The organism is Burkholderia oklahomensis C6786, from assembly GCF_000959365.1.
Classification (GTDB): domain Bacteria; phylum Pseudomonadota; class Gammaproteobacteria; order Burkholderiales; family Burkholderiaceae; genus Burkholderia; species Burkholderia oklahomensis.
Genome location: NZ_CP009555.1, coordinates 1,193,814 through 1,419,545, shown reverse-complemented (window position 1 = coordinate 1,419,545; position 225,732 = coordinate 1,193,814). Strand labels below are relative to the sequence as shown.

Annotated in this window: 208 protein-coding genes, 1 tRNA gene and 4 pseudogenes (2 of these 213 running past the window's edge); 104 read left to right on the top strand and 109 right to left on the bottom strand. The window is 67.8% G+C overall.

Annotated elements, in window-relative coordinates:
- Positions 1-53, bottom strand: partial view of an Lrp/AsnC family transcriptional regulator gene (locus tag BG90_RS06295; protein WP_010101182.1) — the 5' portion only. It extends 433 nt beyond the left edge of the window; the window shows 53 of its 486 coding nt (coding positions 1-53); it begins with the start codon at positions 51-53; the stop codon falls past the left edge of the window.
- Between the two features lie 111 nt (positions 54-164).
- On the opposite strand from BG90_RS06295, the gene BG90_RS06290 reads away from it, so the two are divergent.
- Positions 165-1,067 (top strand): DMT family transporter, encoded by a 903-nt coding sequence (locus tag BG90_RS06290; RefSeq protein WP_025989607.1) that lies wholly within the window; start codon positions 165-167, stop codon positions 1,065-1,067.
- A gap of 636 nt (positions 1,068-1,703) precedes the next feature.
- Here the strand turns inward: BG90_RS06290 and BG90_RS37235 are convergent.
- The 5 genes from BG90_RS37235 to BG90_RS06265 form a co-directional block, all read right to left on the bottom strand.
- The gene (locus BG90_RS37235) at positions 1,704-2,033 is read right to left on the bottom strand and encodes a DUF1289 domain-containing protein (RefSeq protein ID WP_010113563.1); all 330 of its coding nucleotides are present in this window, start codon (positions 2,031-2,033) and stop codon (positions 1,704-1,706) included.
- Complete coding sequence (locus BG90_RS06280) at positions 2,030-2,536, bottom strand: YbaK/EbsC family protein (RefSeq protein ID WP_010113565.1); 507 nt, start codon at positions 2,534-2,536, stop codon at positions 2,030-2,032. The genes BG90_RS37235 and BG90_RS06280 overlap by 4 nt, the downstream gene beginning before the upstream one ends.
- Positions 2,537-2,585: 49 nt before the next feature.
- On the bottom strand, positions 2,586-3,518 hold the full coding sequence (locus tag BG90_RS06275; protein ID WP_010101189.1) for a hydroxymethylglutaryl-CoA lyase: 933 nt from the start codon (positions 3,516-3,518) through the stop codon (positions 2,586-2,588).
- A gap of 78 nt (positions 3,519-3,596) precedes the next feature.
- On the bottom strand, positions 3,597-4,538 hold the full coding sequence (locus BG90_RS06270; protein ID WP_010113567.1) for a 2-hydroxyacid dehydrogenase: 942 nt from the start codon (positions 4,536-4,538) through the stop codon (positions 3,597-3,599).
- A gap of 4 nt (positions 4,539-4,542) precedes the next feature.
- Complete coding sequence (locus BG90_RS06265) at positions 4,543-4,980, bottom strand: VOC family protein (protein WP_010113568.1); 438 nt, start codon at positions 4,978-4,980, stop codon at positions 4,543-4,545.
- A 150-nt stretch (positions 4,981-5,130) separates the two neighbouring features.
- Between BG90_RS06265 and BG90_RS06260 the strand changes: the two genes are divergently transcribed.
- On the top strand, positions 5,131-5,766 hold the full coding sequence (locus BG90_RS06260) for an RBBP9/YdeN family alpha/beta hydrolase (protein ID WP_010113570.1): 636 nt from the start codon (positions 5,131-5,133) through the stop codon (positions 5,764-5,766).
- Between the two features lie 31 nt (positions 5,767-5,797).
- Here the strand turns inward: BG90_RS06260 and BG90_RS06255 are convergent, their stop codons facing one another.
- The 4 genes from BG90_RS06255 to BG90_RS06240 form a co-directional block, all read right to left on the bottom strand.
- Positions 5,798-6,208, bottom strand: a complete 411-nt coding sequence (locus BG90_RS06255; RefSeq protein ID WP_010101197.1) for an NUDIX hydrolase — start codon at positions 6,206-6,208, stop codon at positions 5,798-5,800.
- Positions 6,209-7,041: 833 nt separating this feature from the next.
- Positions 7,042-9,159, bottom strand: coding sequence for a phosphocholine-specific phospholipase C (locus BG90_RS06250; RefSeq protein ID WP_010113571.1), 2,118 nt, complete (start codon positions 9,157-9,159; stop codon positions 7,042-7,044).
- Between the two features lie 46 nt (positions 9,160-9,205).
- Complete coding sequence (locus BG90_RS06245; protein WP_010113573.1) at positions 9,206-9,496, bottom strand: hypothetical protein; 291 nt, start codon at positions 9,494-9,496, stop codon at positions 9,206-9,208.
- A gap of 275 nt (positions 9,497-9,771) precedes the next feature.
- A complete protein-coding gene (locus BG90_RS06240; protein WP_010101216.1) occupies positions 9,772-10,230 on the bottom strand; it encodes an Lrp/AsnC family transcriptional regulator in 459 nt (152 codons plus the stop codon).
- Positions 10,231-10,356: 126 nt separating this feature from the next.
- Between BG90_RS06240 and BG90_RS06235 the strand changes: the two genes are divergently transcribed.
- The 3 genes and pseudogenes from BG90_RS06235 to BG90_RS06225 form a co-directional block, all read left to right on the top strand.
- Positions 10,357-11,085 carry an AzlC family ABC transporter permease gene (locus tag BG90_RS06235; RefSeq protein WP_025989608.1) on the top strand — a complete coding sequence of 243 codons (729 nt, stop codon included), beginning with the start codon at positions 10,357-10,359 and terminating at the stop codon, positions 11,083-11,085.
- On the top strand, positions 11,082-11,384 hold the full coding sequence (locus BG90_RS06230) for an AzlD family protein (protein WP_010101218.1): 303 nt from the start codon (positions 11,082-11,084) through the stop codon (positions 11,382-11,384). Before BG90_RS06235 ends, BG90_RS06230 begins: the two co-directional genes overlap by 4 nt.
- A 6-nt stretch (positions 11,385-11,390) precedes the next feature.
- Positions 11,391-11,957 (top strand): annotated as a pseudogene (locus BG90_RS06225) (alpha/beta fold hydrolase); the annotation flags it as partial.
- A 54-nt stretch (positions 11,958-12,011) separates the two neighbouring features.
- On the opposite strand, the gene dapA reads toward BG90_RS06225, so the two are convergent.
- On the bottom strand, positions 12,012-12,899 hold the full coding sequence (gene dapA / locus BG90_RS06220; RefSeq protein WP_010113580.1) for a 4-hydroxy-tetrahydrodipicolinate synthase: 888 nt from the start codon (positions 12,897-12,899) through the stop codon (positions 12,012-12,014).
- A 280-nt stretch (positions 12,900-13,179) separates the two neighbouring features.
- Between dapA and BG90_RS06215 the strand changes: the two genes are divergently transcribed.
- From BG90_RS06215 to BG90_RS32025, 4 genes are all read left to right on the top strand, one after another.
- Complete coding sequence (locus BG90_RS06215; protein WP_025989609.1) at positions 13,180-14,463, top strand: tyrosine-type recombinase/integrase; 1,284 nt, start codon at positions 13,180-13,182, stop codon at positions 14,461-14,463.
- Entirely contained in the window at positions 14,460-15,014 is a 555-nt protein-coding gene (locus BG90_RS34755) for a hypothetical protein (RefSeq protein WP_124072311.1), read from the top strand. Before BG90_RS06215 ends, BG90_RS34755 begins: the two co-directional genes overlap by 4 nt.
- 201 nt (positions 15,015-15,215) lie before the next feature.
- A complete protein-coding gene (locus BG90_RS06205) occupies positions 15,216-15,410 on the top strand; it encodes a hypothetical protein (RefSeq protein WP_004545945.1) in 195 nt (64 codons plus the stop codon).
- Positions 15,411-15,431: 21 nt separating this feature from the next.
- Positions 15,432-17,210: a replication endonuclease gene (locus BG90_RS32025; RefSeq protein WP_082094590.1), complete on the top strand. Its 1,779-nt coding sequence runs from the start codon at positions 15,432-15,434 to the stop codon at positions 17,208-17,210.
- Here the strand turns inward: BG90_RS32025 and BG90_RS32020 are convergent.
- A protein-coding gene (locus BG90_RS32020; RefSeq protein WP_181911577.1) for an IS5 family transposase occupies positions 17,199-18,010 on the bottom strand; the annotation gives its coding sequence in 2 pieces (ribosomal slippage) (positions 17,199-17,662 and positions 17,662-18,010; 813 coding nt in all). The two genes, BG90_RS32025 and BG90_RS32020, sit on opposite strands and share 12 nt — an antisense overlap.
- Before the next feature lie 127 nt (positions 18,011-18,137).
- On the opposite strand from BG90_RS32020, the gene BG90_RS34750 reads away from it, so the two are divergent.
- On the top strand, positions 18,138-18,392 hold the full coding sequence (locus tag BG90_RS34750; protein WP_124072310.1) for a hypothetical protein: 255 nt from the start codon (positions 18,138-18,140) through the stop codon (positions 18,390-18,392).
- A 73-nt stretch (positions 18,393-18,465) separates the two neighbouring features.
- Positions 18,466-19,311, top strand: coding sequence for a hypothetical protein (locus BG90_RS34745; protein WP_010122315.1), 846 nt, complete (start codon positions 18,466-18,468; stop codon positions 19,309-19,311).
- Between the two features lie 51 nt (positions 19,312-19,362).
- Here the strand turns inward: BG90_RS34745 and BG90_RS32015 are convergent.
- The 9 genes from BG90_RS32015 to BG90_RS37230 form a co-directional block, all read right to left on the bottom strand.
- Positions 19,363-20,174, bottom strand: a protein-coding gene (locus tag BG90_RS32015; RefSeq protein WP_181911577.1) for an IS5 family transposase whose coding sequence is annotated in 2 segments (ribosomal slippage) — positions 19,363-19,826 and positions 19,826-20,174 — 813 coding nt in all. Because the reading frame shifts where the segments join, the coding sequence is not laid out codon by codon here.
- Between the two features lie 358 nt (positions 20,175-20,532).
- Positions 20,533-22,611: an AAA family ATPase gene (locus BG90_RS06180; protein ID WP_038801907.1), complete on the bottom strand. Its 2,079-nt coding sequence runs from the start codon at positions 22,609-22,611 to the stop codon at positions 20,533-20,535.
- Positions 22,612-23,673: 1,062 nt separating this feature from the next.
- Positions 23,674-24,783, bottom strand: a complete 1,110-nt coding sequence (locus tag BG90_RS06175) for a type VI immunity family protein (RefSeq protein WP_025989611.1) — start codon at positions 24,781-24,783, stop codon at positions 23,674-23,676.
- A 5-nt stretch (positions 24,784-24,788) separates the two neighbouring features.
- Positions 24,789-25,550, bottom strand: coding sequence for a VRR-NUC domain-containing protein (locus BG90_RS06170; protein ID WP_025404550.1), 762 nt, complete (start codon positions 25,548-25,550; stop codon positions 24,789-24,791).
- On the bottom strand, positions 25,547-26,095 hold the full coding sequence (locus BG90_RS06165) for a PAAR domain-containing protein (protein ID WP_010113596.1): 549 nt from the start codon (positions 26,093-26,095) through the stop codon (positions 25,547-25,549). The genes BG90_RS06170 and BG90_RS06165 overlap by 4 nt, the downstream gene beginning before the upstream one ends.
- A 302-nt stretch (positions 26,096-26,397) precedes the next feature.
- Entirely contained in the window at positions 26,398-26,556 is a 159-nt protein-coding gene (locus BG90_RS36635) for a hypothetical protein (RefSeq protein WP_004543938.1), read from the bottom strand.
- A gap of 196 nt (positions 26,557-26,752) precedes the next feature.
- Positions 26,753-27,085 carry a hypothetical protein gene (locus tag BG90_RS06155; RefSeq protein ID WP_232288854.1) on the bottom strand — a complete coding sequence of 111 codons (333 nt, stop codon included), beginning with the start codon at positions 27,083-27,085 and terminating at the stop codon, positions 26,753-26,755.
- Between the two features lie 10 nt (positions 27,086-27,095).
- Complete coding sequence (locus tag BG90_RS06150; protein WP_025404549.1) at positions 27,096-27,437, bottom strand: hypothetical protein; 342 nt, start codon at positions 27,435-27,437, stop codon at positions 27,096-27,098.
- 769 nt (positions 27,438-28,206) lie between these two features.
- Positions 28,207-28,731, bottom strand: coding sequence for a hypothetical protein (locus BG90_RS37230; protein ID WP_232288855.1), 525 nt, complete (start codon positions 28,729-28,731; stop codon positions 28,207-28,209).
- Between BG90_RS37230 and BG90_RS06140 the strand changes: the two genes are divergently transcribed.
- From BG90_RS06140 to BG90_RS06120, 5 genes are all read left to right on the top strand, one after another.
- Positions 28,721-29,734 carry a sulfate ABC transporter substrate-binding protein gene (locus BG90_RS06140; protein WP_010101225.1) on the top strand — a complete coding sequence of 338 codons (1,014 nt, stop codon included), beginning with the start codon at positions 28,721-28,723 and terminating at the stop codon, positions 29,732-29,734. The two genes, BG90_RS37230 and BG90_RS06140, sit on opposite strands and share 11 nt — an antisense overlap.
- A 552-nt stretch (positions 29,735-30,286) precedes the next feature.
- Positions 30,287-31,987 (top strand): S10 family serine carboxypeptidase-like protein, encoded by a 1,701-nt coding sequence (locus BG90_RS06135; protein ID WP_025989613.1) that lies wholly within the window; start codon positions 30,287-30,289, stop codon positions 31,985-31,987.
- A 66-nt stretch (positions 31,988-32,053) separates the two neighbouring features.
- Complete coding sequence (locus tag BG90_RS06130) at positions 32,054-32,458, top strand: hypothetical protein (protein WP_010113610.1); 405 nt, start codon at positions 32,054-32,056, stop codon at positions 32,456-32,458.
- Positions 32,459-32,591: 133 nt separating this feature from the next.
- On the top strand, positions 32,592-33,638 hold the full coding sequence (locus BG90_RS06125; RefSeq protein WP_045568090.1) for an ion channel: 1,047 nt from the start codon (positions 32,592-32,594) through the stop codon (positions 33,636-33,638).
- A gap of 216 nt (positions 33,639-33,854) precedes the next feature.
- A complete protein-coding gene (locus BG90_RS06120; protein WP_010113612.1) occupies positions 33,855-37,430 on the top strand; it encodes an indolepyruvate ferredoxin oxidoreductase family protein in 3,576 nt (1,191 codons plus the stop codon).
- A 203-nt stretch (positions 37,431-37,633) separates the two neighbouring features.
- Here the strand turns inward: BG90_RS06120 and BG90_RS06115 are convergent, their stop codons facing one another.
- Positions 37,634-39,301 (bottom strand): Na+/H+ antiporter, encoded by a 1,668-nt coding sequence (locus BG90_RS06115; RefSeq protein WP_038802835.1) that lies wholly within the window; start codon positions 39,299-39,301, stop codon positions 37,634-37,636.
- Between the two features lie 293 nt (positions 39,302-39,594).
- Here BG90_RS06115 and BG90_RS06110 point away from each other — a divergent pair, with 293 nt between their 5' ends.
- The 7 genes from BG90_RS06110 (at position 39,595) to BG90_RS06080 (ending at position 46,752) form a co-directional block, all read left to right on the top strand.
- Positions 39,595-40,887, top strand: a complete 1,293-nt coding sequence (locus BG90_RS06110; RefSeq protein WP_010101238.1) for a sensor domain-containing phosphodiesterase — start codon at positions 39,595-39,597, stop codon at positions 40,885-40,887.
- A gap of 273 nt (positions 40,888-41,160) precedes the next feature.
- Positions 41,161-41,541, top strand: coding sequence for a hypothetical protein (locus BG90_RS06105; protein ID WP_010101239.1), 381 nt, complete (start codon positions 41,161-41,163; stop codon positions 41,539-41,541).
- Entirely contained in the window at positions 41,538-41,948 is a 411-nt protein-coding gene (locus BG90_RS06100; RefSeq protein ID WP_010101240.1) for a hypothetical protein, read from the top strand. The genes BG90_RS06105 and BG90_RS06100 overlap by 4 nt, the downstream gene beginning before the upstream one ends.
- Positions 41,949-42,205: 257 nt before the next feature.
- On the top strand, positions 42,206-43,645 hold the full coding sequence (locus tag BG90_RS06095; RefSeq protein WP_010113619.1) for an alkaline phosphatase: 1,440 nt from the start codon (positions 42,206-42,208) through the stop codon (positions 43,643-43,645).
- A gap of 31 nt (positions 43,646-43,676) precedes the next feature.
- Complete coding sequence (locus BG90_RS06090) at positions 43,677-45,080, top strand: alkaline phosphatase (protein ID WP_025989615.1); 1,404 nt, start codon at positions 43,677-43,679, stop codon at positions 45,078-45,080.
- 14 nt (positions 45,081-45,094) lie between these two features.
- Positions 45,095-45,904: a hypothetical protein gene (locus tag BG90_RS06085; protein WP_025989616.1), complete on the top strand. Its 810-nt coding sequence runs from the start codon at positions 45,095-45,097 to the stop codon at positions 45,902-45,904.
- Positions 45,905-46,038: 134 nt separating this feature from the next.
- The gene (locus tag BG90_RS06080; RefSeq protein ID WP_010113622.1) at positions 46,039-46,752 is read left to right on the top strand and encodes a copper homeostasis protein CutC; all 714 of its coding nucleotides are present in this window, start codon (positions 46,039-46,041) and stop codon (positions 46,750-46,752) included.
- A 413-nt stretch (positions 46,753-47,165) separates the two neighbouring features.
- On the opposite strand, the gene bioB is transcribed toward BG90_RS06080, so the two are convergent.
- From bioB to aceK, 10 genes are all read right to left on the bottom strand, one after another.
- Positions 47,166-48,176, bottom strand: coding sequence for a biotin synthase BioB (bioB, locus tag BG90_RS06075; RefSeq protein ID WP_025989617.1), 1,011 nt, complete (start codon positions 48,174-48,176; stop codon positions 47,166-47,168).
- 68 nt (positions 48,177-48,244) lie between these two features.
- Positions 48,245-48,967 carry a dethiobiotin synthase gene (gene bioD, locus BG90_RS06070; RefSeq protein WP_010113623.1) on the bottom strand — a complete coding sequence of 241 codons (723 nt, stop codon included), beginning with the start codon at positions 48,965-48,967 and terminating at the stop codon, positions 48,245-48,247.
- Positions 48,964-50,148 carry an 8-amino-7-oxononanoate synthase gene (gene bioF / locus BG90_RS06065; protein WP_010113624.1) on the bottom strand — a complete coding sequence of 395 codons (1,185 nt, stop codon included), beginning with the start codon at positions 50,146-50,148 and terminating at the stop codon, positions 48,964-48,966. The genes bioD and bioF overlap by 4 nt, the downstream gene beginning before the upstream one ends.
- Entirely contained in the window at positions 50,145-51,491 is a 1,347-nt protein-coding gene (bioA, locus tag BG90_RS06060; protein WP_010113625.1) for an adenosylmethionine--8-amino-7-oxononanoate transaminase, read from the bottom strand. Before bioA ends, bioF begins: the two co-directional genes overlap by 4 nt.
- A gap of 512 nt (positions 51,492-52,003) precedes the next feature.
- Positions 52,004-53,266: a dienelactone hydrolase family protein gene (locus BG90_RS06055; RefSeq protein ID WP_162486571.1), complete on the bottom strand. Its 1,263-nt coding sequence runs from the start codon at positions 53,264-53,266 to the stop codon at positions 52,004-52,006.
- A gap of 130 nt (positions 53,267-53,396) precedes the next feature.
- Positions 53,397-53,849 carry a YchJ family protein gene (locus BG90_RS06050; protein ID WP_010101253.1) on the bottom strand — a complete coding sequence of 151 codons (453 nt, stop codon included), beginning with the start codon at positions 53,847-53,849 and terminating at the stop codon, positions 53,397-53,399.
- 27 nt (positions 53,850-53,876) lie between these two features.
- Positions 53,877-54,554, bottom strand: a complete 678-nt coding sequence (locus BG90_RS06045) for an SDR family oxidoreductase (RefSeq protein WP_010101255.1) — start codon at positions 54,552-54,554, stop codon at positions 53,877-53,879.
- A 34-nt stretch (positions 54,555-54,588) separates the two neighbouring features.
- On the bottom strand, positions 54,589-55,782 hold the full coding sequence (locus BG90_RS06040; protein WP_010101256.1) for an acetyl-CoA C-acetyltransferase: 1,194 nt from the start codon (positions 55,780-55,782) through the stop codon (positions 54,589-54,591).
- Positions 55,769-56,539 carry a carbonate dehydratase gene (can, locus tag BG90_RS06035; RefSeq protein WP_010101257.1) on the bottom strand — a complete coding sequence of 257 codons (771 nt, stop codon included), beginning with the start codon at positions 56,537-56,539 and terminating at the stop codon, positions 55,769-55,771. The genes BG90_RS06040 and can overlap by 14 nt, the downstream gene beginning before the upstream one ends.
- Positions 56,540-56,596: 57 nt before the next feature.
- Complete coding sequence (gene aceK / locus BG90_RS06030) at positions 56,597-58,408, bottom strand: bifunctional isocitrate dehydrogenase kinase/phosphatase (protein WP_010101258.1); 1,812 nt, start codon at positions 58,406-58,408, stop codon at positions 56,597-56,599.
- 288 nt (positions 58,409-58,696) lie between these two features.
- Between aceK and BG90_RS06025 the strand changes: the two genes are divergently transcribed.
- On the top strand, positions 58,697-59,776 hold the full coding sequence (locus BG90_RS06025) for an MBL fold metallo-hydrolase (protein ID WP_010101259.1): 1,080 nt from the start codon (positions 58,697-58,699) through the stop codon (positions 59,774-59,776).
- A gap of 27 nt (positions 59,777-59,803) precedes the next feature.
- On the opposite strand, the gene BG90_RS06020 is transcribed toward BG90_RS06025, so the two are convergent.
- The 7 genes from BG90_RS06020 to argS form a co-directional block, all read right to left on the bottom strand.
- Positions 59,804-61,390, bottom strand: coding sequence for an ABC transporter substrate-binding protein (locus BG90_RS06020; protein WP_010101260.1), 1,587 nt, complete (start codon positions 61,388-61,390; stop codon positions 59,804-59,806).
- Positions 61,391-61,569: 179 nt separating this feature from the next.
- Complete coding sequence (locus BG90_RS06015; RefSeq protein ID WP_232288856.1) at positions 61,570-61,896, bottom strand: thiolase family protein; 327 nt, start codon at positions 61,894-61,896, stop codon at positions 61,570-61,572.
- A 111-nt stretch (positions 61,897-62,007) separates the two neighbouring features.
- Positions 62,008-62,424, bottom strand: coding sequence for a MarR family winged helix-turn-helix transcriptional regulator (locus BG90_RS06010; protein ID WP_010101263.1), 417 nt, complete (start codon positions 62,422-62,424; stop codon positions 62,008-62,010).
- A 560-nt stretch (positions 62,425-62,984) separates the two neighbouring features.
- On the bottom strand, positions 62,985-63,764 hold the full coding sequence (locus BG90_RS06005; RefSeq protein WP_010113629.1) for an SDR family oxidoreductase: 780 nt from the start codon (positions 63,762-63,764) through the stop codon (positions 62,985-62,987).
- 24 nt (positions 63,765-63,788) lie between these two features.
- A complete protein-coding gene (gene dsbA / locus BG90_RS06000) occupies positions 63,789-64,427 on the bottom strand; it encodes a thiol:disulfide interchange protein DsbA (protein WP_010101267.1) in 639 nt (212 codons plus the stop codon).
- A 52-nt stretch (positions 64,428-64,479) separates the two neighbouring features.
- On the bottom strand, positions 64,480-65,322 hold the full coding sequence (locus tag BG90_RS05995; protein WP_025989618.1) for an SPOR domain-containing protein: 843 nt from the start codon (positions 65,320-65,322) through the stop codon (positions 64,480-64,482).
- A gap of 78 nt (positions 65,323-65,400) precedes the next feature.
- Positions 65,401-67,185, bottom strand: coding sequence for an arginine--tRNA ligase (gene argS, locus BG90_RS05990; RefSeq protein ID WP_010101269.1), 1,785 nt, complete (start codon positions 67,183-67,185; stop codon positions 65,401-65,403).
- 203 nt (positions 67,186-67,388) lie between these two features.
- Here argS and BG90_RS05985 point away from each other — a divergent pair, with 203 nt between their 5' ends.
- Positions 67,389-67,712, top strand: coding sequence for a DUF1840 domain-containing protein (locus BG90_RS05985; RefSeq protein ID WP_010101270.1), 324 nt, complete (start codon positions 67,389-67,391; stop codon positions 67,710-67,712).
- A gap of 209 nt (positions 67,713-67,921) precedes the next feature.
- Here BG90_RS05985 and metH read toward each other — a convergent pair whose 3' ends face one another.
- The 5 genes from metH to BG90_RS05960 form a co-directional block, all read right to left on the bottom strand.
- The gene (gene metH / locus BG90_RS05980) at positions 67,922-70,639 is read right to left on the bottom strand and encodes a methionine synthase (RefSeq protein ID WP_010101271.1); all 2,718 of its coding nucleotides are present in this window, start codon (positions 70,637-70,639) and stop codon (positions 67,922-67,924) included.
- Positions 70,640-70,688: 49 nt separating this feature from the next.
- Positions 70,689-71,768, bottom strand: a complete 1,080-nt coding sequence (locus tag BG90_RS05975) for a homocysteine S-methyltransferase family protein (RefSeq protein WP_010113631.1) — start codon at positions 71,766-71,768, stop codon at positions 70,689-70,691.
- Positions 71,769-71,961: 193 nt separating this feature from the next.
- The gene (locus BG90_RS05970) at positions 71,962-72,219 is read right to left on the bottom strand and encodes a BTH_I0359 family protein (RefSeq protein WP_009893251.1); all 258 of its coding nucleotides are present in this window, start codon (positions 72,217-72,219) and stop codon (positions 71,962-71,964) included.
- Positions 72,220-72,403: 184 nt separating this feature from the next.
- The gene (locus BG90_RS05965) at positions 72,404-73,714 is read right to left on the bottom strand and encodes a DUF3108 domain-containing protein (protein WP_045568288.1); all 1,311 of its coding nucleotides are present in this window, start codon (positions 73,712-73,714) and stop codon (positions 72,404-72,406) included.
- A gap of 75 nt (positions 73,715-73,789) precedes the next feature.
- Entirely contained in the window at positions 73,790-74,644 is an 855-nt protein-coding gene (locus BG90_RS05960; RefSeq protein WP_010101281.1) for an IclR family transcriptional regulator, read from the bottom strand.
- A 117-nt stretch (positions 74,645-74,761) separates the two neighbouring features.
- Here BG90_RS05960 and BG90_RS05955 point away from each other — a divergent pair, with 117 nt between their 5' ends.
- The 7 genes and pseudogenes from BG90_RS05955 (at position 74,762) to rfaE2 (ending at position 81,035) form a co-directional block, all read left to right on the top strand.
- Positions 74,762-75,754 (top strand): fumarylacetoacetate hydrolase family protein, encoded by a 993-nt coding sequence (locus BG90_RS05955; protein ID WP_010113635.1) that lies wholly within the window; start codon positions 74,762-74,764, stop codon positions 75,752-75,754.
- Between the two features lie 183 nt (positions 75,755-75,937).
- Entirely contained in the window at positions 75,938-76,765 is an 828-nt protein-coding gene (locus BG90_RS05950; RefSeq protein ID WP_010101285.1) for an enoyl-CoA hydratase/isomerase family protein, read from the top strand.
- Positions 76,766-76,850: 85 nt separating this feature from the next.
- Entirely contained in the window at positions 76,851-77,663 is an 813-nt protein-coding gene (locus tag BG90_RS05945) for a PhaM family polyhydroxyalkanoate granule multifunctional regulatory protein (protein ID WP_045568089.1), read from the top strand.
- A 36-nt stretch (positions 77,664-77,699) separates the two neighbouring features.
- On the top strand, positions 77,700-79,016 hold the full coding sequence (locus tag BG90_RS05940) for a patatin-like phospholipase family protein (protein ID WP_010101288.1): 1,317 nt from the start codon (positions 77,700-77,702) through the stop codon (positions 79,014-79,016).
- Between the two features lie 47 nt (positions 79,017-79,063).
- Positions 79,064-79,419: pseudogene (locus BG90_RS37225) on the top strand (hypothetical protein); the annotation flags it as partial.
- 111 nt (positions 79,420-79,530) lie between these two features.
- Positions 79,531-80,397: a ferritin family protein gene (locus BG90_RS05935; RefSeq protein WP_010113645.1), complete on the top strand. Its 867-nt coding sequence runs from the start codon at positions 79,531-79,533 to the stop codon at positions 80,395-80,397.
- A 152-nt stretch (positions 80,398-80,549) separates the two neighbouring features.
- On the top strand, positions 80,550-81,035 hold the full coding sequence (rfaE2, locus tag BG90_RS05930) for a D-glycero-beta-D-manno-heptose 1-phosphate adenylyltransferase (protein ID WP_010101291.1): 486 nt from the start codon (positions 80,550-80,552) through the stop codon (positions 81,033-81,035).
- Between the two features lie 58 nt (positions 81,036-81,093).
- On the opposite strand, the gene BG90_RS05925 is transcribed toward rfaE2, so the two are convergent.
- From BG90_RS05925 to BG90_RS05890, 8 genes are all read right to left on the bottom strand, one after another.
- Positions 81,094-81,462 (bottom strand): hypothetical protein, encoded by a 369-nt coding sequence (locus tag BG90_RS05925; RefSeq protein ID WP_025989619.1) that lies wholly within the window; start codon positions 81,460-81,462, stop codon positions 81,094-81,096.
- A 110-nt stretch (positions 81,463-81,572) separates the two neighbouring features.
- Positions 81,573-82,352, bottom strand: a complete 780-nt coding sequence (locus BG90_RS05920) for a type III pantothenate kinase (protein ID WP_010113650.1) — start codon at positions 82,350-82,352, stop codon at positions 81,573-81,575.
- Positions 82,349-83,311 carry a biotin--[acetyl-CoA-carboxylase] ligase gene (locus tag BG90_RS05915; RefSeq protein ID WP_010113652.1) on the bottom strand — a complete coding sequence of 321 codons (963 nt, stop codon included), beginning with the start codon at positions 83,309-83,311 and terminating at the stop codon, positions 82,349-82,351. Before BG90_RS05915 ends, BG90_RS05920 begins: the two co-directional genes overlap by 4 nt.
- An 88-nt stretch (positions 83,312-83,399) precedes the next feature.
- Positions 83,400-84,224 carry a hypothetical protein gene (locus BG90_RS34725; protein ID WP_124072309.1) on the bottom strand — a complete coding sequence of 275 codons (825 nt, stop codon included), beginning with the start codon at positions 84,222-84,224 and terminating at the stop codon, positions 83,400-83,402.
- Between the two features lie 96 nt (positions 84,225-84,320).
- Complete coding sequence (locus BG90_RS05905) at positions 84,321-85,388, bottom strand: toxin (protein WP_232355050.1); 1,068 nt, start codon at positions 85,386-85,388, stop codon at positions 84,321-84,323.
- Positions 85,375-85,872, bottom strand: a complete 498-nt coding sequence (locus BG90_RS05900; RefSeq protein ID WP_010122899.1) for a type III secretion system chaperone — start codon at positions 85,870-85,872, stop codon at positions 85,375-85,377. Before BG90_RS05900 ends, BG90_RS05905 begins: the two co-directional genes overlap by 14 nt.
- Positions 85,873-86,192: 320 nt before the next feature.
- Positions 86,193-87,080, bottom strand: a complete 888-nt coding sequence (locus BG90_RS05895; RefSeq protein ID WP_010101302.1) for a tetratricopeptide repeat protein — start codon at positions 87,078-87,080, stop codon at positions 86,193-86,195.
- 246 nt (positions 87,081-87,326) lie between these two features.
- The gene (locus tag BG90_RS05890) at positions 87,327-89,390 is read right to left on the bottom strand and encodes a bifunctional 2',3'-cyclic-nucleotide 2'-phosphodiesterase/3'-nucleotidase (RefSeq protein WP_025989622.1); all 2,064 of its coding nucleotides are present in this window, start codon (positions 89,388-89,390) and stop codon (positions 87,327-87,329) included.
- 309 nt (positions 89,391-89,699) lie between these two features.
- On the opposite strand from BG90_RS05890, the gene BG90_RS05885 reads away from it, so the two are divergent.
- From BG90_RS05885 to BG90_RS05855, 7 genes are all read left to right on the top strand, one after another.
- Positions 89,700-90,824, top strand: a complete 1,125-nt coding sequence (locus tag BG90_RS05885; protein ID WP_010101304.1) for an MlaE family ABC transporter permease — start codon at positions 89,700-89,702, stop codon at positions 90,822-90,824.
- Complete coding sequence (locus BG90_RS05880; protein WP_010101305.1) at positions 90,821-91,663, top strand: ABC transporter ATP-binding protein; 843 nt, start codon at positions 90,821-90,823, stop codon at positions 91,661-91,663. The genes BG90_RS05885 and BG90_RS05880 overlap by 4 nt, the downstream gene beginning before the upstream one ends.
- Before the next feature lie 17 nt (positions 91,664-91,680).
- Entirely contained in the window at positions 91,681-92,610 is a 930-nt protein-coding gene (locus BG90_RS05875) for an MlaD family protein (RefSeq protein ID WP_010101306.1), read from the top strand.
- Between the two features lie 18 nt (positions 92,611-92,628).
- On the top strand, positions 92,629-93,267 hold the full coding sequence (locus BG90_RS05870) for an ABC-type transport auxiliary lipoprotein family protein (protein WP_010101309.1): 639 nt from the start codon (positions 92,629-92,631) through the stop codon (positions 93,265-93,267).
- 49 nt (positions 93,268-93,316) lie between these two features.
- Complete coding sequence (locus BG90_RS05865) at positions 93,317-94,510, top strand: VanZ family protein (protein WP_081469694.1); 1,194 nt, start codon at positions 93,317-93,319, stop codon at positions 94,508-94,510.
- 74 nt (positions 94,511-94,584) lie between these two features.
- The gene (locus BG90_RS05860; protein ID WP_025989623.1) at positions 94,585-94,902 is read left to right on the top strand and encodes a (2Fe-2S) ferredoxin domain-containing protein; all 318 of its coding nucleotides are present in this window, start codon (positions 94,585-94,587) and stop codon (positions 94,900-94,902) included.
- Between the two features lie 33 nt (positions 94,903-94,935).
- Positions 94,936-95,580, top strand: coding sequence for an alpha/beta hydrolase (locus BG90_RS05855; protein ID WP_010101317.1), 645 nt, complete (start codon positions 94,936-94,938; stop codon positions 95,578-95,580).
- Positions 95,581-95,923: 343 nt separating this feature from the next.
- Here BG90_RS05855 and BG90_RS05850 read toward each other — a convergent pair whose 3' ends face one another.
- Positions 95,924-96,157, bottom strand: coding sequence for a hypothetical protein (locus BG90_RS05850; RefSeq protein WP_010113681.1), 234 nt, complete (start codon positions 96,155-96,157; stop codon positions 95,924-95,926).
- Between the two features lie 48 nt (positions 96,158-96,205).
- On the opposite strand from BG90_RS05850, the gene BG90_RS05845 reads away from it, so the two are divergent.
- Genes BG90_RS05845 through BG90_RS05835 form a run of 3 tightly spaced genes read left to right on the top strand, consistent with a single transcriptional unit; the run spans position 96,206 to position 98,829 of the window.
- The gene (locus BG90_RS05845) at positions 96,206-97,516 is read left to right on the top strand and encodes a D-alanyl-D-alanine carboxypeptidase family protein (protein WP_045568088.1); all 1,311 of its coding nucleotides are present in this window, start codon (positions 96,206-96,208) and stop codon (positions 97,514-97,516) included.
- A gap of 60 nt (positions 97,517-97,576) precedes the next feature.
- Positions 97,577-98,488: a D-amino acid aminotransferase gene (locus tag BG90_RS05840; protein WP_010101329.1), complete on the top strand. Its 912-nt coding sequence runs from the start codon at positions 97,577-97,579 to the stop codon at positions 98,486-98,488.
- A gap of 32 nt (positions 98,489-98,520) precedes the next feature.
- Positions 98,521-98,829 carry an HP0495 family protein gene (locus BG90_RS05835; protein ID WP_010101331.1) on the top strand — a complete coding sequence of 103 codons (309 nt, stop codon included), beginning with the start codon at positions 98,521-98,523 and terminating at the stop codon, positions 98,827-98,829.
- 24 nt (positions 98,830-98,853) lie between these two features.
- On the opposite strand, the gene BG90_RS05830 is transcribed toward BG90_RS05835, so the two are convergent.
- Positions 98,854-99,813, bottom strand: coding sequence for a transcriptional regulator GcvA (locus BG90_RS05830; RefSeq protein WP_025989624.1), 960 nt, complete (start codon positions 99,811-99,813; stop codon positions 98,854-98,856).
- A gap of 101 nt (positions 99,814-99,914) precedes the next feature.
- On the opposite strand from BG90_RS05830, the gene BG90_RS05825 reads away from it, so the two are divergent.
- From BG90_RS05825 to lipA, 3 genes are all read left to right on the top strand, one after another.
- Positions 99,915-100,241 carry a DUF2917 domain-containing protein gene (locus tag BG90_RS05825; protein ID WP_010101335.1) on the top strand — a complete coding sequence of 109 codons (327 nt, stop codon included), beginning with the start codon at positions 99,915-99,917 and terminating at the stop codon, positions 100,239-100,241.
- Positions 100,242-100,333: 92 nt separating this feature from the next.
- Complete coding sequence (gene lipB / locus BG90_RS05820) at positions 100,334-101,107, top strand: lipoyl(octanoyl) transferase LipB (RefSeq protein WP_045568087.1); 774 nt, start codon at positions 100,334-100,336, stop codon at positions 101,105-101,107.
- Positions 101,100-102,089 carry a lipoyl synthase gene (lipA, locus tag BG90_RS05815; RefSeq protein WP_010101338.1) on the top strand — a complete coding sequence of 330 codons (990 nt, stop codon included), beginning with the start codon at positions 101,100-101,102 and terminating at the stop codon, positions 102,087-102,089. Before lipB ends, lipA begins: the two co-directional genes overlap by 8 nt.
- Before the next feature lie 408 nt (positions 102,090-102,497).
- On the opposite strand, the gene ggt is transcribed toward lipA, so the two are convergent.
- The gene (gene ggt, locus BG90_RS05810) at positions 102,498-104,390 is read right to left on the bottom strand and encodes a gamma-glutamyltransferase (protein ID WP_010113694.1); all 1,893 of its coding nucleotides are present in this window, start codon (positions 104,388-104,390) and stop codon (positions 102,498-102,500) included.
- Between the two features lie 322 nt (positions 104,391-104,712).
- On the opposite strand from ggt, the gene BG90_RS36630 reads away from it, so the two are divergent.
- The gene (locus tag BG90_RS36630; RefSeq protein WP_010113696.1) at positions 104,713-104,877 is read left to right on the top strand and encodes a hypothetical protein; all 165 of its coding nucleotides are present in this window, start codon (positions 104,713-104,715) and stop codon (positions 104,875-104,877) included.
- 135 nt (positions 104,878-105,012) lie between these two features.
- The gene (locus BG90_RS05805; protein ID WP_010101341.1) at positions 105,013-105,390 is read left to right on the top strand and encodes a hypothetical protein; all 378 of its coding nucleotides are present in this window, start codon (positions 105,013-105,015) and stop codon (positions 105,388-105,390) included.
- Positions 105,391-105,493: 103 nt separating this feature from the next.
- On the opposite strand, the gene BG90_RS05800 is transcribed toward BG90_RS05805, so the two are convergent.
- On the bottom strand, positions 105,494-106,396 hold the full coding sequence (locus tag BG90_RS05800; RefSeq protein WP_010101342.1) for a LysR family transcriptional regulator: 903 nt from the start codon (positions 106,394-106,396) through the stop codon (positions 105,494-105,496).
- A 158-nt stretch (positions 106,397-106,554) separates the two neighbouring features.
- On the opposite strand from BG90_RS05800, the gene BG90_RS05795 reads away from it, so the two are divergent.
- The 9 genes from BG90_RS05795 (at position 106,555) to BG90_RS05755 (ending at position 119,535) form a co-directional block, all read left to right on the top strand.
- Positions 106,555-108,681, top strand: coding sequence for a 3-hydroxyacyl-CoA dehydrogenase NAD-binding domain-containing protein (locus BG90_RS05795; protein ID WP_010113698.1), 2,127 nt, complete (start codon positions 106,555-106,557; stop codon positions 108,679-108,681).
- Positions 108,682-108,735: 54 nt separating this feature from the next.
- Positions 108,736-109,947, top strand: a complete 1,212-nt coding sequence (locus tag BG90_RS05790) for an acyl-CoA dehydrogenase family protein (protein ID WP_010113700.1) — start codon at positions 108,736-108,738, stop codon at positions 109,945-109,947.
- A 9-nt stretch (positions 109,948-109,956) separates the two neighbouring features.
- On the top strand, positions 109,957-111,087 hold the full coding sequence (locus tag BG90_RS05785; RefSeq protein ID WP_010101348.1) for an acyl-CoA dehydrogenase family protein: 1,131 nt from the start codon (positions 109,957-109,959) through the stop codon (positions 111,085-111,087).
- Positions 111,088-111,113: 26 nt separating this feature from the next.
- Positions 111,114-112,319 carry a CaiB/BaiF CoA transferase family protein gene (locus BG90_RS05780; RefSeq protein ID WP_010113702.1) on the top strand — a complete coding sequence of 402 codons (1,206 nt, stop codon included), beginning with the start codon at positions 111,114-111,116 and terminating at the stop codon, positions 112,317-112,319.
- A gap of 132 nt (positions 112,320-112,451) precedes the next feature.
- On the top strand, positions 112,452-112,757 hold the full coding sequence (locus tag BG90_RS05775) for a DUF485 domain-containing protein (RefSeq protein ID WP_010101353.1): 306 nt from the start codon (positions 112,452-112,454) through the stop codon (positions 112,755-112,757).
- Positions 112,758-112,768: 11 nt separating this feature from the next.
- A complete protein-coding gene (locus BG90_RS05770; protein WP_025989625.1) occupies positions 112,769-114,457 on the top strand; it encodes a cation acetate symporter in 1,689 nt (562 codons plus the stop codon).
- 350 nt (positions 114,458-114,807) lie between these two features.
- Positions 114,808-116,097: a dicarboxylate/amino acid:cation symporter gene (locus BG90_RS05765; RefSeq protein ID WP_038801910.1), complete on the top strand. Its 1,290-nt coding sequence runs from the start codon at positions 114,808-114,810 to the stop codon at positions 116,095-116,097.
- Positions 116,098-116,099: 2 nt separating this feature from the next.
- Complete coding sequence (locus tag BG90_RS05760) at positions 116,100-118,133, top strand: sensor histidine kinase (protein WP_010113706.1); 2,034 nt, start codon at positions 116,100-116,102, stop codon at positions 118,131-118,133.
- Between the two features lie 46 nt (positions 118,134-118,179).
- Positions 118,180-119,535, top strand: coding sequence for a sigma-54-dependent transcriptional regulator (locus BG90_RS05755; RefSeq protein WP_010101360.1), 1,356 nt, complete (start codon positions 118,180-118,182; stop codon positions 119,533-119,535).
- Positions 119,536-119,610: 75 nt separating this feature from the next.
- Here the strand turns inward: BG90_RS05755 and BG90_RS05750 are convergent, their stop codons facing one another.
- Positions 119,611-120,147: a peroxiredoxin family protein gene (locus BG90_RS05750; RefSeq protein WP_025989627.1), complete on the bottom strand. Its 537-nt coding sequence runs from the start codon at positions 120,145-120,147 to the stop codon at positions 119,611-119,613.
- Between the two features lie 252 nt (positions 120,148-120,399).
- Here BG90_RS05750 and BG90_RS05745 point away from each other — a divergent pair, with 252 nt between their 5' ends.
- Positions 120,400-121,050, top strand: a complete 651-nt coding sequence (locus BG90_RS05745) for a hypothetical protein (RefSeq protein WP_232288858.1) — start codon at positions 120,400-120,402, stop codon at positions 121,048-121,050.
- 605 nt (positions 121,051-121,655) lie between these two features.
- Here the strand turns inward: BG90_RS05745 and BG90_RS05740 are convergent.
- Complete coding sequence (locus BG90_RS05740; protein WP_010113708.1) at positions 121,656-122,492, bottom strand: thioesterase II family protein; 837 nt, start codon at positions 122,490-122,492, stop codon at positions 121,656-121,658.
- 410 nt (positions 122,493-122,902) lie between these two features.
- On the opposite strand from BG90_RS05740, the gene BG90_RS05735 reads away from it, so the two are divergent.
- Entirely contained in the window at positions 122,903-123,346 is a 444-nt protein-coding gene (locus BG90_RS05735; RefSeq protein WP_010113709.1) for a GNAT family N-acetyltransferase, read from the top strand.
- 386 nt (positions 123,347-123,732) lie between these two features.
- Here the strand turns inward: BG90_RS05735 and BG90_RS05730 are convergent, their stop codons facing one another.
- The gene (locus tag BG90_RS05730) at positions 123,733-125,301 is read right to left on the bottom strand and encodes a YifB family Mg chelatase-like AAA ATPase (RefSeq protein WP_045568086.1); all 1,569 of its coding nucleotides are present in this window, start codon (positions 125,299-125,301) and stop codon (positions 123,733-123,735) included.
- Positions 125,302-125,442: 141 nt separating this feature from the next.
- Positions 125,443-125,694, bottom strand: coding sequence for an accessory factor UbiK family protein (locus BG90_RS05725; RefSeq protein ID WP_010101376.1), 252 nt, complete (start codon positions 125,692-125,694; stop codon positions 125,443-125,445).
- A 368-nt stretch (positions 125,695-126,062) separates the two neighbouring features.
- Between BG90_RS05725 and BG90_RS05720 the strand changes: the two genes are divergently transcribed.
- The 7 genes from BG90_RS05720 (at position 126,063) to ptsP (BG90_RS05690) (ending at position 133,492) form a co-directional block, all read left to right on the top strand.
- Positions 126,063-126,401, top strand: coding sequence for a P-II family nitrogen regulator (locus tag BG90_RS05720; protein WP_004198020.1), 339 nt, complete (start codon positions 126,063-126,065; stop codon positions 126,399-126,401).
- Positions 126,402-126,433: 32 nt separating this feature from the next.
- On the top strand, positions 126,434-127,930 hold the full coding sequence (locus BG90_RS05715; RefSeq protein ID WP_045568085.1) for an ammonium transporter: 1,497 nt from the start codon (positions 126,434-126,436) through the stop codon (positions 127,928-127,930).
- A gap of 330 nt (positions 127,931-128,260) precedes the next feature.
- Complete coding sequence (gene gshA / locus BG90_RS05710; RefSeq protein ID WP_010101412.1) at positions 128,261-129,550, top strand: glutamate--cysteine ligase; 1,290 nt, start codon at positions 128,261-128,263, stop codon at positions 129,548-129,550.
- A gap of 27 nt (positions 129,551-129,577) precedes the next feature.
- Positions 129,578-130,534 (top strand): glutathione synthase, encoded by a 957-nt coding sequence (gene gshB, locus BG90_RS05705; protein WP_010113719.1) that lies wholly within the window; start codon positions 129,578-129,580, stop codon positions 130,532-130,534.
- Between the two features lie 169 nt (positions 130,535-130,703).
- Complete coding sequence (locus BG90_RS05700; protein ID WP_010101414.1) at positions 130,704-131,177, top strand: PTS sugar transporter subunit IIA; 474 nt, start codon at positions 130,704-130,706, stop codon at positions 131,175-131,177.
- A gap of 76 nt (positions 131,178-131,253) precedes the next feature.
- Positions 131,254-131,523, top strand: coding sequence for an HPr family phosphocarrier protein (locus tag BG90_RS05695; RefSeq protein ID WP_010101417.1), 270 nt, complete (start codon positions 131,254-131,256; stop codon positions 131,521-131,523).
- A 178-nt stretch (positions 131,524-131,701) separates the two neighbouring features.
- A complete protein-coding gene (gene ptsP / locus BG90_RS05690; protein WP_010101418.1) occupies positions 131,702-133,492 on the top strand; it encodes a phosphoenolpyruvate--protein phosphotransferase in 1,791 nt (596 codons plus the stop codon).
- A 206-nt stretch (positions 133,493-133,698) separates the two neighbouring features.
- Here the strand turns inward: ptsP (BG90_RS05690) and BG90_RS05685 are convergent, their stop codons facing one another.
- From BG90_RS05685 to gpmA, 3 genes are all read right to left on the bottom strand, one after another.
- On the bottom strand, positions 133,699-134,457 hold the full coding sequence (locus BG90_RS05685; protein WP_010101420.1) for a HesA/MoeB/ThiF family protein: 759 nt from the start codon (positions 134,455-134,457) through the stop codon (positions 133,699-133,701).
- A 107-nt stretch (positions 134,458-134,564) separates the two neighbouring features.
- Positions 134,565-136,154 (bottom strand): S41 family peptidase, encoded by a 1,590-nt coding sequence (locus BG90_RS05680; protein ID WP_025989628.1) that lies wholly within the window; start codon positions 136,152-136,154, stop codon positions 134,565-134,567.
- 219 nt (positions 136,155-136,373) lie between these two features.
- Entirely contained in the window at positions 136,374-137,126 is a 753-nt protein-coding gene (gene gpmA / locus BG90_RS05675; RefSeq protein ID WP_010101424.1) for a 2,3-diphosphoglycerate-dependent phosphoglycerate mutase, read from the bottom strand.
- A gap of 134 nt (positions 137,127-137,260) precedes the next feature.
- On the opposite strand from gpmA, the gene BG90_RS05670 reads away from it, so the two are divergent.
- The 5 genes from BG90_RS05670 to BG90_RS05650 all read left to right on the top strand — a co-directional run bounded on the left by BG90_RS05670 (position 137,261) and on the right by BG90_RS05650 (position 140,220).
- Positions 137,261-137,668, top strand: a complete 408-nt coding sequence (locus BG90_RS05670; RefSeq protein WP_010101426.1) for a rhodanese-like domain-containing protein — start codon at positions 137,261-137,263, stop codon at positions 137,666-137,668.
- Positions 137,669-137,679: 11 nt separating this feature from the next.
- A complete protein-coding gene (grxC, locus tag BG90_RS05665; RefSeq protein WP_010101428.1) occupies positions 137,680-137,940 on the top strand; it encodes a glutaredoxin 3 in 261 nt (86 codons plus the stop codon).
- A 118-nt stretch (positions 137,941-138,058) separates the two neighbouring features.
- Positions 138,059-138,535 carry a protein-export chaperone SecB gene (secB, locus tag BG90_RS05660; RefSeq protein ID WP_010101430.1) on the top strand — a complete coding sequence of 159 codons (477 nt, stop codon included), beginning with the start codon at positions 138,059-138,061 and terminating at the stop codon, positions 138,533-138,535.
- A 25-nt stretch (positions 138,536-138,560) separates the two neighbouring features.
- The gene (locus tag BG90_RS05655) at positions 138,561-139,559 is read left to right on the top strand and encodes an NAD(P)H-dependent glycerol-3-phosphate dehydrogenase (RefSeq protein ID WP_025989630.1); all 999 of its coding nucleotides are present in this window, start codon (positions 138,561-138,563) and stop codon (positions 139,557-139,559) included.
- 139 nt (positions 139,560-139,698) lie between these two features.
- Positions 139,699-140,220, top strand: coding sequence for an O-acetyl-ADP-ribose deacetylase (locus BG90_RS05650; RefSeq protein WP_010113729.1), 522 nt, complete (start codon positions 139,699-139,701; stop codon positions 140,218-140,220).
- A gap of 208 nt (positions 140,221-140,428) precedes the next feature.
- Here BG90_RS05650 and trmL read toward each other — a convergent pair whose 3' ends face one another.
- Positions 140,429-140,899 (bottom strand): tRNA (uridine(34)/cytosine(34)/5-carboxymethylaminomethyluridine(34)-2'-O)-methyltransferase TrmL, encoded by a 471-nt coding sequence (gene trmL, locus BG90_RS05645; protein ID WP_010113730.1) that lies wholly within the window; start codon positions 140,897-140,899, stop codon positions 140,429-140,431.
- 61 nt (positions 140,900-140,960) lie between these two features.
- Positions 140,961-141,743: a ComF family protein gene (locus tag BG90_RS05640; RefSeq protein WP_045568084.1), complete on the bottom strand. Its 783-nt coding sequence runs from the start codon at positions 141,741-141,743 to the stop codon at positions 140,961-140,963.
- An 83-nt stretch (positions 141,744-141,826) separates the two neighbouring features.
- On the opposite strand from BG90_RS05640, the gene BG90_RS05635 reads away from it, so the two are divergent.
- The 8 genes from BG90_RS05635 (at position 141,827) to BG90_RS05600 (ending at position 148,823) form a co-directional block, all read left to right on the top strand.
- Positions 141,827-142,792 (top strand): methyltransferase domain-containing protein, encoded by a 966-nt coding sequence (locus BG90_RS05635; protein ID WP_025989631.1) that lies wholly within the window; start codon positions 141,827-141,829, stop codon positions 142,790-142,792.
- Positions 142,793-143,027: 235 nt separating this feature from the next.
- Entirely contained in the window at positions 143,028-143,504 is a 477-nt protein-coding gene (locus tag BG90_RS05630; RefSeq protein ID WP_010101442.1) for a DUF2244 domain-containing protein, read from the top strand.
- A 49-nt stretch (positions 143,505-143,553) separates the two neighbouring features.
- Entirely contained in the window at positions 143,554-145,125 is a 1,572-nt protein-coding gene (gene coxB / locus BG90_RS05625) for a cytochrome c oxidase subunit II (protein ID WP_038801911.1), read from the top strand.
- A 43-nt stretch (positions 145,126-145,168) separates the two neighbouring features.
- Positions 145,169-146,776: a cytochrome c oxidase subunit I gene (gene ctaD / locus BG90_RS05620; RefSeq protein ID WP_010101445.1), complete on the top strand. Its 1,608-nt coding sequence runs from the start codon at positions 145,169-145,171 to the stop codon at positions 146,774-146,776.
- A 69-nt stretch (positions 146,777-146,845) separates the two neighbouring features.
- Entirely contained in the window at positions 146,846-146,986 is a 141-nt protein-coding gene (locus BG90_RS36625; protein ID WP_004550920.1) for a cytochrome oxidase small assembly protein, read from the top strand.
- Positions 146,987-147,007: 21 nt separating this feature from the next.
- On the top strand, positions 147,008-147,613 hold the full coding sequence (locus tag BG90_RS05610; RefSeq protein WP_010113736.1) for a cytochrome c oxidase assembly protein: 606 nt from the start codon (positions 147,008-147,010) through the stop codon (positions 147,611-147,613).
- A gap of 17 nt (positions 147,614-147,630) precedes the next feature.
- Complete coding sequence (locus BG90_RS05605) at positions 147,631-147,834, top strand: DUF2970 domain-containing protein (RefSeq protein WP_010113737.1); 204 nt, start codon at positions 147,631-147,633, stop codon at positions 147,832-147,834.
- Between the two features lie 131 nt (positions 147,835-147,965).
- Positions 147,966-148,823, top strand: a complete 858-nt coding sequence (locus BG90_RS05600; RefSeq protein WP_010101449.1) for a cytochrome c oxidase subunit 3 — start codon at positions 147,966-147,968, stop codon at positions 148,821-148,823.
- Positions 148,824-148,982: 159 nt separating this feature from the next.
- On the opposite strand, the gene BG90_RS05595 is transcribed toward BG90_RS05600, so the two are convergent.
- Positions 148,983-149,192, bottom strand: a complete 210-nt coding sequence (locus BG90_RS05595) for a twin transmembrane helix small protein (protein WP_004200193.1) — start codon at positions 149,190-149,192, stop codon at positions 148,983-148,985.
- Between the two features lie 87 nt (positions 149,193-149,279).
- On the opposite strand from BG90_RS05595, the gene BG90_RS05590 reads away from it, so the two are divergent.
- The 5 genes from BG90_RS05590 to BG90_RS05570 all read left to right on the top strand — a co-directional run bounded on the left by BG90_RS05590 (position 149,280) and on the right by BG90_RS05570 (position 153,404).
- Complete coding sequence (locus BG90_RS05590; RefSeq protein WP_010113740.1) at positions 149,280-149,993, top strand: SURF1 family protein; 714 nt, start codon at positions 149,280-149,282, stop codon at positions 149,991-149,993.
- A 64-nt stretch (positions 149,994-150,057) separates the two neighbouring features.
- Positions 150,058-150,699 (top strand): SCO family protein, encoded by a 642-nt coding sequence (locus tag BG90_RS05585; RefSeq protein ID WP_010101460.1) that lies wholly within the window; start codon positions 150,058-150,060, stop codon positions 150,697-150,699.
- Positions 150,700-150,742: 43 nt separating this feature from the next.
- On the top strand, positions 150,743-151,852 hold the full coding sequence (locus tag BG90_RS05580; RefSeq protein ID WP_045568083.1) for a COX15/CtaA family protein: 1,110 nt from the start codon (positions 150,743-150,745) through the stop codon (positions 151,850-151,852).
- Between the two features lie 12 nt (positions 151,853-151,864).
- Positions 151,865-152,767 (top strand): heme o synthase, encoded by a 903-nt coding sequence (cyoE, locus tag BG90_RS05575; RefSeq protein ID WP_010101462.1) that lies wholly within the window; start codon positions 151,865-151,867, stop codon positions 152,765-152,767.
- Between the two features lie 19 nt (positions 152,768-152,786).
- The gene (locus BG90_RS05570) at positions 152,787-153,404 is read left to right on the top strand and encodes an SCO family protein (protein ID WP_010101463.1); all 618 of its coding nucleotides are present in this window, start codon (positions 152,787-152,789) and stop codon (positions 153,402-153,404) included.
- Between the two features lie 219 nt (positions 153,405-153,623).
- Here the strand turns inward: BG90_RS05570 and BG90_RS05565 are convergent, their stop codons facing one another.
- The gene (locus tag BG90_RS05565) at positions 153,624-153,914 is read right to left on the bottom strand and encodes a YciI family protein (protein WP_010113743.1); all 291 of its coding nucleotides are present in this window, start codon (positions 153,912-153,914) and stop codon (positions 153,624-153,626) included.
- A gap of 188 nt (positions 153,915-154,102) precedes the next feature.
- Between BG90_RS05565 and BG90_RS05560 the strand changes: the two genes are divergently transcribed.
- From BG90_RS05560 to BG90_RS05525, 9 genes are all read left to right on the top strand, one after another.
- Entirely contained in the window at positions 154,103-155,734 is a 1,632-nt protein-coding gene (locus BG90_RS05560; protein WP_045568082.1) for a methyl-accepting chemotaxis protein, read from the top strand.
- Entirely contained in the window at positions 155,731-155,883 is a 153-nt protein-coding gene (locus BG90_RS31980; RefSeq protein ID WP_010101473.1) for a hypothetical protein, read from the top strand. The genes BG90_RS05560 and BG90_RS31980 overlap by 4 nt, the downstream gene beginning before the upstream one ends.
- The gene (locus tag BG90_RS05555) at positions 155,884-156,702 is read left to right on the top strand and encodes a MetQ/NlpA family ABC transporter substrate-binding protein (protein WP_010101475.1); all 819 of its coding nucleotides are present in this window, start codon (positions 155,884-155,886) and stop codon (positions 156,700-156,702) included. It begins immediately after the preceding gene.
- A 252-nt stretch (positions 156,703-156,954) separates the two neighbouring features.
- A complete protein-coding gene (locus BG90_RS05550; protein WP_010101477.1) occupies positions 156,955-157,926 on the top strand; it encodes an ABC transporter substrate-binding protein in 972 nt (323 codons plus the stop codon).
- 165 nt (positions 157,927-158,091) lie between these two features.
- Complete coding sequence (locus tag BG90_RS05545) at positions 158,092-158,988, top strand: ABC transporter permease (protein WP_010113762.1); 897 nt, start codon at positions 158,092-158,094, stop codon at positions 158,986-158,988.
- Complete coding sequence (locus BG90_RS05540) at positions 158,989-159,783, top strand: ABC transporter ATP-binding protein (protein ID WP_010101479.1); 795 nt, start codon at positions 158,989-158,991, stop codon at positions 159,781-159,783.
- Positions 159,784-160,292: 509 nt separating this feature from the next.
- Complete coding sequence (gene imuA, locus BG90_RS05535) at positions 160,293-161,003, top strand: translesion DNA synthesis-associated protein ImuA (RefSeq protein ID WP_045568081.1); 711 nt, start codon at positions 160,293-160,295, stop codon at positions 161,001-161,003.
- Positions 160,936-162,411, top strand: a complete 1,476-nt coding sequence (locus tag BG90_RS05530; protein WP_045568080.1) for a Y-family DNA polymerase — start codon at positions 160,936-160,938, stop codon at positions 162,409-162,411. The genes imuA and BG90_RS05530 overlap by 68 nt, the downstream gene beginning before the upstream one ends.
- Positions 162,412-162,416: 5 nt before the next feature.
- Complete coding sequence (locus BG90_RS05525) at positions 162,417-165,614, top strand: error-prone DNA polymerase (protein ID WP_045568079.1); 3,198 nt, start codon at positions 162,417-162,419, stop codon at positions 165,612-165,614.
- Between the two features lie 135 nt (positions 165,615-165,749).
- Here BG90_RS05525 and BG90_RS05520 read toward each other — a convergent pair whose 3' ends face one another.
- The 21 genes and pseudogenes from BG90_RS05520 to BG90_RS05425 all read right to left on the bottom strand — a co-directional run bounded on the left by BG90_RS05520 (position 165,750) and on the right by BG90_RS05425 (position 187,094).
- Positions 165,750-166,571: a hypothetical protein gene (locus BG90_RS05520; protein ID WP_010101490.1), complete on the bottom strand. Its 822-nt coding sequence runs from the start codon at positions 166,569-166,571 to the stop codon at positions 165,750-165,752.
- A 43-nt stretch (positions 166,572-166,614) separates the two neighbouring features.
- Positions 166,615-167,811 carry an MFS transporter gene (locus BG90_RS05515; RefSeq protein ID WP_010101491.1) on the bottom strand — a complete coding sequence of 399 codons (1,197 nt, stop codon included), beginning with the start codon at positions 167,809-167,811 and terminating at the stop codon, positions 166,615-166,617.
- Between the two features lie 203 nt (positions 167,812-168,014).
- Entirely contained in the window at positions 168,015-169,016 is a 1,002-nt protein-coding gene (locus BG90_RS05510; RefSeq protein ID WP_010113801.1) for a fatty acid desaturase family protein, read from the bottom strand.
- 75 nt (positions 169,017-169,091) lie between these two features.
- Positions 169,092-170,444 carry a diaminobutyrate--2-oxoglutarate transaminase family protein gene (locus BG90_RS05505; protein WP_010113803.1) on the bottom strand — a complete coding sequence of 451 codons (1,353 nt, stop codon included), beginning with the start codon at positions 170,442-170,444 and terminating at the stop codon, positions 169,092-169,094.
- Between the two features lie 46 nt (positions 170,445-170,490).
- The gene (locus BG90_RS05500) at positions 170,491-171,024 is read right to left on the bottom strand and encodes a hypothetical protein (protein WP_010101494.1); all 534 of its coding nucleotides are present in this window, start codon (positions 171,022-171,024) and stop codon (positions 170,491-170,493) included.
- Positions 171,025-171,061: 37 nt separating this feature from the next.
- A complete protein-coding gene (locus BG90_RS05495) occupies positions 171,062-172,153 on the bottom strand; it encodes an ABC transporter permease (RefSeq protein WP_010113806.1) in 1,092 nt (363 codons plus the stop codon).
- Positions 172,146-173,180: an ATP-binding cassette domain-containing protein gene (locus BG90_RS05490; RefSeq protein WP_045568078.1), complete on the bottom strand. Its 1,035-nt coding sequence runs from the start codon at positions 173,178-173,180 to the stop codon at positions 172,146-172,148. Before BG90_RS05490 ends, BG90_RS05495 begins: the two co-directional genes overlap by 8 nt.
- Before the next feature lie 5 nt (positions 173,181-173,185).
- On the bottom strand, positions 173,186-174,253 hold the full coding sequence (locus BG90_RS05485; RefSeq protein WP_010113811.1) for a TauD/TfdA family dioxygenase: 1,068 nt from the start codon (positions 174,251-174,253) through the stop codon (positions 173,186-173,188).
- Positions 174,250-174,426, bottom strand: a pseudogene (locus tag BG90_RS37220) (citrate synthase); the annotation flags it as partial. The pseudogene BG90_RS37220 and the gene BG90_RS05485, both read right to left, overlap by 4 nt.
- Positions 174,408-174,681 (bottom strand): annotated as a pseudogene (locus BG90_RS37215) (citrate synthase); the annotation flags it as partial. The pseudogenes BG90_RS37215 and BG90_RS37220, both read right to left, overlap by 19 nt.
- 1 nt (position 174,682) lies before the next feature.
- On the bottom strand, positions 174,683-176,554 hold the full coding sequence (locus tag BG90_RS05475) for an acyl-CoA dehydrogenase (protein WP_045568077.1): 1,872 nt from the start codon (positions 176,552-176,554) through the stop codon (positions 174,683-174,685).
- Positions 176,551-177,600, bottom strand: a complete 1,050-nt coding sequence (locus BG90_RS05470; protein ID WP_045568076.1) for a 3-oxoacyl-ACP synthase — start codon at positions 177,598-177,600, stop codon at positions 176,551-176,553. The genes BG90_RS05475 and BG90_RS05470 overlap by 4 nt, the downstream gene beginning before the upstream one ends.
- A 17-nt stretch (positions 177,601-177,617) precedes the next feature.
- Entirely contained in the window at positions 177,618-179,186 is a 1,569-nt protein-coding gene (locus BG90_RS05465; protein ID WP_010113816.1) for an acyl-CoA ligase (AMP-forming), exosortase A system-associated, read from the bottom strand.
- Positions 179,187-179,193: 7 nt separating this feature from the next.
- Complete coding sequence (locus BG90_RS05460; RefSeq protein ID WP_010113817.1) at positions 179,194-180,390, bottom strand: PLP-dependent decarboxylase; 1,197 nt, start codon at positions 180,388-180,390, stop codon at positions 179,194-179,196.
- Positions 180,380-181,378 carry a beta-ketoacyl-[acyl-carrier-protein] synthase family protein gene (locus BG90_RS05455; protein ID WP_010101511.1) on the bottom strand — a complete coding sequence of 333 codons (999 nt, stop codon included), beginning with the start codon at positions 181,376-181,378 and terminating at the stop codon, positions 180,380-180,382. The genes BG90_RS05460 and BG90_RS05455 overlap by 11 nt, the downstream gene beginning before the upstream one ends.
- Positions 181,379-181,382: 4 nt before the next feature.
- Positions 181,383-182,366: a ferritin-like domain-containing protein gene (locus tag BG90_RS05450; protein ID WP_025989637.1), complete on the bottom strand. Its 984-nt coding sequence runs from the start codon at positions 182,364-182,366 to the stop codon at positions 181,383-181,385.
- Positions 182,367-182,384: 18 nt separating this feature from the next.
- Entirely contained in the window at positions 182,385-182,945 is a 561-nt protein-coding gene (locus tag BG90_RS05445; protein WP_010113819.1) for a hypothetical protein, read from the bottom strand.
- On the bottom strand, positions 182,942-183,829 hold the full coding sequence (locus BG90_RS05440) for a hypothetical protein (protein ID WP_010113820.1): 888 nt from the start codon (positions 183,827-183,829) through the stop codon (positions 182,942-182,944). The genes BG90_RS05445 and BG90_RS05440 overlap by 4 nt, the downstream gene beginning before the upstream one ends.
- Before the next feature lie 32 nt (positions 183,830-183,861).
- On the bottom strand, positions 183,862-184,110 hold the full coding sequence (locus tag BG90_RS05435) for a phosphopantetheine-binding protein (RefSeq protein ID WP_010113821.1): 249 nt from the start codon (positions 184,108-184,110) through the stop codon (positions 183,862-183,864).
- A gap of 52 nt (positions 184,111-184,162) precedes the next feature.
- Positions 184,163-185,248, bottom strand: a complete 1,086-nt coding sequence (locus BG90_RS05430) for a hypothetical protein (protein WP_010101521.1) — start codon at positions 185,246-185,248, stop codon at positions 184,163-184,165.
- A gap of 79 nt (positions 185,249-185,327) precedes the next feature.
- Positions 185,328-187,094: an AMP-binding protein gene (locus tag BG90_RS05425; RefSeq protein WP_010113822.1), complete on the bottom strand. Its 1,767-nt coding sequence runs from the start codon at positions 187,092-187,094 to the stop codon at positions 185,328-185,330.
- A gap of 444 nt (positions 187,095-187,538) precedes the next feature.
- On the opposite strand from BG90_RS05425, the gene BG90_RS05420 reads away from it, so the two are divergent.
- The 6 genes from BG90_RS05420 (at position 187,539) to nagE (ending at position 196,457) form a co-directional block, all read left to right on the top strand.
- The gene (locus tag BG90_RS05420; protein ID WP_010101523.1) at positions 187,539-188,462 is read left to right on the top strand and encodes a LysR substrate-binding domain-containing protein; all 924 of its coding nucleotides are present in this window, start codon (positions 187,539-187,541) and stop codon (positions 188,460-188,462) included.
- 520 nt (positions 188,463-188,982) lie between these two features.
- Positions 188,983-189,717 (top strand): GntR family transcriptional regulator, encoded by a 735-nt coding sequence (locus BG90_RS05415; RefSeq protein ID WP_010113823.1) that lies wholly within the window; start codon positions 188,983-188,985, stop codon positions 189,715-189,717.
- A 99-nt stretch (positions 189,718-189,816) separates the two neighbouring features.
- Positions 189,817-190,920 (top strand): N-acetylglucosamine-6-phosphate deacetylase, encoded by a 1,104-nt coding sequence (gene nagA / locus BG90_RS05410; RefSeq protein WP_010113824.1) that lies wholly within the window; start codon positions 189,817-189,819, stop codon positions 190,918-190,920.
- The gene (locus BG90_RS05405) at positions 190,913-191,920 is read left to right on the top strand and encodes an SIS domain-containing protein (RefSeq protein ID WP_010113825.1); all 1,008 of its coding nucleotides are present in this window, start codon (positions 190,913-190,915) and stop codon (positions 191,918-191,920) included. Before nagA ends, BG90_RS05405 begins: the two co-directional genes overlap by 8 nt.
- A gap of 25 nt (positions 191,921-191,945) precedes the next feature.
- Positions 191,946-194,552 carry a phosphoenolpyruvate--protein phosphotransferase gene (gene ptsP, locus BG90_RS05400; protein ID WP_038802851.1) on the top strand — a complete coding sequence of 869 codons (2,607 nt, stop codon included), beginning with the start codon at positions 191,946-191,948 and terminating at the stop codon, positions 194,550-194,552.
- 99 nt (positions 194,553-194,651) lie between these two features.
- A complete protein-coding gene (nagE, locus tag BG90_RS05395) occupies positions 194,652-196,457 on the top strand; it encodes an N-acetylglucosamine-specific PTS transporter subunit IIBC (RefSeq protein ID WP_045568075.1) in 1,806 nt (601 codons plus the stop codon).
- A gap of 763 nt (positions 196,458-197,220) precedes the next feature.
- Here the strand turns inward: nagE and BG90_RS05390 are convergent.
- The 7 genes from BG90_RS05390 to rpoH form a co-directional block, all read right to left on the bottom strand.
- Positions 197,221-199,719, bottom strand: coding sequence for a family 20 glycosylhydrolase (locus tag BG90_RS05390; protein ID WP_045568074.1), 2,499 nt, complete (start codon positions 199,717-199,719; stop codon positions 197,221-197,223).
- Between the two features lie 219 nt (positions 199,720-199,938).
- Positions 199,939-200,163, bottom strand: coding sequence for a hypothetical protein (locus BG90_RS34715; RefSeq protein WP_124072308.1), 225 nt, complete (start codon positions 200,161-200,163; stop codon positions 199,939-199,941).
- 646 nt (positions 200,164-200,809) lie between these two features.
- Positions 200,810-200,908 carry a cytochrome bd-I oxidase subunit CydX gene (cydX, locus tag BG90_RS05385; RefSeq protein ID WP_004550904.1) on the bottom strand — a complete coding sequence of 33 codons (99 nt, stop codon included), beginning with the start codon at positions 200,906-200,908 and terminating at the stop codon, positions 200,810-200,812.
- A 70-nt stretch (positions 200,909-200,978) separates the two neighbouring features.
- A complete protein-coding gene (cydB, locus tag BG90_RS05380) occupies positions 200,979-202,115 on the bottom strand; it encodes a cytochrome d ubiquinol oxidase subunit II (RefSeq protein ID WP_010113838.1) in 1,137 nt (378 codons plus the stop codon).
- A 37-nt stretch (positions 202,116-202,152) separates the two neighbouring features.
- Positions 202,153-203,748, bottom strand: coding sequence for a cytochrome ubiquinol oxidase subunit I (locus tag BG90_RS05375; protein WP_010113839.1), 1,596 nt, complete (start codon positions 203,746-203,748; stop codon positions 202,153-202,155).
- Positions 203,738-204,022 carry a cytochrome oxidase putative small subunit CydP gene (gene cydP / locus BG90_RS05370; RefSeq protein WP_010101551.1) on the bottom strand — a complete coding sequence of 95 codons (285 nt, stop codon included), beginning with the start codon at positions 204,020-204,022 and terminating at the stop codon, positions 203,738-203,740. The genes BG90_RS05375 and cydP overlap by 11 nt, the downstream gene beginning before the upstream one ends.
- A 335-nt stretch (positions 204,023-204,357) precedes the next feature.
- On the bottom strand, positions 204,358-205,293 hold the full coding sequence (rpoH, locus tag BG90_RS05365; protein WP_010101552.1) for an RNA polymerase sigma factor RpoH: 936 nt from the start codon (positions 205,291-205,293) through the stop codon (positions 204,358-204,360).
- Between the two features lie 362 nt (positions 205,294-205,655).
- On the opposite strand from rpoH, the gene BG90_RS05360 reads away from it, so the two are divergent.
- The gene (locus BG90_RS05360) at positions 205,656-206,225 is read left to right on the top strand and encodes an acyloxyacyl hydrolase (RefSeq protein WP_025989639.1); all 570 of its coding nucleotides are present in this window, start codon (positions 205,656-205,658) and stop codon (positions 206,223-206,225) included.
- Positions 206,226-206,266: 41 nt separating this feature from the next.
- Entirely contained in the window at positions 206,267-206,653 is a 387-nt protein-coding gene (locus tag BG90_RS05355; protein ID WP_025989640.1) for a nuclear transport factor 2 family protein, read from the top strand.
- Positions 206,654-206,875: 222 nt separating this feature from the next.
- On the opposite strand, the gene leuA is transcribed toward BG90_RS05355, so the two are convergent.
- The 5 genes from leuA to nirB all read right to left on the bottom strand — a co-directional run bounded on the left by leuA (position 206,876) and on the right by nirB (position 215,915).
- On the bottom strand, positions 206,876-208,516 hold the full coding sequence (gene leuA, locus BG90_RS05350) for a 2-isopropylmalate synthase (protein ID WP_010113841.1): 1,641 nt from the start codon (positions 208,514-208,516) through the stop codon (positions 206,876-206,878).
- A 667-nt stretch (positions 208,517-209,183) separates the two neighbouring features.
- Positions 209,184-210,164, bottom strand: a complete 981-nt coding sequence (ybiB, locus tag BG90_RS05345) for a DNA-binding protein YbiB (RefSeq protein ID WP_025989641.1) — start codon at positions 210,162-210,164, stop codon at positions 209,184-209,186.
- On the bottom strand, positions 210,161-213,013 hold the full coding sequence (locus tag BG90_RS05340) for a nitrate reductase (protein ID WP_010113843.1): 2,853 nt from the start codon (positions 213,011-213,013) through the stop codon (positions 210,161-210,163). The genes ybiB and BG90_RS05340 overlap by 4 nt, the downstream gene beginning before the upstream one ends.
- On the bottom strand, positions 213,010-213,405 hold the full coding sequence (gene nirD / locus BG90_RS05335; protein ID WP_025989642.1) for a nitrite reductase small subunit NirD: 396 nt from the start codon (positions 213,403-213,405) through the stop codon (positions 213,010-213,012). The genes BG90_RS05340 and nirD overlap by 4 nt, the downstream gene beginning before the upstream one ends.
- A gap of 65 nt (positions 213,406-213,470) precedes the next feature.
- On the bottom strand, positions 213,471-215,915 hold the full coding sequence (gene nirB / locus BG90_RS05330; protein ID WP_010113847.1) for a nitrite reductase large subunit NirB: 2,445 nt from the start codon (positions 215,913-215,915) through the stop codon (positions 213,471-213,473).
- A gap of 400 nt (positions 215,916-216,315) precedes the next feature.
- Here nirB and maiA point away from each other — a divergent pair, with 400 nt between their 5' ends.
- A complete protein-coding gene (maiA, locus tag BG90_RS05325; protein ID WP_010113849.1) occupies positions 216,316-216,960 on the top strand; it encodes a maleylacetoacetate isomerase in 645 nt (214 codons plus the stop codon).
- A 110-nt stretch (positions 216,961-217,070) separates the two neighbouring features.
- On the opposite strand, the gene ftsY is transcribed toward maiA, so the two are convergent.
- A complete protein-coding gene (ftsY, locus tag BG90_RS05320) occupies positions 217,071-218,375 on the bottom strand; it encodes a signal recognition particle-docking protein FtsY (RefSeq protein WP_045568073.1) in 1,305 nt (434 codons plus the stop codon).
- Positions 218,376-218,630: 255 nt separating this feature from the next.
- On the opposite strand from ftsY, the gene rsmD reads away from it, so the two are divergent.
- The 3 genes from rsmD to BG90_RS05305 all read left to right on the top strand — a co-directional run bounded on the left by rsmD (position 218,631) and on the right by BG90_RS05305 (position 220,181).
- Positions 218,631-219,245: a 16S rRNA (guanine(966)-N(2))-methyltransferase RsmD gene (gene rsmD, locus BG90_RS05315; RefSeq protein ID WP_010113859.1), complete on the top strand. Its 615-nt coding sequence runs from the start codon at positions 218,631-218,633 to the stop codon at positions 219,243-219,245.
- A gap of 110 nt (positions 219,246-219,355) precedes the next feature.
- A complete protein-coding gene (gene coaD / locus BG90_RS05310) occupies positions 219,356-219,856 on the top strand; it encodes a pantetheine-phosphate adenylyltransferase (RefSeq protein ID WP_010101574.1) in 501 nt (166 codons plus the stop codon).
- Between the two features lie 61 nt (positions 219,857-219,917).
- On the top strand, positions 219,918-220,181 hold the full coding sequence (locus tag BG90_RS05305) for a YfhL family 4Fe-4S dicluster ferredoxin (RefSeq protein WP_010101575.1): 264 nt from the start codon (positions 219,918-219,920) through the stop codon (positions 220,179-220,181).
- 123 nt (positions 220,182-220,304) lie between these two features.
- Here BG90_RS05305 and hisC read toward each other — a convergent pair whose 3' ends face one another.
- The 8 genes from hisC to BG90_RS05265 all read right to left on the bottom strand — a co-directional run.
- Positions 220,305-221,372, bottom strand: coding sequence for a histidinol-phosphate transaminase (hisC, locus tag BG90_RS05300; protein ID WP_025989643.1), 1,068 nt, complete (start codon positions 221,370-221,372; stop codon positions 220,305-220,307).
- A 100-nt stretch (positions 221,373-221,472) separates the two neighbouring features.
- A complete protein-coding gene (gene pth, locus BG90_RS05295) occupies positions 221,473-222,078 on the bottom strand; it encodes an aminoacyl-tRNA hydrolase (protein WP_010101577.1) in 606 nt (201 codons plus the stop codon).
- Between the two features lie 111 nt (positions 222,079-222,189).
- Positions 222,190-222,804, bottom strand: coding sequence for a 50S ribosomal protein L25/general stress protein Ctc (locus BG90_RS05290; RefSeq protein ID WP_025989644.1), 615 nt, complete (start codon positions 222,802-222,804; stop codon positions 222,190-222,192).
- A 165-nt stretch (positions 222,805-222,969) separates the two neighbouring features.
- Positions 222,970-223,926: a ribose-phosphate pyrophosphokinase gene (locus tag BG90_RS05285; protein ID WP_010101583.1), complete on the bottom strand. Its 957-nt coding sequence runs from the start codon at positions 223,924-223,926 to the stop codon at positions 222,970-222,972.
- 46 nt (positions 223,927-223,972) lie between these two features.
- Positions 223,973-224,049 (bottom strand) — tRNA-Gln (locus BG90_RS05280).
- 53 nt (positions 224,050-224,102) lie between these two features.
- The gene (gene ispE / locus BG90_RS05275) at positions 224,103-224,984 is read right to left on the bottom strand and encodes a 4-(cytidine 5'-diphospho)-2-C-methyl-D-erythritol kinase (RefSeq protein ID WP_010101584.1); all 882 of its coding nucleotides are present in this window, start codon (positions 224,982-224,984) and stop codon (positions 224,103-224,105) included.
- Positions 224,985-225,015: 31 nt separating this feature from the next.
- The gene (gene lolB, locus BG90_RS05270) at positions 225,016-225,648 is read right to left on the bottom strand and encodes a lipoprotein insertase outer membrane protein LolB (RefSeq protein ID WP_025989645.1); all 633 of its coding nucleotides are present in this window, start codon (positions 225,646-225,648) and stop codon (positions 225,016-225,018) included.
- A protein-coding gene (locus BG90_RS05265; protein ID WP_010113863.1) for a tetratricopeptide repeat protein crosses the window boundary here: on the bottom strand, positions 225,645-225,732 show its 3' end. 1,733 nt of this gene lie beyond the right edge of the window; 88 of the gene's 1,821 nt are visible here — the last part of the coding sequence; its start codon lies beyond the right edge, outside the window; it ends in the stop codon at positions 225,645-225,647. The genes lolB and BG90_RS05265 overlap by 4 nt, the downstream gene beginning before the upstream one ends.

Below are 225,732 nucleotides of genomic sequence, written 5' to 3'. Positions count from 1 at the left end.
TCGATCGAATCGGGCGTGCTCGCCGCAGGCGGCGGCGAAAGGCGTTTTTGCATGGCAGCCTTCTTTTCAAAGGTGGAAAGACGCATTTCACTCAGTTTAGCGATGGAGATAGGCAAATCAAGTGCCTAGAATCGAAGTCAGGCTTTCCTCTCGCGAGAACTCACATGGCTTCGAACGATATGCGCCGCGGGGCGCTCGAAATGGTGGTCGCAATGCTGATGTCCGGGACGATCGGCTGGCTCGTCGTGTCGTCGCAGCAGCATTTGATGAACGTCGTGTTTTTCCGCTGCCTGTTCGGCGGCGCGACGATGCTGATCATTTGCGCGGCGCTCGGCTTCCTGCGCCGCGATCTGCTGTCGAAGCGCGTCGTCGCGCTCGCCGCGCTCGGCAGCGTCGCGATCGTCGCGAACTGGGTGCTGTTGTTCGCCGCGTACTCGCGCGCGTCGATCTCGATGGCGACGGCCGTCTACAACACGCAGCCGTTCATGCTTGTCGCGCTCGGCGCGATCGTGTTCCGCGAGCGGCTCACCGCGTCGGCCGCGGCGTGGCTCGTGCTCGCGTTCGCGGGGCTCGCGCTCGTCGTGCGCGTCGAGCCCGCGGTGCTCGCGGTGCCCGGCCAGTATCTCGAAGGCGTCGCGCTCGCGCTCGGCGCGGCGTTCCTGTACGCGGTGTCGTCGATCGTCACGAAGCATCTGAAGGGCACGCCGCCGCATCTGCTCGCGCTGTTCCAGACGGGCGTCGGCGTGCTCGCGCTCGCGCCGTTCGTCCGCTACGACGCGCTGCCCGCGACGCCGAGCCAGTGGCTCGACCTCGTCGTGCTCGGCGTCGTCAACACGGGGATCATGTACGTGCTGCTGTACGGCGCGATCCAGAAATTGCCGACCGCGACGATCGGCGCGCTTTCGTTCGTCTATCCGGTCGTCGCGATCGTCGTCGATCGGATCGCGTTCGGGCAGACGCTCGCGTGGAGCCAGGTGTTCGGCGCGGTGTTGATCCTGCTCGCGGCGGCGGGCGTGAATCTCGGCTGGCGGATCGTGCCGGCGCGGCGGATCGAGGCGCGGGGCTGAGCGCGTTGCGCGGAGTGCGCGATGGTGCGGGGCGCGGTGGAAGCGTGTGCGCTTTGTGCTTCGCTTCGGCGCGCGTCGAATGGCGCGGGCGCAGCCCGATCGAGCGGCGAGCATTGGTTGGCGGAAATGCGACGCAAGCCGCGCGTCACGGCGGGCGGCGGCGCTCGCCGCGAACGAAGCGACGCCGGTTGAGCGGCCTGCGGCGGCTTGCCGGGAGGCGAGGCGCGCCTGCCGCGCAAGCGCGACGCGTCAGCGACGACGAGGGCGCGCGGGCACCGCCCGATCGATCGGCGCGCGTCGGTCGACCGGGATCGCGCGCGATGCATGCCCGGTGCGCCGGCGGCGCTCCGGGCAGACTGACGCGCCGCGCGATCGAGCGCCGCATGTCGGCTCGCGCAGACGACATCGCGCACCACGCGAAGCCAGACTGCGGCATTCCGACACGCGCAAGAAAGTTGTAGGGAAACTCCTGATGCGATGCAGCGAGGGCGCTCGTATGATGCGCAGTGACGTTGATCACGTCCACAGAATTCTCATTACGCTCGCCGTTCGCCAGTCTGGCTGAACGGCATTTTTTTGCGCCGCGCCTGCCGCTTGCGGCAACGTGCGCGGGCGCGGCCCGCTGCCGGCGCCGCATCACGCGCAGGCCGTCCGCCGCGCGGCCAGCCGCGCGAGCACCGCGCGCTTCGCGTCGTCGTCGAACTTGCGCCAGCCGGCGATCTCGTCGCGCGTGCGACGGCAGCCTTCGCACCAGCCGGTCTTCGCGTCGATCCTGCAGACGTTCGTGCATGGCGACGGCACGTTCGTGGCCGACGCCGCCGTCGCCTCGCCCGCGGCCACCGCGTTCACCGCCGTCTCGCTCGCCGCCGCACGCGTTGCCGCATCCGTTGCCGCGGTATCGGCCGCTGCCGCGCCAGGCGCCCCGTCGACCTTCGCCGCGCCGCCGGTCTCCGTGATGCCGCTCATGCGTCGCAGCGCTCCGCGACGTCGGCCACCGGCGCGCCCGTCAACGACACCAGCTCCTGCGGAGACAGATTGAACACCGCGTGCGGGTGGCCGGCCGCCGCCCACAGGTTGTCGAGTTCGAGCAGGTCGCGATCGATCAGCATGACGGGCTCGACGAGATGGCCGATCGGGCACACGCCGCCGATCGCGTAGCCGGTGTTGTCGCGCACGAACTTCGCGTCCGCGCGGCCGACTTCGCCGACGTGCGCGGCGACCTTCTTCTCGTCGACGCGATTCGCGCCGCTCGCGACGACGAGCACAGGCGCGCCGTCGGCGCGGCGGCGGAACAGGATCGACTTCGCGATCTGTGCGACCGAGCAGCCGAGACCCGCGGCGGCTTCGGCCGATGTCTTGCCGGTTTCCTCGAGCATCACGATGTCCTTCGCATGGCCGCGCTCGCGCAGCAGCAACGCGACGCGGCGGGCGGAATCGGGAAGCTTGTCGATGGGAGCGGAGGTAGCCATGGGTGCGCTTCGTATTCTCGTAGGGTGGGGCTGATGAGCGCCGCGCGGATCACGCGCAGGCGGGCGGTTCGGCGGCCGCGCGCTGCTTCGCGAGCAGCGCGCGGCCCGCGCGCGACACGTTTGCGCGGCCGATCGCGGTCGAGATGAAATCGCCGGCGGCGACGACCTGGCCGAGATCGACGCCCGTGTCGATGTTCAGGCCGCGCATCATGTACAGCACGTCCTCCGTCGCGACGTTGCCGGTCGCGCCCTTCGCGTACGGGCAGCCGCCGAGGCCCGCGACCGACGCGTGGAAGATCCCGATGCCTTCGAGCAGCGCCGCGTAGATGTTCGCGAGCGCCTGCCCGTAGGTGTCGTGGAAGTGGCCCGACAGCCGTTCGCGCGGAAACGCCTTCGCGACCGCGTCGAGCACCGCGCGCGTGCGGCCCGGCGTGCCGACGCCGATCGTGTCGGCGATGTCGATCTCGTCGCAGCCGAGCGCGGCGAGGCGCTTCACGACGTCGACGACGGCGTCGATCGGCACGTCGCCCTGATACGGGCAGCCGAGCGCGCACGACACGCTCGCGCGCAGCCGCGCGCCCGCGTCCTTCGCCGCGCGCGCGACGGGCTCGAAGCGCGCGATGCTCTCCGCGATGCTGCAGTTGATGTTGCGCTGCGAGAACGCTTCGCTCGCCGCGCCGAAGATCACGACTTCGTCGGCGCGCGCGGCGAGCGCGTTCTCGACGCCCTTCAGGTTCGGCGTGAGCGCCGAGTAGATCGTGCCCGCGCGGCGCTCGATGCCGGCCATCACGTCGGCGCCGTCGGCCATCTGCGGCACCCATTTCGGCGACACGAACGACGCCGCCTCGATGTTGCGGAAACCGGCGCGGGACAGCCGGTTCACGAGCTCGATCTTGACGTCGGTCGGCACGAACGCCTGCTCGTTCTGCAGCCCGTCGCGCGGGCCGACTTCGACGATCTTCACGGATTGGGGGAGCGTCATCCGGGTCTCCTGATTCCTGTCTTCTGATGAATGAGTCGCTGCATGGGGTTCTCCTGCGCGCGTGTCCGCGGGCCGCGGTCAGTAGCCGCGCGCGCGGTCGACGATGCCGCCGATCGGCTCGCCGCGCTCGAGCGCGCCGATCTTCGCGGCGATCTGCTCGACCGCTTCGGCGCGCAGCGTGTCCGCCGAGCAGTGCGGCGTGATCGCGATCCGCGGCTCGCGCCAGAACGGGTGATCTTCGGGCAGCGGCTCGGTCGCGAACACGTCGAGCGTCGCCGCGGCGATGCGGCCGCTCGAGAGCGCGTCGAGCAAATCCGCTTCGACGAGATGCGCGCCGCGCGCAATGTTCACGAGATACGCGCCGTGCGCGAGCTTCGAGAACGCGCGCGCGTTCAGGATGCCGTCGGTGTCGGCCGTGCTCGGCAGCAGGTTCACGAGCAGCTTCACGCCGTCGAGAAACGCGTCGAGCTGCGCGGCGCCCGCGAACGTCGCGATGCCGTCGAGCGTCTTCGCCGCGCGGCTGTAGCCGCGCACCGGCAGCCCGAGCGCCGCGAGCGCGCGCGCGACTTCGGCGCCCAGCGCGCCGAGCCCCAGCACGCCGACGACGAACGTCTCGCGCGGATGCGGCTCGAGCACCCGCCAGCGGCGCTCGCGCTGCAACAGCGCGTATTCGTCGAAGCGGCGCAGATAGCGCAGCGCCGCGTGCGTCGTGTATTCGACCATCTGCCGCGCCATCCCGGCGTCTTCGAGGCGCACGAGCGGCACGTCGCGCGGCAGCATGCCCGGATGCGCGCGTTCGAGCGCGAGCACCGCGTCGACGCCCGCGCCGAGATTGAACACCGCCTTCAGATCCGCGCGCGGCGCGAAGAACGTGCGCGGCGCGCGCCAGACGAGCGCGTAATCGGCGGGCGCGTCGTCGCCGGGCGTCCATGCGCGCAATTGCGCGCCGGGCAGCGCGCGCTCGACGTCGCGCTTCCAGTCTTGCGCGTCCTGATGCGGCGTATAAAGCAGAATTCGCATGCGTCTACTTCGCGAACATTTGGCCGATGTCGGCGAATGCCTTGAATTCCAGCGCGTTGCCGCACGGATCGAAGAAGAACATCGTCGCCTGCTCGCCGACCTCGCCCTTGAAGCGGACGTGCGGCTCGATCACGAATACCGTGCCTGCCGCCTTCAGCTTGTCGGCGAGCGCGTGCCATTCGTCCATCGACAGCACGACGCCGAAATGGCGCACCGGCACGTCGTCGCCGTCCACCGGGTTGACGGCCGAGCGGCCTGTCTCGTCGGGCGCGAGATGCGCGACGAGCTGATGTCCGAAGAAATCGAAATCGACCCAGCGATCGGAACTGCGGCCTTCCGGGCAGCCGAGCAGGCTGCCGTAGAAGCGGCGCGCGTGCTCGAGGCTCGTGACCGGAAAGGCGAGATGAAACGGGCGCAACGCGCCGCGCGGCGTGGCGGACATGCATTGTCTCCTCTAAATGAAGCCCTCATTCTACGGTTTTGCCGCGCGTTGCGTCGCCATGCGCGGAAATGCAAAGCACAAAAAAATGGTTCGCCGCGCGCGGCGCGCACGCGACAATCGACGCCAGGCTCCTAGCTTCGCGAGGGACACATGCGCTCATGCAGCAAATCGACGTGGCCGCCGCGGCTCGTCACGGTACCCGGCCTGCACGGCAGCGAAGGCGCGCACTGGCAGACCTGGCTCGAAAGACAGTTCGCGCGCGCGCTGCGCGTCGAACAGGACGACTGGGACGCGCCGCATCTCGCGCGCTGGGCGCAGAACGTGCGCGATCTGCTCGCGCGCGAGCGCGGGCCGTTCGTGCTCGCCGCGCACAGCTTCGGCTGCCTCGCGGCCGCGCATGCGCTCGCGCGGCACGCGTCGGCCGCGGATGCGCCGGCGGCGGACATCGCCGGCGTGCTGTTCGTCGCGCCGGCGAATCCGCGCAAGTTCGCGTTCGCGGGCGACTTCGATCCGCGGCGCCTGGCCGTGCCGTCGATCGTGATCGGCAGCGAAACCGATCCGTGGATGACGCTCGCCGACGCGCGCGAGTTCGCGCACCGGCTCGGCAGCGCGTTCGTCAATCTCGGCGACGCCGGGCACATCAACACCGCGGCGGGCTACGGGCCGTGGCCGCGCGCGAAACATCTCGTCGATACGCTCGTGCATTGCGCGGCGCCGCTGCGGTTTCGCGACGACGCGCCGGAAGCCGGCGCGATCGCGCGCGATGCGCTCGTGACGGCGGCTTGATGCATTCGCCGCAATCGCCGGGCGCGGCGCTTCAGGCCGCCCGGACGAGCTGCTCGACGGCGACGCGCGTCGCGTGCGTGAGCGGCTGCGGCAGTTCGTTCAGCGCGAACCAGCCGAATGCGTCGTGCTTGTCCGGCTCGACGATGCGCGGCTCGCCCGCGAACGCGCTCGCGCGATAAACGGGCGCGACCCAGTGCTCTCGATTGGCGGCGTCGATGTGATCGACGACGCACAGCAGCGTGACGCGTTCGAGCGCGATCGCCAGCTCCTCTTCGATTTCCCGACACACCGCGCGCTCGACGGGCTCGAGCCAGTCGACCTTGCCGCCCGGCAAGCCCCAGCAGCCCGCTTCGGGCGCGCGCTTGCGCTTGATCAGCAAAATCCGGCCGTCGCGGACAATGGCGGCGCCGCAGCCGACGCGGGGTTGTTCGGTGTGTTGCATGGGGTCCTCGTGAATTGGGTCGTGCGGTCTGGCGTGCGGACGTCGTGAGGCGCCGCGCGTCGCGGAGGCGGGTTGCTCGTCGGGCGGCGGCCTCGGTGTTCGCTGTGCCGCAGAAGCGGCGTCGCTGTCGCTGCGGGGGACGCGCGGTTGCCGGCATCGTACGCGCCGTGCCGCGAAGACTTGCGGTCTTTGTCGTGGCGGCGTTGCAAGCGATGCGATGCGTTCGAACCCGCGAACACCGGTTCGCGGCGTCGCGATGCGGCGCAAGCCGTATGCCGCGCGATATCGTATCGGATCGACGCGCATCGACCAAGTTGACCCCGCGCGGAATCGGCTGGCGCGATGCGCGAGCGATGCGCTGCTGCGCGCTGCCGTGGCGCGGTGCATGATGCGTCGACGTGTCGTGACGCACGACTCGCGGCAATGCCATGCGAGACATTGCCGCGATGCGCGGCCGGGAAAAGCCCTGGATGAACGAAGCACTATCCGCGCGTTGCGACGTGCATAACGCGTAGAGCGCGTGCGTTGCGCGGCGACGTTTCTTGCGCGCGTTCGCGGTCGGTTTGTCGCGACGCACGATGGATGAAATCGAGCCGCAGATCGTCGCGACATCCCGCCATGAAAAACACCCCAAGGACCGGAACCGCGCCCGATTCCTGAAGTGCGATGTGCGTCACGTCATGTCTTCGGAAACGATGTTCGGCGCACGCAGCGCGCATCCGAATTTCCCTTCGACGCTTGTGGTCGCGTGCTTTTCTTTCCGCATCGAACCGCATCGAACCGCGTCGATCGTGCGACGGCGCCCGCCACGCCCGCCGTCGCACGCGCACCCGTCAGGCGGTGACGGGCGCGACCGCCGCCGGATCGGAATAGCTCGTCTTGCCGTTCTCGACGTGGCCCGCGAAGCGGCGCACGAACTTGCCCGTCGCGCCGTCCGACACCGTCACGTCGTACCAGTGGTGGCTCGGCGCGAGCGCCCATTGCTCGATCCGCTCGTCGCCGCCGCGCAGTGCGAGCTGGCGCGACTGCGCGCCGTACGCGTTGTCGGTCAGCGTCAGCTGCACGCTCTGTCCGCCGTGATTCTGCAGCTTCAGATACAGGTTGCCGTTCGCGACGTCGTAGCCCGCCTTCACTTCCGGATGCGCGGCCGCGTGCCGGCCATGGCCCTCGGCGGCGGCGACGCCCTCGAACACGCGCACGAAGCCGTTCGGGCCGTACACCGAGAACGCGTACGCGCCGTTCGTCGCGCCCAGATCGAACTCGTCGTGCAGCGAACGATGCGCGCCGACCGTATAGCGCCACGGGCCGTCGCTGCGGTTCGACGCGTACACGTAGAAGTGCGCGCCTTGCTCGCCGCGATTCGCGAACTCGAGCCGCAAGCGCGCGCCGCCGTGCACCGACGCGTTCACGTGCAGCTCGTACGGCAGCGCGCGCGCCGGGCGCACGCCGGGCTCCTGCGGATCGACGGGGCTCGGCGCGGCGGGCACGGTCGGCGCGGGCTTCGTCGAGCAAAGCTGATCGGCGATCGACCGATAGTTGCTCGTGTCGGGCAGCGGCGGCAGCGTCGCGTCCGGCGTGCGGAAGTCGAACGCGGACGTGAGATCGCCGCACACGGCGCGGCGCCACGGCGTGATGTTCGGCTCGTCGATTCCGAAGCGCGCGGCGATGAAGCGGATCACCGACGTGTGGTCGAACACCTGCGAGCAGACGAAGCCGCCCTTCGTCCACGGCGACACGACCGTCATCGGCACGCGCGGGCCGAGGCCGTACGGCAGGCCGTCGGCGGTGTAGCTGCCGCCGCGGCCCGGATTCACGACGTTGTGGATCTCGCCGTCGACGGTGACGGTGGACAGGCCCTGCGCGCGCGTCGTCGCCGGCTGCGGCGGCACGACGTGATCGAAGAAGCCGTCGTTCTCGTCGTACATGATGAAGAGCACGGTCTTGCGCCACACGTCGGGGTTCGACGTCAGCGCGTCGAGGATCTGCGACGTGTAGTTTGCGCCGTAAGCGGGCGTGTACTTCGGATGCTCGGAGAACGCGGCGGGCGGCAGCAGCCACGACACCTGCGGCAGCTTGTTCGCGAGCACGTCGGCCTTCAGGTCGTCGAGCGTGCGCGCCGTCTGCGCGCGCTGATACAGCGACGAGCCCGGCTTCGCGTTGATGAAGTTCGCGAAGTTCTGCAGGACGTTCGTCCCGTAGTTGCCGTTCAGCGGATCGCTGCCCGTCGTGCCTTGCTGATAGATCTGCCACGAGATGCCGTTCGCTTCGAGACGCTCGGGATACGTCGTCCACGTGAGCAGGTCGTACTTCGGCGGCACGTCGCCGTCGACGTAGTCGTTGTTGTCGAGGAGCGGACCGCCGTACCTGCCGGTCGGGTCGACGGTGCCCGTCATCAGATACGAGCGGTTCGGATGCGTCGGGCCGGGCAGCGAGCAGAAGTAGTTGTCGCAGACGGTGAACGCATCGGCGAGCGCGTAGTGGAACGGGATGTCCTCGCGCACGTGATAGCCCATCGTCATGTCGGTCTTGTTCGCGGGCCACCGGTCGTAGCGGCCGCCGTCGATCGCCGCGTGTGTCTTGTACCACGAGTGATCGAGGTCGCCGATGCATTGCGCGCTCGTCGTCAGCGTGTTCAGGCGAAACGGCAGCACGGGTCTCGACGGATCCGCCTTCGACGGCTGATACCAGACCGGCTTGCCGTTCGGCAGCGCGATCGGGAAGCGGTCGTTGTAGCCGCGCACGCCGCGCAGGTGTCCGAAGTAATGGTCGAACGAACGGTTTTCTTGCATGAACACGACGATGTGCTCGACATCGCGGATCGTGCCCGTGCGCGACGCGGCGGGGATCGCGAGCGCGCGGCGGATCGATTCGGGGAACACGGTGAGCGCGGCGGCGGCGCTCGCGGATTGCGCAACGGCATGCAGGAAACGGCGGCGGCTTTCTGACGTCATGTTTTCACCTTGGGCTCTGCGGAGAAGAGGGCTCGGCGGAACGCGATCAGCCAGGATTCGATGCGGGATGCGCGGATGCCGCCGTCGCGCCGGATGCGTCGTCGGCTTCGTCTTCGGGCGGGTAGTGGATCACGGGCGTCGCGAGCGGCGCGCTCGCGGACGCGGTGCGGCCGGCTGCGGCGCCGCCGTTGAACGCATTGGCGGCGGCGCCCGGCAGCGACGCCGTTTGCGCGTCGGCGTTCGTCTCCGCGCGGGCGTGGGACGCGTCGTCGCTGCACGCAGCGGCGAGCGGCACGACGCAAAGTGCGGCGACGAAGGCGGCGAGACGCTGGCGCATCAAGGTGTCTCCTGAAGGATCGCGAGTCGTGGTCGTCCGCTAGTATGAGGAAACGATGCGTCGGTTACGTGAACCGTTTGCGACCGCCATATTATGACGATCGGCTTTCGGGCGGCCGGCAGCCGGCGGCGTCGGCTGCGGACCGGCTGCGCGGCGTCTTGCGGCGCGTCTCGTCGCGCTGCCAGTCGAGCCGCGCGGCGCCCGTCAATTGGTCGATTCGTCCACCGCGGCTTTGCTGCGAAACGTCGACGATTGACAACGGCACCCTCGACCCCTCAAACCGGCACCTCCGAAGTCAACTTCACCTTCTGCAGCGGAATCTCGGTCTTCACGCTCTGCACGCCTTTGATCCGCGTCAGATGATGCATCTGGAATTGCCGGTAGTCGTCGATGTCGGCGGCGACGACTCGCAGCAGGAAATCGCAGTCGCCCGCCATCAGGTGGCACTCGACGACCTGCGGCAGTTGCCGGACCGCTTCGGCGAAGTGATCGACCGTGTCGGCGTCCTGCTCCTTCAGCCAGACGCGCGTGAACACGGTCAACCCCTTGCCGACCTTCGCGGGATTGAGCACCGCGACGTACCGTTCGATCACGCCGGCTTCCTCGAGCAGCCGGACTCGTCTGAGGCACGGCGAAGGCGACAGGCCGACCTCTTTCGCGAGCTCGACGTTCTGCAGCCGGCCGTCGCGTTGCAGGGCTTGCAGGATGCGTCGATCGATGGCGTCAAGTTTCATTGAAATCTGATTCCAGGAAGATTGGAAAAATAGGCCGTTCATACCAATTCGACACCGGAATATAGCAACAACGCAACCCGATTCCATCGAATTTGGCAGACAATATTGCCCCTCGAAGGAGGTGTAATGAACAGTTTGCCGACGTCAACCGTCATTTCCGAGGACTCCACTGCAAGATCCGAAGCCTGGCGCGGCTTGCGCGCATCGCTGCCCGTGATGCTCGGCTTCGTTCCGTTCGCGCTCGTGCTGGGCGCGCAGGCGACGCAAAAAGGCTTGAGCGTCGTCGAAGTGCCGCTGATGACCGGCCTGAATTTCGGCGGCGGCTCCGAATTCACCGCGATCCGGCTATGGACGTCGCCGCCGCACATCCTGCTCATCGTCGCGATGTCGTTTCTGGTGAACTGCCGGCACATCCTGATGGGCGCGGCGTTCGCGCCGTATCTCCGGCACCTGTCGCGCAAGCGGACCTTTCCGGCGCTCTTCTTCATGTGCGACGAGAGCTGGGCGATGGCGCTCGCCGACGCGCGGCAGCAATCGCGCAGCCGCATCAGCTTTCCGTACTACCTGGGCGTGTCGGCCGGGCTGTACCTCACGTGGGTCGCGTGCACCGCGCTCGGCGCGGCATTGGGGCCCACGATCGGCGACGTCGAGCAATACGGCTTCGACATGGCGTTCACCGCGGTCTTCCTCGTGCTGCTCCGGGGCATGTGGAAAGGCGCGCGCGCGTGCCGTCCGTGGCTCGTCAGCCTCGTCGTCGCGGCGGCGACTGACCTGCTCGTGCCGGGCGCGTGGTACGTCGCGGCGGGCGCGCTCGCCGGCCTCGTCGCCGCCGTCGCCTGGGGAGAGCCTTCATGATCGATGTATCGACGCTGCTGACGATCGTGCTGATGGCCTCGTCCACTTACCTGAGCCGGATTCTCGGCTACGTCGTGCTGCGCAATCGCACGCTGAGCCCGCGCATGCTGTCGGTGATGGAGAATGTGCCGGGATGCGTGCTGGTGTCGGTGATCGCGCCGGCGTTCGTCTCGGACAAGCCGGCCAATTTGCTCGCGCTGGCGATTACGCTGCTCGCGGCAACCCGCCTGTCGATTCTGCCGACCGTGATCATTGGCGTCGTGTCGACCGGCTTGTTGCGGCATCTGCTCGGTCAGTAACTGAACATGGACAACCGCCGAAACGCGATGCAAGACTGCTGGGTCGACACCGGACGGGGGCGCTTGTTCGTGCGGCGCTGGCCCGCGCCGCACCATGCGGACGCGCCCGACGGCCTGCCGCCCATCGTCCTGCTTCACGATTCGCTCGGCTGCGTGCACCTGTGGCGGACGTTTCCGAAAGCGCTGGCCGAATGCACGGGACGGCGGGTGATCGCCTACGATCGACTCGGCTTCGGGCAGTCCGATCCCCGCGCGGACGCACTCGACGCCGACTTCGTTCGCGACGAGGCCCGGCGATTCTTCCCGATGCTGCGCGAACAGCTCGGCTTCGATCGTTTCGTCGCGTTTGGCCATAGCGTCGGCGGCGGCATGGCGGCGCACTGCGCGGCGGCGTATCCGTCGGCGTGCGAAGCGTTGATCACCGAATCCGCTCAGGCGTTCGTCGAAGACAGGACGCGCGCCGGCATCGTCGACGCGCGCGAGCAGTTCAAGCAGCGCGAAACGTTCGAACGTCTGCAGGTGTATCGCGGCGAAACGGCGCGTCGCGCGATGAAGCGGCGCTCGAATCGATGGGCTCGAGCCGTCGCCGCTTGACGAATGCGCCGGCGATCGACGATGTTCGTGCGCTCAGGCTTCGGCCGTCTCGCTCCGTTGCAGCGCTTCCCAATGCGTGACGAGCCGCGCCGCGAGCGCGTCGCTCGCCGGCAGGAACGGCAGCCGCAGCGCGTTGTCGCACCAACCCTGCGCGGCGAGCAGCGCCTTCACGGGCGCAGGATTCGGTTCCGCGAACAGATCGGCGACGAGCGGTTGCAGCGCAACCGCGATCCGTCGCGCGTCGTCGAGCCTGCCTTCGCGCAACAGCGCATGCACGCGCACGTGCCGCGCGGGCAGCACGTGCGCGGCGCTCGCGATCACGCCGTGCGCGCCCGCGCACAGCGCCGCGAAATTCTGGTTGTCGTCGCCGGAGAAGATGCGTAGCGGCGTTTCGTGCACGAGACGCAGCATGCGCTCGAGTGTCCCGCCGCATTCCTTCACGCCGACGACTCGCGCATCGCGCGAGAGCGCCTGAAGCGTGTCGAGCTCGACGTTCACGCCGGTCCGATACGGAATGTTGTAGACGAGCACCGGCAGATCCGCCGCTTCGACGATCGCTTCGATGTGCCGCCGCACGCCGGCCTGCGTTGGCCTCACGTAGACGGGCGGCGTCGCGAGCAGCCCGTCCGGGCGCAGCGACGCGAGTTCGCGCGCGCGCTCGGCGGCCGCGTGCGTCGCGCTCGCCGTCACGCCGAGCACGATCGGAAGATTCGGCGTGGCGTCGCGCAGCGTCGCGAAAATCGCTTCCTGTTCGCTCGCGCGCAGGAGCGCGCCTTCGCCCGTCGTCGCGCCGGCGACGAAGCCCGCGATTCCTTCGGCCGCGTAGTGACGCGCGAGGCGCGCGAGCGCCGGATGGTCGATCTCGCCATCGTGGAACGGCGTGATGATCGGAAGCCAGATACCTTCGAAACGTGATTGCATGTGCATCCTCTAGGTGAAACGGGTGGATGGGAACCGTCCCGCCGGCCGGTGCCGGATCGAGGTATGCGAAAGGTGAGTTAACACGCGGGCATCCCGTCCGGCTGTCGCCTGACGGGACACGACGTCCCCGCATGTTGCAATTGATCTGCATTTCTCGATGTTGCGGATGACGGTGATAGTGCAAGGTTATCAATGAGTTAGTGGTATTGAGGAAATGGGGGGCAATGTCATACAATTGGCCCTCTTTTACTCAAACCGCTTACGCAGGAGTTACACGAACTTGGCTCGTATCAACTTCACCGCCGGGCGCGTGCGCGACTTTCGCTGTCCTCTCGACGCCAAGCAAATCTTTATGTGGGACTCGGGTGCGCCGGGCCTTGGGCTGCGCGCTACCGCTGGCAGCGTGTCTTATGTCTTTCAAGGTCGCATCGCGGGCAACACGGTTCGCACCACAATCGGCGACGCACGCACATGGGATATCGACGGCGCTCGCCAGAAAGCGCGCGAACTTCAGAAACTCATCGACGAGGGTAAAGACCCACGCGTCGAAAAGGCTGCCGCTATCGCGGTCACGCAGGCGCGGCGAGTAGAGTCGCGGCGGCGTCAGGCTACGCTGGATACTGCATGGAAGAGCTATATCGATGCGAATCGTTCCCGCTGGAGCGACCATCACGTTGCGGATCATGAGAAGGTGTCTCATCGTGGCGGCGAAATGAGAAAGCGCGGCCGCAAGCAACCTCGCGTTTGCGGCGCACTGTCGAGTCTACTTGATGTGCCGTTGCCGGACTTGACCGCAGACGTGATTGCCGAGTGGCTAAAGCGTGAGACGGAAAGCCGACCGACTCAAGCTTCGCTCGCATTTCGGTTGCTGCGCGCGTGCCTGAACTGGTGTGCCGAGCAGCATGAATGGTCTGGCCTTGTACCAGAACACGTTTGCCGTACACGTAAGGTGCGTCAGAACGTCCCAAAGGTTCGCGCGAAATCCGATTGCCTCCAGCGAGAACAACTCGCTCCCTGGTTCGACGGTGTGCGACAGATGGCAAACCCTGTCGTCTCTGCGTTCTTGCAGGCGTTGCTTCTTACAGGGGCGCGCCGCGAAGAAATGAACGAGCTCAAATGGACCGACTTGGATTTTCGCTGGAACACGATGATCCTGCGAGACAAGGTGGAAGGCGATCGCACCATTCCCCTGACGCCCTATGTGGGATTGTTGCTCGGCGCTTTGCCTCGCCGCAACGAATGGGTTTTCAGCAGCGTCAAATCGGAATCGGGCCGCTTGCAGGCTCCCGATGATCGGCATCGCATTGTCTTGCGGGCCGCGCATCTCGAAGGACTCACCCTGCATGGGCTGCGCCGCTCGTTCTCGACGCTTACCGAGTGGATCGAGTGTCCCGCGGGCGTCGTCGCGCAAATCATGGGCCACAAGCCAAGCGCCACGGCGGAAAAGCACTACAAGCAGCGCCCGATTGATTTGCTGCGCATGTGGCACACGAAGATCGAAGCATGGATATTGAGTGAAGCGGGTATCACGCTTCCAGCGACACAACAGATGGCGAACGTATGACGCACGATGACGACAACCTTCCAGACATGGAAAACGAACTGGCACGTTTGACGGCCGATGCCGAGGCGGCAATCGAGCAATTGAGATCCAAGGGGCTGCGCGACGCGATGTGTCCGCACGATCGGATTGTCGTTCGTGTAGGTGACGCGAAAACCTGGATCGCGTCGCTTGGAGCGAAGTTACCTGGCATATTGGCTGAGAACTGTTCGCGATCATTCTGCACGTCGGCAGATCCGGATATGTCACAGAACCCGCTGGCGGCGAATACGGCCGAAGTTCGCTCGGTTCGACGATCGACGGTTTCGGTCGCTTGGCAGTTGCGGCTCATCGAGCATTGGCCGGATATCGTGCGCGAGTATGGGCCGTCCGTGGAGGCTCGCGCGTTCATGCGATACATCAAGAAGCACGACGAGTCGGGCGTGATTGTGGCTCATCCTGTCGCCGACGAATTGATGTGGCGTACACAGCTCGGAGACACGAAGATCGTAGGTCTCAAGACGTTCAAAAACGCCGTGGGCTTGCTGCGCAAGCGTGGCTACCTGAAGACGTAGCGCTTTGCGAGGGGAGTGTTCGTGCTCCCCTCGGCATCTTAGGGGCGTCCCGAAGGTGTCCCGAGAGAGTCCCATCTATCGTCCCATTGTCCCGTCTATCGTCCCGAAGTCCCGCCTAGTTACACCGGTTTCCTGAATCTCAATAGAGTCCGTTCGATCGCGCCCGACCGTGCGGCGCCCAATCGGAATCAGGAGATCATCATGGAAATCGGACTTACTACCAATCGCCTTGCTCAACGTCTTGGCTTGCAGCCCGACACGCTTCGCGTCGCGCTTTGTCGTCATGGCTCGTATTTCGGAGTGAAGCCGCTCAAGTTGCCGAACGGTCGTCTCGCGTGGCCACACGATACGATCGAGCGCATCCTCGCTCTGAACAATTCGCCGACAGTCAACTAAAGCGCACCTAGCGATCTTGTTATGGCGCTTCTGACTTCCTTTGATGCGATCAATCCGCGCATGCCGCAAGTTGCATGGCGCGAAGCAATGCTTGGAAAGCTGCCGGCCAAATGGTCGCGCCGCGTTTCGCGCCGCCTCGAAATTCTCGATCGTCAACATCGCGACTGGTATCGCGGAAATGTTTACCTGCGAGAGCACGTTGCGGAGTATGCCGATGCGTTGTTCCCGCTGACCGCGACGCTTTCCGACATACGAGACTGCGCGCGCCGTCGCGCGGCAGACGCACAATCCATCGCTGAACGCCTAAGTAGCATCGACGCGATCATTGATGCACTACGCGCTCTATGCATACGCTGGCATATCGAACCGCCCGCCGTTGATCGTTCCTGCGGTTTTGTCGCCCGTGTAATTGATCCCGGCTGGTGGGCCAGACGGCTACGTCGCATGCACGGCTGCGCGGTCGAAGCGCTCGCAATCCGCCTCGGATTCGTCAATGCGTGTGCCGACAAATACATTAGCGACGAGAACTTGCGCCGCGCGCTGGCCCAAAGTGAGCGCAACGCTCAGATGCTCACGAACACATATGCCGTCAATGACGACGGAGAAATCTTTACGCTCGCGGAACTTGCCGACAAATCCGTTAGCAACCCGGCCATCCGTCGCGGCGAGCTCATGTTGCGCCTTCGCGGTATGGAAGAAGTTGCTGCCGAACACGGTTGCACTTGTGAATTCGCAGTCGTGACGCCACCGAGCCGATTTCATGCGGTACGCGCTAACGGTTCATCCAATCCAAACTATGACGGTGCGACACCGCGTGATACGCATAACTATCTTCAGAAGCAGTGGAGCCGTTGCCGCGCATGGCTGCATCGCCACCAAGTCAGCTTTTATGGGATGAGGACAGTCGAAGCGCATCAGGACGGTACGCCGCACTGGAATTTATTGGTGTTCATCCGCGACCCTGCACACATGAAGCTATGGCGCGCGGCCATTGAGCGCTATTTCCTGTTGAACGACTCGCCGGATGAACAAGGCGCGCGGGCTCACCGTATCCGTTTCGAGCGCATCAAGTCGGAGAAAGGCAGCGCCACTGCTTACATTGCCAAGTACATCTCCAAGCATATCGATGGCAAGGGGATTGAACATGACCTACATGGCGACCCTATCGCGCGAACCACGCAACGCGTGCAGGCATGGGCTAAGCAGTGGGGCATCCGTCAGTTTCAGGCGATAGGCGGCGCTCAAGTGTCCGTTTGGCGGGAACTCCGCCGGATCGCGAAAAGCGCCGTCGCGGACGCGCCCGATGTGCTCAGGCGCGCATGGCTCGCGGCGCAGCGCCAACGACATGTGTCGGGCGAAGAATATAAGCGCGCCGATTACGCAGAGTTCATTCGTGCGTGGGGTGGTCCGTGGATCAAACGGCAAGACGCAACGATCCGGCTACACAAGGAAGCGCAATTCGGTACTGGTCGATATGGCGACGCGCTTGGGCCTCGCATCGCAGGCATCGTCGTGCGAGACGAGTGTGCAGTCGATTCTGAGGGCATCGTCAGCACTATTGATGCCGTTGTCGAAAAGATCGTGCTGAGCGTGCGTCGTCTATGGACGATCGTTAAGCATCGGGCCGCCGAATTTTTGCCCTCTCGGACTCGTGTCAATAACTGTACGCCTGTTTCATTTGCGAAAGCAGATGAAAAATCGCTTACTGATTTAACGATTGATTTAGAGCCTGAACAAAGTAATTCGCTTTCATGCCAATCGCTGTTTATGGCGTCTGATTTAGAAGCGCTAACAGAATGATTTTTGGAGGTGTCGCCAGCAAATGATGCAGGCGGCGATTTTCATGAACGCCTCGTGTATGGCGGCGAGGCGCTCGAACCGAATGCGCAGACGTCTGAAGTTGTGCAGCCACGCGAAGGTGCGCTCGACGACCCACCGGGTCTTGCCGAGGCCGCTGCCGTGGGGCTCACCACGGCGTGCGATCTGCGTGGCGATACCGGCAGCGTGCAAGGGCTTACGATATTTGTCGTGGTCGTAACCGCGATCGGCCTGCACAACGACGGGCTTTGACAGAGGCCTCCCGCGCTTGCCACGAATGGGCGGAATGGCCTCGATCAGAGGCAGCAGTTGGGTGACGTCGTTGCGATTGGCACCCGTGAGGATCAGCGCGAGCGGGATGCCCTGCGCTTCGGTAACGAGATGGTGCTTTGAACCGGGTCGCGCCCGATCGGTGGGATTGGGTCCTGTTTTTGACCCGATCCCACTGCACGAATGGAGGACGAATCGATAACCACACGCGACCAGTCGATGCGATCGGCTGCACGAAGTTTGGCCAGCAATACTTCGTGCAGCCGGTCCCAGACACCCGCCTGTTGCCAGTCGCGCAGTCTGCGCCAGCAGCTCATGCCCGAGCCGCAGCCCATTTCCTGCGGAAGCATTTCCCAGGGAATACCGGATTGCAGCACGAACAGGATGCCGGTCAGCACGGCGCGATCGTCCAGCGGCTTGCGGCCCGGGTATCGCGTACGGCGTGGCTTCGGTGGAGGCAGCAGCGGTTGGATCAGTGACCACAGTTCGTCATCGAGTATCGGTTTGGCCATGGCCTCCTCGTCAGCGAAACAACGAAGAGGTTAACAAAACGCGCGGCGGGTTAACAGCCCCCAAACACTCATTTTGTTAGAGTTTTTTACTCGTGCAATAGCACTTTATTTAACTTGTAGATAATCGATGAAACAAACCACCTCATCCACTGAAAATATTCCGGTCCCACGTATCCTGGTTAATGCTTCGCTTCATACTAGCCTGCATCGTCTCGACGATGAACTTCGGGCGCGGACGCATATCGGCAGCAGCTTCCGAAATCCGGCCGCGACCGATGACTACCGTCGTGCAGCGGAATTGCTGCACGAACTGCAGTCGATGTTGGCGTCGATTGATGCAATGAGCCGCACAGCCGACGAAATAGATATGGAGGGTTATTGAGCCAACATATTTTCAGTACGATCGGCCGGATGCATGTCCGGCTTTCTACCTTAACCATTCGGAAATATAGGAAATGATTATGTGGACCTCACGCAAATTCTCTAATTGGACGATCGATCGCGCCAAAGACATCCTTCGGAAAAGCGAAGCACGGTGCAAGGCGGAACAAGTGAAGTTCGAGAGTATCGAGCAAGCGTCTCAGCGGCTGCGGCGGCATCACGACGAAGTCGCCAATCTTGAAATGTCACTGACCCGCGTGCGAGCCAAGGAGGGGGAGTTCTATACGGTAACCGAGCGACTGGGCGAATTGATGGACGTGAAGCGTGATGAATTGATCGCCTCAGCACGGGAAGGCCGCGAACCAAATTATCAGTCAATCGACGAGGAACTTGAACAGATTAGAAATGTGCTCGGCCAGTATGCCGATGAGCAAGTCAACGTACCCGCCGCTATTGCACGTATTGAAGCGATGGTCGCAACCGAGCGTGAAGAAGCCGAGACAATGCTCCGTGCCGCACAAAAACATGTCCATGTGCAGTATCTCAAGGAATATGAGGCGGCGCGGCGCGCATACACCGACTTCCTGAACAGTCCGGAACTAATTGGCAAGCTGGAGCGCATGGTGGCAATGGGACGTTTGTATTGCGCTTATTTGGATGACGACTATGTTCGTAAAACGGATGGACCGCGCACCGAGTTTCGTCAGCAGGCGAGTGATTATCTCGATGGTCTTCAGAACGCCGGAGGCGGCGGCAAGCTTAACGGTGACCGGATAGATGCGATTGTCCGTGAACACATCGACCGGTTGTCTGAACTAGGAATCGGACCAGTGGACGGAAACGACAGATGCCCGACTCCTGCCGAGGTCCATGTTGCCAGGGTTGTTGCCGCTGAACATGAAGAAGCGCGGATTGACTGAACGTCAATCTACAGAAATCGGTGTTGATCAATCAGCTGTGGATAAGAAGCGCTAACAGAATGATTTTTGGAGGTGTCGCCAGCAAATGATGCAGGCGGCGATTTTCATGAACGCCTCGTGTATGGCGGCGAGGCGCTCGAACCGAATGCGCAGACGTCTGAAGTTGTGCAGCCACGCGAAGGTGCGCTCGACGACCCACCGGGTCTTGCCGAGGCCGCTGCCGTGGGGCTCACCACGGCGTGCGATCTGCGTGGCGATACCGGCAGCGTGCAAGGGCTTACGATATTTGTCGTGGTCGTAACCGCGATCGGCCTGCACAACGACGGGCTTTGACAGAGGCCTCCCGCGCTTGCCACGAATGGGCGGAATGGCCTCGATCAGAGGCAGCAGTTGGGTGACGTCGTTGCGATTGGCACCCGTGAGGATCAGCGCGAGCGGGATGCCCTGCGCTTCGGTAACGAGATGGTGCTTTGAACCGGGTCGCGCCCGATCGGTGGGATTGGGTCCTGTTTTTGACCCGATCCCACTGCACGAATGGAGGACGAATCGATAACCACACGCGACCAGTCGATGCGATCGGCTGCACGAAGTTTGGCCAGCAATACTTCGTGCAGCCGGTCCCAGACACCCGCCTGTTGCCAGTCGCGCAGTCTGCGCCAGCAGCTCATGCCCGAGCCGCAGCCCATTTCCTGCGGAAGCATTTCCCAGGGAATACCGGATTGCAGCACGAACAGGATGCCGGTCAGCACGGCGCGATCGTCCAGCGGCTTGCGGCCCGGGTATCGCGTACGGCGTGGCTTCGGTGGAGGCAGCAGCGGTTGGATCAGTGACCACAGTTCGTCATCGAGTATCGGTTTGGCCATGGCCTCCTCGTCAGCGAAACAACGAAGAGGTTAACAAAATGCGCGGCGGGTTAACAGCCCCCAAACACTCATTTTGTTAGAGTTTTTAAGTCCCATCGCATTCTCTCCATGGGCTGACGCGGGGAGGGTTGAAGCATGTCCGCAGGTATCTTGCCTGCCGCGCGGTCCTCTCCTCGCCTGCGGGCTTCGCTTAGCTGGGCACTTTCAATGCGCCTTGCCGCTAGACCCTCTGGTCCTTGTGGCTTGGGTTTCCTGGGGGTTTTTTGAGTGCGGATGTTGTGCGTTTTGATGCACCTGCGTGCGGATCGATGCACCCGTTCCGACCGCGCGCTTCTAGAGGAAGCGGGCGATCAGCACCCTATTGGGGGCCCATTGCTTGATCACACTCGGCAATGATGTAGTCTGGTACTGAGTCGTATCTATGAGGGTTAAGCTGCATGATGTACTCGTTCTCAATATGGAATGACTCATTGATGTATTTCTTGATGATGTCGTTTTCATGATTGTCATTATTCGCGACACGAAACAGCTGAAGCTTCTCGTATCCGTTTTTCGCGGCAGCGTACGCCTTATTTATAGCTGACTTGTCAAGCACCAATGCCAGCAGCTTCTGGTATTCGAACGACGGCAGTTTGGTTTGAATCGCGGCTGTCGTACTAGCGAGTTCCAGTTCGGTCATGGGCCGTTCGTCTTCATTTTCCTTGACGGTCGGAGCCGGCTTCTTGTGTAGAAGGCTCGATATTAGTTGATACTCAAGTCCTCTATTGTTCAAAATTTCATAGTGCCTTCGAAGATAGATCGTTTTAATGATGTCATTATCGAGTGATTTAATATTTTCATCGCAAATTTGAGTAAAGGTGAGTAGGTCACTCTTCTTTACATCGAGTTCGGTCACGACTCCTCCCTTAGAGCTCAGAAAGCTTGCCACCGGTGTTGGCTGAAAAGTGCGGCTCAGACTCTTGACCATATCGATGACCGGTTCAATGTCATGCGTTAGCATCAGGACCGTCTTTTCGCGAAGGCTGTCTTTGCCGCGAAATAGCATCTCTAAAATCGCAAACTTCTTATTTTTGTCAAAGGACGATATCGGATCATCAAGGACGACAAGGTCAGGATTCTTCATGAGGCACTCGTACATAAAAAGGACGATTGAAAAGGCATTTCTCTCGCCGTAACTCAAGTGGCGAGTGCCGTTTGCGATGTGCTCTGAAAATTCAAGGTGTTTTAGCTTCATCTTGTAAGACTCGGCCTCTGGCTGAATGTCGACAAGGTATTTGTAGCCGGCGTAGCGAAGGAAGCTATTAATTTCAAACTTATGCTTATTTATTGCGGTTTCAATGCTCTTCTTTTGCTTGTTGATTTCTCCCTGTAGCTGACCCGCCTTGGTCAGGACCGAATCCAAGGATTGATTTGCTTGATCGACGATCGCTTTCGTGTCATCGGAATTCAAAGTCTTCAATAGAGATAAGTCAATTTTAAGAGACGTAATACGATTTTTAATCTCGTCGACGTCGCGCAATGAAAAAAAGGAAATAGATTTTAAATCTTGTAATTTCTCAATCAGTGTGTCAATTTCGCCTTTAAGGTTGGTCAGGCATAGTATTTCTTCTTTTTTTAGCTCTGTCTTGTTCTTGAGGATCCTGTCGATGTTTTCGAAGGTTTCTTTGCTGAAATATTTTCCTAGCCTGCCGACCACCGCCAGCAGAGCATTCAGGTGCTCTATCGACTTGGCCTCGTACTCTTTGCTCACGGCGAGTATGGTTTCCTTTTTTTCTCCTGTCGGCGACGCGCAATATGGGCATTCGGAAGCAAGATCAAGAAATTCATTACCTTTGATTTGCCAGCCAATCCATTTAACATTTGCTTCGCTTTTAATGAAACTTGTATATGGCACCAAGCTGGCTGGTATGTGTTCGAGCTTGTTGCCGCCGCCGATGGCCTTGGCAATTCGTCCGGCTTTGGAAAAGCCTGCTTGAGACTTTCCAAAATCATCGCTTAGTTCAGTAAGGTCGCGCAAGACTTGCTCAATGCCTTCATTTTTTTTGAATGTGTCTTTTATCTCGGATATAAGAATTTCAATATCGGCCATCTTCTTGTCATAGTCGGTATTTTTGATGAAGATATCGAAGCTGTTTTTTACAACCTCGTCCTGCATGAAGACAAATTGATCAACGTATTCCTCATTGAAAACGAATACCGTCTTAAATTGATCGGCGCCGGTCACCTTCGGAACCGATGTGGCGCCAGTTTTTGCCCCCCGATGCTTGAACGGCGTCAGTTGAGGTAGATCGGCGCCACCGAGGGTGGAGAGTTCGATAGCCTTTGCGATGGTGCTTTTGCCAGTTCCATTGGGGCCGTACTTTATGTTGAGTCTACCCAAGGCTAGCGAAATTTTGGCGCTATCAATGCTATTGCAATTTTCGATGGTAATTTCCATTTTTGGCTCGAGAGAAAGAGGCACAGGTTCTAGCGCAAGTTAGACGGCACATTTGATGCGTTCGCGGAAACCCTTCGAGGTGATAGCGCCTGAACGAGATGCTTGGCAACGGGTGATTCGGGGCTTTGAGTCGCTTTGCTTGGCTTAAGGGCTGAAGAGCAGACTCCTCCAGACACAAGATCCGGGTGAAAGGAATACGTTGCCGGACTGATGCGCTCTGACGTACGCTTGTCGTCTACGTACGCCGCCAGTGATCTAGTCGACGATGGCTATACGCACATCCCACGAACTGTGGCGTCCTGAGGGGATTGGGCGACGCCCTGGAAACGACTGTGCGAGGACGACAAGTTGCGAGATGTGGCCTAGGTCGAAGCGTCGCCAATCGGGGATTCCGCCGTTGTTGCTTTGTCCGCCAGTCTGGTAGGCGAGTAATTGCTTGACCCCGTTTAAGACGCCATAGACATGAGGTTCTGCAACTCGATGAAGGCCGTTATAATAAAACTCTATTAACTTCTTATCGGCGATTGCCCTCAGTATTGCGCTTTCCATATAGCCCCCGTTTCCAGCCCGACCATCCGCAGAGTGCGGCCTCTTTGTAGGCGATGTTTGTTATCGCCATATCTTGTATTTAATTTAGGCGGTAAACAGGGATGAATCCAGAACGTATCTTCGTGCTGGTACGCCACGTGAACACTTGATCTACGAATCGAGGGGCTGGGGAAGCATAGTGAAAAGGCAATTCGGGTGGGCTTGGATGGCCTTGATTGATCTTGTTTAGCCTTGGTTTTGCAGTTTGCGAGTCTCGCGAGGCATTGATTTATAAGGGGTCGTTGTGCGCTGGTAGAACTCCGAAGGCAGTGCTCGGCTCAACCCGCTTTGGCATCCACGTGGACATCGCTGCGCATTGTTTGGCCTCCGCCCTATCTGTCCGCTAAAAGGAACGATTTTTGTGCGCGTACGTGTTCCGGCTACTCAGGCCCAATCGGCGCGAGGTATGTCGCGTGCGAGGGGGCGAATTTGTTGCGCGCTTTGGTTATGTTGTCCGGCAGCATCGACTCGCGATCAGTGCGACGGCGGGAGCTTCGGCGTCTTGTGCAGCGCTTCCCAATACCCGTAAATGCTGTCCGGGGCGACATCGAAACGGCGCAACCACGCTTCGCTTGCTACGGTCGTGTTCAGAAGCGGCGCCGTGCTGTTGAGCGTGCCGCTCTGTAAGCAACTGACTGTCTCGGCCACAATCGGGCGCAATGTGTGGTTCAGGAGCACGTAGGCAACGGGCGGCTCTGGCGGTATCCCTTTCTCCTTCGGAACCCCGGCAGCAGGTTCCACGCCCGCCTGAATGATGAGGCCCCCCTCGCCGAACGAAGTTTTGTGGAACCAATCCGGCGGAAGCATCAGGCTGTTCGCGCCACCTACGCGGCGAACGAGGTCGGCACCAAGCGCCGTTAGCCAATCAACGGTCTTGATTTTATCGACCATGCGCATCGTGTCGTAACCCATCGGATCGCCAACATCGATCCCAGGGCCGTACTTTCGTGCCCAAAAATACTCGCTCGCTTCATTCGGCCGGCGTCCCATCGGCGGGACATTCACCGCATACCCGGCGTGCCCGTGAACGGTCGGCACGGCCGCCGCAAACTCCGCGAACAGCGCCTCGAACGTGCCGGGGCACGTTTGCAGGAACCGGCGCGGCACGCTGAACGTGACCACATCGAGGCCAGCTCCGGCTTGCCAGTCTTCGAAGCAGAACGTGGAGAACTCGAAAAATCCAGTCGCGAGTTTGTTGTCGGCGCTGGTCGTCGAGGACACAAGAAGCTGGCTACTCGACAATTCCTTTGCCAAGCGAGGGAATCCACGAGCCTTGTCGAAAGCGACCGGCTTCTTCCCTTCCTCATAGAACCAGTGCATTAGGCCATTCTTGGGCGGCTCCGCGTCGACCGCTTTCGCGAATGCCTTCGCGAAGTCGTCGATCGCCGCCATATACCGTTCGTAGCACCGCACGAGCGCTTCGCGCACGGGTTCGGTATGCCCACCTGTGAAATAGAGTACGCCGCGCACCACTAGGGCCGCGCCAACGATACCTTTTTGATAGGCAGGCTCGAACAGGCCAAACGGCAGGGTGTCTTGTCGGTGCGGGTCATTGGCCCACGCTACCAATTCGTCTTTCGTCATGATCTTCAGGGGAAAGCAATGCCCGGAACTCCCGGGGGCAACGGCGGCATCCCAAACGGTCCGGAGCGGGCCGTCCCGCCGGCGTTATCGCCGAACACGTCCTCGGCCTCGGAGTGCGTTTGCGCCGATTGCGCCGGCTTTGCCTGCGGCTCTTCATCGCCGCAGCCGCAATCGGCGCGCTCAACCGCGGCGTACTTGCTGTCGCTGCCCGCGATTCGCTTGTATGCCAGTTCTTGACCTTTGCCGAAGTCATCATCGAACTTCATCTCGACAACCGCCTTGATGTTCGATTGTACGGGCGGTTGAGATGGGTCATTCACGATCACCACATCCGGACGGCGGACTTGATCGAGCCCCGCCTTTTTGCCCTTGACGTAGCCGCCAATCCCGCCGGGCCACTTGTCCCGAATCCAGTCCAGCAGGGAGTTGTGTGGCGTCAACGGATCGTTGTCCGACATGATCGGCACCGGAGGGGCAGGGGGCTTGGGGCTCATGTCGTATGCCACTTCAGGCACATATTCCGTTGGCTTCCCGGTCAACACCCTCGATGTTTCGTTCGCGAAATTCAGGCGTTGCGCAACGCACTTCTGGCGCAAGATTCTGGTCCCGCCGCGCGTCGCGACACCGATTCGACCACATTTGCACATGAGGCTGCAGAGCACTTTTCTGTCTTCTGCCGACATGCCGCTTTTGGCGCCTACGACGGTAGTTTGTCCGTCGCCGGTTCTCATGCCTCCGGCTGCGGTTCCACCCGAATACCCGCTCATGCTTCGTTCCCGGACGGGAGCTCCGTGTCCGGATGGTTGAACGTGAGCGACGATGCCTGATGGCTGTTCAGCCAGTCTGTATAGCCGCTGGCGTCCGTTGTGCCTTGGATCGTTCCGCCGTCTGCGGACGTGACGGTGTACGCGTGATTCGGGATCGGCTGGCGCGTCTCGTCGTCGACGAGCTGGAACCGGCCGCGATACGGCCCGTTCTGCGGCACGATCGGCTGTGGGATAACGCTTTTGCCGCCGCCAACCGGACTACCCTGGCCAGCCGTAGGCGCGACTGTCGCGACACCTTGCGACGCGATCAGCGTCGCGCCGCATGCCGTTTTGTCGCCGTCGGTCGCAATCGGGCGATCGCCGAACGTCATGTTCAACTCGCGCTTCACGCTCACGATCGGGAAAATTCCGCCGCAGCGCGGGCACGTCACCATATCGCCGAGCAGAGCAATCGCTTTGCCGTGGACGGTGTTTGCCGTGTTGCAGCCGACGACTCGGCCGCCGTGAGTCGTTGTGTCGCCTTCGCAGATGAATGCAAATCCCATTTGAGCGCTCCCGCCGAAAACAGTTGGCGGCGAATGTAGCACGTGCTGTTGACGGGCAACTATCCTGTCAGGGCTGACAGGTTCAGGCGCAGGCTGGAGAAAATAATGGCGACACGTCCCAGCACGATTAGACGTTTGAGCGTGGACGTACCCAAATCACGTGATGCTGTTTGGATTGTTATAGGTCTTGCAATCGGGTACTTGCCGTCGTTGAACAAAGCAAAATGGACGGCTTTTAAGCTTGCGGGGATGGGCGGTTCGACGTGCGCGGGAGAAACCCGCCTTACGGCGGGTTTCGTCGGTTAGCTGGCGAAGTACTTGGCTACCGCGATCGCCACGGCAATAATGCTGCCAGACCAAACAAAGGGCATCCAACGTGCCTCGAGATTCAGCTTCTGCGTTTCCGCCATCAGCTTGGCAATCTCGGCTTCGGTTTTAAGAATGTCCAAGGTTTTATCCAATGCGTTCGTCCTCGAAGGGTGTCGGGTTGCGCGGCGACGCGCTGTCCGTAAACAAGAAATACGAACCCTTTTTCGGATCACTTCGTAACCCTCGCATCGTACACGAAGCGGGAAGATCTCTCTGGACAGCCACGCAGCAGGCGCACCACCAGACACATGCTCTGCCGCGTGGCCGAGCAGTGTCTGGCGCGGAGATTTACGACTCAGTGTATTGATGAGGCCGGTTGACTGCCGTGATCGCGTCTGTATAAAGCGCTGTCACGTCCGTCAGCGTGTGATACATGAGTTCGAAAATGAAGGTGGCGTCGTCGGCCTCGATCGTGGCGTCGGAGCTTGCGATAAATCGCGTCAAGCCCGTGAGCCACATCATTCGCCGGTTCGCTTCCTCGAAGATCGCGTCGGTGCTCGCAATCGTGCTCATCCACAAAACCCGCCGGCCTTCCGTCGACGGAAGCGGCAAGAGTTCCGATAGCTTCGGAATAATGGGAGTGCTGCCGGAGGCGTTGGCTTTCTTGTTCGTTTTTGCCATGTTGCCCCCGTCAGCGCCTTGATTGCCGATTGCGCGAACTGACGCCGAGTGCGGCGAGCAGGCGCTGCTGCACGCGGCCCAAGAGCCCGGCGACGAACGCTTCGCTGCTAGCCTGGATCCGGTGGCGCTCGAAATCACCTTCTTCCGCAATTGCCGTGAGTTCATTCGCGAGAGCGCCGACTTGAGTCGCCGCGTAATCACGAAGTCGCACTGCACCTTTGAGATCGATCCATTCGTCGGCGCCGGTCGCACCGAGGTCGACGAAGAGCTGAAGTTCGGCAGGTACGCCTGTATCGAGCGGCGGCGCGTTATCGAATCCTTCGATCACGGCGGTTCGAATGTAACTACTCATCGTGCGCGGCCTCCGTTCACGAGATTCGATCGAAGGTACGCCGGAGTGGCGAGCAACGCCGTGTCGGCCGTATCGAATGCCAATGAACTGAAGTAGCGGGCGAACACATCGCACAAGGCGGCGTGGACAGTGGATTGAGTGATGCGGCACGGCTGCCCAGTACGGGCGAGCGAAGGGAATGGACGCATTGCGCGGCCTCCTGTTGCGGGTTGAAGAACCCGGCTCCCCGCTTCCAAACGGGGTGGCCGGGCACATGGCAAGGTTGGAAGACCGGTGCAACAGGACCCGGCGAGCGCAAGCGCTCCCTCACCAAGGCCCGACCATAGAAGGCGCTTAGTGTGCGGACGCAAAAAACCGCGCTCAGGCGGTTGTCCGCCTGTTGCAATTTCCGGCTTCCAACCCGGGTCGCTTCTGTTTCAGCGACGTTTGCAAGAATACCGTGCGTCGGCATTCGGCGCAAATGGCTGTGGCCGCCAACGCGAAGCATCCCGCCTTCAACGTGTCGGTCCCGATCGATTCGCATCGACCGCGCCATGATTTCCAGTGCTTAACCGAGCATGTAGGTACGGAGCGTTGCTCGCTTGGCAATGGGATTGTCTGTGGTGGCCCCCGGGTTTCAGCGTGCCGGTTTGCCGGCAATCATTTGCTTACGCACGCGTTACATAGAAGGCGCGAATCAGCGGGCACGCGGAGACCAGATTCGTATCCAACTGATCCAAAAGGGATTTTTGGGTCGGTTTAAGCGGTCTGCGCGGACACGACGTCCCCGTCAGTCGGGGAGTCGTTTTTTGAGGTTCAGCCCGGCCATGCGCGCGCACGCCGCAAGCGCGACGGGCAACGACAGCGAACGCGAGTGAATGGCGACGAACATGGCTGAACAAAAAATGGGCTGAGCGGCGATCTTAGCATCATCGTGCGGGCGACGGCGAGAGGTTGCGGCATGGCGGCGCACGTCGCGCGGTTCGGTTCGTGCGTCGTGCGCGGTAGGTTCGTCGTTTCGCGAGAAGCGGCGGGGGATTGCGGCCCATCCCACTGCCGACGAGTTGATGCCGCGAACACAACTCGGCGGCACGAAGATCGCCTGCATAAACCAGAACACGCTGCAAGCCTGGACGACGGCCGAACCGCCGAATCTTCGCCGCCCGCCTCGCCAAATCAGCATTCGCGCATCGCTATCCACGACAGATTGGCTCGCATCGCGGCGTTCGCCGCTAAAATCGTCGCTTACCAAAACCTGACAAACCGCCACCGAACCACCCCAAACCACCAGCGGAGCACCAACGATGAAGCACAACCAAGGGATCGGCCGCCGGCTCTTCGCCGGCATCGCCGCGGCGATGCTCGTGACGGCCGCGCACGCCGACACGGCGCTGCTGAACGTCTCCTACGACGTCACGCGCGAGCTGTACAAGGACATCAACGCGAGCTTCATCGCCGCGTACAAGCAGAAGACGGGCGAGGCGGTGTCGATCCGTCAGTCGCACGGCGCGTCGAGCGCGCAGGCGCTGTCGGTGCTGCAGGGGCTGCAGGCGGATGTCGTGACGATGAACCAGCCGAACGACATCGATCTCCTCGCCGAGCGCGGCCAGCTGCTGCCGAAGGACTGGCGCGCGCGCTTCCCGAACAACAGCTCGCCGTACTCGACGACGATGGTGTTCCTCGTGCGCCACGGCAATCCGAAGCAGATCAAGGACTGGAGCGATCTCGCGAAGCCGGGCGTGCAGGTGATCATCGCGAATCCGAAGACGTCGGGCAACGGCCGCTACGCGTATCTCGCCGCGTGGGGCTATCAGAAGCTGAAGGGCGCGACCGATCAGCAGGCGCTCGACTTCGAGAAGGCGATCTTCCGCAACGTGCCGGTGCTCGACTCCGGCGGCCGCGGCGCGACGACGACGTTCACGCAGCGCGGGATCGGCGACGTGCTCGTCACGTTCGAGAACGAGGTCGCGCTGATCGACACGGGCGCGGCGGGCGCGAGCTTCGACGCCGTCTATCCGTCGGCGAGCATCCTCGCGGAGCCGCCCGTCGCGATCGTCGACAAGGTCGTCGACAAGAAGGGCACGCGCAAAGAGGCGCAGGCGTATCTCGAGTATCTTTACTCGCCCGCCGCGCAGGAGATCGTCGCGCGGCACCATCTGCGTCCGCGCGATCCGAACGTGCTGAAGAAGCACGCGAGCGAATTCAAGCCGCTCAAGACGTTCAGCGTCGAGCAGATCTTCGGCAATTGGGCGAACGCGCAGAAGACGCATTTCGCCGACGGCGGCACGTTCGACAAGATCATCGTCGATCGCAAGTAAGCGCGTCGGCCGGTCGGCCGTTCGGACGCGCCGTGCGGCATCCGCGCGGATCGGGAATCGCCGCGCGGCCGGTTCATGGTTTTCCGGCCGGTTGCCGCCTGCATTATCCTTTCGGAAATTCACGGGCGCATTCCATTCAATCGGAATGCGCCCGTTTTTGTTTTCATTCTCCGATTCGGATGCCGAATTCGTCCGCGCGCTTCGGCATTTTCCGATAAGCGTTCCGTTGGCGGGATCGCGCTTTGATCGCAACTCGCCGAGCTGCGGATCCTCGATGTTCGCCGATTCTCCGTGCGCGCGACGGATGCCCATATGTTGAGATGCGCGTCGTGTGCGCCGCATCTCGCTCGTCGCGCGGGATTGCCTTCCGGCAAGAGGCGAATCCGGCCGGATTTATCCTTTTTCAATCGATTAATCAATGGTCGAAATGAGGGTTGACGCGCCATTTTTTCATAATTACGATGCGAAAAAATTGAGTAAATCAATTGAGACAATATCGAGGAAGGCGTTGCATCGTAATGCCTTACGTCTTGAAATAAATAGAAAGCGAAAATGAAAAGATCGATGGATGGAGGGAGCGCCGGATCGGCGGAATGGCGCCGCAGGATGTCGGCGGCGGCGGTCGTCGCGACGATGCTGCTGGCACTGGGAGGGTGTGGCGACGATCTGCAGAGCACCACGACGCCCGCGCAGCTCGATCAACCGTACACGGACACGACCGCCTACTCGCCGAAGGCGGGCGACGGGCTTCCCGCGTCGCAGGTCTCCGAGCGCGCCGCGGTGATGAGCCATCAGTGGTCGTCGAACGGCGCGTCGGTCGATTACCTGACCACGACAGGGCATCTGACGGCCTACGATCCGAACGGCAACGCGGAAGCGACGATGTCGTACGTCGCGTATACCGTGCCGAGCCAGAACGGTTCGCCGCGGCCCGTCACCTTCTTCTACAACGGCGGGCCCGGTTCGTCGTCGGTGTGGCTGCGGCTCGGTTCGTTCGCGCCGACGCGCGTCGCGACGCCCGATCCGCTGATGACGAACTGGCCGAATTTCCCGCTCGTCGACAACCCGGAAAGCCTGATCGCGACCACCGACATGGTGTTCATCGATCCGCCCGGCACCGGCCTGTCGGAGGCCGTCCAGCCGAACACGAACCAGACGTTCTGGGGCGCGGACGCCGACGTCAAGGTGATGCGCGACTTCATTCGCCGCTATCTGTCCGTCAACGGCCGCAGCGGATCGCCGATCTACCTGTACGGCGAATCGTACGGCACGCCGCGCACGGACATGCTCGCGCTCGCGCTCGAATCGGCGGGCGTGCAGCTGACGGGCATCGTGCTGCAGTCGTCGATCCTGAACTACATGGCGGCGAGCGGGGATCAGGCGGTCGGCACCTTCCCGTCGTACGCGCAGGTGGCGGCGTACTTCAACCAGGTGTCGCCGTCGCCGACGAATCTGGGCGCGTATGCGCAGCGCATTCAGGATTTCGCGACCGCGCAGTACACGCCGATCGTGCATTACGCGACGGCCTCGTCGCCGGTGTCGCCGGACGGCGGCACGCTCGCGGCATGGTCGACGCAAACGAGCATGACAACCGCATCGCTCAATGCGTACTTCCAGTATTTCTACGACACCGAGGCTTCGCCCGGTCAGACGACGCTCGTGCCGGGCTACACGATCGGCCGCTACGACGGCCGCGTGTCGCTGCCGAACGGCGATCCGCGTCTGGCGAGCGACGACGATCCGTCCGACATCCTGATCTCGCAGCCGTTCACGACGGCGCTGGCGTCGCAGATGCCGAACTATCTTGGCTACACCGCGCCGAACGCGACGTATCAGACGCTGAATCCCGACATCATCGGCGCGTGGAACTTCAGCCATGCGGGCCAGCCGTATCCGGACACGATTCCGGATCTGCTCGCCGCGCTGCAGCTGAATCCGAAGCTGAAGGTGCTGTCGTCGAACGGCTATCATGATCTCGCGACGCCGTATTTCGAAACGGAAAAGGAGCTCGCGCGGCTGCAGACGGTGTCCGGCCTCGCTCCGAACCTGCAGGTCACGTTCTATCAGGGCGGCCACATGATCTACCTCGACGATGCCGCGAGGCCGCAGATGAAGTCGGATCTTGTCGCGTTCTACCAGAACCAGCCCGTGGGGAACGCGCTGACGCTCGCGGCGCTGCCGTCGCCGTGGCCCGACGAGAGCCCGGCCAATACGCCGACGGCGAAAATCGCGCGGGCCGCCGCGGCCCGCTGAGTTTGCGGCGAGCGGGCCGCGTCATCGGCGGCCCGCTCCTTGAACCCCGATATTGCGAGTCACGTCATGTTCCAGATTCTTCAGTTGCGGCGCGTCTTTCCGGCGATCGCACTCACTGTCGCCGCGACGTTCGCGTTGGGCGCATCCGCCGTAACCTTGCAGGCCGTCTCGTCCGTTCCGCCGCTGCACGGCGGCGTCGACGGTCCGTTTTTCCCGAAGGCCGCTTCCGGCGTGCCGGCGTCGGCTTCCGCGACGACGGGCGCGCAGTTGCAGCAGCAGGCGCAAAGCCGGCTCGCGGCGAGCCTCGGCGCGAGCGGCGCGCTCGGCAGCGGCGCGGCGGTCACGAAGGCGCAGGCGCAAGCGAGCGGCCTCGGCTACGTCGCGAAGCATTTCGACGAAATCGACGCCGCGCACACCGGCAAGGTCACGCTCAAGCAGGTTCAGCAGTTCATCGAGCAGCAGCGCCAGTGACGAGCGGCGGGCCTGTCCGCTGCGCGCGGGAAGGCCGGGCGCGCCGCGCGGATCGAACGAACCGGGCGGCGTGACGACCGCATCGTAAGCGCTGCATGCTACGCTCGCCGCACCCGGCCCCGGCGAGACTGCGATGAACGTCGATTCCTCTTCCCCGCACCCCCCCGAGCATCCCGCCGGCAGCGGCTCAGGCGCGCGCAAGCCGCCGCGCGGGGGCCGCAGGATCTGGTCCGGCACGCGCGACGTGATCGCGTACGGCATGCCGGCCTCCGTCTGGCGCGATCTCTACTACTGGGCGCTCAAGGTGAGCTGGCCCGTGTTCTTCGCGTCGCTGGCCGCGCTGTTCGTCGTGAACAACACGCTGTTCGCGCTGCTGTACCTGCTCGGCGACGCGCCGATCGCGAACCAGTCGCCGCCCGGCTTCGCGGGCGCGTTTTTCTTCAGCGTCGAGACGCTCGCGACGGTCGGCTACGGCGACATGCATCCGCAAACCGTCTACGCGCACGCCGTCGCGACGCTCGAGATCTTCGTCGGGATGTCGGGGATCGCGTTGTCGACGGGGCTCGTGTTCGCGCGCTTCGCGCGGCCGCGCGCGAAGATCATGTTCGCGCGCCATGCGATCGTGCGTCCGTTCAACGGCCGGATGACGCTGATGGTGCGCGCGGCGAACGCGCGGCAGAACGTGATCGCCGAGGCGCGCGCGAAGCTCCGGCTGATGCGGCGCGAGCTATCGTCCGAGGGCTATTCGCTGCTGAAGATCCACGATCTGAAGCTCGTGCGCAGCGAGCATCCGATCTTCCTGCTCGGCTGGAACCTGATGCACGTGATCGACGAATCGAGCCCGCTGTTCGGCGAGACGGCCGAATCGCTCGCCGAGCGCCGCGCGCTGCTGCTCGTGATGATCGAGGGCTCCGACGAAACCACCACGCAGATGATGCAGGCGCGCCACGCGTGGGAGCACGGCGACATCCGCTGGCATCACCGCTATGTCGATCTGATGAGCGAGGTCGACGGCATGACGCACATCGACTACACGCGCTTCAACGACGTCGAGCCGATCGAACCGCAGCCGGCCGCCGAAGCGCGCGAAGCACCCGAAGCAGCCGAAGCACCCGGTACGGCCTGTGCGCCGGGCATGCCGACCACGCCGCCCGCCGAAGGCGGCGCCTACCCGGTCTGACCCGCTGATCCGTCCCGGAGTGGAATCTCTCTCGAATTGCAAGCAAAGCTTCGGCCATCTTTCTCGAAAACGCTGATCGATATCAAGATAAGCAAAAAAATTCTTCTATTGGCGTAAAAAAATACAGTTCATTGGGTTGCGCATCGAAACAGAGGGCCGTGCCTTTCCGGCGCGGAGCGGTGCCGCAATCGCGAACAGCACATCGAGGAGACGACAATGAACGCCCGCCTGCCGATCGACGGCCCGCCCGCGTTGGCCGACTACCGCCTGACCGACAATCTTTCCGCGACGCGCGGCCGCATCTTCCTGACGGGCACGCAGGCGCTCGTGCGCCTGCTGCTGATGCAGCGCGCGCTCGACGCCGCGCAGGGCATGAACACCGCGGGCTTCGTCAGCGGCTATCGCGGCTCGCCGCTCGGGATGGTCGACCAGCAGCTATGGAGGGCGAAGAAGCAGCTCGACGCGAGCGGCGTGCGCTTCCTGCCCGCGATCAACGAGGAGCTCGGCGGCACGGCGGTGCTCGGCACGCAGCGCGTCGAGGCCGATCCGGAGCGCACCGTCGACGGCGTATTCGCGATGTGGTACGGCAAGGGCCCGGGCGTCGACCGCGCGGGCGACGCGCTCAAGCACGGCAACGCGTACGGCTCGTCGCCGCACGGCGGCGTGCTCGTGGTGGCGGGCGACGATCACGGCTGCGTGTCGTCGTCGATGCCGCATCAGAGCGACTTCGCGATGATCGCGTGGCACATGCCGATCGTGAATCCGTCGAACATCGCCGACATGCTCGAATTCGGCCTGTACGGCTGGGCGATGTCGCGCTACTCGGGCGCGTGGGTCGGCTTCAAGGCGATCTCGGAGACGGTCGAGTCCGGCTCGACCGTCGATCTCGACGCGCTGACGATGCGCTGGCCCGCGCCCGAAGGCTTCGCGCCGCCCGCGGACGGCCTGCACAACCGCTGGCCCGATCTGCCGAGCCTGTCGATCGAGGCGCGGCTCGCCGCGAAGCTCGACGCGGTGCGCCACTTCGCGCGCGCGAACAGCATCGACAAGTGGGTTGCGCAGAGCGCGCACGCGAACGTCGGCATCGTCACGTGCGGCAAGGCGCATCTGGACCTGATGGAGGCGCTGCGCCGGCTCGACCTGACGCTCGCCGATCTCGACGCGGCCGGCGTGCGGATCTACAAGGTCGGCCTGTCGTTCCCGCTCGAGATGTCGCGGATCGACACGTTCGTCGACGGCCTCGCCGAAGTGCTCGTGATCGAGGAGAAAGGCCCCGTGATCGAGCAGCAGATCAAGGACTATCTGTACAACCGCGCGTCGGGCGCGCGGCCCGTCGTGCTCGGCAAGCACGACGCGGCGGGCGCGCCGCTCTTGTCGGAGCTCGGCGAGCTGCGGCCGTCGCGGATCCTGCCGGTGTTCGCCGGCTGGCTCGCGCGCCACAAGCCCGCGCTCGATCGCCGCGCGCGCGTCGTCGATCTCGTCGCGCCGACGATCCTGTCGAACGAAGCCGACGCGGTGCGGCGCACGCCGTACTTCTGCTCGGGCTGCCCGCACAACACGTCGACGAAGGTGCCCGAGGGCTCGATCGCGCAGGCGGGGATCGGCTGCCACTTCATGGCGTCGTGGATGGAGCGCGACACGACGGGGCTCATCCAGATGGGCGGCGAGGGCGTCGACTGGGCCGCGCACGCGATGTTCACGAACACGCGCCACGTGTTCCAGAACCTCGGCGACGGCACGTATTTTCATTCAGGGATCCTGGCGATCCGGCAGGCGGTCGCCGCGCGCGCGAACATCACTTACAAGATCCTCTACAACGACGCGGTCGCGATGACGGGCGGCCAGCCCGTCGACGGCAGCATCTCGGTGCCGCAGATCGCGCGGCAGGTCGAGGCGGAGGGCGTGTCGCGCTTCGTCGTCGTGTCCGACGAGCCGCAGAAGTACGACGGCCATCACAACCTGTTCCCGCAAGGCACGACGTTCCATCATCGCCGCGAGCTCGACGCGGTGCAGCGCGAGCTGCGCGACACGCCGGGCGTCACCGTGCTGATCTATGACCAGACCTGCGCGGCCGAGAAGCGCCGCCGCCGCAAGAAGGGCGAATTCCCCGACCCGGACAGGCGGCTCTTCATCAACGAAGCAGTCTGCGAAGGCTGCGGCGATTGCGGCGTGCAGTCGAACTGCCTGTCGGTCGAGCCCGTCGAGACGGTGCTCGGCCGCAAGCGGCGCATCGACCAGTCGTCGTGCAACAAGGACTTCTCGTGCGTGAACGGCTTCTGCCCGAGCTTCGTGACGGTCGAGGGCGCGAAGCTGAAGAAGGCGGCGGGCGTCGCGTTCGACGAGGCCGCGCTCGCCGCGCGCGTCGACGCGCTGCCGCGCCCCGCGACGCATCTCGACGCCGCGCCGTACGACATGCTCGTGACGGGCGTCGGCGGCACGGGCGTCGTGACGGTCGGCGCGCTCGTCAGCATGGCCGCGCATCTCGAAGGCAAGAGCGCGTCGGTGCTCGACTTCATGGGCTTCGCGCAGAAGGGCGGCGCGGTGCTGTCGTTCGTGCGGATCGCGTCGTCGGACGCGTGGCTCCATCAGGTGCGGATCGACACGCAGCAAGCCGACGTGCTGCTCGCGTGCGACATGGTCGTCGGCGCGAGCGCCGACGCATTGCAGACCGTGCGCCGCGAGCGCACGCGGATCGTCGTGAACATGCATGCGATCCCGAATGCGGCGTTCGTCCGCGATCCGGACGCGAACCTGCACGCGGACGCGCTCGTCGCGAAGATGCGGCACGCGGCGGGCGACGGCTTCCTGTCGAGCTGCGACGCGCAGGCGCTCGCGACGAAGTTCCTGGGCGACACGGTCGGCGCGAACATCCTGATGCTCGGCTTCGCGTGGCAGCAGGGGCTCGTGCCGGTGTCGCTCGACGCGCTGATGCGCGCGATCGAGCTGAACAACGTCGCGGTGCCGATGAACAAGCTCGCGTTCTCGATCGGCCGGATGGCGGCGGGCGACGCGGCGGGCCTCGACGCGCAGTGGGACGCACGCCATCCGGTGCGCGAGCCGCTGCCGCCGCAGACGCTCGACGCGATCGTCGCCGATCGCGAGGCGCGCTTGGCCGGCTACGGCGGCGCGCGCTACGTCGAGCGCTATCGCGCGCTCGTCGGCGCGGCGCGCGCGGCGGGCGACGAGCGTGTAGCGCGCGCGGTCGCGACGACGTTCTATCGGCTGCTCGCGGTGAAGGACGAGTACGAGGTCGCGCGGCTCTATGCGGACGGCGCGTTCCGCACGGCGCTCGAAGCGCAGTTCGAAGGCGCCGCGGGCAAGGACTTTCGCGTCAAGTTCAATCTCGCGCCGCCCGCGACCGCGAAGGCGGGCCGGGACGGCGCCGCGCCGAGAAAGCAGGTGTTCGGCCAGTGGCTGTGGCCTGCGCTCGGCGTGCTCGCGCGCGTGCGCGGCCTGCGCGGCACGTGGCTCGATCCGTTCGGCGGCACGGTCGAGCGCAAGATGGAGCGCGCGCTCGCCGACGACTACGAGGCGACGATGCGCCGTGCGCTCGCGGCGCTCACGCCGTCGACGGCCGACACGGTCGCGCGGCTCGCCGAGCTGCACGCGAAGGCGCGCGGCTACGGGCACGTGAAGCTCGCGAACGTCGCGAGCGTGAAGCGCGCCGAGCGCGAGCTGGCCGCGCGTCTTTCGATCGACGCGGCGACGAGCGCGGCCGTGCGGCGCGCGCTCGACGAGATGAAGGGCGCGGGCGCGCTGCGCGGGATTCCGGTCGTCGTCGCGAAGTCCTGAGCGCGACGTGAGCGCTGTCCGTCGTCGCGAAGCTTCGAGCGCGGCGTGAGCGCGGTCCGACGGGCGGCGGGCGGCCGCGCGCGGCATTGCGCGGCGGCCCGCTGTTTTCGTGCTCCTACGTTTGCCCTTCGTCCATCCTTCGCTCCGCCGCTGCGCCGCCCGCTCATCGAGCGACGAAGAAGCGCGTCAGCGCACGCGCTTCGTCAGACGATCCCCTTCTTGCGCGTCGACAGCGCCGTTTCCGACAGATCGACCTCGCGCATCAGCTTGGCGAGCGTCTCGTCGTTGATCTTCTGCTCGCCGCGCAGCCGATAGAGCACCGTCCGTTCCGCGCGGATCGCCGCGATCTTCAGGTGCAATTCCATCTTCTCCGTCTGCCGCGCTTCTTCGCGCGGCGTCGCGCCGTCGTCGGCCAGGCCCGCGAGCCGGCGGCGGTACAGGTCCATCACGCGCGCCGTCACGTCCGCGCAGCGCGCGGCGGCCGTCTCGTCGAGATCGACGGCGAGCGCGTCGTGCGCCGCGTCGACCGCGCGGATCGCCGCCTGCGCGGCCGCCGCGCGCGCGGCGCGCTCTTCCTCTGCGTGCGGATTGCGCATCGGGCGCACGCCGCGCAGCAGGAACGGCAAACCGATCACCGCGACGACGAGCGAGCCGAGGATCACGCCCGACGCGACGAAGATCGCGGCGTCGCGGCCCGCGAGCGGCGTGCCGTCGGCGAGCGCGACCGGAATCGACAGCACGCCGGCGAGCGTGATCGCGCCGCGCACGCCGCCCACCGTCATCACCGCGATCGTGCGCACGCCCGCCATCGTGCCGGCGAGGCCCTGCTTCGCCGCGCGGCGGCTCGCGATCCAGCGCAGCAGCCACACCCACGCGAAGCGGATCGCGTAGAGCGCGGCGAGCATCGCGGCGACGTAGCCGATCAGCGCGCCGACGAGCGCATCGCTCGTATGGTGCGCGTCGACGAGCGCACGGCCGATGATGTGCGGAAGCTGCAGCCCGAGCATGATGAACACCATGCCGTTGAACACGAACTCGATCATCGCCCACGTGCTCTCGGCGCGCACGCGCGCGGCGACCGTGCTGCTCTTCGAGAAGCTCGTGTAGTTCATCATCATCCCGGACGCGACGGCCGACAGGATTCCTGACAATGCGAGGTGCTCGGCGATCAGGTACGACGCGAACGGCACGAGCAGCGTCATCACGATGCCGGGCGCCGGGTCGCCTTCCTGCGCGGCGTTCAGGAAGCGCGTCGACAGCGCGCTGAACAGCCACGCGAGGGCCGCGCCCGTCGCGAGGCCGCCCGACGCGACGATCACGAAGCTGATCGACGCATCTCGCAGCGAGAACATCCCGGTCAGCGCGGCCGCGATCGCGAACTTGAGCGCGACGAGGCCCGATGCGTCGTTCATCAGCGCTTCGCCTTCGAGGATGTGCATCAGCTGCGGCGGGATGCGACCCTTGCCCGCGATGCCGGACAGCGCGACCGCGTCGGTCGGCGACAGCACCGCGGCGAGCGCGAATGCGATCGGCAGCGGCAGACCGGGAATCAACCAATGCGCGAAATAGCCGACCGCGAGTACCGTCATGAACACGAGGCCGAACGCGAGCATCAGGATCGCGCGCCGCTGCAGATACAGCTCGCGCTTCGGAATTCGCCAGCCGTCCGCGAACAGCAGCGGCGGGATGAACAGCAGCATGAAGATTTCGGGATCGAACGTGACGTGCAGGTTGAACTTCGGCCATGCGAGCACGGCGCCGATCGCGATCTGCATCAGCGGCAACGGCAGACGCAGCGGCAGCACGCGCGTCGCGACGCCCGACAGCGCGACCGCGAGCAACAAAATCAAAACAGTGAAGACGATTGCCATCGAGGATTGAAACGGGGATGAAACGACGGTACGCAGTGTAGCGTGCGCACGAAATGCGCGGCGGGAAGCGAGGGTTGCGCACGATTGCACTGTCATGGTGCGCACAATCCCCGTCGGAACGCATGCGCAACGTATCGCGGACCGACGCACCGGCACCAGGGTACGGACGACTGAGCACGGAGCTTGCTTGGAGCAATGCGACAACTACGATTGAACAACCGAGGATCGCCGATGAAAACCCGCGAGCCGCATGTTTCGCCTGCAGACGTTTTCGTCATGAGGAGGGCCGCCGCATGACCACCACCGTTCAGCAGGAGCGTCCCGTCGCCGCGTCGCCGTATCGCTTCGAGCCGGAGATGACGTCCGGTCTCGAGCGCGTCGCCGCGCACCACCACGATCTCACGCTGACGAGCGTGTTCCAGCCGATCTTCAGCCTGTCGCACATGCGGGCGGTCGGCTACGAGGCGCTGCTGCGCGCGCACGATGCGCTCGACCGGCCGGTGTCGCCGCTCGACGTGTTCGGCGAAGCCGCGCGCCACGGCGAAGCGACGCAGGTCGACCGCCTCGCGCAGGCGCTGCATCTGGAGAACTTCGCGCGCTTCGGCGCCGAGCGCGAATGGCTGTTCCTCAACGTGCACCCCGGCGTGCTCACCGATCCGTTCCAGGCCGCCGCGCTGTTCGCGAACCTGAAACGGCTCGACATCCCGCCGCGGCGCGTCGTGCTCGAAGTGCTCGAGCAGCGCGCCGACGATCTCGAGCGGCTCGCCGACGCGGTGCGCGAGTTTCGCGAGCACGGTTTCCTGATCGCGCTCGACGATTTCGGCGCCGGTCATTCGAACATCGAACGAATCTGGCAGTTGAGCCCGGACATCGTGAAGCTCGACCGGATCATGCTGTCGCACGCGCAGCACCGCACGGGGCTCACCGCGATCCTGCACGGGCTCGTCACGCTGCTGCACGAGGCGGGCAAGCTGGTGCTGATCGAAGGAATCGAGACCGAGCACGAGGCGCAGATCGCGCTGTCGTGCGAGGCGGATTTCGTGCAGGGCTATTTCTTCGGGCGTCCGGGGCCGGGGCTGCCCGACGGCGCGGCGGTGTCCGCCTGCATCGGCGAGCTGACCGAACGCTATCGCAAGCAGAGCGAAGCGACCGAGCGGCGCGACGCGCAGCGGCTCGCGCCGTACCAGCGCGCGTTCGAGCGCGCGGCCGAGCGTCTCGCGGCGGGCGAGCCGCTCGATGAGGTCTGCTGGAACTTCCTCGCGCTCGATCACGCCGCGCGCTGCTTCCTGCTCGACGAGCGCGGGCGGCAGGCGGGCCGCAACGTCGTGCTGCGCGCGGATCGCGCCGCGCACGAGACGCGCTTTCTGCCGCTCGCCGACGCGCAGGGCGCGAACTGGCTGAGACGCCCGTATTTCCGGACGGCGATCACCGAGCCGGGGCGCGTGCACGTGACGCGGCCGTATCTGTCGATCAACGAGGCGCTGCCGTGCGTGACGCTGTCGATCGCGGTTCGCGTGAACGACACGCTGTGCGTGCTCTGCGGCGACATCGACTGGATCGACGACGAGGCGGCGGCCGGAGCGTAGCGTCACATTGCGTCGCGGAGCGGGCTGCGCGGGCTTGCGGTCGTGCCCGTTGGTGCCGGCGGCGATGTCGAGGGCGGCAGCGGCGCCTTGCGCGTCGTCACGCGTGCCGTGTCGCGCCGGCTCACCTCTTCCTTACCCGCCTTCGCCACGCTCGGCCGCCATACGGCGCGTCTGCGTTGCTTTTTCCGAACGCGAGGCCGAGAATGCGCTGAGGATTGCGGTGCCGGGCCGGCATCGCGCGATCCCGCCATCGGCACTACGCGAAGAAAAATCATGAAAAGACCGCTTTCGCTGACAGTCCTGGGGTGGTTCGTCATCGTCTCGAACGTGATCGGCTTGATCTCGCTGCCGTTTTCGCTTCGCGATCCCACCTCGCTCGCAGTCCTGCGCCACTCGCCGCTGCCGCTCGAGGCGACCGTCGCGCTCGCCGTCACGAGCGAGACGCTGCATCTCGTCGCCGGGGGCGCGATCCTGAAGGGACGGATCTGGGGACGCAATCTCTACGCGATCGTCGCGCTCGTCGGATTCGCGATCTCCGCGTTCACGACGCCGTTCAAGGGCATGCTGATCGTCGTCGCCGCGCTGATCGCGCTGTTCCTGATCATCCTGTATCGCCCGGCCGCGACCGCCTACTTCAGGCAGGCAGCGTCATGAACGTGCTGCGCAACGTGCTCGCCGTGCTGCTGCACGTGCTCGGCAGCTTCCTCGCGATCACCGCGACGATGCTCATCGTCTGGCTGCAACCCGCGATGCCGCGGCGGCTCGTCTGGATTGCGGCGCTGCTCGTCGGCGCGGGCGTGCTGTACGCGATCGGTGCGGCGATCGGCGCGTTCAGGCCGCGGCTGCGGCCCGTCGGCGTCGCGCTCGTCGTGTCGTCCGGGCTCGTGCTCTTCGACGTGCTCGCGATGGTCGGGCTGCGGCTGTCGCCGGATCTGCTCGCGATGGCGACCGCGCAGCATCCGGGGCTCGCGTTCTCGCTTCAGGATCTCGTGTGGGCGGCGCTCGCCGCGCTGGCGATCGGCGTCGCGGGCTGGCGGTTCGCGACGCGCGGCGGCGACTGACGCACGCTTGCCGGAGCTCCGGCGGCTCGTCTGTCGCACGACGGCGAAGCGCGGCCGAACGTCGGCGCGCGCGGTCGCGCCGTCCGCCGCGCGGCCGCGCCGTCCGCCATCGATCCTTCGCGGCCAGCCTCCCGCACCGCACAAGACCATTCAGTTTCCATTCTTTGTTCTTTCAATAACATTCATATCCGCGTCATATCCCCGTCGTATCGTCCTTTCGTTTTTGAAAGAAACCACACCAACGGGAAACCGAAAACATGAAGCGAGTGAGACTGGCGGCGCTCCTTTGCGCGAGCGTCTTCGGGGCGGCGGGCTGCGGCAGCGACGACCCGAAGAGCCCGGCCGCATCGGACGACGGCGCGCAAACGAACGCCGCGCGCAACGTGATCTTCTTTCTGGGCGACGGGATGGGGATGACGACGCTGACGGCCGCGCGGATCTATGCGGTCGGCGAGGACGGCGCGCTCACGCTCGACACGCTGCCCGAGACCGCGTTCGTGAAGACCTATTCGAACGACGCGCAGGTGACGGACAGCGCGCCGTCGATGTCCGCGTACATGACGGGCGTGAAGACGAACAACGAAGTGATCTCGATGACGCCCGACACGAAGGCGATCGAGCCGACCGCGAGCCTCACCGGAAATTGCGGCGCGAACAACGGCAAATCGGTGCCGACGCTCCTCGAGATCGCGAAGGCGAAGGGACTGGCAACGGGCGTCGTGACGACGACCCGCGTCACGCACGCGACGCCCGCCGCGACCTACGCGCACGTATGCCATCGCGATGCCGAAAACGACATCGCCGCGCAGCTCGTGCCGGGCGGCGCGGGCTACAACGCGGCGCTCGGCAGCGGCGTCGACGTCGTGCTGGGCGGCGGCACGCAGTTCTTCGTGCCGAAGGACGCGGGCGGCAAGCGCGCGGACGGCCGCAATCTCGTGAACGAGCTGAAGGCGAAGGGCTACGCGATCGCGCAGAACCGCGACGAGCTCCTCGCCGCCGACGCGACGAAGAGCGGCAAGCTCGCGGGCCTGTTTGCATCGAGCCACATGAGCTACGACCTCGACCGCGGCGCGACGAAGGAGCCGAGCCTTGCCGACATGGCGACGCGCGCGCTCGACGTGCTGCAGAAGAACCCGAACGGCTACTTCCTGATGATCGAAGGCGGACGGATCGACCACGCGCTGCACGACACGAACGCGAAACGCGCGCTGCAGGACACGGTCGCGTTCGACAACGCGATCAAGGCGACGCTCGACAGGGTTCGCCAGACCGATCCGGATCTGAAGAACACGCTGATCGTCGTGACGGCCGACCATGACCACACGCTCGTGCTGAACGGCTACGCGGCGCGCACCGGCAAGACGGAAGCGGGCAAGCCGGGCGTGCTCGGCGTGCTGCGCAGCTATCAGACGGGCGCGATCGCGAAGGACGCGGACGGCGCGCCGTACACGATCATCGGCTTCGGCAACGGCGAGAACCGCGTGCAGGGCAGCCGTGCGGGCACGAGCCTCACCGACGCGGTGACGGGCGCGGACGACTACCGGCAGGAAGCGGTCGTTCGGATGGCGAAGGGCGGCGAGACGCACGGCGGCACCGATGTGTTCCTCGGCGCGATCGGGCGCGGCGCCGACGGCTTTCACGGCGTGATCGAGAACAACAAGGTGTTCGAGCTCGTGCGCAGCGCGGCGCAGCTCTGAGCGCGGCTTTGACGGAACAGGGGAAAACAGGATGTCGACTATGAAGCGCATCGCGGCGGCGGCATTCGCCGCGGCGGCCCTCGCGGGCGGTTTCGGCCACGCGGCGCATGCCGCGGGCCAGGCGAAGAACGTAATCTTCTTCCTCGGCGACGGGATGGGGCCGACGACCGTGACGGCGAGCCGCATCTACAAGGTCGGCGAGGCCGGCCAACTGACGATGGAGAAGCTGCCGCGCACCGCGCGCATCAAGACCTTCTCGAACGACGCGCAGACGACCGACAGCGCGCCGTCGATGGCCGCGTACATGACCGGCGTGAAGATGAACAACGAAGTGCTGTCGATGTCGTCCGACACGCGCGCGGTCGCGCCGGGCAGCGACGCGAACGGCAACAAGACGGTGAACAACTGCGTCGCGGGCAACGGCAAGGCCGTGCCGACGCTGCTCGAGCTCGCGAAGTCGCGCGGCAAGGCGGTCGGCGCGATCACGACGACCGAGCTCACGCACGCGACGCCCGCCGCGACCTACTCGCACATCTGCCATCGCGATGCGCAGTACGACATCGCCGCGCAGGCGGTGCCGGGCGGCGCGGGCTACAACGCGGCGCTCGGCGACGGCGTCGACGTGCTGATGGGCGGCGGCCGCAATCACTGGACGCCGTTCGATCCGGTCGCGAACAAGCGCGGCCGCGCGGACGGGCGCAATCTGCTCGCCGAACTGCAGGCGAAGGGCTACGCGGTCGCCGCGACGAAGGACCAGCTCGCGCAGGCGGGCGGCGGCAAGCTGATCGGACTCTTCAGCGCGACGAGCCATCTCGAGTACGAGCTCGATCGCGTCGCGGGCAAGGGCGAAGGCCCGGCGCAGCCGAGCCTCGCGGAGATGACCGCGAAGGCGATCGACGTGCTGTCGAAGAATCCGAACGGCTATTTCCTGATGGTCGAAGGCGGCCGGATCGATCACGCGCTGCACGGCACGAACGCGAAGCGCGCGCTCGAAGACACGGTCGCGTTCGACGAGGCGATCCGCACCGCGCTCGCGAAGGTCGATCTGTCGAACACGCTGATCGTCGTGACGGCCGACCACGACCACACGATGACGATCAACGGCTACTCGAAGCGCGGCAATCCGATTCTCGACATCAGCCGCAGCTATCGCGACGGCCAGCCGAGCAAGGACGCGGACGGCAACACGTACACGACGCTCGTGTTCGGCAACGGCGCGAACCGGCCGAACCTGCGCGCGCCGGTGGATTCGGCGACCGCGACGGGCGAGGCGTACCTGCAGGAAGTCGGCGTGCGGATGGGCAGCCCCGGTTCCGAGACGCACGGCGGCGGCGACGTGATGCTGTTCGCGGACGGCGCCGACGCGAAGGCGTTCAAGGGCACGCTCGACAACACGAAGGTGTTCGGCCTCGTGAAGTCGGCGTTCGGGTTCTGAGGAGACCGGATGCGATGCGGATGTTCGCGATGAAACGAACCGTCGCGCGGCGCGCGTGCATTGCAATCGGTGCGGCGGTCATGTCCGCCGCCGCGCCGGCGGTCGCCGCGTCCGCCGCCCCCGATCTCGACGCGGTGCTGCTGCACGAGAGCACGTCGGTGAGCGCGGACGGCGTGACGCGCACCGTCGTCTATCGCGAGCGGATGGTGCGCCGCGACGGGCACGTGTGGATCGAGCGCGTGCTGCCCGCGGGCGCGAAGCTTGCCGAAGCGAATGACGCGCACGCGCACGGCGATCATGCGCACGACGATGCGCGTGCGCAAGCGCCGCGCGGCGGCGTGCGTCCCGCCGCGGCGACGACGGGCGCGCACGCGGGCCACAAGCACTTCAACTTCGACGCGGCCGCGCGGCACGTGACGAACGACGGCGGCAAGGTCCGCATCGAATACGTGGATGCGGCGCAGCGCGCGGTCGTCGCGGTGCCGCCCGCAGAATACGAGACGACGGGCTTCGACGGCTCGTGGGACAACGCGTACTACATCACGCCGCCGTCGCAGTTGAAGCGCCTCGCCGCGAAGTCGAAGCCGGGGCCGACGCCCGGCACGCGCTGGTACGAGCAGGCGGTCGGCGCGCCGCGCGCGCAGGGCGTGAACCGCATTCTGTGGAGCGACACGCTGCAGGCGCCGCTCGCGGTCGAGTATCGCAGCGCGGACGGCCACGCGGCGCGCAAGCTGACGCTCACGCCGGCGCCGAGCGCGAAGGCGCTGCCGTGGCAGCAGCTGCAGTCGTACGCGCGCAAGGAATACGCGGACTATCTCGACTGACGTGCGAAGCGCGATACGTTCGCGTGCGATGCTGAGCAAGGCACGGCGCGCGTCGATGCGTTTCGCCGCGCCGCGCACGCGCGCTCTTCGTCGGTTACGATGCTGGCTGGTTCAACTCGACCCGGACCGCTTCGATGCCAGCCTCCTCGATCCTTCTCGAAGTCATCGCGACGACGATCGGCGATGCGAAAGCCGCCGCCCGCGCGGGCGCCGATCGTCTCGAACTCGTCACCGCGATCAGCGAAGGCGGATTGACGCCGAGCATCGGCGTGATCGAGGCCGTCGCCGCCGCGGTGCCGATTCCCGTCAACGTGATCGTGCGGCCGCACAGCCGCTCGTTCCATTACGACGCGAGCGAGCTCACGGCGATCGCACGCGACGTGCGCGCGGCCGTCGCGGCGGGCGCGAACGGCGTCGTGTTCGGGATGCTCGATGCGCGCGGCGACGTCGATCTCGACGCGTTGCAGCGCATCGCCGACGCGGCCGACGGGCGCGACCTCACGTTTCATCGCGCCTTCGACGTCGCACGCGATCTGAACGCCGCGCTCGACACGCTGCTGCGCGTGCCGTCCGTCACGTCGGTGCTGACGTCGGGCGGGCATCCGTCGGTGCTCGACGCGCGCGATGTCGTCGCGCGGATGGTGCGCCGCGCCGAGGGCTCGACGTGCACGGTGCTCGCGGGCGCGGGGCTCACCGTCGATGCGGTCGGCGACTTCGTGCGCACGACGGGTGTGCGGGCCGTGCACTTCGGTTCGGGCGTGCGCGAGCGCGGCGAGGTGCTCGCGCCGATCGACGAGCGGCTCGTCGCGAAGGCGCGCGCGACGCTCGATGCGGCGGGGCGGGAGTAGGGCGTCGATCAAGCGCGGGCACTGCGCGGCTCGCGACGGCCTCGTCGACGCGCGACCAAAAGACCGGGATCTCATGAAAAAACACCCCAAAGGTTGGATCGGCGTCCAACTTTTGGGGTGCGGTTCATCATCCTGCTTTTTTGTATCGATCGCGCCGGTGTTCGGCGTTCGGCACTCAACGCTCAGCGTTCGGCCATCATCGTTCGATGCCCGATGCCCGATGCCCGATGCCCGACGCCCGGCATCTCGCCGCGAGCTTCAAGCTTCAAGCGGAGAGCGGAGAGCGGAGAGCGGAGAGCGGAGAGCGGAGAGCGGAGAGCGGAGAGCGGAGAACATTCGACCGTCGACGGCGACTCATCCGCGCGCACCGCCGGCCTCGGCGCTCGTGCTCGACCGCTCCGGCGTTCCGGCACTCAAGCACTCAACTGCGTCGCCTCGCTCGCCGACATCCCGAGCCGCGCGAGCAGCTTGCGGTCCGCTTCCGCGCGCGGATTGCCGGTCGTCAACAGCACGTCGCCGTAGAACATCGAGTTCGCGCCCGCGAGGAAGCACAGCGCCTGCATCGAATCGTCGAGCTGCTCGCGGCCCGCCGACAGCCGCACCATCGCCTTCGGCATCGTGATCCGCGCGACCGCGATCGTGCGCACGAACTCGAGCGGGTCGAGCGGCTCCGCGTTCTCGAGCGGCGTGCCTTCGATCGCGACGAGATTGTTGATCGGCACCGATTCCGGATACGGGTTCATGTTCGCGAGCTGCGTGATCAGGCCCGCGCGCTCGCGGCGCGATTCGCCCATCCCGATGATCCCGCCGCAACACACGTTGATGCCCGCATCGCGCACGCGCTCGAGCGTGTCGAGGCGATCCTGGTAGGTGCGCGTCGAGATGACCTGGCCGTAGAACTCCGGCGACGTGTCGAGGTTGTGGTTGTAATAGTCGAGGCCCGCTTCGGCGAGCGCCTTCGCCTGATGCTCTTCGAGCATGCCGAGCGTCACGCAGGTCTCGAGGCCCATCTCCTTCACGCCGCGGATCATTTCCTTGATCGGCTCGATGTGCCGATCCTTCGGATTGCGCCACGCCGCGCCCATGCAGAAGCGCGTCGCGCCGTTGTCCTTCGCGGTGCGCGCGGCGGCGAGCACCGCGTCCACTTCCATCAGCTTCTCCGCCTTCAGGCCGGTGTCGTGATGCGCGGACTGCGAGCAGTAGCCGCAGTCTTCTTCGCAGCCGCCCGTCTTGATCGACAGCAGCGTCGACAGCTGGATCGCGTTCGCGTCGAAGTGCTCGCGATGCACCTGCTGCGCACGGAACAGCAGATCGTTGAACGGCAGCTCGTAGAGCGCGATCACGTCGGCGACGCGCCAACGCGGCGCGACGGGCGCGGCCACCGGCGTTTCGGTCGTCGCGGAAGCGGTTTGAGCTTGGGTCATGTCGGTCATCCTTCGGAACAGGGATCGATTCGAGAAATTATGGGCGATCGGCGATAAGCCGGCAAAAATCAGCGCGGCGCGGCGGCGCGCAGCGCGTTCAGCAAGCGGTTCACGTCGAGCGCGTTCGACGCCGCCTCCGGCGACGGCGGGCTCATGTGCGCGACGTCGCCGACGAGCGGCGCACGGTGCTCGCGTTCGAGCCACGCGCGCAGCGTGTCGACGTTCTCGTCGGCGAAGCGCATCTCCGGATCGACGCGGTTCGCGACCCACCCGGCGATCGCGAGGCCGCGCGAGGCGATCGCGTCGGCGGTCAGCAGCGCGTGGCTGATGCAGCCGAGCCGCACGCCGACGACGAGCACGACGGGCAAGCCCAGCGCGACCGCGAGATCGGCGGTGTCGCGCGCGTCGGTAAGCGGCACGCGAAAGCCGCCGACGCCTTCGACGACGACGACGTCCGCCGCTTCGCATGCCTGACGATGCGCGGCGACGATCGTGTCGATGTCGAGCGTCACGCCTTCGCGCGCGGCGACGATGTGCGGCGCGGCGGGCGCCTTCAGCAGGAACGGCGTGCGGATCGCGGCGGGCAGCGCGACGTTCGCGGCGGCGTCGAGCTGGTCCGCGTCCTCGTTGCGCCACACGCCGTCGCGCTCGTACGCGCCCGCGGCGATCGGCTTCAGCGCGGCCGCGCGCAGCCCCGCGCGCGCGAAGCCGTGCAGCAGCGCGGCCGACACGAAGGTCTTGCCGATCTCGGTGTCGGTGCCCGTCACGAACAGCGAAAGCGGCGCGCTCATGCGGCGGCCTCGATCGGCGTGACGAGCGCCGCTTCGAGGCGCGCGAGATCGTCGAACGAATGCGCGGCCGACAGCGAGATCCGCAGCCGCGACGTGCCGGCCGGCACCGTCGGCGGCCGGATCGCGGGCACCCATAGGCCTTGCGCGTCGAGCGCGGCCATCGCGTCGAGCGTCGCTTCGTTGCTGCCGATCACGAGCGGCTGCACGGCGGTGTGCGAATCGACCGGCTGCCACGGCGTCGCGCGCAGGATCGCACGCGTGCGATCGATCAGCGCGGCGAGATGCGCGCGACGCGCGTCGCCTTCGTCGCTCGCGATCACCTCGAGGCTCGCGGATACCGCGCACGCGACGGACGGCGGCGCGGCCGTCGTGAAGATGTAGCTGCGCGCGCGCTGCACGAGCCATTCGATCACGGTCTCGTGCGCGACGACGAACGCGCCCGCGACGCCCGCCGCCTTGCCGAGCGTGCCGACGTAGACGAGGTTCGGCGAGCGCAGCCCGTATGCGGCGAGCGCGCCGCGCCCTTGCGGGCCGAGCACGCCGAAGCCGTGCGCGTCGTCGACGACGAGCCATGCGCCGTGCGCCTCGGCGAGCGCGGCGAGGCGCGCGAGCGGCGCGACGTCACCGTCCATGCTGAACACGGTGTCGGAGACGATCAGCTTCGTTTGCGCGTCGGACGCGGCGAGCCGCGCTTCGAGCGCGTCCGCGTCGCCGTGCGGGTAGACCTGCACGTCGGCGCGCGACAGCCGCGCGCCGTCGATCAGCGACGCGTGGTTCAGCGCGTCGGAGAAGATCGTCGCGCCGCGGCCCGCGAGCGCGGTCAGCGCGGCGAGGTTCGCCATGTAGCCGGTGCTGAAGTAGAGGGCGCGCGGCGCGTCGGAGAAGCCGCCCGAGAACGCGGCGAGCTCGTCTTCGAGCGCCGCGTGCGCGCGCGAGTGGCCGCCGAGCAGATGCGAGCCGCCGCTGCCCGAGCCATAGCGGCGCGCGCCTTCGGCGAAGGCTTCGATCAGCCGCGGATGGGCGGCAAGCCCGAGATAATCGTTGCTGGCGAAGCCGACGATCTCGCGGCCGTCGACCGTCATGCGCGCGCTGCACGCGGTGTCGGCGATGCGCCGGCGGCGGCGCAGCCCTTGCGCGTCGATGTCGGCGAGGCCGCGTTCGAGCGTGGCGAGCAGATTCATGCGCGTGCCTCCGCGAGCGTTGCGTCGAGCGTCGCGCGCGTGCGCGATGCGAGCCATTCGATTTCGCCGTCGTCGAGGATGTACGGCGGCATCAGATAAACCGTCGCGCCGATCGGGCGCAGCAGCGTCTCGCGCGCGAGCGCGTGCTCGAAGAAGCGGCGCGGGAAGGTCTTTGCCGCGTCGCCTTCGAGCGCGACGTCGAACGCGAAGATCGTGCCGCGCTCGCGCAGATGGCGCACGTGCGGATGCGACGCGAGCGGCGCGAGCGCTTCGCGCATCAGCGCGGACTTGCGCGCGTTCTCGGCGAGCACGTCGTCCGCGTCGAACAGGTCGAGCGTCGCGACCGCCGCGCGGCACGCGAGCGGATTGCCCGTGTACGAATGCGAATGCAGGAAGCCGCGCGCGACGTCGTCGTCGTAGAACGCATCGAAGATCGCATCGCGCGACAGCACGAGCGACAACGGCAGATAGCCGCCGCTGATGCCCTTCGACAGGCACAGGAAATCGGGCCACACGCCCGCCTGCTCGCACGCGAAGAACGTGCCGGTGCGCCCGCAGCCGACCGCGATCTCGTCGGCGATCAGATGCACGTCGTGCGCGTCGCACAGCGCGCGCAGGCCGCGCACGTAAGACGGATCGTGCATCGCAAAGCCGGCCGCGCACTGCACGAGCGGCTCGACGATCAGCGCGGCGATCCTGTCGCCGCGCTCGGCGAAGAGGCGCTTCACGTCTTCCAGCGCGCGCGCGGCGACGTCCGCGGCCGTCTCGCCCGGCTGCGCGCCGCGCGCATCCGGCGACGCGACGACGTGCGCGGCGCGGATCAGCGGATCGTACGCATCCTTGAACAGCGCGACGTCGGTCACGCCGAGCGCGCCGATCGTCTCGCCGTGATAACCGTTCGCGATGCAGACGAATTCGCGCTTGCCGCCGCGGCCGCGATTGCGCCACGCATGAAAGCTCATCTTCAGCGCGATCTCGACGGCCGACGCGCCGTCCGACGCGAAGAACGCATGGCCGAGCGTGTGCCGTGTGCGCGCGGCGAGCCGCTCGGCGAGCTCGATAGCGCTCTCGTGCGTGCAGCCCGCGAGCATCGCGTGCTCGAGCATGTCGAGCTGCTCCTTCAGCGCCGCGTTGATGCGCGGGTTCGCGTGGCCGAACAGGTTTACCCACCACGAGCTGATCGCGTCGAGATAGCGGTTGCCTGCGCGATCGAAGAGCCACGCGCGTTCGCCGCGCGCGACCGGGATGAGCGGCAGCCGCTCGTGGTGCTTCATCTGCGTGCAAGGATGCCAGACCGCGCGCAGGCTGCGCGCGACCCAGTCGTCGGTTGCGTGTGTGCTCAAGACTGCTCCGGGACCAAAACGCGTCGAGGGCGCGAGAGGCGCCGCTCGCTCATGCGGAATCGACGGCGGCGAAGGCGCTCGATCGGATGGCGAAAACGCGTGTGCAAAACGAAAACCGGGGCTGAGATTAGCGTGTTTTGCGCTTCGTTGCAGTACCCGTTACAAAACGCCGGAGCCTTTGTGGGCGCGGAGTTCGGCGCATTTCGCGACGGCTCGCGACGGTTCGGTCCAGATCGTTCGAATAGGGCGCAGAAGGCGACGGCAAAGAGTTGCTACCCGTCGGACGGAAACCGTCGGCGGGCAGCCGAAAAAGGCGGGCGGCGGAAAAAAGGGCGCTTTCGGATGCGGTCGAACGCGATGGCGAGCGTGTCGGCGACGTGCGATGACGGCGTGCGACGTCGCATCGATGTGACGAAAGCGGAAAAAATTGCGGGGGAGAAAGATGCGCTGATGTGTCGCCCGACAGGGGACGAGACAGCGGCGAACGAGCGACGGATCGACCGGCGGCGCGATCAGCGGCTCGCGAGCGCGCGCGCGGCGCTCGACGATTCGTCTGCCGTTTGCGTGCCCGCATCGCGCCAGACGACGCGATTGTCGACCGCATAGAGCTGGCACTGTCCGGCGCCTTGCTTGCGGCAGCCTTCGAGCGCGAGCGCCATCGGATCGTCGCCGCCTTCGGCCCACGACCACGCGCCTTCGCTCGACACCGCGAACGCGCGGCTCGGATGCTGCGCGAGGAAGCGGCGATACGCGGCGCGGCCGGCGTCGTCGACGAACGGCACGGCTTCGACCGCGTCGATCGCCGCGTAGCCGGTCGCCTTCGGCTCGTGCGGATTCGCGACCGCGTAGCGGACCGAGGTAGGCAGATTCAGCTGCGCGAGGAACGACGCGACGGGCGGCCACCAGATCGGCACGCCGTCGCGGTCGACGATGATCCGGTGCGCGTCGTCCTTGTAGCGGCCGAAGTCGACGAAGAGCGTGCTCGCGCCGTGCGACGTGTACGCGTCGCGCAACTGCGCGACGAGCGCGGGCGACCACACCGAGTCGTTGTCGCCGTACAGCCACAGCGACGGCACGTGCGTGCGCGAGCCGTACGTGTCGAATGCGTTGACGAGGTTCTTCTGCCAGCCTTCGCAGAGATCCTGGCGCAGCCCGCCCGAGAAGTTGATGATTCCGCGCACGCCGCGCGCGGCTTCGGTGCCGTACGCGAGCGACACGAGCCCGCCATGCGACGTGCCCGCGACGACGACGTGCCGCGCGTCGACGTAAGGCAGCTTCGACATGTAGCCGATCGTCGCGGCGACGTCGCGCGCCTGCGCGACGCCGTTGCGCTCGACGTCGCAGCCTTCCTGGATGTACGTGCCGCCCGAGCCCGCGAAGCCTTCGCGGTTCGGCGCGACGACCGCGTAGCCGCGCCGCACGAACTCGCGCGCGAACGACAGCGGCCGGCTGCGCGGCTGCGCGCGCAGATCGCCGGGATTCTTGCCGTGGTTGAAGACGACGAGCGGGAACGGGCCCGGGCCGTCCGGCTTGAACACCGTCGCCTCGAGCGTGACCGAGCCGGCCGCGTCGACCGGAATGCGGATGATCGTTTCGTTGAGATTCGCGGCGACGGGCGGCAGGCCCGAATCGCCGTAGTCGAAGCGCTCGGCGTTCGCGAACGCGCCGGGCGCGGCGGCAGGCGCGGACGGAATGCCGGACGGCAGCGGACCGGCCTGAGCGGCCGACAGCACGCATGCCGCGATCCATCCCGTCATCACCTTGCCAAATGCCATGCCCGAGCCCACCGACGCGAATTGCACCAAAGTGGGCCATCCTAGCCTGACAAATTTCGGTTGTGCAATGCCGGAATTACCCGGCATGGCGAAATGCGTCGCCAGGCCGCGGATATTGGCCGAGGTGGACTCAGCGGTCGCTTACATCGCCGTCGACGTAGCGCCACGCGCCTTGCGCGTCGCGCGTGAAGCGGCTCGTTTCGTGCATCCGGTGCGCGCGTCCGCCGACTTTGTAGCGTGCGACGAATTCGACTTCGGCGTGCGTATCGTCGAGCTGCGCATGACGCTTGATCGCGAGGCCGAGCCAGCGCGGCGCGTCCGCGCGGCCGGCGTCGGCGTCGAGATCGGGCGGGCAGGTGCGCGGGTCCCAGGTCGCGCGCAGGTAGTCGGCCGCGCCGAGCACGTAGGCGCTATAGCGCGAGCGCATCAGCTCGAGCGCCGTCGAGGCGGGGGCATGCGCGTCGATCAGGCGTCCGCAGCAATCCGCGTAGCGCGGCGCCCGCGCACTCGCGGACGCGCCGGGCGCGGCGCCGCCGCACGGACAGTCGAGCGGGCGCTCGGAGAGATTCGTCGTGGCTTGCATCGTGATTCGAGGGACGGGTCGGCCGGCTCACCAGCCGAGCTCGACGCCGTCGTATTGGAAGAAGCGGCCGTTCGCATGCTCGCGGTCGCCCGACGCCTGCGCGATCACGCGGCGCATGCCGGCGACGCTCGCCTGCGGCTCGAGCGCGGCCTGCGCGCCGCCCATGTCGGTGCGCACCCAGCCCGGATGCAGCGCGATGCAGGCCGCATGCCGCGCCTGCAGCGACGCGATCCGCAGCGCGTCGTTCACCGCCGCCTTGCTCGCGCGATACAGCCAGCCCGTCGTGCCGGTCGCCTCGCTGATGCTGCCCATCTTGCTCGACAGCACCGCGAGGACGCCGCGGCTCTCCTCGACGAGCGGCAGCAGGACCGGCAGCAGCAGCATCGGGCCGAGCACGTTCGTGTGCATCACCGCGTCGAAGTCCTCCGCGCTGACGGGCTCGACGCCCGCCGTGCGCGGACCGTACACGCCCGACACGACGACGGCCGCGTCGAGCGCGACGTCGCCCAGCTGCCCGTCGAACGCGGCGACCGCTTCGGGCTGCGCGACGTCGAGCGCGAGCGCGCGCGCGCCGATCGAATCGAGTGACGCGAGCGACGCTTCGTCGCGCGCGGTGGCGATCACGCGCCAGCCGTCGTGCAGATATTGGCGCGCGAACTCGCGGCCGATGCCGCGCGATGCGCCGACGATCAATACGGTCTTCATCGGAGGACTCCTGTTCGGGTGCGCGTCGGATCGGTCAGATCAGCTCGATGCCCATCGCGGTCGCCTCGCCGCCGCCGATGCACAGGCTCGCGACGCCGCGCTTGGCCGCGCGCGCGCGCAGCGCGCCGATCAGCGTGACGAGGATGCGGGCGCCCGATGCGCCGATCGGATGGCCGAGCGCGCACGCGCCGCCGTTCACGTTCACCTTGTCGTGCGGCAGGTCGTGCTCCTTCATCGCCGCCATCGTGACGACCGCGAACGCCTCGTTGATCTCGTACAGATCGACTTCGGCCGCGCGCCAGCCGTTCTTGTCGAGCAGGCGGCGGATCGCGCCGACGGGCGCCGTCGTGAACTTCGACGGCGCCTGCGCGAACGTCGAATGGCCGACGACGCGCGCGAGCGGCGCGACGCCCAGCCTGTCCGCCGTCGAGCGGCGCATCATCACGAGCGCGGCCGCGCCGTCGGAGATCGACGACGCATTCGCGGCGGTCACGGTGCCCGTCTTGCTGAACGCGGGCTTGAGCGTCGGAATCTTCTCGGGGCTCGCCTTGAACGGCTGCTCGTCGCGCGCGACGATCGTTTCGCCCTTCTTGCCGGCGACCGTCACGGGCGCGATTTCCCACGCGAACGAGCCGTCTTCGTTCGCCCGCTTCGCGCGCGCGAGCGATTCGATCGCGAACGCGTCCTGCGCCTCGCGCGTGAACGCGTACTCGCCCGCGCATTCCTCGGCGAACGTGCCCATCAGGCGGCCCTTCTCGTACGCGTCCTCGAGGCCGTCGAGGAACATGTGGTCGAGCACCTGGCCGTGGCCCATCCGCATCCCCGCGCGCGCCTTCGGCAGCAGGTACGGCGCGTTCGTCATGCTTTCCATGCCGCCCGCGACCGCCACGTCGACCGAGCCCGCGACGAGCATGTCGTGCGCGAACATCGCCGCGCGCATGCCCGAGCCGCACATCTTGTTGACCGTCGTGCAGCCGACGGAAAGCGGCAGCTTCGCGCCGAGCGCGGCTTGCCGCGCCGGGGCCTGGCCCTGACCCGCGGGCAGCACGCAGCCCATGATCACTTCGTCGATCTGCTCCGGTTTCAGGCCCGCGCGCTCGAGCGCCGCGGCGATCGCGGCCGCGCCCAGCTGCGGCGCGGCGAGCGATGCGAAGTCGCCCTGGAAGCCCGCGATCGGCGTGCGCGCCGCCGAAGCGATGACGATCGGATCCTGATCAACAGCCGTCATGTTTCGTCTCCTTGATGGTTTTGGCAATGAGATCGACCGCGCCGGCGAGCTGCGCCGCGTCGGCCGCCACGACGTCATTGTCCGCCGAATGCGCGCCTTTTGCCGAGAGCGCGCCGACCGCGCGGCGGTACGTCGCATCCAGTTCGCCGGGATGCGACACCGACATCCCGAGATTGCGCATCCGGCCGTCATGCACGCCGTACACGAGCGCGTGCACGGTGAGCGGCTGGCCGCGCGCCCACGCGTCGTTGACGATCGTCGTGCGGCACACGTTGACGACCTGCTCGATCGAATTGAGTTCGATGAGGCGCCGGTAGCGCGCTTCGCCGAGCGGCCATTCGTCGAGCAGCGACGCGTGCTTCTCGCGCACGTCCTGCACGTGATGCAGCCAGTTGTCCGCGAGCCCGACGCGGCGGTTGTGCAGCGCCGCGTTCACGCCCGAGCAGCCGTAGTGGCCGACGACCATGATGTGCTTGACCTTCAGCAGATCGACCGCGAACTGGATCACGGACAGGCAGTTGAGGTCGGTGTGCACGACGACGTTCGCGATGTTGCGGTGGACGAACACTTCGCCGGGCGGCAGGCCGATGATCTGGTTCGCGGGCACCCGCGAATCGGAGCAGCCGATCCACAGATATTCGGGTGCCTGCTGGTCGGCGAGGCGCGAAAAGTATTGCGGGTCGCCGGCGAGCTTGCGCTTGACCCAGGCGTCGTTGTTGTCGAACAGATGGGAGAGCGGATGGTCGTTCGTGTTCATCTCAAGTCGTTTTCGTGGGATGAAAAAGGGGCATGCGTGCGCGGCGGGCGGCCGCGCTCATGCGGCGGCGCGCTTGCCGGCGTCCGCCGCGTCGCCTTCGGAGAAACGCGCCGGATAGCGGATGCAGAAGCGCAGCGCCGGCTCGTAAGCGAAGAAATCGGGCAGCTCGCCGCGCAGCAGGCGGTCCTTGCTGTCCTGCCAGAGCTGCGGATCGAAGAAGTCGGCGTGATGCTTCATGAAGTATTCGCGCACGCGCGGCTCGCCGAGCAGGAACGGCGCGTAGGTTTCCGGGAAGATGTCGTGCGGGCCGACCGTATACCACGGCTCGTCGGACATCTCGTCTTCTTCGTTGCGCGGCGGCGGCACGCGGCGGACGTTGCAGTCGGTCAGGTACTCGATCTCGTCGTAGTCGTAGAACACGACGCGCCCGTGGCGCGTGACGCCGAAGTTCTTGTACAGCATGTCGCCGGGGAAGATGTTCGCCTGGATCAGCTCCTTCACCGCGTTGCCGTACTCGCGCACGCCGTGCTCGATCTTCGCGTCGTTGCCGCTTTGCAGATACAGGTTGAGCGGCACCATCCGGCGCTCGATGTACAGGTGCTTGATGACGAGGTTGTCGCCTTCGTATTCGAGCAGCGACGGCACTTCCTTTTCGAGCTCGCGCACGAGCGCGTCGTCGAGCCGCGCGAGCGGCAGCGCGACGCTCGAATATTCGAGCGTGTCCGCCATCCGGCCGAGACGGTCGTGGCGCTTGACGAGCAGGTACTTGTCCATGATCTGCTCGCGCGTCGTGTCCTTCGGCGGCGGGAAGTGGTCCTTGATCATCTTGAACACGTACGGGAACGACGGCAGCGTGAACACGAGCATCACGAGCCCCTTGATGCCGGGGGCGACGATGAAGCGGTCGCTCGAATGCGACAGGTGATGCAGCAGATCGCGGTAGAACAGGTTCTTGCCCTGCTTCTGCAGGCCCACCGACGTGTAGATCTCGGCCTTCGGCTTGCCCGGCATGATCGAGCGCAGGAACTGCACGTACGCGGACGGCACGTTCATGTCGACGAGGAAGTACGAGTGCGAGAAGCTGAAGATGATCTTCAGCAGGTCGCGGCGCAGCAGCACGGTGTCGAGCGCGAGAAGGCCGGGGCGCACGTGGCGGATCGGCACCGCGAACGGCAGCACGCGGTCGCCGTTGATGATGCGCCCGATGATGTACGCGGTCTTGTTCCGGTAGAACAGCGACGACAGCACGTGGATCTGGAAATTCACCGCTTCGTCGAACGCGCCGAACTCGTCGTGGATCGCCTGCATGATGCACGCGATGTCGCGCTCGAGATCCTCGAACGGCGGGTTCAGCTGGAAGTTCGTGACGATCCGCTCGAGCGTCGCCGCGAGCCCTTCGCTGCCCGGATAGTACGCGCGGTAGGTCGGCTTCCCGGCGGGTTCGTCGTTCTCGATGTACTCGGTCGAGATCGCCGGGCGCACGAAGATGAAGTCGTTGTTGAAGTACGAGCGGTGCAGGATCTTGCAGCACACCGAATTGAAGAACGTCTCCGCGCATTCGGGCTGGCGGTGCGACGTCAGGAGACCGATGTAATGGAGCTTGATCTGCGGCCAGACTTCGCTGTCGATGTTCTCCGCGTCGTACTCGTCCTGGAGCAGCTCGACGCATTCGCGCACGCGGTCGTCGTACGACGTGATGCGCTCGCGCGCGAGCCGCTGCAGCCCGTGCCAGTCCGCGCGCTCGAACAGATCCTTCGCCTCGACGGCCGCTTCGCGGAAGATCCGGTAGTGGCGATCGAAGTTCTCGAGGATCGTCTGCGCGACGTCGAAGCCGATCTGCGAGGACAGCAGTTTGGGAAAGTGATTCATCGTGCGCGGGCTCACGGGCGGAAAGCTCACGCCATTTTAGCGCCGGGACGGCGCGCTTTAGGCAAAGCGGGGAGATTCGGCGCAGGCGGCCCGCGCGGCCGGTTCGGCGACGATCGACGACGTTCAGCGGATCTTCCCGCAACGATCGGGATTTGCGCGGGATCGTGGCGCGATCTTTTTTCGGGGGGCGCGAAGGCGGTCCGACGCGCCGCCGCGCGTTGAGCGATAGAATCGGTTCCGGCTCGCGCCGCGCCGCGTGCCCGACGACAACGCAACGAGACACCCCCGATGAACGCACTGGAACACCAACTCGATTACCCGTTCGCCGACACGCTGCCCGAGCCGGGCGGCTTCGTCGAGGTCGCGCCGGGCGTGCGCTGGCTGCGCATGCCGCTGCCGTTCGCGCTCGACCACATCAACCTCTGGCTGCTGCGCGACGAGATCGACGGGCAGGCGGGCTGGACGATCGTCGACTGCGGGATCGCGTCGGCGGACATCAAGGCGCATTGGGAGCGGATCTTCGACGCGCACCTGGACGGCCTGCCCGTGCTGCGCGTGATCGTCACGCACTGCCATCCGGATCATTTCGGACTCGCGAACTGGCTGTGCGAAGGCGGCGACGGCGCGCGCTGGAACGTGCGGCTGTGGATGACGCTCGGCGAATACCTGTTCGGCTGCCTGATGTCGGCCGGCAACGGCTCGAACGCGGGCGGGCCGGGCGCGGCCGGGCACTTCGCGCGCCATGGCCTGACCGACGCCGCCGCGCTCGACAAGCTGCGCAACCGCCGCAGCTACTACGAGGATCTCGTGCCCGGCGTGCCGCCGCGCTACCGGCGGCTGCGCGAGGGCGACGCGGTCGAGATCGGCGGACGCGAATGGCGCGTCGTCACGGGCTACGGCCATTCTCCCGAACATTGCGCGCTCCACGGCGCGGCCGACGGCGTGCTGATCTCCGGCGACATGGTGCTGCCGCGGATCTCGACGAACGTGTCGGTGTTCGATCTCGAGCCGGAGGCGAATCCGCTCGCGCTCTATCTGGGCTCGCTCGGCCGCTACGAGGCGATGGCGGCCGACACGCTCGTGCTGCCGTCGCACGGCAAGCCGTTCCGCGGGCTGCGGACGCGGATCGCGCAGTTGCGCGCGCATCACGACGCGCGGCTCGCCGAGGTGCGCGACGCGTGCCGCGAGCGGCCGTCGAGCGCGGCCGACATCGTGCCGATCATGTTCCGGCGGCGCGAGCTCGACATTCATCAGATGACTTTCGCGTTCGGCGAGGCGATCGCGCACCTGAACCTGCTGTGGCTCGCGGGCGAGCTCGTGCGCGAGACGGGCGCGGACGGCGTGATCCGGTTCCGGCTCGCGGGCTGACGCGGCCGGCGGCGCGGCGGCTCGGCTTTACTGCACCGATACCGCGTCGAAGTGCTGCCGTCCGAACGGGCTCACGCGATAGCCGGCGACGTTCGGGCGCGTGATCGCCGCGGCCGTCGGATAGCCGAGCGGAATCCACAGCGCCTCGTCGTGGATGATCTTCTGCGCGGCTTCATACAGCTTCGCGCGCTTCGTCTGGTCGGCGGTTTCCTTGCCGTCGGTGATCAGCTTGTCGAGCTTCGGATCGCAATAGCGCGCGAAGTTGAGCCCCGACTTCACCGCGTTGCAGCTGAATTGCGGCGTGAGGATGTTGTCCGGATCGCCGTTGTCGCCGGCAAAGCCCATGAACAGCAGGTCGTGCTGGCCGAGCTTCGCCTGCTTGATCAGCTCGCCCCATTCGATCACCTTCACGTCCGCCTTCACGCCGATCTTCGCGAGGTCCGCCTGCAGCAGCTCCGCGCCCGCCTTCGGGTTCGGGTTCAGCACGCTGCCCGTCGGGCGCACCCAGATCGTCGTCGAGAAGCCGTTCGGGAAGCCCGCCGACGCGAGCAGCTGCTTCGCCTTCGCCGGATCGTGCGGATACGGCGCGATCGATTTCGCATAGCTCCACGTGTTCGGCGGGTACGGGTTCGTCGCGGGCGTCGCGGTGTTGTCGAACACGACCTTCAGGTAGGTCGCGCGATCGAACGCGAGATTGATCGCCTCGCGGACCTTGTCGTTGTCGAGCGGCTTCTTCTGCGTGTTGAGCGCGACGAACGCGGTCATGAACGCGGGCGTCTCGACGACCTTCAGCGCACGGTCGGCCTTCGCCGCCGCGACGTCCTGCGGCTTCGGCGACAGCGCGATCTGGCATTCGCCCGCCTTCACCTTCTGCGCGCGCACCGACGCGTCGGGCGTGATCGCGTAGATGAGGCGCTCGACCTTCGGCTTCGGCCCCCAGTACGTCGGGTTCGCTTCGTAGCGGATCACCGCGTCCTTCGTGTAGCTCTTCAGCACGAACGGACCAGTGCCGATCGGCTTCGCGTTCAGGTCGGTCTGCTTGCCCGCCTTGAGAAGCTGATCCGCGTACTCGGCCGAGTAGATCGACGCGAAGCCCATCGTCAGGATCGGCACGAACGTCGCGTTGGGCTCGTTCAGCTCGAACTTCACGGTGTCGTTGTCGACCTTCGTGACCGCCTTCACGAGCTTCACGAGCCCCATCGACTGCGCATGCGGAAAGCCGCTCGCGCCCGCGACCTTGTGCCAAGGATTCGCGTCGTCGAGCATCCGGCTGAACGTGAAGACGACGTCGTCGGCATCGAGCGTGCGCGTCGGCTTGAAGTAGTCGGTCGTCTGGAACGCGACGTTGGGGCGCAGATGGAACGTGTACGAGAGGCCGTCGGCGCTGACGTCCCATTTGTCCGCGAGCGCGGGCACCACCTTCTTCGCCGCTTCGTCGTACGACACGAGCGTGTTGAAGATGACGTCGGCGGACGCGTTCGTCGTGACGAGCGAGTTGTACTGCACGACGTCGAAGCCGTCCGGGCTCGACTCGGTGCAGACCGTCAGCGGTTTCGCGGCGACGACGGCGGGGGCGGCGGCGATGAGCGCGGCGGCGATGAGCGTGAAGCGCATGAGATCTCCCACGTGGCTTGATTCTGATGACGGCGGGCGGCAACGCCGCAGCGGCCGCGCGCCAGCGGGATAGCATACCGTCAATATGCGCTCGACGTTAATCGGCGTCGGAACGCGCCATGTCGCGACGCCGGAATCGCCGCCGCAGCGGCGCGGTGCTGCGGGGCAGCGGCGTTACGTCAGCTCGATCGCCAGCGCGGCCGCCTCGCCGCCGCCGATGCGCAGGCTCGCGACGCCGCGCCGCGCTCGCGCTGCACGCCGAGCAGCGTGACGACGATGCGCGCGCCCGACGCGCCGATCGGATGGCCGATCGCGCATGCGCCGCCGTGCGCGTTCACGCGTGCGCGCGGCAGGCCGGATTCGCGCATCGTCGCCATCGCCATCGCCATCGCCATCGCCATCGGCACGACCGCGAACGCTTCGTTGATCTCGTAATAGTCGACGTCCGACGGCTGCCAGCCGGTGCGCGCGAACCGCTTGCGCAGCGCGCCGATCGGCGCCGTCATGAACCATTCGGGCGCCTGCGCGTGTGACGCACGGCGCAAGGCCGCCGCGCCGCGCAGCATGAAGCGCCACGTGCCGCGCGCCGCGTGGGCGGGGCGGCGCCGAACGGCGAATCAGTTCGAGAGCGCCTCGGCGAGTGCGAAGATCTCGGCGTCGAGCGCCTGCATGTTCCGCTTGCCGACGCGCCGGTACACCTCGCTCTGCGCCGCTTCCCAATCGGCGCGGGACGCCTTGTACAACGCGGCGCCCTTCGGTGTGAGGCTCCATAAGCGCACTCGCTGATCGTCGCCGGATTCGGCGCGCACGAGCTGATTCGATTGCAGCGTCGCGAGCGTGCGGCTCAGCGTGGTCTGGTCGAGCAGCAGACGCGTCGCGAGCTCGCCCGTCGGCAGCGTGCCGCAGCCGTGCAGCGCCGCGAGGATCGTGAACTGCGTCACGCGGATGCCGTGCTTCGCGAGATGCGCGTCATAGAGCGACGTGATTGCGCGCGAGGCCTGGCGCAACGTGCCGCAGTGGCACAGGAGTCTCATCGGAGCGTCGCTCATCGCGGGTCCTTTGGAAGGGTTCGTCGGCAACGAACATTCTATGACGCACAAAATGCATATGCATGATTTCGTGTCGATCGGCGGCATATCTTGGCAGTGTCTCGCCGTCTTGGCAGGCGAATCGATGCATATGCATCGATTAGGCGGCGGGCTGTGCGTGCCGAACTCGACGCGTGCGGCTTCGTCCGGGGTGCGGCGGTGTCCGTTTGCGCATGCGCAAACGGCGCAGGCCGTGCGAATGCGTGACGGAGCGCGATCGGGACGCGAAGGCGCAGTGCGGGATGTGCGGCCGTTGGTCGGCGACGGCGGCGGCGAGCGGGCCGCGGGGCGCGAAGCTCGTTGCGATTGTCGGCCGAGGCTTGTTCTTGGCACGGCGTCGTTCGGCGGATGTTCGACCGACGAGCGAACGAGAGGTGAGAAGCGAGAGGCGAGGAGGGCGAAGCGAGAGGCGAGAGGCGCGGCACGAAGCGCAACGCTCAACGGCAACGAGAAAAACGACGAACGGCGAACCGGCGAACGACGGCAGACGCCGCCCGCGACCCCGTTCAGCCCGCCTTCGCCCGCGGCTTGCGCGGCGCTTTCTCGAAGAGGCGGTCGTACAGCCAGCGCGGCATCACGTGCAGCAGCTTCGCGACGACGCCCATCTGCCAGGGAATCACGCGAAACGCCGCCTTCTGCGCGATCGCGAGCGCCGCGCGCTTCGCGAAGCGGTCCGCGTCCATCAGGAACGGCATCGGATACGGGTTGTGCTCGGTCATCGGCGTGCGGATGTAGCCGGGCGCGATCGTCACGACTGCAACCTGCGCGGGCCGCAGCTCGACGCGGAGCGCCTCGAGATACTTGATCGCCGCCGACTTCGACGCGCTGTACGCGCCCGACCCCGGCAGCCCGCGCACGCCGGCGACGCTCGCGACGCCGACGAGCGTGCCGCGCCGCGCGGCCGTCATCGGCGCGATGAACGGCTCGAACGTCGCGACCATCCCGTAGTAGTTGACGTCCATGATCTCGCGGAACGCGGCGAGATCGCCTTCGCCCGTGATCGCGCCCTTGCTGATGCCGGCGTTCGCGATCACGACGTCCGGACAGCCGTGCGCGGAGACGAAGCGCGCCGCGGCGAGCGCGAGCGCGTCGGCGTCGCGCACGTCGGCCGGGTAGATCGAGATCGTGGCTTTGGGGAAGCGTTGCGCGAACTCGGCGAGCGCATCCGCGCGCCGCGCGACGAGGCCGAGCGTCGCGCCCTGCCGCGCATATTCGGCGGCGAGCGCGAGGCCGAGGCCGCTGGACGCGCCGGTGATGAAGACCTTGAGGGGAAGGGGGGCGTTCATGCCGGCGCGGCGCGGGGCGGGGCGTTACAGCTTCTTGTCCTGCACTTGCTTGACGAGGTAGTCGAGCACTTGCGCGGTGCCTTCCAGGCTGTTCGTGTACGCCGGGCCCGTCTTGTACTTGCCCTGGACGACGATCGTCGGCACGCCGTCGATGTTGTAGCTCTTCAGCAGCTCGGCCGATTGCTTCACCTGGCTCTGCACGCTGAACGAGTTGTACGCATCGAGGAACTTCTTCTTGTCGACGCCTTGCGTCGCGAGGAAGTCGGCCTGCGCCTGCGGCGTCAGCAGATAGTTCTTCTCCTTGTGGATCGCGTTGAACACGGCGGGCGTGACCTTTTCGGAGATGCCGAGCGCCGACAGCGCATAGAACAGCTTCGAGTGCGGGATGAAGTCGTCGCGGAACGCGACCGGCACGCGCTTGAACGCGATCTTGTCGCCTTGCTTCTTCACCCACGCTTCGACCGTCGGCTCGAACTCGTAGCAGTGCGGGCAGCCGTACCAGAAGAACTCGATCACCTCGACCTTGCCGGCCGGCGCGGACACCGGCTGCGGCGACTTCATCACTTCGAAGTCCTTGCCGGTCACGGGCGCGGCGGGCGACGCCTGCGCGAAACCCGCGACGAGGCTCAGGGACAGGAACAGCGTGCTAAGCAGTTTTTTCATGTTCGAACGTTCAATCGGTTGCGTGGGTAACGATGCCGGGCGACGGCGCAGCTTACTGCTTCGTAAAGCGGATCACGGCGGTATCGACTCCCGCATCGGACAACCGCTGACGCGCGGAGTTCATGTCCTCGAATTTCGAGAACGGCCCGATCCGCACGCGGAAGTAGGTGACGCCGCTCACGTCGCGCTTCGACACCTTCGACTCGAAGCCCTGGAAGCCCAGGCGCGCGCGCTGCTGCTCGGCGTCCGACTCGGTCTTGTACGCGCCCACCTGCAGGAAGTAGCCGGTGTTCGCGTCGGCGCCCGGCGCCGGCTTCGCGGCGGCCGTCGTCGCCGACGACGCGCCCTTCGGCGCCTGCGCGGTCTTCGGCGGCGTCGCGGCGCCCGCCGACGTGTTGTTGTTCGCGACGTGCGGCGCCGAGCTGCCGTTCGCGGCCGTCTGCGGCTTCTTCGCGGGCGGCGGCGTGATGTCGGCGGGCTTCGGCGCGACGGCGACGCCATTGTCCGCGGCATTGTTCGACGCGCTCGACGAGCCGTTGCCGTTATTCGACGACGGCACCTCGACGATCTGCGGCTCGGGCAGCAGCGGCGGCTGGCTCGGGTTCGCTGCCTGGCCGGGCGCCGTGTTCGGTGGCGCGGGCTGCGCGGCCTGCGGCGTGACCGGCTGGCCGGGCGTCTTGCCCTGCAGCGCGCGGTTCGGGTCGAACTGCTGCGGCTGGCTCGCGTTGTTGTCGGCGGGCGGCGCGACCTTCGACACGAACGGCGACGGCGCGCGGGTGATATAGAGCGCCACCACTACCGCGATGGCCAGGCCGACGATGAGGCCCAGCACGATACCAAGAAATGTTCCTCCGGCTTGTTTCGATTGCTTCGACGTGCGGCGTGGTTTTGCCATTGCTTGAGTCACCTGCGAAAAATTTCGTGAAACAGCCGCGGCGCGCTGCACCGCGGCGCTTGGCCGACGGCCTCGGCTTTACATCTTGCTGGGCGCGGACACGCCCAGCATCGCGAGACCGTTCTCGAGCACCTGGCGCGTCGCCGCGAGGAGCGCGACGCGCGCGGTGCGCAACGCTTCTTCGTCGACGAGAACGCGCTCCGCATTGTAGAACGAGTGAAACTCGCTCGCGAGGTCGCGCAGGTAGAACGCGACCGCGTGCGGCGCGAGCTCGCTCGCCGCGTGCGCGAGCACGTCCGGGTACTCGGCGAGCTTCTGCATCAGCGCCATCGCCTGCTTGCTGTCGAGCGGCGACAGGTCCGCGTTCGCGAAGAGCGCGTCGGTCGCGCCGTAGCGCGATTTCCATTCGTTGAGCACCGAGCAGATCCGCGCATGCGCGTACTGCACGTAATAGACCGGGTTTTCGTCGTTCTGTTTCAGCGCGAGATCGATGTCGAACACGAATTCGGTGTCCGCCTTGCGGGAAATCAGGAAGAAACGCACCGCGTCGCGGCCGCGCGTGATCGTCGCCTCGTCGAGCAGGTCGGGCGACGCCTCCGAACCCGGCGTCGCGCCGCCCGACCATTCGATCAGGTCGCGCACCGTCACGTAGCTGCCCGCGCGCTTCGAGATCTTGACTTCCTGGCCGTCGCGCATGACCGTCACCATCTTGTGCAGCACGTAGTCGGGATAGCCCTTCGGAATCCCGATGTGCAGCCCCTGCAGCCCCGCGCGCACGCGCGCGATCGTGCCGTGGTGATCGGAGCCCTGGATGTTGATGACCTTCGTGAAGCCGCGCTCCCACTTCGTCACGTGATACGCGACGTCCGGCACGAAGTACGTGTACGTGCCGTCCGTCTTGCGCATCACGCGATCCTTGTCGTCGCCCTCGTCGGTCGTGCGCAGCCACAGCGCGCCTTCCTGCTCGTAGGTCATGCCGGCCTCGATCAGCGCGTCGACCGTTTTCTCGACGCGGCCTTCCGTGTAGAGCGACGACTCCAGATAATACTGGTCGAACTTCACGCCGAACGCCTTCAGGTCCATGTCCTGTTCGCGGCGCAGGTACGTGACCGCGAACTTGCGGATCGCTTCGAGATCCTCGACGTCGCGCTTGCCCGTCACCGGCTGGCCGTCGCTCGCGGCGACGGTCTCGCCGTTCAGGTAGTCGCGCGCGATGTCGGCGATGTATTCGCCGTTGTACGCGGCCTCGGGCCAGCCCGCGTCGCCCGGCTTCAGGCCCCGGGCGCGCGCCTGCGTCGAGATCGCGAGATTGCCGATCTGCACGCCCGCGTCGTTGTAGTAGAACTCGCGGTGCACCGCGTAGCCCTGGCTCGCGAGCACGTTCGCGAGCGCGTCGCCGAGCGCCGCCTGGCGGCCGTGGCCGACGTGCAGCGGGCCCGTCGGGTTCGCGGACACGAATTCGAGCAGCACGCGCTTGCCGTGGTCGCGGCTCGACGCGCCGAACGCGCGGCCCTCGGCGAACACCGCGCCGATCACCGCCTGCTTCGACGCGGGCGTCAAGCGCAGGTTGATGAAGCCGGGGCCGGCGATCTCGGCCGCATCGACGAGGCCCGCCGCTTCGGGCTGCGCGGTCAGCGCGGCGACGATTCGCTCGGCGAGCTGGCGCGGGTTCGCGCCGAGCGGCTTCGCGAGCTGCAGCGCGACATTGCACGCGACGTCGCCGTGCGCGGCGACCTTCGGGCGCTCGAGGGCGATCGCGGGGAGGACGAATGCGGCGTCGGCGTCGCCTTTCGACGCCTGGACGACCTGCTTCACGCTGTTTTCGAGCAGGGTTTCAAGAGTATGTTTTTGAGCAGGCAGCATGCTGGTCGAAGATATCGTTGGCGGCGGTCCCGCCGGGCCGGGCCGCCGTCGCGCCGCACGGCGCGCGTTTCAGGGATCGCTGAATTTTAACAGGTGCTAATATGCCGCTAAGGTGCCAAGCGCCCCCGACGTTTGTTCAGCGCGCCGGCCGGGCGTCCGTCGCGGACGTACGGCGAGCACGACAGGATGAAAAGGGAGTTGTCATGATTACGTTCAAAAGCAAGGCGGCACAAGATCTGGATGTGCTGAAGGATTTCGCAGTCTACGTGCTCGGCGTCGTCGGCAAGCAGCTCGGCGAGCGCGGCGTGATCACGTCCGACGAGCTCGACGACGCGATCGCGAAGCTCGAAGGCGCCGTCAGCCAGGCCAAGCAGGCGCGGGCCGAGCACGCGGGCCACTTCCATGAAGACGAACCCGATCATCCGCACCACGAAGTCGCGCCGAGCCTCGCGCAACGCGTCGCGCCGTTCCTCGTGATGCTGCGTGAAGCGAAGGCGCAGAACGCCGACATCCACTGGGGCTTCTGAGCGCCGTTCGCCGGCCCTCGGCCGCCCGGAAAGCCCGCCTCGTGCGGGCTTTTTGCGTTTTGGGGGCCGCGACGGGCGGCGCGGCCGACCGCCCATCGGCGGCGCGACGACGCATGCGCGCGCCGCCGGCGGAAGCGGATTGCCGCGGCTGCGGTTCTCCCGCCGCCGCCCCCGCGACTCGCCACCGCGCACGGCGGCCGTAGCGGCCGTCAGAGCAGCGGCGCGAGCGCGCGCTCCGCGTCCGCCTTCGACAGCGCCATCCGGCGCGCGTAATCCTCGAGCTGGTCCTGGCCGATCTTGCCGACCGAGAAGTACGTGCTGTCCGGATGCGCGAGATAGAAGCCCGACACGCTCGCGGCAGGCAGCATCGCGAGCGAATCGGTGATGCTCATCCCGATTTCGTCTGTATGAAGCGCTTCGAACATTGCGCGCTTCACAAGGTGATCGGGGCACGCCGGATAGCCGGGCGCGGGGCGGACGCCCGCGTACTGCTCGGCGATCAGCGCGTCGTTGTCGAGCTGCTCGCCCGCTGCGTAGCCCCACAGCTCGCGGCGCACGCGCGCGTGCATCGCCTCGGCGAACGCTTCCGCGAAGCGGTCCGCGAGCGCCTTCAGCATGATCGCGCTGTAGTCATCGTGATCCGCCTCATATTGCTTTTCCTTCGCGTCGACGCCGATCCCGGCCGTCACCGCGAACATCCCGATGTAGTCGGCGACGCCCGAATCCTTCGGCGCGATGAAGTCGGCGAGCGAGCGGTTCGGCCGCATCACGCCGTCCACCACCGGGCGCACGCTCTGCTGGCGCAGGTTGCGCCACGTGAGCAGCACTTCCGAGCGCGTGTCGTCCTTGTAGATCTCGATGTCGTCGTCGCCCACCGTGTTGGCGGGCAAGAGCGCGATCACGCCGTTCGCGGTCAGCCAGCGGCCCTGGATCAGGCGCGCGAGCATCGATTTCGCGTCGGAGAACACGCGCCGCGCCGATTCGCCGACGATCTCGTCGTTCAGGATCGCCGGGTACGGGCCGGCGAGATCCCAGGTCTGGAAGAACGGGCCCCAGTCGATGTAGTTCGCGAGCTCGTTCAGGTCGTAGTTCTTGAACACGCGCCGGCCGATGAACTTCGGCTTGACGGGCGTGTAGCGCGCCCAGTCGATCTTCGTCTTGTTCGCACGCGCCGCCTCGAGCGTGACGAGCGGCAGCGCCTTCTTGTTCGCGTGCTGGTGGCGGATGCGTTCGTAATCGGATTTCAGCTCGTCGAGGTACTTCGTCGCGCCTTCGTCGGACAGGAGGCTCGACGCGACCGACACCGAGCGCGACGCGTCCGGCACATAGACGACGGGGCCTTCGTAGTTCGGCGCGATCTTCACGGCCGTGTGCACGCGCGACGTCGTCGCGCCGCCGATCAGCAGCGGAATCTTCTTCACGCGGAAGTAGTCGTCGCGCTGCATTTCGGACGCGACGTACGCCATTTCCTCGAGGCTCGGCGTGATGAGGCCCGACAGCCCGATGATGTCCGCGCCCTCGACCTTCGCCTTCGCGAGGATCTCGTTGCACGGGACCATCACGCCCATGTTGACCACTTCGAAGTTGTTGCACTGGAGCACGACCGACACGATGTTCTTGCCGATGTCGTGCACGTCGCCCTTCACGGTCGCGATGACGATCTTGCCCTTCGCGCGCACGTCGCCGCCCGCTTCGGCGAGCAGGCGCTTCTCTTCCTCGATGAACGGGATCAGGTGCGCGACGGCCTGCTTCATCACGCGCGCCGACTTCACGACCTGCGGCAGGAACATCTTGCCCTGGCCGAACAGATCGCCGACGACGTTCATGCCGTCCATCAGCGGGCCTTCGATCACGTTGATCGGGCGACCGCCGGCCGCGGCGATCTTCGCGCGCGCTTCCTCGGTGTCCTCGACGATGAAGTTCGTGATGCCGTGCACGAGCGCGTGCGCGAGGCGCTTCTCGACCGGCTGGTTGCGCCACTCGAGGTTCTCTTCCTTCTTCGCCGCGCCCGTCTTGAACTTGTCGGCGATCTCGAGCAGGCGGTCGGTCGAATCCGCGCGGCGGTTCAGGATCACGTCCTCGACGCGCTCGCGCAGCTCGGCGTCGAGGTCGGCGTACACGCCGAGCTGGCCCGCGTTGACGATGCCCATGTCCATGCCCGCCTGGATCGCGTGGTAGAGGAACACGGTGTGGATCGCCTCGCGCACCGGATCGTTGCCGCGGAACGAGAACGACACGTTCGACACGCCGCCGCTCACCTTCGCGTACGGCAGGTTCCGCTTGATCCAGCGGGTCGCCTCGATGAAGTCGACCGCGTAGTTGTTGTGCTCCTCGATGCCCGTCGCGACCGCGAAGATGTTCGGATCGAAGATGATGTCTTCCGGCGGGAAGCCGACTTCGTTCACGAGAAAGTCATACGAGCGCTTGCAGATCTCGGTCTTGCGCTCGTACGTATCGGCCTGGCCCTGCTCGTCGAACGCCATCACGACGGCCGCGGCGCCGTAGCGGCGGATGAGGCGCGCGTGATGGCGGAACTGCTCCTCGCCTTCCTTCAGCGAGATCGAATTGACGATCGCCTTGCCCTGCACGCACTTCAGGCCCGCCTCGATCACGTCCCACTTCGACGAGTCGATCATGATCGGCACGCGCGCGATGTCCGGCTCCGACGCGATCAGGTTCATGAAGCGCACCATCGCCGCCTTGGAATCGAGCATCGCCTCGTCCATGTTGACGTCGATCACCTGCGCGCCGTTCTCGACCTGCTGGCGCGCGACGGCGAGCGCCTCGTCGAACTGGCCGTTGAGGATCATCCGCGCGAACGCCTTCGAGCCGGTGACGTTGGTGCGTTCGCCGACGTTGATGAAGAGTGTCCCGGACGTGACGTTGAACGGCTCGAGGCCGGCTAGGCGCATCGTATGGTCGGTCATGGCGGTGCGTATTCGGGTTGGAGTGGGGAGGCGGCGGCTCGTGCGTGCGTCAGGCGGCTTCGCTGTACTGGTTCGGCCAGCGGCGCGGCCTGACTTCGGCGAGCGCTTTCGCGATCGCCGCGATGTGTTCGGGCGTCGTGCCGCAGCAGCCGCCCGCGATGTTCACGAGGCCCGCCTGCGCGAATTCCTTGAGGAGGCCGGACGTGACGTCGGGCGTCTCGTCGAAGCCGGTCTCGCTCATCGGGTTCGGCAGGCCCGCGTTCGGGTAGCACGACACGTAGGTGTCGCACAGCTTCGCGAGCTCGGCGATGTACGGGCGCATCAGCGCCGCGCCCAACGCGCAGTTCAGGCCGAACGTGAGCGGCTTCGCATGGCGCAGCGAATTCCAGAACGCTTCGACGGTCTGGCCGGACAGGATGCGGCCGGACGCGTCGGTGACGGTGCCCGAGACCATGATCGGCAGGCATTCGCCGGTGTCGTCGAACAGTTGATCGAGCGCGAACAGCGCGGCCTTCGCGTTCAGCGTGTCGAAGATCGTCTCGACGAGGAACAGGTCGACGCCGCCGTCGAGGAGCGCCTTCGCCTGCACGTAGTACGCGTCGCGCAGCTCGTCGAACGTGATGTTGCGCGCGCCCGGATCGTTGACGTCGGGCGAGATGCTGGCCGTCTTCGGCGTCGGCCCGATCGCGCCCGCGACGAAGCGCGGCTTGGCCGGCGTCGCGTATTTGGCGGCCGATTCGCGCGCGAGCTTCGCCGATTCGGCGTTCATCTCGACGACGAGGTCTTCCATCCCGTAGTCGGCCTGCGCGACGGACGTCGCGCCGAACGTGTTCGTTTCGACGATGTCCGCGCCCGCGGCGAAGTACTGATCGTGGATCTCGCGGATGATCTGCGGCTGCGTGATCGACAGCAGCTCGTTGTTGCCCTTCACGTCGCGCGGAAAATCCTTGAAGCGCTCGCCGCGATACGCGGCTTCGTCGAGCTTGTAGCGCTGGATCATCGTGCCCATCGCGCCGTCGAGGATCAGGATGCGCTTCTGGAGCAGCTGCGGCAGCTCGGCGCCGCGCGTATACGACGCGGCAAGGGCGGCGGATTGGGCGGAAGACGCGATCGGCGTGGGCTCGGACATGGCGGATTACCGGCAATCGGAAAGCCGTCATTGTAGCCGTTGCTTCCGTCGTACGTGAGGCGCCCGCTCGCGGGCAAAACAAAGCCCCCGCGCGGCAAGCCGGGCGGGGGCGGGTTGGAGTGCGCCGGATCGCGTCGGGCGGCGGCGCTTCGGCGGACTCGCGGGTCCGGCGAGCGGCCGCGGCCGCGCGACGTCAGTGGAGGACGACGGGCTGCGTCATCAGGCTATCGAACTGTCCGAGGAATTCGTCGACCTCGTCGAGCGACGGCTCGGCCTGGATCAACTGCTTCACGTGCTCGCGAAAGCGCGCGGCGAGTTCGCCGTCGATGAAGATTTCGCGCTGCGCGTTCTTGTCGACGATTTCGTAGCCACCGGAGTTCATCGCGTGATGGCCGTCCTGCGGCGGAAATTCGACGACGCAGTAGTTGGGGCTGTTGTAGATCATTTGCATGGCGGCACTCCTCTTTGCTATGGCTTTCGGCCTCGTTGCCCCGTAAGTGGGGCAGACCGAGCCGGTTTCAAGGGGTTGGCGCTGCACGCCGGTCGTTTTTACACTGGGCGTATCGGTTGGATGCCGATGACCTTAAAACGTTTCTGATTCTCCACCCGTGGACGAAACTTGGTGTCAAAGATTGTCAAGGTTGTTGCTGCTCGTGAACAGCCGGCGAAATGGCCGGCGTAGCCTCGGTCGAATTTACCGAATTGTCCGCGCCGAGCGGCGCGCCGGATGCCGATGCCGGTGCGGCGCCCGCGTTCGCGCTCGAGTCCGCATGTGCGTTCGCGCTTGTGTCCGCGCTTTCGCTCGCCGCGCCGCGCGCGTTCGTGCGGCGATGCAGGAGCAGTTCGATCTGCGAGCCGTTCGGTTCCGTCTGAACCATTCGCACGGGCAGCCAGTCGAGCGACGGCGCGAGCCAGATGTCGATGCGGCGCGTGTCGCCCGCGCGGCGCGGCAGGCGCATGAAATGTCTGGCATCGAGCGAGCCCGCGCTCGTCGAGATCGTCTCGTCGCCGATCGTCGTGATCGGCCAGGTCTCGCCGCTGTCGCGATCGACGACGAAGAATTCGCGCGTGACGCCGGGTCGATACGCATCGGGATCGCCGCCGACGAGGCCCGCGAGCTGCATCAGCATGCTGAAGCGATCCTGCGCGCCGTCGGGCAGCGCGACCGAATTCGGCGTGCTCGTGAACACGATTTGCTTCGTCTCGCGATTGAAGATCGCGAAGTCGGGCGGCCGCCTGCCGCGCGTCTCGACGTAGCGCTCGGGCGCGATGCCGAACGCATCGACGCGGCCGCGGCTCTCGTACGTGTACGGGCCGACGAACGGCATCGGCATCGACACGTACAGCGAATAGCTGCGGCCGTCGGTCTGCCAGCGGATCGTGCCCGGCATGTTTTGCATGCCGTTGTAGAACGTGTCGTATTGCAGCTCGCCCGACGGCGGCAGCGCGAACTTCACGCCGGGCGACGCTTCGCCCTTCGATGCTGCACCGGGCTGCGCGGTCGCGCCGGCGCCCGACGCGGCGCTCGCCGCGCTGCCCGATGCGCCGGTCGCCGCGCCGGCCGTCGCGGTGCTCGCGGGCTCGGCCGCGGATGCCGCGGCGGGCGATTCGACGGGAGACTCGACGGCGCTCAATACGGGCTCCGAACGATGCGGCGCGCGGGCGCGCGGCGCGGGAGCGGGCGTCGCGCGCTTTTGCGCGGCCCGCGGACGAGCGGCGGCGGGCTTGGCCGGCGCCGGCGCGCGCTCGATCTGCTGCGGCTTGAGCAATTCGACCTGAACCGGCACGTTCTCGGGCTCGACCGGCTTGAACGGCTCGCGAAAGCGCACGAGCCACAGCGCGGCGAGCCAGTGCAGCGCGAGCACGAGCGCGAAGGCGAACGCCGCGCGCCGCACGCGGTGCGGGGCGATGCGCGGATTCGGCGAAACGGCGGACGACGGCGGCATCAAGGGCGGGCGAACATCTCGAACGGCGACGAAACGGAGCGCGCGAGTCGCGCGGCCGGGATGCGGCGGCGCCCGTCAGGCGTCGCGCGCCCCTTCACTATACCCAAGCTCGTACGACAGCTTTCGTGCGCATGCGCGCAGCGCGACGTCGATCTCCCCGTCCCAGCGGAGGTCGAATGCGCCTTCGTGGCCGAGCGCGATGATCGCGAGCGCGAGATCGCCGACCGCATCGAACACCGGCATGCCGAACGCGTTGATCGTCGGCAGCAGCATCCCTTCGACGCGCGCCGCGCGATGCGCGCGCACGTCGGCGAGCGCGGCATCGACTTCGGCGAGCGTGCGCGGCCCGGTGTAATGCGTCGCGCGCCGCGTGTCGGCGAGTTCGCGCTCGATCATCGCGGCCGTCTTGCTGCGCGGCAGATACGCGGCGAACACGAGGCCCGTCGCCGAGCCGAGGAGCGGCATCACGTCGCCGAGCTTGAGCGACGCCTTCGCCGGATGGCTCGACTCCATCCAGTGGACGATCGTCGGCCCCTGGTTGCCCCAAACCGCGATGCCGACCGTCTGGTCGAGCTGATCGCGCAGCGCGGTGAGCGCGATCCGCGCGAGCTTCACGCCGTCGACGCGCGCAAGGCGCGCCAAGCCCATCTGCAGCGCGAAGCCGCCGAGCTCATAGCGGCCCGACACCGGATCCTGCGAGACGAGCCCGAGCCGCTGGAAGCTCACGAGATAGCGGTGCGCCTTCGCCGGGCTCATCTCCGCGCGCTGCGCGAGGTCGCGCAGCATCATCGCGCGCGGCTCGCTCGTCAGCACGTCGAGGAGGCGAAAGCCGACTTCGATCGACTGGATGCCCGAGCGGACCTTTTCCTCGGCGGTGTCGTGGTCGTCGGCGAGATCGTCGTCGGGAGCGTTTGAAGCGGATTTGTTCACGGCGTGGCGGGAAGAAAGAGAACGGAACGTGCGCGCGGCCTGCGGCGCGCGCCGCCGAGCGGATTCACCATCGTAAAATAGATTCCTTCCATCGTCACTACAACGGCTCACTTCCCTATGAAACTCGCTTCGCTCAAGGACGGCACGCGCGACGGCCAGCTGATCGTCGTATCCCGCGACCTGCACACGGCGGCGATCGCCGACGCGATCGCGCCGACGCTGCAGCGCGTGCTCGACGACTGGGCGTTCTACGCGCCGCAGCTGCGCGACCTGTACGACGCGCTGAACCAGAGCCGCGCGCGCAATGCGTTCCCGTTCGAGCCCGCCGACTGCATGGCGCCGCTGCCGCGCGCGTTCCAATGGGCGGACGGCTCCGCTTACGTGAACCACGTCGAGCTCGTGCGCCGCGCGCGCGGCGCCGAGATGCCGCCGGAGTTCTGGACCGATCCGCTGATCTACCAGGGCGGCAGCGATGACTTCCTCGGGCCGCGCGACGACATCGTCTGCGCGTCGGAGGAGTGGGGCATCGATTTCGAGGCGGAAGTCGCGGTGATCACGGCCGACGTGCCGATGGGCGCGGCGCCCGACGACGCGCTGAAGGCCGTGCGGCTCGTCACGCTCGTCAACGACGTGTCGCTGCGCAACCTGATTCCCGCCGAGCTCGCGAAGGGCTTCGGCTTCTTCCAGAGCAAGCCGGCGTCCGCGTTCGCGCCGGTCGCCGTGACGCCGGACGAGCTCGGCGAGCACTGGCGCGGCGGCCGCGTGCACCGCCCGATGATCGTCCACTGGAACGGCAGGAAGGTCGGCCAGCCGGACGCGGGCGTCGACATGGTGTTTCACTTCGGGCAGCTGATCGCGCACGCGGCGAAGACGCGCAACGTGCGCGCGGGCTCGATCGTCGGCTCGGGCACGGTGTCGAACAAGGATGCGAAGCGCGGCTACTGCTGCATCGCCGAGAAGCGCTGCATCGAGACGATCGAGCACGGCGCGCCGCAGACCGAGTTCATGCGCTACGGCGACAAGGTGAAGATCGAGATGTTCGACGAAGCGGGCAAGTCGATCTTCGGGGCGATCGAGCAGGCGGTGGCGCCGTTGGACGGCGCGGCTTGACGCCCGGAACGACGGCCGCGTCCGCGCCGCGCCCGAAGCGCCTCCCGGCCTTGCGGCGCATGCGCCGGCCTTCGCTGCACGCGCCGGGTTTCGCCCGATGCCCGCAGGAACGGGCTTCGCTACACTGAATCGAAAGCCGGAAAGCCTCCCGACCGCCAACCCCCAATCGAAGGAAGGTCCAGCATGCCCGATCTCGCCCTCTATGCCGGCTACGAAGCGCTGCGCATCCGACGCCAGCCGCACGGCATCCTCGACATCGTGATGAGCGGCGAAGGCGCGAACCGCAGCGGCCTCGCGGTCGCGAGCGAAGCGATGCATCGCGAGCTCGCCGACATCTGGCGCGACGTCGATCGCGATCCGCACACGCGCGTCGCCGTGATCCGCGGCGAAGGCAAGGGCTTCTCGGCGGGCGGCGATCTCGCGCTCGTCGAGCGGATGGCCGACGACCACGCGGTGCGCGAGCGCGTCTGGCGCGAGGCGCGCGATCTCGTCTACAACGTGATCAACTGCGGCAAGCCGATCGTGTCGGCGATGCACGGGCCCGCCGTCGGCGCGGGGCTCGTCGCGGGGCTGCTCGCCGACGTGTCGATCGCCGCGAAGAGCGCGCGGATCATCGACGGCCACACGCGCCTCGGCGTCGCCGCGGGCGATCACGCGGCGATCGTCTGGCCGCTCCTGTGCGGGATGGCGAAGGCGAAATACCACCTGCTGCTCTGCGAGCCCGTGAGCGGCGACGAAGCCGAGCGCATCGGGCTCGTGTCGCTCGCGGTCGACGATCACGATCTGCTGCCGAAGGCGTACGAAGTCGCCGAGCGGCTCGCGCACGGCTCGCAAAGCGCGATCCGCTGGACCAAGTACGCGCTCAACAACTGGCTGCGGCTCGCGGGGCCGACGTTCGACGCGTCGCTCGCGCTCGAATTCATGGGTTTTTCCGGGCCGGACGTGCGCGAAGGGATTCGCTCGCTGCGCGAGCGCCGCACGCCGGATTTCACGGGCGACGCGCCGTCGTGAGCGCGGCGCGCGCTATGATCGACCATGGACGCCGCCGCGCGGCGTTTCCCCGTGACCCGCTTGATTCGTTTCGAAGGAATCGACGATGACCGACACCAACGGCTCCAATCCGTTTTCCGGCTTCGGCGGCTTTCAGCCCGCCGGCTTCCTCGACAAGATGTGGGACATGATGCGTCTTACGCCGTTCGGCGGGATGGGCGTGATTCCCGGCACGTCGCAAGGGCTGCCGCCGTCGCTGTCGGCGATGTCGGACCTGATGGCGCCGCTCGCGAGCGTCGAGGAGCTCGACAAGCGGATCACCGATCTGCGCGCGGTCGAGCAGTGGCTGAAGCTCAACCTCGGCATGCTGCAGTCCGCGATCCAGGCGCTCGAGGTGCAGCGCGCGACGCTCGCGACGCTGCGCGCGTTCGGCGCGTTCGCGCAGACGTCGATGGCCGCGGCGGAAGCCGCGCTGTCGTCCGACGACTCGGCGCACAGTGAATCCTCTTCCGCCGCGTCGACCGCGTCGGCAGCATCACGCGAAGCCGATGCGCGCGCCGGCGGGTCCGCGAGCGCAGGGGCGGGCGCGGCAGCCGACGCCAGCGGCACCGAGCCGCCGCAAGCGGCGCCGGGTGCCGACGCATTCGATCCGGCGGGCTGGTGGAATCTGCTGCAATCGCAGTTCGACCAGCTCGCGCGCTTCGCGATGACGCAGCCGGGCATGACGCCGCCTGCCGGCGCGGACGCGCCGGGCGACGAGGCGGCGGCGAAGCCGTCCGCCGCGAAGAAGCCGGCCACGCGCCGTGCGGCTTCGCCGCGCGCGAGCGGTTCGGCGGCCGAGCGCGCATCGAGCGCGGCGGGCGCGGCCGACGCCGCGAAGCCCGCCGCCGCGAAGAGGACGGCGAAGCGCAGCCCGTGATGCGCGCGCCGCCGATGAGGACACGCTGAGGCAGACATGCGGCTCGCGCTCGTGATGATGGGAGGCGGCGCGCGCGCCGCGTATCAGGTCGGCGTACTGAAGGGGCTCGCCGAGATCGCGCACGACGTCGATCCGAAGCGGCGCACGTCGCCGTTCACGGTGATCTGCGGTTCGTCGGCGGGCGCGATCAACGCGACGTCGCTCGCGAGTCACGCCGACGACTTCGAGCACGGCGTGCGGCGTCTCCTCGATTTCTGGGAGCAACTGCGCGCCGACCACGTTTATCGGACCGACTGGCTCGGCATCGCCGCGGCGGGCGCGCGCTGGCTCGCCGCGATGAGCATCGGCTGGGCGGCGCGCCGCTCGCCGCGCGGGCTGCTCGACAACGCGCCGCTCGCGTACCTGCTGCGGCGCGAACTCGACTTCCGCCGGATCGAGCTGATGCTCGAGGCGCGCAAGCTGCATGCGCTGTCGGTGACGGCGCTCAGCTATTCGAGCGGCCGGCATCTGACGTTCTATCAGGCGAGCGAGCCGATCCAGGCGTGGCGGCGCGCGGAGCGCACCGCGCGGATGGTCGATCTGTCGGCGGGGCACCTGCTCGCGTCGTCGGCGATCCCGTTCGTGTTTCCCGCGGTGCCGCTCGTGCTCGACGGCCAGATCGAATATTTCGGCGACGGCTCGATCCGGCAGATCGCGCCGCTGTCGCCGGCGATCCACTTCGGCAGCGACCGGATCGTCGTCGTCGGCGCCGCGGACCCGCGGCCCGAGGTGCCCGCCGCGAACGGCAACGGGCGCGGCTATCCGTCGCTCGCGCAGATCGGCCAGCAGGTGCTCGCGAGCGTGTTCCTCGATTCGATCGGCGCCGACATCGAGCGGATCGACCACGTGAACCGGATGATCGAGCACCTGCCCGCCTACGTCGAGCCGACGAGCGGCTGGCGGCATGTCGACGTGCTCGCGATCGCACCGTCCGAGCGGATCGAGCTCATCGCGTCGAAACATCTGAAGCGGCTGCCGCTCACGGTGCGCGGTCTGCTCGGCGCGGTGGGCGGCAACAAGCCGGCGGGCGCGTCGTTCGCGAGCTATCTGCTGTTCGAGGCCGAATTCACGCGCGAGCTCGTCGAGCTCGGCTACCGCGACGCGAACGGGCAGCGCGAGCGGCTCGCGCAGTGGATCGCGTCCGCCGAGCGCAGCGGCGCGGAGGCCGAGCGCGGCCCGGGTGCCGGCCTCGAAGCGAGCGCGAGCGTCGCGGGCGCGGGCGGCGACGCGTCGGACGGGGGCATGTCGAGCGTGTCAGGCATGTCGAGCATGTCGGGCGTGCCGAGCGCGTCCGACCGGGCGGCGCGGCGCTGACGGCGGCGTGACGACGCGACCCGTTCGGACGGGCTCGGACGGCGGCACGCATTCGGCCGCCGCATCCGCAGCTTGGGTTGCGTTTTCGCCACGCTGACAGATTGCTTTCGCTGCGACGCTTTGCCGCATGGGCGCGGTCCCGGCGGCGGCGGCCGTCTCGGGACGGTCATAGTCGCGTGCTATCATGGCCGCCGCCGAATACATCATACCGGGCCGCTCGAGCGCAGCCGTTCTGCAAGGCGCGCGGCGGGGCCCGGCAACGAAGCCGGCGGTGCGCCGGCGCCTTTCGGGCATGCGCGACGCGGCTTTCGATCTCGTCGGGAGCGCTGAGTGCGGCCTGCCCCACGGTGGTAGCGCGGCCGCCCGGCGTCCGGCGCGAAACCTGCGTCCGGGCCCGGATTAGCGCGTAAAATTATCGACTTGGTTGCGAAAACGCCCGCACTGGGGCGGTTTGCCGCAACAGTCACGTTTAAGTTGTCGCATTGCGCAGAACAGGGGTGGGACCATGAACACCATGCTTTATCCGGAACTTTACAAGTCGCTCGAAGCCGTCCGCTGGGACATGGAGAAGGACATTCCGTGGGACAAGTTCGACGCGTCGCTCCTGACCGACGAGCAGGCGAAGACGATCAAGATGAACGCGATCACCGAGTGGTCGGCGCTGCCCGCGACGGAGATGTTCCTGCGCGACAATCATCACGACAGCGACTTCTCCGCGTTCATGAGCGTCTGGTTCTTCGAGGAGCAGAAGCACTCGCTCGTGCTGATGGAATACCTGCGCCGCTTCCGCCCGGAGCTGATGCCGACCGAAGAGGAACTGCATGCGGTGCGCTTCGAGTTCGATCCGGCGCCGCCGCTCGAGACGCTGATGCTGCATTTCTGCGGCGAGATTCGCCTGAACCACTGGTATCGCCGTGCGGCCGAGTGGCATACCGAGCCCGTCATCAAGCACATCTACGAAACGATCTCGCGCGACGAGGCGCGTCATGGCGGCGCGTACCTGCGCTACATGAAGAAGGCGCTCAACAACTGCGGCGACGTCGCGCGCGCGGCGTTCTCGAAGATCGGCGTGCTGATGGCGTCGGCGCGCCGCACCGAGAAGCCGCTGCACCCGACGAACCTGCACGTGAACCAGGCGCTGTTCCCGCGCGACACCGTGCAGTCGCGCCTGCCCGATCCGGAATGGCTCGAGCGCTGGCTCGACGAGCAGATCCTGTTCGACGGCGAGTGGGAAAAGAAGGTCGTCGACCGGATCCTGCACAACCTGTCGGTGCTGTTCGAGCGCACGTTCGCGACCGCGCAGGAGCTGAACCGCTACCGGAAGGAAGTGACGGCGCGCCTGCAGACGCAGAGCGGCTCGGCCGCCACGCAGCCCGCGTAACACGCGTCAGCACGCGGCGGCGCATCGCGCGAAAAGCCCGCTCGCAGGCCCGGCGGGCTTTTCTTTTGCTGTTTCGCGTCGCAGCCGGCGCGCGCCGGACGCGACGCTCGGCGCCGTTTTTCCGTTCATCCCGCCCAACGAGTTTTCGTACCATGCCCGCTTCGTTTGAACGCAAGCTGATCACCCGCGACGCGCTCGTCGCATTGCGCGCGTCGCTGCCCGCGCCCGTCGTGTTTACGAACGGCGTGTTCGACATCCTGCATCGCGGCCACGTCACCTATCTCGCCGACGCGAAGGCGCTCGGCGCATGTCTCGTCGTGGGCGTGAACAGCGACGCGTCGGTGCGCATGCTCGGCAAGGGCGACGATCGGCCGATCAACGTCCAGGAAGACCGGATGGCGCTCCTTGCCGCGCTCGAATGCGTCGACTGGGTCGTCGGCTTCGACGAGAAGACGCCGGTCTCGCTGATCGACGCGGTGCGTCCCGACATCCTCGTGAAGGGCGGCGACTACGACATGGACGCGCTGCCCGAATCGGCGCTCGTGCGCGGCTGGGGCGGGCGGGCGCTCGCGATTCCGTTCGAGCACGATCGCTCGACGACCGCGCTGCTGAAGAAAGTGCGTTCGCCGTCGAGTTGAGCGAAGGCGGGCGCGGCTGTCTTCGCGGGCGGCGTCGCGGCTGCGGCTCGCCGCTGCGTCACTGCGCGGCGGAGGCGTTCGAAGTGGTTTGCGCCGACGCGGGCGTCGCGTCCGCGGCGGGCGATGCCGAGGACGCCGATGCGGGGGCCGGGGAACCCGGCATGGCGCCTGCGGCCGAGTCGTACGCCAAGCCGGGCGCGTTCAGCGGCGCGGTATCGAGCGGCGGCGATACGATCGGCCCGCCGACGACCGGCTGATCCGCCGCCTGCGACACGGGCGTCACGCGCAGCGCATCGGGGCGCACCTGCAGCAGCGCATGGCCCGGCTCGCGCGCGCCCGCGGCGGGCATCGGGCCGAACAGGCCGCGCACCACGACGAACGCGAGCATGTTGGCGAGAAAGAGAATAGAGATCAGCCAGCGCAGCATCGTCAATACTCCCAAGAATCGTTCCGTTACCGTCAATCCGCCGCGCATGGCGGCGATGCGCCGCCTCGTGCGCCGAACGCATGCGGGCTGCGCGAGCGCGCGAGCGCGCGTCACGCCGAATGCGCGATCAGCGCGAGGCCTGTCAGCACGAGCGTGTCGTGCCGCGTGTGCGGGACGGTCAGCGCGCGCACGATCGCGTCCGCCGCGCCGCCCGACAGCACGAGCCGCACGGGCGCCTTCCATGCCTTCTCCAGATCGCGCCATGCGCGCTCGATCAGCCCCGCCTGCGCCTGCAGGCAGCCGGCGGACAGCGCGTGCGGCGTGTCGATCGCGAACGGCGCGTGCGCGTCGTTCGCGGCGAGCTCGTCGAGCAGGCTCGTCGCCGCGTCGATCGACACCGTCGGCAACTGCGCGGTGTGCATGCCGAGCGAGCGCATCATCAGCGCCCAGCCGGGCGCGATCAGCCCGCCCGCGAAATGGCCGTCGGCGCGCAGCGCTTCGAGCGTCGTCGCGGTGCCGAACGTCGCGATCAGCAGATGCTCGCCCGGAAACGCCGCATGCGCGCCGATGAGGCCCGCCCAGCGGTCGCTGCCGAGTCGCGCCGGCTCCGTATAGCCGTTCGTCACGCCGCACTGCGCGGCGGTCGCGCACACGACGGTGCGCGGCAGCGCGGGCCAGCGCGCGTCGATCAGCGCGTCGATGCGCGCGGCGGCTGCGTCGCCCGCGACGTTCGAGATCCACGCGCCGCGCGGCGCGGGCAGCGTCGACCAGTCCGGCGCGTCGTCCGCGTGCTCGAACGCGCCGATCGACACGAAATGGCGTTCGGTGTCCGCGAGCGCCCATTTGACGCGGCTGTTGCCCGCGTCGATCAGCAAGCGCAAGCCGCTCATCGGACGGCTCCCGGCGCGCGCAGCGACACGTCGCCTGCCGCGATCGCCTGCCGGCCGGCGGGCGTGTCGAGCAGCAACTGGCCGGTCGCGTCGATCCCGACGGCGACGCCGCGCACGATCTCCGTGCCGCGTTCGAGCAGCACGACGTCGCGGCCCGCGTACGCGTGCAGCGCGTTCCAGCGCGCGGCGAACGGGGCGAGGCCGTCCGCTGCGAACGCGGGCAGCGCGACGGCGAGCGCGTTCAGCGCGGCGGCGAACGCTTCGGTGAGATTCGCGCCGGGCCGGACGGCGGACAGCGCGACGGGCGGCAGGCCGCTCGCGAGCGTCGCGTCGCGCTTGCGCAGCGCGTCGACTTCGGCCGCGGCGGCGTCGGCCGTGCGCACGTTGACGCCGAAGCCGATCACGACCGCGGTCGCATCGTTCGTGTTCCAGACGGTTTCGATCAGGATGCCGGCGAGCTTGCCGGCGATCGCGGTTTCGCCGTCGCGCGTCGTCGTGACGAGCAGATCGTTCGGCCATTTGAGCGCGATGCGATGGGCGTCGCCGGGCGCGTCCGCGCGTTCGCCCGCAGGCGGTTCGCCGCCTGTTTCGGCAAGCGCTTCGGCGAGCGCGACGCCGACGGCGAGGCTCAGGCCCGCGAGCTCGCCGACGGGCCGCGGCAGCACGCACGCGACCGAGCAAAGCAGCGCATCGCCCGGCCTGGCGAACCACGGGCGGCCTTGCCGGCCGCGTCCGGCCGTCTGCTCGTACGCGACGCGCGCGACCGGCGCGGCGAGCGCGTCGCGGCTGCGCGGTAGCGTCTTCAGGTGCGCGGCGAGGTCGGCGTTGGTCGAGCCCGTCGCGTCGACGATCTCGATCGACCATTCGCGGGCTGCGGGAACAAGGCGCGCATCGACGTGTGCGCGATCGATGCGCGGCCCGTCGTTCGCGGGCGTTGAAGGGGGGGTGGCGACATTCATGGCGCGTATTGTTGCGGAACTGGTCGACGGTTGCCAGCGTAAAGTTCGATTGTCCCGTCGCTTGACGGGGATTGCGGATCGCGTCCCTTCATGCGTTCGTCGGCGATTCGCCCATCATAGCCGCGTCGTCCGGCGACGTGCGATCGCCGGGCCGGCGGCGCGTTTTGCGCGAATGCTCGACGCGTGCGGCGGATTGGCGGATCGCGCCGGGGCGGCAATTCGCGGGACCGCGGGACCGGCGATCGACGGCTGACGACTGACGACTGACAGGCAACAGATTGTGCTCGTCGCGTGGGCGGGCCGTCGCCGCAGAGCGCGAAAAGCTCAGATTGTAGTGGCCGCCGCGCTCGATCGCTTCGAAGTGGCCATTGATACGGCGTCGCGCGCGTGATCGCGGATCGAGCATGCGTCGGACATCGGGCATCGGGCATCGCGCGGGGATGCGCGAGCATTCGTCAGTGGGAATGCGCGCCGATCGGTTGCGATGGTCGGCCGGCGGTTCATCATCCGGCGTCGGCGCGGCGGCCGCATCACGCGAGCGGGGCGTTCGTGCGGCGTGTGCGCGACGCGTCCGCACGCCGAGGCGGAATGTGTTCCGCTTGGCGCGGGGCGGAGAAAACGGGGCGGCGCGATGCGCGAGCGTGCCGGGACCGGTTCCCGTCGACATGCCTTCGCGCGACGCCGATCGAGCGCAAGGGGCTTGGATTCTGTTCCTGTCGCATCGCGTCCGAGGCGCCGCGGCTCGGCGATCGCGCTCGGCGGCGAGACTGGCGATCAGAGCCGTGCGCTTGGAGGAAGCACGCCGGAGCGACTTGCCGCAAACACCGCAAACACCGCAAACACCGCAAACACCGCAAAAGCAAACAACGAAACGCGTCGATCCGACATCGCCGACGAAGTCGGCGATCGCCATGCGCCGCGACGCCGAATCCAGAGAATCGCCGGCCGAAGATGCCGCGCCGCCCATCCGCGGATGGACGGCCCAGCACCGTCGCTCGAAGCGCTCGGCTTATTGAACGTGCTTCTGAAGCGCCGTCGCGCGCCCCGTCTTCGCGTACTGCTTCCACGCATCGAGCTTCTCGCCTTCGAGCAGCGCGAGCGAGCCATTGCCGTTCGCGTAGGCCGACGTGATGTCGGCCTCGCGCATGTGCCCCGACTGAACCATGAATGCGATCAGGTTGCCGCCCCAGACTTTCGGCCGTCCGCCGAGATCCGTCGTGAAGTAGTTCGTCTTGTAATCGTCGCCCGGATAGAGCTGCTGATAAACCTTGTGCGCGAAATAGTCGGTCGCGAACTCGTCGTAGTTCCAGTTCGCATTGATGCCGGCTTCCTTCGTCGTCTGCTGAAAGCCCGTGTGATCGTGCGAAGCCGCATGCACGCTCTCGTGCACGATCGTCGACCGGATCTTCGTCGCATCGAGCACGCCGCCCGCCGAATATTCGGGCGCATCGGTCGCCATGTAGATCGTGCCTTCGGGCGACGTCCACGCGATCGGATTGAGCGTCGGTTCGTCGGCGTAGTACGGAATGCTCATCACGTTCGACAGCCCTTGCATCGTCGTCTCGGCGATGTCCATGCGCGGCGGCGCAATGCCGAGCACCGCCGCGATGCCCGCGCTCAGCTTGTCGACGTCGACATAGTCCTTCACCGACCAGCGCGGCGACAACTGTTTGTTCTCGTTCACGAACGGCTTGAGCTCGGTCGGCTGAAACGACTGCGTCGACGTGCGCGGCGCCGCTGCCGTCACGGGAGCCGGGCGTGCGGCAGGCGGCAGCGGCGGTAGCGGCAGCGCGCCGGGCGGCGGAGGCGGCATCCGTGCGCCGAGCGCCGGCGCAGGCGGCGGGGGCGGCGCGTGGCGCGCGGCCGGCGTTGCGCCGTCGCTCCCGAAGACCCGGCTCGCGCCTTCGAAGAAGCGGTTGATGTCCGCATGCTGCGGATGCGTGTGCGGCAGCCGCTGCGGGGCCGCGTCGACCCGGTGTTCGTGCCCGCCGACCTTCAATGTCCCTTCGTTCCGGACGTCCTGCGGCGCATTCGGCGATGCGACCGCCGTCGCGGCAAGATGCTCAAATTCGATCATGAATCACACTCTTCTCGTATTGCGCCACGTGCGCGGCTTCGCGCAGCGACGCGGGAAACGCCTTTACCCAGACGATGAAACCGGACAGCCGGTGCGCGAGCGCTTCGGCCGTCAGCTCCAATGCCGGCTCGGCCCGGTACGCGACGAGCCCCAGTTCCTCATGCCAGCCGATGCCCGGCCGCGCGCCGACGAGCGGATTGAGCGCCGCATGCAGCAACAGACGCAGCGTCTCGTCGCTCGCCGATGCGGGCAGCGGCCAGTCGATGCGGCCGATGGCGATGAGCTGTGCGCCGCTACGGCGCAGCAGGATCGGCAGCGATTCGTCGATCAGCAGGCGGCAATGGCCGTGCGCGTCGAAATGCAGGCCGGGCAGTCCCAGCCGTCGTGCGAGCTCGGCGAGCAGCGCGTCGGTCGCGCCGTCGTGCAGGGAGGGCGCCGGAGTCGAGCGGATGCTCGGCAGGAAATCGGAAAAACGGACGGTCATGGGCGTCGTGTCGAACGAGGGCGTCGCGTGAACGGGGTTGCTTGCCGGACGGCAAGTGCGGCCGAACCGCGCGGTCCGGCTGCAATGCGTATTGGTACACGATCGTTGCGCACGCCTTTTGTTGAAATCGCCGATTGCTTCGTTTTTCTGTCCGGCATGCGTGTGGCGGGGCGCGGCGGCGTGTGTTTCGGCACGGCGTTGTCGCGGGGTGTCGGGAGGCGCGCGACGCCTGTATGCGCGCGTCTTCGCGGGGGCGCGCGCATTTGCGCGACGGCAGGCTTCGACGCGCCGACGCCGCGCCGTTCACCGTCGCCGTTCGCTCAAGGCGCGAGCGCCGGATGCTTGAGCGCGTGCGCAGCCTCGATCCATTGCGTGTGGAACGCGTCGGGATCGCGCGGCAGCCCGAGCTCGCCGTTGCGGTACGCGATGGCGAGCGCCTGCACCGCTTCCGGCAGCTCGCGGTCGGCGGCCTGCCGATACAGCGCGAGCGCGCGCGCTTCGTCGCGGCGCACGCCGCTGCCGTCGCGGTACGCGTTCGCGAGCATGAATTGCGCGGCCGGGATGTCGTGCCGCGCGGCGAGCTCGAACCAGCGGGCCGCCTCGGTGGGATCGACGGGCGTGCCGTAGCCGCTGCGGTAGATCAGGCCGACGTAGTACGCGGCGTTCGGATCGCCGGCGGCGGCGAGCGGGCGCAGCATCGCGAGCGCGCGCGGATAGTCGCGCGCGGCGCCGCCCGTGCCGAGCAGCCATGCCTTGCCGAGCGCGACGCGCGCGTCGCGCTCGCCGGCGCTAGTCGGCGCGCCGTCGACCGGCGTCGCCTGCGCGGCCGTTTCGAGCCAGCGCATCCCTTCGTCGCGCAGCGCGAGATCGCGCGAGCCGACGAGCGCGAGGCCGAGCGCCGACTGCGCGTCGGCCGAGCCGCGCTGCGCGAGCGCGCGAAGTCGGCCGAGCGCATTCGGCTCGGTCGCTTGTTCGACCATCGCGCGCCATTCGTCGAGCTGCGCGCGGGTGACCGGCTGCGCGCCGGACGCCGGGTGTTCGATTCGGTCCGTCACGGCGACGCCCGCCGCGAGCGCCGCCGCGACGGCGAGCATGCCGATGGGCGACAGCGTCGCGCGCAGCAGGCGCTGCAACGGCGGCTGGCGCTGTACCTCGTCGGGAGGCGTTGCGGGGCGAGTCGAGAGCAGGTTCTTTGTCGCGTTCATCATCGAGGTGATTCGGTTTTACGGTTGGACGAGCGGTGCGTGCGGCGCGTCGAGCAGGCTGCGCGAACGCGGCGGAAAGGGCGCGGCGGAACGGGGGCGGCGGAACGGGTGCCGCTAACCGGACGCGGCAAAACGGATGCGGCGCAGCGGGCGATGCGCGAGACGGCGCACGATCGAATCGCACAACGCAGTGACCGACACCCACCGGCATCCGCCAGCGACCGCCCCGCGCCCCTCGCGCCCGCATCGTCATTGCGTCAGATCGATCTCGTAGGTCGCGAGGCCCTTGCCGGAGCCGTCGTCGGCCGCGACCTGCGTGATGCCGGCGAGGCCCGCGGCGTTCGCGAGCGCGACGAGGTTCGGCGCCGACGCGAACTGCACGTGCGCGACCGAGCTCGCGAGCTTCGTGAAGCGCCAGCTTCGCGCCGCACCGTCGGCCGTGCGCGTGAGCTGGCCGCGCTTCTTGATGTACGCGATCAGCACGTCGCGGTTCGCGTCGGGCGACGCGAAGATCGTCTTGCTGCCGTCGAGGCCCGGGAAGTTGCCGCCGCCGCTCGCGCGATAGTTGTTCGTCGCGACGATGAACTGCGCGTTCGGATCGATCGGCGCGCCCTTGTACGCGAGGTTCCTGATCCGGCTGCCGGCCGCTTGCGTCACGTCGATCTCGTAGCGCAGATCGGCGGACGTGAACATGTCGAAGTTGTAGCCGGGGAACGTGCTGACGAGCTTCTGCACGGTCGCCTTCGTCGGATCGATCGTGTTGAAGCGCTTCGCCGCGGTCTCGAGCCAGTTCTTGATGTCGGCGCCGCTCACCTTCACCGCGTAGACGGTGTTCGGGTACAGATAGAGGTCGGCCGCGTTGTTGATCGCGAGCGCGCCCGGCGCGACGTCGGTGAAGTCGGTGCCGCCGCCGAAGCCGCTCTTGAACGGCGCGCTCACCGACAGCACCGGCAGCGACGCGTACTGCGGCAGGTTCGCCTGCACGTAGCCCGCGACGTAGTCGGCCTGCGCCTCGTTGACGATCTGGATCGCGCCCGGATCGCCCACGTCCGCGAAATAGCTGCTCATCCGGTAGTCGGTGCTGCCGATCGGCGTCTTCACGTAGTCGATCGTCGCCTGATGCTCGGCCGCGATCGCCGCCGAAACCGACGGATCCGCCGCGACGTAGCTCTTGTCCGCGTTCTGGATCGAGCGCGCCTCGACGGTCGTCTGCGATTTGTCGACGCTCCACGTCTTGCCATTGAACGCGAGGCCGAGCTTGATCACGCCGAGATGCTTGCCCCAGTAGTTCGCCATCACGGTCGGCACGCCGTTGACCGTGCCCTTCGCCTTGTCGACGCCCGGCAGGTTGAACTGCGCGACCGTGCTCGACGCGTCCGGGAACACCTGGTGCGAGTGGCCGATCAGCATCGCGTCGATGCCGGGCACGGTGGACAGCCACCAGCTGCCGTTTTCCATCGTCGGCGAATACGGCGAGTTGTCGAGGCCGCCGTGCGAAATCGCGACGACGAGATCCGCGCCCTTCGCCCGCATCTCGGGAATGTACTTCTCGGCCGCTTCCTTCAGGCCCGTCGTGTAGACCTTGCCGTCGAGCCAGCGCTTGTCCCAGCTCATGATCGTCGGCGGCGTGAAGCCGATGATGCCGATCTTCACGGGCGCGGTGATCGTGCGGCCGTCGGGCGCCGTCGCGGTGACGGTCTTCGAGAGGATCGTGTACGGCGTGAAGAGCGGCGCGTTCGTCTTCGCGCTGATCACGTTCGCGAGCACCTGCGGGAAGCTCGGGCCCGCGCATTTCTTCTGCTGCGCCGGGGCGGGCAGGCCGTCGACGGCGAACGTGTTGCCCGTCACCTGCGACAGGTACGGCAGCCCGTAGTTGAATTCGTGATTGCCGATCCCGCCGCCGTCGAACTTCGCCGCGTTCATCACCTTGTAGATCGCGAGCGTGTCGCTGCACGACACGGGCTTCACGAGCGCCTGATAGTCGGCGAGCGCGGTGCCCTGGATCGTGTCGCCGTTGTCGAGCAAGAGCGTGTTCGGATACTGCGCGCGCGCCTGCGCGATCAGCGTCGCGACGCGCTCGAAGCCGAGCGAGTTGTCGGCGGCGAGCTTGAAATAATCGTACGAGAGCACGTTCGTGTGCAGATCGGTCGTCTCGAGCACGGCGAGCGTCGCCTTCGTGCCGGCGGGCGTCTGCGCGTCGGACGAGGCGGGCGGCGTCGGGGCGACGTCGTCGTTGCAGCCGGCGACGAGCGCCGCGCATGCGACGAGGGCGGCGGCAGAGAGCCGCCGGCGAAAGCGCAAGGGGAATGGCATCGGTTTTTTCCTGTTCTGTTTCCGTTGAGCCGGGGATGGCGTGAGCGGCGCATGGCCGACGGCCTGGCATCCAGCGCGTGAGAGTATCGAAAGGAAACGTGACCGAAGAATGAAAGCGCTTGGACGGCAAACCGGAAGGCGCCCGGAAAGCATATCGGAAGCTTGCGCGCCGCGGGAACGGCCGGTGCGGCCCGCGCGCTTCGTGCGCGCGCGCCGGCCCATCGCGCCGGACGGCCCGGCGAAACGAGACTTCGCGCGGCGAAGCGGTTCGCTACAATGGCCTCTGTCACCGTTTTGCAAAATCGACCTTTGGACTTCCAGACTCCCCCCGGCCTGTCGGTCGATTCCGGCAGCCAAGGCCAGACCGTGCGCCTTTACGGGCAGTGGACGGCGCTTGCCCTCGCGCGCGATCGCGGCAACGTCGCGCGCCGGATCGCGCGGCTCGCGAAGGAGCCCGTCGGCGAATGGGATCTGTCCGGCGTCGTCCGGCTCGATCACGTCGGCGGGCAGGCGCTCTGGCGCGTGTGGGGCCGCCGGCTGCCCGAAGGGCTCGCGCTCACCGACAATCAGCGGACCGTGTTCGAGCGGATCGAGCGGCTCGACGAAGGCCGCGAGGCGCCCGAGCCCGTCGTGCGGATCGATCCGATCACGCGCTTCGGCCAGGGCCTCTTCACGTTCGGCGAGCACCTGTACGGCGGCATCGGGCTGCTCGGCCGGCTGGTCATCGATCTGCTGTCGGTGCTGCGCCGGCCGCGCACGATGCCGTGGACCGAGATCTCCGCGAACGTCTACGCCGCGGGCGCGAAGGCGCTGCCGATCACGGCGCTCGTCGCGTTCCTGATCGGCATCGTGCTGTCCTATCTGTCCGCGCAGCAGCTCCAGCTGTTCGGCGCGAACCGCTACATCGTCAACATCCTCGGCCTGTCCGTGATCCGCGAGCTCGGGCCGGTGCTGTCGGCGATCCTCGTCGCGGGCCGCTCGGGCTCCGCGATCACCGCGCAGATCGGCGTGATGCGCGTGACGGAAGAGCTCGACGCGATGCGCGTGATGGGCATCCCGCACGGCCTGCGGATCACGCTGCCGCGCGTGCTCGCGCTGGGCGTCGCGATGCCGCTCCTCGTGATGTGGACCAACGTCATCGCGCTGACGGGCGGCGCGCTCGCCGCGAAGTTCGTGCTCGCCATCGACCTGAACTTCTTCGTGCGCTCGCTGCCGTCCGTCGTGCCGATCGCGAACCTGTGGATCGGGCTCGGCAAGGGCGTCGTGTTCGGGATGCTGATCGCGCTCGTCGCGTGCCACTTCGGCTTCCGGATCAAGGCGAACTCGCAGAGCCTCGGCGAAGGGACGACGACGTCCGTCGTCACGTCGATCACGGTCGTGATCCTCGCCGACGCGGTGTTCGCGATCCTCTTTCAGAACGTGGGGCTCGGATGAGCGCGCGCGATGACGATTTCGTGATCGAGGTGCGCGATCTCACGAAGCGCTACGGGCGCAACGTGGTTCACGAGCACCTGGACTTCGACGTGCGCCCGGGCGAGATCGTGGCGATCGTCGGCGGCTCCGGTTCGGGCAAGACGACGCTCGTGCGGCAGATCCTCGGCCTCGAGCGGCCGACGTCCGGCACGATCAGGGTGTTCGGCGAGGACACGTCGAAGATCGACGCCGAGACCGCGCGCGTGATGCGCAGCCGCTCGGGGATGCTGTTCCAGCACGGCGCGCTGTTCTCGTCGCTGACCGTGTTCGACAACGTCGCGCAGCCGCTGCGCGAGCTCGGCCGCGTGCCGGAGGACCTGCTGCACGACATCGTGATGCTGAAGCTCGAGATGGTCGGGCTGCCGTGCAAGCATGCGTCGAAGATGCCGGCCGCGCTGTCGGGCGGGATGGTCAAGCGGGTCGGGATCGCGCGCGCGATCGCGCTCGAGCCGGAGCTGCTGTTTCTCGACGAGCCGACGGCGGGGCTCGATCCCGGCGCGTCCGACGAGTTCGTCGAGCTGATCGCGACGCTGCATCGCACGCTGGGCCTCACCGTCGTGATGGTCACGCACGATCTCGATACGATGGTCGCGCTGTCGACGCGCGTCGCGGTGATCGCCGACCGCAAGGTGCTCGTCGCCGCGCCCGTCGAAGAGGCGGCGGGCGTCGATCATCCGTTCATTCACGAGTACTTTCTCGGGCGGCGCGGACGCCGCGCGCTGCAGGCGCTGCCGCCCGAGCGTCGCGCGCGCCTGCCGAAGGCGGCGCTCGAGCCGGCGCCGTCGGACGTCGAGCTGTAAAACGAGGGAACCCCCGCATGGAAAACAAATCACACGCGTTCTGGGCCGGCCTGTTCACGATCGGGCTTCTGCTCGCGATCGTCGGCGCGGTCTATTGGTTCAACGTCGATCGCACGGTGCGCGTGCCTTACGATCTCGTGTCGCGCTCGAACGTGACGGGGCTCTTCCCCGACGCGGCCGTCCGCTATCGCGGGCTCGACGTCGGCAAGGTGCAGTCGATCAACTTCGACCGCGGGCATCCGGGCGAGATCGTGATCCGCATCCTCGTCGACACGAACGCGCCGATCACGCGCTCGACGTTCGGCAGCCTCGGCTTCCAGGGCGTGACGGGCATCGCGTTCGTGCAGCTCGACGACACGGGCGCCGATCAGGCGCCGTTGCCGACGTCGGCGAAGGCGGTCGCGCAGATTCCGATGCATCCGAGTCTCTTCGACCAGCTCCAGCAGCGCGGCGACGTGCTGCTCAAGCAGATGGAGATTGCAGCGAAGAGCATCAACGAGATGCTGTCGCCCGAGATGCGCGATCAACTGAAGGCGACCGCGGCGAGCATGCAGCATGCGGCCGACGGCGTCACCCGACTGTCGAAGCAGGTCGAACCCGCGCTCGCGCAAATGCCGGAGACGATGGCGCACGTGAACCATGCGCTCACGTCGGCGAACGCGCTCGTCGCGCCGGGCGGGCCGCTCGTCACGAATCTGAACCGCGCGGGGCAGGCGCTCGCGTCGATGAACGACACGCTCGCCGAGCTGAGCGCGCGCGTGCGTTACGACACGCTGCCGCGCTTCAACGCGCTCGCGACGAACGTCGGCGACGCGTCGCGCACGCTGAAGGACGTCGCGGGCGACGTCGGCCGCAATCCGCGCAGCCTGCTGTTCGGCACGCCGCTCGCCGAGCCGGGCCCGGGCGAGACGGGATTCGTGTGGCCGAGCGCCACGCCCGCCAAATAAGCTTTCTTGGAATTCACGATGCACGCACACTTCATGTCAGGTCCTTTCTTCCGCCGAAGCCGTCCGGCGCTCGCGCTCGCCGTGGCGCTCGCGATCGCGGGCCTGAACGGCTGCGCGGGCACGCCCGCCGCGCTCTCGAACATCCGCTACGACCTCGGGCCCGCGCAGCCGTCCGCGTCGGCGGGCGCGGGTCCCGCGCTCAAGGTGCTCGACGTGAGCGCGCCCGACGCGCTCAATTCGGACCGCTTCGTCTACCGGCTCGCGTACGCGGACGCGCAGCGCATCGCCATGTACCGCGACAGCAAATGGACCGCGCCGCCCGCGCAGTTGCTGACGCAAAGGCTGCGCGGCGCGCTGTCGCGGCGCGGCGCGGTGCTCGAGGGCGAGGACAGCGTGCGCGCGCCCGTGCTGAAGGTCGAGCTGTCCGAGTTCGAGCAGGTGTTCGACGGCCGCTCGCAGAGCCATGCGGCCGTCACCGCGCGCGCGACGCTCACGCAGGACGGCAAGGTGCTCGGCCAGCGCACGTTCGTGTCGCGCGCGCCGGCGAGCACGCCGGATGCGGCGGGCGGCGCGCAGGCGCTCGCGACGGCGAGCGACGAGCTCGTCTCGCAGCTCGTCGCCTGGCTCGGCGTCCAGGCGTACGCCGCCGCGCGATGAACGCCGCCGCGCGCGCCGCGCTTGCCGCGCCGTGCGCGGCGCCGCCGGGATGAAACGCGCCGCGCGCTGGCGGCGTCGTCATTCGACGCTCGCGCGTCAGGCGTTCGCCGTCTACGCGGCGCTCGTCGTCTATGCATCGCTTTATCCGTTCACGGGCTGGCGCTCGCTCGGCATCGGCCCGTTCGACTATCTGCTCGCGCCGCTGCCGCGCTATCTGACCGCGTTCGACGTCGTCACCAACGTGATCGGCTATCTGCCGTTCGGCGCGCTCGCGGTGCTCGCGCTCTATCCGCTGCGCGGCGTGCCGGCCGTGCTCGCCGCGACCGCGGCGGGCGCGCTGCTGTCAGGCGCGATGGAGGCGCTGCAGACGTATCTGCCGACGCGCGTGTCGTCGAATCTCGATCTCGCGGCGAACGCGCTCGGCGCGCTGATCGGCGCGACGCTCGCTGCGCCCGCCGCGACCGCGCTGATCGAGCGCGGCGTCGTGCGGCGCGTGCGCTTCGCGTGGTTCGAGCGCGATGCGTCGACGCCGCTCTTTCTCGCCGCGCTGTGGGCGGGCGCGATCCTGTTTCCGTCGCCGTTCCTGTTCGGCATCGGCGACTGGCCGAGCGAGCTCTGGGAGAGCGCCGACGTGTCGATGCGCGGCGCGCTCCTCGCGTGGACGCCCGCCGCGTGGAACGTGCCCGCATGGCCGGACCGGCTCGACGGCCTGCTGTCCGATTCCGCGTGGGAGGCGCTGCTTGCCGCGCTCGGCCTGTTCGCGGCGCTCGCGGTCGCGTCGCTCGCGATGCGCGAGCGCGCGCCGCGCGTGCGGCTCGTCGTCGGCTTCACCGTGTTCGCGCTCGCGCTGAAGGCGGCCGCGACGTTCATGCAGTCGTACGCGGGCCTGCTGTTCGATTGGGCGACGCCCGGTGCGCAGCTCGGCATCGCGGCGGGCCTCGCCGCCGCGCTCGTCGCGCTGCGGCTCGCGAGCGCATGGCGCGCGTCGCTCGCCGCGGCGGCGCTTGCCGTCGCGCTCGCGCTCGTCAACGTGCTGCCCGTCAATCCGTTCTTCGATTTCGCGCTGTCTGGCTGGCAGCAGGGCCGCTACGTGCACTTCAACAGCATCGCGCGCTGGCTCGCGTGGGTCTGGCCGTACGCGGCGCTCGTCTGGCTCGCCGGCCGCGCGGAGCGCGCCTGGCTCGCGAAGCGCGCGGCGGGTGCTTCGCGCGGCGCCAGCGGCAAACGGCGCCGCTCGCTATAATCGGCCACTCGCCTGCTGATTCCGTCCGACAACGCGGGGCGCTCACGCGGCGCCCGCACGCAATGGGCCACATCATGGATCCCTACTATCAACACCATGTCTTTTTCTGCCTGAACCAGCGCGAAAAGAGCGCCGATCGCCCGAGCTGCGCGAACTGCGGTTCGCAGGAGATGCAGGAATACGCGAAGAAGCGCGTCAAGGAGCTCGGCCTCGCGGGCGCGGGCAAGGTGCGCGTCAACAAGGCGGGCTGCCTCGACCGCTGCGAGGAAGGCCCCGTCGTCGTCGTCTATCCGGAAGGCGTCTGGTACACGTACGTCGACACGAACGACATCGACGAAATCGTCGAATCGCATCTGCGCGACGGCCAGGTCGTCGAGCGCCTGAGAATCTGAGCACGGTTTTTCGAATTCCCCGCACGCTGCTGCATGAACGCCTACACCCAGAAATCCCTGATCGCCGGCCCGGTCGGCAACATCGAGATCGCGATCGACCTGCCCGACGCGGTGCGCGACGGCTCGGCCGCGCCGCGCGGGATCGCGCTCGTCGCGCATCCGCATCCGCTCTTCGGCGGCACGATGGACAACAAGGTCGCGCAGACGCTCGCGCGCATCTTCGTCCAGTTGAACTACGCGGTGATCCGCTCGAACTTCCGCGGCGTCGGCGCGACGGAAGGCGAGCACGACAACGGCGCGGGCGAGGTCGACGATCTGCTCGCGGTGCTCGCGCACATGCGTTCGCTGCCCGGCCACGCGGAACTGCCAATCGTGCTCGCGGGCTTTTCGTTTGGCACGTTCGTGCTGTCGCACGTCGGCAAGCGGCTGCGCGACGCGGGACAGGCGATCGAGCGGATGGTGTTCGTCGGCACGGCGGCGAGCCGCTGGCAGGTCGCCGACGTGCCGGAAGACACGATCGTGATCCACGGCGAGAACGACGACACGGTGCCGATCGCGTCGGTCTACGACTGGGCGCGGCCGCAAGAGCTGCCCGTCGTCGTGATTCCGGGCGCCGAGCACTTCTTCCATCGCAAGCTGCACATCCTGAAGCGCGTCGTCGTCGGCGCGTGGCGCTGACGCGCGACGAGCGGCGTTTCGTTTCGCCGTGCGCCGCGCGGCGAGCGGGCGGATGCCGGAGGTTCGTCGTGCCGGGCGCGTCGCGGTGGCTCGCCGCGGATCGCTGCTGCGTCGTGCCGCATCTCGCGGCGTGCGCGGCTGGCGCGGTCGAGTTGCACGGCCGGCGCGCGCGCCGCGCGGCACGGCGCGGTACCGCGCGGCGTGCGGCTTGCGCGGCTGCATGGCAGTTGCTCACGGCGCGCGACATGGGCGTCCGGCGCGATCGCCGTTCCGTCCGCAATCGGCCGACGAGCGTCCGGCGATCGGCCCGCGATCGGCCGTCGGCCCGCCCGCCGCGACCGAATCACACCGCCGGCCGCGCGACAAGCTCCCCAATCCCGAAAAGCGCCGCTGCGAACTTCCGTATAATGGCCGGGTTTTGCGTCGGCCCGTCCGAACGGACGTCCGATGCGCCGTGCTGGCCGCCGCGCCGCTTTTCGCTCTGCGAACCGATCGCGCCGCCGCCTGTCCAATCGGCGCGTTTCGCGAGCCTTCCTTCCCAGAAATGCCGCAGGAACGCCGCCGACCGGCCCTTCAACCGCGCGCCTCGTGTGCGCTGCAATTTCTGCCATCAGCCTGAATCGATATGCGTCTGTCTTCCTTCGGCCTCACGTCACTCGCCACTTCCACCGCCTTTGCCGTCGCCGCGCGTAATGTCGCGCTCGGCGTCGTGCTGCCCGCCGCGCTCGTGTCGACGATCGCCGTCGCGCAGGCGAAGCCCGCCGCCAAGGCGAAGCATGCGGCCGCCGCGCCCGCCGCCGCGCCGACGGGCGCGCCCGCCACGTATGCGCCGGGCGCGGTGCCGCCGCCCGGCGTGAATGCGCGCTCGTGGGTGCTCGTCGACGCGACGAGCAATCAGGTGCTCGCATCGGGCAACGCGGACGAGCGCGTCGAGCCCGCTTCGCTGACGAAGCTGATGACGGCGTACCTCGTGTTCGAGGCGCTCGATGCGAAGAAGATCACGATGGAGCAGATCGTGACGCCGAGCGAAGCGGTGCGCCGCGTCGGCCGCGACGAGTCGCGGATGTTCATCGAGGCGAACAAGCCCGTCAGCGTGCACGATCTCGTCTACGGGATGATCATCCAGTCGGGCAACGACGCCGCGATCGCGCTCGCCGAGCTCGTCGGCGGCAGCGAAGCGCAGTTCGTCAACATGATGAACGCGGAAGCGCAGCGCCTCGGGATGACGGGCACGCACTTCGCCGACGTGAACGGGATGCCCGACCCGCAGCACTACACGACGGCGGGCGATCTCGCGAAGCTGTCGACGCACCTGATCCGCGACTATCCGGACTACTACAGCATCTTCTCGGTCAAGGACTTCACGTACAACAACATCAAGCAGCCGAACCGCAATCGTCTGCTGTGGCTCGACCCGACCGTCGACGGCCTGAAGACCGGCCACACGCAGGCGGCGGGCTACTGCCTGATCGCGTCGGCGAAGCGCTCGCTGCCGGGCGCGACCGACGCGACGCGCCGTCTCGTCACCGTGATGATGGGCGAGACGAAGGAAAGCGACCGCGTGCAAGACAGCATGAAGATGCTGAACTACGGCTACACCGCGTTCGACTCGGTGCGCCTGTACAAGGCCGGCCAGGCGATCGACACGCCGCGCGTCTACAAGGGCAAGAGCAACAACGTGCAGGTCGGCGTGAAGAAGGATCAGTTCATCACGGTGCCGCGCGGCATGGCGGACAAGGTGAAGCCGGAAGTCGCGCTGAACGCGCCGCTCATCGCGCCGCTCGCGGACGGCCAGGCGGTCGGCTCGGTGAAGCTCGTCGCCGACGGCAAGACGGTCGCGGAATTCCCGGTCGTCGCGCTGCAGCCGGTGCCGGAAGCGGGCCTCCTCGGCCGCATCTGGGATTCGATCCTGCTGATGTTCAGCAAAAAGAAGTAAGCTGTCCGGGTCCTGCCGGACCGGATCCCTTCGTCATGACTTCGTCACTCGTTTAACGCCATGAGCCAAGCCGATATCGAACCGACCGTCTACCTGAGCGTCGCGTCGCGGGAAGCGCTGGTGCCGCTGTCCGAAGCGCGCGTGCCGGTGCTCGACCGCGGCTTCATCTTCGGCGACGGCGTGTACGAAGTCGTGCCGATCTACGCCGACGGCGCGCGCCGCGCGCCGTTCCGGATCGCGCAGCATCTCGCGCGTCTCGCGCGCAGCCTGAAGAAGATCGGCATCGACGATCCGCACGACGAAGCGGGCTGGCGCGCGCTCGTCGCGCGCGTCGTCGACGCGAACGCGGCGGTGCTCGGCGGCGGCCAGCACGCGATCGTCTACATCCAGGTGACGCGCGGCGTCGCGAAGCGCGGCCACGCGTTTCCGGCGAACGCGGTGCCGACGGTGTTCGCGATGGCGAGCCCGCTGTCGCTGCCGACCGACGCGCAGCGCGCGCAGGGCGTGCGCTGCGTGACGGCCGAAGACCGCCGGTGGCTGCATTGCGACATCAAGTCGGTGTCGCTGCTCGGCAACGTGCTGATGGCGCAGCATGCGGCGGAGCACGACGCGGTCGAGACGATCCAGCTGCGCGACGGCAACGTGACGGAAGGCTCGTCGTCGAACGTGTGGATCGTGAAGAACGGCGAGCTGATCGCGCCGCCGCGCAGCAACAGGATTCTCGAAGGGATCCGCTACGCGCTCGTCGAGGAGCTCGCGGAGGCGTGCGGCATCCGCTTCGTCGCGCGCGACGTCAACGAAGCGGAGCTGCGCGCGGCCGACGAGATCCTGCTCACGTCGGCGACGAAGGAAATCCTGCCCGTGACCCTGCTCGACGACCTGCCCGTGCAGGGCGGCCGGCCGGGCCCGGTGTTCGAGGCGCTGTACGCCGCGTACCAGCGGGCGAAGGCGCACGAGATGGAAAGCGTCTGAGCGGGCTCGACCCTCGACGCGTGGAGAACGACATGACCGAATCAAACAAGACCGTCGAGCTGACGGGCGAAATCGCGACGCCGAAGGAAACGCTGCTCGAATTTCCGTGCGACTTCCCGATCAAGGTGATGGGGCGCGCGCATCCGGAGTTCAAGGACACGATCTTCAAGGTCGTGAGCGTGCACGACAACGAGATCGATCTCGAGAAGATCGAAGAGCGTGCGTCGAGCGGCGGCAACTACACGGGTCTCACGATCACCGTGCGGGCGACGAGCCAGGAGCAGCTCGACAACATCTACCGGGCGCTGACCGGCCATCCGATGGTCAAGGTCGTCCTCTGACGGCCGGCCGCTAGTTCCCGCTCATCATCTTTCCCTTCGCGCACGCGCGGCCGCACCGGCCGCCGCGTGCTGCGCCTCCAGCGTCGCGCACACCGCGTTGAAGCGCGCGATCTCCTCCAGCAGCCAGGTCCGGAACGCCTGCACGCGCGGCGTCTGAGCGAGCGACGGCGGGCACACGAAGAAGTAGTGCCACGGGCTCGGCCCCGCGATGTCGAAGAGCCGCACGATCCTGCCCGCCGCAAGCTCCGGCACCGCGAGCGAGCGCCGCACGAGCGCGATTCCCTGACCGTCGATCGCCGCCTGCAGCAGATTCGACGAATCCTGATACAGCACGCCGCGCTTCGGCTCGGTCAACGTGTCGAGGCCCGCCGCGTCGAACCACGGGCGCCACAGCTCGTCGTCCGAGCGCAGCAGCGGATAGCGGGCGAGATCGGCGGGCGTCTCGGGCAGCACGCCGCCGTTGAGCGTCGGCGCGCAGACGGGGAAGAACGTCTCGTCGAGGAGCGGCTCGACGTACAGCCCCGGATAGACGCCGTAGCCGAAGCGGATCGCGACGTCGACGTCGTCGCGCGCGAAATCGACGAGCGCGTCGCTCGCCCGCAATTCGAGATCGATTTCCGGATGCCGCTCGATGAACGGGCCGATTCGCGGCGTGATCCAGCGCGCGGCGAACGACGGCAGCGTCGACACGATGAGCCGCTTGTCGCGGTCGCTTGCGCGGATGTCGCGGGTCGCGTCGGCGATGAGCGTCAGCGCGGCGCGGACCTGCTGCGCGTAGCGGCCGCCCGCGTCCGTCAGCGTGAGCCGCTTGCCGTGGCGCACGAACAGCGGCACGCCGAGCTCGGCCTCGAGCGCGCGCATCTGATGGCTGACCGCGCCGTGCGTGACGGACAGCTCGTCCGCCGCGCGCGAGAAGCTCTCGTGCCGCGCGGCGGCTTCGAACACGCGCAGCGCGTTCAGCATGGGCAGTTGACGGAGGTTCATCGGTTAGTTTTTCTCACAAGCACGTGAAAATCGGTCGTTTTGCGCCGAGCCTTGTGCGCACTACGATTGTAGCCACTGGAGCATTTTTGGCGGAGGCTGTCATGAGAGAGATTTCTTCAAGCATCACGTTCGAGATCCAGCCCGGCGAAACCGTGCCGATGAAGGTGGCGCGCAGCACGCGGCTTAACGTGCGCGGCGCGTCGGTGTGGGCGACCCGCAGCAACGACGTCCACGATTATTTCCTGTCGCCGGGCGAGACGCTGAAGCTGCGGCGCGGCGAGCGGCTGTGGCTGAGCGCCGACGGCGAGACGAGCGCGTGCGTGTCGTTCTCGGTCGCCGTGCCGCCGCAGCAGGCGGCCGTGTCCGGCATCGTGCGGTTCGCGACGCGGTTCGCCGCGCGCTTTCGCGACGGGTGGCGCACCGTCTGAGCGCCCCGCGGTCGCAGGCGGCGCGCGCCGCCGCGTGATCCGTCCCCTTCCGGCACCGGCGAGGTGCATGGGTTTTCGGTAAACTACCGCCCATGTCAGCCTCGCCGGTTTCCATCGTGCCTCCCGCTTCCGCCGCGCCCACCGCGCCCGACGCCGCCGCGTCGGCTTCCTCGTGTCCGCCCTTCGCGCTGCCCGTCACGGTTCGCTGGCTCGGCGAGACGCCTTACGAAGCGTGCTTCGACGCGATGCGGGCGTTCACCGACGCGCGCACGCCGGACACCGGCGACGAGATCTGGGTCGTCGAGCATCCGCCCGTCTACACGCTCGGCCAGGCCGGCAATCCGTCGCATCTGCTCGTCGCCGACAGCGGCGTGCCGCTCGTGAAGGTCGACCGCGGCGGGCAAATCACCTATCACGGACCGGGGCAAATCGTCGCCTATCTGCTCGTCGACTTGAGGCGGCGCAAGCTGATGGTGCGCACGCTCGTCACGCGGATCGAGGAGGCCGTGATCGAGACGCTCGCGGCGTATAATCTCGCGTCGGTCCGCAAGGCCGGCGCGCCCGGAATCTACGTGGAATCGGGGCTGCATCGCGGCGCGAAGATCGCCGCGCTGGGACTCAAGATCCGCAACGGCTGCAGCTATCACGGTCTGAGCGTCAACGTGAAGATGGATCTGCGCCCGTTTCTCGCGATCAACCCGTGCGGTTACGCGGGACTCGAAACGATCGACATGGCGAGCCTCGGCGCGACCGCCGACTGGCACGAAGTCGCACGGACGCTCGTGCGCCGTCTGATCGCCAACCTCGACGGCGCAACCGCGGCCGCCGCATTGCCGCAGCAGGCACTGGAACAATCGAATGACTGACCTTACCGCTACCCCCGCACCCGCCGAGCCGGCCGCGTCCGCGTACGATCCGACCGCCAAGCAGAAGGCGCAGGCGAAGACCGCGCGCATTCCGATCAAGATCGTTCCGATCGAGAAGCTCAAGAAGCCCGAATGGATCCGCGTGAAGGCGGCCACGGGCAGCTCGCGCTTTTCCGAGATCAAGACGATCCTGCGCGAGCACAATCTGCACACGGTGTGCGAGGAAGCGAGCTGTCCGAACATCGGCGAGTGCTTCGGCAAGGGCACCGCGACGTTCATGATCATGGGCGACAAGTGCACGCGCCGCTGCCCGTTCTGCGACGTCGGCCACGGCCGGCCCGATCCGCTCGATGCGGACGAGCCGAAGAACCTCGCGCGCACGATCGCGGCGCTGAAGCTCAAGTACGTCGTGATCACGAGCGTCGACCGCGACGACCTGCGCGACGGCGGCGCCGGCCACTTCGTCGAGTGCATCCGCGAAGTGCGCGAGCAGTCGCCGCAGACCCGCATCGAGATCCTGACGCCGGACTTCCGCGGCCGCCTCGATCGCGCGCTCGCGATCCTCAACGCCGCGCCGCCCGACGTGATGAACCACAATCTCGAAACGGTGCCGCGCCTGTACAAGGAAGCGCGCCCCGGCTCGGACTACGCGCATTCGCTGAAGCTGCTGAAGGATTTCAAGGCGCTGCACCCGGACGTCGCGACGAAGTCGGGCCTGATGGTCGGCCTCGGCGAGACGCCCGAAGAGATCCTGCAGGTGATGCGCGATCTGCGCGCGCACGACGTCGACATGCTGACGATCGGCCAGTACCTGCAGCCGTCCGAACATCATCTGCCGGTGCGCGAGTACGTGCATCCGGATACGTTCAGGATGTACGAGGACGAGGCGTACAAGATGGGCTTCACGCACGCGGCCGTCGGCGCGATGGTGCGGTCGAGCTATCACGCCGATCTGCAGGCGCACGGCGCCGGGGTGGTTTGACCCGGGACGGCCTGCCGGTTCGACGATCGGTCGGTTCGGGTGGTCAATGAAGAACCCGCAGCGAAGCAGGCTGCGGGTTTTTTTTGTGGTGCGCCGCGCCCGGGGTGATTCGGATCGTTTGAGGCGGCGCGTCGAGCCGCCAGGCAGCGGCGCGGCGGGGTGAGGCGGCGGCGTAGACGGCGATGCGCGATGCGATCGGTCAGCCGATGAAAGAACCGGCGGACGGCTGCGATCGCTGACGATTTCCCTGCGATCGGCCAAACGCGCGCCCGCCGCTACGACGAGTCGGACGCGCGGCGCGACCGGCGCGCAACGCAGCCCGCGTCCGCACTCACGCCCGCGCACTTGGCGCATCCCGCGCGCATCCCGTCTACGGCCGCCCCAAAGCGTGCGTCGGCCAAGCGTCCATCAATCTCCCGCCACGACGCCGTCGCGCCGCGGATCCGATCCGCCGAACCAAACCGGCCGCCCCTCGACGTTGATCCGCTGAATCCCTTGCAGGCTCGACCCCAGCTCGACGACACGCACGTCGTGTCCGCGCTCCTTCAGCGCATCGGCGAGCGCATCGGACACGCGTCCCTTCTCGAGCTCGGTCGGCCCGTTGCGCGAGCCGAAGTTCGGCAGCGCGATCGCCTGCTGGATCGTCATGCCCCAATCGGTCATGCCGACGAGCGTCTTCGCGACATAGTTCGCAACCGACGCGCCGCCCGCCGAGCCGAGCGCCATCATCAGCCGCGACGAGCCCTTCTCGAACACGAGCGCGGGCGCGAGCGTCGAGCGCGCGCGCTTGCCCGGCTGCACGCGGTTCGCGACCGGCTTGCCGTGCTCGGCCGACGCGGGCGAGAAATCGAGCAGCTGGCTGTTGAGCAGGAAGCCGCGCACCATCAGCCGCGAGCCGAAGCGCTCGTCGAGCGTCGACGTCATCGACACCGCATTGCCGTAGCGATCGACGACGGTGATCTGCGATCCCGACGGCGGCTCCGCGCCGCGATCGGCGGCGGACGCGGGCGGCAGGCCGGACGGCGAGCCGGCGCTCGCTTCGCCCGCGCTCGCATCGCCGATCAGGCGCGCGCGTTCGGCGACGTAGCGCCGCTCGACGAGGCGCTTCCAGCTGCCGCCCGGCGGCGCGACGAAATCGGGATCGGCGACGTACTGCGCGCGGTCCGCGTACGCGAGGCGGCCCGCCTCGCTGAACAGATGCGCGGCGAACGGCGTCGGCTCGAGGCCCGTCGCATTGCGCACCGGCTTTTGTGCGCCGATCTGCCGCCAGTCCGGCTGCGCTTCGAGCAGGCCGAGCATCTGCGCGACGACGAGCCCGCCCGCCGACGGCGGCGGCATCCCGCACACGGTCCATTTGCGATAGTCGGCGCACAGCGGCTCGCGCACCTTCGCGCGGTATTGCGCGAGATCCTGCACGCTCAGCACGCCCGGATTCGGCGCCTGGCGGACTTTCGCGACGATGTCGCGCGCGATCGCGCCGGTATAGAACGCGTTCGCGCCGTGCGCGGCGACGAGCCTGAGCGTCGCCGCCAGCTGCGGGTTCTTCAGCGTCGTGCCGGCCGGCTTAGGCGCGCCGTTCCTGTCGTAGAAGTACGCGCGCGCGGCCGGATCGCTTGCCAGCGACGGATCGTTCGCGATCATCGCCGCGAGTCGCGGGCCGAGCGGGAAGCCTTGCTCGGCGAGCCGGATCGCGGGCTGGAACAGACGCCGCCACGGCAGCTTGCCGTGCGCGCGATGCGCGAGCTCGAGCATCCGCAGCACGCCCGGCACGCCGACCGCGCGCGCCCCGAGCGCCGAAGGCGGCAGCGGCTTGCCGTCGGCGCCGTGGAACAGGCGGTCGGTGGCGGCGGCGGGCGCGGTTTCGCGGCCGTCGTACGCCTCGACCGTCTTGCCGTCCGCGTGCAGCAGGAACGCGCCGCCGCCGATGCCCGACGCCTGCGGCTCGACGAGCATCAGCACCATCTGCGCGGCGATCGCCGCATCGACGGCCGTGCCGCCCGCCTTCAGCATCTCCTGGCCCGCCTGCGCGGCGAGCGGATGCGCGGCCGCGATCATGTCGCGCTGCGCGGTCCAGCCCGGCTTGTCGACCCAGCTCGACAGCTCGGCGGGCGCGACCGGCGATTCCGCGGCCGACGTTGCGGAAGCCTTCGCGGCTGCCGACGCCGGCGTGGCCGATGCGGCGGCGTTCCGCGCGTCCGAGCCGGGCGCGTTCGCGCATCCGGCGGCGGCGACGGCGAAGAGGGCGGCGGCGATCGCGCCTGCCCACCCGTGGGGCGAGTGCGGACGAATCCGGTCGATCATGAAAGCCTCGATGCGAAGAAAAGACGGCGGCAACGGCAAATGCGAACGCCCGTGCGGCGCCGCGCGGGCGGGGTATTGTCGCCGCGTCGGAAGCCGCTTGTCATCCGACAATAAACCCTTAGCGTCGCGGGCCGGAGCGCCCGCCGCTCGCCGTCCCGGTTCGGCGCGGGCAGCAGGATCGCGGCGCCCGACGCGGGCGAGCGGAGGCGAGCCCGCGACCGCGCGCGACGCGCGGACCGGGGCAGGCTCCAGCATCGCGCCGTCCTCGCGTATATGGCTACCGTGCCGCGCATGCTGTCACGGTCGATGAAGCGGGCGCGGGTTGCTGCACGCCCGTGCGGTCTCGATCGGCATCGTCGCGCCCGGGGCGGCGGCGACGGAAGCCCGAATCGGTTTCAGCCGGCGCGCGCAGGGTCGCGAACGCTCGCCGGCGTTCTTCGTTTCCGGCGAGGTGGCCAAGCTCGATGCCGGCCATTACTATCCGTGAAGCGCGGTCGTGGCCGCGACGGGTGAACGTGCGTTGCAGCCGCGGCGGCGCGCGGCGGACCATGCCTTCCGGTTCGCCCGCCCACGCGCTGCATCGAGCCGCGACCCTTGCACAGACGGACATCCGGGCAATCGAATGCAAGAACCTTCTGACGAGCGAAGCCGGCGGGCGCGGCGCACGACCGCGGCCGGCCGACCGCCGCCGGCCGACCGGCGCGCGCTGATCCGCGCATACGGATTCGCGCTCGCCGCGATCCTCGTGATCGCGCTGTTCCCCATCCTGTCGGTTGCGGCGGCGGGGATCGTTGCCGACGCGGCCGGCTGCGCGCTGAACGAAGCCTCGGTCCATCCTTGCCTGATCGGCGGCATCGATTTCGGCGAGACGCTCTACGCGATGGGCGTGCTCGGCTGGCTGATGCTCGGCTCGCTGCCCATCGGCGGCCTTTTGCTGATGGCTTGGGCGATCGCGCTGCTCGCGCATCTGCTGCGCCGGCGCGCGAGCACGCGACGCTGACGCGCGCGCATTCATCGGCGCTCGCCGGCGTCGCGCGCCTGCCCGCTCGCCGAGCGGCCGTACCGCGTCCCGACGCCGCACCGGAAATCGGCGCGCGCTCGCGTCACCCGCCGCGTCCGGCGTTCCTCGCCTCCTCGAGCACGAATTCGATGAACGTCGACGTCGCGCGCGTGTGGTGCCGGTTCGGCATGTACAGCATGTACATGTGCGTGCCGAAGATGCTGAGCCGGTACGCGTCGAGCGTCGTGACGACGGCGCCGCGCCGCACGTCGTCGTGCACGACGTAGTCCGGCACGATGCCGACGCCGAGCCCGGCGAGGATCGACTGGCGCAGGAACAGGAAGTTCTCGGAGATGAGCGTCGGCTCGAGCAGCACCTCGTGCCGTTCGTCGCCGAGATACGCGGCGACGCGCAACTGCCGGCCGACGACCGTCGCCGTGATCACGGGCGCGTCGAACAGCTGATCGAGCTCGGTCGGCATCCCGTGCGTCGCGGCGAAGCCGGGCGACGCGCACGCGACGTAGCGCACCGCGCCCATGTCGCGCGCGACGAGGTTCTGCGGCGGCTCGGACATCACGCGCACCGCGATGTCGACTTCGTCGCGCATCAGATCCTCGACGCGGTTCTCGAACACGACGTCGAGCACGATGCCCGGATAGAGCCGCTTGAACGCGATCAGCCAGTTCGACATCACGAGCTGCCCGTAGCCGCTCGGCACCGACAGCCGCACGCGGCCCTGCAGGTCCTGGCCGAGCGTCGTCACCGCCTCGCGCGCGGCGAACAGTTCGTTCTGGATCCGCCGGCCGTGCTCGTAGAGCCGCAGCCCGATCTCGGTCGGCTCGATGCGCCGCGTCGTGCGCCGCACGAGTTGCAGCCCGATCGATTTCTCCAACTGGTTGAGCCGGTAGCTGACGTTCGCGCGGCTCATCTTGAGCCGCTGCGCCGCCTTGCTGAGATTGCCTGCGTCGAGGATGTCGACGAGCAGCGTGAGCGCATTCAGATCCATCGCCGTGCCCGCATGTCCAAAGTATTTGTCAAATGTGACTTGATAGGTTGTTAAAGAAAGCTGGAATTGTCAATCAATCTAGATCAATCGAGAATCGAGGCAAACCCCGCGCCTCGCCAGGCAAAGCGAAGGCGCGCATTCCGTACGGAGCGAGAGACATGAATCAGCAGGCATCCCACGAAACCGGCTGCGTCACGCGCGAGCGGCGCGACAAGGTGCTCGTCGTCACGATCGACCATCCGCCCGTCAACGCGCTGTCCGCCGCCGTGCGGCGCGGTCTCGTCGACGCGCTCGACGCGGCCGACGCCGACGCCGCGGTCGCCGCCGTGCTGATCGTCGGCGCCGGGCGCAACTTCATCGCCGGCGCGGACATCCGCGAATTCGGCAAGCCGCCCGTGCCGCCGCTCTTGCCCGATGTCTGCAACCGGATCGAGACGAGCGGCAAGCCCGTCGTCGTCGCGCTGCACGGCGCGACGCTCGGCGGCGGCCTCGAGATCGCGCTCGCCGCGCACTACCGGATCGCCGTGCCGGGCGCGAAGCTCGGCCTGCCGGAAGTGCGGCTCGGCCTGCTGCCGGGCGCGGGCGGCACGCAGCGCACGCCGCGCCTGATCGGCGCGAAGGCCGCGCTCGACCTGATGCTGAGCGGCCGGCACGCGTCGGCCGAGGAGGCGCTGACGCTCGGCCTGATCGATCGGCTCGCGCACAGCGACGACACGCTCGCCGAAGGGCTCGCGTACGCCCAGGAACTGCTTGCGGCTGGCGCGCCCGTGCGCCGCACGCGCGACGCGCAAGGGCTTGCCGATCGCGCGGCGGCCGAAGCGGCGCTCGACGCCGCGCGCGCCGACGTCGCGAAGAAGTCGCGCGGGCTGTTCTCGCCGGCGAAGATCGTCGACGCGGTCGCCGCCGCGCTCGCGCAACCGTTCGACGAGGGCTTGCGCGCCGAGCGCAGGCTGTTTCTCGAATGTCTCGACAGCCCGCAGCGCGCGGGGCTCGTTCACGCGTTCTTCGCGGAGCGCGAGGCGGCGAAGTCGCCGGAGACGCGCCGCGGCGCGCCGCGCCCGGTCGAGCGGATCGGCGTCGTCGGCGGCGGCACGATGGGCGCGGGCATCGCGGTCGCCGCGCTCGACGCCGGCCTCCCGGTGACGATGATCGAGCGCGACGACGCATCGCTCGAGCGCGGCCGCGCGCACGTCGAAAAGGTCTACGCGGGCCTCGTCGCGAAGGGCCGGATGACGCCCGCCGCGCAGGCCGCGCGCCTTGCGCGCTTCAAGGGCGGCACGTCATACGATGCGCTCGCGCAGGCCGACGTCGTGATCGAAGCGGTGTTCGAGGACATGGCGGTGAAGAAGGCCGTGTTCGCGGAGCTCGCGCGCGTCTGCAAGCCGGGCGCCGTGCTCGCGACGAACACGTCGTATCTCGACATCGACGAAATCGCCGCGAGCGTCGAGCGCGCATCCGACGTGATCGGCCTGCATTTCTTCTCGCCCGCGAACATCATGAAGCTGCTCGAAGTGGTCGTGCCGGCGCAGGTGAGCGCGGACGTCGTCGCGACCGCGTTCGAGCTCGCGAAGAAGCTGAAGAAGATCCCGGTGCGCGCGGGCGTATGCGACGGCTTCATCGGCAACCGCGTGCTCGCCGTCTATCGGACGGCCGCCGACTACATGATGGAAGACGGCGCGTCGCCGTATCAGATCGACCGCGCGGTGCGCGAATTCGGCTTCCCGATGGGGCCGTACCAGGTCGTCGACCTCGCGGGCGGCGACATCGGCTGGGCGACCCGCAAGCGTCGCGCGCCGACGCGCGATCCGCGGCTGCGCTACGTCGAGATCCCGGACCGCCTGTGCGAGCGCGGCTGGTTCGGCCAGAAGACGGGCCGCGGCTACTACCTGTATCCGGACGGCGCGCGCGTCGGCACGCCGGATCCGGAAGTCGAGGCGATCATCGACGACGAGCGCGCGAAGCGCGGCGTGACGCCGCGCGCGTTCACGGACGAGGAAATCATCCGCCGCTATCTCGCCGCGATGATCAACGAAGGCGCGAACGTCGTGCACGAGAAGATCGCGCTGCGCCCGCTCGACGTCGACGCGGTGTTCCTGCACGGCTACGGCTTCCCGCGCTATCGCGGCGGCCCGATGCACTACGCGGATACGGTCGGCCTCGCGAACGTGCTCGCCGACATCCGCGCGTTCGCGAACGAGGACCCGGTCTTCTGGAAGCCGTCGCCGCTTCTCGTCGATCTCGTCGCGCGCGGCGCAACCTTCGCGAGCCTGAACCGCATCGACTGACGCCGCGTTCGATCGACCGTCCGTCGCCCTTCCAGCATTCGAGAACAACGCCACATGGATCTGAATTTCACCGCAGAAGAGGAAGCGTTCCGCGCGCAAGTGCAGCGCTTTCTCGCCGACAGGCTGCCGCCGCGCATCTCGCGCAAGGTGAAGGGCGGCTTGCGGCTCACGCGCGACGACATGCGCGAATGGCACGCGATCCTCGACGAACAGGGCTGGCTCGCGAGCCACTGGCCGCGCGAGTGGGGCGGCCCCGGCTGGAGCGTCGCGCAGAAGTTCCTGTTCGACAACGAGTGCGCGCTCGCGGGCGCGCCGCGCATCGTGCCGTTCGGCGTGAACATGCTCGGCCCGGTGCTGATCAAGTACGGCAGCGAAGCGCAGAAGCGCCGCTGGCTGCCGCGCATCCTCGACGGCACCGACTGGTGGTGCCAGGGCTACTCGGAGCCGGGCGCGGGCTCCGATCTCGCGTCGGTGAAAACGAGCGCGGTGCGGGGTGTCGACGCGCAGGGCGATCACTACGTCGTCAACGGCCAGAAGACGTGGACGACGCTCGGCCACTACGCGAACATGATCTTCTGTCTCGTGCGCACCGCGACCGACGTGCGCAAGCAGGAAGGGATCAGCTTCCTGCTCGTCGACATGAATTCGCCCGGCGTCGAAGTCCGCCCGATCGTCACGCTAGACGGCGAGCATGAAGTGAACGAGGTCTTCTTCACCGACGTGCGCGTGCCCGTCGAGAACCGGGTCGGCGAAGAGAACCGCGGCTGGACCTACGCGAAATACCTGCTCACGTACGAGCGCACGAACATCGCGGGCGTCGGCTTCTCGGTCGCGGCGCTCGAGAAGCTGCGCGCGGTCGCGGCGAAGGTGAGGAAGAACGGCCGGCCGCTCGCCGACGATCCGCTCTTCGCCGCACGGCTCGCGCGCGTCGAGATCGAGCTCGACAACATGAAGACGACGAACCTGCGCGTGCTCGCGGCCGTCGCGGGCGGCGGCGCGCCGGGCGCCGAGAGCTCGATGCTGAAGATACGCGGCACGCAGATCCGCCAGGAGATTTCGTCGCTGATGCGGCGCGCGATGGGGCCGTATGCGCAGCCGTTCGCCGACGAAGCGCTCGACGCCGGCGATGACGGCGAGCCGCTCGGCGGCCTGCCCGAAGCGGCGAGCGCGGCGACGCAGTACTTCAACAATCGCAAGCTGTCGATCTTCGGCGGCTCGAACGAAATCCAGAAGAGCATCATCTCGAAGATGATCCTCGGGTTGTAGGGAACGCGCATGGACTTTCGACATACCGAAGACCGCCGGATGCTGGCGGACAGCCTGAACCGCTTCATCGCCGAGCAATATCCGTTCGCCGTGCGCGACCGAATCGCGCTGTCGGACGCCGGCTACAGCGACGACATGTGGCGGCGCTTCGCCGGGCTCGGCGCGATCGGCGCGCTCTTTCCCGAGGACTGCGGCGGCTTCGGCGGCGCGGGCTTCGACATCGCGCTCGTGTTCGAATGCCTCGGGCGCGGGCTCGTCGTCGAGCCGTTCGCGGGCGCGCTGATGGCCGGGCGCGCGCTCGCCGACGCGGGCGGCGACGCGCATCGCGCGCTGCTCGCGGAGCTGATCGAGGGCCGCGCGATCGGCGCGTTCGCGCACGCGGAGCCCGACACGCACTATGAACTGCACACGGTGCGCACGTGCGCGATGCGCGAAGGCGATCACTGGGTGCTCGACGGGACGAAGGCCGTCGTCGACTGCGGCGAGCACGCGACGTTCTATGTCGTCAGCGCACGCACCGCGGGCGGCGACGACGACGCGGCGGGCCTGTCGCTCTTCGTCGTGCCGAGGTCGGCGCCGGGCGTGTCGGCGCGCGGCTATCGGAAGATCGACGGCGGCCGTGCGGCCGACGTGCGCTTCGAGCGCGTGACGCTCACCGACGCCGCACGGCTCGGCGCGCCGGGCGACGCGGCCGGCGCGATCGAGCGTGCGATCGGCTTCGGCCTGCTCGCGCTCGCGGCGGAAGCGCTCGGCGCGATGGACGTCGCGAAGGCGCACACGCTCGACTACCTGCGCACGCGCAAGCAGTTCGGCGTGCCGATCGGCAGCTTCCAGGCGCTGCAGCACCGGATGGCGGACGTGTTGCTCGAAATCGAGCAGGCGCGCTCGGCCGTGATCAACGCCGCCGCGCAGCTCGACGCGCCGCGCGTCGCGCGCGAGCGGGCGCTTGCCGCCGCGAAGTACAGCGTCGGCCGGATCGGCGCGCTGGTCGCCGAAGAGAGCATCCAGTTGCACGGCGGGATCGGCATGACGTGGGAGCTGCCGCTGTCGCACTATGCGAAGCGGCTCGTGATGATCGATCACCAGCTCGGCGACGAAGATCATCATCTCGCGCGCTACATCGCGCTGTCGAAGCCATAGACCGCGAACGAACGGAGGAGACGAAGATGCGCAACGAACGAGGCGCGCAGCCGCTCGCAGGCGTCAAGGTGCTCGATTTCTCGCGGGTGCTCGCGGGACCGTGGTGCGCGATGGTGCTCGCGGATCTCGGCGCGGAGGTGATCAAGGTCGAGCATCCGCAGCGCGGCGACGACACGCGCGACTGGGGCCTGCGCGTCGGCGACACCGAGACGACCTACTTCAACAGCGTGAACCGCAGCAAGCGCTCGATCTGCGTCGATCTGCAGACGCAGGCGGGGCGGCGCGTCGCGTGCGCGCTCGCCGCGCAGGCGGACGTCGTGGTGCACAACTTCAAGGCGGGCGGCGCGGAGAAGCTCGGCCTCGGCTACGACGCGCTCGCCGCGCTGAATCCGCGGCTCGTCCATTGCGCGATTTCCGGCTACGACCGTTCGGGGCACGAAGCGGGCCGGCCGGGCTACGACCTCGTCGTGCAGGGCGAGGCCGGCCTGATGGCGCTGAACGGCGACGCCGGGCAGCCCCCGCTCAAGTTCGGCGTCGCGGTGGCGGATCTCTTCACCGGCATGTATTCGGCGCAGGCGATCCTCGCCGCGCTCTACGAGCGGCAAGCGACGGGCCGCGGGCGGCGCATCGAGATGGCGCTCTTCGATTGCGGGCTGATGGTCACGTCGTACTACGGGCTCGAGGCGCTGCTGATGGGCGAAGACCCGCCGCGCTACGGCAACGCGCATCCGTCGATCGTCCCGTACGGCGTGTTCGACGCGGCGGACGGCCCGGTCGTGATCACGGTCGGCAACAACCAGCAGTTCACGCGCTTTTGCGACGTGATCGGCCGGCCGGCGCTCGCGGCCGACGCGCGCTTCGCGACGAACATCGCGCGCGCCGCGAATCGCGCGGAGCTGCTGCCGGAGATTCGCCGCGAGCTCGGCGCGCGGACGCGCGCGGCGCTGCTCGCGGCGCTCGCGGAAGCGGGCATTCCGTGCGGCGAAGTGCTCGGTCTGCGCGAGGCGCTCATGTCCGAGCGCGCGCAGGCGGCCGGGCTCGTCACGCGGCAGCCGCATCCGGTCGTGGGCGAGGTCGACGTGCTCGCGCCGCCGTACCGCTTCGACGGCGAGCGCCTGCCCGTGCGCAGTGCGCCGCCCGTGCTCGGCGCGGATACCGCGAACGTGCTTGGCGACTGGCTCGGGATGTCCGAGCGCGAGATCGCGCAATTGCGGGCCGACCGCGTCGTCTGAACGCGGCGCCCGCGCGGCGCGGCAACGGGAAGCGGGCGAAGCGCGACGTCGGCCGGCGAGCCGCGCCGCATCGCCGCATCGCGCCGGCAGCAACGATTACACAACAACCTCGTCGATCGAGGAGGAGACGTCATGGAGACTTCCGTCATCGAAACGGTCACGGCTTGCCGCGACTATCAGCAGCTCGTGCGTGCGCGGCGCCGCTTCAGCTTCACGCTGACGGCGCTGATGATCGCGACGTACTACGGCTTCATCCTGCTCGTCGCGCTCGCGCCGCATACGCTCGCCGCGCCGCTTTACGCGGGCGCGACGATCAGCGTCGGCATCGTCGTCGGCATCGCGATCATTTTCGTCGCGATCGGGCTGACGGGCTGGTACGTGCTGCGCGCGAACCGCTCGTTCGACCGCTCGGTCGACGCGCTCCTCGACCGCTCGTGAAGGAGGCCGCGATGCTGCGCAAATCGTTCGCGCTTTCCACGTTTTCCGCGCTCTTTCCCGCCGCCGTGCACGCGATGGGCGCATCCGCCGCGCCGATGCCCGACAAGGTCGCGCTGAACCCCGTCGCGATCGGCATGTTCTTCGCGTTCGTGTTCGCGACGCTCGCGCTCACGCGCTGGGCCGCGCGCCGCACCCGCTCGGCGCGCGACTTCTACACGGCGGGCGGCGGCATCACCGGCCTGCAGAACGGTCTCGCGATCGCGGGCGACTACATGTCGGCCGCGTCGTTCCTCGGGCTGTCCGGGATGGTGTTCATGTTCGGCTTCGACGGGCTCATCTACTCGATCGGCTTTCTCGTCGGCTGGCCGTTCGTGATGTTCCTGATCGCCGAGCCGCTGCGCAATCTCGGCAAGTTCACGTTCGTCGACGTCGTCGCATACCGCTTCGCGCAGCGGCCGATCCGGCTGCTCACGTCGGCGAACGCGCTGACGATCGTCGTGCTGTATCTGGTCGTGCAGATGGTCGGCGCGGGCAAGCTGATCCAGCTGCTGTTCGGTCTGTCGTACGGCGCCGCGGAGCTGATCGTCGGCGCGCTGATGGTCGTCTACGTGTTCTTCGGCGGCATGACCGCGACGACCTGGGTGCAGGTGATCAAGGCGGTGCTGCTGCTCCTCGGCGCGACGCTGCTCGCGTTGCTCGCGCTCGGCGAGTTCGGCTTCAACGTCGACGAGATGTTCCGCCGCGCCGTGGCCGTCCATCCGGGCGCGCTCGGCATCATGGGGCCGGGCAAGCTGATCCGCGATCCGGCGAACGCGCTGTCGCTCGGCATCGCGCTGATGTTCGGCACCGCGGGCTTTCCGCACATCCTGATGCGCTTCTTCACGGTGCCGAACGCGAAGGAGGCGCGCAAGTCAGTGCTCTACGCGACGGGCTTCATCGGCTACTTCTATCTGCTCACGTTCGTGATCGGCTTCTCGGCGATCGTGCTGCTCGCGCAGCATCCGGAGTTCTTCCGGCACGGCGCCGACGGCGCGTTCAACCTGACGCACGACCTGCTCGGCGGCTCGAACATGGTCGCGGTGAAGCTCGCGCAGGCGGTCGGCGGCAACTGGTTCTACGGCTTCATCGCGGCCGTCACGTTCGCGACGATCCTCGCTGTCGTCGCGGGCCTGACGCTCGCCGGCGCGACGACGATCTCGCACGACCTCTACGCGCAGATGTGGGCGCGCGGCAAGCCCGACGAGCGGCGCGAGATGCGCATTTCGCGCGCGGCGACGCTCGCGCTGTCCGCGGTCGCGATCGGCCTGTCGGTCCTGTTCGAGCACGTGAACGTCGCGTTCATGGTCGGGCTCGTCGCGGCGGTCGCGGCGAGCGCGAATTTCCCGGTGCTCGCGACGTCGATCTTCTGGCGCGGGATGACGACGCGCGGCGCGGTGCTGGGCGGCGGTCTCGGCCTCGTGTCGGCGGTCGTGCTCACGCTGCTGTCGAAATCGGTGTGGGTCGACGTGCTGCGCCACGCGCACGCGCCGGTGTTCCTCGACAACCCGGCGCTCGTGTCGGTGCCGCTCGCGTTCGCGGGGATCGTGTTCGGATCGCTCGCCGACCGCAGCGAGCGCGCGCGGCGGGAGCGCGACGCGTTCGCGCGGCAGGAGTTCTACGCGCAGACGGGCGTGCTCGCCGCGCAGGCCGTGACGCACTGAAACGTCTGACGAAAGGCGTGATCCGTCCGGCGATCCGGACGGCCGCATTCCGGTTTTCCGGAAAACCGGAATGCGCGCGCCCGTCTCGATTAGGAAAATCCAGAGAAATCAACAGGCTGAGCCTGATCGAGCAGCTGGCATCGACCTTGCGAAGTAAACGCCCAAGGCCGCCTCGGCCTCACTACTACAGCAAGGAGACATTCGATGACCCACGCAATCCACCTCCCTCGGATCCACTGAGGCCATCGCTTGTTGCGGCACGGCAGCCGCGCGGGCGAGGCTCCCCCTGGCTTTCGTCCGCGCGCGTGACGCCGGCCTGCTTCGACTCACCTTCTCTCTTCTCTGGAACCATCGTGAAGAAACCGTTCTATAAAGTGCTCTACGTGCAGGTGATCTTCGCCATCGTCGTCGGCGTGATCCTCGGTCACTACTACCCGTCGCTCGCCGTCGACATGAAACCGCTCGGCGACGGCTTCATCAAGCTGATCAAGATGGTGATCGGCCCGATCATCTTCTGTACCGTCGTGACGGGCATCGCCGGCATGCAGGACATGAAGAAGGTGGGACGCGTCGGCGGCAAGGCGCTCCTTTATTTCGAGATCGTGTCGACGTTCGCGCTCGTGCTCGGTCTCGCGGCGACGCACATCCTGCGTCCGGGCGTCGGCTTCAACATCGATCCGGCGACGCTCAGCGGCAAGGAAATCGCGTCGTACGCGGCGAAGGCGCACGGCCAGTCGACCGTCGACTTCCTGATGCACATCATCCCGAACACGATGATCGACGCGTTCGCGCAGGGCGAGATCCTGCAGATCCTGCTGATCGCGCTGCTGTTCGGCAGCGTGCTCGCGCATCTCGGCGATCGCGGCAAGGTCGTCACGGACTTCATCGACGGCATCACGCGCGTGCTGTTCGGCATCGTGCACATCGTCACGAAGCTCGCGCCGATCGGCGCGTTCGGCGCGATGGCGTTCACGATCGGCAAGTACGGCGTCGGCTCGCTCGTGCCGCTGCTCAAGCTGATCGGCACGTTCTACCTGACGTCGATCGTGTTCGTGCTCGTCGTGCTCGGCGCGATCGCGCGCTTCACGGGCTTCAGCATCATCCGCTTCGTCGGCTACATCAAGGAAGAGCTCCTGATCGTGCTCGGCACGAGCTCGTCGGAGGCGGCGCTGCCGCAGTTGATGGAAAAGCTCGAGAAGGCCGGCTGCTCGCGCTCGGTCGTCGGCCTCGTCGTGCCGACCGGCTATTCGTTCAACCTGGACGGCACCAACATCTACATGACGATGGCCGTGCTGTTCATCGCGCAGGCGACCAACATCGAGCTCACGTGGATGCAGCAGCTCACGCTGCTCGCGGTCGCGATGCTGACGTCGAAGGGCGCGAGCGGCGTGACGGGCGCGGGCTTCATCACGCTCGCCGCGACGCTCGCCGTCGTGCCGACCATTCCGCTGTCCGGCATGGTGCTGATCCTCGGCATCGACCGCTTCATGAGCGAATGCCGCGCGCTGACCAACATCGTCGGCAACGGCGTCGCGACGGTCGTCGTCTCCGCGTGGGAGAAGGAGCTCGATCGCAAGAAGCTGCGCGCCGCGCTCACGGGCGGCGGCGAAGTCGCAGCGGGTGAAGCCGCACGGGTCTGACGATGGGCGGAAGCACGGCGGGGCGCGCAGCGGCGCCCGCGCCGGGCGGGGCCGAACCGGGCGCGTCGAGGCGCGCGCCGTTCGGCCCCGCGGTCTTTCCGAGCGGGGGCTATGCCACAATAGACGATCCTGATAGTCCGGAAGCCGTCACCGTGAAGCGCCGCCTGCTCGTCCTTCTCGCGCTCGCCGCGATGCTCGCGGTGGCCTGCGCGCTCACGTGGACCATCACGTGGCAGCGCGGCGTCGCCGATCTGCGGAACAGCGCGGCGGCGCGCGTCGACCGCACCGCCAACGCGCTGAAAAGCACGCTCGACCGCTACGAATCGCTGCCGTACCTGCTGGGCGGCCACCCGTTCGTGCAGAACGTCCTCGCCGCGCCCGGCGATCGCCGCTACGTGAATCGCGCGAATCTGTATCTCGAGGACATGAACCGCCACGCGCACGCGACGGCGACCTACGTGATCACGGCGGACGGGCTGTGCGTCGCGGCCAGCAACTGGCGCGGCCCGGACAGCTTCACCGGCATCGGCTACCGGTTCCGCCCGTACTTCATCGACGCGGTGAAGGGCGGCACCGGCCGTTTCTTCGGGATCGGCACGATCTCGCGCGATCCCGGCTACTACATCTCGCAGCCCGTGCGGCGCGACGGCAAGATCATCGGCGTCGCGGTCGTGAAGCTCAATCTCGAATGGTTCCAGGGCGCGGACGCGTCGGAGCCGCTCGTCGTCGCCGACGATCACGGCGTCATCTTCCTGTCGTCGGTGCCCGAATGGAAGTACCACACGCTCAGGCCGCTGCCGGGGCCGATCGCGACGTCGATCCACGAGACGCGTCAATACGCGCAATATCCGGTGACGCCGCTTCCGCTGCGCGTCGAGCGCGTGCTCGGCTCGGACGCGCAGATCGTCCGGATGGGCGCGGGGCGGCGCGCGCCGCGCTATCTCGCGACGCGCCGCCTGCTCGGCGAGCCCGACTGGCAGCTCGTCACGCTCGCGCGGATCGAGCCCGTCGACGCCGACGCGCGCAACGCGACGATCGTCACCGCGTTCGGCTTCGTGTCGCTCAGCCTGCTCGGCTTCTACTGGCGCACGCGGCGCGCGCGCGTGAAGGAGATGCTCCGCAGCCGCGTGCTGCTGCAAAGCGCGTATGCGGAATTGAACCGGCGCGTCGAGGAGCGCACGGCCGATCTGTCGCAGGCGAATGCGCGGCTCAAGAAGGAAGTCGGCGAGCGGTTTCGCGCGGAGCAGGAACTGCGCGCCGCGCACGACGAGCTCGTCCAGGCGAGCAAGCTCGCCGCGCTCGGCCAGATGGCGGCCGGCATCACGCACGAGCTGAACCAGCCGCTCGCCGCGCTGCGCAGCTTCTCCGACAACACGCGCGTGCTGCTCGACCGCGGCGATCAGGCGGCCGCGCGCGAGAATCTCGAGGCGATCGCGGCGCTCACCGAGCGGATGGGCAAGATCACCAATCAGTTGAAGCTGTTCGTCGGGCGCGCGAAGCCGCGCAACGAGCAGGCGCATGTCGCGCGCGCGCTGCGCAACGTGCTCGCGCTGCTGAAGGAGCGCATGAAGGGCGTCGAGCTCGGGCTCGTGCTGCGCGACGAGACGCGCGATTCCGTCGAAACCGTGCGCTTCGATCCGTCGCTCGACTATCCGCCGCTCGTCGCGCGCTGCGAGGATCTGCGGCTCGAGCAGGTGCTCATCAACCTGCTCGGCAACGCGCTCGACGCGGTCGCGGCGGTCGCCGCGCCGCGCATCGACGTGACCATCGGCGCGACGGCCGCGACGCTGTCGATCGTCGTGCGCGACAATGGCCCGGGGATTGCGCCGGAATCGCTCGCACGGCTGTTCGAGCCGTTCTTCACGACGAAGGAAATGGGGCGCGGGCTCGGGCTCGGCCTCGCGATCTCGTCGTCGATCGCGCGCGACGCGGGCGGCTCGCTCACCGCGCGCAACGCGCCGGCGGGCGGCGCGGAGTTCGTCTTGACGCTGCGCCGCGCGCGCACGCATCATCCGGACACTTCCGCCGCGAGCTGAACGCGCGTCCGCGCTCGGCCCGCACAGCATCATTGGGTGACAGAAGATGGCGAACCGCCTGCAAGTGATCTACATCGAAGACGACGAGCTCGTGCGCCGCGCGAGCGTGCAGAGCCTGCAGCTCGCGGGCTTCGACGTCGTCGGGTTCGGTTCGGTCGAGGCGGCCGAGAAGGCGATCGTCGGCGATGCGGCCGGCGTGATCGTGTCGGACATCCGCCTGCCCGGCGCGAGCGGGCTCGACCTGCTCGCGCAGTGCCGCGAACGCACGCCCGACGTGCCCGTCGTGCTCGTCACCGGGCACGGCGACATCTCGATGGCCGTGCAGGCGATGCGCGACGGCGCATACGACTTCATCGAGAAGCCGTTCGCGGCCGAGCGCCTGACCGAGACGGTGCGGCGCGCGCTCGAGCGGCGCGCGCTCGTGCTCGAGAACCACGCGCTGCGGCGCGAGCTCGCGGGGCAGGGCGTCGTCGCGCCGCGGATCATCGGCCGAAGTCCCGCGATCGAGCAGGTCCGGCGGCTGATCGCGAACGTCGCGCCGACCGACGCGTCGGTCCTCATCAACGGCGACACCGGCGCGGGCAAGGAGCTGATCGCACGCAGTCTGCACGAACTGTCGCCGCGCCGCGACAAGCCGTTCATCGCGGTCAACTGCGGCGCGCTGCCGGAGCCGATGTTCGAATCCGAAATGTTCGGCTACGAGCCGGGCGCGTTCACCGGCGCGGCAAAACGTCGCATCGGCAAGCTCGAGTACGCGTCGGGCGGCACGCTGTTCCTCGACGAAATCGAGAGCATGCCGCTCGCACTGCAGGTGAAGCTGCTGCGCGTGCTGCAGGACGGCGTGCTCGAACGGCTCGGCTCGAACCAGCCGATCCGCGTGAACTGCCGCGTGGTCGCGGCGGCGAAGGGCGACATGAGCGAGCACGTCGCGGCCGGGACGTTCCGGCGCGATCTGCTGTATCGGCTGAACGTCGTAACGATCGCGCTGCCGCCGCTCGCCGAGCGCCGCGAGGACATCGTGCCGCTCTTCGAGCACTTCATGCTCGATGCGGCGGTTCGCTACGGGCGCCCCGCGCCGCTTCTCACCGATCGCCAGCGCGCGAGCCTGATGCAGCGCGACTGGCCGGGCAACGTGCGCGAGCTGCGCAACGCGGCCGATCGCTTCGTGCTCGGCGTGACGGAAGGCATTGTCGGAGACGCGGGGACGGACGCGGAACAGGACGCCGAGCAGTCGCTCAAGGAGCGCGTCGAGCAGTTCGAGCGCGCGGTGATCGCCGAGACGCTGAACCGCACGGGCGGCGCGGTCGCGACGACGGCCGACAAGCTGCACGTCGGCAAGGCGACGCTCTACGAGAAGATGAAGCGTTACGGGCTGTCGGCGAAAGGAGAAACGGACCGCTGAAGCGGGCGCGGCCCGTGTCGAGCGATCCGTCGGAGCCGGAGGGCGGCGGCGCGCCGTGCGGCGCGGCCGGAGGGCTTACGCGCTCGTGCCGAGCGCCTTCTGCAGCAGCTGATCGAGCTCCGCGAACTGCGGCGCGCCGACGTAGCGCTTCAGGATCTTGCCGTCCTTGCCGATCACGAACGTCGTCGGCGTCAGCTGGACGTTGCCGAACTGCTTCGCGACGCTGCCGTCGTCGAGCGCGACCTTGAACGGCAGTTGGCGCGTCTGCGCGTAGTTCGCGACGTACATCGGCGGATCGTAGTTCATCGCGACCGCGACGAACTCGAGCCCCTGGCCCTTGAAGCGGTTGTACGTGTCGACCATCTGCGGCATTTCCTGCATGCAGGTCGCGCAGCTCGTCGCCCAGAAGTTGACGAGGTAGACCTTGCCCTTCAGATCGGCGGCGGTCGAGATCTTCTGGCCGGACAACAGCGTGAACGTCGCTTCGGGCGCGCTCGACTTGCCGTTGAACGCGAAATAGCCGGCGAAGGCGATCGCGACGGCGGCGACGGCGATCGCCACGTAGCGCAACGGGCCGGCGCGGCGGCCGGTGGGGGCGGGAGCGGGACTCATCTGCTGGACCTCTGGAATGCGGGCGACGCCACGCGGGCGGCGCGCCCAAGCGGTGCGAACGGCGCTCATTGTACCGTCAATCGGGCGCGCGCACCGGCGCCGCGCGGACGCGCCGACCGGCGATAATGCGGCTTCGTTTACCGTCCATTGCAACCCGTTCCTTTCATGATTCGTGCCGGTCTTCGCTACGCGCGTCTGCTTCGTTTGCTTCGTCTGGTCGGCCTGCTTGGCCTGGTCGGTCCACGTGGGCCGATGGGTCCATCGGGCCGGTCGGCTTCGCTCCATCCGTCGGAGCCGTTGCGCGCGTTCGTCGCATCTTTTGCCGCCCGTGCGCGCCGCGCGGCCGTCGTGTTCGGCGCGCTCGCGTCGCTTGCCGCCTGCTCGCCCGCTTACGACTGGCGCACGCTGCACAACGACGCCGGCTACACGATCGACCTGCCGGCGAAGCCGACCGTCGAAGAGCACCCGGTCGCGATCGGCGGCGTATCGATGAAGATGCGGATGCAGGCGGCGCACGTCGGCGGCGCGGTGTTCGCCGTCGGCACGGTCATGCTGCCCGACGACCGCGACGCGACCCAGCATGCAGTGCTCGACTACCTGCGCGCCGGTTTGGCGCGCAACCTGCGTGCGCAGCCGGCCGAGCAGGCGGTGCTCGTGCCGCTCGCGGCGGGCGGCCAGACGGCGGGCGTCGAGCTGCGGATGAGCGGCGCGCCTGGTGGCGCGTCGGGCGGGGCGCTCGGTGCGGCGCCGGAATCGGTCTCATCCGACGCGGGCGCGTCGAAGACGGTGATCGCGCGGCTCGTCGCGCACGGCCGGCACGTGTACGAGGTAATCGTGATCTCCGACGCGCCGCTCGCCGCCGATCCGCTCGAACAATTTTTCGGCTCGTTGAAACTCGACTGATCGAGCCATGCGGGACGCCTAAGAGCCGATTCCAAACTGAAAGTTCCTTCGCAAGAAAGGGCGCTAATCGCCGGATTTTGCGGGATTTTTTCGACTATCCACAGAGGCTGTGGATAACTTTGTTGAAAACTTTGCGGGGCCTTCTGCAAAGGCACGCCAGAGGGCCTTTCAGTTAGATTGCCTCGAATCTTTGCACCTGCAAAAAATCAATAAAATCAATGCATTGCGAAAGAGGTTTCAAGTAATGGCTGGGACGTGCGAAAGTTGGGTCGGATTCGCCTCATTGTGCATAAGTCAAGTCTTGACAGCCATTTTTTTGCCGTACGGGCGACGACGGGCAAGCCCGAATGCCCTGTGGAGCCTGGTCGCGGACGATGTGGCGCGTTTTTTTTCGAAGTTTGCCGGCGGTTCCACGGTGCGTGTTTTCCGGGAGTCGCCCGTTTGCCGCGCGGGCGGGTTGGCGGCCACGGCGTGCGCTTGCGCATTGACGCCGAAGGCCCGCGCGGACGCAGCGCTCTCGTGCCGACCGAACGAGCGCAAAGCGCCGGGGCATAGTCGAACGAGCGGTGTCTGCGCCGAGTGCGCTCAAGCGCCAAATCGTGCGGCTATCCGACGCAAGACGTTCCATCGAACACGCCGTTATCCGTCACGCTGTTCGCCAGCGGCCGTTCGGCGTCTCCGCCGCGCGGCCGCTCGTGCTGCGCGAGCGCGGCGTCCACGGCGCCATGGACCGCCGGCGGGTCGTCGAGCAGGTAAAAATGCCCGCCGTCGAACGTCCGAAGCTCGATCGGCCGCGTCGAGGCGCGCTGCCAGTCGCGCAGCCCTTCCGGGGACAGCACCGCATCCTGCCGGCCCGCGAAGACCGTGACGGGCACGGGCAGCGGCGTCGGCGACGCGAGCGGGAAGAATGCCTCGACGATCCGGAAGTCGGCTTTCGCGAGCGTCAACAGCATCGCCCGCAGTTCGTCGTGTGCGAAGACTTCGGGCGGCGTGCCGCCGAGCGACGCGAGATAATCGACGATCGCCGCGTCGGTGCGCTGATGAACCGGAAACGCGCGCCGCCGCGACGCCGCGAACGGCGAGTCGGCGCCCGACACGCCGAGCCAGCGCGGCGGACGCCCGAGCTGCGTCATGTCGTGCGCGAAGCAATACGCGACGAGCGCACCCATGCTGTGGCCGAAGATCGCATAGTCGGAAGGGAGCTCGGGAGCGAGCTCGCGCAGGTAGTCGCGCAGTTGCGGCAGCGTATCGATCGCGGGGCGGTTGAGATTCCTGCCGCGGCCCGGCAGTTCGACGAGCCAGGCCTCGATATGCGCGGGAAACGCGGTCGCCCATTTGTAGTAGTTCGTTGCCGAGCCGCACGCGTGATGGAACATCAGCAGCCGGTGCCGCGCGTGTTCGCGCCTGTCGGGAATGGTGAGGGTGCCGGGCAGCAAGGCCATGCGCGATCGCTCCAGTCGGGGAAGGCAAATCTTGGGCGGTTCGACGCCGCCGCAAACGTGCGGCGCGCGGGACGATGACGCCATTGAAAACGTGCGGCGTTATTGTCCCTACTATATTACGATTTGCCTGCCGTCTTCGTTTCGCGATTGCGGCGTTTCATTGCGTCATCGACGTCCACCGTCGCGCGTTGCGTGTCCGCATCTCCACGCCGGGCATCGCGTGGCAGCAGGCAACGATCGTGAAACGGCATCGGATCGCGTTCGTGCGCTTGCGTCAGGTGCTCGCCGCGCGGCTTGCCGCGACCTTTGGCCGGGCGCGGGGGCGTCGATCATGCTGTCGCTGTCGCCGACGGCGAGACCGGCGTGCCGCCCGTTGTCTTCGTACTCCACCTCGCTCGGGTAAAGCGATCATGACGATCACCGTTCGCACTGCCGCCGCCGCCGACCGGCCGGCGTTGCGCCGAATCTTTCTGCAAACGCGCCGCGACACGTTCGACTGGCTGTCGGCCGATGGTTTCGCGCTGGAGGATTTCGACGAACACACGCGAGGCGAAGCGGTGCTCGTCGCCGAAGCGGAGGGTTCGGGCATCGTCGGCTTCATCTCGGTGTGGGAGCCGGAGCGCTTCATTCATCATCTGTACGTCGCAGCATCGCGGCTGCGTGAAGGAATCGGCAGCGCGTTGCTGCGTGCGCTGCCCGGCTGGCCCGCCGCGCGCTATCGGCTCAAGTGTCTGACGCTGAACGAACGGGCGCTCGCGTTCTACCGCGCGCATCGGTTCGTCGAGATCGACTCGGGCGTGTCCGGCGATGGCGAGTATCTGCTGCTGGAATCGCGTGAAGCGAGCGGCCGATGACGCTCCGTTCGCGTATCGCGAGCGTCGGGCGCTCCCGTGTGGCGCGTTCGGTATCGCGCCGCCTGCCGTGCCGCTGCGCTCGCTGCACAAGCGTGTGTCGCCGTTCGGGATCGGGGATACGCGGCGCGCTTCGATCTGTCTGCCATCTCGCTCGAATCATCTTTCAAGCTGGTGGCCGGCTGCGTCGGCCGCCTTCGTCTTTATCCCGAACGGTGGTTGCCGGCGAGCATTGCCGATGGCGCGTCGGCGCACGGCTTCGACGACAAGCCGATGATTCGACTCGCACAGCGCCTCGCGCCTCGCCGCCCCGCCCCGGGTTGCGCGACGCCTCGCATCTGCCCGTTCGTCGGCCGGATCAGGCGCAAGGGCATGCGATCGGCTCCCATTCAGGCCGGCGAGAATATCCGCCGATACCGGATCGCCTCGGCGATCTGCCCCGCGCTCGGCGCGTCGTCGCCCGCCAGATCCGCGATCGTCCGCGCGACCTTCAGCACCCGGTAGTACGCGCGCGCCGACCAGCGGAACCGCTCGCCCGCCTCGCGCAACAAGGCTTCGCCCGCGCCGTCCGGGCGGCAGAATGCGTCGGTTTCGCGGCCCGTCAGCATGTGGTTCGTCTTGCGTTGCCGTGCGAATTGCCGCTCGCGCGCACGGGCGACGCGTTCGGCGACGGCCGCGCTCGACTCGCCCGCTGTCGCCGGCCGCTCGGCCAGCTCGGCGGGCGTGAGCGCGGGAATCTCGATCTGGATGTCGATCCGGTCGAGGAGCGGCCCGGACAGCTTGCGCAGATAGCGCGCGGCGATGTCGGGCGAGCAGCGGCAGCGGCCGCCGGGATCGCCGCGCCAGCCGCACGGGCACGGATTCATCGCGGCGATCAACTGGCACGCGGCCGGGAAATCGGCTTGCAGCGCGGCGCGCGAGATCGTGATGCGGCCCGCTTCGAGCGGCTCGCGCAGCGTCTCGAGCACGTGCCGGTCGAATTCGGGCAGCTCGTCGAGAAACAGCACGCCGAAGTGCGCGAGCGTGATTTCGCCGGGCTGCGGCGGATTGCGGCCGCCGACGAGCGCGGCCGAACTCGACGAGTGATGCGGCGCGCGAAACGGCCGCCGCCGCCATTGAGCGGGCGCGAAGCCCGCGCGGCTCGACGACAGGATCGCGGCCGACGTCAGCGCCTCGTCGTCGGTGAGCGGCGGCAAGAGGCCCGGCAGGCGCGCGGCGAGCATCGACTTGCCCGCGCCCGGCGGCCCGATCATCAGCATGTGGTGGCCGCCCGCCGCCGCGACTTCGAGCGCGCGCTTCGCGCCCGTCTGGCCGATCACGTCGGCGAGGTCGGGCGCGGACGCGGCGGGCAGATCGTCGAGGCGGGGCGCGGCAACCGGCGCGAGCCGCCCGTCCGGCGCGTCGGCGAGATGCGCGCACAACGCCGGCAGGTCGGCCGCGCCGTACACGGTCACGCCCGGCACGAGCGCCGCTTCGCCCGCGCTCGGCAGCGGCAGATAGAGCTCGGGCGCGACGGCGGGTAAAGGCGCGGGCTCGGCCGAGCCGGTTTCGTCCGCCTGCTGCCCGCGCGCGGCGCCGCACGCCATCGCGAACGCGCCGCGCATCGGCCGCAGCGCGCCCGTCAACGACAGCTCGCCCGCGAACTCGCGGCCGTCGAGCGCGTCCGCCGGGAGCTGGCCGCTCGCCGCGAGGATGCCGAGCGCGATCGGCAGGTCGAAGCGTCCGGACTCCTTCGGCAGGTCGGCGGGGGCGAGGTTGACGGTGATGCGCCGCACGGGGAACTCGAAGCCGCAGTTCTGCAGCGCGGCGCGCACGCGCTCGCGGCTTTCGCGGACTTCGAGATCGGGCAGGCCGACGATCGAGAACGACGGCAACCCGTTGGCGAGGTGGACTTCGACGGTGACTTCCGGCGCGCGGCCGGCAGCGGGCGCGCGGCTGCGCACCACGGCAAGCGACATGATTCGACTCCGCGTGGACCGGACCGGGCGGCGCGGATTGCGCCGCCCGTGGCGTCCGGATGATGGTTTCGATGCGCGCTTGGCCGGCGTGGCGCGAGCTGCTGGGATGAACCGCTCAGCGAATGCGAGCGGCGGCGACCGTCACGATTGGACGTCGGCCAGTTTCTGTTCGAGCTCGGCGACGCGCTTTTCGAGCTCCTCGAGCCGCGCGCGGGTGCGTGCGAGCACTTGCGCCTGCGTGTCGAATTCCTCGCGGGTGACGAGATCGAGCTTCGAGAAGCCTTGCGTGAGCATTGCCTTCACGTTGCGCTCGACATCCTTGGCCGGCGAGTTTTTCAGCAGATCGCCGATGCGCGATTGCAGGTCGTTGAAAACGTCGCTGGGTTGCTTCATGGTGTTCCCCTTCCAGATGCACAAAATTTGTGCAATTGCCATTGCAGTCGTGCCCACGAATTGCGCATGACCGGAATTGGTGCGCTCGCAGGCCCGTTTTCCGGGCATTCGACCGCGAGAAGCCGCGTTCGCCGTGCGCCGGACGTGCGTGCACTCTAGCAACCTTCCTTTCAGCGCGCCAGCGAACCGGGCCCGCGTTGGCCGTTCGGCCAAGGCGCGCTTGCTTTCGCGCAAGCGTGTGTCCATGGCGGAAATCTGCCTGAAAGCCTTTCGAGACCTGCATGAGCCGACATGGCATGCGAGTTGCTGTAGATGTTCCGCTACACATTGCAGCAGTGATGGGACAACCACCATAGCGAGAGGACTTCATGAAACTGATTACCGCAATCATCAAGCCGTTCAAGCTCGATGAGACGCGCGAGGCGCTCTCGGCGCTCGGCGTCTCGGGCATCACGGTGACGGAGGTCAAGGGGTTCGGCCGCCAGAAAGGGCACACCGAGCTGTACCGGGGTGCCGAGTATGTCGTCGATTTCCTTCCTAAGATGAAGATCGAGGCCGCAGTGTCGGACGATCTCGTCGACCAGGCCGTCGAGGCGATCGAGCGCGCGGCGCGGACGGGGAAGATCGGCGACGGCAAGATCTTCGTCACGTCGATCGAGCAGGTGATTCGGATCCGTACTGGGGAGACGGGCGCTGACGCCCTGTAACAAGAGACACGAGCGATAAGAGGAAAACCAAGATGCGCAAAATCATGATGTCCCTGTTGATGGCCGGCTCGCTGCTTGCGGGCGGCATCGGCGCCGCGATGGCCGACGACGCGTCGTCGGCACCCGCCGCCGCATCGGCCGCCGCCGCTTCCGACGCGTCGGCTAGCGCCGCCGCCGCGTCCGCGCCGGCCGCTTCGGCACCTGCCGCGTCGGCGCCCGCCGACGCATCCGCGGCCGCATCGGCCGCCGCACCGGCTTCGGCTGCCGCCGCACCTGCCGCACCGACCGCGCCGTTCTCGGTCGATTCGTCGAAGATCAACTCGGGCGACACCGCGTGGATGCTGACGTCGACCGCCCTCGTGCTGTTCATGACGATCCCGGGCCTCGCGCTGTTCTACGGCGGCATGGTCCGCAAGAAGAACGTGCTCGCGACCGTGATGCAGAGCTTCGCGATCACGGCGCTCATCACGGTCCTGTGGACGGTGGTCGGCTACAGCCTCGCGTTCACGCCGGGCAGCGGCTTCATCGGCGGCTTCTCGCGCGTGTTCCTGTCCGGGATGAACTACATCCACGGCGACAAGGCGACGACGCTCACCGTCAGCCACCTCGCGCCGACGATCCCGGAGACCGTCTACTTCGTCTATCAGATGACGTTCGCGATCATCACGCCGGCTCTCATCTGCGGCGCGTTCGCCGACCGGATGAAGTTCTCGGCGATGCTCGTGTTCATGACGCTCTGGTCGCTGATCGTCTATGTGCCGATCGCGCACATGGTGTGGGAACCGACCGGCTGGCTGTCGGCCGACGGCGTGCTCGATTTCGCGGGCGGCACCGTCGTGCACATCAACGCTGGCATCGCGGGCCTGATGTCGTGCCTCGTGCTCGGCAAGCGCGTCGGCTACGGCCGTGAAGCGATGGCGCCGCACAACCTCGTGCTGACGCTGATCGGCGGCTCGATGCTGTGGGTGGGCTGGTTCGGCTTCAACGCGGGTTCCGCGGTCGCGGCCGACGGCCGCGCCGGCTTCGCGATGCTGACGACGCAAGTCGCGACCGCGTGCGCCGCGCTCGGCTGGATGTTCGCCGAGTGGATCGCGAAGGGCAAGCCTTCGGTGCTCGGCATCGTGTCGGGCGCCGTCGCGGGCCTCGTCGCGATCACGCCGGCCGCCGGTTTCGTCGGTGTCGCGGGCGCGCTCGTGATCGGCATCGCCGCGGGCGTCGTCTGCTTCTGGTCGGCGACGTGGCTCAAGTCGAAGCTCGGCTACGACGATTCGCTCGACGCGTTCGGCGTGCACGGCGTGGGCGGTATCCTCGGCGCGCTGCTGACGGGCGTGTTCGCGGTGAAGGACATCGGCGGCGCCGACGGCAGCCTGTTGCTGCAAGCGAAGGGCGTGCTGATCACGCTCGTCTACAGCGGCATCGTCAGCTTCGTGCTGCTGAAGGTCATCGACCTCGTGATCGGCCTGCGCGTGACGGAAGAAGAGGAACGCGAAGGCCTCGACGTGATCCTGCATGGCGAGCACGTCGAATAATCGGATTCATCCCCGATCCCGGGACGGCGAAGCGCATGCATGCTTCGCCGCCCGCCGGAATGAGCGCAGCGACTTCGACCCGCCTTTCAGGCGGGTCTTTTTTCGTCATTCGATTCGTCGTTTCTTCGCGTCGGCGCCGCGCGCCGGGCGTCGCATGCCGGCTCCTGCCGACTCCGACGCCCGCCCCGGCGCGGGCCGGATTCGTTGACCCTTCAGGCTATCGGGTCAATAGCGACAAACATTCGGTAAATCCTTGCGATTGCGGGAACAATCCCCAAATGCGACGGGCAATTGCTCTACAATCTTTTTTCTCCCGTCCGCGAGTTACACATGGTTCCCCATCTCGTTACGGCGTTAAACGGCCCGCTGCTCGAGCTCGAGCGGAAGATCCTCGACGCCACGCCTGCGATCGAACGCTGGTTCAGGCTCGAATGGCAGGAACACACGCCGCCGTTCTATTGTTCGGTCGATCTGCGCAACGCTGGCTTCAAGCTCGCGCCCGTCGACGCGAATCTGTTTCCTGGCGCGTTCAACAACCTGCCGCCCGAAGTGCTGCCGCTCGCCGTGCAGGCGGCGATGGCCGCGATCGAGAAGATCTGCCCGGACGCGAAGAATCTGCTCGTGATCCCCGAGCTGCCGACGCGCAACGCGTTCTATCTCGAGAACGTCGCGCGCCTCGCCACGATCATGCGTCAGGCGGGGCTGAACGTGCGCTTCGGCTCGCTCGATCCGAGCATCTCCGACGTCACGCCGATCACGCTCGCCGACGGCCAGAAGATCGTGCTCGAGCCGCTCGAGCGCACGCCGCGCCGGCTCGGCCTCAAGAACTTCGATCCGTGCTCGATCCTGCTCAACAACGATCTGTCGGCGGGCATCCCGAGCGTGCTCGAGAACCTGCACGAGCAGTATCTGCTGCCGCCGCTGCATGCCGGCTGGGCGGTGCGCCGCAAGTCGACGCACTTTTCCTGCTATGACGACGTCGCGAAGAAGTTCGCGAAGATGGTCGGCGTCGATCCGTGGATGCTCAATCCGTATTTCGCGCACGTCGAAGGCGTCGACTGGCACGAGGGCGACGGCGGCGAAGCGCTCGCCGACGCGATCGACGCGGTGCTCAAGAAGATCGCGCGCAAGTATCGCGAATACGGGATCGGCGAGAAGCCGTACGTCGTCGTGAAGGCGGATGCGGGCACGGCGGGGCGCGGCGTGATGACCGTGCACGACGCGTCCGAGATCGGCCGGATGACGAAGCACGAGCGCGCGCAGATGGCCGAATCGAAGGCGGGCGTGCCGGTGCGCGACGTGATCGTGCAGGAAGGCGTCTACACGTTCGAGCGGATCGGCGACGAAGTGGCCGAGCCCGTCGTCTACATGATCGACCGCTACGTGGTGGGCGGGTTCTACCGCACACACGGCGCGCGCGAACGCGACCAGAATCTGAACGCGCCCGGCATGCACTACGTGCCGCTCGGCTTCGAGCACACGGCGCTGCCGGACACGCACGCGAAGCCCGGCGCGGCGCCGCCGAACCGCTTCTACATGTATGGCGTCGTCGCACGGCTCGGGCTGCTCGCGTCGTCGGTCGAGCTCGAGAAGACCGACCCGGAAGCGATCCAGGTGTGACGCATCCCTTTTAGCATCAGGACTCGCATGGACATTCTCTTTATCGCCGACCCGCTCGACCGCTTCAAGATCTACAAGGACTCGACCTACGCGATGATGGCCGAGGCGGCGCGGCGCGGGCATGCGGTGTACGCGTGCGAGCCGAACCAGCTTGCGTGGACGGTCGCGGGCGTCGAGGCCGACGTGCGCCGCGTGACGATCGTCGGCGACACGGCCGATCTGCATCGCGATCGCTGGTACGAGGCGCGCGCGCACGAGTCGCGCGCGCTGCCGTCGTTCGGCGCGATCCTGATGCGCAAGGATCCGCCGTTCGACATGGAGTACGTGACGTCGACATGGCTGCTCGAGCTCGCCGAGCGCGCGGGCGCGCGCGTGTTCAACAAGCCGCAGACGATCCGCGATCATTCCGAGAAGCTCGCGATCGGCGAGTTTGCGCAGTTCGTCTCGCCGTCGCTCGTCACGCGCGACGCCGCGCGGCTGCGCGCGTTCCACGCCGAGCACGGCGACGTGATCCTGAAGCCGCTCGACGGCATGGGCGGGATGGGCGTGTTCCGCGTGAAGCCGGACGGCATGAACCTGGGCTCGATCATCGAAATGCTGAGCCACGACGGTGCGCGCTCGGTGATGGTGCAGAAGTTCATCCCGGAGATCAAAGCCGGCGACAAGCGGATTCTGCTGATCGACGGCGAGCCGGTGCCGTATTCGCTCGCGCGGATTCCGCAGGGCAACGAGGTGCGCGGCAATCTCGCGGCGGGCGGCGTCGGCGTCGCGCAGCCGCTCACCGAGCGCGACCGCGAGATCGCGGCGACGCTCGGCCCGGTGCTCGCGGCGCGCGGCCTGCTGCTCGTCGGACTCGACGTGATCGGCGACTGGCTGACCGAGGTGAACGTCACGAGCCCGACTTGCTTTCGCGAAATCATGGAGCAGACTGGATACGACGTCGCCGGCATGTTCGTCGACGCATTGGAGTGCGCGGTCGGCTGACGCGCGCGACCCGGCGGCGGCTGCGCAGGCCCCCGCCGCCGGATCGGTTCGACCGGACAGGGAAGCCCGGCCGGACGGGTCCGACTGGCCTGCTACAATGCCCGCTCGCCCGGCACGGTTTTCCGTGCGTCAGGCCCGGCGGTCGGGCCGAACACGTTGCAAGGCTGACATGGCAGGCATTCTCATCATCGCGCACGCGCCGCTCGCTACCGCTTTGCGGGACTGCATCGCGCACATCTACGGCGGGTTGCCCGCGCGCATCGGCTGTATCGACGTGCAGGCGGACAATGATCCGGTCCAGGTCATGGCTTTCGCGCACGCGGAACTCGCGCGCCTGAAGGAAGAAAACGGCACGCTCGTGCTGACCGACATGTACGGCGCGACGCCCGCGAACATCGCGGGGCAGCTCGCGAAGATCGAAGGCGTCCGGGTGCTCGCAGGCGTCAATCTGCCGATGCTCGTGCGCGCGGTCTGCTACCGGACGACGCCGCTCGACACGCTCGTCGACAAGGCGCTCGCCGGCTCGACGAAGGGCATCCACGAGATCGCGGCCGGCACGCCGCCGCCACGGCCGAGCGCGCTCGGCTGCGGCGAGTGCGCGCCGATTCCGCCGGAGCCGAAAGCACAGACCCAGCCGCACTGAGCCGACGCCCCGATTCGCATCACCCCCGTGCGGCCGGTAGGCCGGCCGCAGTCCGTTTTGACCTCATCGGAACACCATGCTTCAACAAGAAACGACCATCGTGAACAAATTGGGGCTCCATGCGCGCGCGTCGGCCAAGCTCACGCAGCTCGCGGGCAATTTTCAGTCGGAAGTCTGGATGACGCGCAACGGTCGCCGGATCAACGCGAAGAGCATCATGGGCGTCATGATGCTCGCGGCGGGCATCGGCAGCACGGTGACGATCGAGACCGAAGGGCCGGACGAGCGGGAGGCGATGGACGCGCTCCTCAAATTGATTGCCGACAAATTCGGCGAAGGGCAGTAACGCCACGGCGGCATGCCGTTCCGCTATCCAGCGAGGATGCCGCGCAACGTCGCGGCATTTTTTTTGTCACGTGACATCGCGCAGCGATGCTGCACCGCACGCAGTCACGAGGGGCGTGCGGAATTTATAATCGACCGTCGGGGTCATAAGCGCATCGCAGCGGTGCGCCGCGGCTCACGTGATCAAGGAGGTGCGCGTGTCCTTCACGCTGCATGGGATTCCCGTTTCAAGAGGCATCGCGATCGGACGAGCATATCTGATCGCGCCGGCGGCGCTCGACGTCGCCCATTATCTGATCGAGGCCGAGCGGATCGAGGCCGAGATCGAGCGCTTCCGCGCGGCGCTCGAAGCGGTGCGCGGCGAGCTCGATGCGCTGCGCGCCGATTTGACCGACGAGACGCCGACCGAAGTCGCCGCGTTCATCGACGTGCACGCGATGATCCTCGGCGACGCGCTGCTCGTGCAGGAAACCATCGACCTCATCCGCGCGCGCCGCTACAACGTCGAATGGGCGCTGACCGAGCAGCTCGACGTGCTCGCCAGCCACTTCGACGACATCGAGGACGAATACCTGCGCGAGCGCAAGGCCGACATCGAGCAGGTCGTCGAGCGGGTGCTGAAGGCGCTCGCGGGCGCGCCGTCCGCCGCGCAGGCGCTCGACCGGGCCGCGGGCAACGGCCGCGACGAGATGATCGTCGTCGCGCACGACATCGCGCCCGCCGACATGATGCAGTTCAAGACGCAGTCGTTCCAGGCGTTCGTCACCGACTTGGGCGGACGCACGTCGCACACGGCGATCGTCGCGCGCAGCCTCGGCATTCCGGCCGCGGTCGGCGTCCAGCACGCGAGCGCGCTGATCCGCCAGGACGATCTCATCATCGTCGACGGCGACCAGGGGATCGTGATCGTCGATCCCGCGCCGATCGTGCTCGAGGAATACTCGTACCGGCAATCGGAAAAGGCGCTCGAGCAGCGCAAGCTGCAGCGGCTGAAGTTCTCGCCCGCGCAAACGCTCTGCGGCGCGAAGATCGATTTGCTCGCGAACATCGAGCTGCCCGACGACGCGAAGGCTGCCGTCGACGCGGGCGCGGTGGGCGTCGGCCTGTTCCGCTCGGAGTTCCTGTTCATGAGCAAGAACCGGATGCCGGAGGAAGAGGAGCAGTTCGCCGCGTACAAGCGCGCGGTCGAGCTGATGCGCGGGATGCCCGTCACGATCCGCACGATCGACGTCGGCGCGGACAAGCCGCTCGACACGCACGACGAAGGCTACGAGACCGCGCCGAACCCGGCGCTCGGCTTGCGCGCGATCCGCTGGAGCCTGTCGGAGCCGCAGATGTTCCTGACGCAGCTGCGCGCGATCCTGCGCGCGTCGGCGTTCGGCCAGGTCAAGATCCTGGTGCCGATGCTCGCGCACGCGCAGGAGATCGACCAGACGCTCGACCTCATCAGCGAGGCGAAGCGGCAGCTCGACGCGGCGGGGCTCGCGTACGATCCGAACGTGCGCGTCGGCGCGATGATCGAGATTCCGGCTGCGGCGATCGCACTGCCGCTGTTCTTGAAGCGCGTCGATTTCCTGTCGATCGGCACCAACGATCTGATCCAGTACACGCTCGCGATCGACCGCGCGGACAACGCGGTCGCGCATCTGTACGATCCGCTGCATCCGGCGGTGCTGCATCTGATCGCGTTCACGCTGCGCGAGGCGAAGCGCGCGGGCGTGCCGGTGTCGGTGTGCGGTGAGATGGCGGGCGATCCGGCGTTGACGCGCCTGCTGCTCGGCATGGGGCTCACCGAGTTCTCGATGCATCCGAGCCAGTTGCTCGTCGTGAAGCAGGAGATCCTGCGCGCGCATCTGAAGGCGCTCGAGAAGCCGACCGCGGACGTGCTCGCGGCGTTCGAGCCGGAGGAAGTGCAGGCGGCGCTCACGCGGCTCGCGAGCGCCGAGCCGCGGGCGGACGTCGCGGCTTGAGCGGGCGGCGCGTGTGCTTGGGCGCGCGCGTCGTCTGCGGATGCCGGGGCTGAAGTGTTCGCGCGCAATGGGGCGGCTCGCTCGTTGCGGGCCGCTCGAAAGCGCGATCGCGTGTCAAGTTTCTACGCCAACGCCAACGCCAACGCCAACGCCAACGCCAACGCCAACGGCCGCGCTCGCGGCGATGCGTCGCGCCGCCACGCCGTTCAATGCGATTCCCCCGCGCCGCACACCGGGCAATCCGGCTGTCGCGCGATCTTCATCGTGTTCCATTCCATCCGCAGCGAGTCGAGCATCATCAGCCTGCCGACGAGCGTCGTGCCGATTCCGCCGATCACGCGCAATGCCTCGGCTGCCTGCATCGCGCCGATGATGCCGACAGTCGGCGCGAACACGCCCATCGTCGAGCACGCGACTTCCTCGAACGGCTGATCTTCCGGAAACACGCACGCGTAGCACGGCGAGCCCGGATCGCGGAAGTCGAACGTGCTGATCTGCCCGTCGAAGCGCAGCGCCGCGCCCGACACGAGCGGCACGCGATGCGCGACGCACGCGCGGTTGATCGCGTGGCGCGTCGCGAAGTTGTCGGTGCAGTCGAGCACGACGCTCGCTTGCGGCGCGTGCGCGTTCAGCCATGCGTCGTCGACGCGCTCGGCGACCGCGTTCACCTTCACGTCGGGATTGAGCTGCGCGAGCGCGTCGCGCCCCGATTCGACCTTCTTGCGGCCGACCGACGCCGTCACGTGCAGGATCTGCCGCTGCAGGTTCGTGAGATCGACGGTATCGGCATCGACGAGCGTGATCGTGCCGACGCCCGCCGCCGCGAGATACATCGCCGCGGGCGACCCGAGCCCGCCCGCGCCGACGACGATCGCATGCGCGTCGAGAAAGCGCTGCTGCGCTTCGATGCCGATTTCTTCGACGAGGATGTGGCGGGAATAGCGGAGGAGTTGATCGTCGTTCATCGTGGGGCCGCGGGGCGGGGAAACGGTCTCGATATTATTCTAGGCGCGCAAAGAAAACGGGCCATCGCGGCGGCTTGCCGCGATGGCCCGTGCGTCGTGCCGCGCGCTTACTGCGGCTGCGGCGCCGACGCGGGCTTTGCTGCCGATGCGGGCTTGGCCGCCGACGCGGGCTTCGCGGCCGCCTTCGACGCGGCCTTCGGCGCCGACGCGCCAGCCGCCTTGTCGGCCGCGCCCTTCGCGCTTTCGGCGACGAGCATCTTCGACTGCTCGACCGGCTTGCCTTCGAGCTTGTTGAGCGCCTGCTGCATCATGAAATCGTCGGCGCCGCCGAATTCGATCGGCTTGCGTTCGCGATCCTTCTGACGCTGCTCGGGCGTCTTCTTGTCGTTCTGCTCTTCGAGGATGCGCAACTGCTCCATCCGGCGCTGCTCGCGGTCCTCGAGCTCCTTCTTCTCGTTCGGATCCTGCGTGTTCGCGAGGTGGTTCGTGTAGTCGACCTCGCGTGTGACGAGCACGTCGTCCGGATCGCCGTCCGCGAACTGGTCGACCGGAATGTCGGGCAGGATGCCCTTGTTCTGGATCGAGCGGCCGCTCGGCGTGTAGTAGTACGCGGTCGTCAGGCGCAGCGCGGTGTCCGCCGTCATCGGCCGGACCGTCTGCACCGAGCCCTTGCCGAACGTCGCCTTGCCCATGATGACCGCGCGATGCGCATCCTGCAGCGCGCCCGCGACGATCTCCGACGCCGACGCCGAATACGCGTTCGTCAGCACGACCATCGGCACGGTCTTGAAGGCGGGCGGCAGGCTCTTCAGCGGGTCGGAATCGAACGACGGCAGCCGGTAGTTCTCGTAGTTGTCGCGATAGATCTGCTTCGAATCGGGGATCTGGCCGTTCGTCGACACGACGACGGAATCCGGCGGCAGGAACGCGCCCGCGACGCCGACGGCGCTCTGCAGCAGGCCGCCGCCGTTGTTGCGCAGATCGAGGATCAGGCCCTTCAGGTTCGGCTGCTGGCGCGCGATGTCCTGCAGCTTCGCGGCGAGATCGGGCGTCGTGCGCTCCTGGAAGCTCGTGATGCGGATGTACGCGTAGCCCGGATCGAGCAGCTTCATCTTCACGCTCTGCACGCGGATCAACGCGCGCGTGACCGTGACGGGGAACGTGCGGTCGTCGCTCTTGCGGAAGATCGTCAGCGTGACCTTCGTGCCGGGTTCGCCGCGCATCTGCTTGACCGCCTTGTCGAGCGTCATGCCGCGCACCGGGCGATCGTTGATGCGGGTGATCAGGTCGCCCGGACGGATGCCGGCGCGGAACGCGGGCGTGTCTTCGATCGGCGAGATCACCTTGACGAGGCCGTCTTCCTGCGAGATTTCGATGCCGAGTCCGGCGAAGCGGCCCTTCGTCTGCTCCTGCAACTCCTGGTAATCGGTTTTGTCGAGATAGGACGAGTGCGGGTCGAGGCTCGACACCATGCCCTTGATCGCCGCGGTCAGCAGTTTCTTGTCATCGACGGGCTCGACGTATTCGCGCTTGATCTGCCCGAACACTTCGGCGAACAGGCGTAACTGGTCGAGCGGCAGCGGCGCGGCGGCCGTCGTGACGGCCTGCTGGGCCGACGCGGAGATTTGCAGCGTCGCGAAGACGCCGGTCGCGAGGCCCGCGGCAATCAGGCCGATGTTCTTCAATTTCATACGCATAGAGTCTGGTGCGATCGGAAAGCGCGTGGCTGTCGCGGGAGCAACGGGACGGTCATAGGACGGTCAAGTATAACTGTTCGTCCGGATGCCTTGTGGATTGGGGCGAAACGGGGAACGCCAGCAGGATTCCGACTGCGCCGCGCGAAACAGGTTCACGCGGCGCCGTGCCGGCGGGGCGGCGCGGGCGCGGACCCGCCGCCGCCCGCGCCCGCGCGGCCGTTACGCCGCGGTTGCCTTACCCTGCTGCGCGACGGCGGCCTGCGCCTTCGCGATCGCGTCCTGGTCGCCGAGGTAGTAGTGCCGGATGGGCCGCAGGCTCTCGTCGAGCTCGTAGACGAGCGGCACGCCGTTCGGGATGTTCAGGCCGACGATGTCCGCATCGGAGATGCCGTCGAGATACTTGATCAGCGCGCGCAGCGAATTGCCGTGCGCGGCGATCAGCACCTGCTTGCCGGCTTTCACCGCGGGCGCGATCGATTCGTTCCACAGCGGCAGCACGCGCGCGACCGTGTCCTTCAGGCATTCGGTGAGCGGCAACTGCTCGCGCGGCACCTTCGCGTAGCGCGGATCGGCGTACGGCGCGCGCTCGTCGGTCGGCTCGAGCGCCGGCGGCGGCGTGTCGTAGCTGCGGCGCCAGACCAGCACTTGCTCGTCGCCGTACTTCGCGGCCGTTTCCGCCTTGTTGAGGCCCGACAGCGCGCCGTAGTGGCGCTCGTTCAGCCGCCACGAGTGGACGACGGGCACGTACATCAGATCCATCTGGTCCTGCACGTGCCAGAGCGTGCGGATCGCGCGCTTCAGCACCGACGTGTACGCGATGTCGAACGCGTAGCCGGCTTCCTTCAGGAGCTGGCCGGCTTGCCGGGCTTCGCGGTTGCCTTGTTCGGTCAGGTCGACGTCGACCCAGCCGGTGAAGCGGTTTTCCTTGTTCCAGGTCGATTCGCCGTGGCGGATGAGAACGAGCTTGTACATAGATGCTTGCGGTCGGTAGTGAGGAAGCGGTAAGCGCGGATGCGGTCCCGGCTCGTGGGGCGACATCGCGTCAGACGGTTATTTTATAATGGCAAGATTGCCCTTTCCGATTTCTCTTTTTCGGCGGATTTTCCGTGACGTTCTTCACCGATTACACGAACCTCGCGCTCATCGCGATCCTGGTGGTTTCCGGCGGCCTCCTCGCATGGCCCGCGCTGCGGCGCGGAGGCGGCGGCCTGTCGGCCGCGGAGGCGACCCAACTGATCAACCGCCGCAACGCGATCGTCGTCGATCTGCGTCCGGCGGCCGAGTACGGCGCGGGCCATCTGCCGTCCGCGCGCTCCGTCGAGTTCGGCGAGCTGCAGGCGAAGGCCGGCCAGCTCGCAAAGAACAAGGGCACGCCCGTGCTGCTCGTGTGCCAGAACGGTCAGCAGTCGCAAAAGGCGCGCAAGATCGTCGAGGATGCGGGCTACCAGGACGTCCACGTGCTGCAGGGCGGCCTGAGCGCGTGGCAGCAAGCCGGCATGCCGGTCGTCAAATAAGGAGTGGCGAAGTGAACAAAGTGGTCATGTACAGCACGCAGGTGTGCCCGTATTGCATCCAGGCCGAGCGGCTGCTCAAGCTGCGCGGCGTCGAGCACGTTGAGAAAGTGCTGATCGACAAGGCGCCGGAGCGTCGCGCCGAAATGATGGAGCGCACCGGCCGCCGCACCGTGCCGCAGATCTACATCGGCGACACCCACGTCGGCGGCTACGACGACCTGTCGAAGCTCGACCGCGAAGGCGGCCTGAAGCCGCTCCTCGAAGCCGCCTGACCAGGGCGCCAAGCAACCGCTCCACCGCCGTCTTGCGGGCGGCGCGCGGTCCAAGCACGATCACACCGGGCGTGCCGGAGGGTTCCGGCCGCCACGAAATCATTTTTAGGGAGCCACCATGTCCGACGTCGAAAACCAACCGTTCTTCAACATCCAGCGCATCTACCTGAAGGATCTGTCGCTCGAGCAGCCGAATTCGCCTGCGATCTTCCTCGAGCAGGAGATGCCGGCCGTTGAAGTCGAAGTCGACGTGAAGGCCGAGCGCCTCGCCGACACCGTCTACGAGATCATCGTCGCGGGCACCGTCACCGCGAAGGTGCGCGAGAAGGTCGCGTTCCTCGTCGAGGCGAAGCAGGCAGGCATCTTCGACATCCGCAACATCCCGGCCGAGCAGATCGATCCGCTCTGCGGCATCGCATGTCCGACGATCCTGTTCCCGTACCTGCGCTCGAACATCGCCGATTCGATCACGCGCGCGGGCTTCCCGCCGATCCATCTCGCCGAGATCAACTTCCAGGCGCTCTACGAGCAGCGTCTCGCGGAAATCTCGCAGCAGCAGCAAGGCGGCGCGCCGAACGGCACGACGCTGAACTGAGCGCGAACGACGACCGGTGCTGAGCATGAAAGTCGCTGTTCTCGGCGCCGGCGCGTGGGGTACCGCGCTCGCGGCGCATCTCGCCGCACGGCACGACACGCTGCTCTGGGCGCGCGACGCCGCGCTCGTGGCGGAACTCGCGGCGCGGCGCGAGAACGTCCGCTACCTGGACGGCGTCGCGCTGCCGCCGGCGCTGCGCTACGAGGCCGATCTCGCGACGGCGGTGTCGCACGCGCAAGCGGACGACGCGCTTTGCGTGATCGCCGCGCCCGTGGCCGGGCTGCGTGCGCTGTGCCGCGCGATGCGCGATGCGGGCTGCGTGCCCGCGCACTTCGTCTGGGTCTGCAAGGGCTTCGAGGCGGACACGCGGCTGCTGCCGCATCAGATGGTCGGCGAAGCACTGCCGGATCACGCCAGCTATGGCGTGCTGTCCGGGCCGAGCTTCGCACGCGAAGTCGCGCAAGGGCTGCCCGTCGCGCTGACGGTCGCGAGCGCGTCGGCCGCGTGCCGCGAGCGCACGCTCGCCGCGTTCCATCACGGCGCGATGCGCATCTACACCGGTGACGATGTCGTCGGCGTCGAGGTCGGCGGCGCGGTGAAGAACGTGCTCGCGATCGCGACGGGCATCGCCGACGGCCTCGGCCTCGGGCTCAACGCGCGCGCGGCGCTCATCACGCGCGGGCTTGCGGAGATGTCGCGCCTGGGCGTCGCGCTCGGCGGCCGCGCGGAGACGTTCACCGGCCTCACGGGCCTGGGCGACCTGATTCTCACGGCGACGGGCGATCTGTCGCGCAACCGGACCGTCGGTTTGCAGCTCGCCGCCGGCCGTTCGCTCGACGACATTCTGGCCGCGCTCGGCCACGTGGCCGAAGGCGTGCGGTGCGCGCACGCGGTGCTGTCGCTCGCGCGCGAGCGCGGGGTCGACATGCCGATCACCGAAGCGGTGTGCGCGGTGCTGTTCGAAGGCGTCGCGCCGCGCGACGCGGTGAGCGGCCTGCTGCGCCGGGACGCGAAGGCCGAATAGGCTCCGGCGAGCCAAATCGAACCAAATCAGGCAATCGAAACCGGGCGCGCGGCATTGCGCGCCCGGTTTCGTGCGTCTGTGCGCACGGGCCGAGCGAGCGTACGCTGTGCGTATCGCGATCAACTCGATGGAGGACGTCATGCCGAACATCGGTTCGACGTCGGTCGAGGCGCGCGTCGTCGACATCACGACGCTCGCGCTCGACGCGATCGTCAATGCGGCCAACGAGTCGCTGCTGGGCGGCGGCGGCGTGGACGGCGCGATTCATCGCGCGGCGGGGCCCGAACTCGTCAAGGCGTGCGCGACGCTCGGCGGCTGCGTGACGGGCGACGCGAAGCTCACGCACGGCTACCGGCTGCCCGCGAAGTTCGTGATCCACACGGTGGGCCCGGTATGGCACGGCGGTGCGCGCGGCGAGCCCGAGCTGCTCGCGTCGTGCTACCGGCGCTCGCTCGAGGTGGCGGCCGGTGCCGGTTGCGTGTCGCTTGCGTTTCCCGCGATCAGTTGCGGCGTGTATCGCTTCCCGCCCGACGATGCGACTGCGATCGCGGTGCGCACGGTGGTCGACGCGCTGGCCGGCGCGAAATTCGAGCGCATCGTGTTCGCGTGCTTTTCCGACGCGATGCTCGAGCTTTATCGCGCGGAGCTTGCGCGGTTTTGACGGGTACGTCGAGCGCTGTCGTCGACGCGACCTTCTTCGTTCCCGCGGTGCCCGCCGTTCGTTGCGGCGTGAACGATTCCGGCCCGTTTGTCTTGCCGGATGCCTTCGCCGGCGACCGGCAGCGACGCCCGCAACGCGACATTCATCGCAGCTTTTCGCCGCGGTCCCGATCGGTCGAATCGATCCGCTCGATGCGTCGCGCGCTTTCTCAAGCCCCGCCTTCGAACCCCGCCTGCCGCCACGCCTCGAACACGACCACGGCGACCGTATTCGACAGGTTGAGGCTGCGATTGCCCGGGCGCATCGGCAGCCGCACGCGCTGCTCGGGCGGAAAGCGCTCGACGAGCTCGGGCGCGAGCCCGCGCGTTTCCGCGCCGAACACGAACCAGTCTCCCGGCTCGAACGCGCGATCGTGAAAGCGTCCCGAGCCGCGCGTCGTGAACGCGAACATGTGCGCGGGATCGGGCGCTTCGGCGGCGATGAACGCATCCCAATCTCGATGGACGCGCATCTGCGCATACTCGTGATAGTCGAGTCCCGCGCGGCGCATCTTCGCGTCGTCGAGCGGGAAGCCGAGCGGCTCGATCAGATGCAGCCGCGCGCCGGTGTTGGCGCACAGCCGGATCACGTTGCCGGTGTTCGGCGGAATTTCGGGCTCGACGAGAACGACGTTGAACATGATTCGATTCGATCGGTGAAAAGCGTGTGAATGCGTGTGGGCGGCGCGATGCGGCGCACCGTCAATCCTTCGCGGTGCGCAGCGCGACGAAGTTCGTCACGCGCCGCGCGCCCGCTTCCTTCAGTTTGCGTGCGAGCGCGTCGAGCGTCGCGCCCGACGTCATCACGTCGTCGACGATCCCGACGTGCAGGCCCGCGACCGGGCGCGCGATCTCGAACGCCGCCGCGACGTTCGCGCGCCGTGCGTCGAACGCGAGTCGCGATTGCGGCGCGGTGTCGGCCACGCGCGCGGCGAGCGTCGCGTCGGCGCGCACCTTCAGCACGCGCGCGAGCGGCCGCGCGATCGTCCACGCCTGGTTGTAGCCGCGCTCGACGAGCCGGCGCCGCGCGAGCGGCACGGGCGCGATCACGTCGAGCGGCGGCGCGCCGTCGAGCGCGTCCGCCGCAAGCCGCGCGAGGCGCTCGCCGAATTCGCGGCCGAGCGCGAGCTGCGCGCGGAACTTCAGGTCGACCGCGAGGCTGTCGAGCGGCGCGCGGTAATCGGCGAGCGCGAGCGTCGCGTCGAACGGCGGCGGCGACTCGGCGCACGCGCCGCAGCGGTAGCGGTGACGCATCGCGCCGCCCGGTCCGCGCGCGCCGGGCAGCGGCAGCGCGCAGCGCGGGCAGCGCAGCCGCGCCTCATTCCAATACGCGCTGTCGCAACAGTCGCAAATTGTCCGATGTGACAAATTGCCGCACAGTGCGCAGCGGTTCGGCAGCGCAGCAGCGGAAAAACGTGCCAGGACAATGCACAGGCGCGCCGCCGCCGCCCGTATGCCGCATCGCAATACGGCGGGATTCGCCATGGTTCGGCTCCTGCAACGGGCCGCTTCGCTGAAGGGCGCGAAGCGAGCGAGTATACTTCGGGCTCTTCGCCAGTGTGCCCGACATGTCCCCAGCTCCCGCAAAAACCAGCCGTCCGGCCTATGATCCACGGCGCTTGCGGCGGATCTTCGACCGCCGCGCCGCCGTGTTCGACGCCGTGTCGTTCCTGCCGCGCGAAATCGCGCAGCGGATGCGCGAGCGCCTCGACTACATCAAGGTGAATCCGGCGGGCGTGCTCGATGCGGGCTGCGGCACGGGCGACGACCTGCCGTTGCTGCGCGCGCGCTTTCCGGAGGCGCCCGTGTTCGGCGTCGACGTATCGCGCGCGATGCTCGCGCGCGCGGCCGCGCGCGACACGGCCGAGACGAGCTGGCGCCGGTTTCTGCCGGCGACGCTGTCGAAGGCGCTCGGCCATCGCGGGCCGCGCGTCGCGCAAGCCGATTTCTCCGAGCTGCCGTTCGCGAGCGACGCGTTCGATCTCCTCTGGTCCAACTTCGCGCTGCACTGGCACGCGCGTCCCGATCTCGTGTTCCCCGAATGGCATCGCGTGCTGCGCGTCGACGGGTTGCTGATGTTCAGCACGCTCGGCCCCGACACGCTGCGCGAGCTGCGCGCCGCATGCGCGGAGGCCGCCGCCGCGGCGGGCGATGCGCCCGCGGTCGCCCGCGTGATCGATTTCGTCGACATGCATGATCTCGGCGACATGCTCGTCGAGAGCGGCTTCGAGATTCCGGTGATGGACCAGGAGACGCTGACCGTCACCTACAAGTCGCCCGATTCGCTGCTTGCGGACGTGCGTCGCCTGGGCGCGTATCCGTTCGGGCGCGACGCGTCGGGGCATGCGTCGCGCCGTCTGCGCGCGGCGCTCCATGACGCGCTCGAAGCGCGCCGGCGCGACGACGGCACGATTCCGCTGACGTTCGAAGTGATCTACGGGCACGCCTGGAAGGCGGCACCGCGCATGACCGCGGAAGGCTTCAGCATCGTGCGCGTGCAGGACATCGGCAGAGGGTGGCCGAAGCGTTCGTGACGCGGTAAAGACGGGTTTCGTTATGCCGGAAATTAACGGCCGCGGGAGGCTGGAAAAAGCCTCCTGAAATGGCCGGGAAGCTTGTCGCGCTTGGCTTGCCGGGCGATGGCCGTTTGCTTGTGGATGACTTTGAACCCGCCTATAATGCGACAGTTTGTCGTCCTGGGGGTCCTCACAATACAGGACGGCCGGCCCGACGAGGGCAAGCATCAGACGCCATTCGCGAGAGGCAGCGATGGAAGCAGCGAACGGTTTGCATGACGCCGAACCGGTCCTCGCGGACTGGCTGATGAAGCGCAACTGTTCGGTGTCGCCGCGTCAATTCGTGGCGTTCTACGTTTCGCTCGCGGCGTTTTCGCTGTTGATCGCGGTCCTGCTGTCGTGGCGCGGAGCCTGGCTCGTGCTGCCTTTCACCGGGATCGAGTTGCTGGCGGTGGGCGTCGCGTTCGCAGTCTATGCGCGCCATGCAGTCGATTACGAACGCATCCGGCTGTATCCTCACCGGCTCGTCATCGAGCGGATGAGCGCGGAGCGGCTGACGCAGATCGAATTGAACCCGCGCTGGGTGCGGGTCGAGCCGGGTGCGTCGCCGCGCGATCCAATCAAGTTGGTGTCGCGCGGAGAGGCCGTCGTGGTCGGGCAGCACCTCGCGCAATACCGGCGCGCGCAGTTCGCGCGCGAGCTGCGCGCTTCGCTGTCGCGCTGCGGCTGAACGGGGTGGCCGGCGTGAAGCGGGCGGCCGGCGACGGGGGAGGGTTTGAATGGAAATTTTGGGTAAGGAAGCTATGAAAACAATCAAGCGAGCCCTCACGGGCGTGCTGGCATGCAGCGGGTTGCTCTTGTCCGGCGCCGCTCTGGCGGTCGGCGACAGCCCGGGCGGCCCCCGCGTCAACGAGATCAACCTCCAGGCGCCCGTGACGAAGATCGCCGAGGAGCTCTACGACCTCCACACGATGATGCTGATCCTCTGCACGGTGATCTTCGTCGGCGTGTTCGGCGTGATGTTCTATTCGATCTTCGCGCACCGTAAGTCAAAAGGCCACAAGGCCGCCAATTTCCACGAAAGCACCACCGTCGAAATCATCTGGACGATCGTGCCGTTCATCATCGTCGTGCTGATGGCGCTGCCCGCCACGAAGGCCGTCGTCGCGATGAAGGACACGACGAACGCCGATCTCACGGTCAAGGTCACCGGCTACCAATGGAAGTGGGGCTACGACTACGTGAAGGGACCGGGCGAAGGCATCAGCTTCCTGTCGACGCTGTCGACGCCGCGCAGCGAAGTCAACGGCCAGCAGCCGATCAGCGACACCTATCTGCAGGAAGTCGACCACCCGCTCGTCGTGCCGGTCAACAAGAAGATCCGCGTCATCACGACCGCGAACGACGTCGTCCACTCGTGGTACGTCCCGGCGTTCGGCGTCAAGCAGGACGCGATCCCGGGCTTCGTCCGCGACACCTGGTTCAAGGCGGAGAAGACGGGCACCTACCGCGGCTTCTGCACGGAGCTCTGCGGCAAGGAGCACGCGTACATGCCGGTCGTCGTCGAAGTGCTGTCGGACGACGACTACGCGAAGTGGGTGAGCGCGCAGAAGGCGAAGCTCGCGGCCGGCGCGGTCGATCCGAACAAGGTGTATACGCGCGCCGAACTGATGGCGCACGGCGAAGAAGTCTACAAGGCGAACTGCGCGGCCTGCCACCAGCCGAACGGCAAGGGCGTCGGCGCATTCCCGGCGCTCGACGGCGGCAAGATCGTCAACGGCCCGATCGCCGGCCACCTCGAGCAGGTGCTGAAGGGCAAGGGCGCGATGCCGTCGTGGGCGTCGCTGTCGGATCTCGACATCGCGTCGGTGATCACGTACGAACGCAATTCGTGGGGCAACCACAAGGGCGACTCGCTGCAGCCGAAGCAGGTGGCCGACGCGCGCAACGGCAAGCTGCCGGAAGACGTCGCGCAGCAGGCGGGCGACACGGCGGCGCCGGCGGCGGAAGCCTCGGGCGCGGCCGCCCAGGCGCAGGCGCTGCCGGCGGAGATCTATTTCGAGACGGGCAAGAGCGAACTGCCGGCCGACGCGAAGGACGCGATCGCCGCAGCGGCTGAATACGTGAAAGCGCATCCGGACGCGAAGCTCGCGCTGTCGGGCTTCACCGACAAGACGGGTTCGGCCGGCGCGAACGCCGAACTGGCCAAGCGCCGCGCACAAGCCGTGCGCGATGCGCTGAAGGCCGCGGGCATCGCGGAAGAGCGCATCATTCTGAAGAAGCCGGAAACGATCACGGGCGGGGCTGACGCGAAGGAAGCCCGGCGGGTCGAGATCGGGCCGGCGGCTTGACGTGTCGCTGTGTTTGTCGACGTATTCGCATTAGGAGATTCTCATGTCTAGCATCGGGCACGACGTAGCCGCGGGCCACGCGCACGACGACCACGCGCACGAAACCCCGCACGGCTGGCGGCGCTGGCTGTTCGCCACCAACCACAAGGATATCGGTACGCTGTACCTGCTGTTCTCGTTCATCATGTTCCTGTCGGGCGGCGTGATGGCGCTCGCGATTCGCGCCGAGCTGTTCGAACCGGGCCTGCAGATCATGCGGCCCGAGTTCTTCAACCAGCTGACGACGATGCACGGCCTCATCATGGTGTTCGGCGCGATCATGCCGGCCTTCGTCGGCTTCGCGAACTGGATGATTCCGCTGCAGATCGGCGCATCGGACATGGCGTTCGCGCGGATGAACAACTTCAGCTTCTGGCTGCTGCCCGTCGCGGCGGTGCTGCTCGTCGGCTCGTTCTTCGCGCCGGGCGGCGCGACGGCCGCGGGCTGGACGCTGTACGCGCCGCTGTCGACGCAGATGGGCCCGGGCATGGATTTCGCGATCTTCGCGGTGCACATCATGGGCGCGTCGTCGATCATGGGCGGGATCAACATCGTCGTGACGGTCCTGAACATGCGCGCGCCGGGCATGACGCTGATGAAGATGCCGATGTTCGCGTGGACGTGGCTCATCACCGCATACCTGCTGATCGCGGTGATGCCGGTTCTGGCGGGCGCGATCACGATGGTGCTGTTCGACCGCCACTTCGGCACGTCGTTCTTCAACGCGGCGGGCGGCGGCGATCCGGTGATGTACCAGCACATCTTCTGGTTCTTCGGGCACCCCGAGGTGTACATCATGATTCTGCCGGCGTTCGGGATCGTGTCGCAGGTGATCCCGGCGTTCTCGCGCAAGCCGCTGTTCGGCTATAGCTCGATGGTGTACGCGACGGCGTCGATCGCGATCCTGTCGTTCATGGTCTGGGCGCACCATATGTTCGCGACCGGCATGCCGGTCACGGGCCAGCTGTTCTTCATGTACGCGACGATGCTGATCGCGGTGCCGACGGGCGTGAAGGTGTTCAACTGGACGGCCACGATGTGGCGCGGCTCGCTGACGTTCGAGACGCCGATGCTGTTCGCGATCGGCTTCCTGTTCGTGTTCACGATGGGCGGCTTCACGGGCCTGATGCTCGCGATGGCGCCGCTCGACATCCAGTACCACGGCACGTACTTCGTCGTCGCGCACTTCCATTACGTGCTCGTCGCGGGTTCGCTGTTCGCCCTCTTCGCCGGGTGGTACTACTGGGCGCCGAAGTGGACGGGCTGGATGTACAACGAGACGCGCGGGAAGATCCACTTCTGGTCGTCGATGATCTTCTTCAACATCACGTTCTTCCCGATGCACTTCGTCGGCCTCGCGGGCATGCCGCGACGCTATGCGGACTACCCGGCGCAGTTCACCGACTTCAACCAGCTCGCGACGATCGGCGCATTCGGCTTCGGCCTCGCGCAGGTGTATTTCCTGTTCGCGGTCGTGCTGCCCGCGTATCGCGGCGGCGGCGATCTCGAGCGGGCTTCCGACAAGCCGTGGGACGGCGCGACGGGCCTCGAATGGACGGTGCCGAGCCCGGCTCCGTTCCACACGTTCGAGCACCCGCCGACGGTCGAGTAACGGTTTGCCTATGTTCGCCGCCCGCGTCGTGCGACGCGGGCGGCGGAGCCCCAATCGAAAAAATTTCGCATGACCCGGAATTCACAAAAAAGACGAACGCCCGACGAGATTCGCGCGGGCAACAAGCGGCTGCTTTTGATCCTGCTCATCGTCGTCGCCGTTTTCTTTGTGGGTGCCGTCGTCCGGCAGTGGATTGCGTCCACGTCCTGACGCAGTATTGAGGAAGTCCTGATGTCGAAGTCCGAGGCGAACGTCGATCGCGCGTTCAACCGGTCGATGCTCGTGAAGCTCGTCGTCGTGGCGGGGCTGATGTTCGGCTTTGGCTTCGCGCTGGTGCCGATGTACCGCGCGATCTGCCAGATCACCGGCATCAACAACCTGCTGCAGCGCGACGTCAGCGAGCGCGAGGCGAAGAACACGCAGATCGATTACACCCGGACGGTGTCGATCGAGCTCGACGCGAACGCGCGCGGGCCGCTCGGTTTCAAGCCGAAGCGCAACAGCATCGACGTGCATCCGGGCGAATTGACGACGGTCGTCTACGAAGTGACGAACGGGCAGGGCAGAACGGTGGTCGCGCAGGCGATCCCGAGCTACGCGCCGAAGCAGGCCACCGAGTTCTTCAAGAAGATCGAGTGCTTCTGCTTCACGCAACAGACGCTCACGGCGAACGAGACGCGCGACATGCCGGTCGTGTTCGTGATCGATCCGAAGCTGCCGAACGACGTGAAGACGATCACGCTGTCGTACACGTTTTTCGAGCTGAACACGCCCGCGCCCGCTGCGCGTGGCGCCGCGGGGCAGACGGGCGGCGCCGCGGCGAAGCCCGCCGCCTGACACAGGAGAGGGCGACGATGATGAGCGGATCGGGTAACAAGAGTACGTTCTTGCAGACGATGAAGGCGGTACTGTGGTCGTTCTTCGGCGTGCGCAAGCGGCGCGATCTCGAAGCGGACGCGACGCAGCTCAACCCGCTGCACGTACTGATCGCCGCGCTGATCGGCGCGGCGCTCTTCGTCGGCGTGCTGATCCTGATCGTGCGCGCGGTGGTGGGGTAGCGGATACGGATTGGGCGGGCGCGCGGCTTCGCGAGCCCGCGAGCAGAAGGTGAGGCGGCGCCGCGCGCGCCGCGAGAGAGAAATAAGCCGGATCGTTCCGGAACAAATTGGACTGAAGCGGAGAATCAAGCATGACCGGTCAAAACGAGAGCCCGTACTATTTCGTGCCGCATCCGTCGCAGCACCCGATCAGCGCGGCCGTCGGCCTGCTGGTCATGCTCGGCTCGTTTGCGCTGTGGGTCAACGGCGAGCCGTGGGCGCCCTACACGGCGCTCGTCGGCCTGCTGTGGCTTCTGTTCGTGCTGTATCACTGGTTCGGCGACGCGATCGCCGAGTCCGAAAGCGGGATGTACGGCAAGCGCGTCGACAAGTCGTACCGCTGGAGCATGAGCTGGTTCATCTTCTCCGAAGTGATGTTCTTCGGCGCGTTCTTCGGCGCATTGTTCTATGCGCGTGAAATCGCGATGCATCAGCTCGGCAGCCTCGACTACAAGCTGATCTGGCCGGACTTTTCCGCGGTGTGGCCGAACGAAGGCCCGGGCGCGCTCGTCGGCCACTTCAAGACGATGGGCCCGTGGCCGATCCCGACCCTCAACACCGCGCTGCTGCTGTCGTCCGGCGCGACGCTGACGGTGTCGCACCACGCGCTGCGCGAGGATCACCGCACGAAGGCGATCGCATGGCTCGCCGCGACGCTCGTGCTCGGCATCTGCTTCCTGTTCCTGCAGGGCTTCGAGTACTTCCACGCGTACAACGAGCTGAACCTGACGCTCGGCTCCGGCGTGTACGGCTCGACATTCTTCCTGCTGACGGGCTTCCACGGCTTCCACGTGTTCCTGGGCGGCACGATGCTCGCGGTGGTGCTGGTGCGGATGATCCGCGGCCACTTCAAGCCGGATCACCACTTCGCATTCGAAGGCGCCGCGTGGTACTGGCACTTCGTCGACGTCGTCTGGCTGGGCCTGTACGTCGTCGTCTACTGGCTGTAACAACGAAAACGGCCCGCGCAGCGATGCGCGGGCCGTTTGCTTGGTTCGTCGGCGCCGCGATGCGCGCCGAAGGGCCGCAGGCCGACCGGTGCGCCGCCCCGACTTCGTCGGGCGGCGTTTTTGCTTAAATGGATCGCGCTCGTGCGGCGTTATGCCGCATCAGCGGCCGATCGGAATGCCGGTCGAATGGATCCAGCCCATCCAGTTCGCGAACAGGATGAACAGGAACAGCGAGATCGACAGGCCGACTCGCATCGCGAGCGACCAGACCATCCGCTTCGTATGGCCCCGGTCGTGCATCATGAAATACAGCGCCGACACCATGCTGGCGATGATGAGTACAAAGGCGATCGGAACGAGAATGTGCATGAAGCTAACCGGAAACCGGCAATTAGGGGAAGAAAGCGCCATTATCGCACTTCGGTCGGGCAGTCGTCGCCCCCGGGGAGCGGCGCGATGAGGATTCGCTGGCTGCCCGCGCTGCTGATTCTCGCGGTGATCGCGGTGACGGTGCGGCTCGGTTTCTGGCAGCGCGACCGCGCGCATCAGAAGGAGGCGCTCGAATCGCGGATCACGCGCTACGAGCGCGCGAGCCCCGTCGACGTGCCGCGCGCGCCCGTCGCGCTGAAGGACATCGAGTTCCATCGCGTGCGCGCGGTCGGCCGCTTCATGCCGGAGCTCGTGGTGTTCCTCGACAACCGGCCGTACAACGATCAGCCGGGCTTCTACGTCGTGATGCCGCTGAAGCTCGCGAACGGCGGCTACGTGCTCGTGAACCGCGGATGGCTGCCGCGCAATTTCGCGGACCGCACCGCGATCGAGCCGTTCGCGACGCCTGCGGGCGACGTGACGATCGAGGGCATTGCGCGCGGCAGCGCGTCGCGCGCGTTCGAACTCGGCGAAGGCGGCTCGGCCGCGCATCAGAAGATCCGGCAGAATCTCGACGCCGCCGCGTACGCGCGGGAAACCGGCCTGCCGCTGCAGCCGTTCGTGATTCAGCAGACGAGCGACGGCGGCGACAAGCTCGTGCGCGACTGGCCCGCGCCGACGACGGGCGTCGAGCGCAACTACGGTTACATGTTTCAGTGGTGGGGCATGGCGGCGGCTGCCGCCGGCTTCGGTCTGTATGCCGCGCGGCGCGCGGCGAAAAAGCAGTCCGGCGACGCGTGACGGCGGCGCCGGTCCGTCGCGCGGCGCCGCGCGACGTCCATCGTTTCAAGAGGTTTCTTTGGTGATGCAATCTTCCCGTCCGACGGAGCCGCAGGGCGGCCGGCAAGCGGAACCCGCGCAGCGCGGTTCATGGAAGCGCGGCCGCTGGGTGCTGCTCGCGCTCGCGCTCGTCTGCGCGGCGCCCGTGATCGCGTCGTATTTCACGTATTACGTGATCAAGCCGCGCGGCGGCGCGACCAACTACGGCACGCTGATCGAGCCGCAGCGGCCGATTCCGCCCGATCTGACCGTCGTCGACGAAGCGGGCAAGACGGTGCCGCTCGCGTCGCTGCGCGGCGTGTGGCTGTTCGTGATGGAAGACGGCGGCGCGTGCAGCGACGCGTGCGCGAAGAAGCTCTACTTCATGCGCCAGGTGCGCGCGACGCAGGCAGGCGAGCGGCAGCGGATCACGATGGTGTGGCTGAAGAGCGACGCGGCGAACGTGCCGGCCGCGATCGCGGACGCGTATCCGGACACGGTCAGGCTGCGCGCCGATCCGGCCGCCGTCGCCGCATGGCTGCCGGCCGACGCGGGCACGCAGGTCGCCGATCACATCTATCTCGTCGATCCGAACGGCAATCTGATGATGCGTTTCCCGAAGAATCCGGATCCGAGCAAGATCAAGAAGGACGTGACGAAGCTCCTCAAGTGGTCGAGCATCGGTTGAGCGCCGGCTGCGACCGGCGATAGAGGGTAAGAGAGAAACACGGATGTATCTACTGCAACTCGGCCTGATCGGCCTCTGCATCGCGCTGCTGCCGCTGTCGTACGTGTGGGTGAAGGCGGACGACGACAAGTTCCGCAAGCTCGTCTGGATCACGACGTTCCTCACGCTCGATCTCGTGATGTTCGGCGGCTTCACGCGCCTGACCGATTCCGGCCTCGGCTGCCCGGATTGGCCCGGCTGCTACGGCACGTCGTCGCCGTTCGTCGCGCACGCGGCGATCACCGCCGCGCATCAGGCGATGCCGACGGGCCCCGTCAGCATGACGAAGGCGTGGATCGAGATGATCCACCGCTATTTCGCGATGGCGATCGGCGTGCTGATCATCGCGCAGACCGTGATCGCGTGGGCCGCGCGGCTGCGCCGCCGGCCGCTGCACGTATCGCCGTGGTGGCCGACGAGCCTCTTGCTGCTGATTCTCGTGCAGGGCGCGTTCGGCGCGTGGACCGTGACGATGAAGTTGCAGCCCGTGATCGTGACGATCCACCTGCTGCTCGGCCTCACGCTGCTCGGCACGCTCGGCTGGCTCGCCGCGCGCCAGACGCCGCTGCCCGCATACGAGCCCGAGGCCGGCCGCTATCGCGCGGCGGCGCTCGCGGCGCTCGTCCTGCTCGTCGTGCAAATCGCGCTCGGCGGCTGGGTCAGCACGAATTACGCGGTGCTCGCGTGCACCGATTTCCCGACCTGCAACGGCGCGTGGATTCCGCCGATGGACTTTCGCAACGGCTTCCACCTGTGGCGCGCGCTCGGCATGACGAACGACGGCGACGCGATCACGCAGGACGCGCTCGTCGCGATCCACTGGACGCACCGGACGTTCGCGTTCGTCGTCGTCGCGTACCTGGCCGCCTTCGCGCTGAAGATGCGCCGCTTCGCGTCGCTGCGGCGCCCGGCGAACGGCGTGCTCTTCGTCGTCGTGCTGCAATTCGTCACGGGTTTGACGAATATCGTGCTGCAGTGGCCTTTGCCGGTCGCGGTCGCGCATAACGGGGGGGCCGCGATCCTGCTCCTCCTCGTCGTCATGCTAAACTTTCGCATCCTTTCAAGCCGTCCCGGCCGCGCCGCGCAACCCGCGCGCGACGCCGCGCCCGCGTGACGTTGACCGTACATGGACACCACACTTTCCCAATCGCCCGGTAGCCGCCTCTCCCAGTATCTGGCGCTGACGAAGCCTCGCGTCACGCAGCTCGCCGTGTTCTGCGCGGTGATCGGGATGTTCCTCGCGACGCCGGGGATGGTGCCGTGGAAAGCACTGCTCGGCGGCACGATCGGCATCTGGCTGCTGGCGGGCGCCGCGTTTGCGATCAATTGCCTCGTCGAGCAGAAGATCGATGCGATGATGCGGCGCACCGCGTGGCGGCCGTCCGCGCGCGGCGAGATCACGACCGCGCAGATCCTCGTGTTCTCGACCGTGCTGGGCGGCCTCGGCGCCTGGACGCTCTACACGTTCACGAATCCGCTGACGATGTGGCTGACGATCGCGACGTTCGTCGGCTACGCGGTGATCTACACGCTGCTGCTCAAGCCGATGACGCCGCAGAACATCGTGATCGGCGGCGCGTCGGGCGCGATGCCGCCCGCGCTCGGCTGGGCGGCCGTCACGGGCGCGGTGCCGGGCGACGCGTGGATTCTCGTGCTGATCATCTTCGTGTGGACGCCGCCGCACTTCTGGGTGCTCGCGCTGTACCGCCGCAAGGACTACGAGAACGCGGGCCTGCCGATGCTGCCCGTCACGCACGGCGAGAAGTTCACGCGGCTGCACATCCTGCTGTACACGGTGATCCTGTTCGCGGTCACGATGATGCCGTTCATCTCCGGCATGAGCGGGGCCGTCTATCTGACGAGCGCCGTGCTGCTCGGCGCGATCTTCCTCGCGTACGCGTGGAAGATCTACCGCGACTATTCGGATGCGCTCGCGCGCAAGGCGTTCCGCTATTCGATCGTCTATCTGTCGCTGCTGTTCGCCGCGCTTTTGGTCGACCACTACGCACGTCCCGTGATCGGGATGTAACTCCATCGGTTCGATAGCGATGCTCAAATCCCTGTTCGCACGCCGCCGCGCGCAGCGCGGCTGGCTGTTCGCCTGCATGCTCGCGGGCGCATTGACGATCGCGGGCTGCAACAAGCAGCCGGCGTTCCAGAATCTCGACATCACCGGCAACACGCAATTCGCGAGCGACTTCGCGCTGCCGGACACGACGGGCAAGATCCGCACGCTCGGCGAATTCAAGGGCAAGGCGGTCGTCGTGTTCTTCGGCTACACGCACTGCCCGGACGTGTGTCCGACGACGATGGCGGAGCTGTCGCAGGCGCTGCAGCAGCTCGGCCCGGACGGCAAGCGCGTGCAGGTGTTGTTCGTCACGGTCGATCCGGAACGCGACACCGCGGCGCTCCTCGGCCAGTACGTGCCCGCGTTCAATCCGGCTTTCATCGGCCTGCGGCCCGCCGACGAGGCGCAGTTGAAGAAGGTGACGAAGGACTTCCGCGTCTATTACGCGAAGGTGCCGGGCAAGACGCCCGACAGCTATACGATGGACCACACCGCCGCGAGCTACGTGTTCGATCCGAGCGGCAAGCTGCGCCTCTTCGTGCGCGACGGCCAGGGGCCGGGGCCGTGGGTCCACGATCTGAAGCTGCTGCTCGGCTGATAGCGAAACGAGCGGCCGCGCGTCGGCGCGACATGCACCCCGAAGCGTCGGACGCCCGTCCGGCCTTCGGGGTGTTTTTCATGGCGATGGCGAAAATCGCGGCGCGGCGATCGCGGCATTCGCCGCGGACAACGGCGTTTTGCCGTAAGCGGCCGGTTTTGCCGACCGTCGATTCCGCCTTCGCGCTTCGTCCTTTCTTGTCCCGATCCCGCGCGCCGCTTACGGCAGCGCCGGCAGATTGACGCCCGGCGCGACGCGCGTCGTCCGGAATTCGGTCACCGTGTACGTGACGAGGCCATCGGTGACGAACGGATCGGTCTCGAGGATCGCATCCAGCGCGTCGCGATCGATCCGCACGGCGAGGATCACGCCGCCGTCGCGCGGCACCTTCGGCCCGCAGGCGACGAACACGCCGGCGTCGAGATGGCGTTGCAGATACGCGCAGTGGCGTTCGAGCGCGTCGTCGATGCGCTCGAGCGGCGCGGTGTAGCGGATGTCGATCACGTACATGGAGGCCTCGTCGGAAAGCGGGCCGCGACGCCGTGTCGCGGCCAAGCCGTCCTTGTAGCACAGCCGCCGCCGTCGCGCTTCCATTCAAGTTGTAAGCCGGCATGCCGTAAATAGCGGCAGCGATCGTTCGCTGCCGGGGCCGCGGCGCGGAGGGTGCGCAACGAACACAACACGGGAAGGCACACACGATGAACAGAATGAGCTTGAATCGCAAGTTGTGGCTGGCGCTTGCGCTCGTATGGGTCGGATTGCTGGGAGTGGGGGCGTGGAGCGCGTTCGAGACGCGCTCGACGATGCTCGCCGAGCGCAAGGAAGGGATGGCGAACCTCGTCGATTCGGCGGCGGGCGTCGTGAAGGCGTACTACGCGCTCGCGCAGAGCGGCAAGATGAGCGACGCCGATGCGCGGCGCGACGCGCTCGAGCGCCTGTCGGCGATGCGCTACGGCGATTCCGGCTATCTGTTCGTGATGGATTCGAAGCCCGTCGTGCTGATGCACCCGACGCTGCCGAAGCTCGTCGGCACGCAGGTCGGCGATTACCTGGACCCGGACGGCAAGCCGCTCTTCGTCGCGATCCTGAACGCGGCGAAGGAGAGCGGGCGCGGCTTCGCCGAGTATCGCGGGCGGCTGCCGCACAGCGAGACGGCGGTGCCGAAGATCAGCTACGTGACGCGCTTCGCGCCGTGGGACTGGAACATCTCGAGCGGCGTGTTCCTGAAGGACATCGACACCGTCTACTACGAGACGCTCGTCAGCCATCTCGCGGTGGTGTTCGTGATCGGCTTCGTGATCACGGCGGCGATGCTCGTCATCATCCGCAACGTGCGCGCGAGCCTGGGCGGCGAGCCGGACGAGGCGGCTACGCTTGCCGCGCGGATCGCGGCGGGCGACCTGACGCGGCCCGTCGCCGTGCGCGCGGGCGACGAGACGAGCATGATGGCCGCGATGCGCGACATGCAGGGCCGGCTTCAGTCGACGATCGGCGGCATTCGCCTCGCGGCGGAGTCGATCGCGGCGGCGAGCCACGAGATCGCCGCGGGCAATCACGACCTGTCGCAGCGCACCGAGCAGCAGGCCGCGTCGCTCGAGGAGACCGCGGCGAGCATGGAGGAGCTGACCGCGACGGTCAAGCAGAACGCCGAGAACGCGCGGCAGGCGAGCGGGCTCGCGAACAGCGCGTCCGAGATCGCGCTGAAGGGCAACGACGTCGTGAGCCGCGTGATCGGCACGATGGGCGAGATCAACGACAGCTCGCAGAAGATTGCCGACATCATCGGCGTGATCGACGGCATCGCGTTCCAGACCAACATCCTCGCGCTCAATGCGGCCGTCGAGGCGGCGCGCGCGGGCGAGCAGGGCCGCGGCTTCGCGGTCGTCGCGGGCGAGGTGCGCTCGCTCGCGCAGCGCAGCGCGACGGCCGCGAAGGAGATCAAGCAGCTGATCGACGCGTCGGTCGAGCGCGTGCACAACGGCTCGGCGCTGGTCGGCCAGGCGGGCACGACGATGACCGAGATCCTGCAGGCGGTGCGGCGCGTGACCGACATCATGGGCGAGATCGCGGCCGCGTCCGAGGAGCAGTCGAGCGGGATCTCGCAGGTCGGCCGCGCGGTCACGCAGATGGACGAAATGACGCAGCAGAACGCGGCGCTCGTCGAGGAGGCGGCCGCCGCCGCGTCGTCGCTGCAGGAGCAGGCGGCGCGGCTGCGCGAATCGGTGAGCGCGTTCCAGGTCGGCGACGGCGCGGCTGTCGCGGGCGCGGCGGCGGGCAGCGGCCCGGGCGCGGTCGCATTGTCCGGCCGCGTCGAGCCGGCGCTCGCATGACGCATTCCCATACCTATATGAACGGGATGTATTTCACAGCGTTGCGATCTTGTGACACCATCTGCGCTTTCCGATGCGCGGCCCGGCCGGTCAGGCCGTCGCGCTCCCTTTATCGAGCCTGGATGGTTCTGCAAGCAAGCGAGAAATAGATGAAGCGTCGCACTCTCCTGAAAGTTGTTTCCGCGGTCGCGGCCGGCGCGGCTGCCCTCTGCGTTTCCGTCGGCGCGCAAGCGCAGGACAAGGTGATCAAGGTCGGCACGGTCGCGGGCCCGGACGCGCAGGTCTGGCAAGTCGTCCAGAAGGTCGCGAAAGAGAAGCAAGGCCTGAACGTGAAGGTCATCGAATTCAACGACTACGTGCAGCCGAACGCGGCGCTCGACGCGGGCGACCTCGACGCGAACAGCTTCCAGCACCAGCCGTACCTCGACAGCCAGGTGAAGCAGCGCGGCTACAAGATCGTGAGCGCGGGCCTCACGTACATCTCGCCGATCGGCGTCTATTCGAAGAAGTTCAAGTCGTTGAAGGATCTGCCGGCGGGCGCGAAGGTCGCGCTGCCGAACGATCCGTCGAACGAGAACCGCGCGCTCCTGCTGCTGCAGACGCAAGGCGTGATCAAGCTGAAGGCGGGCGCGGGCACGGGCGGCAACAACGCGACCGTGCTCGACGTCGTGGAGAATCCGAAGAAGCTGAAGTTGACCGAGCTCGACGCCGCGCAACTGCCGCGCGTGCTGTCCGACGTCGACGCGGCCGTGATCAACACGAACTACGCACTCGCGGCGAACCTGCAGCCGACCAAGGACGCGATCGCGCTCGAATCGCTGACGAGCCCGTATGCGAACCTGATCGCGGTCCGCGCGAAGGACAAGGATCAACCGTGGGTGAAGAAGCTCGTGAAGGCGTACCAGTCGCCGGAAGTGAAGGAATTCATCGCGAAGCAGTTCAAGGGCTCGATGGTCGCGTCGTTCTGAGCGCCGTCCGTTAGCTTCGAATCGCCGGAAGGCCCGCGCATCGCGCGGGCCTTCTTGTTTTGGGCGAAGCGGATGGCGGGCCGCCCGCACGAGCCTGTTGGTACTGTCCCGAAATATTGAATAGTCTGCGGAAATGGTATCCTCAGACGCATGCCGTCGCGCCCCCTTTTTCGGCGCGGCGGCGCGAGCCGCGCATGCTCCGGGGAGCGCGGCCCGCCTACCATTCAGAACCGAACCGGGGGAGACAGACTCATGAAGCGATTCAAGATCGTTGCCGCTCATTCGATCGCGGCGGGCGTCGCGGCGTTCGCGATGCTCGGCGCCGGCGCCGTGCACGCGCAGACCGTCAAGGTGCTGTCGATCGTCGATCATCCTGCGCTCGACGCGATCCGCGACGGCGTGCGCGCGGAGCTGAAGGCCGAGGGCTACGGCGACGACAAGCTCAAGTGGGAATACCAGAGCGCGCAGGGCAACACCGGCACCGCCGCGCAGATCGCGCGCAAGTTCATCGGCGACCGTCCCGACGTGATCGTCGCGATCGCGACGCCCGCCGCGCAGGCCGTCGTCGCATCGACGAAGAGCGTGCCCGTCGTCTATACGGGCGTGACCGATCCCGTCGCCGCGCAGCTCGTCAAGGGCTGGGGGCCGACGGGCACCAACGTGACGGGCGTGTCCGACAAGCTGCCGCTCGACAGGCAAGTGGCGCTCATCAAGCGCGTCGCGCCGAAGGCGAAGACGGTCGGCATGGTCTACAGCCCGGGCGAGGCGAATTCGGTCGTCGTCGTGAAGGAGCTGAAGGCGATCCTCGCGAAGCAGGGGATGACGCTCAAGGAAGCCGCCGCGCCGCGCACCGTCGACATCGCGCCCGCCGCGAAGAGCCTGATCGGCAAGGTCGACGTGATCTACACGAATACCGACAACAACGTCGTGTCCGCGTACGAATCGCTCGTGAAGGTCGCGAACGAGGCGAAGATTCCGCTCGTCGCGGGCGACACCGACAGCGTGAAGCGCGGCGGCGTCGCGGCGCTCGGCATCAACTACGGCGACCTCGGCCGGCAGACGGGCAAGGTCGTCGCGCGGATCCTGAAGGGCGAGAAGCCGGGGGCGATCGCGTCCGAGACGAGCAGCAACCTCGAACTGTTCGTCAACACCGACGCGGCCGCGAAGCAAGGCGTGACGCTCGCGCCCGATCTCGTCAAGGAAGCGAAGACGGTCATCAAGTAACGCGCGCGCGCGCCGGCGCCCGCCGAACGAGGGTGCGCGTTCGCGGGCCTCGGCGGGCCGCGCGATGGGCGCGGCCCACGGGCTCGGACCGGGCGCCGCCGCGTCTCACGCGACGCCAAGCGCCATCCCGCCCCGCCTTGCACGTTGCAACAGGATTTCCCCACCATGTCTCTTTTCTCTCTTCTGGGCGCGCTGGAGATCGGCCTCATCTTCAGCCTCGTCGCCCTCGGGGTGCTGATCTCGTTTCGCATCCTCAACTTTCCCGACCTGACCGTCGACGGCAGCTTTCCGCTCGGCGGCGCGGTCGCCGCGACGCTGATCTCCTCGGGCCACGATCCGTTCACGTCGACGCTCGTCGCGATCGCCGCGGGCGCGTGCGCGGGCTTCGTCACCGGCTGGCTCAACGTGCGCCTGAAGATCATGGATCTGCTCGCGAGCATCCTGATGATGATCGCGCTCTATTCGGTGAACCTGCGGATCATGGGGCGGCCGAACGTGCCGCTCATCACCGAGCCCACGCTCTTCACGGTGCTGCAGCCCGATTGGATGCCGGACTACGTGCTGCGGCCGGCGCTTCTCGCTGTCGTCGTCGTGATCGCGAAGCTCGGGCTCGACGGGTTCTTCTCGTCGCAGTTGGGCCTCGCGATGCGCGCAACGGGCGCGAATCCGCGGATGGCGCGCGCGCAAGGCATCGCGACCGGCCGCGCGACGCTGGCCGGGATGGCGCTGTCGAACGCGCTCGTCGCGCTCGCGGGCGCGCTGTTCGCGCAGACGCAGGGCGGCTCGGACATCTCGATGGGGATCGGCACGATCGTGATCGGGCTCGCCGCCGTGATCATCGGCGAGACGCTGCTGCCCGCGCGCCGGCTGTTTCTCACGACGCTCGCCGTCGTGCTCGGCGCGATTCTCTATCGTTTCTTCATCGCGCTCGCGCTCAACAGCGAGTTCATCGGCCTGAAGGCGCAGGACCTGAACCTCGTGACGGCCGTGCTCGTGACGGTCGCGCTCGTGCTGCCCGCGACGCGCAAGAAGCTGTTCGCCCGCAAGACGGGAGGGGCGTAAATGCTGTCCGCACAAGACCTGAAGCTCACGTTCAACCCCGGCACGCCGATCGAGACGCGCGCGCTGCGGGGGCTGTCGCTCGACATCCCGAACGGCCAGTTCGTCGCGGTGATCGGTTCGAACGGCGCCGGCAAGTCGACGTTCCTGAACGCGGTGAGCGGCGATCAGCCGGTCGATTCGGGGCGCATCACGATCGACGGCGTCGACGTCACGCGCAAGCCCGCATGGGGCCGCGCACCGCTCGTCGCGCGCGTGTTCCAGGACCCGATGGCGGGCACCTGCGAAGCGCTGACGATCGAGGAGAACATGTCGCTCGCGATGGCGCGCGGCGCGCGGCGCGGCTTTCGGCCGGCGCTGAACCGCACGTCGCGCGAGCTGTTCCGCGACAGGCTGCGGCTGTTGAATCTCGGGCTCGAGAACCGGCTCGCCGACCGCATCGGCCTGTTGTCGGGCGGGCAGCGGCAGGCGGTGAGCCTCCTGATGGCGTCGCTGCAGCCGTCGCGGATCCTGCTGCTCGACGAGCACACGGCCGCGCTCGATCCGAAGACGGCCGCGTTCGTACTGGAGTTGACGGCGCGGATCGTCGCCGAGAGCAAGCTGACGACGATGATGGTCACGCACAGCATGCGGCAGGCGCTCGATTACGGCGATCGCACGGTGATGCTGCATCAGGGGCAGGTGGTGCTCGACGTGTCCGGCGACGAGCGCCGCGGGCTCGACGTGCCCGATCTGCTGAAGCTGTTCGAGAAGACGCGGCACGAGAAGCTCGACGACGACGCGTTGCTGCTCGGCTGACGGGCGGTTTCCGGCGGCGCTGTGGTTCGGGGCTGGCGCTTCGGCCGCGGTTCTGGCGGCAGGCAGCGGAGCGATTGCGTAGCGGTTGTGCGGCGGTTGCGCGACTGAAGGTTGTGCGGCGTGGCGGCCGTCGCGCACGGCGCTCTGGGCGGCGGCCGAATGGGTGCGGCTCGCGACGAGGGCGGGCCGTTCGTTTGCGCTTCGGGCGCGATGGTTTCGTTCCGGCGCGCGCGGCGGTGACGGCTTCGAATGACTCGTCACCGTTGTCGCCGCTTTGCGCGGGCGGACGCCGTGGCCGGCCGGCGCGAGCGGCCTCGGGCGACTGCCCGGCGACGGACGTGCGGCGGTCCGGGCCGACGCGGCCGGGAGCGCATTGCGGTACGGTACGCCGTGGGTTCCGGACCGATTTTCTGTTCATCCCTCTGCCGAAAGGCCGGTTTCGCATTGGTTGCTGTGCGTCGCGGATGCGTTGCCATATACTGTACAAACATACAGTAATCGGCAACGCGATGTCCGCTTCATCTCTTTCCCTCGAATCGCTGCATCCATCGCTCTGGCGCGGCTCCCAGCTCGCGCGCGGCGGCGTGCGCACGGTCGACACCGGCCATGCGGCGCTATCGGCCGAGCTGCCGGGGGGCGGCTGGCCGGTCGGCGGGCTCGTCGAACTGCTCGTGCCGCACGCGGGCTGCGGCGAGATGCGCGTGCTCGCGCCCGCGCTCGCTGCGACCGGTAGCGCGCGGCGGCCGCTCGCGTTCGTCGCGCCGCCGCAATCGCCGCATGCGTGCGCGCTCACCGGCCTCGGCGTGCCGCTCGACGCGCTGCTGTGGCTGCGCGCGGACAGCGGCGCGGATGCGCTGTGGGCGGCCGAGCAGGCGCTCAAGACCGGCTGCTGCGGCGCGCTCCTGCTGTGGCAGCAGAACACGCGCGCCGATGCGCTGCGCCGCCTGCATCTCGCCGCCGCGCGCGCGGGCGACACGCTGTTCGTGATGTTCCGGCCTCTGGCGGCCGCGCGGCAGCCGTCGCCCGCGGTGCTGCGCGTCGCGCTGCATCCGTCGCCGGGCGGCGTGTCGGTCGAGATCGTCAAGCGCCGAGGGCCGGCGCACGGCGAGCCGCTTGCGCTCGAGTTGCCGTCGCCCATCGTGGAGAGCCGCTATGCGCGTCTTGCTCGGCATCCATCTGCCGCGCCTGCCGCTCGACGTATGCGCGCCGCCGTCGCCTGACGACGGCGACGGCTGTGCGGTGCTCGAACAGGGCATCGTGCTGGTCGCCGACGCGGCCGCGCGCGCGCACGGCGTGCGCGCCGGCATGAAGCGCGGCGGCGTGCTGACGCTCGCGCCCGGCACGCGGCTCGTCGAGCGCGATCCGGCCCGCGAGGCCGATGCGCTGCGCGCGGTCGCGCTCGCACTGCTGCGCTTCTCGCCGTGCGTCGCGCTCGACGACGAAGCGACGCTCGTCGTCGACGTCGGCGCGAGCCTGCGGCTGTTCGGCGGCCTGCCGTCGCTGTGCCGGCAGGTGCGCGCGACGCTCGCCACGCTCGGCTACGCGGCGCGTCTTGCCGCCGCGCCGACCGGGCGCGGCGCGTGGCTGCTCGCGCGCGCACCGGGCCGGCCGCGCACGCGGCGGCGGATCGTGCGGACGGCGTCGCTCGTGCGCGCGCTCGATGCGCTGCCGTGCGAGCTGCTGCCCGACGCGCGCCCGTACGCCGGCTGGTTCGACGGCCTCGGCTGCCGCACGCTCGCCGACCTGCGCCGCCTGCCGCGCGCGGGGCTCACGCGCCGCTGCGGTCCGTCACTCGTCGCCGCGCTCGATCGCGCGTACGGCGACGCCGCGGAGCCGCTCGCCTGGATGCCGGTGCCGCCCGTGTTCGACGCGCGGCTCGAATTGCCGGAGCGCGTCGAATACGCGGAGGCGGTGCTGTTCGTCGCGCGGCGGCTCGTCGTGCAGCTATGCGGCTGGCTCGCCGCGCGGCACCTGTCGCTGTCGGCGATGACGTTCGCGCTCGAGCACGAGCGCGGCCGCCAGGCGGCGCCGCCGACGTCGCTCGAGCTCGCGTTCGCCGAGCCCGCGCGCGACGAGACGCACTTCATGCGCCTTCTCGGCGAGCGGCTCGCGCGCGTCGCGCTGCCCGCCGCGGTGATCGCGGTGCGCCTGACCGTCACGCGCGTCGAATCGGTCGCGCCGCCCGCAGACGATCTGTTCCCCGAGCCGGGCGGCACCCGCGAGGCGCGCGCGCGGCTCGTCGAGCTCCTGACCGCGCGGCTCGGCGCGGACAACGTGCTGCGCGCGGCGCCCGTCGCCGATCACCGGCCCGAGGCGGCGAACCGCTGGCTGCCGCTCGACGCGCCGGCCGGCAAGCCGGCCGCGCCGCCCGTCGCGCCGCCGCGTCCCGCGTGGCTGCTCGCGGAGCCGCTGCCGCTCGTGATGCGCGAGAACCGGCCGTTCTATCGCACGCCGCTCAAGTTCGTGTCGTCGATCGAGCGGATCGAGGCGGGCTGGTTCGACGGCCAGCTCGTCGCGCGCGACTATCGCGTCGCGCAGGACGGCGACGGCGCGTGCTACTGGGTCTACCAGGAGCGCGGCAGCAGCGCGGCGGGGCAGTGCTGGTTCCTGCACGGCCTGTTCGGGTGAGCGGCATGGATGCGACATCCAAGATCCTGCCCGACTACGCGGAGCTGTTCTGCCGGTCGAATTTCTCGTTCCTGCACGGCGCGTCGTCGGCGGACGAGCTTGTCGAGCGCGCGAAGGCGCACGGCTATCGCGGCATCGCGATCACCGACGAATGCTCGCTCGCCGGCGCGCCGCGGATGCATGTCGCGGCGAACGCGGAGGGGCTGCCGCTCGTCGTCGGCGCGTACTTCGACGTGACGCCGGACGACGTCGCGCCGGGCCACGATCCGGGCCCCGGCGCATTCGGCCTCGTGCTGCTCGCGCGGAATCGCGAAGGCTACGGCAACTTGTCCGAGCTGATCTCGTGGCGGCGGATGGACGCGCCGAAGGGCACCTACCGGCTCACGCCGCAGATGCTGGCCGCGCCGCCGTCGACATTCGCGCATCTGCGCGGCGTGCCCGACTGCTTTGCGATTCTCGTGCCGACGTATCCGGCGCGCGCCGACATGCTCGATGCGCAGCTCGCGTGGTTCGATGCGCTGTTCGGCGAACGCGCGCGGCTCGGACTCGTGCAGCTGCAGCGCGCGCTAGACGGCGCGCATCGCGAGGAGATCCGGGCGGCGGGCGAGCGGCGCGGGATGCGCATCGTCGCGCTCGGCGACGTGACGATGCACGCGCGCTCGTGCAAGCCGCTGCAGGATGCGATGACGGCGATCCGGCTCGGGATGCCGATCGCCGAATGCGGCTACGCGCTCGCGCCGAACGCGGAGCAGCATCTGCGCTTGCGTCAGCGGATCGCTCAGCTGTTTCCGGCCGAGGCGATCGCGGAGACGTGCCGGATTCTCGATGCGTGCGACTTCTCGCTCGACGAGCTGCGCTACGAATATCCGCGCGAGCTCGTGCCCGAAGGCCACACGCCGACGAGCTATCTTCGTCGGGAAACCTGGTCGGGAGCGCACAGGCGCTATCCGGACGGCGTGCCGGACACGGTGCAGGAGAGAATCCGGTACGAGCTCGAGCTGATCGCCGAGCTGAAATACGAGCCATATTTCCTGACGGTCTACGACATCGTCCAGTACGCGCGCAGCCGCGACATCCTGTGCCAGGGGCGCGGATCGGCCGCGAACTCCGTCGTCTGCTTTTGCCTCGGCGTGACCGAAGTGCATCCGGAAAAGAGCTCGCTGCTGTTCGAGCGATTCATCAGCCGCGAGCGCGGCGAGCCGCCCGACATCGATGTCGACTTCGAGCATCAGCGCCGCGAGGAGGTCATTCAGTACCTCTACGAAAAATACGGCCACGACCGCGCGGCGCTCGCCGCTGCCGTGTCGACCTATCGCCCGCGCGGCGCGCTGCGCGAGACCGGCAAGGCGCTCGGCGTCGATCCGATGCTCGTCGAGCGGGTCGCGAAGGAGCATCGCTGGTTCGACGGCAGCCGCGATCTGCTCGCGCGCTTCGAGTCGGTCGGGCTCGATCCGGACACGCCGCTGATTCGCGCGTGGGCCGAGCTCGCCGCGCGGCTGCTTGGCTTTCCGCGCCATCTGTCGCAGCATTCGGGCGGCTTCGTGATCAGCCGCGGCAAGCTCACGCGGCTCGTGCCGGTCGAGAACGCGGCGATGGAAGGGCGGCGCGTGATCCAGTGGGACAAGAACGATCTGGAGGCGCTCGGGCTGATGAAGGTCGACGTGCTCGCGCTCGGCATGCTGTCCGCGCTGCATCGGGCGTTCGACATGATCACGGCGTGGCGCGGCAGGCGGGACGGCCAGCCGTTCGGGATGCAGAGCATCCCGCAGGACGACGAGGCGACGTACGACATGATCTGCCGCGCCGACACGGTCGGCGTGTTCCAGATCGAATCGCGCGCGCAGATGTCGATGCTGCCGCGTCTGCGGCCGCGCGACTATTACGATCTCGTGATCGAAGTCGCGATCGTGCGGCCGGGGCCGATCCAGGGCGGCGCGGTGCATCCGTACCTGAAGCGGCGGCAGGGCCTCGAGCCCGTCACCTATCCGAAGGACGACCTGAAGCCGGCGCTCGAGCGCACGCGCGGCGTGCCGATCTTCCAGGAGCAGGTGATGCAGATCGCGATCATCGCCGCGGGCTTCACGCCCGGCGAGGCCGACGCGCTGCGCCGCGCGATGGCCGCGTGGAAGCGCAAGGGCAATCTCGAGCAGTATCGGCGCAAGATCGTCGACGGCATGCGCGAGCGCGACTATCCGCCCGAATTCGCCGAGCAGATCTTCGAGCAGATCAAGGGCTTCGGCGAATACGGCTTTCCGGAGAGCCATGCGGCGAGCTTCGCGCATCTCGTCTATGCGAGCAGCTGGCTCAAGTGTCACGAGCCGGCGATCTTCGTCGCCGCGCTGCTGAACAGCCAGCCGATGGGCTTCTATCCGCCCGCGCAGCTCGTGCAGGACGCGAAGCGCCACGGCGTGACGGTGCTGCCGATCGACGCGACGGCAAGCGGCTGGGACGCGTCGCTCGAAGCGCAGCCCGGCGCGGCGCCGCCCGACGGGCAGCCGGCGGTGCGGCTCGGCCTGTCGCTCGTGCGCGGCCTGGGCGAGGACGCCGCGCGGCGGATCGAGGCGGCGCGTGCGGCCGGGCCGTTTGCGAGCGTCGACGAGCTCGCGCGCCGCGCGCGCCTCGAACGCCGCGATCTCGAAGCGCTCGCCGCCGCGAACGCATTCGCGGCGCTCGCCGGCCACCGCCGCGACGCGCTGTGGCAGGCGGTCGCCGCAGTGCCGGAGCGCGATCTGCTCGCCGCCGCGCCGATCGACGAAGCGGTGAAGCCCGAGCTCGGCGCGCCGTCCGAGGCCGACGACGTCCTCGCCGACTATCACACGATCGGCCTCACGCTGAACCGGCATCCGGTCGCGCTGCTGCGGCCCGAGCTCGACGCGCGGCGGCTGTCGTCCGCCGCGGCGCTGCGCGATCGCCGCAACGGCCGGCTCGCGCGCGCGTGCGGGCTCGTGACCGCGCGGCAGATGCCGGGCACCGCGAAGGGCGTGCTGTTCGTCACGCTGGAGGACGAGACGGGCTGCGTGAACGTGATCGTCCGGCCGGAGCTGCTCGCGCGGCAGCGGCGCGAGACGCTCGATTCGCGGCTGCTCGCGGTGTCGGGCGTCTGGCAGTGCGAGAGCGACGTCCGGCATCTCGTCGCGCAATATCTCGAGGATCTGACGCTGCTGATCGCGGGCTTGCGGACCGAGAGCCGCGAATTCCATTGACGTTGGCCGGCGCATGCGGCGCGATGCGCGCCGATCGTGCCGCTTGCTGCCGACATCGGATTCGAGCGCTGCTCCCGGCCCCGGAAGGCGGCGTGCGCGACTTTCATCAAGCGGTTCGCGCGATCGCCCACGCGTTCAGGGCATAGCCGCGCATGCCCGCATCACGTCGGCCTTGCGGCGAAGATATTCACGGAACAGTTCCGTCGACGACGCCGGATCGATCCGCACGTCCATCGCGTCGCAGAACGTGTCGATCGCGCGGACCGCATGCGCGAAGTGCGCGCTCTCCGTGCCGCCCGTGTGGACCGTCACCCATGCGACGACGAAGCGCACGCGCTCGGACGGCACGTTCATCCGGTGCTCGACCCACACCTTGTACAACGGATGGATGAATTCGACTTCGCCGTGCGTGTACACCTCGTGCACGAGCGTCGTGAGCAGGCCCTGCATCAGGTCGCGGTTGCGCAGCCGCTGCCGGTCGGTCCAGTCCTTGAACGCCTGCGCAGAGGCGACGCAGTTCGACTTCAGCAGCCACGCGTCGTCGCCGCAGATCGTCGTCGCCATGTTGTAGAACAGGTCGGCGTGCAGCGCGCCGCCGAGCGCGCCGAGATCCTCGTCGGTGATGCGCTGCAGGCTCGCGCATACGTCGTAGAGCTTCGCCGATGCGGGCGAGCCCGGATCGGAGCGCGCGAGGAGCGTCACGCGGTTCGCGAGGCCCGACACGCTCGCCGCCGAGTTGTTGGTCTTCGACCAGCTCGCGAAGAACACGCGCAACGCTTCTTTCGACGGCTTGCCGGACGTGAGCGTGTTGAACGCGTGCTCGATTTGCGCGAGCGACGCCGATTCCGCGTCGAACGCGTCGACGAGCGCGCGCTGCAGCGCGCCAGGCGTCATCCCTTCAAGCACGGGGCAGACGATGTCGAGAAGATGATTGGGCGTAGTGGTGATCGAGTTCATGCACGATTTCTCTCTGTGGATCACCGCTGCGGCTCTGGCCAGCCTAGCGCGGTGTCGTGATGGATGATGGTCGAGTGCGTGTTGCGTCGATGCCGCCCGGTTTCCAGAACGTCCAAGCGGCGATGGCGGCGAGCAGGTGCGCGCACACGACGAGTGCGACGCAGCCTGCCCAGCCGAAGCGCTGCCATGCTGGAACCGGCAATACCGTTCCTGCGCTGCCGCCCAGGTAATAGAACGACAGATAAAGCCCCACTGCGAATGTCCGGCCCTCGGAGGTCGAACGTGTGACGAACGCGCTCGCGGCCGCCTGGCCCACGAACACGCCCGTCGACCCGATGGCGAGCCCGAGCAGGATCACGGGCACGCCGGCATGAAGCGTGAGCAGCGCGCCCGCCACGCCGAGCCCGGACGCGAGCGCGAGCAGATCCGCGGGCGGGCGCCTGCGCGACAGCCGCGCGGCCATCGGCGTGACCACGACGGCGAGCAGGAAGACCGCATAGATCGAGCCGATCGCCGCGGTGCCGAACCGATACGGCGGCTTCGCGAGATACAGCCCGACGTACGTGAACGTCGTGACCTGCGAAAACAGGATGCACGCGCCGATGAAATACGACGCGAGCACTGGTCGGTTTCGGCCGAGCGCGCGCAGCGACATCGCCGCCGGGTCCGCCGCCGCCGGCGGCGTCGCGCGCGTGCGCGGCAGGCACAGGCAGATCGCGGCGCCCGCGGCGAGCATCGCGCACGCGAGCGCGTCGAGCGCGCGCGGCCAGCCGCTCATCGCCGTCACGCCGTTGACGATGAAGCGTCCGCCGAAGCCGCCGAGCGTCGTGCCGGCGATGAAGAAGCTCGTCATTTCGGTGGTCGTGTTGCCCTCCCAGGTTTCGCCGACGTACGACACCGTGACGGCGAACAGCACCGGAATGACGATTCCCGTCGCGATCCGTCCCGCGAGGAATTCGGCGAACGAATCCGCGTGCGCGGTCCAGAGCGTCGGCAGTGCGACCAGCAGCGCGGCGAGCGTGATGACCCGGCGCCGGTCGAAGCGGCGCGTCAGCATGCCGACGAACGGCGCCGTCGCCGCCATCGCAACCGTCGTGACCGTAATGCCGAGCGCGGCTTGTTCGATGCGCGTGCCGAACGTGGCCGCGATCTGAGGCAGGATGCCCTGCGTTGCATACAGGCCGAGAAAAGCCGCGCAGCCGCACATGAAGAGTGCAAAGCGTAGCGTGTTGGTCACCACGGTTCGTTTCGGATTGTTGAAGAATGACAGTCTCGCGCGAGAGCGCGCATTCTCGCCAATACCGAATTCCGACCGATTGATACCGGATGCGCAATGACGCAGGCCGGCCGCGTTCGCGAACGCGCGTCGGCGTGTCTTCCGCGTGTTCCGCGTGCTCCGCGCGTTTTGCGTGCTTCGTGCGCCGGTTCACCGACGCGATCCCGTCAGGTGAGCAGCGAGCGGACCATGCCGTGCTTTCTGCCGAGATAGCTGCGCCACAACTGCGCATGCTCGCGGAACGCGGGTTCCTGCATCAGCAGCGCGTGCATCTTCGGCAGGTTGTAGAGCGGCACGCTCGGAAACAGATGGTGCGCGACGTGATAGTTGATGTTGAGCGGCGCGATCGCGAGCCGCTCGAACCAGCCGCCGTCGACGTGGCGCGTGCGCTCGAGCTCGTGCCCGGCCTTGTCGAGATCGTGCTCGGCGATCACGCGGATGCGGATGAACGCGAGCGACAGCGTGAACATCGGCAGCATCCACAGCAGCAAGAAGTACGACAGCACGCCGAAGTACGCGGCGAGCGCGATCGCGCCGATCCAGAACGCGCCGAATTGCCGGCGCTCGGACGGCGTCAGCAGCTTTTCGCGATTGTCGAGGATGCTGCTCCAGCCGGTCCAGCTTCGCAGCGTCGGCCACCATGCGCGCAGGTTCGCGCCGAACACGTCGCCGAGCAGGATCCGGCCGAACGCGGCGTGCGACTTCGGAAACGCGTAATGCTCGTCCTCGACGAGGCGCGCCCAGTACGGATCGTTCGGCTTGTTCGTGAACAGATGATGCGGCAGATGGCTGCGCCGGTAGCACGACGTCACCATGCCGATCGGGAATGCGCACAGCCAGTTGCTGACGAGCTCGTTGACGCGGCGCGATTCGAACAGGCGAAAGTGCGTCGCGTCGTGCATCACGATGCCGAGCGCGTGCTGCTTGCACGCGAGATACACGTATGCGGCGCACACCGCGGCGCCGACGCCGAACCGTTGCGGCGCGTTCAGCACGGCGAATGCATGCGCGAGGCTCGTGCCGCCCGTCAGGCGCGCGACGAGCGCGATCGGCAGCGCGAAAGCGATCGCGATGCCGATCCACTGCCGCGCGATCACCCACGCGCAGCGCCACGGCCGGATCGCGCTCAGCGCATGCGCTTCTGTCGCGTATTTCTTGCGGTAGTTCACTGAGTGCGGAGTGGCGATTCCAGAAGACATGATCGTGTGTCCTTGAAGAGTCGTAACGTGTGCCGGCGCGGTGCGTCACGCGAACTCGGCGCGCGCGTGCTCGCCGAGCGCGGCGAGCCCGGCGTCGAGCGTGTCGAAGGCAAGATCGAGCTCGGCGGCGCCGACGGTGAGGGGCGGCAGCAGGCGCACGACCGCGCCGTGGCGGCCGCCCGTCTCGACGATGAGCCCGTGCGCGAAGCAGTACCGCTTGAGCGCGCGCGCGAGCGCGGGCGCGGCGGGGCGCGCGCCGGCCGCGTCCAGTGCGGCGTCGGGATCGACGAGCTCGATTCCCCACATGAGGCCGCGTCCGCGCACGTCGCCGATTTCCGGATGGCGTGCGGCGAGCCGCTCGAGCCGTGCGCGCATGTGCGCCTCCTTGGCCGCCGCACCGGCGATCAGCCCTTCCGATTCGATCACGTCGAGACATGCGACGCCCGCCGCCATCGCGATCTGGTTGCCGCGGAACGTGCCCGCGTGCGCGCCCGCCTGCCAGACGTCGTAGCGCTCGTCGTAGACGACGAGCGCGAGCGGAAAGCCGCCGCCGATCGCCTTCGACAGCACGACGGCGTCGGGCCGAATCCCGCTGTGCTCGAACGCGAACATCGCGCCCGTGCGGCCGATGCCCGTCTGCACTTCGTCGATCACGAGCGGAATGTCGAGCCGCGCGGTCACCGCGCGCAGCCCCGCGAGCCATTCAGGCGGCGCGGGAATCACGCCGCCTTCGCCCTGCACTGCCTCGACGATCACGCACGCGGGTTTCGCGATGCCGCTTTCCGGATCGCTCAGCATCGATTCGACGTAGTGCAGCGATGCGGCCGCGGTGTGCGGCGCGCCGAGCCCGAACGGGCAGCGATACGCGTACGGATACGGCATCACGTGCACGTCGGGCATCAGCGATGCAACCTGGTGCTTCGCGCGCAGGTTGCCCGTCAGTGCGAGCGCGCCCGCCGTCATCCCGTGGTAGCCGCCGTGGAACGCGATCACCGAGCGCCGGCCGGTGGCCGTCTTGAAGAGCTTGATCGCCGCCTCGATCGCATCCGCGCCGGACGGCCCGCAGAACTGCACGCGCGCGTGCCGTGCGAGCGTGGGCGGCAGGATTTCGAACAGGCGCTCGACGAAGCGGTGCTTGACGGGCGTCGTCACGTCGAGCATCTGCATCACCTGGCCGCTGTCGACGAACGCGCGTACGCGCTCGACGATCGCCGGATGGTTGTGGCCTGTGGCGAGCGTGCCCGCGCAAGACAGGAAGTCGAGATAGCGGCGTCCGGCCGTATCGGTGAGCACCGCGCCCGCGCCGTGCGCGAAAACGGTGTCGAAGGTGTCCGCATAGGTGCGCGCGCTCGATTCTCGGGCGCGGACGAAAGCGTAGGCGGGATCGACGTCTTGCATGGCTACCTACCTCACGAAGAAAAAGGGCGGGGCGGCTTCCCGCGAATCAGGCGCTCGGCGCGAGCGCGCCGCGCCGCAGCCGTTTGTGCAGCAGGATCAGCGCGACGACGGGCAGCATGCCGCCGAAGAGCGGGTCGTGCCGGTGCGGGAACGCGGCGGCGAGCGCGATTCCGCTGTAGACGACCATCTTCCTGCAACGCGCCTGCGCGAGCGCCGGGTCGGCCACGCCGGAGAACGATTCGGGCGCGACGGCAAGCCCGATCGCGTGCGCGGCGAGCACGCAGACGAGCATCGCGGCCGAGCCGAGCGCCGCGCCCCAGTCGCGGGTCGCGTCGTCCGACACGAACGGCAGCGCGGCGCTGACGATCAGATACGCGTTCAGCCCGAGCGCGGTGCCGTGCAGCGGCCGCCGGCGCAGCAGCCACGCGGTGTGCGGCAGCGCGAGCAGCGCGCCCGCGAGCGCCGCGTGTCGCCAGTGCGCGTCGCCGTCGCCCGGCGGCGCGCGCATGAACAGCATGAAACCGATCGCGGGTGCGAACAGCACCGCGTTGCGCAGATACGCGAAGATCAGATCGAGCATGACGCGATGGACTCCTTCGATGCGAACCGGCGCCGGTTCAGTCCTGGTGCCAGCGGAACGTCAGCGCGGCGCCGACGAGGAACACGAGCGTCCAGCCCGCGACGACGGCGAGCGGCCACGCGGCCTGCGCGTAGCCGATGTCGCGCACGAACACGCCGCGCAGCGCGACCGCGAACTGATTGGTCGGCAACACGAGCAGCACGACGCGCAGCCAGTGCGGCGCGGCGCGCAGCGGGATCGTCAGGTCGCTGAAGAACAGCAGCGGGAAATAGATGAGGTTGCACCACGCCTCGGCTGCGGCGAGCGAGCGCGCGCGGCTCGCGAGCAGCGTGCCGAGGCTCAGCAGCATCGCGGCGCCGAGCAGCACGACCGGAATCGCGCGCAGCGCGCGCAGGCTCCAGAGCGGCAGCGGCACCTGGAACAGGTAGCGCGCGGCGAGCATCAGCGTCACCGACGCGGCGAGCATCAGGATCACGCGCGAGACGATCAGCGACGCGAGGAACACGAAGCGCGACACCGGAAAGCACACGTACATCTTGAATGTGTTGCGCTCGCGCAGCGTCGCGATCGTCGTCGCGGTCGACACGACGCCGACCGACATGAACGCCATGATCAGGATGCCCGTCGCGAAGAACTCGCCGTAATCGAGCGGCGCGAGCGCGTGGCCGTCGTTCTCGAAGCGCACCTGGTACGCGGCGGGCAGGCCCGCTTCGGACGCCGCGCAGCGCACGAGCGCGATCTCGATCGTGCGCGCGGCCGCGCGCGCCGCGAGCGGACCGTTGAAATCGTATGAGACGCGCACGGGATCGGTCGCCCGTGCGGGCCAGCTCACGCGCACGCGATCGCCGCCCGCAGCGCCGGCGGCGTTCGGCGCGACGACGCGCGCGCCCACCGTGCCGTTGCCCGCGAACGCGGCCTCGATCGCGGCGCGGCACGCGCGCGCCTGCGGCACGGCGGCGTTGCCGTCGAACGTCAGCTCGACGACGCCGAGCGAGCTGCTCTTGCCGAACGCGACGAGCATCACGCTCATCAGCAGGATCGGAAAGACGAACGTCCAGAAGAGCCGCGCCTTGCTGCGCAATTGCCCGAGCAATTCGTTGCGGGTGAGAATCAGAAAGACCTCAAGCATCGGTCGCTCCTTCGGTGCACGCGCGCAGCAGATCGCCTTCGTCGGTCGGCGCGAATTCGAAATGCCGGATGCCCGTCTGCTCCATCAGCGTGCGCAGCGTGGCGTCGAGCCCCGCGCGGCCGAACGCGCCGATCTGCCGCGGCGCGGGCGCGACGATCCGCTGCACGTGCACGTCCCGCGCGAGCACCGCGCGTACGCGTTCGGCCTGCGCGTCGTCGTCGACGTGGATCAGCGCGCGGAACTCGCCGACGAGGCGGCGCTTGAGCGCGTCCTTGCCGCCCTGGTAGCGGACTGCGCCATCGCGCACCCACAGCACGTCGTCGGCGATTTCGAGCTCTTCGCCCGCGTGGCAGATCATCGCGATCGTGATGCCAGCGAGCGGGCCGCGCAGCAGGCCGAGCACGCTGCGCGTCATCGTGCGGTCGAGGCCCGTGAACGGCTCGTCGAGCGCGACGAGCGCCGGGCGATGCGCGAACGCGATGAAGAGATCGAGCCGCTGCCGCTGGCCCTTCGACAGCCCGCTGTACGGCTTCGCGCGCAGCTCGTCGATCGCGAGCGCCTGAGCCACCGCGGCGTCCTGCTTGCGGTACAGCGCGCGATGCACGGCGAGGATCTCGTCGACGCGCGCGTGCTCCGCGTATTCGACGCGCTGCAATTGCGCGCCGAAGCGCCGCAGCTCGCGCGTGTCGCGCATGAATTGCGCGGCGGGCACGCCGAGGATCGTCGCGCCTTCGAGCTGCGCGCGGCGAAAGCCGAACAGCGCCTCGAGCAGCGTGCTCTTGCCGGAGCCGTTCGGGCCGACGATCGCGGTCAGCGCGCCCGCGCGAAACGCGATATCGGTTGCGTGGAACGTGAAGTCGCCCGCCTTCACGTCGATGCGGCGCGCGGCGAGCGCGCTCGCCGCGCGGCTCGGCGCCGCGGCGCGCTCGCGCATGCCGGCTGCGCCGCCTGCCTCGGCGGCTTCGACGGTTTCAAGGCGTTCAAAGGCTTCACCGGCCTCGCCGGCCGGAAACGGAACAGGGCTCATTGCATTCAGTCCATCATCGCGACCTGGATGTCGCGCTGGCCGCTGTACGGATTGCGTCCGTGCGCGACGAGGATGTTGTCGAGCAGCAGCACGTCCTGCTCGCGCCAGCGAAACGCGGTTTCCTCGGCATTGATCGCGTCGTAGACGGGATCGAGGTCTTCGGCGGGCATCGGCGTTCCGTCGCCGTAGCGGATGTCGTACGGCAGCGCGGCGCGCGTCTTGTAGAACGACTGCAGCGCGTGCAGGATCGTCGGATGCACGACGCGCGCGTTGATGTGCTGCGCGCTCGCGTGGTTGAACCAGACTTCCTCGCCCGTGCGCGGATGCACGACCGTCGCCGGGCCGACGTGCGTGACCGTGATGCTGCCGTCGGGCAGCCACTCGTATTCGAGCTGCGTCGCGCGGCAGAGCGACTCGACTTCGGCGCGCTCGTCGGTCATGAACGCTTCCTGCCAGCGCCGGTAGAACTGGTTGAAGTGCGCGGGCATCGGCTTCGCCGAGAAGTTGCGGCGATACATCACGCCCTTGCTGCGGAACCGATCGAGCGTGCGCGCGGGCAGGCGGCGCGTGACGGCGCGCATGTCCGACAGCGGCGTCTCGCCGCCGACGGGCGCGGCCTGCCGGCAGTAGAACGAGATGAGCCGCGGATAGTTCGACATGTACGCCTTTTCCTGATGCAGGCTCAGCTTGAACGGCGCGGGCAGGTGCGTCGATTCGTACACGTTGCCGTCGATCGCCTTGCGCGGCGACGCGCCGGCGATGTAGCCGAACGCGTGCGGCGGATAGCGATCGGTCAATGCGCGGAACGCGGGCGTGTCGGGCACCGCGAAGCCGCGCAGCAGCAGGCCGCCGTGCTCGAGCAGCAGCGCGTCGAAATCCGCGCGGCGCGCGTCGAGCCACGCGAGCGCGGCGTCGCGATCGGCGGCGAGCGCGCTGTCGCCTTGCGGCGCGACGACGAGCGGCAGCAGCGCGCGCTCGGACCGGAAGCCACAGATCACATCGGGGCCGAGCCGCGCCTGCGCCTTCAGTGCCGCTGCGTTCTGGAAGGCGATCGAATCCTGGGTCTCGCTCATGACGGCTCTCCCGGCTTGGTGAGCAGAATTTCGAAGCCGAGCGCGCCCAGGCCGAACGGCGGGCTCGTCACGCTCGCGTGATCGGCGAGGCCCGCCGCCGCGACGAGCTCGCGCGCCTCGTCGAGCGTGACCTTCTCTTCGAGATGGGTCGGCGGATAATTCGCGGCCGCGCGCGTCGACGGATTGCCTCTCGCGAAGTGCGCGCCGTATTGCGCGAGCCGCGCGCGCAGCGCCGCGCTTTCGGCGGGCGCCGGCATCCGCTCGAACCACAGATGCCAGAGCGTGTCCTCGAACGAGACCGTGCCGATCAAATCGTTCAGGTTCCGGTCGCGCACCCACAGCCCTTCGGGATCGAGGATTGCGCCGTCGATGTCGGTGCCGCGATAGCGGGTGGCCGGCCGTTTCAGCAGTTCAGGTGCGAGTCCCATGTCATTCGACCTCGGCGAGTTCTTCGGCGGTGATCGCGCATGCGATGTCCGGCAGCGCGTCGATCGCCGCCGCGTGTTGGGCGGCGAGCGGAAGCAGGTTCGCGAAGCAGTAGCGGGCGGCCTTCACCTTGCCGCGATAGAACGCGGCTTCGGCGGGGGCGGCCGTGACCTCGCGCTCGGCGAGGCGCCGTTCGGCGATGCACGCGGCTTCGAGCAGCGCCCATGCGGACGCGACGAGCCCGAACATTTCGAGAAAGCGCGTGTAGACCTGGCTGCTCGCATGCATGTGGCCGTCCCGCACCGCGCGCGCGATCGACGCGAGCGCGCGCGCGAGCGCGTCGGCCGCGTCGCGCAACTGCGCGAACCACGCGGCGAACGACGCGGGGGCCGCGGGCTCGATGCGCGCGAGGCTCGCGTCGAGCGCATCGCGGAAGTAGCGCAGCAGCAGCGGCTTGCGGCCGAAGCCGAGCTTGTCGCGCACGAGGTCCTGCGCCTGGATGTAGTTCGTGCCTTCCCAGATCGACAGGATCTTCACGTCGCGTGCGTTCTGCTCGACGGGGCTCGCATCGGTGTAGCCGACGCCGCCGTGCACCTGGATCGCGGTTTCGCAGATGCGCCACGCCTGGTCGGAGATGAACGCCTTGCAGATCGGCGTGAGCAGCAACTGAAGCTTGCGCGCGCGCTCGATGTCGGCCGGGTCCGCGCCGGGCGTCGCCTCGAGGATCGTCGCGCGCGTCGCGGCCGCGGTCAGCTTGCCGAGCAGGCCGCGGCAGCCTTCGACGCGCGCTTTCATGTCGACGAGCATCCGCTGCACGTCGCCGTGCTCGACGATCCGCACGCGCGGCGCGGCCGTGTCCGACGCGGAGTCGATCGGCCGGCCCTGCACGCGGCGGCGCGCGTACGACACCGATTGCAGGTACGCGCTCGACGCGACGCCGATGCCGAAGAGCCCCGTGCCCATGCGCGCCTGGTTCATCAGCGGCACGAGCTGCAGCAGCCCGACGTTCTTGCGGTTGCCGAGCAGATGCGCGCGCGTCGTGCCGCTTCGGCCGAACACGAGATGCGTGTTCGCGCAGCCGTTCAGCCCCATCTTGCGCGGCACCGCGACGCATTCGACGTGATTCGATTCGAGCTTGCCCGTCGCGTCGTTGCGCCAGAAGCGCGGCACGATCAGGCACGACAGCGAGAACGAATCGAGCGCCGTCGAGCCGATGCGGCCGAGCACGAAGTACAGCGTGTTCTCGGTCAGGTCGTGCATGCCGGCCGAGATGTAGACCTTCTCGCCCGTCACCGCGTAGACGTCGTCGCCAAGCGGCGTCGCGACCGTGCGCACGGCCGTCATGTCGGAGCCCGCCTGCGGCTCGGTCGCGCAGAAGCACGCGTCCCAGTCGTAGCGCAACAGGGGTTTGCGCAGCGCCTTTTGCCCCGGCGTGCCGTGCAGCGTCAACAGCTTGCACGCCGGGTGCGTGAAGCCGCCGTACGTCATGAACGACGGATTCGCGCCCATCAGCATCTCGAACACCACTTGCTTGACGACCATCGGCACGTCCGCGTGCGGCGCATCGCCCGCTTCGGCCGAATGGCGATCGAACAGCAGGCCCGCCCATTCGTCGCGAAAGCGCGGCCACAGCACGTGGAAATCGGCTGGGATGCGCACCGTGCCGTCGTCGCGCAGCGAGCACGATTCGATGTCGCTTGCGCGATAGCTCTCGCCGATCTCGAGCGCGAAGTCGCGCGCGCGTTCGAGCAGACGGTCGTAGTACGCGCGGTCGTGCGTTCGGTACGGCGCGTGCGACAGGAACGCCGCTTCGGCGTCGAACAGTTCCCACAGAAAGAAGCGCAGTTCGCGCAGGCTGACTTGATAGGCGCTCATGACGGATACCGGGTTCGGGTGGACGAGAACGGCGCGCGCGCGCCGCGCAGTTCCGCGACGAGCGCGCCCGCGCCGCCCGCGAGCGCGGTGTCGCAAAAGAGCGCGAGCCGCCGCTCGCCGGGCGCGAGCGACGCCTGCGCCTGCGCGAGCGCGCGCGGCGTGTCGGCGGTGGACAGGTGCTCGACGCCGCCGCGCCTCTGCAGACGCGACGGCGGGATCGCGAGCGCGTGCGCGAGCGTCGTGCGAAACGACGCGCTGAAGCCGCCGGGCGCGAAGCAGTCGATCTGCGCGGCGCCGACGCCCGCGTCGTCGAGCGCCGCGCGCACCGCGTCGACGGTCGGCGCGACGAGCGCGCGTTCGAGCTCGGCCGGCTGCCGCGCCCACGGGTCGGCGATCACGTCGCCGTGCGCGAGCGCGTGACCGAGCACGCGCGCGTGGGCTTCGTCGTCGGCATCGGCATGGGTGTCGCCGTCGGCGCCGCCAAGCAGGATCGCGGCGGCGCCGTCTCCGTATGCGACGAACTCGCCGTACGCGCGCAGGAACGGATACACCCATTTGTCGGCGGCGACGAACAGCATGCGGCTGCCTTCGCGCAGCAGCCCGCGCGCGAGCGGCAGCGCCGTGTGCAGGCCGAGCGTGCCGCACTGGCCGAGCGCGAACGGCACGACGTGCTTGAGCCCGAGCGCGTGTTGCATCCGGCCGGCAACCGATTCGCCGGCGTGCTCGTTGAGCGACGCCTGCGCGACGACGATCTGCGAGATCGACGCGCACGCGTCGGGGCCCGCCGCGTCGATGACCTCGCGCACGGCCTCGAGCGCGAGGTCCGACAGTGTCCGCCCGTCCGTCTCGACGGGCAGCGACGCCGGCGCCGAGCGCGCCAGATGGGCGAACGTGCGCGCGTCGTAGTCGAGCCGTTCGTACGGCATCGCGAAGCGGATCGCATGCGGCGCGAGCCGGCCGTCGTAGCGGTAGCGGCCGGCCGCCTGCGCCGCGTCGACCGGCTGGCGGGACGGCTGCCGTATCGCGGTGTGATGGATCGTGAGCATGGTCTTCGTCACCTCGATCAGCCGAGCGCGGCCGCGCTCGGCTCGGTCTCGAAACGCGACAAGTGGGCGCGCTTGAGCAGCGGCCGGTCGATCTTGCCGTTCGGATTGCGCGGCAGCGGCGCGCTGGCGATCTCGATGTGCTGCGGCGCCATGTACGACGGCAGCCGCGCGCGGCACGCGTCGATCAGCGCCTGCCGGCATTGCGCGGGATCGCCGCCGCCGTACACGCACGCGACGATCGCCTGGCCGAGCGTCGGATGCGGCACGCCGAACGCAACGGCTTCGAGCGTTTCCGGGCATTCGAACAGAATGTCCTCGATCTCGGTCGGGCTCACACGATAGCCGGACGTCTTGATCATCTCGTCGGCGCGCGACACGAAATAGAGGAAGCCTTCCGCGTCGCGCGTCACGATGTCGCCCGACCACACCGCGACGTCCGCGAGCGACACCGGGTGGCGCGCGTGCGGCAGCGCGCGGAAGCGCTGCGCGGTCAGCTCGGGCGCGTTCCAGTAGCCGAGCGTCACGAACGCGCCGCGATGCACGAGCTCGCCCGGCTCGCCGGCGTCACACTCGCTGCCGTCGGCGCGCAGCACGAGGATCTGCGCGTTCGGCACGGCCTTGCCGATCGAGCCGGGGTGCGCGGCCAAGTCCTCGGGCGGCAGGTACGTCGAGCGGAACGCCTCGGTGAGGCCGTACATCAGATAAGGCGCGGCGTTCGGGAAGATCTGCCGCAGCCGGTGCAGCAGCGGCTGCGGCATCGTGCCGCCCGTGTTCGCGATCCGGCGCACCGGCAGGCGCGCGTTATCGGGCCACGCGACCGCGGCGAGCTGCATCCACAGCGGCGGTACGCCGGTGATCGACGTGACGCCGACTTGCGCGCACCACGCGGGCACTTCCTCCGCGCGCAGGAAGTCGAGCGGCGCGTAGCACGCTTGCGCGGCGAGCGCGCTCGTCAGCTGGCTCAGGCCCGCGTCGAAGCTGAGCGGCAGCGCGCCGAGGATCACGTCGTCGTGCGCGAGCCGCTGGTATGCGGCGACGCTGTCGGCGCCCGCGGTCAGATTGCGGTGCGACAGCACGACGCCCTTCGGGCGCCCGGTCGAGCCGGACGTGTAGAGGATCGCGGCCGGATCGGAATCGACGGCGTGCGCGTGGCCCGCGTAATCCGCATCGTCGCTCGCGCCGGCGAGGGCGGCGACGTCGTCGACGAGCCAGCTAACGAGCCCGGCCGGCCGCGCGGCGAGCCGGGCGAGGCGCGGCGCGGTGGTGAGCATCAGGCGCGAGCCGCTGTCGGCGACGATGTGCAGCACCTGATGGTCGCGCAACTGCGGATTGATCGGCACGACGATCGCGCCGACGAGATTCGCGGCGAGCATCGTCACGATCGTCTCGTACGCTTTCGGCGCATAGGTCGCGACGCGTTCGCCCGGCTCGATGCCGGCCGCGGCGAGCGCGGCGGCGACGCGGCGCACGTCGGCCGCGAGCTGCGCATAGCGCATGCGCCGCCGCGGATCGGCGATCGCGATGCCGTCGGGCCGCTGCGCGGCGGCGGAGTCGAGGAGGTCGACGAGTCGGATGTGTGGATTCATGACGCTCTCATGCCTGACGGATGTAAACCTGAGCCGGCTTGTGCGACAGGAAGCCGCTCACGGTGTACGAGTGGTGATAGGCGCCGCATTGCGAGAACACGACGAAGTCGCCCGGCTGCGGCAGCCGCGGATGACGCTCGAGCCGGCCGATCACGTCGGCGCGGTTGCAGGTGTTGCCGACGAACGTGACCGGCAGCGTGTTCGGCGCGCGATGCGCGTCGGCGGGCCCGGCCGGCACGAGCGTCGGCGCTTCCCAGGTCTTCAGGACGGCTTCCGTTTTCGCGAGCAGGAAGTTGTGGCTCATGCCGCCGTCGCACACGGCGATCACGCGGTCGTCCCAGACCTTGACCGCGCGCACGCGCGTGACGAACACGCCCGCGTTCGCGAAGATCGCGCGGCCCGCCTCGTGCACGAGCGTGTAGCGCTTCGCGAGCGGCGCGATGCGCGCGCGGTAGCGCTCGAAGGTTGCGTCGTCGTGGCCTTTTTCCGAAAACCCGCCGCCCAGGTTCAGATGCGTGACGGGCGCGCGCACGAGCGATTCGATCTGCTCGGCGAGCTGCGCGAGCGCCCACGCGAGGTCGGCCGAATCCGCGTCGCCGCCCTTCGTCGGGCCGGCGCGGAAGTTGCCCGAGCCAACGAACGCGTGCAGCCCCGCCACGCGGCGGCCCGCCTGCGTGAGAAGGTTCGCCATGCCGAGCGCCTCCGCGGGCGTCATGCCGAAATGGTCGCGCAGCGATTTCGGCGCATGCGCGCCGAGCAGCGCGCCCGCGTTGATGCGCAGCATCACGTCTTCGGTCTCCTTGCCGGACGCGAGCGCGATGAAGCGGCGCACCATGTCCGGACCGTCGAGGATGAAGTGGCAGCGCGACGCGATGCCCGCGCGCATCAGCGCGTCGCCCATCGCCGGGTTGTTCAGGTACTTCACGTGCTTGCCGCGCCCGACGACGGTGTCGAGCTCGCCCTGGCTCGCGAGCTCGATGCCGTCTTCGAACGCGTGCGCGCAACGCAGGAACAGGTCCGCGTGCGAGTTCGCCTTCAGCGACACGACGAGGCGCGTGCCGAGTGCCGCGCGCAGTGCGGCGTAGCCGGCGAGCACGCATTGCGGGTCGAACACGTAGCAGGGCGTGTCGAGCCCGTCGAGCCAGTCGGCGTTCCCGGCGTCGGCCGCGGCGTGCGGCGCGGATCCGATCGTGTCAGTGTTCATAGGCCTCGGAAGGAGTGGACGACGAAGCGACTTCGAGCGGATGCAGCGCGACGGCGGCGAACGCGCCGACGTTCGACTGCATGACGCCCATCACGTGCCGGCCCGCGTCGAGCGCGGCGAGGCCGTCGTCGGCGAGATTGATGGCGAAATCGGAGCAGCACACGTGGCCGCAGCGCGCGACGTTCTCGCCGAACAGCCGCTCGGCGGGTACGCGCAGCGCGCGGCACAGCGCATGCCAGCCGCGCAGATCCGTGTTGATCGGCAGGATGCGCTCGTAGTTCGCGATCGGCCGGCCCGTCAGCGCGCACGCGGCGTCGACGACACGGTGCGTGTGCAGCCATTCGGTCGAGATCATCGCGCGCTCGACATCCTTCGCCGAATCGGAGCCCGGGTACCACGCGGCATGGTTGTGCAGCGCGACGCCGCCGACGCGGTTGCGGCGGCTGTTGCGGGTCACGAGCAGGCATCCGGCGCCGTCGCCCTGGATGCCGGAGAACTGGCGCAGCCGGGTGGCTTCGTCGTACGCGCGGTCGGCCGACACGACGAGCGCCGATTGCGCCTGCGGATACGCGACGAAGAGCGCGCCGATCATCCTGATCGCCGCGGCGATCGACGCGCAGTTCAGTTGCTCGATCGATCCGCTCCACAGCGGCCGGATGCCGTGCGCGTGCGCGACTTCGTAGGGCAGGCTGCGCGGCGGCGCGGGCATGCTGAACGTCTGCGTGTGCACGTGCACCATCAGGTCGATCGACGACGGCGCGATGCCCGTCGTGTCGACGAGCGCGCCGACCGCGCGCGACGCGAGCTCGACCTCGCTCGTTTCCGGCGCCGCGTGGAAGAACCGGCAGCCCGATTCGAGGATCGCGTCGACCTGCGCGCGCGGCCATGCGTGGCGGGCCGCCCACGCGTCGATCTCGATCGCCGCGTCGGGCAGCTCGTACGCGGCGGCGTCGATGCCGATCCAGTGGTTCGCTTGATCTGGGCGCATGGCGTCACATGTCCATTGCGAGCGGCATGTCTTCGTAATCGATCACGTCGAGCTGCTCGAAGGTCCGTCGCACGCGCGGCGTGAGCAGGCCGATCTCGCGGATCGTCGGCACGAGGCGGCGGAAGATCGAGCGGCGCAGCGCGCGCGACACCTCGGATTCGCGCACCATCTGCGCGCAGGCCTGCTTCGAATAGCCGAGCGGCTCCCAGATGTCGTCCGCGCACAGATGCTCGTACAGCACCGACGCGCCCTCGCTCACGAATTCCTCACGCTCCTTCATCTCGGCGGACGTCATGTCCGAATACACGCGGGCGAGCGTGAGCCGGCCGACCGCGAAATGGCGCGCCTCGTCGCGCTGGATGCGTGCGAACAGGTCCTTGACGAACGGATCGGTGCTGAACGCGACGACGGTCTGGAACGTCGACAGCGCGATTCCTTCGACGAGCACCTGCATCCCGAGGTTCGTGATGTCGAGCGCGTTCGACGTGACGGTGTCCTTCAGCAGCCCTTCGAGCGAGCGGCTCATTGGGTAGCGCACGCTGATCTTCTCGTTGACGAGCTTCGCGTACGCCTCGACGTGGCGCGCCTCGTCCATGATCTGCGCGGCCGCGCACAGGCGCGCGGACAGGCTCTCCTCGGCGCTCGCGAGCTTCGATGCGCAGATGAGCGCCGCCTGCTCGCCGTGCAGGATCTGCGACAGCAGCCACCCCTGCCAGTGGTGGCGCATCTCCGCGCGCTCGGCGGCGCCGAGCCTGTGCCACAGATCGGTGCCGAACACGAGCAGCATCCCGTCGGGCATGCCGAGCGGATTGTCGGGGTCGAGCGTCACGTTCCAGTCGATGTCGCGGTTGACGTCCCACTGAGCGGCCTTCGCCTTGTGATACAGGTTCGTGAGCGCGGTCTCGCGATACTCGTAGTCGCCCATCATCAGCGCGTCGACGGGCATCGACCAGCGATGGCTGCGGGCGGCGTCTTCGTACGGTTGCATAGTGGCTTCCATGGTCGGTTAGGCGAAGCGGGTGTCCGGTCGCGCCGCGTGGCCGGCCGCGGCGCCGTCGGCGCGCGCGAGCCGGATCGCGTAGCGCGGCCAGTCGCGCAGCAGCGCGGCTTCCAGCGCGTCGAGCCGGTCCTCGCTCGCGCTCGCGAAGGCGAGCGTGTTGTCGCCCGGGTAATCGAGATCGCGGCGAATCTGGTCGACGATGCCGATGCCGGGCTGCGCCTTGACGCGCGACCAGAACGCCATCTGCGTGTCGAGGCCGCTGCCGATCAGCACGCGCGGATCGAGCAGGTTCGCGGGCAGCGCGCCGTTGTACGGCATCCGGAACCGGACGAATACGCGCGTCTCGGCGCCGAGCGCCTGCCACAGCGCATCGACGAGTTCCGACATGAAGCGCGCGTACTGCGCGTGGTCGAGCAGCACGGGCGCCGTCGAATCCGGCTGGTACGCGGCAAGGCGCGCGTAGTCGTCGGTCGTCGTGGCGGGAATGCCGTAGCTCGACGCGCGCACGAGCACCGGCGTGCGGGGCGCGCGTTCGAGCCGGTAGCGGTGAATGGCGAAGGGCGTCATGCGGTGTCGTCCAGGCGAAAGCGCGCGGCGGCGTCGTATCCGATCTCGGCGATCGCGAAGTAGCCGTTGAGCGCGAGCGAGCCGACGATCGCGCGTGCGACGGCCGGCGCGCCGGGCGCGCATCGATGCAGCAACAGCGAGATCCACGGATCGCTGCCGAACGCGTGGCCAAAGCGCGCATGGCCGTCCGGATGCACGGGCGCGCCGCCGAGGCACTTGAGCAGCGCCCGCCGCGATGCCTCCTTGAAGAACGGCGGCGCGACCGGCGTGCCCGGGCGTTCGCGGCCGAACGCGGCGAACGCCCGGCCGAGCATCGCGAGCGCGTGCGCGGGCGGCGCCGCGCCTAGATGCAGCGGCCAGTCGACGCCCGGCGCGACGTCAAGTGCGAGCGTGCAGATGCCGAAGCCCGACGCGCCCCATTGCGGGTTGGTCAGCCAGTAGCTGAAGCGATGGATGTCGACGTCGACGATCTGCAGCAGCAGCCGGCGCGTGCCGGTGTGCATCGCCTTGCCGAGCGTTTCGCGGAACACGTATCCCCAGCTCGCGCATTCGTAGCCGTGCGTGAGCCAGTCCACGGCGCGCGGCCCGTGCGATGCGATCGCGCCGACGAACGCGGCGTGATGCGGCGAGTCGTCCATCAGCAGGCCGGAGAGGATCGTCGAGCACACCACGTAGTCGTCGATCGCGGCATGCCCGGACGCGGTCCCGACGCACGCGAGCGCCTCGCGGCCGAGCAGCCGGCCGAGCTGCGCGGCGGCGTCGAGCAGATCGTCGACGCCGCCCGCCGCCGCCGCGATGCGCCGGTACGCGAGCGCGCGCAACTGCAGGCGCGCAGCGGAGAGCGTCGTCGCGGTGGGTTCCGGAATGGGAGCGAGCTCGATCATCGGCGGCCTCGTGTGCTGCTTCGCGCCGCGCGTTACGCGGCCGTCTGCGGCGCGCGCAGTTCGGCGTCGAGCTGCGCGAGCGTCGTGTATTGCGTGATGTTCAGCGTTTCGGGATCGATCGAGCCGTAGAGCTGCTCGCAAAAGACGATCAGCTCGACGATGTTCAGCGAGTCGATGCCGAGCTCGCCGATGCCGACGTTGGTTTCGACGGCCTCGACGTGCAGGATCTTCGCGACTTCGCGTGCGAGAAGGGGCAGCGTTTCAGCGGCTGGCGTGCTCATGACAGGTTCCTTTTTCGAGTGGAAAGACAAACGGTGAACTGTGAACGGCGGATCAGGCGCGCTTCGTGCCCATCCGGATTTCGTAGTAGCAGCGGTATGCGCTGCCTTCCATCTTCGACAGCGCGAGCAGGTCGCGCTGATCGTCGAAGCGGCGTACCGCGCCGCCACGCACGAGATCGCCGAGCAGCTCGTTCGCGGCGAACTTGAGCGCGAGCACGCGCTGCACGGTGTCGGCGCCATAGACGCTCGAGCGCGACTGCGTGCGCGCGGCGTCGGCGACGAAGCGCCGGATCGATTCGTGCGCGGGCGAGAGCGCGAGCCGGCCTTCGCGCGCGAGCCAGCCGACGTGCGCCATCAGCGCGCGCACGAAGTACGGGCGCACGATCGTCAGATACTTGCTGAACACGTTCGGGCCGCCGATGCGCAGGCGATCCTCGGGCATCGTCTCGACTTCGCCGCGCACGTTGCCGAGCTGCAGTCCGCCTTCGAGGAACGGCTCGCCGCACACGGCGCGTTCGAGCGTGCGGTACTGCTCGGGCCACACGAGATAGGCGGCCGGCATGAACGCGCCCGGCGCGCGCACGGCGACGAGCCCGATGCTCTCGCGATGAGCTTCGATGCCCCATACCTTGTCGATCGCGAGCACCATGCGGCCGTCCTCGCCGCGCACGGTCGAGCGCCAGCTCGCGAGCGCGGGGCCCCCGCCGTCGCTCATCAAAAAGCGCAGATGATGACCCGCCGCGCGATACGCCTGGACCTTCGCGTCCTGCTCCGGCGTCAGGAAGAGCGCCGACATCACGCGCGAGAAGCCGCGCATGAACGGCTTGAAATGTGGCGCGAACCCTTCGTGCGCGATTTGCTCGAGCACCGCCTCGGTTTGCGCCGATTGCTCGTAGCGCAGCGGTGTCGTCGCGCGCGCATCGTCGCGTGCGGCGGCAAGGGTGCGCGGCTGCGCGATGATCATGTCGCTGTCGAGCAGGCGCGTCGCGCCGGCGCGCAGCAGCGCGTCGAGCGCCGCGGGCGGCGCGCCGAATGCGGCGAGGCGCTCGCGAACCGGCTGCGCGGCGAGCGTCGGCAGATCGGCGGCATCGGGGAACGTGCGCGTAGGCGTGTCGGGCAGGGCGGTGTCGAGCATCATCGGCGATCGTGCAGTGGCATGCGTTGGAGAAGCCGTGCGCGGAAAGCGCGCGGCAGCGGAGCGCGAAGCGGCGGCGCGGTCATGGATACGACGCGACGCGATCGGCATCGGAGCGGCGCGATGGCGGCAGCGCGATCTCGCGCAGCTCGCCGCTCATGAACATCGCGCGCGCCTTCAGTCGTTGCGGCTTGCCGCTCGTCGTGCGCGGCAGCGCGCCCGGTTCGACGAACGCGATGCGCTGCGCGCAATAGCCGAGCCGCTGCTGCATGCGCGTCTGCAACTCGGCGCGCGAATCGCTGTTCGCGTGATTCGCGTGCGCCTCGACGAGGACGACGAGATTCTCGGTGCCCTGCGTCTCGTCGTGGATGCCCACGGCGATGCATGCGCCTTTGTAGACGGCCGGATGGCTGTCGATCGTCTCCTCGATCTCGTGCGGAAAGTAGTTCGTGCCGCGAATGATGATGATTTCCTTCTTGCGCCCGAGAATGAAGAGCTGGTCGCCGCTCACGTAGCCGATGTCGCCCGTCGCGAACCAGCCGTGCGCGTCGAACGGTTGCGGCGCGGGTGCGTCGGCGCTCGGCAGATAGCCCTGCATGACCGACGCGCCGCGAATGAAGATTTCGCCCGCGTCGCGCTCGGCGGCGAGCCGGCCCTGCGCATCGCGTATCTCGTAGGCCATTTCGTCGAGCGGCGCGCCGACGGCGATCAGCGTGTCGGTCGCGCCCGCGTGAGCGTCGGGCACGGGCGTTGCGCGGTGATGCTGCGCGAGGGACGCGGTGTCGATGCGATCGGCGATCACGTGCGCGAACGCCGAACTGCTCGGTGTGTCGATCGAGCGGTGCAGCGTGACGGCGAGCGTCGCCTCCGCCATCCCGTAGCACGGCTGCAGCGTCGATGCGTGAAAGCCGAATGGCGCGAACGTCGACGCGAAATCGGAAAGCGTCGCGTGATCGACCCGTTCCGCGCCGACGAGGAACGTGCGCAGATGGCTGAAGTCCGCGCCGTCCATCGTCGCCGCGTTGAAGCGGCGCACGCAGTAGCGCAGCGCGAAGGTCGGCGCGACGGCGATCGTCGAGCCCGTGTGCGCGATGCGCCTGAGCCAGCCGAGCGGATTGCGCACGAAGCTCATCGACGGCATCAGCCGCAGCGACGTTTTGCAATACAGATGCAGCAACAGGCTGACGAGGCCCATGTCGTGATGCAGCGGCAGCCAGATCACGGTGTTGTCGCCGGCGTGCTTGCTGTAGCCGCATGCGTTCGCGATGCCGGCGATGTTGGCCGCGACGTTGCGATGGCTGATGACGGCCGCTTTGGGATGCGATGTCGAGCCGGACGTCAGCTGGATGTGATGCGTGTCGTCGGCGCTGCGCCGCGCGAGCCGCGGCTCGGCGCCCGTCGACGCGGCGCGCAGGATGCCGACGTCGATCACGCGCGCGCCCGTGTCGCGCAGTCGCGCCTCGAGCTCGGCGACGTGCGCGGACGCCGTGAACACGAACGTCGGGCGATAGAGCAGGCACGCGACTTCGAGCACTTGCGGGCTCGAGCCGCTCGCGCGCTTGAGCGGCGGCGGCACCGTGCACGGCACGACGCCCGACAGCACGCAGCCGACGAGGAGCGCGAGATAGTCACTCGTCGCGGGCAGCGCGAGGAGGGCGAGATCGCCCGCCCGCGCGCCGAGCGCGTTCAATGCGGCGCTCATGCGCAGGCCCGCTTCGCTCAGTTGTCGGTAGGACAGCACGTGCTCGATGCCGCTCTCGTCGAGCGTGCCGACGCCGTGCGCGTGGCGGTTCCGACCCTCTCCGAGCGGAGCCAACAGCCTTTCGATCAGCAGCGAGGAATCGCGCATTGACTGCCCCTTTATTAAAAAGTCGCTAAAACTCGATTCGCAATAATTAATCGGAATTGTTCTTCAAATAAGCGCGCTTTCCTGACAATTTCCATACGGGAAACGAAGGTTCAGAGCCCAAATTTCATTGGCAACATGCTTGACGGAGAAGTTCCGTCGCCGAAATACTCGTCATCGGCACGTAAGCGGCGCTGTGCCGATCGCGGCGGAACCCGCGTCATAGGCCTGTCCGACCATATGGCGGGCCGGTGCGATCGCTCGCGGTGAATTAATGCGCGGAACACACGCGTTAAAAAACTGCACAAACGTTCGGCGAAAATTCAGGTATAAACGGCTATCGAGTTTCCGAAATGTCGATAACTCGCGACGAGGCGTAGTCTCACCCATTAAGGTCGATTAATGCCAATACCGAATTACGACAGATTGATACTTGGAACGAAAAAGATGATCGATCTACGACGCCTGCGTTATTTCATCGTCGTCGCCGAGGAGCTTCATTTCGGCAAGGCGGCCCAGCGTCTGCACCTTGCGCAGCCACCGCTCACGCGGCACATCTCCGCGCTCGAAGGCGAGCTCGGCTTGCGGCTGTTCGATCGCTCGACGCGCTCGGTGAAGCTCACGGCCGAAGGCGAACTCTTCCTGCCGCACGCGCGCGAAGTGCTCGACGCCGTGCATCGCGCGGAGATCGCGTCGCAGCGCGCGGCGCTCGGCAAGGAAGGCAAGGTCGCGCTCGGCTATACGAGCTCGGTGCCGCTTTGCGATGCATTCGGCACGCTGATCCGCAATTTCGCGCGTTCGTTTCCGGACATCGAGCTGTCGCTCGTCGAGGCATCGTCCGCGCAGCAGAGCCGCAGCATCAAGGAAGGGTTGCTCGACATCGGCATCGGCTGGAAGAATTCTATCGAGGACTACGAGGGATGCCGGGTCAAGACGATCGCGGCCGAGCCGCTCGTCGTCGCGGTGTCGGAAGAGCGCGAACTCGCGAACGAGGCGTCGCTTGCCGTCGAGCGGCTCGCCGACGAGACGTTCGTGCTGTTTCCGCCGGGCTACGGCTCGACGCTCGACCGCAAGGCGTTCGACCTGTGCGCGACGGCGGGCTTCACGCCGCGGCGCGGGCCGAGCGCGTCGCAGATGACGACGATGATCGCGCTCGTCGCGGCGGGACGCGGCGTCGCGATCGTGCCCGAGGCCGTATCGACGCTGCGCAAGCCGGGCGTCGCGTACGTGCCGCTCACCGACGCATCCGCGCTGATCGAGCTCGTACTGATGTGGCGCGAGGCGGGACTGTCGCTTGCTGCGCGCTCGTTCGTCGAGTGGCACGAGGCGCACGTCGCGCAGCGCATCGAGGGCATGGTCGGCGTCGATTGACCGCGCGCCGAACGCCGCGGCGCGATCGGGCCGCCACGGGCGTCGCCTCATCCACGTTTGTGCTTGTCGAGCGCGCCGGCGCTCGCGGCTTCCTCCTCGCATCCCTTTCTCGATACGCCGTGCGCATCGTGCGTAAGCGCGACGTGGCAACGCGACCATCGCGCAAGCCGTCCCGGTCTTCCCGTTCCCGCCGCGCCGGCGGCAAGCCGCGGGCGACATTCCCAAGATGCATACCAGTATGGACGACTGGTGCTATTCCGGTCTCTGTCGGCTGGCTTTCCTGACCGGGCGTCGATGCTGACGCACGTCAACCAACGTCAATGTCTAGGGTAAATACCTATCCTGAAGTGCTTTGTAAATAAAGGGTTTTGACGTGTTGTCTCCCTTGCCGGGCAACCGTTTCGGCGATTTCAGAAGGGCGGCCGGCCGCAAATTGACTGGTATTATTTTGGTTATATAATGGCTTCGCTTTTTCGGACGACGCCCTTGTACGCCCTTCCGTTTTCGCACCCGGAGACCTATGGACATCGGCTGGTCGGCGCTGGCGCCGGACGCCCGCAGCGACACCCCGCTCTACCTGCAGCTCGCCCGCAATCTCGCCGACGCGATTCACGGCGGCACATGGCGAGCCGGCGAAGCGCTGCCGTCCGAGCGCGGCTTGTCGTCGGCGGCCGGCGTGTCGCGGATCACGGCGCGCCGCGCGCTCGCGCTCCTCGTCGAGCAGGGCCTCATCCGCCGCGTGCGCGGCGCGGGCAGCTTCATCACGCCGCGCGTCGCCGATCCGCTGTCGCGGCTCGTCGGGTTCTCGGCGAAGATGCGCCAGCGCGGGTTCGCGCCCGATTCGGTGTGGCTCGCGCGCAGCCTGCGCGCCGCGCGCCGCGACGAAATCGCGCGCTTCGGTCTTTCGTCCGGCGCGACGGTCGCGCGCCTCGAACGGCTGCGGCGCGCGGACGGCGTCGTGATGGCGTACGAGCGCTCGACGCTGCCCGCGACCTGCGTGCCCGAGCCGCAGGTGCTCGAAGGGTCGCTGTACAGCTACCTGCAGTCGCGCGGCCTCGAAGTGGTGCGCGCGTCGCAGCGGTTTCGCGCGGTGAACGCGCCGACCGACGTCGCGCAATGGCTCGGCGTCGCGCCGGGCGCCGCGCTGCTCGTCATCACGCGGATCGGTTACGGCGCCGACCGGCGCGCGATCGAGACGACCGAAACCTATTGCCGCGACGACTATTACGATTTCGTCGCCGAGCTGAAACGCTGACACGACAGACTGTCGGCGGCAGCCCGGACGACCCGCAGGCCCTCTCGCAGCAGTACGCAGTACCGACCCAATACGCATCACCAGATATCAGAGAACGTCATGCTGACCGGAAACATACTCACCTCCGAAGGCTGGATCCACGGCACGCTCGAGTTCGAGAACGGCCGGATCACCGCGCTGTCGGGCGACGCGACGGACCCGTCGAAGAACGACGCGCCTTACGTGCTGCCCGGCTTCATCGATCTGCACGTGCACGGCGCGGGCGGCGCCGACGTGATGGAAGGCGGCGACGCGATCGAGATGATCGCGCGCACGCACGCGCGCTACGGCACGACGAGCCTGCTCGCGACGACGATGACGGCGCCGCGCGACGAGCTGATGCGCGTCGTCGCGGATCTCGGCGACGTCGCGCGCGTGCGCACGCCGGGCGGCTCGCGCGTGCTCGGCGTGCATCTCGAAGGCCCGTACATCAATCCCGGCAAGCTGGGCGCGCAGCCGGACGCGGCGGTTTCCGCGGTGCTCGACGAGGTGCTGAAGTATCTGTCGATCGCGCCGATCCGCGTCGTCACGCTCGCGCCGGAAATCTCCGGCCACATCGAGATCATTTCGGAGATGGCCGCGCGCGGCGTGCGCGTGCAGCTCGGCCACTCGCTCGGCACGTACGACGACGCGGTCGCCGCGCTCAAGCACGGCGCGTGCGGCTTCACGCATCTGTTCAACGCGATGTCGCCGCTGCATCACCGCAATCCGGGCATCGTCGGCGCGGCGCTCGCGCACGCCGAGTACGCGGAGATCATCCCCGATCTGCTGCACGTGCATCCGGGCGCGATCCGCGCCGCGCTGCGCGCGATTCCGCGCCTGTACGTCGTGACCGACAGCACGTCGGCGACGGGCATGCCCGACGGCGAGTACCGGCTCGGCAGCCAGCGCGTGACGAAGTGCCTGGGCGGCGTGCGCCTCGCCGACGGCACGCTCGCCGGCAGCACGCTGACGATGGACCAGGCGCTGCGCAATCTCGTGTCGCTCGGCCTGCCGATCGCCGACGTGTCGAACCGGATGTCGCGCTACGCGGCCGACTATCTCGGCGTCGCCGATCGCGGTCGCATCGAGCGCGGCGCGTGGGCGGATCTCGTCGTGTTCGATCGCGAACTGAACCTGACTGCGACCTTTGTCGAAGGAGAATCGATTGTCGAATATGCTTAACGAGGCGCGCGAGTCGGCGCGCGTCGTCGCCGCGCAGCTCGCGGACACGCGCCGCGTCGAGGCGCTCGCGCTCCACCTCGCCGCGAACGTGCCGCAGGTCGCGCTGACCGTCGCGCGCGGCAGCTCCGATCACGCGGCGAGCTATTTCGCGAGCCTGACGATGAGCCGCCTCGGCGTGCCCGTCGCGTCGCTGCCGATGTCGGTCGCGACGCTGCAGCAGGCGCCCCTCAAGGTGCAGGGCCAGCTCGCGCTCGCGTTCTCGCAATCGGGCAAGAGCCCGGACCTCGTCAACACGATGACCGCGCTGCGCGAAGCCGGCGCGCTGACGGTCGCCGCCGTCAACGTGCTGCCGTCGCCGCTCGCCGACGCGTGCGAGCATCCCTTGCCGCTCCTCGCCGGCCCCGAGCTGTCGGTCGCCGCGACGAAGAGCTATATCGCGATGCTGTCGCTGTCCGCGCAGCTCGTCGCGTTCTGGCAGCGCGACGCCGCGCTCGTCTCCGCGCTGCGCAGCCTGCCCGACGCGCTCGGGCAGGCGGGCCGGCTCGATTGGTCGTCCGCCGTCGAGGAGTTGCGCGACGTCGAGCGGATGATCGTGATCGGCCGGGGGCTCGGCCTCGCGATCGCGCAGGAGGCGGCGCTCAAGCTGAAGGAAACGTCGGGCATCCAGGCCGAGGCGTTCTCGAGCGCCGAAGTGCGGCACGGCCCGATGGAGCTGATCGACCGCGACTATCCGCTCCTCGTGTTCGCGCCGCCCGGGCCGGAGCAGGAGGGTCTTCTGCAACTCGCGCGCGACATGCGCGCACGCGGCGCGCGCGTTTTGCTCGCCGCGCCCGGGGGCACGCCCGACGCGACGCTGCCGCTTGCGCGCACCGCGCATCCGGCGCTCGATCCGATTGCCGCAATCCTTTCGTTCTACGTGATGGCAGCCGAGCTCGCCGTCGCACGCGGCCGCGATCCCGACGCGCCGCGCCATCTGCACAAAGTCACCGAAACTCACTGACGATCACCGACCAGACGAGACAGCCATGAGACGTGCCGAGGAGTCACAGTTGAAGCAAGCATCCCACGACCAGACCGTGCTGGTCGCTCCGTTGACGGGACCCGTCGTGCCGCTCGCCGACGTGCCCGATCCTGTGTTCTCGGGCGGCATGTTCGGCGACGGCATCGGCATCGATCCGCTCGAGGGCCGGCTCGTCGCGCCGTGCGCGGGCATCGTGTCGCACGTCGCGCGCACCGGCCACGCGGTGACGATCGCGGCCGACGGCGGCGCGGAAATCCTGCTGCACATCGGCATCGACACGGTCGAGCTGAACGGGCTCGGCTTCGCGGCGAAGGTCGCGGAAGGCGCGCGCGTCGCGGCGGGCGATCTGCTGATCGAGTTCGATCAGGATGCGATCGCGCGCTCCGCGCATAGCCTCGTGTCGGTGATCGCGGTCGCGAATTCGGATGCGTTCGAAGTCGTCGGGCGCGCGGGCGCGGGCGTCGCGAAGGCGGGCGAGACGCCGCTGCTTACGCTGCGCGCGCGCAGCGCGGCGGCGGGCGCAGGTGTAGGCGCAGGCGCCGCCGCCGCCGCCGCGAGCGCCGCGGAGCCCGCCGCCGAAGCGCGCAAGTCGATCACGCTCACGCAGCCGGGCGGCCTGCACGCGCGGCCGGCCGCCCGTGCGCGCGAGGCGGCGCGCGGGCTCGACGCACACGTCGACGTGCATTTCGAAGGCCGCAAGGCGGCGCTGCAAAGCGTCGTCGGGCTGCTCGGCCTCGGCGCGGGCGAGCATGCGACGATCGAGCTCGTCGCGACGGGCCGCGACGCGGCGAAGGCGATCGAGCTCGTCGCGCACGAGCTGCTGCGCGAAGCGCACGGCGAGGTCGAAGAGAAGCCGGCGCGCATCGTGTCTCCGGCGCCCGTCGTCGCGGCGGCGGGGCTCGCGCCGCTCGATCCGAACACGCTCGCGGGCGTGTGCGCGGCGCCCGGCATCGCGGTCGGCGCGCTCGTGCGCTGGGACGACGCGGACATCGCGCCGCCCGAGCTCGCGAGCGGCACGCCGGCGGCCGAGAGCCGCCTGCTCGACCGCGCGCTCGCCGCCGTCGACGCGGAGCTCGAGACGACGGTGCGCGAAGCGTCGCAGCGCGGCGCGATCGGCGAAGCCGGCATCTTCGCCGTGCACCGCGTGCTGCTCGAAGACCCGGCGCTCGTCGACGCCGCGCGCGACTTGATCAGCCTCGGCAAGAGCGCGGGCTACGCATGGCGCGAGACGATCCGCGCGCAGACCGCCGTGCTGTCCGACGTCGACGACGCGCTCCTCGCCGAGCGCGCGGCCGATCTGCGCGACATCGACAAGCGCGTATTGCGCGCGCTCGGCCACGCGAGCGCGACCGCGCGCGAGCTGCCCGCCGAAGCGGTGCTCGCGGCGGAGGAATTCACGCCGTCCGATCTGTCGTCGCTCGATCGCGAGCGCGTGCAGGCGCTCGTGATGGCGCGCGGCGGCGCGACCTCGCATGCGGCGATCATCGCGCGCCAGCTCGGCATCCCGGCGCTCGTCGCGGTCGGCGATGCGCTGTATGCGATTCCGGAGCGCACGCAGGTCGTCGTCGATGCGAGCGCGGGCCGCCTCGAATACGCGCCGACCGCGCTCGACGTCGAGCGCGCGCGCTTCGAACGGCAGCGTCTCGCGGGCGTGCGCGAAGCGAACCGGCGCGTGTCGGGCGAAGCCGCGGTGACGCGCGACGGCCACAAGATCGAAGTCGCCGCGAACATCGCGACGCTCGACGACGCGCGCGTCGCGGTCGACAACGGCGCCGACGCGATCGGCCTGTTGCGCACCGAGCTGATGTTCATCCATCGGCAGGCCGCGCCCACGACGTCCGAACATCAGCAGAGTTATCAGTCGATCGTCGACGCGCTGCAAGGGCGCACGGCGATCATCCGCACGCTCGACGTCGGCGCGGACAAGGAAGTCGACTATCTGACGCTGCCGCCCGAGCCGAACCCGGCGCTCGGCCTGCGCGGGATCCGGCTCGCGCAGGTGCGCCCGGATCTGCTCGACGATCAGCTGCAGGGGCTCCTCGCGGTGCAGCCGTACGGCTCGGTGCGGATCCTGCTGCCGATGGTGACGGACGTCGGCGAGCTCGTGCGCATTAGGAAGCGCATCGACGACTTCGCGCGCGCGATGGGCCGCGCGGAGCCCGTCGAAGTGGGCGTGATGATCGAGGTGCCGTCGGCCGCGCTTCTCGCCGACCAGCTCGCGAAGCACGCGGACTTCCTGTCGATCGGCACGAACGATCTCACGCAATACACGCTCGCGATGGACCGCTGCCAGGCGGATCTCGCGGCGCTCGCGGACGGCTTGCATCCCGCCGTGCTGCGGCTCGTCGACGCGACCGTGCGCGGCGCCGAGAAGCACGGCAAGTGGGTCGGCGTGTGCGGCGCGCTGGGCGGCGACCCGGTCGCGGTGCCGGTCTTGGTCGGCCTCGGCGTGACGGAATTGTCGGTGGACCCGGGGTCGGTGCCGGGCATCAAGGCGCAGGTGCGCCGTCTCGATTACCAGCTGTGCCGGCAGCGCGCGCAAGACCTGCTCGCGCTCGAATCGGCGCAGGCGGTGAGGGCAGCAAGCCGCGAGATCTGGCCGGCGGACTGAAGAGCGTCCGGCGTCAGGCGTATCGCGTGCGTTTCGGTTTCAACCCACATGGCTGAGCAATTATTCAACGACGAGACACGATAAGGATTGGAGGATCGAATGGACGGGAACCCGTTTCTGAAAATACAAAGCCTCGGTCGGGCGCTGATGCTGCCGATCGCGGTGCTGCCGGTGGCGGGCATCCTGCTGCGCCTCGGGCAGCAGGACGTGCTCAACATCAAGATGATCGCCGACGCCGGCGGCGCGATCTTCGACAACCTGCCGCTGCTGTTCGCGATCGGCGTCGCGGTCGGCTTTGCCAAGGACAACAACGGCGTCGCGGCGCTCGCGGGTGCGATCGGCTATCTGATCGAAGTCGCGATCATGAAGGACATCGATCCGAAGCTGAACATGGGCGTGCTGTCGGGGATCATCGCGGGCGTCGTCGCGGGGCTCCTGTACAACCGCTACAAGGACATCAAGCTGCCCGACTACCTCGCGTTCTTCGGCGGCAAGCGGTTCGTGCCGATCATCACGGGGCTCGCGTGCGTCGTGCTCGGGATCGTGTTCGGCTACGTGTGGCAGCCGGTGCAGCACGCGATCGACGCGATCGGCCAGTGGCTGCTGACGGCGGGCGCGATCGGCACGTTCGTCTACGGGTTCCTGAACCGTCTGCTGCTCGTCACGGGGCTGCACCACATCATCAATTCGCTCGTCTGGTTCGTGTTCGGCACGTTCACGCCGGCGGCGGGCGGCGCGGCGGTGACGGGCGACCTGCACCGCTTCTTCGCGGGCGATCCGACCGCGGGCGGCTTCATGGCGGGCTTCTTCCCGATCATGATGTTCGGCCTGCCGGCCGCGTGTCTCGCGATGTTTCACGAAGCGCCGAAGGAGCGTCGCGCGGTCGTCGGCGGCCTGCTGTTCTCGATGGCGCTCACGTCGTTCCTGACGGGCGTGACCGAGCCGATCGAGTTCAGCTTCATGTTCCTCGCGCCGGTGCTCTACGTGATCCACGCGGTGCTGACGGGGCTGTCGCTCGCGATCTGCCAGATGCTCGGCGTGAAGCTCGGCTTCACGTTCTCGGCGGGCGCGATCGACTACGTGCTGAACTACGGGCTGGCGACGAAGGGCTGGATCGCGATCCCGCTCGGTGTCGCGTACGGCGTCGCGTACTACGGCCTGTTCCGCTTCTTCATCCGCAAGTTCAACATGGCGACGCCGGGCCGCGAGCCGGCCGGCGCCGACGCGCAAGCGCAGTCGTTCGCGTCGGGCGGCTTCGTCGCGCCGACGGCCGGCGCGTCCGTGCCGCGCGCGCAGCGCTACATCGCGGCGCTTGGCGGCGCGGCGAACCTGTCGGTCGTCGATGCGTGCACGACGCGCCTGCGTCTGTCCGTCGTCGATCCGAACAAGGTGTCCGAAGCGGATCTGCGCACGATCGGCGCGCGCGGCGTGCTGAAGCGCGGCGGCAGCAGCGTGCAGGTGATCATCGGGCCGGAGGCGGACATCATCGCCGACGAGATTCGCGCGACGCTCGGCAGCGGCGCGGCGGCGTCCGCGCCGGCTGGCGCCGCGGCTGCGGCTGCGGCCGCGCCTGCCGCGCCTGCCGCGTCTGTTGCGTCTGTTTCGGCGGCATCGGCCGCCGGCTCGCCGGCCGGGCCGCTCGATCCGGAACCGACGCGCTGGCTCGCGGTGTTCGGCGGCGCGACGAACGTCGCGTCGCTCGACGCGGTTGCGGCGACGCGCCTGCGCATCGTCGTGCGTGATCCGTCGGCGGTCGATCGTCAGCGCCTGGCGACGCTCGACGTCGCGTGGGTCTCGAGCGACACGTTCCACATCGTCTGCGGTCCGGCGGCGCCGCGCTACGCGCAGCAGCTCGCGGCGCGCCTGCCGTCGACGGACGGCGGCGCGGCGGCTCAGCCGGCCTGACGCGACTGGGTCGGCCGAATCCGCGCGGCGGGTTCGGCTTCGATCGACAAACGGGAAACGGCTTGCGATTGTCGCAAGCCGTTTTTTCTTTGATCCGGCGGTCGGCGCAGGCGGTTTTTCGCGCGGCGAAAGGCGAACGGCAAAGGAAACGGCACGCGGGCGGCGCCGCGGCTTCGGCAGAGCGGCATCGCGGATCGCCGGCGCGCCGAAGGCGGCTTGCTCGATGCGCGAGACATCGTGTTTCTTCGAGGTGCGATTCGGCGATGCCACTTGCGAAGCGGCGAGCGAAAAAACTAGCGAAAGAAGCAAGCGAGAAGGCGGCCGCGTGCCGGACCGACACCGCGAAGCCTGATTCCGGACGCGAGCGCTGCGCCTGTCGCCCGACGAAAACGACGATCGCGAACGGCAATACGCGCTCGACATGGCGCCGCGCCGATCGGCGTCCGGGCGCGTCCGCATCGTCTCTGCGGTGGTCGTGGCGGCGGCGCAATGTATGGCTCGCGGCGCGCGCTTCGGCGAATCAGCCGCGACGGCGGTTTGCCGAGCCGATCATTCGCCGCATGGGCGGCGCCCCGATCGAGCGTCGCGGCGTGCCGGGCAGGCGGCCCATCGATGAAGCCGTGCCGCCATGGGCGTCGCGAAGCCGCGAGCGACGCACGCGCCCGAACCGGACATCCGCCGCTCGATCGAGTGCCGCTCGCCCCCCGCATTGATATCGAACAAGCCGGGCGACGCGCACGCAACGCGTCGCCCGGCTCGCCGATCACTCGCCCGTCAGCGTGAACGTCGGCTTGCGATACCCGATGCCCGCGCGTTCGAGCTTCGGCAATTCGCGCTGCTTGAGCACGGTCGCGAAGCCCGCCCAGTCACGTTCGAGCGCGGCCGTGTCGACGTGATGCGTGTCGCCGAGCTTGTAGCGCACGCCCGCCGCATACGGCAGCTCCCAGTCGGCCCGGTGCCACGCGCGCTCGGCGAGCGCGAGGAGGCGCGGATACACCATGTATTCGAGCAATTGCCCGTTGCGCATCACTTCGCCCCACGCCTGCCCCTGGATGCCCTCGATGCGCGGCGCCGCGCCCGCGCTCGTCACCTCGAACGGGTTGCCGTCGCGGTCGCCCATCACCTCGGCGTTCTGCGGCAGGTTCTCCGGCGCGAGCGAAAACACCTTGTACTCGTCCGTCGCCTGCGATCCCCAGTAGTAGCCGCGCTCGCGCGGATTACGCGTGTACGGGAAATCGAAGTACAGGTAGTCGGGCAGCGCGAGCACCGTCCGATAGCCCTTCGCGCTCAAGTCGCGCGCGCTGTCGGACGCGCCCCAGAAGATCGTGTCCCACAGCGACACCATCACGCTGCGCGTGCCGAAGTCCTGCGGCCCGTTCGCGTGCTTGATGCCGTCCTGCCATGCGGCCATCGTGCCGATCCCGTTCGCGTTCACAACGGCGCTGACCTGCTTCGCGAAGCGCGTCGGCAACTCGTCGATCGACTTGATTTCTCCGCGCTGCAGCAGCGCGGTGCATGCGGGCGAGCGCGCCCACGGCTTGTCCTGCGCGGCGAGATCGACGCGGCCCTTGCCCGGATCGGTGCCGTCGAGCGGCTGGAAGCCCGCGCCGAGCAGGATGTTCTTCGCCTCGTCGCCGCCGAAGTGCCAGATGCGCAACGGCGCTTGCGCGTCCGCATGCATCGACGCGATCTCGCGGATCACCTTCGACGCGAAGTTGAGCGCGCCCGGCATGCACGGGTTCAGATCGCTGCGCCGGTCGTAGAACTGGACCGTCAGCAGGTTCGACGTGTCCTGCGGATCGAGCAGACGATACGCGTTCGCTTCCTGCTCGCGGCCCGCCGCGTGCAAGCGGCGATAGCGCGCCTCCATCGACACGACGGCCGCGCGAGAGTGAGCGGGCATGTCGATCTCGGGGATCACTTCGATGAAGCGATCGGCCGCGTAGCGCAGCAGCGCGATGTAGTCGTCGCGCGTCAGATAGCCGCCGCCCGAGCGATTGTCCGGCCCGGAGCCGAGCTGCGGCAGCAGGCAGCGCGTTTCGCTCGGATCGTGGCAGCGGCGCGAGCCGATGTCGGTCAGCTCCGGCAGGCCCGGAATCTCGATGCGCCAGCCCTCGTCGTCGGACAGATGCAGATGCAGCCGGTTGAGCTTGTACGCGCTCATCTGGTCGATCAGGCGGCGCAGCGTCGCCGGCTGCTTGAAGTTGCGTGCGAGATCGACGTGCATCCCGCGATGGGTGAAGCGCGGCGCGTCCTCGACGAGCATCGCCGGCACGGTTCCGCCGCCCGCCGGCGCGAGTGAGAAGAGCGTCTGCACGCCGTGGTAGAGGCCCGCGCGATCGTAGCCTTCGACGAACGCGCCGCGCGGTCCGATCGCGAGCCGGTAGCCGCCCGGCACCGCGATGTCGGCGGGCAGCCGGCGCGGCGCGACGACGCCCCAGACGGGCACGCCCGCGCCGTCGAGGCCGAGCGTGCCCGCGCGATCGCGCAACGCCGCGACCTGCGTGGACGAGAGCGCCGGCAGCGTCAGATCGACGCCGCGCAAATCGAGCGCGCCGGGCAGCGCGCGCTGCCGCTTCACGCTCGGCAGCGCGCGGCTCGCGACCGGCTGCGCGGCGACGGGCGGCGCATTGCCGGGCGAGTTGCTCTGCGCGTCGGCGGGCAGCGTTTCGACGTAGCGCAGCTCGTCGTCCGTGTCGTCGTACCGGAGCACCGCGGGCGGCGCGCCGTCGACGACGACGTACGGGCGTGGAATCACGTCGCTGTAGCGGCGCAGCCAGTATTCGGCGACGAACGGCAACTCGATCCGCTCGCCTTGCGCGAGCTTGATCGTGCCGGGCTGCGGCGTCAGCTCGTACAGATCGCCCGTCAGATGGCGCAGCGCGAAGCCCGGGAGATCGATCCTGAGAATCCGTCGAATGCTGTGCAGATACAGCCGCCAGCCGCCGTCGGCGATCTGCGGATGGCCGCGGTTCTGCAGGATCAGGCGGCCCGTCGCGCAACTCGCCCAGTCGGCGCCGAGGTCGGCGCATGGCACGCCTGCCGACGCCGCGTGATTGTTGTCGACGGAGACGCGCACCGCGAGGCCGTTCGCCAGCATCGCGGCGAGCTCGGCGGGGGTGGCGGGCGCGGGGGACGTCCGTGCGGCCGTCGCGGCCGGGCCGGCGGCGGCCCGCGTGGGTAGCTGCGCGCGCGATGCCGCGGGCAATAGCGCCGCCGCGGCCAGCAAGGCGGCGCACAGGGAATGCGAGATTCGATTCATGGGGATTCCTTGGAAAAAAACGGCGATACGACGCCGTGGGATTACGTCGCTGCGATCGGGTCTTTCAAGGAGGCTGCGGAGGAGGCTCGGGCGCCGCGCGGGCGAAAGGGAGGACGAAGCGTGCGTTCGTGCGCGCGGTCGCGCGTCACGGGTCGGGTTCGGGGCGGTCGCGCCGATCGTGCTGATCGTGCCGCTCGGGGCGGCGGCGCGCGGGCGTGTTCATGAGCGACGCGCGGCCACGCGAGCGGTGACGAAGCGTGCCGCGATGCCGAAGGGGCCAAACGAGAAACGGGCGGGCTGCGCGGCGCGACTCATCGGCGGCGCACGGCGAGCCGCCGGCGAACGTTCGAGCCTGATCGTCGCGGCGCAGCGCGGGCGGCGGCGCGTGCCGGCATCACCGAATGTGGTGGAAGCGACGATGCCGGCCAAACGGAAATCCTTCATGTCTCCTCCACCGATGTGGATGCGGCCTGTGAGCAGCCGTGTGAAAGATCTTATGAAACCTTCTATTGGTGTTCAAGTGGTATCAATCTGGAATCGGATTGGCATTGGATTTTGCAAAAAAGGGATGGATTGATGGATTGAACGATGCGGCGGGTGGGCTGCGCGTTCAGCGAAGGCGGGAGGCGGAAGACGAGGATGAGCGCCGAGCAGTCGCGGCGGCCGCGGCAAGCGAGCGGCGACGAAAGAAGCCGGCGGCGGGGAGGCAGGCGCGAAAGCGGAAGACGCAAGCGACATGCATCGGCGGCGCGGCGCGCGGTTCATTTTCGGCGAAACGGGCTGCGAGCGATTCGCCGAAACCGACGGCATTGCGTCGACGCGAGCGGCAGATGCGACGAAAACGAGAGCGTTGCCCGCCCGGGCGCGCCGCCGCCGATCCGCGACGGCTATGCGCGAAACCGAACCCGCTCACGCACGAGGCAAAAACAAAAAGCCCTCGCGCGAGGCGAGGGCCAGGGTTTGGTCTTGCGGCATTGAATCGCGCGTGTCGAGCCCGGAACAAACAAGCGAACAAGCGAACGACGAACGACCGCTCGCGTCCGCTGCCGAACCGGCGCGGCGCTAGATCGGCCCGACGCGCGCGCCGCCGTTACGCATCGCGCTTTTGCCGCGCTTCGAGCCACATCGCATTGATGATGCCGAACGCGAGCGCGACGCCGATGCCGAGAATCCAACTGAAGTACCACATGATCTGACTCCTTCCGAATCTTGCCAGGAACCGGCCGCGTCGTGCCGAGCACGCGGCGGCCGGCCGAACGTCAATACATCGAGTGCCGGTTTTCCTCGAGCGCGCGCGACGTGACCTTGCCGCGCAGCACGCGGTACACCCAGCCCGTGTAGAGCAGGACGATCGGCAGGAACACGATCACGGCGGCGAGCATCACCTGGAGCGTCAGCTTGCTCGACGTCGAATCCCAGACCGTCAGGCTGCTCTTCGGATCGAGCGACGACGGCATGATGAACGGGAACATCGAGAAGCCCGCCGTCAGGATCACGCCGGTGATCATGAGGCCCGTGCAGATGAACGCGGTTTTCTCGAACTTCGAGCCCGCGAGCAGCATCGCGAGCACGCCGCCCGCGATGCCGACGATCGGCGCGGCGATCGTCCACGGATACAGGCCGTAGTTCACGAGCCACAGGCCCGGGGCGGCGGAAACCTGCTTGAGGAGCGGGTTCGCGACGGTGTCGAGGGGCGCCGCCTGCGTGATCTGGAAGCCGCCGATGAACGACGCGATCAGCCCGCCCGCGAGCACGAACAGCACGACCGCGACGAGCGACGACACGCGCAGCGCGATCGACGCGCGCTTCGCGATCGCGCCGTCCGTCTTCATCTTGACGAACGCGGCGCCGTGCGCGACGAGCATCGTCAGGCTCACGAGCCCGCAGACCAGCGCGAACGGATTCAGGAGCGCCCAGAAGCCGCCGTGATAGGTGACGCGCATGTCGGTGTCGAACGCGAACGGCACGCCCTGCAGCAGATTGCCGAACGCGACGCCGAACACGAGCGCGGGCACGAAGCCGCCGACGAAGAGCGCCCAGTCCCAGCTCGTGCGCCAGCGCGGGTCGTCGCGCTTGCTGCGGTAGTCGAAGCCGACGGGCCGGAAGAACAGCGCGAACAGCACGAGCAGCATCGCGAAGTAGAAGCCCGAGAACGACGCGGCGTAGACGAGCGGCCAGGCGGCGAACATCGCGCCGCCCGCGGTGATGAGCCAGACCTGGTTGCCTTCCCAGGTCGCGCCGACCGTGTTGACGATGATCCGGCGCTCGTCGTCGGTCTTGCCGAGGAACGGCAGCAGCGCGGCCGTGCCCATGTCGAAGCCGTCCGTCAGCGCGAAGCCGATCAACAGTATGCCGACGAGCAGCCACCAGATGACTTTGAGAGTTGCGTAGTCCATAGCGATTCCTTGTGCGAATTCGATGGTGGCGGGCTCGTCAGGCGGCCGTTCCGGCGACGGCCTTGTCGAGCTGCCGCTTGGCCTGTTCGTGGTGATAGCGGCCGGTGTGCAGCGACGACGGGCCGAGTCGCGCGTACTTGAACATCAGGGTGATCTCGATGATGAAGAGCGCCGTGTAGAACAGGATGAAGCCGGCAAGGCTCAGGTACAGATCGGTCGACGTGAGGCTCGACGCGGACAGGTGCGTCGGCAGGATGCCCGCGATCGTCCACGGCTGGCGGCCCACTTCGGCGACGACCCAGCCGAACTCGGCGGCGAGCCACGGCAGCGGAATCGCCCACACCGCGTAGCGCAGGAACCAGCGGCGGTTGTCCTGCAGCAGCTGGCGGCGCGCGCAGAACCAGAACGCGGCGATGAAGGTCGCGAGGAACAGGAAGCCGAGGAACACCATGATCCGGAACGAGAAGAACACGGGCGCGACGGGCGGGATCGTCTGCTTGGCCGCGGCCTTGATCTGATCCGGCGTCGCGTCGGTCACGTTTTGCGTGAACTGCTTGAGCATCAGCCCGTAGCCGAGATACTGCTTGTGCTGGTCGAAGGTCGCCTTCGTCTCGGCGCTGGTGTCGCCCGCTTTCAGCTTCTGCAGCGCGCCGTACGCGACCATCCCGCTCTGGATGTGCTCCTCGCTGCGCTTCGCGAGCTCGCGCAGGCCGATCACCGGCTCGTCGATCGAGCGCGTCACGATGAGGCCGAGCGCGTACGGGATCTTGATCGCGTAGTCGGTGCGCTCCTCGGCCTGGTTCGGCAGGCCGATCAGCGTGAACGATGCGGGCGCCGGCTGCGTTTCCCATTCGGATTCGATCGCGGCGAGCTTCATCTTCTGCACTTCGCCCGTCGTATAGCCGGATTCGTCGCCGAGCACGATCACGCAGAGCGTCGACGCGAGCCCGAAGCCCGCGGCGACCGCGAACGAGCGCAGCGCGAAGTCCGTGTCGCGCTTCTTCAGCAGATACCACGCCGACACGCCGAGCACGAACATCGCGGCCGTCACGTAGCCGGCCGACACCGTGTGCACGAACTTCACCTGCGCGACCGGATTGAAGATCACGTCGAAGAGGTTCGACAGCTCCATGCGCATCGTCTGGTAGTTGAACTCGGCGCCGACCGGATTGTTCATCCAGCCGTTCGCGACGAGGATCCACAGCGCGGACAGGTTCGAGCCGAGCGCGACGAGAAACGTGACGATCAGATGCTGGACCTTCGACAGACGGTTCCAGCCGAAGAAGAACAGCCCGACGAACGTCGATTCGAGGAAGAACGCCATCAGCCCTTCGACGGCGAGCGGCACGCCGAAGATGTCGCCGACGTAGTGCGAGTAGTACGACCAGTTCGTGCCGAACTGGAATTCGAGCGTGATCCCCGTCGTCACGCCCATCGCGAAGTTGATCCCGAAGAGCTTGCCCCAGAACTGGGTCATGTCCTTGTAGACCTGTTTGCCGGTCATCACGTAGACGGCTTCCATGATGACGAGCAGCCAGGACATGCCGAGCGTCAATGGAACGAACAGGAAATGGTAGAGCGCTGTGATGCCGAACTGCAGGCGCGACAGATCGACGACTTCGCTACTTATCATGGCGGTCTCCCCGAGTGGGTTCGGATTGCGTCGTCGACAGCAGCTGCGCGGCGACGACGGCAGGCGGCAACGACATGTGCTCGGCCTGCGGATGGTTGAAGAATGCGTACTTGAGCGCGACGAGCAGGATCAGCTTGAAGGCGAGCACGATCGAGATGTCGCGCGCGAGGGTCGGGCCGCGGGCCCAGGCGGCGACCCGGTCGCGCCAGCCCGCCGGGCGGGCGGGCGGCGTATCGCGGGGCGACGCCTTTTTGTTGATGAGAGTCAAAGCCATGATGTCCGGGATAGCGCGATAGGCGTAAAACCAGGCCGGTCTCGTGACGCGCTTGCGTGCGCGCGGCATCAGTTGGCCGGTCCTCCCAATTGTAGGAGGCGCCCCGGAAAACCCTTAGTGCCGCGCTGCGGCACACCGTCGCGAAGCGATCGCAGAAACTTGAGCTGACTCAAGGTTCGCGCAAATCGCAATGCATCCGACGAAATTTTTCATAACGTTGATCAAGCATGCACGCAATGCGTACGGTTTCGCGGCGCACAAAAAAGCCCGCTGTCGCAAGACAGCGGGCTTTTTGCGTTTCGGCGCGGCCTGGCGGGCCGGGCGGCGACCGAGCGTTACGCGTACGCGGCGAGCGCCGTGCGCATCTTCTTCATCGCGCTTGCCTCGATCTGGCGGATGCGCTCCGCCGACACGCCGAATTCGGCCGCGAGGTCGTGCAGCGTCGAGCCGCCCGAGCCGTCGTCGCCGACGTTCAGCCAGCGCGCCTCGATGATCCGGCGGCTGCGTGCGTCGAGCGACTCGAGCGCGCGCGCGATGCCGTCCGTCTGCAGCATGTCGCGCTGCCGCGCGGCGAGCACGGCGGTCGGCTCGTTGTGCGAATCGGCGAGATATGCGATCGGCGCGTACGACTCCTCGCCATCGTCGATCTGGCCTTCGAGCGCGATGTCGCCGCCCGACAGGCGGGTTTCCATCTCGGCCACTTCCTCGCGCTTGACGTTCAGCTCCTGCGCGAGGCCGTCGATTTCCTCCGGCGTGAACGCCTGCGTGCCCTTCTTGTGGCTGCGCAGGTTGAAGAACAGCTTGCGCTGCGCCTTCGTCGTCGCGACCTTGACCATGCGCCAGTTGCGCAGGATGTACTCGTGAATCTCGGCCTTGATCCAGTGGATCGCATACGACACGAGACGCACGTTCTGAGCGGGATCGAAACGCTTGACCGCCTTCATCAGGCCGATGTTGCCTTCCTGGATCAGGTCGCCGTGCGGCAGGCCGTAGCCGAGGTAGTTGCGTGCGATCGACACGACGAGCCGCAGGTGCGACAGCACGAGCTGGCGCGCGGCATCGAGGTTGTTGCCGTCGCGGTATTCGGTCGCGTATTGACGCTCTTCTTCCGGCGTCAGCAACGGAATGCGGTTGACGGCCTGGATATAGGCGTCGATGTTGCCCAGCTGGCCGGGCAGCATCGACTGGGATGCGAGCGCCAGCGAGCCTGCCGATGCGGCCTTAGCGGACGCCGGGCGCAGAATGTTCGGAAGGGTCAATGCGTTGCTCACGTAAAAAACTCCTTTGGAATCAGGGACAAGCCCCATAGCCGGGGCGATTCCTCGATGAATCTTAGCACTCCATCCACCGGAGTGCTAATCCTTAGAAGGAACAGGGTCGCTGGAGTTCCCGTTTTGCTATCGATTTTGATGAGGTGATAGCTCGCGCCGGAACCCGTTTCCGTTCGTCGCCCGTAAGCCGTTGTTTTACGGGCGTTTCGGGTAAAGGATCCTGATTCTTGTCAATTCGGCAGAAAACCATTTCGTCAGATGATGCCGATCGGAAAAGTCCTTTACCATAAGATTCTGTTCGCTCGAGCCCGGCATTCGAATTGCAGCGAGGCTCTATTCAACCAGAGAAGTTGGAGTCAGAGATGAACGATAAAAACGGCGGTCGGGCGGGGCGGGTCATCGCACGGGTCGCAGTGGCGGCGGCGCTTGCCGGCGCTTCCGGCACCGCTTTCGCGGATCGATGGGGATTGCAGCTCGGCGGCGGCGTCGCCGATCACGACATCAAGAAGGGCGACATCGCCGTCGCTTGGGATCCGAACTGGACCTGGTGGGAAATCGGCGGCTGGCACTTCGCGTTCGTCGCCGAAGGACACTTGTCGTATTGGCGGTACACGGGCGATCGCGCGATCAACGACAGCGTCTGGGAAGTCGGCGCAACGCCCATCGTGCGCTTCATCAAGAGCGCGGGCCATGTGCGGCCGTTCATCGAGGCGGGCGTCGGCGTGCGTTTCCTGTCGCATCCGACGATCTCGCAGAACTACTCGATGTCGACTGCGTTCCAGTTCGCCGACATGGTCGGCGTCGGCGCGCAATTCGGCAATCGTCAGCAGTATCAGGCGGGTTTTCGTTTCCAGCACGTGTCCAATGCGGGTATCAAAGACCCGAATCCTGGTATAAATTTCAGCCAGCTCTACGTGCAATACAACTTCTGATCGGCGCGCCGGAGGCGCGCATGCAGTCGAGGAGTATGGCGATGGTGGCGAAGGTGATCGATGCGATTCGCGCGCTCGAGCGCGACCGGTTTCGTGCGATGGTCGACGGCGACGGCGAGGCGCTTGAAGCGTTGTTGTCCGACAAGGTCTACTACGTGCACACCAACGGCAAACGCGAGACCAAGCAGCAGTTCATCGACGCGATCACGGCAGGGCGCCGCCGCTATCGGCAGATCGAAGTCCAGTCGCAGGAGGTGCTGCCCGTCGGCGACGCCACGTACGTCGTCGCGGGGCGCGCGCTGATCGAGATGGAGACGAACAACGGCGGCCTCGTGTTTCCGATCGCCTACACCGCCGTGCAGACGCAGGAGAGCGGCCGCTGGCGCCTCCTCGCATGGCAGGCGACGCGCTGCGCGACCGAGAGCTAGACACGAAGCACGCCTTCGCCCGCCATTCTCGCCCGCCGCTGCCGCCCGCTTTTCCGGCCCTTTCCCGACCGTTTCTTTCGGCCCCTCGTCGGGGCCCTTCGTCGCCCGTGCAGCTTCGTGAGCCGTTCGGTTTGCGCCGGAGCGCCGCGGATCGCGCGTCGCACCGGTTTTGCGCAGCGGCGTGCGCCGCGCAGTGTCCTTTCGCGTGTCGTTCGCGCCGCGTCAGGCGGCCGCGCGCCGCTCGTCGCGGCTCCAGGCGGAGCGGTTGATCGCGCTCGCGACCGCATCCGTCGCGGCGGCGGCCGGATCGCGATGCACGCCCGCGCCGTGGCGCAGCGCGGCGCCGCCGACCTTCGCGCCGACGAACACGACGGTGTCGCCATCCGCGGTACGCTCGACTTCGCACGACGCGACGTCGATCTCGACGCCCGCCGCCGCGGCGAACGCGGCGGCCGCCTGCCGCACGGCGCTTTGCGCATCGTCCGCGAGCGCGAGCGCGATTTCGCGGTCATGCCAGCTCGCCGACGTGCCCGCGCGCGCGGCCGGACCCATCGTCTCCAGATATTCGCGCGCGAAGAGCGCGCAGATCGCATCGGCCGTCACTTCTTCGCCCGATGCGTCGGCGAGCGCCTGCACCGCATGGCTGAATTCGATCTGCACACGGCGCGGCGGCGAGAAGCCCATCCCGCGCTCAAGCAGGTACGCCGCGCCGCCCTTGCCGGACTGGCTGTTCACGCGAATCACCGCGTCGTAGCTGCGGCCGAGATCGGCGGGATCGATCGGCAGATACGGCACTTCCCAGATCGCGTCGGGCTGCTGCTGCGCGAAGCCCTTGCGGATCGCATCCTGATGCGAGCCGGAGAACGCGGTGAACACGAGGTCGCCCGCGTACGGATGGCGCGGATGCACGGGGATCCGGTTGCAGCGCTCGACGACGCGGCGCACCGCGTCGATGTCCGAGAAATCGAGGCCCGGATCGATCCCTTGCGTGTACAGATTGAGCGCGAGCGTGACGAGATCGACGTTGCCCGTGCGCTCGCCGTTGCCGAACAGGCAGCCTTCGATGCGATCCGCGCCCGCGAGCAGCGCGAGCTCGGCCGCCGCGACCGCGGTGCCGCGATCGTTGTGCGGATGCACGGACAGCACGATGCTGTCGCGATAGCCGAGATTGCGGTCCATCCATTCGATCTGGTCGGCGAACACGTTCGGCGTCGCGGCCTCGACGGTCGCCGGCAGGTTCACGATCATCTTGTGATCGCGGGTCGGCCGCCACGTCTGCGCGACCGCGTCGCAGACCTCGCGCGCGAACGACAGCTCGGTCATGCTGAACGTCTCGGGCGAGTACTGGAACGTCCAGTGCGTGTCGGGGCGCGCCTGAGCGTGCGCCTTGATGATCCGCGCGCCGTCGACCGCGAGCGCCTTCACCTCGTCCTTCGACAGCCCGAACACGATCCGGCGGAACGACGGGCAGATCGCGTTGTACAGGTGCACGATCGCGCGCGGCGCGCCTTCGAGCGCATCGAACGTGCGCGCGATCAGGTCTTCGCGCGATTGCACGAGCACCTCAATCGTCACGTCGTCGGGGATGCGCTGCTCGTCGATCAGCTTGCGCACGAAATCGAAGTCGGTTTGCGACGCCGACGGAAAACCGACTTCGATTTCCTTGAAGCCGATCGAAACGAGCATCTCGAAGAACTCGAGTTTCTGCTCGATGCTCATCGGCTCGATCAACGACTGGTTGCCGTCGCGCAGATCGGTGCTCATCCAGATCGGCGCGCGCTCGATCGTGCGGCTCGGCCATCGGCGTCCGTTGATGCGAACGGGTTCGAACGGTCGGTATTTCTCAGCGGGGTTGCGCTTCATCTTTGCCTCGGGCGGTCAAGTCGCGAGCGAAGACGGACGGCATGTCGTGCCGGTGGGCGCCGCCTGCGCGCGTGCATGCCCGATGGCACGACGACGCGGGAATCTTCGCGATTCGCCCGACGGATCGACGGACGAAAGCTGACGACTACGGGTTGTAAAAAACTGCGAGAAAGAAACTGCGAGGAACAGCTAGGGGAGGGACCGCGCCGGGACGGCACGGCGCCACGACAGCTTTACGCTAGTCGTAGCGATAGCGGCCGCGCTAGGCGGCCGGAGGTAATTCGGAGGGTGTTCTGGAAGGAACGCATGTCGACAACTCTATGCGAAGTCGCCGGCGGCTGTCAATCGTCGGGGCATTCGAAGGCGGGGGCGTGACGCGGGGCGGCGTGCGCGGCTTGCCGGCGCGAGGGGGCGGGAGGCGGAGGGCGGGAAGCGCGCGGGCGGCGTGAAGGCCCGGCGTGCGAGCGCCGGGTGCGATGCGGCGCTGGAACGCCGGGCCGCGGCCGGCCGGGCTTCCGGCGCGAGGGGGCGGGCCTCGCGCGGGGCGACGCGCCGAGATGCGCGTCGCGGCGCGCGATGCGACGCGTCAGGCGGCCTCAGCGGCGCCGCCCACCCCCGTCCATGCAACCGCATCGATGCGCCGCCTCCCCGGCAGCGCCGCCGGCGTTCATTCGACGATCCGCGAAAGCCGCACGATCGTTTCGACTTGCGTCGCGACCGCGTCCGGAATCGGGATTTCGCCGCGCATCACGGCGTCGGTCCACGCGGCCGTCGTCGCGGCGTCGCGCGACGCGGGCAGCTCGACGGGCGGCGCGTCGGGCGACGAGCGCACCGGCTCGACGACCGTCTCGCACAGGCCGTCGTGCAGCCAGTCGACCTGGACCTGGCGGCGCGTGTCGGCGACCGCCTCGCCCTCGGTGCCGCGTGCGAGGAGCGCGCCGCCCGCGGCCGCTTCCGGATGTTCGCGGAACAGCTCGACGAGGCTGTCGCGGTACGGCGGATGCGTGTAGTTGACGAGCCGCAGGCCGGCCGGCTCGAACGGCTGCAGCAGCTTGACGACCGTGTGCGTCGAGTTGCGCACGCCGAGCACGCGCCGCAGCGCGATCAGCCGCGCGAGCTTCGGCGCGAGCACGTCGATCGGCGCGAAGGCGACGCGGCGCTCGGCGAGCGTGTCCTCGATCTCGTCGTGCGATTCGCCGGGCGGAATAGACAGCTCGGTGAAGATCGCCGCGCTCGTCACGCGGCCCGGGTCTTCGGTCACGCCGTGCACGAGCACGGGCACGCCTTCGCGCGCGAGCAGGAGCGCGAGGAGCGGCACGAGGTTCGGCAGCTTGCGCGCGCCGTTGTAGCTCGGGATCGACACCGTGCGGAACGCGCTGTCCTGCACGTGCAGCGGTTCGAACGACGCGTGCGCGGCGGCGAGCATCGCCGCGAGCTCGGCGGCCGTCTCGCCCTTGAGCCGGTACGCAATCAGGATCGCGCCGAGCTCGACGTCGGATACGTGACCGTCGAGCATCGCGCGGTAGAGCGCCAACGCGTCGTCGTACGACAGCGGGCGCGCGCCGTTCGGCCCGCGCCCGATTTCCTTGATGAAGCGGGCGCATGAAAAGTGATCGGGCAAGGCTGCATTGGCTTGGGATTCGGTCATCGAGGAGCGGGAGCCGCGGCCGTCGCCGTTTCGGCGATCAGGCGGCGCAGCTCGGGTATGCAGGAACCACACTGAGTACCGCATTTGAGCCGTTCTTGCAAGTTCGCGAGCCGCTCGCCGGGCGTCGCGGACGGCGCGTCGGCGGCGAGCATCGCGCCGATCTGGCGCTCGCCGACGCCGACGCAGTTGCAGATCGTGCGCCCGCGCGCGGGCGCCGTCTGCAGCGGCACGCGCCCCGCGAACAGCAGCAGGCGGCCGAGCGCGCCGACGCTCGCGCCGCTCTCGACATAGTCGCGCAGCACGGCCGCGCTCTCTTCGGTCGCGCCCGCGGCGCCCGCGACCGAGAACGCGGCGAGCGCGCCGTCGACGATCCGCACGCGCCGGCCGGCGCCGCGCCGCGCGTCGCCGTAGCTCATCACGTCGGCCGCGTGAGCGGGCAATTCGAAGAGCGCCTCGATTTCGCGCTGGAGCTCGGCGGGCGCGGGCTCGTACGCGGCGACGCGCCACGCGAGCCCGGCATACTCGTCGGTGCCGAACGGCACGCAGCTCGCGTACGGAAAGCACGCGAAGCATGCGCGCGCGGCGCGCTGGCGCTCGAGCATCCGGTCGGCCGGCACGCGTGCGGCGATCAGCCAGCGCCACGGCAGGTCGGCCTTCAGCAGCTTGATCGCCGCATGCTTCAATTCCGGCTGCTGCGAATACGGATCGCGCATCGGCGTCGTCAGCGCGTTGATGCCCGTCGCCGCGCGGTTGCCCGCGACTCCCGACACGTATTCGTCGCCCCAGTGCATCGGCGCGAACGCCTGGCCGGGGGCGATCGCGTCGTCGGCGCGCGCGGGGACGAGCGCGCTGCCGCGCCGCGACGTCACGTGGACGAAGTCGTGCGGGCCGAGCTCGAGCCGCGCGCAATCGCCGGGATTCAGGTCGATGCACGGTTGCGGCGCGTGCGCGAACAGCTTGGCGACCGTGCCCGTGCGGCTGCCGCCGTGCCATTGGTCGCGCAGGCGGCCCGTCGTCAGCGCGAAGCGGTAGCGCGCGTCGACGGCCTCGGCGACCGGCTGATAAGGCGCGAGCACGAAGCGCGCGCGTCCGTCGGCGGTCGGAAAGCGGCCGTCCGCGTACAGGCGCGCGAGTCCGCGCTCGGCGCCCGCCGGGAATGGCCATTGTTGCGGGCCGTCGCGTGCGATGAGCGGCCACGACAGCCCGCCGATGTCGCAATCGCGGCCGATCGTCGTCGCGCGGTGCTCGTTCCATACGGCTTCGGCGTCGGCGTACGGAAAGAGCGTCGGGCGGCCCGGCGCGAGCCGCGCTTCGAGCCGGCGGCCGACGTCGGCGGCGATCCGCCAGTCGGCGCGCGCGTCGCCGTGCGGCGCCGTCGCCGCGCGTACGCGCGAGATCCGCCGCTCCGAGTTCGTCACCGTGCCTTCCTTCTCGCCCCAGGTCGCGGCGGGCAGCAGCACGTCCGCGTACGGCGCGGTGCCCGTGTGCGCGTACGCGTCCTGCAGCACGACGAATTCCGCGCGCTCGAGCCCCGCGCGCGCGATCGCCTGGTTCGGAATCGAATGCGCAGGGTTCGTGCAGACGATCCAGATCGCCTTCAGCGCGCCTTCGGCGAGCCGCTCGAACATCTCGACCGCGGTCAGGCCGGGCTTCGCCGGCAAATCGGGCACGCCCCAAAGGCGCGCGATCTCCGCGCGGTCGGCCGGATTCGCGAGATCGCGATGCGCGGACGCGAGCGTCGCCATGCCGCCCACCTCGCGGCCGCCCATCGCGTTCGGCTGTCCCGTCAGCGAAAATGGGCCGGCGCCCGGCTTGCCGATCTGGCCCGTCGCGAGATGCAGATTGATCAGCGCGACGTTCTTCGTCGTGCCGGTCGCCGACTGATTGAGCCCCTGGCAATACAGCGACAGCGACGGCCCCGCGCCGAACCAGCGCGCGGCCTGCACGATGTCGTCCGCGCGCAGGCCGCAGACTTGCGCGGCGGCGGCGGGCGTCGCGTCGCGCACCGCGTCGCGCAGCGCGTCGAAGCCTTGCGTGTGCGCGTCGATGAAGGCGCGATCGAGCGCACCGTCCCAGATCAGCACGTGCAGCATCGCGTTGAACAGCATCGTATCGGTGCCGGGCTGCAGCGCGAGATGCAGCGTCGCGTCGCTCGCCGAATCGGTGCGCCGCGGATCGGCGACGATCACCTTCATCTGCGGATTGCGCGCGCGCGCCGCTTCGAGCCGCCGGTACAGGATCGGATGCGCGTACGCGGGATTCGCGCCCGCGATCAGCACGGTGCCCGCGTGATCGAGATCCTCGTAGCTGCACGGCGGCGCGTCGGCGCCGAGCGTCTTCTTGTAGCCGACGACGGCCGAGCTCATGCAAAGCCGCGAGTTCGAATCGACGTTGTTGGTGCCGACGAGCCCCTTCGCGAGCTTGTTGAAGACGTAATAATCCTCGGTCAGCAATTGGCCGGAGATGTAGAAGCCGACCGCGTCGGGGCCGTGCTGCTCGACGATTCGCGCGAAGCGCAGCGCGACGTGATCGAGCGCGTCGTTCCACGACACGCGTGTGCGCGCCGCATCGCGCGACAAGCGCAGCTCCGGATGCGCGGCGCGCATCTGCGCGTAGCGCTCGGGCGTCGCGGTCAGATGCAGCGTGCTGCCCTTCGAGCATAGGCGGCCGAAGTTCGCCGGATGTTCGGGATCGCCGCGCACGCCGACGATCTGATCGCGGCCGTCGGCGCCGCGTCGCGTTTCGATGACGACGCCGCATCCGACGCCGCAATAGCAGCATGTCGATCGCGTTTCGCGCACGGCGTCCGGCGCGTCTTGCGCGGGCCGCGTCAACGTATCGACCGTCATGCCGCGGCGCCCGGCGCAACGAATGCGACTGGTTGCGGCGCGGCGTCGACGCCGAGCGTCGCGAATTCCGCGCGATCGAGCAGCACCGCATCGCCTTCGCGCTTCACGCGAAAGACCGTCGCGCAGCCGTCGTCGGGCGGCAGCGCGCGGCCGCTCTCGAAAGCGATGTTGAAGCCGTGCAGCGGGCAGGCGACCTGCTCGCCGTGGACGATGCCCTGCGACAGCGGGCCGCCTTTGTGCGGGCAGCGATCGAGCAGCGCGAACACGGTGTCGCTCGCGGTGCGAAAGAGCGCGATCGGCGCGCCCGCGGGACGCGTGACGACGCGTGCGCCGAGCGGCGGGATGTCGCCCAGCTCGCAGACGGCGATCCATTCGGATGGCGTGACGGACATGTTTCGAATTCCTTGTTGATTGACCGGGCCGGCGCGCGCCGTGATGCGCGGCGCATCGACGCGCATCACGCGTCGGCGGGCGCGACCGCGATCGGGATGAACTGGCGCAGATCGACCTGCGCTTCCTTCGTGTCGTGCCACGGGTCCGGCTCGTCCTTCAGCGCGAATTGCAGGCGCTCCCACAGCGCGCGGCGATTGTCGGCGTCGTCGAGCACGCGCGCCTTCACGTGGTCGAGGCCGACGCGTTCGAGGTAGTGCACGGTGCGCTCCAGATACCAGCCTTCCTCGCGATACAACTGCAGGAACGCGCCCGCGTACTCGAGCACCTCATCGTGCGTCTTCACCTTGCAGAAGAACTGCGCGACCTCGGTCTTGGTGCCGCCGTTGCCGCCCACGTAGATTTCCCAGCCCGAATCGACGCCGATCACGCCGACGTCCTTGATCCCCGATTCCGCGCAGTTGCGCGGGCAGCCGGACACCGCGAGCTTCACCTTGTGCGGCGCGTACATGCGCCACAGCGCGCGCTCGAGCTGCTGGCCCATCAGCGTCGAGTCCTGCGTGCCGAAGCGGCACCATTCGGAGCCGACGCAGGTCTTCACCGTGCGCAGCGCCTTCGCGTACGCATGGCCGCTCGGCATCCCGAGGTCGTGCCAGACGCCCGGCAGGTCCTCCTTTTTCACGCCGAGCAGGTCGATGCGCTGCCCGCCCGTGACCTTCACCGTCGGAATCGCGTATTTGTCGACGACGTCCGCGATGCGTCGCAGCTCGTCGGCGGTCGTCACGCCGCCCCACATCCGCGGCACGACCGAATACGTGCCGTCCTTCTGGATGTTCGCGTGCGCGCGCTCGTTGATGAAGCGCGATTGCGGATCGTCCTTCGCTTCGTGCGGCCACGTGCTGATGCAGTAATAGTTGAGCGCCGGGCGGCAGGTCGCGCAGCCGTTCGGTGTGCGCCATTCGAGGAAGTGCATCGCGGACGGCACCGACAGCAGCCTGTGCTCGCGGATCGCCGCGCGCACTTCCGAATGCGTGCGGTCGGTGCAGCCGCACACGGGCTTCGCCTTCGGCGACGCCGAATAGTCGCCGCCGAGCGTCGACATCAGGATCTGCTCGACGAGGCCCGTGCACGATCCGCACGACGCGGACGCCTTCGTGTGCTTGCGCACGTCGTCGAGCGTGAAGAGACCTTTTTCCTTGATCGCCGTGACGATCGTTCCCTTGCACACGCCGTTGCAGCCGCACACTTCGGCGTCGTCGGCCATCGTCATCGCGTGCGTCGCGCCGCTGTGGCCGGTGTCGCCGAGACTCGTCTCGCCGAACATCAATGTGTCGCGGATGTCGGCGACGTTGCGGCCTTCGCGCAGCAGCTTGAAGTACCACGCGCCGTCGGCGGTATCGCCGTACAGACACGCGCCGACGATCCTGTCGTCCTTGATGACGAGCTTCTTGTACACGCCCGCGATCGGATCGGACAACGTGATGTCTTCGGTGTCGCCGCCGCCGAGAAAATCGCCCGCCGAGAAAAGATCGATGCCCGTGACCTTGAGCTTCGTCGACGTCACCGAGCCCGTGTAGCGGCCGATGCCGAATTGCGCGAGATGGTTCGCCGCGACTTTCGCCTGCTCGAAGAGCGGCGCGACGAGGCCGTATGCGATGCCGCGATGGCTCACGCATTCGCCGACCGCGTAGATGCGCGGGTCGTAGGTCTGCATCGTGTCGTTGACGACGATCCCGCGATTGCAATAGAGGCCCGCGCTTTCGGCGAGCGCCGTGTTCGGGCGGATGCCGACCGCCATCACGACGAGATCGGCCTTGCATGTTTCGCCGTCCTTGAAGCGCACCGCGCACACGCGGCCGCTCTCGTCGCCGACGAGCGCCTGCGTTTCCTTCGGCATCGCGAATTTCAGGCCGCGCGCTTCGAGCGACGCGCGCAGCAGGCCGCCCGCCGTCGCGTCGAGCTGGCGCTCGAGCAGCGTCGGCGCGAGATGGACGACGGTCACGTCCATTCCGCGCAGCTTCAGGCCGTTCGCCGCCTCGAGGCCGAGCAGGCCGCCGCCGATCACGACCGCATGCGTGTGGCGCGCGGCGGCGTCGATCATCGCCTGCGTGTCGGCGATGTCGCGATAGCCGAGCACGCCGTCGAGATCCGCGCCCGGGATCGGCAGCATGAACGGATTCGAGCCGGTCGCGAGCAGCAGGCGGTCGTAGGCGGCCTCGGTGCCGTCGTCGGCGATCACGACGCGCTTCACGCGGTCGATCCTCACGATCTTCTTGCCGACATGCAGCGTGATGTCGTGCCGTTCGTACCACGCGTAGTCGTTGAGCACGATCTGCTCGAGCGTCTGCTCGCCCGCGAGCACGGGAGACAGCAGGATCCGGTTGTAGTTCGGATGCGGTTCCGCGCCGAATACCGTCACGTCGTACAGATCGGGGGCGAGCTTGAACAGTTCTTCGAGGGTGCGCACTCCGGCCATGCCGTTGCCGACCATCACCAGCTTCATCTTCCGCATCGGGGGATCTCCTGACTGGGCCGCTTGTCATGGGGGCCCGTGTTCGATGCACAGAAAATAGCAAACGCCATGCCACTTTTTATTGGGCCGCTAATTAACAGGGCGGCGGGGAAGCGGGCGCGGATCGCGCGCGTGCGCTTGGTGCGCGGGCGCACGCCGAACGAACGATTTCGCACGCGAAACGGGCACCGCGACGGCGCTGCACCGGCAAAGTGCCGCCGGATCGGCGGCGCGAATCCGGCGTCGCGCCAGCCGCGTTACACTTTCGGCCGATGCCGGAGCGTTCGGCGCGGCGGGACGGGAAGACGCCCGTCTCGCGGTTCGCGGTCTTGCGCGCATCGCGGAAACCGCGCGCGGGCGCCGGCGAGAAGATCGACGGTCGAGACAATGAGGGACACTGATGAAGCTATATAGCTATTTCCGCAGTTCGGCGGCGTTTCGCGTGCGTATCGCGCTGCATCTGAAGAAGCTGCCGTTCGACTACGTGCCCGTGCATCTGCTGCGCGACGGCGGCCAGCAATTGACCGACGAATATCGCGCGCTCAGCCCCGACGCGCTCGTGCCGACGCTCATCGACGGCGAATCGCCGCTGCAGCAGTCGCTCGCGATCATCGAATACCTCGAGGACGCGTACCCGGACGTGCCGCTGCTGCCGAAGGCGCCCGTCGACCGCGCGTACGTGCGCGCGATCGCGCTGCAGGTCGCTTGCGAGATCCATCCGCTCAACAACCTGCGCGTGCTGAAGTATCTGAAGCACACGCTTAAGGTCGACGACTACGCGAAGGACGCGTGGTATCGCCATTGGATCGAGGAAGGCTTCAAGTCGCTCGAGGCGCGTCTTTCGAACGATCCGCGCACGGGCAAGCTGTGCTTCGGCGATACGCCGACGCTCGCCGATCTCTGCATCGTCCCGCAGGTGTTCAACGCGCATCGCTTTTCGATCGGCCTCGAGCGGTTCCCGACGATCCGGCGCATCCATGACTACGCGATGACGCTCGACGCGTTCAAGGCGGCCGCGCCCGCCGCGCAGCCGGACGCCGAGTGAGCGCCGCGTCGGCTGTACGCCAATGAAAAACGGGCGCCTTGCGGGGCGCCCGTTGCGTTGCGCTGCGGGATCGCGGAATCGCGAAGATCGCGATGGGGCGACCGCGCGGCTCAGCCGAGCAGCGCGTCCGCGAATTCCTCCGCGCTGAACGGCTGCAGATCCTCGACCTTCTCGCCGACGCCGATGAAGTACACCGGAATCGGCCGCTGCCGCGCGATCGCGGCGAGGATGCCGCCCTTCGCGGTGCCGTCGAGCTTCGTGACGATGAGGCCCGTGAGGCCGAGCGCATCGTCGAACGCCTTCACCTGCGCGAGCCCGTTCTGTCCTGTGTTCGCGTCGATCACGAGCAGCACCTCGTGCGGCGCGCCGTCGTGCGCCTTGCCGATCACGCGCTTCACCTTGCGAAGCTCCTCCATCAGATGCAGCTGCGTCGGCAGGCGGCCCGCGGTGTCGGCCATCATCACGTCGATGTTGCGCGCGCGCGCGGCGCTGACCGCGTCGAAGATCACCGCGGCCGGATCGCCGCTTTCCTGCTGGACGACGGTCACGTTGTTGCGCTCGCCCCAGATCGCGAGCTGCTCGCGCGCGGCCGCGCGGAACGTGTCGCCCGCGGCGAGCAGCACCGACTGATCGAAGCTTTGCAGATGCTTCGCGAGCTTGCCGATGCTCGTCGTCTTGCCCGCGCCGTTCACGCCCGCGATCATCATCACGAGCGGCTGCGCGCGCCCGAGCATGAGCGACTTCTCGAGCGGCTTCAGCAGATCGACGAGCAGGCCGCGCAGCGCGTCCTTCACCTGCTGCGGATCGGTGAGGCGGCCCGTGCGCACCTTTTCGCGCAGCGCGTCGAGCAGATGCTCGGTCGCGTCGACGCCGGCATCGGACATCAGCAGCGCCGTTTCGAGCTCCTCGTAGAGCGCTTCGTCGATCTTCGTGTTGACGAACACGTTCGTGATGCTCGAGCTCGTCTTCGCGAGGCCGGATTTCAGCCGCGCGAGCCACGATTGCTTGGCGGCCGGCTCGGGGGTGGGCGGCGGCACGATTTCGACCGTTTCGACGACCCCGTTGCGGCCGTTCGCGGACGGCGTGACCGTCATCACGACGGACGGCGCGGGCTCGGCGGACGGCCGCGCCGGTTCTGCGGACGGCCGCTGCTGAACCCGCGGTTCCGGCGTTGCGGCGGACGCGGCGGGCGGCGTCGCGGGCGCGCTCGCAGCGGCGGACGGCTGCGCGACGGGGCTCGACGGCGCAGCGGCCGGCGCTTCGTCGCGCGCGACCGGTGTAGCAGGCGTATCGGCCCGCGCGGTCTCGGGCGCGGCGGGGCTGCCCGCATCGTCCGGCTGCGTGTCGGGTGCTTGCTGCGGCTCGGCCGGTGCGGCTTCGGGCGCTTTCTTGAATCGTTTGAAGAAGCTGAACATGGTTTCGCTTGCGGAAGAGGCGGGTCGCGGCGCCGGGTGCGCCGGCCGGCCGGGCCCTGTGCGAGAGCCTGGCGGCGCGCGTGCGGCGTGCCCGCGCACCGGAAACCCGGCATTTTATCAGGCGCGCGGGCTTCGCCGTGCGGCTGCGGCAGAGCATGCGCGCCGCTTGTGGTAACGTGCGCGTCATCGCGGCGCATCGCGCCGTTTCCGACCGGTTCATTCCGTTTCCAACGCTTCCATATCGAATTCTTCCGTATGTCCCGTTCCTCTCCGGCGCGGCGAGCCCCGGCGGCCGGCCGCGGCAAGCCGCACGCGATCCGCATCATCGGCGGCGACTGGAAGCGCACGCCGCTTCCAGTGCTCGACCTGGACGGCCTGCGTCCGACGCCCGATCGCGTGCGCGAGACGCTCTTCAACTGGCTCGGCCAGGATCTCGAAGGCCGGCGCTGCCTCGACCTGTTCGCGGGCAGCGGCGCGCTCGGCTTCGAGGCGGCGTCGCGCGGCGCGGCGAGCGTCGTGATGGTCGAGCGCCATCCGCGCGCCGCGCAGCAGTTGCGCGTGCTGAAGGACAAGCTCGCGGCGCGCGCGATCGAGATCGCCGAAGCCGACGCGCTGCGCATCGCGGCGGGCCTCGCGCCGCGCTCGTTCGACGTCGTGTTCGTCGATCCGCCGTTCGGCGACGCGGCCGCGTTCTCGCGCGCGCTCGCGCTCGCGCCGAATCTCGTCGCGCCGGGCGGCTATCTGTACGTCGAGGCGGGCGCGCCGCTCGATCCGTCCGAGCACGCGTCGCTCGCCGGCTGGCAAGTGACGCGGCACGGCAAGGCGGGCGCCGTCCACTATCATTTGCTGCAACGCGAAAATGATGAATAATGCGCGTTCCAAACGAGGCGCCGCGTGCAGTCGCGACGTGCGCCCATGTCGGCGGCCGCGCGCGACGCGCCTGGCCCTGACCCCATTGGCTCGATGACAGGAGGAGCGACATGGTAGTCGCCGTGTACCCGGGTACGTTCGATCCGCTGACGCGAGGCCACGAGGATCTCGTGCGGCGCGCGTCGAGCATTTTTGATACGCTGGTTGTCGGCGTCGCCGACAGCCGCGCGAAAAAGCCGTTTTTCTCGCTCGAAGAACGTCTGAAGATCGCGAACGAAGTGCTGGGCCATTACCCGAACGTGAAGGTGATGGGCTTCACCGGGCTGCTGAAGGATTTCGTGCGGGCGAACGATGCGCGCGTGATCGTGCGCGGCCTGCGCGCGGTGTCGGATTTCGAGTACGAGTTCCAGATGGCGGGGATGAACCGCTATCTGCTGCCCGACGTCGAGACGATGTTCATGACGCCGTCGGACCAATATCAGTTCATCTCGGGCACGATCGTGCGCGAGATCGCGCAGTTGGGCGGCGACGTCAGCAAGTTCGTGTTCCCGTCGGTCGAGAAATGGCTGACGGAGAAAGTGTCCGCGATGGCCCAAGCGCCGTCCGCGTGAGCGCCGCGCGCGGCGGGCGGCCCGAGGCGGCCGGCCGTGCATCGGCGGAAGTGAGACCAGTATGGCTTTGATGATTACCGACGAGTGCATCAATTGCGACGTATGCGAGCCTGAGTGCCCGAACGGCGCGATTTCGATGGGCCCGGAAATCTACGTGATCGATCCGAACAAGTGCACCGAGTGCGTCGGCCATTTCGACGAACCGCAGTGCCAGCAGGTGTGCCCCGTCGAATGCATTCCGCAGGATCCGAGTCGTCCCGAGACGAAGGATCAGTTGATGGCGAAGTATCGCGCGCTGATCGCGGCGGAGAAGGACGGCGAGTGACGCGTCGCGGCGGCCGGCGGGCCGAGCCCGTCGCCGCTCGCTCGTATGCGGCGGCGGACTGCTCGCCGCCTTGCCGCCCCTGTTTTTGCTTGCGTTCGCGCGTGAATCCGCGCCGGCCAGGCGCTACGCGAGCAAGTCGCGCAGCGCCGCGACGAGCGTGTCGCACTCCGCGTCGGTGCCGACCGTGATGCGCAGGTGCTGATCGATCCGCGGCAGCTTGAAGTGCCGCACGAAAATCTCCCGCTCCTTCAGCCGGGTTGCAAGCGTCGCCGCATCGTGGCGAGGATGGCGCGCGAGCACGAAGTTCGCCGCCGACGGCACGATGTCGAAGCCGAGCGCGGCCAATGCGCCGACGAGCCGCTCGCGGCTCGCGATCACCTGCTTGCGCGTCGCCTGGAACCAGGCGTCGTCTTCGTACGACGCCTGCGTCGCGACCTGCGCGAGACGATCGAGCGGGTAGGAGTTGAAGCTGTCCTTCACGCGCGTGAGCGCCTCGATCAGCGCCGCATCGCCGAACGCGAAGCCGACGCGCATCCCGGCGAGCGAGCGCGCCTTCGACGCGGTGTGCACGACGAGCAGGTTCGGATAGCGCGAGATCAGCGACACCGCCGACTCCGCGCCGAAATCGACATACGCCTCGTCGATCACGACGACCGAGCTCGGATTCGCGGCGACGATCCGCTCGACGTCCGCGAGCGGCAGCGCACGGCCCGTCGGCGCGTTCGGGTTCGGGAACAGCACGCAGCCGGCGTCGTCGAGATAGTCGCCGACGTCGATCGAGAAGTCGTCGGCGAGCGGCACCGTCTCGTATGCGACGCGATAGAGCCGCGCATAGGTCGGATAGAAGCTGTACGTGATGTCCGGGAAGCGCAGCGGCCGGTCGTGCTGCAAGAGCGCCTGGAACATGTGCGCGAGCACTTCGTCGGAGCCGTTGCCGACGAACACCTGCTCGGGCGCGATGCCGTGATGCGCGGCGACCGTCTCGCGCAGCTTGCGCGCGACGGGGTCCGGATAGCGGCGCAGCGCCTCGCCCGTCTCGCCGAGCTCGCGCCGGATCGCGTCGACCGCGCGCGGCGACGGTGGATACGGGTTCTCGTTCGTGTTCAGCTTGACGGGATGCGCGAGCGCCGGCTGCTCGCCCGGCACGTACGGCTCGAGTTGATGGACGATGTCGCTCCAGTAACGGCTCACCACGTGGCTCCTGATGCGGTAGAAGAAGCAGGAAAAGAACGAGCTTAACCGATGTGCGCCGCCGCGCGCACGGCAAGCGGCGGCGGGAAGGGCGCCCGGTTCACGCGCCGTTGCGATGCAACTGCATCATCGCGCGCTCGATCTCGCCCTTGACGACGGTCGGCATCACGGCGAGCGCGCGCTCGATCGCGGCGTCGATCACGTCCTGCTCTTCCTTGCGCGGGGGCTTCAGCACGAAGTTCGCGACGTCGGGCTTCGCGCCTGCGCGCGCGCTTTCGGGAATCAGGTCGCGCGGATGGCCAATGCCGATCCGCAGCCGCCAGTACTGCTGCGACGACAAGTGCGCGGAGATGTCCTTGAGGCCGTTGTGGCCGCCGCTGCCGCCGCCCAATTTCAGCTTGACCGCGCCGGGCGGCAGGTCGAGCTCGTCGTGCGCGACGAGGATCTCGTCCGGCAGGATCTTGAAGAAATGCGCGAGCGCGACGACCGCTTGGCCGGAGCGATTCATGTACGTCTGCGGCTCGAGCAGATGCACTTCCTCGCCGTGAAGGCGCGCCTTCGCGTAGAAGCCGTGGAAGCGCCGCTCGTCGCGCAGCGTCGCGCCGGCTTCGCGCGCGAGCTGGTCGACGAGCCAGAAGCCTGCGTTGTGGCGCGTCGCGGTGTATTCCGCCCCGGGGTTGCCGAGGCCGACGATCAGTTTGATCATGATGAACGCTTGCCCGTCAGGGCTCGCCCTCGCGGGCTGCAAAAATGAAAAAACCCGCCGGGCAAGCCTCGGCGGGTCGTCGACCGTCGTGCGAAACGGTTCGAAGGGCGCTTAGGCAGCCGGCGTTTCGCCTTCGCCCGCAGCCGCTTCTTCCGACACGGCGCCGGCCGGGATCGTCGCTGAAGCGACCACCGGGTTTTCGGCGTCGACGTGCGCGACCAGCGCGACGCCGTTCGGCAGCGCGATGTCCTTCGCATGCAGCGATTGGCCCGCTTCGATCTTCGACAGATCGACTTCGAGGAATTCCGGCAGAGCGGCCGGCAGGCACTCGACTTCGATTTCGGTCGCGACGTGCGACACGACCGCGCTCGACAGCTTCACGGCCGGGCTGACTTCGGCGTTCAGGAAGTGCAGCGGCACCTTCGTATGCAGCTTCTTCTTCGCGTCGACGCGCTGGAAGTCCACGTGCAGCACGAGTTGCTTGAACGGGTGGTATTGCACGTCGCGCAGCAGAACCTGTTGCGACTGGCCGGCCACTTCGAGATCGAGGATCGACGAGTGGAAGGCTTCCTTCTTCAGCGCGTGCCACAGGGCGTTGTGATCGAGCTCGATCATTTGCGGGGCTGCTTCACCACCGTACACGATACCCGTGGTCTTACCGGCGTTGCGCAGGCGGCGGCTCGCACCCGTACCTTGCTGTTGGCGCTCGAAAGCGACGACTTTCATGTGTTTCTCCATTTGCTGCCCGCGACCAGGCAGTAAAACGGGGCCCCGCGACTGCATGAGGCCCCCGATCGAATGGCCGGGGGTTCGTCGGTCCCGGCCGATTGTGCAAAAAGCGAAGCTTGTCGCTTCGCTTTTTGCGCTAAACAATTCCAGCAGCGGATCGCTTCAGGATTCCGCGAACAGCGACATCACCGAATCGCCGCGGCGGATCCGCGAGAACGTCTCGGCCAACAGGCCCGCGCTCGACAGCGAGCGGATCTTCGAGCACGCGAGCGATTCGGCGGACAGCGGAATCGTGTCGGTGACGACGAGCTCGTCGAGCGCCGAAGCGGCGATCCGATCGCCCGCGCCGCCCGACAGCACCGGGTGCGTCGCGTACGCGAACACCTGTTTCGCGCCGCGCTCCTTCAGCACTTGCGCGGCCTTGCAGAGCGTGCCCGCCGTGTCGACCATGTCGTCCATGATCACGCAGGTGCGGCCTTCGACTTCACCGATGATGTTCATCACTTCGGCGACGTTCGCCTTCGGACGACGCTTGTCGATGATCGCGAGGTCGCAGTTCAGCTGCTTCGCGAGCGCGCGGGCGCGCACGACGCCGCCGACGTCCGGCGACACGACGAGCAGATCCTGGTAGTTCTGCTTGCGCAGGTCGCCCAGCAGGATCGGCGTCGCGTAGATGTTGTCGACGGGAATGTCGAAGAAGCCTTGAATCTGGTCGGCGTGCAGATCCATCGTGATGATCCGCTCGACGCCGGCGATTTCCAGCATGTTCGCGACGACCTTCGCGGAGATCGCGACGCGCGCCGAACGCGGGCGGCGGTCCTGGCGCGCATAGCCGAAGTAGGGGATGGCTGCGGTGATCCGGCCTGCGGATGCGCGCTTCAGCGCATCGACCATGATCATCAGTTCCATCAGGTTATCGTTCGTCGGCGCGCACGTGGATTGCAGGACGAAGACGTCCTTGCCGCGCACGTTTTCTTGGATTTCGACCTGGATCTCGCCGTCGGAGAAACGGCTGACCATCGCTTTGCCGAGGGGGATACCAAGAATTTTGACGACTTCCTGAGCAAGCGCGGGATTGGCGTTGCCAGTAAAAACCATCAGGCCGTCATGGCTGCTCATCGTGCACCTGCTTCAGGCTTAGGCGGGAAATGCGGGAAAGAAATTTTGGCAGGGGAGGAAGGACTCGAACCCTCGCATGCCGGAATCAAAATCCGGTGCCTTGACCAACTTGGCGACTCCCCTACACTTAACTCTGAGTTCCACCGGAAGTGTAGGCCATCCGATGGCGCAAAACTTTATGACGCGAAAGCGAAGAGTGGATGCTCACTCAAGCTCTCGGCAACTGCGCTGTCCCAGCCGGCCGGCAGTTGGGCTTGCGCCGCTTCTGCATCAGCCTTGCTCGTGAACGCTGCAAACACGCTAGCTCCAGAGCCGGTCATTCGCGCGGGGGTCAGATTATAAAACCAATCGACCACCTTTGCAACTTCCGCGTACTTGCTTGTCACAACTTGCTGCATGTCATTCCGGCCGAAGCTGTCTGGCCATCCTGCGTCGCAGCTTTGCTGTGCAAGAAAGTCCGTAATTGTGATGGGTTTTGAATCTCTTGTCAACGATTTATCGGAGAAAATCGCTGCAGTCGGAACATGAACCCGTGGCGTCACAACCAGGAACCAACGAGCCGGCAATTCTACCTGTTGCAGCGCTTCTCCGATACCCTCCGCGAACGCATTTTTTCCGAACACGAAGAAGGGCACGTCCGCGCCGAGCTTCACAGCGAGCGATTGCAGTTCTTCACGCGGCAAGTCGAGCTTCCACAGGCGGTTGAGCGCGAGCAGCGTCGTCGCCGCGTCCGAGCTGCCGCCGCCCAGGCCCGCGCCCATCGGCAGGCGCTTGTCGATCTCGATGTCGACCCCGGCTTCCGCGCCCGTGTGCGCCTTCAGCAGCAACGCCGCGCGTACGACGAGATCGGTTTCTTCCGGCACGCCCGGCACGTCGGTCTTGCGCGACACCTTGCCGTCGTCGCGCAGCGTGAAGTGCAGCGTATCGCCCCAATCGAGCAGCTGGAACACGCTTTGCAGCGCGTGATAGCCGTCCGGGCGGCGGCCCGTGATGTGCAGGAACAGGTTCAGTTTCGCCGGGGCGAGGCAGTCGCGCAGCGAGCGGGTCGTATCGGTCATGCGAAATGCTATGTCGGGCAAAGGCGCGCGCTCAGCGGTCGAGCACGAGCTTGATGTCGAGCGGCGGCGTCTGCCGCACCAGGTTCACGCGCTTCACGCCGGCGGCGGGCGCGTCGGCGTACGCGACGTAATCGATGGTCCAGCCGTCCTGGCGGATCTCCTTGATCCGCGTGCCGTCCTGCGGATCGCGCACCGTCGTCGCGGGCGTCGTGGGCGCGGGCGTCGGCAGCAGCCAGTAGCGCAGGCCGTCGAGCGGCAGCGCGAAGCCGAGCGCCCGCTGCATCAGCTCGCCGACGTCGGGCGCGTACTGCGGCTGACGGTTCGGCAGTTCGAGCGACGCGCCGGTCGGCGCAGACTTCACGATCGCGAGCGTCTGGCCGAGCGGACTGCGCAGCTCGAGCGACACGTTCGTGCCCTGTTCCTGCCAATCGAAATTGCCGTAGACGTTGCGCGGATTGCCGAGCCGATCCTGGTACTGGACCGCGAAGCGGCCCGTATACGCGCGATTCTGCTCGGTCTGCAGCGCGTTCGGGGCGGTGACGGGCGCGCGCTTGGGCTGGGTCGCGCAGCCGGCGAGCGCGACGGCGGCAGCGGCCGCCGCGGCGAGGGCGAAGCCGCGCGCGGCGTGCGCGCGCGGCCGGGCGAAGCGCGGCATCGTCATCAAAGTCCGTTCACCTGAAAGCGCTTGAGCGTCTGCACGAGCGTGTCGTTGTCGGGCTCGAGCTTCTGCGCGGCGCGCCACGTGGCG

Excerpts from the sequence above, each read along its gene's own strand:
- rfaE2 (WP_010101291.1), top strand. The coding sequence starts at position 80,550 with ATGCCCGCTTCGTTTGAACGCAAGCTGATCACCCGCGACGCGCTCGTC.
- trmL (WP_010113730.1), bottom strand. The coding sequence starts at position 140,899 with ATGTTCAACGTCGTTCTCGTCGAGCCCGAAATTCCGCCGAACACCGGC.
- BG90_RS05860 (WP_025989623.1), top strand. The coding sequence starts at position 94,585 with ATGGATCCCTACTATCAACACCATGTCTTTTTCTGCCTGAACCAGCGC.
- BG90_RS05530 (WP_045568080.1), top strand. The coding sequence starts at position 160,936 with ATGCGCGTCTTGCTCGGCATCCATCTGCCGCGCCTGCCGCTCGACGTA.
- BG90_RS06165 (WP_010113596.1), bottom strand. The coding sequence starts at position 26,095 with ATGGGATTTGCATTCATCTGCGAAGGCGACACAACGACTCACGGCGGC.
- BG90_RS05640 (WP_045568084.1), bottom strand. The coding sequence starts at position 141,743 with ATGGCGAATCCCGCCGTATTGCGATGCGGCATACGGGCGGCGGCGGCG.
- BG90_RS06140 (WP_010101225.1), top strand. The coding sequence starts at position 28,721 with ATGAAGCACAACCAAGGGATCGGCCGCCGGCTCTTCGCCGGCATCGCC.
- BG90_RS06170 (WP_025404550.1), bottom strand. The coding sequence starts at position 25,550 with ATGAGCGGGTATTCGGGTGGAACCGCAGCCGGAGGCATGAGAACCGGC.
- BG90_RS05865 (WP_081469694.1), top strand. The coding sequence starts at position 93,317 with ATGAAACGCGCCGCGCGCTGGCGGCGTCGTCATTCGACGCTCGCGCGT.
- BG90_RS05585 (WP_010101460.1), top strand. The coding sequence starts at position 150,058 with ATGCAATCTTCCCGTCCGACGGAGCCGCAGGGCGGCCGGCAAGCGGAA.
- BG90_RS36625 (WP_004550920.1), top strand. The coding sequence starts at position 146,846 with ATGACCCGGAATTCACAAAAAAGACGAACGCCCGACGAGATTCGCGCG.
- BG90_RS05450 (WP_025989637.1), bottom strand. The coding sequence starts at position 182,366 with ATGCAACCGTACGAAGACGCCGCCCGCAGCCATCGCTGGTCGATGCCC.
- BG90_RS05935 (WP_010113645.1), top strand. The coding sequence starts at position 79,531 with ATGCTTTATCCGGAACTTTACAAGTCGCTCGAAGCCGTCCGCTGGGAC.
- BG90_RS06245 (WP_010113573.1), bottom strand. The coding sequence starts at position 9,496 with ATGCGCCAGCGTCTCGCCGCCTTCGTCGCCGCACTTTGCGTCGTGCCG.
- BG90_RS05495 (WP_010113806.1), bottom strand. The coding sequence starts at position 172,153 with ATGCTTGAGGTCTTTCTGATTCTCACCCGCAACGAATTGCTCGGGCAA.
- BG90_RS06275 (WP_010101189.1), bottom strand. The coding sequence starts at position 3,518 with ATGACGCTCCCCCAATCCGTGAAGATCGTCGAAGTCGGCCCGCGCGAC.
- BG90_RS05955 (WP_010113635.1), top strand. The coding sequence starts at position 74,762 with ATGAAACTCGCTTCGCTCAAGGACGGCACGCGCGACGGCCAGCTGATC.
- BG90_RS05440 (WP_010113820.1), bottom strand. The coding sequence starts at position 183,829 with ATGATCGAGCTCGCTCCCATTCCGGAACCCACCGCGACGACGCTCTCC.
- BG90_RS05445 (WP_010113819.1), bottom strand. The coding sequence starts at position 182,945 with ATGACGCCCTTCGCCATTCACCGCTACCGGCTCGAACGCGCGCCCCGC.
- BG90_RS05590 (WP_010113740.1), top strand. The coding sequence starts at position 149,280 with ATGAGGATTCGCTGGCTGCCCGCGCTGCTGATTCTCGCGGTGATCGCG.
- BG90_RS05355 (WP_025989640.1), top strand. The coding sequence starts at position 206,267 with ATGGTGGCGAAGGTGATCGATGCGATTCGCGCGCTCGAGCGCGACCGG.
- ftsY (WP_045568073.1), bottom strand. The coding sequence starts at position 218,375 with ATGTTCAGCTTCTTCAAACGATTCAAGAAAGCGCCCGAAGCCGCACCG.
- BG90_RS05975 (WP_010113631.1), bottom strand. The coding sequence starts at position 71,768 with ATGTCCGAGCCCACGCCGATCGCGTCTTCCGCCCAATCCGCCGCCCTT.
- BG90_RS06290 (WP_025989607.1), top strand. The coding sequence starts at position 165 with ATGGCTTCGAACGATATGCGCCGCGGGGCGCTCGAAATGGTGGTCGCA.
- BG90_RS05755 (WP_010101360.1), top strand. The coding sequence starts at position 118,180 with ATGGCGAACCGCCTGCAAGTGATCTACATCGAAGACGACGAGCTCGTG.
- BG90_RS06115 (WP_038802835.1), bottom strand. The coding sequence starts at position 39,301 with ATGGCAATCGTCTTCACTGTTTTGATTTTGTTGCTCGCGGTCGCGCTG.
- BG90_RS06085 (WP_025989616.1), top strand. The coding sequence starts at position 45,095 with ATGCGGATGTTCGCGATGAAACGAACCGTCGCGCGGCGCGCGTGCATT.
- ctaD (WP_010101445.1), top strand. The coding sequence starts at position 145,169 with ATGTCTAGCATCGGGCACGACGTAGCCGCGGGCCACGCGCACGACGAC.
- cydP (WP_010101551.1), bottom strand. The coding sequence starts at position 204,022 with ATGGCTTTGACTCTCATCAACAAAAAGGCGTCGCCCCGCGATACGCCG.
- argS (WP_010101269.1), bottom strand. The coding sequence starts at position 67,185 with ATGCTGCCTGCTCAAAAACATACTCTTGAAACCCTGCTCGAAAACAGC.
- BG90_RS05595 (WP_004200193.1), bottom strand. The coding sequence starts at position 149,192 with ATGCACATTCTCGTTCCGATCGCCTTTGTACTCATCATCGCCAGCATG.
- BG90_RS05360 (WP_025989639.1), top strand. The coding sequence starts at position 205,656 with ATGAACGATAAAAACGGCGGTCGGGCGGGGCGGGTCATCGCACGGGTC.
- BG90_RS06280 (WP_010113565.1), bottom strand. The coding sequence starts at position 2,536 with ATGGCTACCTCCGCTCCCATCGACAAGCTTCCCGATTCCGCCCGCCGC.
- metH (WP_010101271.1), bottom strand. The coding sequence starts at position 70,639 with ATGACCGACCATACGATGCGCCTAGCCGGCCTCGAGCCGTTCAACGTC.
- BG90_RS05685 (WP_010101420.1), bottom strand. The coding sequence starts at position 134,457 with ATGAACGACGATCAACTCCTCCGCTATTCCCGCCACATCCTCGTCGAA.
- BG90_RS05730 (WP_045568086.1), bottom strand. The coding sequence starts at position 125,301 with ATGTCGCTTGCCGTGGTGCGCAGCCGCGCGCCCGCTGCCGGCCGCGCG.
- BG90_RS05715 (WP_045568085.1), top strand. The coding sequence starts at position 126,434 with ATGCGCAAAATCATGATGTCCCTGTTGATGGCCGGCTCGCTGCTTGCG.
- can (WP_010101257.1), bottom strand. The coding sequence starts at position 56,539 with ATGAACACGAACGACCATCCGCTCTCCCATCTGTTCGACAACAACGAC.
- BG90_RS06175 (WP_025989611.1), bottom strand. The coding sequence starts at position 24,783 with ATGACGAAAGACGAATTGGTAGCGTGGGCCAATGACCCGCACCGACAA.
- BG90_RS06020 (WP_010101260.1), bottom strand. The coding sequence starts at position 61,390 with ATGCGCTTCACGCTCATCGCCGCCGCGCTCATCGCCGCCGCCCCCGCC.
- BG90_RS05785 (WP_010101348.1), top strand. The coding sequence starts at position 109,957 with ATGGACTTTCGACATACCGAAGACCGCCGGATGCTGGCGGACAGCCTG.
- BG90_RS34755 (WP_124072311.1), top strand. The coding sequence starts at position 14,460 with ATGACGCACGATGACGACAACCTTCCAGACATGGAAAACGAACTGGCA.
- BG90_RS06050 (WP_010101253.1), bottom strand. The coding sequence starts at position 53,849 with ATGCAAGCCACGACGAATCTCTCCGAGCGCCCGCTCGACTGTCCGTGC.
- BG90_RS05290 (WP_025989644.1), bottom strand. The coding sequence starts at position 222,804 with ATGAAAGTCGTCGCTTTCGAGCGCCAACAGCAAGGTACGGGTGCGAGC.
- BG90_RS05375 (WP_010113839.1), bottom strand. The coding sequence starts at position 203,748 with ATGATAAGTAGCGAAGTCGTCGATCTGTCGCGCCTGCAGTTCGGCATC.
- BG90_RS05570 (WP_010101463.1), top strand. The coding sequence starts at position 152,787 with ATGCTCAAATCCCTGTTCGCACGCCGCCGCGCGCAGCGCGGCTGGCTG.
- BG90_RS05970 (WP_009893251.1), bottom strand. The coding sequence starts at position 72,219 with ATGCAAATGATCTACAACAGCCCCAACTACTGCGTCGTCGAATTTCCG.
- BG90_RS06105 (WP_010101239.1), top strand. The coding sequence starts at position 41,161 with ATGAAAAGACCGCTTTCGCTGACAGTCCTGGGGTGGTTCGTCATCGTC.
- gshB (WP_010113719.1), top strand. The coding sequence starts at position 129,578 with ATGGACATTCTCTTTATCGCCGACCCGCTCGACCGCTTCAAGATCTAC.
- bioF (WP_010113624.1), bottom strand. The coding sequence starts at position 50,148 with ATGAATCTGCTCGCCACGCTCGAACGCGGCCTCGCCGACATCGACGCG.
- BG90_RS05605 (WP_010113737.1), top strand. The coding sequence starts at position 147,631 with ATGATGAGCGGATCGGGTAACAAGAGTACGTTCTTGCAGACGATGAAG.
- cydX (WP_004550904.1), bottom strand. The coding sequence starts at position 200,908 with ATGTGGTACTTCAGTTGGATTCTCGGCATCGGCGTCGCGCTCGCGTTC.
- dsbA (WP_010101267.1), bottom strand. The coding sequence starts at position 64,427 with ATGAAAAAACTGCTTAGCACGCTGTTCCTGTCCCTGAGCCTCGTCGCG.
- BG90_RS05950 (WP_010101285.1), top strand. The coding sequence starts at position 75,938 with ATGCCCGATCTCGCCCTCTATGCCGGCTACGAAGCGCTGCGCATCCGA.
- BG90_RS06150 (WP_025404549.1), bottom strand. The coding sequence starts at position 27,437 with ATGAGTAGTTACATTCGAACCGCCGTGATCGAAGGATTCGATAACGCG.
- BG90_RS05285 (WP_010101583.1), bottom strand. The coding sequence starts at position 223,926 with ATGAGCAGCCATGACGGCCTGATGGTTTTTACTGGCAACGCCAATCCC.
- BG90_RS05580 (WP_045568083.1), top strand. The coding sequence starts at position 150,743 with ATGTATCTACTGCAACTCGGCCTGATCGGCCTCTGCATCGCGCTGCTG.
- BG90_RS05945 (WP_045568089.1), top strand. The coding sequence starts at position 76,851 with ATGACCGACACCAACGGCTCCAATCCGTTTTCCGGCTTCGGCGGCTTT.
- BG90_RS05630 (WP_010101442.1), top strand. The coding sequence starts at position 143,028 with ATGGAAGCAGCGAACGGTTTGCATGACGCCGAACCGGTCCTCGCGGAC.
- BG90_RS06235 (WP_025989608.1), top strand. The coding sequence starts at position 10,357 with ATGAACAGTTTGCCGACGTCAACCGTCATTTCCGAGGACTCCACTGCA.
- BG90_RS06120 (WP_010113612.1), top strand. The coding sequence starts at position 33,855 with ATGAACGCCCGCCTGCCGATCGACGGCCCGCCCGCGTTGGCCGACTAC.
- BG90_RS05725 (WP_010101376.1), bottom strand. The coding sequence starts at position 125,694 with ATGAAGCAACCCAGCGACGTTTTCAACGACCTGCAATCGCGCATCGGC.
- BG90_RS05940 (WP_010101288.1), top strand. The coding sequence starts at position 77,700 with ATGCGGCTCGCGCTCGTGATGATGGGAGGCGGCGCGCGCGCCGCGTAT.
- BG90_RS05900 (WP_010122899.1), bottom strand. The coding sequence starts at position 85,872 with ATGACCGTCCGTTTTTCCGATTTCCTGCCGAGCATCCGCTCGACTCCG.
- BG90_RS05880 (WP_010101305.1), top strand. The coding sequence starts at position 90,821 with ATGAGCGCGCGCGATGACGATTTCGTGATCGAGGTGCGCGATCTCACG.
- BG90_RS05550 (WP_010101477.1), top strand. The coding sequence starts at position 156,955 with ATGAAGCGATTCAAGATCGTTGCCGCTCATTCGATCGCGGCGGGCGTC.
- maiA (WP_010113849.1), top strand. The coding sequence starts at position 216,316 with ATGAAGCTATATAGCTATTTCCGCAGTTCGGCGGCGTTTCGCGTGCGT.
- BG90_RS05700 (WP_010101414.1), top strand. The coding sequence starts at position 130,704 with ATGGCAGGCATTCTCATCATCGCGCACGCGCCGCTCGCTACCGCTTTG.
- BG90_RS06180 (WP_038801907.1), bottom strand. The coding sequence starts at position 22,611 with ATGGAAATTACCATCGAAAATTGCAATAGCATTGATAGCGCCAAAATT.
- BG90_RS34715 (WP_124072308.1), bottom strand. The coding sequence starts at position 200,163 with ATGAAGGATTTCCGTTTGGCCGGCATCGTCGCTTCCACCACATTCGGT.
- BG90_RS05780 (WP_010113702.1), top strand. The coding sequence starts at position 111,114 with ATGCGCAACGAACGAGGCGCGCAGCCGCTCGCAGGCGTCAAGGTGCTC.
- BG90_RS05760 (WP_010113706.1), top strand. The coding sequence starts at position 116,100 with ATGGGCGGAAGCACGGCGGGGCGCGCAGCGGCGCCCGCGCCGGGCGGG.
- BG90_RS05890 (WP_025989622.1), bottom strand. The coding sequence starts at position 89,390 with ATGCCATTCCCCTTGCGCTTTCGCCGGCGGCTCTCTGCCGCCGCCCTC.
- BG90_RS06155 (WP_232288854.1), bottom strand. The coding sequence starts at position 27,085 with ATGGCAAAAACGAACAAGAAAGCCAACGCCTCCGGCAGCACTCCCATT.
- BG90_RS05505 (WP_010113803.1), bottom strand. The coding sequence starts at position 170,444 with ATGCAAGACGTCGATCCCGCCTACGCTTTCGTCCGCGCCCGAGAATCG.
- BG90_RS05795 (WP_010113698.1), top strand. The coding sequence starts at position 106,555 with ATGAATCAGCAGGCATCCCACGAAACCGGCTGCGTCACGCGCGAGCGG.
- BG90_RS05720 (WP_004198020.1), top strand. The coding sequence starts at position 126,063 with ATGAAACTGATTACCGCAATCATCAAGCCGTTCAAGCTCGATGAGACG.
- BG90_RS05895 (WP_010101302.1), bottom strand. The coding sequence starts at position 87,080 with ATGATGAACGCGACAAAGAACCTGCTCTCGACTCGCCCCGCAACGCCT.
- BG90_RS06250 (WP_010113571.1), bottom strand. The coding sequence starts at position 9,159 with ATGACGTCAGAAAGCCGCCGCCGTTTCCTGCATGCCGTTGCGCAATCC.
- ptsP (WP_038802851.1), top strand. The coding sequence starts at position 191,946 with ATGAGACGTGCCGAGGAGTCACAGTTGAAGCAAGCATCCCACGACCAG.
- gpmA (WP_010101424.1), bottom strand. The coding sequence starts at position 137,126 with ATGTACAAGCTCGTTCTCATCCGCCACGGCGAATCGACCTGGAACAAG.
- BG90_RS06260 (WP_010113570.1), top strand. The coding sequence starts at position 5,131 with ATGCGCTCATGCAGCAAATCGACGTGGCCGCCGCGGCTCGTCACGGTA.
- BG90_RS05740 (WP_010113708.1), bottom strand. The coding sequence starts at position 122,492 with ATGGCCTTGCTGCCCGGCACCCTCACCATTCCCGACAGGCGCGAACAC.
- BG90_RS34725 (WP_124072309.1), bottom strand. The coding sequence starts at position 84,224 with ATGGCGATCGCCGACTTCGTCGGCGATGTCGGATCGACGCGTTTCGTT.
- BG90_RS05735 (WP_010113709.1), top strand. The coding sequence starts at position 122,903 with ATGACGATCACCGTTCGCACTGCCGCCGCCGCCGACCGGCCGGCGTTG.
- BG90_RS06270 (WP_010113567.1), bottom strand. The coding sequence starts at position 4,538 with ATGCGAATTCTGCTTTATACGCCGCATCAGGACGCGCAAGACTGGAAG.
- dapA (WP_010113580.1), bottom strand. The coding sequence starts at position 12,899 with ATGCAATCACGTTTCGAAGGTATCTGGCTTCCGATCATCACGCCGTTC.
- bioB (WP_025989617.1), bottom strand. The coding sequence starts at position 48,176 with ATGACCCAAGCTCAAACCGCTTCCGCGACGACCGAAACGCCGGTGGCC.
- BG90_RS06135 (WP_025989613.1), top strand. The coding sequence starts at position 30,287 with ATGAAAAGATCGATGGATGGAGGGAGCGCCGGATCGGCGGAATGGCGC.
- BG90_RS05745 (WP_232288858.1), top strand. The coding sequence starts at position 120,400 with ATGGGTCCATCGGGCCGGTCGGCTTCGCTCCATCCGTCGGAGCCGTTG.
- BG90_RS05825 (WP_010101335.1), top strand. The coding sequence starts at position 99,915 with ATGAGAGAGATTTCTTCAAGCATCACGTTCGAGATCCAGCCCGGCGAA.
- BG90_RS06130 (WP_010113610.1), top strand. The coding sequence starts at position 32,054 with ATGTTCCAGATTCTTCAGTTGCGGCGCGTCTTTCCGGCGATCGCACTC.
- BG90_RS05405 (WP_010113825.1), top strand. The coding sequence starts at position 190,913 with ATGCTTAACGAGGCGCGCGAGTCGGCGCGCGTCGTCGCCGCGCAGCTC.
- ispE (WP_010101584.1), bottom strand. The coding sequence starts at position 224,984 with ATGACCGATACGACCCGCTCGCTGCGCGACTGCCTCGCCCCGGCGAAA.
- BG90_RS05985 (WP_010101270.1), top strand. The coding sequence starts at position 67,389 with ATGATTACGTTCAAAAGCAAGGCGGCACAAGATCTGGATGTGCTGAAG.
- BG90_RS06025 (WP_010101259.1), top strand. The coding sequence starts at position 58,697 with ATGAACGCACTGGAACACCAACTCGATTACCCGTTCGCCGACACGCTG.
- BG90_RS05840 (WP_010101329.1), top strand. The coding sequence starts at position 97,577 with ATGAGCCAAGCCGATATCGAACCGACCGTCTACCTGAGCGTCGCGTCG.
- BG90_RS06055 (WP_162486571.1), bottom strand. The coding sequence starts at position 53,266 with ATGGCATTTGGCAAGGTGATGACGGGATGGATCGCGGCATGCGTGCTG.
- BG90_RS06095 (WP_010113619.1), top strand. The coding sequence starts at position 42,206 with ATGAAGCGAGTGAGACTGGCGGCGCTCCTTTGCGCGAGCGTCTTCGGG.
- BG90_RS05525 (WP_045568079.1), top strand. The coding sequence starts at position 162,417 with ATGGATGCGACATCCAAGATCCTGCCCGACTACGCGGAGCTGTTCTGC.
- rsmD (WP_010113859.1), top strand. The coding sequence starts at position 218,631 with ATGTCCCGTTCCTCTCCGGCGCGGCGAGCCCCGGCGGCCGGCCGCGGC.
- BG90_RS05925 (WP_025989619.1), bottom strand. The coding sequence starts at position 81,462 with ATGCTGCGCTGGCTGATCTCTATTCTCTTTCTCGCCAACATGCTCGCG.
- BG90_RS05695 (WP_010101417.1), top strand. The coding sequence starts at position 131,254 with ATGCTTCAACAAGAAACGACCATCGTGAACAAATTGGGGCTCCATGCG.
- BG90_RS06100 (WP_010101240.1), top strand. The coding sequence starts at position 41,538 with ATGAACGTGCTGCGCAACGTGCTCGCCGTGCTGCTGCACGTGCTCGGC.
- BG90_RS05560 (WP_045568082.1), top strand. The coding sequence starts at position 154,103 with ATGAACAGAATGAGCTTGAATCGCAAGTTGTGGCTGGCGCTTGCGCTC.
- BG90_RS05770 (WP_025989625.1), top strand. The coding sequence starts at position 112,769 with ATGCTGCGCAAATCGTTCGCGCTTTCCACGTTTTCCGCGCTCTTTCCC.
- pth (WP_010101577.1), bottom strand. The coding sequence starts at position 222,078 with ATGATCAAACTGATCGTCGGCCTCGGCAACCCCGGGGCGGAATACACC.
- BG90_RS05835 (WP_010101331.1), top strand. The coding sequence starts at position 98,521 with ATGACCGAATCAAACAAGACCGTCGAGCTGACGGGCGAAATCGCGACG.
- BG90_RS05650 (WP_010113729.1), top strand. The coding sequence starts at position 139,699 with ATGCCGAACATCGGTTCGACGTCGGTCGAGGCGCGCGTCGTCGACATC.
- BG90_RS06040 (WP_010101256.1), bottom strand. The coding sequence starts at position 55,782 with ATGACGGCTGTTGATCAGGATCCGATCGTCATCGCTTCGGCGGCGCGC.
- nagE (WP_045568075.1), top strand. The coding sequence starts at position 194,652 with ATGGACGGGAACCCGTTTCTGAAAATACAAAGCCTCGGTCGGGCGCTG.
- BG90_RS06125 (WP_045568090.1), top strand. The coding sequence starts at position 32,592 with ATGAACGTCGATTCCTCTTCCCCGCACCCCCCCGAGCATCCCGCCGGC.
- BG90_RS05435 (WP_010113821.1), bottom strand. The coding sequence starts at position 184,110 with ATGAGCACGCCAGCCGCTGAAACGCTGCCCCTTCTCGCACGCGAAGTC.
- BG90_RS05965 (WP_045568288.1), bottom strand. The coding sequence starts at position 73,714 with ATGCCGCCGTCGTCCGCCGTTTCGCCGAATCCGCGCATCGCCCCGCAC.
- BG90_RS06265 (WP_010113568.1), bottom strand. The coding sequence starts at position 4,980 with ATGTCCGCCACGCCGCGCGGCGCGTTGCGCCCGTTTCATCTCGCCTTT.
- BG90_RS05520 (WP_010101490.1), bottom strand. The coding sequence starts at position 166,571 with ATGAACTCGATCACCACTACGCCCAATCATCTTCTCGACATCGTCTGC.
- BG90_RS06205 (WP_004545945.1), top strand. The coding sequence starts at position 15,216 with ATGGAAATCGGACTTACTACCAATCGCCTTGCTCAACGTCTTGGCTTG.
- BG90_RS05845 (WP_045568088.1), top strand. The coding sequence starts at position 96,206 with ATGCGTCTGTCTTCCTTCGGCCTCACGTCACTCGCCACTTCCACCGCC.
- BG90_RS05475 (WP_045568077.1), bottom strand. The coding sequence starts at position 176,554 with ATGAGCGCCTATCAAGTCAGCCTGCGCGAACTGCGCTTCTTTCTGTGG.
- BG90_RS05390 (WP_045568074.1), bottom strand. The coding sequence starts at position 199,719 with ATGAATCGAATCTCGCATTCCCTGTGCGCCGCCTTGCTGGCCGCGGCG.
- BG90_RS06010 (WP_010101263.1), bottom strand. The coding sequence starts at position 62,424 with ATGAGACTCCTGTGCCACTGCGGCACGTTGCGCCAGGCCTCGCGCGCA.
- BG90_RS06255 (WP_010101197.1), bottom strand. The coding sequence starts at position 6,208 with ATGCAACACACCGAACAACCCCGCGTCGGCTGCGGCGCCGCCATTGTC.
- BG90_RS06080 (WP_010113622.1), top strand. The coding sequence starts at position 46,039 with ATGCCAGCCTCCTCGATCCTTCTCGAAGTCATCGCGACGACGATCGGC.
- BG90_RS05500 (WP_010101494.1), bottom strand. The coding sequence starts at position 171,024 with ATGCTCGATCTGATCTTCGCGTATCTGCGCAACGCGGTGCTGTTCGCA.
- BG90_RS05800 (WP_010101342.1), bottom strand. The coding sequence starts at position 106,396 with ATGGATCTGAATGCGCTCACGCTGCTCGTCGACATCCTCGACGCAGGC.
- aceK (WP_010101258.1), bottom strand. The coding sequence starts at position 58,408 with ATGAATCACTTTCCCAAACTGCTGTCCTCGCAGATCGGCTTCGACGTC.
- lipB (WP_045568087.1), top strand. The coding sequence starts at position 100,334 with ATGTCAGCCTCGCCGGTTTCCATCGTGCCTCCCGCTTCCGCCGCGCCC.
- nirD (WP_025989642.1), bottom strand. The coding sequence starts at position 213,405 with ATGTCCGTCACGCCATCCGAATGGATCGCCGTCTGCGAGCTGGGCGAC.
- BG90_RS05600 (WP_010101449.1), top strand. The coding sequence starts at position 147,966 with ATGACCGGTCAAAACGAGAGCCCGTACTATTTCGTGCCGCATCCGTCG.
- leuA (WP_010113841.1), bottom strand. The coding sequence starts at position 208,516 with ATGAAGCGCAACCCCGCTGAGAAATACCGACCGTTCGAACCCGTTCGC.
- BG90_RS05680 (WP_025989628.1), bottom strand. The coding sequence starts at position 136,154 with ATGCGTATGAAATTGAAGAACATCGGCCTGATTGCCGCGGGCCTCGCG.
- BG90_RS05490 (WP_045568078.1), bottom strand. The coding sequence starts at position 173,180 with ATGAGCCCTGTTCCGTTTCCGGCCGGCGAGGCCGGTGAAGCCTTTGAA.
- BG90_RS05855 (WP_010101317.1), top strand. The coding sequence starts at position 94,936 with ATGAACGCCTACACCCAGAAATCCCTGATCGCCGGCCCGGTCGGCAAC.
- BG90_RS05565 (WP_010113743.1), bottom strand. The coding sequence starts at position 153,914 with ATGTACGTGATCGACATCCGCTACACCGCGCCGCTCGAGCGCATCGAC.
- BG90_RS05915 (WP_010113652.1), bottom strand. The coding sequence starts at position 83,311 with ATGAATGTCGCCACCCCCCCTTCAACGCCCGCGAACGACGGGCCGCGC.
- BG90_RS05750 (WP_025989627.1), bottom strand. The coding sequence starts at position 120,147 with ATGAGTCCCGCTCCCGCCCCCACCGGCCGCCGCGCCGGCCCGTTGCGC.
- BG90_RS05340 (WP_010113843.1), bottom strand. The coding sequence starts at position 213,013 with ATGACGGTCGATACGTTGACGCGGCCCGCGCAAGACGCGCCGGACGCC.
- BG90_RS05555 (WP_010101475.1), top strand. The coding sequence starts at position 155,884 with ATGAAGCGTCGCACTCTCCTGAAAGTTGTTTCCGCGGTCGCGGCCGGC.
- BG90_RS05995 (WP_025989618.1), bottom strand. The coding sequence starts at position 65,322 with ATGGCAAAACCACGCCGCACGTCGAAGCAATCGAAACAAGCCGGAGGA.
- coxB (WP_038801911.1), top strand. The coding sequence starts at position 143,554 with ATGGAAATTTTGGGTAAGGAAGCTATGAAAACAATCAAGCGAGCCCTC.
- BG90_RS05655 (WP_025989630.1), top strand. The coding sequence starts at position 138,561 with ATGAAAGTCGCTGTTCTCGGCGCCGGCGCGTGGGGTACCGCGCTCGCG.
- cydB (WP_010113838.1), bottom strand. The coding sequence starts at position 202,115 with ATGGACTACGCAACTCTCAAAGTCATCTGGTGGCTGCTCGTCGGCATA.
- cyoE (WP_010101462.1), top strand. The coding sequence starts at position 151,865 with ATGGACACCACACTTTCCCAATCGCCCGGTAGCCGCCTCTCCCAGTAT.
- BG90_RS05875 (WP_010101306.1), top strand. The coding sequence starts at position 91,681 with ATGGAAAACAAATCACACGCGTTCTGGGCCGGCCTGTTCACGATCGGG.
- BG90_RS05420 (WP_010101523.1), top strand. The coding sequence starts at position 187,539 with ATGATCGATCTACGACGCCTGCGTTATTTCATCGTCGTCGCCGAGGAG.
- BG90_RS05455 (WP_010101511.1), bottom strand. The coding sequence starts at position 181,378 with ATGCGCCCAGATCAAGCGAACCACTGGATCGGCATCGACGCCGCCGCG.
- BG90_RS05470 (WP_045568076.1), bottom strand. The coding sequence starts at position 177,600 with ATGCTCACGATCCATCACACCGCGATACGGCAGCCGTCCCGCCAGCCG.
- BG90_RS05485 (WP_010113811.1), bottom strand. The coding sequence starts at position 174,253 with ATGAGCGAGACCCAGGATTCGATCGCCTTCCAGAACGCAGCGGCACTG.
- imuA (WP_045568081.1), top strand. The coding sequence starts at position 160,293 with ATGTCCGCTTCATCTCTTTCCCTCGAATCGCTGCATCCATCGCTCTGG.
- BG90_RS34750 (WP_124072310.1), top strand. The coding sequence starts at position 18,138 with ATGAAACAAACCACCTCATCCACTGAAAATATTCCGGTCCCACGTATC.
- BG90_RS06230 (WP_010101218.1), top strand. The coding sequence starts at position 11,082 with ATGATCGATGTATCGACGCTGCTGACGATCGTGCTGATGGCCTCGTCC.
- bioD (WP_010113623.1), bottom strand. The coding sequence starts at position 48,967 with ATGAGCGCGCCGCTTTCGCTGTTCGTGACGGGCACCGACACCGAGATC.
- BG90_RS05545 (WP_010113762.1), top strand. The coding sequence starts at position 158,092 with ATGTCTCTTTTCTCTCTTCTGGGCGCGCTGGAGATCGGCCTCATCTTC.
- BG90_RS05920 (WP_010113650.1), bottom strand. The coding sequence starts at position 82,352 with ATGAGCGGCTTGCGCTTGCTGATCGACGCGGGCAACAGCCGCGTCAAA.
- nirB (WP_010113847.1), bottom strand. The coding sequence starts at position 215,915 with ATGCGGAAGATGAAGCTGGTGATGGTCGGCAACGGCATGGCCGGAGTG.
- BG90_RS05905 (WP_232355050.1), bottom strand. The coding sequence starts at position 85,388 with ATGATCGAATTTGAGCATCTTGCCGCGACGGCGGTCGCATCGCCGAAT.
- BG90_RS06015 (WP_232288856.1), bottom strand. The coding sequence starts at position 61,896 with ATGACGGCGCCGATCGGCGCGCTGCGCAAGCGGTTCGCGCGCACCGGC.
- BG90_RS31980 (WP_010101473.1), top strand. The coding sequence starts at position 155,731 with ATGACGCATTCCCATACCTATATGAACGGGATGTATTTCACAGCGTTG.
- lipA (WP_010101338.1), top strand. The coding sequence starts at position 101,100 with ATGACTGACCTTACCGCTACCCCCGCACCCGCCGAGCCGGCCGCGTCC.
- BG90_RS05775 (WP_010101353.1), top strand. The coding sequence starts at position 112,452 with ATGGAGACTTCCGTCATCGAAACGGTCACGGCTTGCCGCGACTATCAG.
- BG90_RS06090 (WP_025989615.1), top strand. The coding sequence starts at position 43,677 with ATGTCGACTATGAAGCGCATCGCGGCGGCGGCATTCGCCGCGGCGGCC.
- BG90_RS06110 (WP_010101238.1), top strand. The coding sequence starts at position 39,595 with ATGACCACCACCGTTCAGCAGGAGCGTCCCGTCGCCGCGTCGCCGTAT.
- BG90_RS37235 (WP_010113563.1), bottom strand. The coding sequence starts at position 2,033 with ATGAGCGGCATCACGGAGACCGGCGGCGCGGCGAAGGTCGACGGGGCG.
- BG90_RS32025 (WP_082094590.1), top strand. The coding sequence starts at position 15,432 with ATGGCGCTTCTGACTTCCTTTGATGCGATCAATCCGCGCATGCCGCAA.
- BG90_RS05805 (WP_010101341.1), top strand. The coding sequence starts at position 105,013 with ATGCAAGAACCTTCTGACGAGCGAAGCCGGCGGGCGCGGCGCACGACC.
- BG90_RS05425 (WP_010113822.1), bottom strand. The coding sequence starts at position 187,094 with ATGCGCGATTCCTCGCTGCTGATCGAAAGGCTGTTGGCTCCGCTCGGA.
- ggt (WP_010113694.1), bottom strand. The coding sequence starts at position 104,390 with ATGATCGACCGGATTCGTCCGCACTCGCCCCACGGGTGGGCAGGCGCG.
- BG90_RS05460 (WP_010113817.1), bottom strand. The coding sequence starts at position 180,390 with ATGAACACTGACACGATCGGATCCGCGCCGCACGCCGCGGCCGACGCC.
- ybiB (WP_025989641.1), bottom strand. The coding sequence starts at position 210,164 with ATGACCGAATCCCAAGCCAATGCAGCCTTGCCCGATCACTTTTCATGC.
- BG90_RS05830 (WP_025989624.1), bottom strand. The coding sequence starts at position 99,813 with ATGAACCTCCGTCAACTGCCCATGCTGAACGCGCTGCGCGTGTTCGAA.
- secB (WP_010101430.1), top strand. The coding sequence starts at position 138,059 with ATGTCCGACGTCGAAAACCAACCGTTCTTCAACATCCAGCGCATCTAC.
- BG90_RS06045 (WP_010101255.1), bottom strand. The coding sequence starts at position 54,554 with ATGAAGACCGTATTGATCGTCGGCGCATCGCGCGGCATCGGCCGCGAG.
- BG90_RS05415 (WP_010113823.1), top strand. The coding sequence starts at position 188,983 with ATGGACATCGGCTGGTCGGCGCTGGCGCCGGACGCCCGCAGCGACACC.
- BG90_RS05635 (WP_025989631.1), top strand. The coding sequence starts at position 141,827 with ATGTCCCCAGCTCCCGCAAAAACCAGCCGTCCGGCCTATGATCCACGG.
- BG90_RS05870 (WP_010101309.1), top strand. The coding sequence starts at position 92,629 with ATGCACGCACACTTCATGTCAGGTCCTTTCTTCCGCCGAAGCCGTCCG.
- BG90_RS05430 (WP_010101521.1), bottom strand. The coding sequence starts at position 185,248 with ATGATGCTCGACACCGCCCTGCCCGACACGCCTACGCGCACGTTCCCC.
- BG90_RS05305 (WP_010101575.1), top strand. The coding sequence starts at position 219,918 with ATGGCTTTGATGATTACCGACGAGTGCATCAATTGCGACGTATGCGAG.
- BG90_RS05610 (WP_010113736.1), top strand. The coding sequence starts at position 147,008 with ATGTCGAAGTCCGAGGCGAACGTCGATCGCGCGTTCAACCGGTCGATG.
- BG90_RS34745 (WP_010122315.1), top strand. The coding sequence starts at position 18,466 with ATGATTATGTGGACCTCACGCAAATTCTCTAATTGGACGATCGATCGC.
- BG90_RS06240 (WP_010101216.1), bottom strand. The coding sequence starts at position 10,230 with ATGAAACTTGACGCCATCGATCGACGCATCCTGCAAGCCCTGCAACGC.
- BG90_RS06005 (WP_010113629.1), bottom strand. The coding sequence starts at position 63,764 with ATGAACGCCCCCCTTCCCCTCAAGGTCTTCATCACCGGCGCGTCCAGC.
- gshA (WP_010101412.1), top strand. The coding sequence starts at position 128,261 with ATGGTTCCCCATCTCGTTACGGCGTTAAACGGCCCGCTGCTCGAGCTC.
- BG90_RS05790 (WP_010113700.1), top strand. The coding sequence starts at position 108,736 with ATGGATCTGAATTTCACCGCAGAAGAGGAAGCGTTCCGCGCGCAAGTG.
- nagA (WP_010113824.1), top strand. The coding sequence starts at position 189,817 with ATGCTGACCGGAAACATACTCACCTCCGAAGGCTGGATCCACGGCACG.
- coaD (WP_010101574.1), top strand. The coding sequence starts at position 219,356 with ATGGTAGTCGCCGTGTACCCGGGTACGTTCGATCCGCTGACGCGAGGC.
- BG90_RS05540 (WP_010101479.1), top strand. The coding sequence starts at position 158,989 with ATGCTGTCCGCACAAGACCTGAAGCTCACGTTCAACCCCGGCACGCCG.
- BG90_RS05465 (WP_010113816.1), bottom strand. The coding sequence starts at position 179,186 with ATGAATCCACACATCCGACTCGTCGACCTCCTCGACTCCGCCGCCGCG.